Here is a 222,748-nt window from a genome sequence, read left to right as displayed (position 1 = left end):
GGCACCAACGGCCTCGACGTGCACGTGATCAACGAGACGGATGGCGGACGCGAACTGACCGTCGAACTCACCTGCCTGCGCGACGGCCGCCAGCCCGTCGTCACCGGGCGGCGCGCCCTGACGCTTGCGGCCCGCGGTGCCGCCACCTTCGCCGCCACCGATCTCTTCGGCGCCTTCTTCGACACGACCTATGCCTTCCGCTTCGGCCCGCCCGCCCACGACGTGACCATCGTGACCTTGCGGGAAGGTGACAGTCCGGCGATCGTCGCTGAAGCCTTCCATTTCCCGCAAGGCCGTGCGCGCGCCCTTCATCCGGCAACGGCGACCGTCGCGCTGGAAGAGGCGGAGGGCGGCTGGCAGCTGCGGGTCGGGGCGGACCGGCTGCTGCAGTCGGCCCACATCGATTGCCCGGGCTTCCTGCCCTCGGACAACTGGTTCCATCTTTCCCCCGGCGGGGAGCGCGTCATCCGGCTGGTGCGGACGGGCGCCGTGGAACGCCCCGGCGGAGAACTGTCCGCGCTGAACCTGCCTGCTGCGGTTTCCTTCTGAGCCGGGAAGCATTCCTGGCGCTTCGCCCCGTCCGCCTAGCTGGCCGCTCAGTCGGCGGCGAGCGCCGCCTCGACGATTCGCCTTTGCACGAGAGCCTTGGCTGAGGGTGGCGACATGTTGTGGTCGGCATCCGGGACGATCTCGACCGTGACATTCGCAAATGCCGTCATGCCGGACCCATCGGCCCCGAAATAGGCGTGGTAGCGCTCCAGCCCCACGTCGGTGCCGCTGTAGATCAGCCGCACCGGTGTGCGCCGTTCCGCAAGCGCGCGGAAGGCGGAAAGCACGGCATGCCGCAGCCGGCCGTACTTCGACAGGCGCCCCAGCAGGCCCGGTGCCATCAAGGCGGCCCTACGGCCGAGCTGCTTGCCGATGTTGACCGCCGCACGCCCGAGATTGATCTGGCCGGAAGCCAGCCGACGCAACGTGTCCAGACTTAACGCCCGCTTGCGATAGTCGCCGAGCGAGCGTGGATTGTACCGCAGTGCCTCATCGACGCCTTCATCCCGGTCCCAGACGAAGGTGAAGGGGTTGATGGCGACGACACCGCTGCAGCGTGGCTCGTCGATGGCGCTCTGGAAGGCGAGGTAGGCACCGCTGCATCGCCCGGCAAGGACAGCCGGTGAAAGCTGCCGCTCGGCCATCAGGTCGAAGGCGGAGCGCACGTCGTCCCTCTGCCCTTCGGAAAAGAGGACCTGTCCCGCCGCGCCGTCCACCGGCGGGCTGTCGCCGACATTGGCGGCGTCGAACCGGAGGGACGCAATGCCCTGCAGCGCAAGGCACCGTGCCGTATCGACGGTCGAGCGCGCCCATCCGGCGTGCCGGTCGTAGGCGGTGCCGAGCAGGATGACGGATGCGCCGCGCCGCGCGCCGGCCGGCATGCAGACGACGCCGGACAGCCGGCTGTTCGGCCCGAACCGCAGCGGCTCCTCGAAAAAGTCGTCACCCTTCAGAACTGCCGGGAACGGCGACGACTGCGGCCCGCTCGCAGGTCCGGCCGCGGCCGCCAGCGCTCCGACCCATTCGGTGACCCGGCTTGCGACTGCCTCGGGCTGGGTCGCGATGGTGGGGTTGGAGACGAGTTCGTCGTAGCCGAGATAGGGTTGACGGCTGATGATGGCTCCCAGCTCTTCCAGCCGCGCGGCGAGGGCTGCCTCGTTGTCCCGGGCAGGCCTGTGGACCATCAGGATCGACCCGGCCGGAGCGGCATCCGTGGCCTGCAGATTGATCTTGCGCACAGCGGCTGCCACGTCCTCCGGCATGACGAGGCCTGCTATCGACGTCTTCCCGGTGAGACGCTGTTCCTCGGCAAGCCCGAGGCCGTCGTCCACCATCTTCGACCAGGCGGAAAGTTCGCGCAGATAGGAGCGCCCGCTGACCACCGGTGCCATCAGCACCATTCCCTCGACCGCCCCGAGCTGCCGCCCAAAAAGGATCGAAAACGTCGCTCCCAGCCCGTGACCCACCAGGATCAGCCGTGTCGTGCCGGAAAGGCGGCGCAGTTCGGTCGCTGCGGCCTCGGTCGCTTTTTCCCATACCGGAAGGCCGCCGGAAAATTCCATATGGTCGAGCGAGTCGCCCGTGCCGGGATAATCGAAGCGCAGGCTCGCAACCCCGAGGCCCGCGAACCGTTCGGCCAGGTCCCGCCAGAGCTTGCGCGTGCACATCTCCTCGAAGCCCCATGGGCTGAGGAAGAGCACGGCGCAGTCGGACGGCGTCGTGCCCGTCATCGACGGCGTGAAGAGGCCCACGGTCCTCTCAATGCAAACGGGCAGCGCCGCCGATCCCGGCGTCCAGGGGGCGCCTCTGCCGGCGGCGGCGTCAACCGGAAGATCGTTTGTCCGTAGCATGGTCGTCACTCCGCAGGCACCCGGGCATCGGCCGCGGAAAAGGGCGCAATCAGCGACAGGGCACGCTGTAGCGTCGGGCCATAGCGACGGGGAAGGCGGGAAAGCAGCGCATCGATGGTCCGTGCATCGACCTCCGGCACCGCCTGGGTCAGGCGCAGGCAGAGGGCGTAGGTCAGCGCCCCGGCGAGGATCGCCGCTGCAAGCCCGGCGACGCCCGGCATCGTGCCTGCGATTGCGAATGCTGCGAGCCCGCAGGCTGCGGCCGAACCGGCGACCTTGGCAACCGTGATTGCGAGCGACGCCGTCATGTCGACACCGCGCATGCTGGCGAGAAGGATGCAGCCGATCGTCAGAAAGACGCAGCCGCGCACGATCGCAGCACCCGGTCCGCCGAAGAAGGGAACGGCCGCGAGGCATCCGGCGACCATCAGCACGGCGCCGATCCCGGTCGTCAGGAGCCGGATGCCGACGCGGTCCATCGAGTAGAGATACTGCGTGGTCAGTTGCATGAAGACGAAGGCCGGCGAGCCGACCGCGAGGATCGCCACGATCACGCCGCTGGGCGCGAAGCTCTCGCCGTAGATCGCAACGACGAGCGGCTGGGAAATGGCGGCCAGGCCGAAACAGAGCGGGAAGGTGATATAGGCGAAGCTGCGCATGACGGCGGCGAACAGGCCCGGCGGGAGCATGCCCTCGGCGCTCTCCCGATGCTCGACGTAGAACGGCATCAGGCTGCCGGTCAGTTGCACGGGAAGCTGCAGCGCCAGATTGGCAAGCGACAGCGCGACGGCATAGAAGCCCACTTCCTCGATGCTTCGAAACTGCTGCAGGAAGAACAGCTCCGCCCGGTTCAGGAAGACGGCGCTCAGCACGAACTCGATAAACAGCACCGCCGACGATGTCGCGAGCGTCCTGGCGCTGTAGCCGCCGTTGCTGCGCGGCGTGACGAGGATGCCGAACGCAAAGGCGAACGGGGCCAGCTGTCCGGCAATGTAGCCGACAAGCGCGCCTTCCACGCCGAACCCGATCGCTCCGCCAATGACGAGCGCCAGTTGCAGCAGGGAAGAGATCACCGTGATGCGGAAGAACGCGCCCAGTCGCTGTTCGCCCACCAGGTAGTTCTTCGACAGAGCGCCGATCGACTGGACGCACAGGAGCAGCCCGGTCAGGACGACGATGCCCTGGGGCGTGCCGATCACCCCTTCGTGCTCCGCCTCCCAGGAGGCCGAGCCGTAGAGGATGACGAGAAGAACGGTCGAGACGAGCACCGGGAGCGCCAGGTAGGCGGCAAAGCCGCGCCGCTCGCGCACGCCGAGCCCCCGCGCCCTCAACTGGGGAAGGCAGCGCATCAGGATGACGCCGGTGCCGAGTTCGGCCACCAGGGCGCCGGTCGCAGCCACCCAGAGCGCAAAGGCTATGGTCCCGTTCGCTTCGGGGCCGAGCAGGCGGGCAATCGCGATGGAAGAGACGAATCCGGTCACGAGCAGCAGCATCCCCGCTGCCGCGTTCATGATCGAATTCGACATGATGCTGCTCTTCATCGTCCCATCCGCTGGCCGGCGGCCGTGATCCGTCACAGCCGCAACGAACAGTCACGACCCCAGGGTGCAGACCCTAGCTTTCAACTCTTAAGATATCCTGCCGGAACCCGGCCTCAGGCCGTCCCGGCCGCCTGTCGCCAGCCGTCCCAGCGGCCGATCAGGATCTGCTGCGATCGTCGCGCCATCGCCGGACGACCGGTCAGGGCGTAAACGCTCATTCCCGCGAGCGGCCGCAGGAGGCGCGGCAGGAAGCCGGAGAGGCCGAAGCCGTGCTTGCGCATCACATAGCCGAGGCCGGCGCTGTAGCAGCGGATCTTTGCGATGTTCGCCGGAACGGTCTGGTCGGTCATGTCCTCGGGATGGTGCCCCGCGAGCATCGGATCGTATCGGCCCGCCAGGCCGCGCTCCAGGAGCGTCAGCACGAAGTCCTGCACCTCGTAGGCGCCCCATGGCGTACCCGAGCCCGGCCCGATTCTCTCGTCGAATCCACCGGCGGCCGTGAAGTCGCCCTTTCGCACCGTCAGCATCCATTCGATCAGCGTCGTCCAGACGTTGTCGCGCCGGATCCGCACCGGTCGGGTCTCGAACGTGCCCATGATCGTCTGTCCCGCCGCATTGGTGGCGCGGCCGCAATGGAAATCGGCGGGCGCGGTCTCCATGACGCGCCGGTAGCGCTCCAGCAGGTTTTCCGGATACCAGCAGTCGTCGTCCGGAAACATCAGCCATTCGCCGCGCGCCATGGAGGCGCCGAGGTTGCGGGCACGGCAGACGCCCTTCTTCGGCGTCCTGACGTGGACGATCTCGAGGCTCTGGGCATGCTGCGCGATCGGGCCCAGGACGCGGTCGTCGCCGTTCTGGTCGACGATGATGACCTCGAAGTCCGAAACCGTCTGTGCTGCGAGCGAGCACAGCAGCCGCGCCAGTTCGTCCGAGCGGCCGAGCGTGGCGACCACAAGCGAGAGGCGGAATGATCGTTCGTTTGGCGACATGACAATCCTGGGGGTGAACCGGCCCCAACAGGCGGCGGATACGGCCGCGACATTGTCCCGATGAGGCGTTAAGGCCCGGTGAACGCAAGCGGCGCATTTTCAAGAATGGGTTGCGGGCGACGGTGCGGGCCTTGCCTTGGCGCCCGCTTCGGCATAGCTCTCTGGCGAAAGATCCGGATACCGATGCCTCACAAGGTCACCCTTTTCAGTCTGAAGCTGCACGATTTTCGCAACTATGCGTCGATCGCGCTCGGGCTCGATGATCGCCATGTCGTGCTGACCGGTGCGAACGGTGCCGGCAAGACGAACCTGATGGAAGCGGTCTCCTTCCTGACCCCCGGCCGCGGCCTCAGGCGCGCCGCCTATGCCGACGTCGCGCGCGAAGGCGCGCCAGGAGGCTTCAGCGTCTTCGCCGCGATCGACGGCATGCAGGGCGAGGTCGAGGTCGGCACGGGCACCGAGGCGGGCGAGGAGGGCCAGTCACGCCGCCTCAGGCTGAACGGAACCGCAGCCCGGTCGGTCGACGAGCTTCTGGACCATCTGCGCGTCGTCTGGCTAACGCCGTCGATGGACGGGCTTTTCAGCGGGGCATCCTCGGACCGTCGCCGCTTCCTCGATCGCCTCGTCCTTTCGCTCGACCCCGAACACGGTCGCCGCGCTGCAGACTTCGAAAAAGCCATGCGCGGCCGCAACCGGCTGCTTTCGGAGCCGCGACCCGATGCGCGCTGGCTGGATGGGCTCGAGCTCCAGATGGCCGAGCTCGGCGTCGCCATGGCGCTGGCGCGGCGCGAGCTCGTGGGCCTTCTCGCCGACCTCGTCGAGGCGTCGCGCGACGAGGGGCCATTCCCCACCTCGGCGATGGCGCTCACCGGATTTCTCGACGACGCACTTGATCGACCCGCCTATGAGATCGAGGAGATCTACGCAGCCACCCTGCGCGACGGCCGTTTTCGCGACGCGGCCGCCGGCCGAACGCTGGATGGCCCCCATCGCGTCGATCTCATGATCCGGCACCGCGAGAAGGACATCGACGCGGCGCGCTGCTCGACCGGTGAGCAGAAAGCGCTGCTGGTCGGTATCGTCCTCGCTCATGCGGGGCTTGTCGCGGGCATGACGGGCCACGCGCCCATCCTGCTGTTGGACGAGATTTCCGCCCACCTCGATGAGGGCCGCAGGGCGGCGCTGTTCGATCGCGTCGATGCGCTCGGCGGCCAGGCCTTCATGACCGGCACCGATCGTGCCATGTTCGAAGCCCTCGGCGATCGCGCCCGCTTCCTGACAGTGGAAAACGGCACTATCGCAGGATAGGCAACTGGCGGAGATCGCGCGTGACGACCGAAGAACCCCTGGGACCCGATGAGATCGAGCGCTACCGGCGCCACATCGTGCTGGCCGAGATCGGCGGCGCGGGTCAGCAGAAGCTGAAGAACGCCGCCGCGCTGGTGATTGGCGCCGGTGGTCTCGGCGCGCCGGTCCTGCAATATCTCGCCGCCGCCGGCGTCGGGCATATCGGCATCGTCGACGATGACACCGTGTCGCTGTCGAACCTGCAGCGTCAGGTAATCCACGGGACCGACGACATTGGCCGCAGCAAGATCGGGAGCGCGGCTTCCGCGATCGCCGCAATCAATCCGCATGTCCGCGTGACGGGCTTCGACACGCGCTTCACCCTCGAAGCGGCCCCGGGCCTGCTGGCAGGCTTCGATCTCCTGATCGACGGCTCCGACAATTTCGAGACCCGCTATGCCGCAGCCGACGCGGCGGAAGCCGCACGCCTGCCGCTCGTGACCGGAGCGGTCGGCCGCTTCGACGGGTCGCTGACGGTGCTGAAGCCGTGGGAAACCGATGCGGAGGGGCGGCAGAACCCCGGCTATCGCGATCTCTTCCCGGCGGCGCCTCCCCCGGGCGTCGTCCCCTCCTGCGCCGAGGCCGGCATCGTAGGCGCCCTGACCGGCGTCGTCGGCACGCTGATGGCGATGGAGGCGATCAAGCTCGTCACCGGCGCCGGCGAACCGCTGGTCGGCCGGCTCATGCTCTATGACGGCCTGGCGGCGCGCTTCGAGGTGATGCGTTATCGGCGCCGAAACCGGTAGGCTTCAGTTCCGACCCGGCAGGACCCGGTCGGGCGGGCGGTGGCCGTCGAAGAAGGTACGGATGTTGATGACGACCTTCTCGCCCATGTCGATCCGTCCCTCCAGGGTTGCAGAGCCCATGTGCGGCAGCAGCACCACCTTGCCCTCGGTCGCAAGCTTGACGAGCTTCGGGTTGACCGCCGGCTCGTGCTCGAACACGTCGAGCCCCGCGCCTGCGATCTTGCCTTCGCGCAGGGACTTGATCAGCGCCGCCTCGTCGATGATGCCGCCGCGCGCGGTGTTGACGATGTAGCTGGAGGGCTGCATCAGCGCCAGCCGCCGGGCAGAGAGCAGATGGTAGGTCGCAGGCGTCGAGGGGCAGTTGACCGAGACGATGTCGACACGCGCCAGCATCTGGTCGAGGCTGTCCCAGTAGGTCGCCTCCAGCGCTTCTTCGGTTGCCAGGCTGACGCGGTGGCGGTTGTGGTAGTGGATGGAGAGCCCGAAGGCCTTGGCGCGGCGGGCCACTGCGGTGCCGATCCGGCCCATGCCGACGATGCCGAGCCGCTTGCCCCAGATCCGGTGGCCGAGCATCCATGTGGGCGACCAGCCCGCCCACTCGCCCTTGCGGTCGGTCAGGAGATGGGCACCCTCGGCAAGCCGGCGCGGTACCGCCAGAATCAGCGCCATCGTCATGTCGGCCGTGTCTTCGGTCAAGACGTTCGGGGTGTTGGTGACGGTGATGCCGCGGCGGGCCGCGGCGTCGACGTCGATATGGTCGACACCGTTCGAAAAGCTGGCGATGAGCTTCAACTGCGGCCCGGCCTGCTCGATCAGTGCCGCGTCGATCCGGTCGGTCACGGTCGGCACCAGAACGTCATGCGTCTTGACCGCGGCGACGAGTTCCGGCTGCGTACGCGGGGTGTCCTCGATATTGAGTTCCGCGTCGAACAGTTCGCGCATGCGCGTTTCCACCACGTCCGGCAGGCGGCGTGTCAGATAGACCTTCGGTTTTTTCTTGTTCGTCATGGTCCGATCGGCGTCCTGTTGACGGGTCCTTAACCAAGATAGGCAAGACTTGCTTCATCAAGGGCATTTTCTACCAGACCCCGTCGCGAAGACAATCCGCTCTGAAAGCCGGACTTGCGAATTGCCAGGTTCGGCCGGGTCCGGTTGCCGGATGCCCGCATGTTTTTGAGTGGATCACGTCATGCATCGCTTACCCATCCGCGTTTGCACCATTGCACTTGCCGCCCTGACCGTGCTGGCCGCCCATGGCGTTCCCGCTGCCTTCGCCCAGGTCTCGAAGGGTCCGAGCGGTCTTCCCCTGCCGCGCTTCGTCAGCCTGAAGGCCAGGAGCGTCAATCTGCGTGTCGGCCCGAGTGTCGACTACGCGGTCGCCTGGCGCTACCTGAAATCCGGCGTGCCGGTCGAGATCATCCAGGAATACGACAACTGGCGGCGCGTCCGCGATGCCGACGGCACCGAAGGCTGGGTCAACCAGGCGCTTCTTTCCGGCGAGCGCACGGCGGTGACGGCGCCCTGGATGCGCGGCAAGGGCGCAGACATCTACGTCAACTTGCGCCGCGACCCGCAGTCCTCCAGCACGATCGTCGCCAAGCTCGAACCCGGCGTCGTCATCAAGGTCGGGGAATGCAACGGGGACTGGTGCCGCGCCGAAGTGGAAGGCACCGAGGGCTGGTTGGCCCAGGCCGAGATCTGGGGCGCCTATCCCGGGGAGGCTTTCAAGTAGGCGAAAGGCTCAGGCGAGCCCTGCCTCCACCGCCGCCTCGGCAAGCGAGGACATCGGGCGCGGCCCGATCTGCTCGATGACGATCCCTGCCGCGAGGCTGCCGAGCTTGCCGCAATCTTCCAGCGAGCGTCCCTGCGTGTAGCCATGGAGGAAGCCCGCCGCATAGAGGTCGCCGGCGCCGGTCGTGTCCACCACCCGCTCGATATGCGAGGCATGGACCTGGGTCCGCTCGCCCCCCTTCAGGATCACCGAGCCTTCCTCGCTCATGGTGACGACGGCGAGGCGGCAATCCCTGGCGATCATCTGAAGCGCCTGCTCGAAGTCTTCGGTCTCGTAGAGCGCCAGCGCCTCTGCCCTGTTGGCAAAGACGATGTCGACGGTGCCAGAGCGCATCAGCTCGAGGAACTCGTCACGGTATCTATGGACGCAGAAGCTGTCCGACAGCGTCATCGAAACCTCGCGGCCGTTCGCATGGGCGATGCGTGCGCAGGCGCGGATGGCCTCCTTCGCGCGCGGCGGATCCCAGAGATAGCCTTCGAAATAGGTGACCTTGGCAGCCGCCACCACGGCCTCCTCGACGTCTTCCGGGCCGAGTTCGACACAGGCGCCGAGATAGGTGTTCATCGACCGCTCGCCGTCGTCGGTGACGAAGATCATCGAGCGTGCGGTCGGCGGAAAGCCGTCGAGCGGCCTGGTCGCGAAATGAACGCCCTGGGCGTGAATGTCGTGGGTGAAGATCTCTCCCAGCTGGTCCCTGGCGACCTTGCCGAAATAGGCCGCGCGCCCGCCGAAGCTGGCGATCCCGGCGGCCGTGTTGCCGGCGCTCCCGCCGGAAGCCTCGACTGCCGGACCCATCCGCGAATAGAGCAGCTCCGCGCGCTCGGCATCGATGAGGTTCATCGCGCCCTTGATGATGGAATTGTCGGTGAGGAAGCGTTCTTCGCAGCGGGCGATGATGTCGACGATCGCGTTGCCGACCGTCAGCACGTCGAATTGGGTCATTCGGTGTAGGATCCGTCTTGTTGGGGTAAGAGCCGGTTACGGGTCATAGCCGATTTTCGACGGATTGTAAGGGGTGCCGCCCGATCGGGCCGGAGCGGGCGGCGCAAATCTCGTCAGTCCTTGGCGCGCTCGACGTAGGAGCCGTCTTCCGTGGCGATGACGACGCGGGTGCCGGCCTGGATGTGCGGCGGCACGAGCGTGCGCACGCCGTTGGAAAGCATGGCGGGCTTGTAGGAAGAGGAGGCCGTCTGGCCCTTCACGACCGGCTCGGTCTCGGTGATTTCGAGGACCACGTTGCGCGGCAGGTCGAGCGCGATCGCCACACCCTCGTGCGTCGACAGGATGACGGCCATGCCCTCCTGCAGATAAGCCTTGGCGTCGCCGACGTCGTCGGCCGACATGGTCAGCTGGTCGTAGCTTTCCGGGTTCATGAAGTGGAAGCCTTCGCCGTCTTCGTAGAGGAAGGTGTGCCCACGGTCTTCCACATGGGCGCGCTCGACCTGCTCGGTCGTGCGGTAGCGTTCCGAAACCTTCACGCCATCGGAGATACGGCGCATGTCGACCTGCGTGACCGGCGTGCCCTTGCCCGGATGGAAGTTCTGCGCCGTCAGAACCACGTAGAGTTTTCCGTCGACGTCGAGCACGTTGCCCTTGCGAACGGAAGAAGCGATGATCTTTGCCATAAGTCTTCCTTGTATCTGGAGCGGCCGCGTCGTACAGGACGCAGCAAGCGCCATCCCCGGGCCGCCGGAAAGCGGGATCGGGCCGCAACTACCTTAAATTCCGGCAAAAGGCCAGCGCGTCCGCCGGAATCTGATAGAAACTTGCCATGACCGCGAGCACGCCCGCACCGTCCCCATGGTGGACGCCAGACGTCCATGCCGACCGCCGCCCGTTCCTGATTGCGCGCAACCGCATCCAGGCCGCTCTGAGGGGTTATTTCGCAGAGCGCGATTTTGTCGAGGTCGACACTGCGACGTTGCAGGTCTCGCCCGGCAACGAGGCGCACCTGCATGCTTTCCGCACCGAGGCGATCGGGCATTCGGGAACAGCGACACCGCTCTACCTGCACACCTCGCCCGAGTTTGCCTGCAAGAAGCTGCTCGCCGCCGGCGAGGAAAGAATCGCCTGCTTCGCCCATGTCTATCGCAATCGCGAGCGAGGCCCCCTGCACCATCCCGAGTTCACCATGCTCGAATGGTACCGGGCGGCGGAAGGTTATGAGGAACTGATGCGCGATTGCGCCGCCATCCTGGCGCTCGCCACGCGAACGGCCGGGACGCAGCGTCTTTCCTGGCGCGGCCGCGACTGCGATCCCTTTGCCGAGCCCGAGCAGCTGACCGTCGCGGCCGCCTTCGAGCGCCATGCCGGCCTCGACCTGATGGCGACCATCGGCAGCGATGGCGCGACCGACCGCGAGGCCCTGGCGACGGCGGTGGGCCAAGCCGGCATGCGTGTGGCAGCCGACGATACCTGGGCCGACCTGTTCAGCCGCGTGCTGGTGGAGCGCGTGGAGCCCAATCTCGGGTTCGGCAGGGCGACGGTGCTTTGCGAATATCCCGTCTCCGAGGCGGCGCTGGCGCGCCCCGCGCCGCATGATCCCCGCGTGGCCGAACGTTTCGAGCTCTATGCCTGCGGCGTCGAGCTCGCCAATGCCTTCGGCGAGCTCACGGACGCGGCCGAGCAGCGCCGCCGGTTCGGACTGGAGATGGCTGAAAAGCAGCGGGTCTACGGCGAGACCTATCCGCTCGACGAGGATTTCCTCGCAGCGCTCAGCATCATGCCCGAAGCGAGCGGCATCGCGCTCGGCTTCGATCGCCTGGTGATGCTGGCGACGGGTGCCGCGCGCATCGACCAGGTCATCTGGGCACCGGTCGCGGAGACCGCGCCATGAGCATGCCGAGGACACTGCGTTCGGTGCCGGACCTCGTGGAGGCCGGGCTCCTGCCGCCCGAGGCCGTGCGCTCGGACATTGCCCGGGTCGGCGAGCGCTATGCGGTTGCGCTGACGCCGGCGGTCGCGGCGATGATCGACCGCGAAGATCCGCGCGATCCGATCGCGCTGCAGTTCGTCCCCGATGCAGCGGAACTCCTCGTTCGCGCCGAGGAGCGGATCGATCCGATTGGCGACCTCGCCCACAGCCCCGTGGAGGGCATCGTTCATCGCTACCCCGATCGGGTGCTGCTCAAGGCGGTGCATGTCTGCCCGGTCTATTGCCGCTTCTGTTTCCGCCGCGAGATGGTCGGGCCGTCCGGGCTGGGGACGCTCACCCCCGAACAGCTCGATGCGGCCATCGCCTATATCGCCGCGCGGCCGGACATCTGGGAGGTGATCCTCACCGGCGGCGATCCGTTGGTCCTGTCCGCCCGCCGCCTGCGCGACATCATGGAGCGGCTGGCGGCCATCGGCCACGTCAAGGTCGTCCGCTTCCACACCCGCGTCCCCGTGGTCGAGCCCGACCACATCGATTCCGAACTCGTCGGTGCCCTGAAGGCGTCGGGCAAGACGACCTATGTCGCGCTGCACGCCAACCATCCGCGCGAGCTGACGCCGCAGGCGCGCGCGGCCTGCGCACGGTTGGTCGATGCCGGGATCGCGATGATCAGCCAGACGGTGCTCCTGAAGGGCGTCAACGATGACGCCGATGTGCTGGCCGCGTTGATGCGTGCCTTCGTCGAGAACCGTATCCGGCCCTACTATCTGCACCATCCGGATCTTGCGCCCGGCACCAGCCATTTCCGCCTCGGCCTCGCCGAGGGAAAGGCGCTGGTGGCGCAGTTGCGCGGCCGCATTTCCGGTCTCTGCCAGCCGACCTATATCCTCGACATACCGGGAGGCCACGGAAAGGTCTCCGTGCTTTCGGACGCCGTCCGCGAGAGCGACGACGGTTGCTTCCGCATCCGCGATTTCCGCGGCGGCGAGCATCTCTATCCGTCTGGCTCCGACGCGCCGGCGACGGGCTCGCCCTGACATCAAGGAACCCCGAAGGCCGATCCGGCCCCGGGGGCCGGTCCCGCCGAAGATGGTTCTCACCGCCGGTGGGCGCAGGCGATCAGAATTCTTCCCAGTCCCCGTCCTTGGCTTCCGCCTGCCTTGCGCCGAGCGCTCCCGCCAGCTTCTGGTTCAGCAGATGTGCCGGCGAGGCGACGGCCCGCGATGCCTTGCTCGCAGCCTTCACGTTCCACTGACCGGGCGATTTGCGCGGCGGCTGGGAGAGTATGTCCGCTGCGGGCGCGCGCGGCTTGCTGGCCGAGGCGTTTGCGGCCTCGGTTCCCGGCACCACATGCAACTGCGACCCGCGTGCCGCCTGACTGAGCGACGTTCCGACGTTGAAGCGGCCGATCAGCGCGTTGAGCGCCTGCACGTCGCTTGCCAGTCCATGGCTTGCCGCCGTCGTCTCCTCGACCATGGCGGCGTTCTGCTGCGTGCCCTGGTCCATGTTTCCGACGGCCGTATTGATTTCCGAAAGGCCGAGCGCCTGTTCGCGGGCCGCCTGGACGATCGCCTGGACATGTCCGTTGATTTCCTCGACCTCCACGACGATCGTCTCCAGCGCCTTGCCCGTGTCGCCGACGAGCGCCACGCCGTTCTGAACCTGTTTGCTGGAGGTGGTGATCAGCGCCTTGATCTCGTGCGCGGCCTTGGCCGAGCGCTGCGCCAGTTCGCGCACTTCCTGCGCCACCACGGCGAAACCCTTGCCCGCGTCGCCCGCGCGCGCAGCCTCGACGCCGGCATTCAAGGCCAGAAGGTTGGTCTGGAAGGCGATTTCGTCGATGACGCCGATGATGTTGCCGATCTCCCTGGAGGACTGTTCGATCTGCTGCATGGCGGAAATGGCGCGGCGCACCACCGCGCCCGATTTTTCCGCGCCGGCCCGGGTGCGCCCGACGAGTTCGCCGGCCTCCTCGGCGCGGCGGGTGGAATCGCGCACGGTCGTCGTGATCTGGTCCAGCGCTGCAGCCGTTTCCTCCACGGAGGCTGCCTGCTGTTCGGTACGGCGGGCAAGCGCGTCGGCGGCGCCGCGGATCTCGCGCGCACCCGAATCGATTGCCCGTGCATTGTCGCCGACCTCGCAGAGCGCTTCCTGCAGGCGCGACACCGACGTATTGAAATCCTGCCGCAGCCGGTCGAGCTCGCCGTCGAACGGCGTGTCGATGGCGCAGGTCATGTCGCCCTCGGCAAGCCGGCCGAGCGCTTCGCCGAGCGATACGACCGCGGCCTCCACCTTGCCGGTCTCGCGGTTGCGCTCCGCGTCGCGGGCCACGCGTTCGGCATCGGTGCTCGCGCGGTCGGAAGCGGCCTGGCGCTCCAGGCGCAGACGCTCGCCGGCATTGTCGCGGAAGATGGCGACGGCTGCAGCCATCTCGCCGATCTCGTCGCGGCGCTCCGCGTGCGGGATCTCCTGGTGGATGTCTCCATCGGCCACCTTCTTCATGGCAGCGGCGATGCCGTCCAGGGGGCGCACGACGCGCCGGTGGACGATGAAGATCGCCGCGATGGCGAGGCCGACCGACAGCACGAGCGAGGCGATCGTCAGCTGATAGGCGGAATCCTGCTCGGCCTGCGCGGCGTCGATGGCCTGCGTCGTCAGCGACTGGTTGGTGGCGACGAGGCTCTTCAGGCCGGCATCGATCGTGTCGGCCTGCTGCTTCATCGGACCGTGGAAGATCTCCAGCGCCGGCCCCTTGGCGGCAATGGCGGAAAACTGCTTCAGCTTCTCCGATTCGGCCAGATAGGCCGACAGGCTGTCCTTGATGCCGGCGACAGTGCCCGCCGCAGCCGGATCGCCCGACACGGCGTTCGCATAGGCGTCGATCCGCTGGTTCAGCACCGCGGCATCGTCGGCGATCCTCTTTTCGATCGCCGTCAGTTCGTCCGGGTCCATCGAGAGGAGGTGTTCGGAAAAGGTGCCGTTCAGGACGGAGAAGTCGTTGCTGATCTGCAGGATCTCGCTCATCTGGGGCATGCGCTCCTGCCCGATACGCTCGAACTGGCCGGTGATCGTCGACAGCGACCTGAAGGCGACCGCACCCTGTAGCCCGCCGAGCAGCACCATCAGGACGAAGAGGGCGGGAAGGAGCCTGCTGATCTTGATGCTGCGCATTGTTTAAACACCTGAACTGGATTTCGACCGCGACTGACGTTGGGTGAACTCTAGTTCCGGCCGTTTAACGCAGGCTTAAATTGCGCCGTCAAAAGCCACGGCTTGCGGGCCGGTTTTCCACACCCTACATCGAGCGCAACGAAAGGGAGTATCGGCATGGTCCTCGACGCGGCGCGCCTGGCGCTCGGCAATCTGTTTGCGCCGGAAACACGGCGCGTGTTCTGGAAAGTGCTGGGCCTGACGATCCTGGTCCTGATTGTGCTCTGGTTCGCGTTACGCGAGAGTTTCATCGCCTTTGCCTGGCCATGGGTCTCCGGCTACATGCCCGGGCTCCCCGATTGGACGGGCTGGCTCACCGTGATCTTCGGCATCATGGCGAGCATCGGTCTTGCGCTGTCGCTGGCGCTGCTTCTGGCGCCGGTCACGGCGGTCATCGCCGGCTTCTTCCTGGACGACGTGGCCGAGGTCGTCGAGGCGCGCGATTATCCGGGCGATCCGCCGGGCAGGGCGCTGCCGCTGTGGCCGGCGATTGCGGGCTCGCTCAAGTTCCTCGGCGTCGTGCTGCTCGGCAACCTCATCGCCCTTTTTCTGCTGTTCATTCCCGGCGTCAACCTGATCGCCTTCTTCCTGGTCAACGGCTACCTGCTCGGCCGCGAGTTCTTCGAGTTCGCCGCCATGCGCTTCCGGTCGCCGGAGGAGGCGCGGCTGTTCCGTGCCAAGCACGCCTCCACCGTCTTCCTGGCCGGTCTCCTCGTCGCCGCGTTCCTCGCCGTGCCGGTCGTCAACCTCCTGACGCCGCTTTTCGCGGCGGGCATGATGGTCCACCTGCACAAGCTGCTGTCCCGCGCCGACCCCGGCTTTCGCGGCTGACGCTCAGGACGGCAGCGCGGAGGCGTCGTATTGCGCGGCGAATTCGGCGCTCGGCGGGATCGGCTTGATGACGTCGATCAGCACGCCGTTGGGATCGGCGGTGATGAAGTGCCGCTGGCCGAAATCCTCGTCGCACAGGGCCTTGAGGATCGGCAGGCCCGCCGCGCGACAGGCCGCGTGCACCGCATCGGGATCCTCGACCTCGAAGTTCAGGAGCAGGCCCGACACCTTGCCGCGACCGGCCTCCGGTATCGTCTCATGCTGCCCGTCGAGGATGGCCAGCGTCACATGCTCGTCCTCTGCCGACTGCAGGTGGATGTACCAGTCGCTGGTGAAGAGCGGCTGGAAGCGGAAATGTTCGCAATAGAAGGCGGCGGTGCCTGCGACGTCGTCGGTCATGATGACCGGATAGTAGCTCGTGCATTTCATGGCTTTTCTTCCTTTCGACGATAACATACAATCTGCATGTTTCTATGTATCATACGTACAGAATGTATGTAAAGAGGACGAAATGGCCCGCAGCAACAAGGACCGAACGGAGGCCACGCGCACGGCACTTCTCGACGCAGCGCGAGCGCTCTTCGTCGACAGGGGCTACGCCGACACGGCCACCCCCGATATCGTCTCTGCCGCCGGCGTCACGCGCGGCGCGCTCTATCACCATTTCGAGGACAAGAAGGCGCTGTTCCTCGCCGTTGTCGAACGGGAGGCGAGGACCGTGGCAGCGGAGATCGAGGCGCGGGCCGCCCCGGAGACGGCCGCCCGCAAGGCGCTGGTCGTCGGGGCGAGAGGTTATTTCGACGCGATGTCGCAAAAGGGCAGGACGCGGCTGCTGCTTCTCGATGCGCCCGCCGTCCTCGGTTCCGAAAGAGCGGCAGCCCTCGATCGCAACAACGCCGAAGCGTCGCTGCGCGCAGGCCTGTCGAACCTGCTTCCGGCTACGGACGAGGCGGGCCGGTTGCTGGACCAGGTGACGGCGCTGTTGTCTTCGGCCTTCGACCGGGCGGCGATCGAGATCGCCGAAGGTGGCGACCGCGCCGCCTACGAGGCAGCCATCGTCCGCCTGATCGACGGTCTCTGCCCGCGGTAGAGGATCTCTACTGCGCGGCGGCGATTGTCTGCGGCGGCAGTTCCACCAGCGGTGCGGGGATGTCGCAGGTCTTCTCGGGCGACCTGCAGATGTCGGCGATCACGCAGCGCTCGCATTCCGGCTTGCGTGCCTTGCAGACGTAGCGCCCGTGCAGGATCAGCCAGTGATGGGCGTGGTAGAGATAGTCGTCCGGCACGATCCGCATCAGTTGCGCCTCGACCTCGTCCGGGGTTTTCCCCGGCGCCAGACAGATCCGGTTGGCGATGCGGAAAATGTGGGTGTCGACCGCCATCGTCGCCTGGCCGAATGCCATCGACAGCACCACGTTCGCAGTCTTGCGGCCGACGCCCGGAAGCGTCACCAGTTCCTCGCGGGTGCGCGGCACCTCGCCGCCGAACTCGTCGACGAGTTTCCGGCTCAACGCGATGACGTTCTTCGCCTTGTTGCGGAAGAGCCCGATCGTCTTGATGTAGTCGCGAACCCTGTCCTCGCCGAGCGCCAGCATTTTCTCCGGCGTATCGGCGATCGCAAACAGCGCGCGGGTCGCCTTGTTCACCCCGGCATCGGTCGCCTGCGCCGAGAGCGCGACGGCAACGACGAGGGTGAAGGGATTGACGTGCTCGAGCTCGCCTTTCGGCTCCGGCCGCTGGATGGAGAAGCGGCGGAAGATCTCGCGGATCTCGTCCGGCGAATAGGCGCATTTCGGCCTGGCGCTGCGGCGTCCCGGCGCCGGGACGGCACCGGTCTTCGATTTGGGTTTCGCGTTTTTCATCCTGCCTCTATAGTCATCGGCCATGAGCGATGGCAACGACGATATCAGCGCGAACGAACGGCCTGTGTTCCTCGCCGAACTCAGGCCGCACCGCTCGCTCGGCCACAAGGGTCACTTCGTCTTCTTCCTCATCACGGGCGCGCTGACCTTCGCCCATATGGCTGTCTTCCTCCTCTCCGGCGCCTGGCCGGTGATGATGTTCTTCGGCGCCGACTTCCTGATCCTGTTCGGCGCCTTCTGGTTCAACAACCGCGCGGCCCGCGCATCCGAACTGATCGCCCTGTCGCGCACCAATATCGCGATCCGCAAGCGCGACCCTGCCGGGCGCGAGACTGCGCATGACTTCAACCCCTTCTGGGCGCGCTTCAACGTCGCGCGCAAGGAGGAGATCGGCATCACCGGCATGTCGGTGAGCGGGCAGGGACGGTGGACCGACGTCGGCGGATTCCTGCACCTCGACGACCGCGAGCGTTTCGCATCCGCCTTTTCCGGCGCGCTCGCGCGCGTCAAGCGCGGTCACTGATCGCGGTCACTGATTGCTGCCGCAAGTTTCGGGTGGCGACCTGTAGCAAGGCATGGTTTCCTGAAGGTCAGGAGAAAGAACATGAACATCACCGCCACGCTGAATGCCGACATCACCCCTGCGGGTTCGGACTACGAGACGGTCCGCCGCGTCATCGAGATGATCACCGAGGACTATCGCGACCAGCCCTCGCTGGACGACCTGGCCGCCCGCCTGAGGCAGCCGCCGACGCAGTTGCAGAAGACCTTCACCCGATGGGCCGGCCTCTCGCCGAAGGCGTTTTTGCAGGCGATCACGCTGGATCACGCCAAGCGGCTGTTGCGCCACGAGGACATGCCGCTGCTCGAGACCAGCTTCGAGATCGGCCTGTCCGGTCCCGGCCGGCTGCACGATCTCTTCGTCACTCACGAAGCGATGTCGCCCGGCGAATGGAAGGCGCGCGGCGCCGGCCTGACGATCCGCTACGGCTTCCACGTCTCGCCGTTCGGCCAGGCGCTGGTGATGGCCACGGATCGCGGCCTTGCCGGCCTTGCCTTCGCCGACGACGGCGACGAGCAGGCTTGCCTCGACGACATGACCTGCCGCTGGCCCAACGCCACCTATGTCCGCGACGACGAGGCGACCGCGCCCTATGCCGCGCGCATATTCGATCCCGAGCGCTGGCATCCGGAGGAACCGCTGCGTATCGTCCTGATCGGCTCGGATTTCCAGATACGCGTCTGGGAGGCGCTGCTGCGCATACCGCTCGGCCAGGCCGTCACCTACTCCGATATCGCCGGCCAGCTCGGCCAGCCGACCGCCTCGCGCGCCGTCGGCGCTGCCGTCGGCCGCAACCCCATATCCTTCGTCGTCCCCTGCCATCGCGCGCTCGGCAAGAGCGGCGCGCTTACCGGCTACCACTGGGGCCTCACCCGCAAGCGGGCAATGCTCGGCTGGGAAGCCGGCAAGGCGTAAAAAAAGGGCCGCGAATGCGGCCCTTTGCATGAAGGTCAATATCCGTCGCATCAATGCGCGCCGGACATGTCCCCCAGCACTTCCTTCGAGGCGACGGTCGAATCCGCGTTCAGCCTGTAGACCATGGGAACACCGGTCGCGAGGTTCAGGTTCAACACCTGCTCCTTCGTCAGCCGGTCCAGAACCATGACGAGCGCGCGCAGCGAGTTGCCGTGCGCGGCCACCAGCACCGTCTCGCCCGCGAGCACGCGCGGCAGGATATCGGTCAGGTAATAGGGCCAGACGCGGGCGCCGGTGTCGCGCAGGCTTTCGCCGCCCGGCGGCGGCACGTCGTAGGAGCGGCGCCAGATGTGCACCTGTTCCTCACCCCACTTGGCTCGCGCGTCGTCCTTGTTGAGGCCGGAGAGGTCGCCATAGTCGCGTTCGTTCAGCGCCTGGTCGCGGATCGTCTCAAGGTCGGGCTGGCCGACATTGTCCAGCACGATCTGGCAGGTCTTCTGCGCCCGCGACAGGTCGGAGGTAAAGGCGATGTCGAACTTGATGCCGGTGTCGGCCAGCGCCTTGCCGCCGGCATTGGCTTCCTCGACGCCGAGCGGCGTCAGGTCCGGGTCCTTCCAGCCGGTGAACAGGTTCTTCAGGTTCCATTCGCTCTGGCCGTGGCGAACAAGGACAAGGGTTCCGCTCATGTGGTCTTCGCTCCTCGCATTGAGATGGGGTGGTCAGTTCAGCCCGAGCACGTCGAGCATGGTGTAGAGGCCGGGCTTCTTGTCACGCGCCCAGAGTGCTGCCTTGACCGCGCCGCGCGCGAAGATCGCGCGGTCGCCGGCACTGTGCGACAAGGTCACCAGTTCGCCTTCGCCGGCCAGCACTACCGAATGCTCGCCGACGACCGATCCGCCGCGCAGCGCGGCAAAGCCGATCGTGCCTGCCACGCGCGCACCGGTATGGCCGTCGCGCACCCGCACGGAATTGTCTGCAAGCGCAATGCCGCGCCCGCGCGCTGCTGCCTCGCCGAGCAGGAGTGCGGTGCCGGACGGCGCATCCACCTTGTGGCGATGATGCATCTCGAGGATCTCGATGTCCCAGTCGGAGGCGTCGAGCGCGCGTGCCGCCTGCTCGGCCACGACGGCGAGCAGGTTGACGCCGAGGCTCATGTTGCCCGACTTGACGATCCGGGCGTGGCGGGCAGCGGCCGCGATCTTCGCATCGTCGTCCGCCGAGCAGCCCGTCGTGCCGATCACATGGACGATGCGCGCCTGGGCCGCGAGGCCGGCAAACTCGACCGATGCTGTGGGAGCCGTAAAGTCCAGCACCCCTTCCGCCTCCACGAAAGCTTCGAGCGGCTGGTCCGTCACCTTGACGCCGATCGGTCCGAGCCCCGCAAGTTCGCCCGCGTCCTTGCCCACGAAGGGGGAACCGGGGCGTTCGATCGCGGCAAACAGCCGTGCGCCGTCGATGGCATGGATCGTCCGGATCAGCGTCTGGCCCATCCGGCCGCCGGCGCCCACCACGACCAGCTTCATGTCGCCTGCCGTCATTCTCCTGTTTCCTTCCCCGCTTCCTGCGGATCTCCGCCGGGTGCCTGCAGATTGTGCAGCCGAGCGTAAAGACCGTCGATGCGCCCGGCAAGGACATCGTGCGTGCCTTCCTCGGCGACGGCGCCGCTCTGCATCACGATGATCTTGTCGGCGTTCACGACCGTGGAGAGCCTGTGGGCGATCACCACGACCGTCCGCCCGCTCATCGCATGCTCCAGCGCCTTCTGCACGGCCTGTTCGGATTCGGTGTCCAGCGCGGACGTCGCCTCGTCGAGCAGAAGGATCGGCGCATTGCGCACCAGCGCGCGCGCGATCGACAGCCGCTGGCGCTGGCCGCCCGAAAGCGTGATGCCATTCTCACCGACCGGCGTGTCGTAGCCCTGCGGCTGATCGAGAATGAATTCGTGCGCATAGGCGAGCAGGGCGGCCTCCTCCACTTCGGCATCGGTCGCCTCGGGCCGGCCGTAGCGGATGTTGTCGCGGATCGTGCCTTCGAAGAGATAGGGCTGCTGCGAGACATAGGCGAGGTTGTTGCGCAGCGACTGCTTGGTCACATGCGCGATGTCCTGGCCGTCGATCAAAATCTCGCCGTCCTCCGGATCGTAGAAGCGCGGGATCAGGCTGATCACCGTCGACTTGCCGGCGCCCGACGGCCCGACGAGCGCCGTCGTCCTGCCGCCCTCGGCAACGAAGCTGACGCCGTTGAGGATGCTCTTGCCGCTGCCGTAGGCGAAGGAGACGTTGCGGAACTCGATCTCTGCCTTCTCGATCCTGATAGGCTTCGCGTCGGCGCGGTCGCGCTGGTGCGGTTCGATGTCGAGGATCTCGTAGATCATCCGCGCATTGACGGCGGCCCGCTCCATCGACACCTGCAGCCGCGCAAGCCGCCGTGCCGGGTCGTAGGCCATCAGGAGTGCGGCGATGAAGGCGAAGAATGCGCCCGGCAGCACCCCGCCATAGATCGCCTGGTAGGCCGAATAGCCGAGCACGCTGGCGATCGCCACCCCGGCAAAGGTCTCCGTCATCGGCGCGGTCCGCTCCGAAAGCCGGGCGATGCGGTTGGAGCGCTTCTCCGCCTGGTCGATGATCGTCTCGACCTTGGCGCGAAGCTGCTCCTCCATCGTGAACGCCTTGACGATGCTGATGCCCTGGATCGTCTCCTGGATGGCGCCGAGCACATGGCTGTTGATCAGCACCGATTCGCGTGTCGCCGACTTCAGCCGCTTGGAGACGTAGCGCAGTCCGAGCAGCAGCGGCGGGGCCACGAGGAAGACGATCGCCGTCAGCAGCGCGTCCTTGGAGATCATCACGCCGATCAGCGCGATCAGCGTCAGGAAATCGCGCGCGATCGACGTCACCGTCAGGTTGAGGACGTCGCGGATGCCGTTGATGTTCTGGTTGATCTGCGCCGCCAGCCGCGCCGACCGGGCCTCGCTGAAGAAGCCGACGCTCAGGCTCATCAGGTGAGAATAGAGCCGGCGCTGGTAGTTTGCGACGATGTTGTTGCCGATCTTGGACAGCGTCACCGCCTGGCCGTAGGTCGCAAATCCGCGCAGGATGAAGGCCAGCAGGATCGCCCCGCAGATCCAGGCGACGAGATCCGCGCGACGGTTGGCAAAGGCCTCGTTGACGACCGCCTCCATGATCCAGGCGGTAAACGCCGTGGAACCGGCGACGATGACGAGGCAGAAGATCGCAAAGACATAGCCGCGAATGTGATCGCGCCCGTTCTCCGAAACGACGCGCTTCAGAACGCCCGTGATCGTTTCGGCACTGACGTGACGATCGCTACGGTGCTTTTCGCTCAATAACTCATCTTTCCTGCAGCGGCGACCGGCGCCTTTGGCATCTGCGGCGCCTGTTGCGGCGCTCTATAGTGCCTTGCGCCGCGTTTGGCGAGTCTGGCGTTGATGAGGCCGCGGACCTACTTCCGCCAGCGGCGTCCTTCGCTGGCCACGCCGAAGCGGTCGGGCATGCGGGCAAAGGCGGCAAGGCCCGCGAGTGCGGCCATCGGATGCGTGACCACGAACGTGGGAATTTCGCGCAGCATTTCCCCGTGCGGGGCCTTGTCCTCGAACCCGGCGCGGAATTCTGGGCCGCGCAGCGCCGGAAGGATCTTCTGCGAGATGCCGCCGGAGAGATAGACGCCGCCCTTGGCCATGAAGATCATGGCGATGTCACCGGCGACCCGCCCGAGATAGGTCGAAAACAGCGACACCGTCTCGATGGCGTCCGGGTCGGATTTCGAAAGGGCCGCACCGGTCACCGCAGCTGGCGCGTCCAGCGTGGCTTCGCGGCGCTCAGTGGCGCAGATGGCGTGGTAGATGTTCATGATGCCCCGCCCGCACAGCACCTGCTCTGCGGACATGCGCCCCTCGATCGGCTCGAGGAACGGCCAGATCTGGTAGTCGCGCTCGCTGCGCGGTCCGATGTCGATATGGCCGCCTTCGCCCGGAACGGGGATCCAGGCGTGCATCGCATGCACGAGCCCGGCCACGCCCAGGCCGGTGCCGGGACCGAGCACGGCGCGGGACGCCGCGAAATTCTCCTCGCCGCCGCCGATCTTCTCGCGATCGCCGTCGGAGAGCGCGGCGATCGCCAGCGCCTGAGCCTCGAAGTCGTTGACGAGCAATACGTCTTCCAGCCCGAGATTGGCGATCATGTCGCGCGGGCGCACGACCCAGTCGCAGTTCGTCAGCGGCACCTCGTCGCCCTGGATCGGGCCGGCGAGCGCCAGGATCGCCGAACGCGGCTGGACCGAGCTCTTGTCGAGGATCGAGCGCTGCAGCGCGTCGTCGATGGTCTTGAACTGCGCCGTCTGGATGATCGGGAATTCCTTCGGCGGGGCAAAGGCGTCGAGCAGCAGCGCGAAGCGGGCATTGGTGCCGCCAATGTCACCGATCAGGATGGGAAAGGGCAGGGCGATCTCGCCGTCGTTCGACTTTGCCATGATGTCTCGTTTTCCTCCCGGTCTTCGCGCCGCGATGAGTAACTTATCCGAAGGCTTTTGCCACCGTTGTCAGCCGCCCGCAACCAGCAGCTCGGCGGTCGCGAGATTGAGCGCCATCGGGATGTCGTAGACGATCGCAAGCCGCATCAGCGCCTTGACGTCGACGTCGTGCGGCATCGCCGTCAGCGGATCGACGAAGAAGATCAGCATGTCGACCTCGCCGGTGGCGATCAGCGCGCCGATCTGCTGGTCCCCGCCGAGCGGGCCGCTCTTCAGGGGCGTCACGTCCAGTTCCGGGCAGGCGGCCTGCACCCGGCCGCCGGTGGTGCCGGTGGCGAAGATCCGGCAGGCCATCAAGGCCGCCTCGTTCCGCCTGGCGAACTCCGCCATCTCATCCTTCTTCTCGTCGTGGGCGATGAGCGCGATGGTCTTCGGAAGCGGCATGGACGCGGTCCCTCAAGCGGCAGGTCGTCGGATTTTAAATCGATTAGACGCTCTGTATAGCAGGGCGCCGCGCATGAAAAGCCGCATTCGACGGGCAAGGCTACGTCACTGCAGCGAGGGCCGCGGCAAGGGGACGGGGATGATGCCCGCAGGTTCCGCGCCGCCATCGGCCGCGATCACTGCGGCGATCCCGTCTTCGGCCGCAGGCTGCGCTGCAAATGCCATCGCTGCGCCGCCGCCATAGGTGACCTCCTGCTCGGAGGCCGGCGCCGGCCCTGCCAGAACCGCCGCGCAGGATTTCGGCAGATCGGAGAGCTTGACGTAGCGCGGCTTCACCGGCTTCTGGTCCTTCTTCGGCTTCGGTTTCGCCCAGGGCTCCTTGGTGAACCACCAGGCGAGCGATTTGTCGCAGCCGTCGCCGGCCGGCACGGCAGCCTGGCCTTTGCAGTTGGCAGAGCCCGGCGGGCATTTGATGCGGATGTGGAAGTGTTCGTCATGACCGTAGATCGGGCGGACCTTGCCGAGCAGCGAGCGGTCGCCCTGCCACGTTTCGCAAAGCTTCTTCTTGATCGCCGGATTGACGAAGACACGTTCGACCTGCGGATAGCTGGCAGCCTTCATGACGAGCCGCGCATGCGTGGAAGTCCAGCGTCGCGAATCGACCGTCAGGAATTTGCTCTTGTCGAGCATGGAGGTGAAGGGGAGTTGCTCCCGCTCCTGGGCGCTCAGTCGCCGGTCCGGCATCGGCGTGAACCAGATGTCGGCGTCTAGCCCCATCTGATGCGATGCGTGGCCCGAAAGCATTGGCCCGCCGCGCGGCTGCGAAATGTCGCCGAGCAGCAGGCCCGGCCAGTCGAGCTTGCGCGCATCCTGCGAGAACTGCTCCAGAAGGGCGATCATGGCCGGATGGCCCCAGCGCCGATTGCGCGAGAGCCGCATCGCCTGCCAGGCCGGGCCGTCCGTCGGGATTGCCACGGCCCCTGCGATGCATCCCTTGGCATAGGAACCGTAGGCCTGCGTCTGCATCGCCGCCGGCAGCGCCCTTGCCCCGAACAGTTCCTTGGCCGGCCGCTCCTCGGCATGCAGCGGGGCCGCGACGGCGGCGAGAAGCGCGGCTGTGGCGCCGAGACGGGAAAGGAGCGTCATGAGCTTGAAAGACATTGTGCCGTCCGGAATCGATCTGTGTTTTCGTTCTGTGCGAATAGCACGACGCGCTTTCGCGGAAATGGATTTCTGAGTCGCGAGGGGGCCGCAAAAAATCGCCGCTTTCATGGCGGCTTGTGTCCTTTGCCCGGAATTTGTCTAATCTTTCCGGCAGACGACAGGAACGATCAATGACTAGGGGCTTGGCATGAGATTACGCAGATCCGGAAAATTCGTTGGGCTCATCCTTGCCGCGGCGGCCGTGACATCACTTTTCGCCCCCGCAAGCGCGGAAGAGACCACCCCCGAATGGCGGATCGGCATTTCCACCGTCGGTGATCTCAAGTACCAGCCCGGCTTTGCGCATTTCGACTACGTCAACCCGAAGGCGCCGAAGGGCGGGACGCTTCGGCTGTCCAACGCCGGCACGTTCGACACCTTCAATCCAGTGCTCGCCAAGGGCGAGGCGGCGGTCGGCGTCGGCTTGGTGTTCGACACGCTGATGAAGTCCTCGGAGGACGAGGTCACCACCTCCTACGGTCTGCTCGCGGAAGGCGTTTCCTATCCCGATGACATCTCGTCTGCGACCTTTCGCCTTCGCCCCGAGGCGAAGTGGGAGGACGGTCAGCCGGTGACGCCGGAAGACGTGATCTTCTCCTTCGAGAAAGTGATCGAGCACAATCCGCTCTATACGAACTACTATCAACATGTTGTCTCGGTGGAGAAGACCGGCGAGCGCGACGTCACCTTCCATTTCGACGAGAAGAACAACCGCGAACTGCCGCAGATTCTCGGCCAGTTTTCGATCGTGCCGAAGCACTGGTGGGAAGGAAAGGATGCCCAAGGCAAGCAGCGCGACATTTCCCGCACGACACTGGAGCCGGTCATGGGCTCGGGGCCGTACCGGATCGCCTCGTTCTCGCCGGGCGCCTCCATCCGCTACGAGTTGCGTGACGACTATTGGGGCAAGGACCTCAACGTCAATGTCGGCCAGAACAATTTCGGCCGCATCGAGTATTCCTTCTATGGCGACCGCAACGTCGAGTTCGAGGCGTTCCGTGCCGGCAATGTCGACTACTGGTTCGAGAACCAGGCGAGTCGCTGGGCGACGGGCTATGACTTCCCCGCCGTCAAGGATGGCCGCATCAAGCGCGAGGAAGTCCCCAACCGCCGCCGCGCGAGCGGGGTGATGCAGGCTATGGTGCCGAACATGCGCAAGGAGATGTTCAAGGACGAGCGCGTGCGCGAGGCGTTGGGCTATGCCTTCGACTTCGAGGAACTGAACAAGACCATCTTCTTTGGGCAGTACCAGCGGGTCAACAGCTACTTCTTCGGCACCGAGTTGGCCTCTTCCGGCCTGCCCGAGGGCAAGGAACTGGAGATCCTGAACGAGGTGAAGGACCAGGTGCCGCCGAGCGTCTTCACCGAGCCCTTCGAGAACCCGGTCGGCGGCGATCCGGGCAAGCAGCGCGAGAACCTGCGCAAGGCGGTCGCGCTCCTGAAGGATGCCGGCTACGTGCTGAAGGGCAACCGAATGGTGCGGGCTGATACCGGCGAGCCCCTCTCCTTCGAGATCCTGCTGTCCAGTCCCATGCTGGAACGCGTCGCCCTACCCTACGCCAACAATCTCAAGCGCATCGGCATCGATGCGCGGCTGCGCACCGTCGATCCGTCGCAATACACCAATCGCACCCGCGATTTCGACTACGACATGACATGGAACGTCTGGGGGCAGTCCCTGCATCCGGGCAATGAGCAGGGCGACTACTGGGGCTCGTCCTCGGTGTCGCGCGTGGGGTCGCAGAACTATGCCGGGATCGCCGACCCAGCCGTCGATGCGCTGATCAATCGGATCATCTTCGCCAAGGACCGTGAGGAACTCGTTGCCGCGACCCGAGCAATGGACCGTGTGCTTCTCCACCATCACTATGTCGTGCCGATGTACTACCGCATGTCGGATCCGATCGCTTATTGGAACCGAATCACGCCTCCGGTAGAATTGCCCACCTATGGCCTCGGCTTCCCCGACGCCTGGTGGTCGACCGAGGTCAAGCAGGACTGAGCGCTTGCATTGGGGCGCCCCGGCGCCCCAAATGACGCAAACACGAATCACCGCTGACAGCGGGGCGAGAATCGGGGATTGGGCGGTTTTGACAGCTGACAGGGCGATAGGGCGCGGCATGGCATCCGCAGGCGAGCGGGGGCGGGGCTGATGGGTGCCTATATCCTCCGGCGCCTGCTGCTGATGATCCCGACGATCGTTGGCATCATGGCGATCTCCTTCATCGTCGTCCAGTTCGCCCCCGGCGGGCCGGTCGAGCAGGTGATTTCCGACCTGACCAGCCAGGGCGGCGGCGACCGGCTTTCCGGCGGCGGCGGCGACATGCTGCAGGATTTCTCCCAGGACGCTTCCGGCTATCGCGGCGCGCGCGGCCTCGATCCCGAGTTCATCGCCAAGCTCGAACAGCAGTTCGGCTTCGACAAGCCGCCGCTCGAGCGCTTCCTGTCGATGATGGGCAACTATATCCGCTTCGATTTCGGCGAGAGCTTCTTCCGCAATACCTCGGTGATCGACCTCATCCTCGAAAAGATGCCGGTTTCGATATCGCTAGGCGTGTGGATCCTGGTCCTCTCCTATGCGATCTCGATCCCGCTCGGCATCAAGAAGGCGGTCTCCGACGGTTCGCCCTTCGACATGTGGACCTCCGCCATCATCGTCGTCGGCTATGCCGTGCCGAGCTTCCTCTTCGGCATCCTTCTGATCGTCGTCTTCGCCGGCGGCTCGTTCTTCGACTGGTTCCCGCTGCGCGGCATCGTCTCGGACGACTTCTGGCAGCTTCCCTGGTGGCAGAAGCCGCTCGACTATCTCTGGCACATGACGCTGCCGCTGATCACGCTGCTGCTGTCGGCCTTCGCCACGACGACGCTGCTGACGAAGAACTCCTTCATCGACGAGATCAAGAAGCAGTATGTGGTCACCGCCCGCGCCAAGGGCCTCTCGGAGCGACAGGTGCTTTACGGCCATGTGTTCCGCAATGCCATGCTGATCATCATCGCGGGCTTTCCCGGCGCCTTCATCTCGGCCTTCTTCACCGGCTCGCTCTTGATCGAGTACATCTTCTCGCTCGATGGCCTGGGCAGGCTCGGCTACGACGCCGTCGTCCGCCGCGATTATCCGATCGTCTTTGCCACCCTCTACATCTTCTCGCTGATGGGGCTGTTCGTCAGCCTCATCTCGGACCTGCTCTACACTTGGGTCGATCCGCGCATCGACTTCGAGCGGAGGGACGTCTGATGGCCGCCGTTCCCGATGCCCGCGCCACACCCGCCGAACCACCGCGCCGCGGCCTCCTGTCGCCGACCAACCGGCGCCGCTGGGAGAATTTCAGGGCCAACCGCCGCGGCTATTGGTCGCTCTGGCTCTTCCTCCTTTTGTTCGGCATCAGCCTCTGCGCCGAATTCGTCGCCAACGATCGCCCCGTGATCGCCTCCTACAAGGGCGAGATCCTGTTTCCGGTGCTCGTGAATTATCCGGAGGAGAAATTCGGCGGCTTCCTTGCCGAGACCGACTACAAGTCCGATTTCATCCGCGACGAGATCCAGGCCAACGGCTGGATGATCTGGCCGCCGATCCGCTACTCCTATCGCACCGTCAACTCGAACATCCCCCATTCCGCACCGACGAAGCCGTTCTGGCTGATGAGCCAGGAGGAACGCTGCTCCGGCTATCCGCTGGGAGCCGAGGATCCCGGCTGCATCCTCGGCAACATGAACTGGCTCGGCACCGACGACCAGGCGCGCGACGTGCTAGCCCGCGGCATCTACGGCTTCCGCATCTCGGTGCTGTTCGGCCTGGCGCTCACCATCGCCTCCGCCATCGTCGGCGTCTCGGCCGGCGCCGTGCAGGGCTATTTCGGCGGCTGGACCGATCTCCTGATGCAGCGGTTCATCGAGATCTGGTCGTCGATGCCGGTGCTCTACATCCTGTTGATCATCTCCGCGATCCTGCCGCCCGGCTTCTGGATCCTGCTGTCGATCATGCTCCTGTTTTCCTGGGTCGGCTTCGTCGGCGTTGTGCGCGCCGAGTTCCTGCGGGCGCGCAATTTCGAATACGTGAATGCCGCGCGCGCGCTCGGCGTCGGCAACGGCACGATCATGGTGCGTCACCTGCTGCCCAACGCCATGGTGGCGACGCTGACCTTCCTGCCCTTCATCCTGTCGGGCTCGATCACGACGCTGACCTCGCTCGATTTCCTCGGCTTCGGCATGCCGCCCGGCTCGCCGTCGCTGGGTGAACTGATCGCCCAGGGCAAGCAGAACCTGCAGGCCCCGTGGCTCGGGATCACCGCCTTCGCCATCATGTCGCTGATGCTGTCCCTGCTGATTTTCGTCGGCGAGGCCACCCGCGACGCCTTTGACCCGAGGAAGACCTTCCGGTGAGCGCTGCCATGACAAACCAGACGGCCAACGACCGGAAAGCCGATCCGATCCTCAAGGTGGAGGATCTGTCGGTCGCCTTCCACCAGGGCGGTAAGACGTCCGTTGCCGTCGACCACGTGTCCTTCGAGATCGGCCGCGGCGAGGTGGTGGCGCTTGTGGGCGAATCCGGGTCCGGCAAGTCGGTGACGGCGAACTCCGTGCTCAGGCTCCTGCCCTATCCGGCCGCAAGCCACCCCTCCGGCTCGGTGCACTTCAAGGGGCGCGACCTGATGAAGGCCTCGGAACCGGAACTGCGCCAGGTTCGCGGCAACGACATCACCATGATCTTCCAGGAGCCGATGACTTCGCTCAATCCGCTCCATTCGATCGAGCGCCAGATCGGCGAAATCCTCGAGCTGCATCAGAACATCAAGGGCCCGGCCGCGCGGACACGCACGCTGGAACTCTTGAACCAGGTCGGGATCCGCGAGCCGGAAAAGCGGCTGGCCGCCTATCCGCACGAACTGTCCGGCGGCCAGCGCCAGCGCGTGATGATCGCGATGGCGCTGGCGAACCGGCCCGAGCTTCTGATTGCCGACGAGCCGACGACGGCGCTCGACGTCACCGTCCAGGCGCAGATCCTCGAGCTTCTGAAGACGCTGAAGGACGAGCACGGCATGTCAATGCTCTTCATCACCCACGACCTCGGCATCGTGCGCAAGTTCGCCGACAGGGTCTGCGTGATGACGAAGGGCAAGATCGTCGAAAGCGGCCCGGTGGAGGCGATTTTCACCGATCCGCAGCACGAGTATACCCGCCACCTGCTCGCCTCCGAGCCACGCGGCCGGCCCTTGCCGGCAGACGACACCCGGCCGGTGATCATGGAGGCGGATGACGTCAGGGTCTGGTTCCCGATCAAGGCCGGCTTCATGCGTAAGGTCGTCGACCACGTGAAGGCCGTCGACGGCATCGACCTCAAGCTCCGTGCCGGCCAGACGCTGGGCGTCGTCGGCGAATCCGGCTCGGGCAAGACGACGCTCGGTCTTGCCTTGACACGTCTGATCGGCTCGAAAGGCAGGATCGCCTTCGTCGGCAAGGACATCGCCGATTACTCCTTCCAGGAGATGCGGCCACTCAGGAACCGCATGCAGATCGTGTTCCAGGATCCCTACGGCTCGCTGTCGCCGCGCATGTCGGTGGCCGACATCGTCGGCGAAGGCCTCGCGGTCCACGAACCGACGCTCTCGGCCGACGAGCGCGACCGCCGCGTCGCCGCCGCGCTGGAAGAAACCGGCCTCGACGCGACCACCCGCTGGCGCTACCCGCACGAATTCTCCGGCGGCCAGCGCCAGCGCATCGCCATCGCCCGCGCCATGGTCTTGAAGCCCGAGTTCGTCATGCTGGACGAGCCGACCTCGGCGCTCGACATGAGCGTGCAGGCCCAGGTGGTCGATCTCCTGCGCGACCTGCAGGCCAAGCATAACCTCGCCTATCTCTTCATCAGCCACGACCTGAAGGTTGTACGCGCGCTCGCAAACGAGATCATCGTCATGCGCGCCGGCAAGGTCGTGGAGAAGGGACCGGCGGAGCGCATCATCGAAGCGCCGGAAATGCCTTACACGAAGGCGCTGATGGCTGCCGCCTTCGATCTGGCGGCGGTGAAATCCGACGTCATCCGCCAATAGCAGGTAGCGCAACGTGCAAAAGAACAGCCCCGTCATCCTCGACCTGAAATTCGACCGCGCGCAGATCGCGACCGCCCTCAAGGGCGCCTTCGCGGGCAGGGAGGTGATCGACCTGGCGCTTCCCGCCAATCGCAGTCGCGATCTCTCCGGCGCCGGCTATGCCGTGGTGTGGCGTCCCTCGGCCGATCTCTTCGCGCGTGCGTCGAACCTGGAGGTGGTCTTTTCCGGCGGCGCCGGCGTCGATCACGTCATGACCTTGCCCGCCCTACCGGACGTCCCGGTGGTCCGTTTCGTCGATCCGACGCTGACGAACCGGATGAGCGAGTGGGTCGTGATGCAGTGCCTCCTGCATCTGCGCCAGTTCAAGGCCTACGAGGCGCAGAACCGCAAGCGCCTGTGGCACGAACTGGCCCAGCCCGAGGCGGCTGAGGTGACCGTCGGCATCATGGGGACGGGCGTGCTGGGCCAGGACGCGGCCCGGAAGCTGAAGGTCATGGGCTTCGACGTCATCGGCTGGTCGCGGCGCAAGAAGCAGATCGAGGGCGTCGAGACCTTCGATGCGGCGGGGCTGGATGCCTTTCTGGCGCGGACGGACATTCTCGTCGGCCTGCTGCCACTGACGCCTGACACCACCGGCATATTCAATGCCTCGCTGTTCAAGAAGCTCCGCCGCAAGGGCGCCCTCGGCGGCCCCGTCTTCGTCAATGCCGGCCGTGGCGGCAGCCAGGTCGAGGCAGACGTCCTGGCAGCCCTCGATGGCGGCATTCTTGCCGGCGCCTCGCTCGACGTGTTCGAGACGGAGCCGCTGCCGCTTCAAAGCCCGCTCTGGACCCACGAGAAGGTCTTCGTCACGCCACATGCGGCAGCCGCGTCCGACGTCGGCGCGCTGTTTTCCCATGTCGAGCGCCAGATGGACCGCATCGAGAACGGCGAGCCGCTGGAGCATGTGGTCGATCGCGCCGCCGGCTACTGATCGCCGCCCCGGCCATGTCGACCGCTCGATAGATGTAAATGGGCCGCTCAGGGCCTGCGGTAGCAGGTCGGCTGCTGGTAGAGCCAGCCGATCCGTTCGATGGCGGCAGCGAGCCCTTCGCGGGCTACGTTCATCGTGTTGCCGTTGGCATGCACGATCGTTTCTTCGTCTTCCATGATCGCCACGTGCCCCTTCCAGAACACGAGGTCGCCGTGCCGCAGGTCGCCGCGGTCGATCGGAATGCCGAGCCCGGATGCCTGCATGTCGGTGTCCCGCGGAACACGGCGTCCCGTCATCATCATCGCAAGCTGGACCAGCCCCGAGCAGTCGATGCCGAAGCCGCTCCGTCCGCCCCACAGGTAGGGCGTCTCCAGCAGGCGGACGGCAGTCGAGACGTAGTCGTCGCCGATTGCCCGTTCTGCCGGAGCGCAATGGGCGGCGACGACGAATTGCCCGCCGTCGAGCTTTAGGTAGCGCGTGCCGCGGGTCTCGGTCTCGCCGACGACGTTTAGCCGGCTACCGAGCGAGAGCGCAAAGACGGCCGGCGTCTTCAGGTCGGCCCCGCTATAGGCAAAGGTCCGCGGGACCGCGACGACGTGAGTTGCGTCGGTGCCGGCCTCGCGGAGGGCATTGTCCGGCAGATATCCGACATAGCCGTCGAAGTCCGCCTTGACCCAGGCCCAGCCATCCGCCCTGTCGAGCACCCGCAGGCTCTCGCCATAGAGGAGTTCGGTATCGATGCCGGCGCCGGCGTCCGGCCGGGGCCGGAGCGCTGTAACGGGAGCGGAAACGGTCGCCGGCGTGCCGGCCGTGTAGCGCGGAGCCTCGAGGCGGCCGCGCAGCGCCTCTTCGGCGAGGTCGGGTCGATAGGCGTTCAGGCGGCGATCGGGCAGGGCGTTCATTGGGGGTCTCACTAGGTAAGGGTCCGCCCGCGACCGATGATCAGGTCTCCGAGCCGTTCCAGATAGAGGGCGCCGTCGATGGTGCGCTTGATGATGACGTTGCGCCGGTCGCGTTCGTCGCGTTCACGGGTCACAAGTCCGAGCGCACCCATGGTGTCGAGCGCCCGGGTGATGACGGGCTTCGTCACGTCCAGCTTGGCGGCGAGGCCACGGACTGTGTGCGGCGGTGGCACGAGGTAGATCTCGAGAAGGATCGCCAGTTGCCGCAGGCTGAGATCACGCCCGTCGAGCTTGACCTGCTGCATCGATACGGAATGCCACAGGCCGAGCGCCTGCGAGGCCGAAAGTTCCAGGGGCAAGACAGTCTCCGGTCCGATATGCGCACCGTCGTTACGGTACCGTATCATTCCCGTCATGGGAATAGCCCTGATCTTGCGCCTCGCGCAATTCTCTCCTGGCCGCGCTGCTATGCCGCCAGCGACTTCAGGTGATGATAAAGCGCCCGGATCGCCTGGGCCTCGCCGCCGATCGGCGAATGCGGCCGCTCGGTGGGAGCCCAGCCATAGATATCGAAATGGGCCCAGCTCTTGGTCCGCGTCACGAAGCGCTTGAGGAACAGTGCTGCGGTGATCGCGCCGGCCATGCCGCCTGCGGGCGCATTCGTGATGTCGGCGATCCGGGCCGCGATGTCCTTGTCGTAGCCCATGTAGAGCGGCATCCGCCAGAGCGGGTCGTCGACAGAGAGGCTGGCATCGCCGAGCTCGCTTGCGAGATCGTCGTCGTCGGTGAAGAACGGCGGCAGGTCAGGCCCGAGCGCCACGCGCGCCGCACCCGTCAGCGTCGCCATGTCGATCAGCAGTTCCGGCTCCTCCTCGTCTGCCAGCGCCAGCGCATCGGCCAGGATCAGCCGGCCTTCGGCGTCTGTGTTGTCGATCTGTACGGTCAGCCCCTTGCGGCTGCGATAGATGTCGCCCGGCCGGAAGGCGTTGGCGGAGATCGAGTTCTCGACCACCGGCACGAGCACGCGCAGGTCGATCTTCAGCTTGGCATCCATGATCATCAGCGCCAGGCCCATGACGTTCGCCGCGCCGCCCATATCCTTCTTCATCAAGAGCATGGAGGAGGCGGGCTTGATGTCGAGGCCGCCGGTGTCGAAGCAGACGCCCTTGCCGACCAGCGTCACCTTGCGATGGCCCTTCTTGCCCCAGCGCAATTCGAGCAGGCGCGGGGCCTCGGCTGATGCGCGGCCGACGGTGTGGATCAAGGGGAAGTTCTCCTTCAGCAGGTCGTCGCCCCGGATCGCCGTGAACTTCGCCTTGTAGTGTTCGGCGAGCGCGCGGAAGACGTCTTCGAGCGCGTCCGGCCCCATGTCGTTCGTCGGCGTGTTGATGAGGTCGCGCGCGAGGAAGACGCCGGCCAGCTGGCGCTCGATGTCCGTCGCATCCGCATCCGTTGGGATCATCAGCGTCGGCACCTCCTTCGCCGCCTGGCGATAGCGCTCGAACCGATAGCTGCCGAGGCCGTAGCCGAGGGAAAGCCGGTTGGCGGTCAAGGGCGCGGTCTCGATATGCCAGTCGCCGGCCGGCAGCGTCCGCGCCAGCTTGCCCGACAGGAACGGTGCATCCGAAGGCGTCTTGCCGAGGCCGAACAAGGCCCCGCCCAGGTGGCCGTCATCCGTGGGCACGAGAAGCAGCGAGCCCGCTTCGGCCTTGAAGCCCGCCTTGCGCGCCCAGTCCAGCGCCACGGGTTCGATCGTTCCGGTCTCGATATGCGCCGGGGTGATGGCGAAGATCGGAAGCGTCTTGCCGCCGCGGCTGTTGAAGGGGGACGGGCGATCGATGAACTGGTAGGGAGCCATTGGCAGAGCCTTTGCGGTACGGTCCGGGAATCGGCGAATTAACACTCTGTTAGGGTTAACAGAATATTGCTGGAGTGAGGGTTGCGGCGTGATTCCTTACGATTTGGCCGCAAGTGACGTTCTGGGGAACATACATGCTTGGCTCCGCGCATGCACAACCGTTTGGCCGAAAACGCGCTCTTCTGACCGCGACCGCATTGCTGGCGGCGACCCTTGCCGGCTGCAGCACCGGACCCAGCAGGGAAACGACCGGCTCCATCCCCCGGAGCTCCAAGCCGGTGACGGAGATGAACGCCGGCGAGTTGAGCAGGGCCGCCGAGAGTGTCGGCAAGGCCTATGAAAAGAACCCCAAGGACCGCCAGGCCGGCCTCAACTACGCGAACCTCCTGCGCATGAGCGGGCGCAACGACCAGGCGCTCGCCGTCATGCAGCAGGTGGCGATCTTCCACCCGACCGATCGCGAGGTCCTGGCAGCCTACGGAAAGTCGCAGGCCGCCGCCGGCCAGCTCGAGCAGGCACTCGGCACCATCCAGCGCGCGCAGACCCCCGACCGGCCCGACTGGCGGCTGCGGTCGGCCGAAGGCGCGATCCTGGACCAGCTCGGCCGCGCTCCCGAAGCGCGCAACCGCTATCGCGAGGCGCTCGACCTGAAGCCGAACGAGCCGTCGGTCCTGTCCAATCTCGGCATGTCCTATCTCCTGGTCCGCGACCTGAAGACCGCGGAAACCTACCTGCGCTCGGCGGCACAGCAACCGGGTGCCGATTCCAGCGTCCGGCAGAACCTGGCGCTGGCGATCGGCCTGCAGGGCCGCTTCGACGAGGCGCAGCAGATCGCGATGCAGGAACTCAGTGCCGAACAGGCCCAGGCGAATGTCGCCTATCTTCGCGGCATGCTTTCCCAGCAGAACGCCTGGAAGCAGCTCTCCAACGAAGAAGACAAGAACACCAACTGATCGCCGCAGTCCGGAGGTCGGGCCTCGCCCGGGCGCCGGGCTTTGCCGTCGCAGGACGGCGCCTCGCTCACGGTCGTGACCGCTCCTTGCGAAGAATGATCGATCAGAACGTGTCTGCGACCTGGATGCCCGCGGGGCCGAGGATGACGGCGATGAGCACCGGCAGGAAGAATACGATCATCGGCACCGTGAGCTTCGGCGGCAGTGCTGCGGCCTTCTTCTCCGCCTCGTTCATGCGCTGGTCGCGGCTTTCCTGCGCCAGCACGCGCAGGGCCTGCGCGAGCGGCGTGCCGTAGCGCTCGGCCTGGATCAGCGCCTGCATCACCGCCTTGACGATGTCGAGGCCCGTGCGGGTGCCGAGGTTTTCGTAGGCGACGCGCCGGTCCTGCAGGAACGAAAGTTCCGCCGTCGTCAGCACCAGTTCCTCGGCAAGTTCGGGCGAGGCCACGGCGATCTCGTCCGCGACGCGGCGTAGTGCCACCTCCATCGACACGCCCGATTCCACGCAGATCAGGAGCAGGTCGAGTGCGTCCGGCCAGGCGCGCTTGATCGAAAGCTGCCGCTTGGAGACACGGTTGGAGATGAAGATGTTCGGGGCATAGAAGCCGAGATAGGCGGCGCCGATCGCAGCCAGGATCCGGATGGCAAGCGGCTTGTCGCCCAGGTGCCCGAGATAGAAGATGTAGAAGGCGCCGACCGCGAAGAAGACGAAGGGCAGCACGAACCGGGCGAAGAGGAAGATGTTGAGGGCGTTCTGCGAACGGTAGCCCGCCTGGCGCAGCCTGTTGATCGTGCCGCTGTCGACCAGCGCCTCCCTCAGGTTCAGCCGTTCGACCACTTGGCGGACGGAGCTGTTCTGTTGGGAGCGCAGCGAGCCGCGCCCCTGCGGCCCCTCGGCGTTCAGCCGGGCCCGTTCGCGCGCGCGGATCTGGTCGCGCTCGAGCGCCACCGACTTCATGCGCTTGTCGAGGTCGCCGCGTTCGAAATAGGGCGCCGCCAGCGTGTAGAACGTCGCCAGCACTGCGATGACCACGAACACCGGCAGAAGGATGTCGGGATTGGTGAGGGTCGAAGCCAGTTCCTTCATCGCGCCAAGTCCTTCCTCAGATGTCGAAGTTGATCATCTTGCGCATCATCAGGATGCCGATCGTCATCCAGACGGCGGAAGCGCCGAGGATGAGATGGCCGCGCGGATCGATGAAGATGACCTTGATGTAGTCGGGTGTCGTCAGGTAGACGAGCAGCATCACGATCAGCGGCAGGGCGCCGATGATGACCGCGGATGCCTTGGCTTCCATCGACAGCGCGTCGACCTTCGCCCGCATCTTGCGGCGCTCGCGCAGCACGCGCGAGAGGTTGCCGAGCGCTTCGGACAGGTTGCCGCCGGCCTGGCTCTGGATGGCGATCACGATCGAGAAGAAGTTCACCTCCTGCAGGGGAATGTAGGTGAACATGCGCGCGCAGGCATCCGGAACGCTGAGCCCCATCTGCTGGGATTCGACGACGCGGCGAAACTCCGACCGAACCGGTTCCTGGCCCTCGGCTGCGATCAGCCGCAGCGCGTCCGTCAGCGGCAGGCCGGACTTGATCGAGCGCACCATCACGTCGAGCGAGTTCGGAAATTCTTCCAGAAACTTGTTCATGCGCCGTTTGACCATGAAGTTCAGCACCCAGCGGGGCACGCCTATGCCGGCGATGAACAGAAGGCCGCCGGCAACGACCGCCGGTGCACCGAAGACAAAGGCGGCCGCTGCCATGAACAGGCCGAACCCGATGCCGATCAGCGTGAACTGCGTCGGGCTCAGCGTCAGGCCGGCCTGGGAAAGCTTCGACTTCAGGGTCGGTGCGGCCCGCTTGCTGCGCTCCTGCTGCTTCTTTTCGAGGTCCTTCAGCGAATCCTGGACCGACTTGCGCCGTTTCGACATCTCCTGCATGCGCTCGCGCGCCGCCTTGACCTTGTTCTGGTCGGTCTCGGCGGACTTCACACGGTTGACGCGGCTCTCGGCCTTTTTCTCGGTCTCGATGCGGGAGAACAGCAGGCCGTAGCCGAGCGCGCCGACGGCCACGGCCGCAAGCGCGACGATCGCGACGATGGTGAGATCAAGTCCGAACATCGGTCCCCCGCGGCTAGGCCACTTTTTCCATCATGTCGAGCGTCGAGGCGAGGCGTCGCTCCTCGTTGAAGTAGCGGGCCCGGTCCCAGAAGTGAGGCTTGCCGATGCCGGTGCCGACATGGCGACCGATGATGCGGCCGTTGGCGTCCTCGCCGTCCATCTCGAAGCGCATCAGGTCCTGGGTGACGATGACGTCGCCTTCCATGCCGACCACCTCGGTGACGTGGGTGATGCGGCGCGAGCCATCGCGCAGCCGCGAGGCCTGCACGATCACGTCGACCGAGCCGGCAATGATCTCGCGCACCGTCTTGGCCGGCAGCGTGTAGCCGCCCATGGCGATCATCGATTCCATGCGGCTCAGGCATTCGCGCGGCGAGTTGGCGTGGATCGTGCCCATCGATCCGTCGTGGCCGGTGTTCATCGCCTGCAGCAGGTCGAAGACCTCCGGTCCGCGCACTTCGCCGACGATGATCCGCTCTGGGCGCATGCGCAGGCAGTTCTTGATGAGGTCGCGCATGGTGATCTCGCCCTCGCCCTCGATGTTCGGCGGGCGGGTCTCGAGGCGCACCACATGCGGTTGCTGCAGCTGGAGTTCGGCCGAGTCCTCGCAGGTGATCACGCGCTCGTCGGTATCGATATAGCGCGTCATGCAGTTCAGGAGCGTCGTCTTGCCCGAGCCGGTACCGCCGGAGATGACGATGTTGCAGCGCACGCGCCCGATGATCTGCAGGAGCGTCGAACCCTCCGGCGTGATCGAGCCGAACTTCACGAGCTGGTCGAGCGTCAGCTTGTCCTTCTTGAACTTGCGGATGGTGAGCGCAGTTCCGTCGATCGCGAGCGGCGGCGCGATGACGTTGACGCGCGAGCCGTCGGGAAGGCGCGCGTCGCAGATGGGGCTCGATTCGTCGACGCGGCGGCCGACCTGGCTGACGATACGTTGGCAGATCGACAGAAGCTGCCCGTTGTCGCGGAAGCGGATCTCCGATTCCTGCACCTTGCCGGCCACTTCGATGTAGGTCCGGCCGGCGCCGTTCACCATGATGTCGGCGATGTCGTCGCGCGCCAGCAGCGGCTCCAGCGGGCCGTAGCCGAGCACGTCGTTGCAGATGTCGTCGAGCAGTTCCTCCTGCTCGGAGATCGACATCGCGAAATTCTTGATGGTGATGATGTCGTTGACGATGTCGCGGATTTCCTCGCGCGCGCTCTCCGTATCGAGCTTTGCGAGCTGCGACAGATCGATCGTGTCGATCAGCGCCGAGAACACCTGCGACTTGGTGTCGTAGTAGTCCTCCGTGCGCGGCATCTTCTTGCGCGCGATCGGCGAGGGCTGGTGGGTAGGAGGCGCGACCGCAACGGCCGTCTCCCGCACCGGTTCGGCCATGGCGGGCGCGGCCGCGCGCTCGACGGGAGCCGCCTGCGGCGGGTGGCCGGCGGGGCCGCCACTCTTTCCAAAGCCTTCGTTTCCGCGTCTACCGAACATGCCGTTTCATCCAGTCCTGTGCCGGCCCTTGCCGGGCGTCATTTGCGGCCGAGCATTCCCAGCATCTTGCCGAGTCCGCCCTTCTTGGGTTTCTTCATCGTGGCGCGCCCGGTGACCACGTGCGCGATCTGGGAGAACGTCTCCGCAGCCGGCGATTTCCTGTCCATCTCGGCGATCATCCGCCCGCTGTTGGCAGCCGCGCCGAACAGCTGGGCATCGAACGGAATGATCGCGATCGGCTGCGTCTCCAGCGGATCGCAGAAGTCGTTCGGGGCGATCTCCGGCCGCTTGGGCATGCCGACCTGGTTGAGGATCAGGTGCGGCGTGCGGTCGTTCGGCCTGAGCTTCTTCAGCGCGTCGAAGATGTTCTTGGCGTTGCGCAGGTTTGCAAGATCCGGAACCGCGGTGACGACAACCTCGTCGACCTCGGCGAGCAGGTTTCGAGTCCATTCCGACCAGGCGTGCGGAACGTCGAGCACGTTCACCGGCGCGCTTCGCTGCAGGACCTCCACCATCGGCTGGAACGAGCCGCGTTCCAGGTCGTAGGCGCGGTCGAGCGTGGACGGCGCGGCCAGCAGCGACAGGTGGTCGGAGCATTTCGCGAGCAGGCGGTCGAGGAAGACCTCGTCCAGCCGTTCGGGCGTGTAGACCGCTTCGGCCATGCCCTGGGCGGGGTCCTGGTCGAAGTTGATGTTGGCGGTGCCGAAGGGCAGGTCGAGGTCGGCCAGCACCACTTCCGTCGAAAACAGGTTGGAGATATCCCAGGCGCAGTTATGGGCGATGGTGGACGAGCCCACCCCGCCCTTGGCACCGACGAAGGCGATGGTGCGTCCCAGCGGTTCGGCCTCGGGATCGACGAAGATCGCCGAGACCGCGTTCAGCACCTCCCCCATGGCCACCGGCGCGACCAGATACTCGGAAATCCCGTTGCGGATCAGGTCGCGATAGAGCGAGATGTCGTTGTGATGGCCGACGAGGACGACCTTGGTACTCGGGTCGCAGACCTCGGCGAGAGGGGCGAGCTCCTGCAGGATCGCAGAAGGTTCGGTCGAGCTTTCGAGGATGATCAGGTTCGGCGTCGGCGCCGTGGTGAACATGTTCACCGCCGTCTGGATGTTGCCGCTGTTGATGCGCAGGCTGACCTTCGACATGCGGCGGTCGTTCGCGCATCGCTCCATCGTCTGCAGCATGCCGTCGCTTTCGCAGAAGGCGTGGATGGAGATGCGCGGAAGCGGGCGCACATGGTCGAGCTCGCCGGTGGCCGTACCTTCGTCGAGGGTGGCGTCGGAGGGTTGTCTCGCCTCAATACCGTACTGGATGCTCGTCATCGTTGATGCCCCGTTACTGTCTGGTCGGCCGTGCGCCGCTCCGTCAGTCGTCCGTTCCGTTTTCGCGATAGTCCTGGATTGCCGTCGCGCGGCGCTCGGCGTCGATCGGCGTCATGCCGCGCGGCCCGACCAGATCCATCGGATTGGCGATCTGCGCCGCCAGGTTGGCCTGCGTGGAGCAGCCGAAATTGTAGTACTGCTTGTTTTCCATCGTGTTCAGCGTCAGGTCTTCCGGCCACTGGCCGCAGGTGTTGGTCTTCGCCGTGGTCGCGATGAAGGCGAGCCTGATCGGGGCGGCGTCGCCCTGGCCGGCCGCGCCGTAGGCGGTCTCGATGATGAGCTTGTTCGGCACGCCCTCGCTCACCAGCGTCGTGCGGACCTGCTTGCGCAGTGCTGCGGCCGCGCCGGCATTGGCCGAGCCTTGCGGCAGCATGATCTGCACCGTGCCCTTGGACTTCGATTCGTAGTCCTGCGCGAAGCCGCGGATGTTGTCGCGCATCGCAAGGGTGAGCGAACGATCGCCCGAGGCGACGGGAACGTCCAGCGTATGCTCGGCCTCCGTCAGCACGATCGGATGCCGCGTGCGATAGTCGTCCGGGACCGACGATGTCGTCACCGCATCCTTCGAGGCGCAGCCGGCGAGCACTGCTGCGGCGAGGACGAACGTCAGCGGAAGAAGGCGATGGGAGACCATCGGGGCAAGCCTTTCGGAGGGGGGCTGGAAGCGTGTGCGTGCGGTCATGTCCGTTCCCCGATCACTTGTAGATGAAGCCGACGGCGCCGTTGTAGGTCCCGGCGGGCACGCCGGCCTCCTTGCGGCCGTAGATCTGGTTGACCCGGCCGAGGAAGAAGCTTGCCGCATCGTTCGTCGGGTTGAAGTTGTCGTCCGGCCGGTTCAGCGCGCTGCGGGCCACCGGGCGAACCAGGTAGGGCGTTGCGATGATGACCATTTCCGTCTCGTTGCGCAGGAAGTCCTTGGAGCGGAACAGCGTGCCGAGCACGGGGATCTTCGACAGTCCCGGAAAACCGGTCATGGCCTGGCGGATCTCTTCCTTGACGAGGCCGGCGATCACGATCGAGCCGCCGGAAGGCAGTTCCACGCTCGTCGATGCCTCGCGCCGCCGGATCGACATCGCGGTGACGGCGGGAATGTTGACGTTGCTGCCGGTATTGACGGCGCCTTCGAACGTCGGCTCGGACACCTCGGTTTCGACGCGCAGGCTGATGCGGCCGGCGGACAGCACCACGGGCTTGAAGTTCAGCCGGATCCCGTATTCGACCTCTTCGTTCGTGCGCGAGATCTTGCCGTCTTCGTCGACTTCCTGCTCCACGGGGCGCCAGAATTCGCCGCCGACATAGAAGCTGGCGTTTTCGCCGGAGATGGCCGTCAGGCTCGGCTCGGCGAGCGTCCGCATCACGCCGGCCTGTTCCATGGCGTTGACGTAGGCTGCGATATTGGTGCCGCCGACGGTGCCGGACAGGGCGGCATTGGCCGTCCAGTCGAGGGCGCCGCCGAGGTTGGAGGGGTTGCGGAAGGCGATGCCGCCGTCGCTTCCACTTACAGAACCGTTGAAGCCCAGCTGCTTCAGCACCTGGCGACTGACTTCGGCGACGGTGATCTTCAGTGTCACCTGGTCCTCGCCGTCGATCTTCAGCATGTTGACGACCTGCGAACGCTGGCGTTCTTCCCCGAAGATCGCGGCGTCGCCGTTGTTGCCCTGCGCCGTCACGGTGCGGGTGGTCGCCTCACCGCCGGTCAGGAAGATGTCGGCGAGACGGGCGGCCTGCAGCGCGTCCTGCGGCGTGCGCACGGTGCCGGTCAGCACGATGTTGTCGGAGATGATCTCCACCGAGATGGCGGAATCGGGGATGAACCGGCGAAGGTGATCCTCCAGCCCGGCGATGTCGCGTTCGACGGCGAGGTCGAGGCTGACGATCTCCTCGCCGTTCGGTCCGAAGATGAAGACGTTGGTCTGGCCGATTTCCTTGCCGAAGATGTAGATGCGCCGCGAGGTGCGGGTGACCGCATCCGCCTTCATCGGGTCTGCGACCAGGATGTCGTGCGCGTCGGTCGGCAGGTCGACGACGATCGCCTTGTTGAGACCGAGCTTCAGCGCCTTGCGCGCGCCCGGGCCTGTCTGGGTGATCCGGACGAGGCCGGTGGACGCGGCCTGCGCCATGTCGATCGCGGTGCCGCCGTTCACCAACGCGGCCGGCATGCCCGAGAAGGCAAGGCAGAAGGTCATCCCGCCGGCGACCGAAGCCCGAAATTTCTTTCCGATTCCTCGCACTGTGCGCTCCTGCTTCACTTGTTGACCGCGGGCGTGCCCGCCCGGACGATCTCGCCGGACTTGATGACCTGGATGATGGGCGAGCCTTCGCCTCCGCTGAGCAGGTAGTCGGCAGCCCGGGTGTCTTCTTCCTGTGCGTCGGCGACGCTGCGCAAGGCCAGCTGCAGCCGTTCGGCCATCTGCTGCGCAACCGTCATCACCTTGGACTGATCGGGCGTGAGCTCGAGCGTCGCCGTCGTTCCGACGACTGTCTTCTTGCCGTCTTCGCTTTCCTGGATCTGCTGGTCGATCGCCAGCACCCGCACGTTGCTGAGGATGGTCTCGGTGATCTTGGTGTCGTCGTCGCCCTCGCGCACCATGATCACGTCGACGCGATCGTTCGGCAGGATGAAGCCGCCTGCGCCGGTCGCAACGGAGATCTCCGTCGAGACAGCGCGCTTTCCGGCCGGCAGCAGCGACGACATGATCTTGCTGTTGGAATCGGCGATCTTCTCCTGGCGGATCGGCTCGCCGTTGAAGATCGGCATGCGCACGACCGCGCCGGCAAGCTTCTCCAGCGCGTCCGGGCGATTCTGTTCGGTGATGAAGCCTTCGACGACGTTGTTCTCCGGCCAGGCGCTCCAGCCGATCGCCTCACCGCTGAGGCGCGCGCCGATCGGAAGGCTCTGCGTCGCCACGAGCACGTTGATGGTCGGCTCCCGTTCGACGACGGGCTCACTTGCGACCGAGATCTTGTTGCCGCGGGCGAGTTGCAGGGCGAGATAGCCTGCAACGCCCGCCGACAGGACGGCGACTGCCAGAATGATGATTCGCGCCGGTTTCATGGTTGGCCCCTGGACGTGCGAGATTGCATCGTCACATTGCGCACCAATTGGTATAATTATGGTTAATGACTTGCTTATGAGCTTGGTTAACAGGCGCTTAAATGGCGGTGACTGTTGAGAGATGCCGTTCTGCTAATGCAATCGAAAGGCGAAGTACGGATTTTCTGTGGCAGCAGCAGCCGTGCATCCCGGACGGGCATGCGTCCTGCACTGACAGCGATCTTGGGGCGTGGCCAGTGCCTCCTAGTGGAGGCGGGCGAGGGCCGCCTTCATCAGCGGCGAGGCAGGGTAGGTGACGAAGGCGGCAATGCCGATCGCGATCCCGTAGGGCACCTTCTTGGCGGTCAGCAGGTGGTTCGGGACCGGCAGGCCGGTCGCCAGGATCGCCGGGGCGCGGGCGCGCATGAAGAGCAGCGCGAGCGTCAGGATCCCGCCGAAGATGGAAACCTGCATGAGGAAGGAAACGAGGGAGGGAGTCATGCCGAACCAGACGGCGCTCGCTGTCAGGAGCTTGGCGTCGCCCCCGCCCATGACGTTGAAGGCGAACAGCCCGAAGCAGACGCCGAAGACGGCGAGGCCGGCGAGAAGATGAAAGCCGATCTGGACCAGACCCAGCCCGGCGAGCGGCGCCACGACGATGAAAGTGGCCAGAAGGATCGCCGAGACGCGATTCGGGATGGTCATCGTGAAGAAATCGGAGAAGGCCGCAATCGCAAGGCAAAGCGGAAAGACGACAAAGATTGCTGCTTCCGTCATGGGGTTCTCCGGTGAAGCCAGGTGCGGCCGCTTGCGAGTGTGAAGCAGGTTTATGAACGGTCTCTAAACTAGAATGGCCGCCTTCCCGCGTAGGAAGACGGCCATTGCTGAGCCACGGGCCTCCGTGGACCTAGATCACGGCGTGCCGGCGGCTTCCGTGTTTGCGTCGTCCACTCGACCGGCGATGGTGTCAAAGGTCGTCGCCAGGTTGTCGCCGAGCGTGGTTGCAGCGGTGATGATGGCGACGGAGATGAGGGCGGCGATCAGGCCGTATTCGATGGCGGTCGCGCCGGATTCGTCTTTCAGGAAGCGAGCGAAGATCTTGGTCATGGGGTTTCTCCTATCCACGATTGTTGGTTCAGCACGTCCGACAACTGTTTTCCGTTGTTCGGATGACTGCAACCTACACGCGCCGCATTTCCGCCTGCTTAAGGAAGGCGGTTACCTTTCCGTTAACGCGGGCTGCCCGGTATTGTGGTAAACGAATGGGCAACGGCAGATTGTCGGATCGGGGTATGCGCGCGAATGCTGGAGAACGGTCGAATCCACGCGCATAGGCGTGCCCGGACCGGCGCAACCCGGATGTGTCGGCTCCGGCTATTCCTGGCGGCGTTCAGGAAAAGCTGCGCAACTTAAGGGTTCATTCACCATTCACGGCCATTCTGGGCCAATGCCGCAGCTTCAGGATATCGCCAGATGAGAACCGTCGGGACGTTCGCCACCTCCAAGGCCATGCGACTGGCCGTCGGACTTCTGCTTGCGCAGTTCTGCGTGGCGGTAGCCGACGCCCGCGCGGAAGACGGCGAAATGATGCGCGTCTACATGGATCACGCGCGCGTGCTGAAGCTCGACCGTCCCGTCAGCAAGGTCATCGTCGGCAATGCGGAAGTGGCCGACGCCACCGTTGCCGATGCCACGACGATCGTGCTCACCGGCCGGAACTTCGGCACCACCAATCTCGTCCTCTTGGACGCCGACGGCAACGCCATCGTCGACGAGCGCATCCTCGTCTCCATCGACGAGGGCAATACGGTCCGCGTATTCCGCCAGACCGAACGCTCGGTCCTCTCCTGCACGCCGATCTGCGAGCAGCACGCCAAGCGCGCCACCGGCACGGCCCCCTGACGCCTGGCCCCTGACGCCTGCCGCGTCCGAAATCGGGAAGCCGGTCGAATGCCAGCCTTCCCGCAAACGGAAAATAAACGGTCGATCGCATAATCTCGCGACTATGCGCCGTCGAACGGTCGATGCAGGACCGTCCGGACCGACGCTGGGGGAATGTTCCCTGCGCCCCGGAGGGCCGGGGTGAGGGCGGAAGGCGAATCGGATCCATGATGGGAACGAACAGGCGACATGGCGAGCCGACCGGCCGGTTGAGACGCTTCTTTGCGGCTCGCGAAGGCGCCTCCGCCCTGGAGTTCGCCATGCTCGCGCCCGTGTTCTTCGGCATCGTGTTTGCGATCATCGAGACCTTCGTCGCCTATGCCGCGGAGCAGGTTCTGCTCAACGCCAACGATTCGATGGCGCGCATGGTCCGCATGGGCGAGATCACCTTCGACATGGGCCGCCCGACGGACGTGGACGAAATAGAGTTTCGCGCCCTCTTCTGCGCGGAGTTGGTCGCCCTGCTGAGTTGCTCCGACGAGGATTCCGAGGTGGCTCCGCGTCTCTACATCGACGTGCGCCAACTGGCGAATTTCGGAGAAACCGCCGATGTCCTGGCATGCCCGGACGATGACAACTTCACGCCCGGCGGCAAGCAGACGACCAACATCGTGCGGTCCTGCTACCGTTGGCCGATCATCGTCGACTACCTGCGGCTGGTTTCGATGCTGCATGGTTCGTCGAGCAACACCATAGACGGGCAGAACCTGGTCGCCACGGCCGTTTTCCGCAACGAGGATTATCCATGAGGGCGCAGGATGCAGGACGCGTCGTCAGGGCCCTGGCCCCCTTTGTGCCGGCACCGCTGCGCCGGCTGGCGCGCGGGCGCGAGGGCGCCGGAGCGGTGGAGTTCGCAATTCTCGTGCCGTTGCTGCTGGTCGGATATATCGGCGCCTACGAACTTTCGGTGGCCATGTCGGTCTACAACAAGGTCGGCCGCACCGCTTCGACGATCTCCGACCTGCTGACGCAGAACATTTCCGTTGGAACCACCGAATTCGAAGATGCCCGGTTGGCTGCCAACACTATTCTTGCACCTTACCAGACCAGCGCCGAGCACCTCGGCTACGAGATCATCGGCATTCAGATCGACGATGCCAGCAATGCCACGGTCGCCTGGTCCCGCGATGAGAACGGCAACAAGGTGACCGACAAGCCAAAGGGAACACCGGTGGCACTGGCGGACGACATGAAGAAGACGAAGAGCTTCATCGTCATGACCACGGTGACGATGAAATACAAGATCGAGCTCGTCGAAAGGCTCCTGCCGTTGCGTGGATCTTCAAGGACAGAAATCCTGGATCCCACGCTCAGACGCACCAGCTACAGCCGCCTTCGCAAGGGTAGCGAGCTTTCCTGCAGCGCCTGCACCTGATGCTTGCATTTAGCGTCACCCCCGCCGTCCAGCCGGCGCCAGCCGGCGATTTTTCTTGAGCCTTCCTCCTTTTCCATGTCATTCCGGCAACGGGAGGATCGCTGTCGGCTTCGGATGACGCCTGAAGCCCGAAGGCCGCATGACGATTGCCTCCCGTTCGGCAGGCCCGCGCCAGGTGCACGGGATCGACAGGTGGTGCATGGCAAGAGCGTTTCTCTTCGTACTTGATTCCTTCGGCATCGGCGGCGGCCCGGATGCGGCAGACTTCGGCGACGACGGGGCCGATACGCTCGGCCACATCGCCGAATTCTGCGCCGCCGGCGCGGGCGATCGCCCGGGCCTGAGGCAGGGCCCGCTGAAGCTTCCCAACATGTCCGCCCTCGGGCTCCTGCACGCAGCCCGTGCCGCGACCGGTCGCTTTCCCGACGGCATGGACATCCCGCCCCGGGTCTTCGGCCAGCATGGTGCTGCAAGCGAGGTCTCCCGCGGCAAGGACACGCCGTCGGGCCACTGGGAGATCGCCGGTACGCCGGTGATGTTCGACTGGGGCTATTTTTCGGCCGACGGCGACGCCTTCCCGCCCGACCTGGTCGCCGCCATCTGCGAGGCCGGAGAGATTCCGGGCATCCTCGGCAACTGTCACGCCTCGGGGACCGACATCATCGCGAAATGCGGCGAAGAGCACATCCGCACCGGCAAGCCGATCTGCTACACCTCGTCCGATTCGGTCTTCCAGGTCGCCGCGCACGAGACGCATTTCGGCCTCGACCGCCTCCTGGCGTTCTGCCAGGCGGTCCGGGCCATTCTCGACGAGCGGCCGGGCGGCAAGATCGGCCGCGTGATCGCGCGGCCCTTCGTCGGCGAGACGCCCGCCGGTTTCGAGCGTACCGGCAATCGGCGCGACTATTCCGTTCTGCCACCCGAGCCCACCTTGCTGGACCGGCTCACCGAAGCCGGGCGCACCGTTCATGCCGTGGGAAAGATCGGCGACATCTTCGCCCACCAGGGGATCGGCCGGCTGACGAAGGCGAACGGCAACATGGCGCTGTTCGACGCGACCCTGCAGGCGATGGACGAGGCAAAGGACGGCGACCTGGTGTTCACCAACTTCGTCGATTTCGACATGCTCTACGGCCATCGGCGCGATGTGGCCGGCTATGCCGCAGCGCTCGAGGCCTTCGACCGGCGGCTGCCGGAGGTGGACCGCAAGCTGCATGCGGGCGACCTCGTCCTCCTGACGGCCGACCACGGCTGCGACCCGACCTGGCGCGGCACCGACCACACGCGCGAACGCGTGCCGATCATGACCTTCGGACCCGGCATCCGCTCCCGGCTGCTGGATACCCGCACGACCTTTGCCGATATCGGCGAGACCATCGCGAAACATCTCGGCATTCCTCCCGGCCCGCACGGGAGAAGCTTCCTGTGACGCGGCATCTGAAGAAGGCCGAGCTCCACTGCCATCTCGAGGGCGCGGTGCCACCGGCGCTGGCGCTGTCGCAGGCGATAAAGTACCGCGTCGAGACCGATGCCTTCCTGCGCGACGGTGCCTATGTCTGGCGGGACTTCACGACCTTCCTTGCCGCCTACGACGCCGTCGCAGGCCTCTTCCGTACCGAAAGCGACTATGCGCTCCTGACCGAGACCTATCTCGACGGGCTTGCGACCTCGGGTGCCGTCTACAGCGAGATCTTCGTCTCGCCCGACCACGCCGAGACCGTCGGCCTCGGCGCCGACGCCTATGTCGCCGGCATAAGCCGCGGCATCGAGGCGGCGCGGGCAAGGACGGGCATCGAATGTCGGGTGGTCGTCGTCGGCCTGCGCCACCGTGGACCGGAGCGGGTCGAATGGGCGGCCCGTTATGCCGCGGAATGCGGCAACCCGCTGGTAACCGGCTTCAACATGGCGGGCGAGGAGCGCCTGGGCGCCGTTTCCGACTTTGTCCGCGCCTTCGATATGGCCCGGGACGCGGGACTGGGGATCACGGTGCATGCCGGCGAGCTCTGCGGGGCGGCGAGCGTGCGCGATGCGCTCGACCTCATCCGCCCGGCCCGCATCGGCCACGGCGTGCGGGCCATCGAGGACCCCGCTTTGGTCGAGCGGCTGGCAGACGAGGGCGTCGTGCTGGAAGTCTGCCCGGGATCGAACGTGGCGCTCGGGGTGTTTGCGGACTTTGCCGCCCATCCGCTCCGCCGACTTCACGCGGCCGGCGTGAAGGTCACGCTCAACTCCGACGACCCGCCCTTCTTCCACACCTCCCTGCAACGAGAATACGATGTCGCCTGCGAGGCGATGGGATTTACGGACGAGGAATTGAACGGGATGACGAAGACGGCGATCGGGGCCGCCTTTGTCGACGAAGAGACCCGGCGCCGGCTCCTGTCGCGGCTTTGACCGTCGCTGCGGCTTGTCGATCGCCCGGCAACCGGGGATGAACGGCCGGCGCCCGATCCAGTCCCTTGCGGGACGAGGCGCGAATGTGGAAGAAGAGAAGATCAACGAAATCGAGGGAAGGTTTGGCCATGGACGGCGTCACAGTCATCGATCACCCGCTCGTGCAGCACAAGCTGACCATCATGCGCAAGAAGGACACCTCGACGGGCAGCTTCCGGCGGCTCCTGCGCGAAATCTCGACATTGCTCTGCTACGAGGTCACGCGCGACCTGGAACTGACGACCGAGCGGATCGAAACGCCGCTCCAGGTCATCGACGCACCGGTCCTCGAAGGCAAGAAGCTCGTCTTCGCCTCGATCCTGCGCGCCGGAAACGGCCTTCTCGAAGGCATGCTGGAACTGGTCCCGTCCGCCCGCGTCTCGCATATCGGCGTCTACCGCGACCATGAGACGCTGGAAGCCGTCGAATATTTCTTCAAGGCGCCCGATCTCCTGAACGAACGGCTCGTCATCGTCGTCGACCCGATGCTCGCCACGGGCAATTCGGCGATCGCGGCGATCGAGAAGCTGAAGGAGCGCGGCGCCACCAACATCCGCTTCCTCTGCCTGCTGGCGGCCCCCGAGGGCATCCGCAATTTCCGCTCCGCCCATCCCGACGTCAGGGTCTATACGGCTTCGATCGACAGCCACCTGAACGACAAGGGATACATCATGCCCGGCCTCGGCGATGCCGGCGACCGCATGTACGGAACGAAGTAGGGCGCGATCCCCTGTGTTAACCCGGCATTAGCCACCGCACGCTTTCGCTGCGGCAAATCCGGCAACCCGGCGCCATCTTTCCGGTCCGTCAACGTTGGCATGATCCACTGCCGCGCACGTCCACGTTGCCGCGCCATCGGGACGGTGCGCAAGGTTGGGGATGAGCCCGCTGGAGATGCCCATGTTCGCCCGCAGTCTGTTCGTCGTTGCTGCCATCGCCGTCGCGGCCGTCTACGTGCCCGGCATGGCGAGCAGCTATCTCGCGGCCGGCCGCACCGAGGGCAAGGCGAACGATGCAAAAACAGCGACCGTCGAGCCGGTCTCGACCGCCCGTTACACCGGCAACCGTGGCGTCACGCTGGAAGCCGATGCCGCCGGCCATTTCTCCGGCCTGTTCACCATCAACGGCCGCAAGCAGAAGGGCATGATCGATACCGGCGCCAGCATGGTGGCGATCAATGTCTCGATGGCGGAACGGCTGGGGATAGCGCGCAAGGAACTCGAGTTCCGCTATGCCGTCAACACCGCCAACGGCCAGGCACGCGCCGCCTATGTCCGCCTCGACAGCGTTGCGATCGGCACGATCAGCGTCCCGGACGTCGGCGCCATGGTGCTGGAGGACAAGGCGCTTTCCGGTATGTTGGTCGGCATGACCTTCCTCAAGGGGCTCTCGTCCTATCAGGTCGACGGCGAGCGGATGCGCCTCATTCGCTGATCCGGCCGACAATCGGGTAGTCCGGCAGCGGGGCGGTGTCCCCGATCGTGTAGAGCGCGCGCAGCCGCGCGACACCGGCAATCGCCTCGTCCAGGGTCTGCGCGTGGACACGTCCGATCTCGTCGCCCACCTCGATGCGCGTGCCGAGCGGTCTCAGCCGGTCGAAGCCGACGCGATGGTCGATCGCCTGGTCGGGCCTCGTCCGCCCGCCGCCCATTTCGATGACGGCCGTTCCCAGCCCGCGCGTATCGCAGCCGGCGAGGTATCCCGCGACCTCCGAAGTCGCCGGCAGGATGATCGGCGCTTTCGATAGGATCCCGGCCGGATTGTCGAGCAGGTCGCCGGGGCCGCCGAGCGACCGCACCATCCTTGAGAACGCTTCGGCGGCGCGTCCGTCCGACAGCGCCTTGTGCGCTCGCTCGTGGGCGGCCGCCGTATCCGCCTCGATACCCCCGCTGACCAGCATTTCCGCAGCCAGCGACAGCACGATGCGCTCGAGCCGGGTTCCCGCCTTCTCTCCGCTGAGAAAAGCGATGCAGTTCTCGATCTCGACGACGTTTCCGACTGCGTCCGCCAGCGGCTGGTTCATGTCGGTGATGAGCGCGCTCGCCCGCAGCCCGGCGCCGTTCGCGACCTCCACCAGCGCCCTTGCCAGCCGCTCGGCATCCGGCCGGCTCGTCATGAAGGCGCCGTTGCCGAGCTTCACGTCGAGCACGAGCGAATGCAGCCCTGCGGCCAGCTTCTTCGACAGGATGGAGGCGGTGATCAGCGGAACGGAATCGACCGTGGCGGTCACGTCGCGGACGGCGTAGAGCCGCCGGTCTGCGGGCGCCAGGTCGGCCGTCTGGCCGATGATCGCACAACCCGCTTCCTTCACCGTCTTGCGAAACAGCGCCGGCGGCGGCGTGATCGTGTAGCCGGGGATCGACTCCAGCTTGTCGAGCGTGCCGCCCGTGTGCCCGAGGCCGCGGCCGGAGATCATGGGCACGGCCAGCCCGCATGCGGCCGCGATCGGCGCCAGCATCAGCGAGACGTTGTCGCCGACCCCCCCGGTCGAATGCTTGTCCGCCACCGGCCGGTCGAGGTCGCGCCAGTCGAGCACCTCCCCGGAATCGCGCATCGCTTCGGTCAGCGCCACGGTCTCGCGCGCGTCCATGCCGCGAAACCAGACGGCCATGGCAAAGGCAGCGACCTGGCCTTCGCTGGCCCGTCCGTCCGTCAGCGCGGCGATGAACGCGCCGATCTCCTCTGCCGTCAGGGCCTCGCCGTCGCGCTTGCGGCGTATGGTCTCCTGCGGGAGCATCGTCAGTAGGCTGCGCTCGGGCTGCCGGATTCGCGGCCCTCAAGAACGGCGATGATGTCGCCGAGGAGGCCGGAGGCGCCGAAGCGGAAGGTGGAGGGGATCGCCCAGTCGGGCCCATGGATCGTCGCGGCGAGGTTGAGGTAGAGGCTAGCGTCGGCGACGGTGCGCACGCCCCCGGCCGCCTTGAAGCCGACATTGCGGCCGCTCTCGCGGATGGCGTTGAGCATGATGTCGGCAGCCTCCAAGGTCGCGTTCACGGCCACCTTGCCGGTCGAGGTCTTGATGAAGTCCGCCCCGGACGAGATCGCCAGGTGCGATGCGTTACGGATCAGGTCGCGGTCCTTCAGTTCGCCGGTCTCGAGGATCGTCTTCAGCACGACAGGCGGCTTGCAGACCGCCCGCACCGCGCCGATCATCGCCCGCACGGCAGCCTCGTCCCCGGCGACCAGCGCCTTGTAGGGAATGACGAGGTCGATCTCGTCGGCGCCGTCGGCGATTGCCTGTTCGGTCTCCGCGACGACCGTGTCCACCGGCAGGTCACCCGAGGGGAAGTTGACCACGGTGGCAATGCGGATCCGGCTGTCCGGTCCGAGCAGGGCGCGGGCCTGCGAAACGAAGCGCGGCCAGATGCAGATCGCGGCCGTCGGGCCGAACGCCGTGTTCGCCTGCCGGCAGAGCGTCTCGATCGCGGCCGGGTCGCAATTGTCGGAGAGGTCCGTCAGGTCGAGCAGCGACAGCGCCTTGGCGGCGACGAGGCGGGGCGTGGTTTCATTCATCGGAAGTCTCTCCGGCCGCGATCATCTCGGCAAGGACGGCAGCGAGCCGCGCACCGCCGACCGGGGCCATGTCCTTGGTTTCATGGTGGCTGAGTTCGGCTCCGGTCATGCCGGCGCCAAAGTTGGTGATGACGGACGCAGCAGCCACCTTCAGCCCGAGGAAGCGCGCGATCAGCACCTCCGGGACGGTCGACATGCCGACGGCATCGGCGCCGAGAACCCGCGCCATGCGGATTTCCGCAGGCGTCTCGAAGCTCGGGCCGGAGAACCACATGTAGACGCCCTGGTGCAGCGGCGTGCCGGTCTTGCGCGCGGCCGCCTCCATCTGCGCGGCAAGCCCCTCGTCATAGGCGTTGGTCATGCCGACGAAACGGTCATCGCTTTCGATGCCGATCAGCGGATTGGCGCCGGAGAAGTTGATGTGGTCGGAAATGCGCATCACCGAGCCTGGCGGCATATCCTCGCGCAGCGAGCCCGCGGAATTGGTCAGGATCAGCGAAGTGACGCCGAGGCCCTTCAGGACCTCGATCGGCCCGCGCATCGCATCGGCGTCGCCCTTCTCGTAGTAGTGCGCCCGGCCCGACAGCATGATCACCGGAACGCCCCTCACGAGCCCGATGACCATCTCGCCGGCATGCCCGGAGACGGAGCTGGAAGGAAAGCTCGGGAGCTCCGAATAGGGGATGCGCACGCCGCCCTCGACGGTGTCGACGAGCGATCCCAGCCCGGAGCCGAGGATGATGCCGTAGCGCGGCACCAGCCCGCCGAGATGGGGAAAGAGATGGTCGACCGCGTCCTTCATCCGATCACCTCCGTTGCGAAGCTGTGCGGCAGGAGCTCGTCCATCGTCATCGTCTTCTTCACGCCCGTTTCGTCGCAAAGGTAGATGCGTGTCGAGGCGGAGGCGAACTCGGCGATCTTCTGCCGGCAGCCGCCGCAGGGCGGGCAGAGCGGCAGCTTCTCGGCGATCACGGCTATTTCGACGATCTTCTTCGCGCCGGCCATGATCATCGCGCTGATCGCCGTCGGCTCCGCGCACCAGCCTTGCGGAAACGAGATGTTCTCGATGTTGGCCCCGGCATAGACCTTGCCGTCCTCGGCGCGGATCGCCGCTCCCACCGGAAACTTCGAGTAGGGCGCATGCGCGAACGCCATGGCGTCGCGCGCCGCTTCGAACAGGTCTTGGGACATTCTCACCGCTCCTTCACATACGGGACGCCGCCGGCCCTCGGCGGAATGGCCTTGCCGATGAAGCCTGCCAGCAGGACGACGGTGAGGATATAGGGCAGGGCCTGCATCAATTGTACCGGCACCTTGCCGATCAGGGGCAGGGGCGTGCTCTGGTAGCGGATCGCGAACGCGTCGAGGAAGCCGAACAGGAGGCAGGCGAACATCACGGGGACGGGCCGCCACTTGGCGAAGATCAGGGCGGCGAGCGCGATGTAGCCCTTGCCCGCCGTCATCCCTTTGGTCCAGCCGGCATTGGCCGCCAGCGACAGGTAGGCGCCGGCAATGCCGCACAGGATGCCGCAGCAGATCACCCCGCGGTAGCGCATCCAGATCACCGAAATGCCGGCCGTATCGACCGCGCCCGGGTTTTCGCCGACCGCCCGCAGCCGCAGGCCGAACCGCGTGCGATAGAGGATCCACCAGCTGGCCGGCACCATCAGGAAAGCGAGATAGGTCAGAGCCTGGTGGCCGGAGATCAGGTCGGCGTAGATCGGTCCGAGCAGCGGAACACCGCGCAGGGCCTCGGTGAAGGGAAGCTCGATCGCCTGGAAGCGGGCGCCTTCGGCGAGCGCCGGCGTGCGGCCGCCCTGGTGGAACCAGGCCTCTCCGAGAATGACCGTGGAGCCGGCGACGATGAAGTTGATGGCGACGCCCGAGACGATCTGGTTGCCGCGCTGGGTGATCGAGGCATAGCCGTGCACCAGCGACAGAAGGACGGAGACGACGATGGCGGCGAGCAGCCCGGCCATCGCCGATTGCGCGACGAAGGCGACGCAGCCGGCGGCAAAGGCGCCCCCCAGCATCTTGCCTTCCAGGCCGATGTCGAACACGCCGGCGCGCTCGGTGAAGAGGCCGGCAAGTGCGGCTAGGATCAAGGGCGTCGAAAGCCGGACGGTCGACTGCGCGAGCTCGAGGAAGAGCTGAAGGAAATCCATGGACTCAGGCTCCCTTGACGGCCGCGTCCGTGCGTCCGCGCCCGGAGAAGGCTAGGACGGCGCGGGTGATGGCGGGGCGGAACATGTGCTCCAGCGCGCCGGCGAAGAGGATCACGAGACCCTGGATGATGACGATCATGTCGCGCGAGATCGACGGCATCTCGAAGGCGATCTCGGCGCCGCCCTGGTAGAGCACGCCGAACAGGATCGCCGCCGGAATGATCCCGGCCGGATGCGAACGTCCCATCAGCGCCACGGCGATGCCGACGAAACCGGCGCCCTGCACGAAGTCGAGCTGCATGCGGTAGGTCTCGCCCATGATCGGGTTCAGCGCCATCATGCCGGCGAGCGCGCCGGAGATCATCATGGTGATGACGATGATACGGGCCTCCTTGATGCCGGCGTAGCGGGCAGCCTGCGGGCTATGGCCCATGGTGCGCATCTCGTAGCCGAGCTTCGTGCGCCAGATCAGCACCCAGACGCCGAAGGCGGCTGCGAGCGCCAGCAGGAAGGTGACGTTGAAGGGAGAGGTGCCGACGCTGAGCCCGAACATCGCCATCAGCCAGTCGAGCTTCGGCAGCTGCCCGCCGGCGTCGAAAGTGCGCGTCTCCAGCGACATGGAGCCGAGCGGCTTCATCACCCGGTTGAGCATGTAGTTCATCAGGCTCGCGGCGATGAAGTTGAACATGATCGTAGTGATGACGATATGGCTGCCGCGCTTGGCCTGCAGCCAGCCGGGCAGGAACGCCCAGGCGGCGCCGAAGAGCGCTGCCCCGAGGATCGCGATCGGAAACACGACATACCAGGGCATCAGGCGGTCGAGCCAGAGGCAGGCAAGCGCCACGCCGATGCCGGCGACATAGGCCTGCCCCTCGCCGCCGATGTTGAACAGCCCGGCATGGAAGGCGACGGCGACCGCGAGCCCGGTGAAGATGAAGGTGGTGGCGTAGTAGAGCGTGAAGCCGATGTACTCGCCGCGCCCGAAGGCGCCGTTGATCATGTGGTAGGCCGCCTCCAGCGGGCTCTCGCCGACGAGCAGCACGACGAGGCCGGCGACCGCAAAGGCGACGAGGAGATTGACGAGCGGGATGAGGCCATACTCGACCCAGCCCGGCAGCTTCGCATAGGGGGTGCTCATTGCGCGGCCTCCTTCGGGCCTTCGACGCCGGCCATCAGCAGGCCGAGCTCGCCTTCGGAGGCATCGGGCGCGCGTTCGCCGACGACGCGGCCGGCAAACATCACGAGGATCCGGTCGGACAGCGCCCGGATCTCGTCGAGCTCGACCGAGACGAGCAGCACCGCCTTGCCCTGGTCGCGCATCTCGATGATGCGCTTGTGGATGAATTCGATCGCGCCGACGTCGACGCCGCGCGTCGGTTGGCCGATGATCAGCACATCCGGCCCGCGCTCCATCTCGCGGGCCAGCACGATCTTCTGCTGGTTGCCGCCGGAGAAATTGGCCGTCTTCAGCCGCGCGTTCGGTGGGCGGATGTCGTATTTCTGGATCTTCTCCTCTGCGTCGGCGCGGATCGCGTCGACGTCGAGGATAAAGCCTTTGCGGTATTTCGGATCGTCGTGATAGCCGAGGATGGCGTTCTCGCTCTCCTCGAATTTCAGCACCAGGCCGACATGGTGGCGGTCTTCCGGCACATGCGCCAGCCCGCGCTGGCGCAACTCGGCCGGATCGGCATGGCCGGTGACGTCGATCGCCCGGCCGTTCAGCTCGACGCGGCCGGAGACGGCGCGACGGATACCGGCGATCGCCTCCAGAAGCTCCGACTGGCCGTTGCCGGCGACGCCCGCGATACCGACGATCTCGCCGGCGCGCAGGTCGAGAGAGACGTCGTCGACCATCGTCACGCCGCGGCCGTCGCGCACGGTCAGGTTCTTCACCGAGAGCTTGACGTCGCCCGGATGTGCCGCGCCCTTCTCCACGCGCAGCAGCACGCGGCGGCCGACCATCAGCTCGGCCAGTTCCTCCACTGACGTCTTGTCCGTCTCGCGCGTCGCCACCATCTCGCCGCGGCGCATGACGGAGACCTCGTCGGTGATCGCCATGATCTCGCGCAGCTTGTGGGTGATCAGGATGACCGTCTTGCCCTGTGCCTTCAGTTGTTCGAGAATCCGGAACAGGTGGTCTGCCTCTGCCGGCGTGAGCACGCCCGTCGGCTCGTCCAGGATCAGGATGTCGGCCTTGCGGTAGAGCGCCTTCAGGATCTCGACGCGCTGCTGCAGCCCGACCGGCAGTTCCTCGATCACCGCGTCGGGATCGACCTCCAGTGCATACTCCTTTTCCAGCCGCTTCAGCTCGGCCCGCGCCTTGGTAATGCCGGCGTTCAGGATCCAGCTGTCCTCGGCGCCCAGCATGACGTTTTCCAGGACCGTGAAGTTCTCCACCAGCATGAAGTGCTGGTGGACCATGCCGATGCCGGCTGCGATCGCCGCGTTCGGATCGCGTATGCTGATGGCGCGTCCGTCGACCAGGATCTCGCCGCGATCGGCCTGGTAGAAGCCGTAGAGGATGGACATCAGCGTCGACTTGCCCGCCCCGTTCTCGCCGATGATGCCGTGAATGGTCCCTTTTCGGACCTTCAGGTTGATGTCCTTGTTGGCATGGACGAGGCCGAAGCTCTTGTCGATGCCTTTCAGTTCGATTGCCAGTTCACCCATGACGATCCGTTGTTCTCGCATGTGGAAGCCGTCCGTCCGTCTGACGCGGACTTGCGGCCCCACCTCCGGCCAGTCTTCTGTTCAGTCTTGTTGCTTCCGTTCCGCTTGTCCAGCATCATTGCGGGCGGCTGCGTCATTCGATAGATCCACCGCAACGAAGCGGAAGGCCGACGAACCATGACCAATCCCGTGAACCCCGCCGACGACCATGCCGGTCGCATTGCCGCCCTGGAGGAGCATCTGGCCCACCAGAACCGCACCATCGAGGAGCTTTCCGACCAGTTGACGCAGCAGTGGAAGGTGGTCGAGCAGATGCGCGCAAAGCTGGACCGGCTGACCGATCGCTTCCTCGCCCTGGAGGAGAGCGCGCTCGAGGCGCCAGCGATCACCCGTCCGCCGCACTACTGATACTCCGGCAGAAACGGAAAGCCCGCCGGCTCGTTGCGAGACCGGCGGGCTTCCTGTGGCAATGACGATCAATACGGGCAGGTTTCGTCCGACATGTAGTCGTGGACGGTGACCGTGCCGGCGATGATGTCGGCCTTGGCCTTGTCGACGGCAGCCTTCATTTCCGGCGTGATCAGCGGTGCGTTGTTGTCGTCCATGGCGACGCCGACACCGTCCTCCTTGAGGCCGAGAACGTTGATGCCGGGGGTGAACTTGTCCTCGTTCGCCGACTTGAAGGCGTCGTAGACGGCGACGTCGACGCGCTTGAGCATCGAGGTCAGGACCTTGCCGGGGTGCAGCATGTTCTGGTTGGAATCGACGCCGATGCCGAGCTTGCCGGCATCGGCCGCCGCCTGCAGGACGCCCACGCCGGTACCGCCGGCTGCGTGATAGACGACGTCCGACCCCTGGTCGAACTGCGACTTGGCGATTTCGCCGCCCTTGACGGGGTCGTTCCAGGCGTCGGGCGTGGTGCCGGTGTAGGCTTCCAGCACGTTCACGTCGGAGCCGGTCGACTTCGCGCCGCCGATATAGCCGCAGGCGAACTTGTGGATCAGCGGGATGTCCATGCCGCCGACAAAGGAGACGGTCTTGGACTTGGACGCCATGGCCGCCAGGATGCCGGCGAGCCAGGAGCCTTCTTCTTCCTTGAAGACGACGGAGCGGACGTTCGGCTTGTCGACCACCATGTCGATGATGGCGAACTTGGTGTCCGGATACTCGGCTGCGACCTTCTCCAGCGTGGCGGCCCAGGAGAAGCCGGCCATCACGATCGGGTTGTTGCCGTCGCCGGCGAAGCGGCGGAGCGCCTGTTCGCGCTGCGCGTCGTTGGCGATCTCGAAGTCGCGATATTCGATGCCGGTCTCGGCCTTGAACTTTTCGGCGCCGTTGAAGGCTGCTTCGTTGAAGGATTTGTCGAACTTGCCGCCGAGGTCGTAGATGATCGCCGGCTTGATGTCGGCCGCAAGCGCGGTTGCCGACATGGCCGCAGTGGCGAGGAAAGTAAGCAAGGTTTTTTTCATCGTGCAGCCCTGTTGCTATTGATTTTTTTGGGTCCTCCCGCACGTCCGTAAATGACGGTCTGCGGAGCGCCAACCCTGTTCCCGAGGATCAGACCGGGCGATCCTTGCACGCCCACCGCAAAATTTCACGACAATTTTTTCAGTTGGTAAAAAAACGCGCGGGCCCGCCAGGGCCCGCTGTTGAAGGTTTCGTTGCAACCGGGAGAGGCGCCGTCAACCGATGGCGCAGGAGACGCCGGTCCCGCGCAGGCCGCAGTAGCCGCCGGGATTCTTTGCCAGATACTGCTGGTGATAGGGCTCGGCGAAATAGAACGCACCGGCCGGGCCGATTTCCGTCGTGATCCTGCTGCCGTGGCCGGCCGCGTCGAGGGCGGCCTGATACTGATCGCGGACCTTCAGGACCGTCTCCAACTGGTCGTCGCCGGTCGTGTAGATCGCCGAACGGTAGGTCGTGCCGATATCGTTGCCCTGGCGCATGCCCTGGGTCGGGTCGTGCTGCTCGAAGAAGACCTTCAGAAGGTCCTCCAGCGACACGACCTTCGGATCGTAGACGACGCGGACCACCTCGGTATGCCCGGTCAATCCCGTCGTCGTCTCCTGGTAGGTGGGGTTCGGCGTGAACCCGCCGGAATACCCGGCCGCCGTCACATACACCCCCGGGATCTGCCAGTAGAGGCGCTCCGCACCCCAGAAGCAGCCGAGCCCGAGCAGGATGCTGCGGGTATTGTCGGGGTAGGGCCCCTTCAGCGGGCGCCCGTTGACGAAATGCGTCTCCGCCGTCGGGATCGCCTCCGCGCGGCCGGGAAGTGCACCGTCTGGCGCCGGCATCGTCGTCTTCTTGTTGAACATGTCGATCAGGAACACGCGAACTACTCCTTTCAAGCCCGGATGGCCGGGCGTCTTTCATGGTTGTTCAGGACACAGTCCTTCAGGCGGTGAAGCGGCCCGCGAACGGCCGGCGCTTGTAGCCGATCATCCAGAGCAGCAGCGCCAGCACCAGCAGCACGATCGCCGCCGGCTGCGACAGCACCCAGAGCGTCGCCGGGTCCCAGAGGACCGGATGCACGCGGTTCATCAGCGTGTCGGCGACGAACGCGATCGATTCGGGACTGACCGCACTCCAGGCAACCGCCAGCGGCGTCAGCACGGGCGTGGACGCCGCCACGGACTGGATCGCATCCAGCGACGCCGCCATCACGGCGAGCGCCAAGGCCACCAGACTGAGCATCCTGAAAACGAAGCGTATCATCGACGGTATCACTCCGGCAGGACCTTTGGCCCACTCCCTTGCTTCCGCCTATAGATAAGTGGCGTCGCCATCCGTTGCAATCGGCCTTGACGCAACGCGATCGAACACCTTCAAAATTCTGTCAGAAAGCGGTTGATCCCGCGGCCATCATCGGTATATACCGCGCCGTCCCGCCAACTGGAAACAGCAAGGCGGCCAGCACCGGATTGACCACCGGTTGCTGCGGATGGACAGGTGGCCGAGTGGTTGAAGGCGCACGCCTGGAAAGTGTGTATACGTGGAAGCGTATCGCGGGTTCGAATCCCGCTCTGTCCGCCATTTTTCATTGATATAATAGTTCTTTTGGTGGTTTCTTGACCGAGCGCCCTAACGATTGCGCTCGCGTGCGCAAGGTGCTGGGTCAAGGCCAGCGCCGGCCGGCTGGCCTGTTGGCTTAAAGGATGAAATCGCCCCTCTCCAGGTCCAGCGGGTCGTCGAGGCGGATCGCGAAGTCTGCCTTGCCGTCGCCGTTGCGGTCGGCAGACACGATGGTATCGCCGGAGCGTTTTTCATAGCGAAGTTCTCCGGCGCGGCCGTGAAAGTCGGCGTCTCCTATGAACCGGAATTTCTGATTGCCGTCGGACGATATGCCATTTGCGTCGATCGACGAGACGTCGATGCGATCGCCTCCGTTGAGGCTGAAGTCGTAGATCGTGTCGCGACCGTTGGGGCCCACGGTCGACTCGGCGACGCTCTTGAAGATGAACCGGTCGGCGCCGCCTCCCCCGTAGAGATCGTCCTGGCCGAGGTCTCCGCGGAGCTTGTCCGCGCCGGCGCCGCCCTTCAGGAGGTCGCCGCCGTTACCGCCTCTCAGTTCGTCGTCTCCGGCGTCTCCATACAGGAAATCGTCCCCGCGGTTGCCTTCCAGCCGGTCCGCGTTTTTCCCACCGCGGAGAGTGTCGGCCCCACTGCCGCCCTCCAGCCGGTCGTCTCCGTTGCCGCCGGAGAGGGTGTCGTTGCCGCTGTCGCCCTTGAGCCTGTCCTCGCCACCCAGGCCGTAGAGCGCGTCGTTTCCGCCGCGCCCTTCAAGGCGGTCATCGGCGTTTGTGCCCCTGAGCGTGTTGCCGGAAGATGTGCCTGTCTTGCGAACCATGTTGCTGCCCTCCCACGAAAAGATGGAGACAGGTAGGGCGGCTTCATCGTCCCTCAATCGATCCTATGGACTACGTGCCTCTCTCCAAGGGCGGCCTTTCAGTCGGCAATCTTCAGCCGATAGTGGCGGCCTTCCCGACGCCGATACGCTTTTGCGGGCGGCGGCGCGAGCGGTCGCGGGTCAGATCGATCTGGCCGACCAGTCGGCGATATCGTCCCGCGCGCCGATCAGGGCGAGGCCATGGGCGATGGACAGCAGTTCGCCGCCGCTCTCGATGCGGCCGCGGTCGAAGCGTTGCTCGAACAGCCGCCGGACCGCGGGGACGAACGACGTCCCGCCGGTGAGGAACACCTTGTCGATATCGCCGGCCGTCATGCTCGTCTTCGCCAGGACGTCGTCCAGCGCGCTTTCGATCTGCTGGAGTTCGGGAGCGATCCAGCTCTCGAAATCGGTCCGCCGGACCACCTGGCGCGCGCCCTCGCCGAGCGGCGGAAAGGAGAATTCCGTTTCCTCGGCCGCCGAAAGCCGCATCTTCGTGGCCGAGACGGCCTGGTAGAGCGGATAGCCTTCATCCATCTCGATGAGGTCGACGAAGGTTTCGAGCTTCTCCGGTTCCAGGCTGGCCTGGACCAGTTTCTTCAGTTCCGCGAAATCGCGCAGCGTCTTGAAGATGGAAAGCTGGTTCCAGCGCCCGAAGTTCGCATAGTAGCTCGAGGGCACCTCGAGCACCTTGTCGAAGCTCCTGAACATCGAGCCCTTGCCGATGATCGGGGAGACGATGTTGTCGATGATGCGGAAATCGAAATTGTCGCCGGCCACGCCGACGCCGGAATGGCCGAGCGGCGTCGCGGTCATCCGCCCGGCGTGGCTCTCGAAGCGGATCAGCGAATAGTCCGTCGTGCCTCCGCCGAAATCGGCGACGAGCACGGTGGCGTCGCGCTCGAGGTTGCGCGCGAAATAGAACGCGGCGGCGACCGGCTCATAGACATGGTAGATCTCGGGGAAGCCGAAGCGGCCGAGGGCCGCGTTGTAGCGCTCCGTCGCCAGCCGCTCGTCCGGATTGCTGCCGGCGAATCGCACCGGGCGGCCGACGACGACCCGTCCCGCACGACCGTCCAGCGCGTCGCCGGCATAGTCCCGCAGGCGGGAGAGGAAGGCGTGCATGATGTCTTCGAAGGCGAAGCGCTTGGAGAAAATCAGTGTGCCCTGGAATAGCGGCGAGGCGGCGAACGTCTTGATCGACTGGAGAAACCGGCATTCGCCCGGATTGTCGATGAATTGCGCGATGGCGGCGGGCCCGGCCTCGCAGGCGAGTTCCCGCATGCCGCTCTTCATGAAGGAGAGCGCGGTCCTGAGCGTATCCGTCTCGCCCGCCGGCGTGTGCATGAGGACGGACTGCGTCGATGTTCCGGTGGCGGTCGCAAGAACGGAATTGGTGGTGCCGAAGTCGAGGCCGTAGGCGGTCGTCATGACGGGTCCGATGTGAGGGGAAGGCGGAAGGGAGCGCCTCCTCCCACGTCCGCCGGGCAAAAGCAAGGCCAGCGGTCCGGCGGTTCGCCGCGCGGGCCGACATTGCTACCCTTCCGGCGCGTAGTACGCCTCGAACGTCTCCCAGCTCGTGTCCATCGCATAGGCCGACGACAGATGCGGAATGCCCACATGGCCGAAGTAGAACGACAACTGCCGTTCTGCCTCGCTTTCACGGCGTCCGGCGACGCGGAGGCTGTAGAGCGCCGACGCCAATCCGGTCCGGTCGGATCCGGCCTGGCAATGGATGAGGATCGGCTTCTCCGCTGCCGCCATGATGGCAACGAGTTCATCCGCCCGGCTCGTCGAAAGCTCCTTCGATGCCGACATGCGATAGTCGATGTGATGAACGCCGAGCGCGCGGGCGGTCTGAAGCTCGGCCTCGTACCAGGGCGCGCGGGCATTCTCGCCGCGAAGATTGATGATGGTCCGGATGCCGTGGTCTCTCACATAGGACTCGAGCTGTGCCGGGTTTGGCTGGGCCGAGCGGTAGAGCTCGCCCTCGATGACCGTATGGAAATTGCCGGTGACCTGCAGATTTGCCGCATAGCCGCCAAGGACAGCCCCGGCAAGCAGGCAAAGCGTGGCAAATGCCGTCAGGGGTTTACGCGCAGGAAGAAGACGCATGTTCGCACTCACACCGTGGAGGACCACCCGCTGAATGCAGTCTTTGCCTGACAACCACCTGAAGGGGTGGTGCCAAATCGATGCCGATGATGATTGGAGCCGGTTGGGAAGCACCCGCCTGCGTACACCTTGTCGCCGTGCTTGGGTCGCCATTGGGGAGGCTTCACGCCTCCTTGAACGCGCCGGCCCTCTTCAGGTAGCTGATGACGGCGGTGGCGACGCCGATCACGAGCATCACCAGGGCCAGCAGGACAAGGTAACTGGCGCTTTGATCTGCAACGTCGGAAAATGCAATGCGATAGATTTCCGTTGCAATGACGGCGAAGGCGGCAGCCGCGATCGTCGAATAGTCCTTCGCAAGGACACGAAGAAAGCTGAACCGCATACCTTGCGTGGAGGCGGCAAGATTCGACCACCGCATCGACCAGCGGGGCACGTCCGCCCGGTAGCGATCATAAGCGTCGCCGAACTTCTCCCACAAAAAATCCTCCTCCGCGCGAACGATGCAATGGTAGATGAATAAAAACAGGCAGGTGCCGATCAGTACCACGGCCGGATCTCCGTGAAACAGGAACAGGCCGAAGTAGAGCAGCATGTTGCCGACATAAAGCGGATTGCGGCAGACGCCGAACATGCCCTCGGTGACCAGGTGCTTGGCATAGACCCGCTTGTTCTTTCCGCCGCGCTGGATGTAGGCATAACCGATCACGAGCGCCCTCAGGCCAAGGCCGCAGAAGACGAACAGCAGGGCCACCGCTTCCCGCAGCCGCTCGATCGCGTCTCCATCCGCCGTTGGAATCGTCGGCGCCCTCGTCAGGAAAAGCGCGACGATCACCAGGGGAAAGGCCAGGTTGCGGAACCGGAAGAAGAAGTTGCCGATAGTGACGGTGACGGGTTCCATCGCCCTGTCCTCACTTGACCGCGACAAGGGCGCAGAAGTTGTACCACCGGAAGAACACCTCGACGCTGCTGAACCCCACCTCCTTCAGAAGCTGCGTGTTCTCCTCCAGGCGATACGGAATCAGGACGTTCTCCAGCGCCTCCCTCTTCTTGGCGATCTCGATCTCGGAATATCCGTTTCTGCGCTTGAAATCGTAGTAGTGCTGGATGAAAAGCCGGTTGAACGCGGTTTCCTCGCTCGTCACCTTTTCTATCAGCAAGAGGCATCCCTGATCGTTCAGGCCGCGGTGGACCGTGCTCAGCACGCGCTCGCGGTGGAGCGGCCGGACGAACTGGAGCGTCAGCAGCATCGTGACGACGCTGGCATTGTCGATGACGAACCCCTGGTGGATATCGGCCACCCTCAGATCGATCGGCCGCCGCGTTCCCGCAGCCTCGATCTTCTGGGCCGCTTTCTGAAGCATGTCCGGCGCATTGTCGATGCCGACGAATGCGACGCCCTCCTCGATCTCCCGATCGAGGCTCAGCAGCGTCGTGGCTGTCGAGCAGCCGATGTCGTAGAGATTGGTCCCGCTGCGAGCGAAATCCCTGGCCAGTTCGCAGGCCATCCGCTGCATTTCGTCATAGTGGGGAACGGACCTGCTCACCATGTCGTCGAACACGTCGGCAACGCCGGAGTCGAATGCAAAATCGCCGATTGGCTCTTCCTGGCGGGCAAAAAGCTCGTCGCGCTGATTTGTATGAAGCGTCAGCCGCCACTTGTTCTCGCTCATGTCGCGTCTCCATGCGCTGCTCACACGGCGACACGTACGACACCCAAAGCTGACAGAGACCTGAAGGCTTCGCTATCCAGGGGCAGTCTGCACGGCGGAATGACCCGGAGCGATCCTGCTTTAGCTGCCGGTCGGCCTCACGGGCACCACGATTCGCGCTGCCCCGTCCACGGGCGCGCCAGCCCTCGCGCCACCATCGCATCGCCGATCGACTTGCCGTGGCGAACGACGACCCGCAGCTTGCGGCCATACTGGTCCTCGTCGATCGGCTTCCAGGTCGCAAGCTCGAAATCGCCGGCGTTGAGCAGGATCCGCAGCGCCTCCTTCGCGTCCCCGCCGAGGTTGCGTTCGTGGTCGCATTTCGCCTCCTTGGTCGCCGGCACGTAGATGTCCGCCAGGCGGACTTTGGCGCCGCGGTAGATGAAGTTGGCGCCGTCGACGACGCAGTTGTCCTGCTTGATGCCGCAATAGAAGAAGGCCGCCTCGTCGCCGGCTGCGGGTATCGCCCCTGGTGCCGTCCCAGGTACCGCCCCGGGGATCGCCTCGGGCGGCCGCGGGCCCGGGGTCGGCGCTTCAGCCACGGCTGGAGGGGGACGCCGCTCGGCGGATGCCTCGGTGCGCTTCGGCACGTTCCGCGGCGGTTCGGCCAGCTTCGGGCGGGAGGGGGCGGGCTGTGCGGTAGAGCGGATCGTATTGCCGGGTCGCAACCAGGCCGTCAGGTCGTCGAGGTTCTCGCGCGCGACGATGGCGCCGACGATGGTGATGGCCAGGAGATACCAAGGCCACATGCGGCCGCGTGCGGTGGTCGGCCGTCGGGCAGTCGAACGGCGCTTGCGCTGTTTCTTCGGTGGCATGGCGTGTCCGGAATCGATCGTGAGCAGGTAGCCGTTGGTACCCTCGCTTGGATCCCGATGTCAAAGGATTGGCTGCCCCGGCGGGCGCGGAGCAGGCGATGACGCACCGCGCGCATAACAGGCGTATACTTTTCGTTACTTCCCCCGATAACGGTTTTTTGTTCATCTGGCGTTCAGAAAAGACCGACGCGGCCATCCGCCATGGTGTAGCCTCATCCCGTGAAAGGAAGGCCGATATGCTTCGCACTACCCTGTCCGTGACGGTATTCGTCACGTTTGTCGCCGTCATGTTCGGACTGGCGCTCGTTCCAGACATGGTCGATCACTATTCGCAGTTGAACGAAGCTGAGCAGGTGGCTGTCGTCGAATAGCCTGCGGGAGAGGTTGCGCCGAACGACGAACTGCAGTGCTGCGCCGGGTCGAAGAGCTATAGAACTCGATAATTCGAGCTAGAGTGTATTATTCTACTTGGAACAAACGCTGATTGCATTTAAGTTTCTATGTGTGGCGCCGGCGCCACCCCAGAAAATGCCCCAACCTGTACCTCCCGGCGCCCGCACAGCGCCGGGCTTTCCTGTTGGGGCGTGCCGCTCTTGTTGTGATCTGGTCGCTCCGGCGCCTTTTTTCAGCCGCTTGAAGAGCGTGACCGGTGCCGTCGAGGCTCGCAGAATGGCATGGCGGCCTTTGCTCCAACTCCGAGCCGTCCGGGTGATGCCGTACAGAATCGGCGGGCTGTGATTCATCCGAAGCGCGCGTCGGAACCGCAATGCCGCTTCGGTCGTTCTGTCCGTGTCGCGGGCATAGGCCTGTGGTGACTCGTTCCCATCGGCCGCCCGGCAGCAGTCAGCCCTGCTTGCCCCCGCCGGAAACAGCTGAACTTCCTCGAGAGGAGAAAAAACATGGCAGAATTCGACGCCCAGACGCAGCTTGCAAACCTCCGCGATGAAATCGACAAATTGCGCAAGGAGGTGGCGACCCAATCCTCGCAGGCGATCGGTGAGGTCCGCGATCGCGCCGGCAAGGCGGGACGATCCGTGCGCGCGGCCGCCAAGCAGGGCGCGGGCTATGTCCGTTCGGAAGGAGCCGCAGTGGCCGACGCCGCGCGCGAGCATCCGGCCGCAGTCTCGACGCTGGTTCTGGCCGCCGGACTGGCCGGTGTCGTCCTCGGCTACCTGCTCGGCAGCGTCGAAGACCGGACGCCGCGCAGCCGCTATTGGCGATAGGACGCAGAAGAAAGCGCCGCCCCGACCGGGGCGGCGCTCGATTCGCAGGAACACGTATTCTTTTTCGCCTGCACGGCGGCGCTGTTTCAGCGTCGCCGGAGCCCGAGCAGGTAGCCCACCAGCGCAGCGCCGAACAGCGCACCGAGCGGGTTGGCGGCAACGGCGACACGCACGTCCTCCCGCACCGAGTTCACGCGCGAGACCGCATACTGCCCGCTGCTTTCGGCGATGACGCCAAGGCTCTCGCGAAGCCGGGCGACTTCTTCCTTCAGTACAGCCACTTGCTCGGTGATCGCGGCCTTTGCTGCCTCGGCGTCTGCCGCATCGGCGGACAGGGTTTGCCTTGCATCCTCGATTGCCTTGCCTGTCTTCGTGTCACCGGCGACGACGCCGAGGGATGCGCGCCGGGGCGGCTGCTTTTCATCTACCATGAGAATTCTCCTGATCCGGGGGTTTACAGGCAAGAAACTGGCAAGGGCGGTCTCGGGTTCCACCAGACCGGATTTCGATCCGCAATGCCAGTTTATCATCGAAGAGAGACACGCGTTAACCATTTGCTAACCAAAGGCGATGATGCTGAGGCTATCGGTGCCGAGCCGGAGCATGTCACACGGTTGTAACCGTCGATGGCTAGAAAACGTTCAAAGGCACCCGCCGCAAGGCGGAAACAGATTTGTCCGACGACGCTGACCACGGATGTACTGGCAGCCGGCGGATATCTTCCCGGAGTTCTCCGGGAATGAGGAAGCGGGGTCACGGCCCCGCTTTTTTCACTTTGGCGAGGTTTGCGGTGGACCGGGTCGGCGGGTTCCGCTAGGCATCGGAAGCGACGGCGGCTTCCGCTGGTCCTTCGTCTCTCCTGACACCTCTCCTCCCTCACCTTGCTGCCATGGCCGAAATCGCACTGAATGTAGTTCCCCTCTTCGCCCTTATCCTGCTCGGATGGCTTCTCGTCCGCACGGGCTACCTGCAATCCTCGATAGGCGATGCGTTGGGCGAATTCGTTTTCCGCGTCGCCGTGCCGGTGCTTCTGTTTCGCACGATTGCCGAGGCGACATTCACGGATGAGGCACCTTGGCGTATCTGGGTCGCTTACTTCGCCGGCGTCGCCGTAACATGGACGATCGCGCATTTGACCGCCACCCTGGTCTTCCGCCGTGACCGTCGCGTCGGTGTACTGGCAGGCGTCTCGTCCGCCTTCGCCAATACGGTCTTCATCGGCCTTCCCCTGGTCGCCAATATCATCGGCAAGGACGGTCTGGTCGCGATCTCCGTACTGCTTTCGGTTCATCTGCCGGTGATGATGGTCGCCGGGACGTTGATGATGGAACTCGCCGAGCGTCGCGAAGGCATACGCCCGCCGCAAAGCGTGATTGCCGTGTTGTTCGGGCTGTGCAAGAGCCTGGCCCGTAACCCCCTGGTGATCGGGCTCGTCTGCGGCGCACTCTTTCACCTGGGCGGTGTCCCGCTTCAGGGATCGGGGAAGGTCATCGTCGACCAGATCGCCCTGATCGCCTCGCCGGCAGCGTTGATATCGGTCGGCATGGCGCTGGTGAAATACGGGATTCGCGGCAATGTCGCGCCCGCAATGACGATGTCGCTGTTCAAGTTGTTTCTGTTGCCGGCCAGTGTCTATGTGGCCTGCCGGCTGGTCGGCCTGGCCCCGGACTGGACCGCCGCCATGGTGCTCACCGCCGCCGTGCCGACGGGCGTCAATGCGTGGCTTCTGGCCAACCACTTCAACGTCGGCCACGGCCTGGCGTCCTCGACCATAACCCTGACGACGATGGCGGGAGCCTTGAGCGTTTCGTTCTGGACGTGGCTTCTGGTCTTCTAATCGCTTCTGCTGATCGGCAGGAGCAGGATGGCGTCACAAGCCGGGTCGGTTGGCGGCGATCGCCAGGCGAGAACGCCTCCTTCTGGCACGGATGCGCACCCGTCAAAAGAAAACCCGGCCAATGGCCGGGTTCGAATTCGCAACGATGACGTAGGTGTTTACTGGGCGGCCGGCGCGGCTTCGGGCGCGGCGGGAGCAGTACCCTCGGGAGCAGCCGGCGGGGTTGCCTCTGCACCTTCGGCGGATGGCGAAGGCAGCGGTGCCGGGTTGTCGGAGAGCGTGCGCAGGTAGGCGATCAGGTTGGCGCGCTCGTCGTCCTTCTTCAGGCCCGCAAAGCCCATGGCCGTCCCGGCGACGTATTTCTTCGGCGCCAGCAGGAAATGGTTGAGGTGCTCGAAGTCCCAGGTCTTGCCGCCTTCGGCAAAGGTCTTCATGCCGGCCGAATAGCTGAAGCCCTCGTGTCCCGCGACCGGGCGGTTGACGATGTCCCAGAGATCGGGGCCGACCTTGTTCGGTCCGCCCTTCTCTCCGCTATGACAGGCCTGACACTTCTTGAAGACGGCTTCGCCGGCGCCGGCGTCTGCCGAGGCGAGCAGCGTGGCGATGGGGGTGACTGCCGCTTCTCCGCTGCCGGCCGCTTCTCCGCCTTCTGCAGCGGCCTCGGCGGCGACGATGGCAAATCCCTCCTTCTCGGGGGCCTCCGAATGGAATATGCCTTCCGATGCAATCGATACCGACATCAACACGAAGACGGTGCCGAGCAGGGCTCCCACACCCATGTTCACATAAGGATTCATCCACTACTCCCCAGGGACACGGCAGCACTGCCGCCAGTCTTGAAATCGCGCGGAACCTATGTCTTTTGCTGCTTCGTTGCAACAGTGATTGTGCAGCCGGAGTTGGGACCTTTTGACACTCTTTCCGCTACCTTGAAGGGCAAAGCATGAATTCCCCGAAGTTTGAAGAGACGCTCGTGCTCATCCCCGCGCGCATGGCGTCCACCCGCCTGCCCGGTAAGCCCCTGGCCGACATCGGGGGCGCGCCGATGATCGTGCAGGTCGCCCGGCGGGCGGCCGAATCGGGCGCTGGTCGCGTCGTGGTCGCCGTCGATCACCAGGACACCTTCGATGCGGTCGCGGCCGCCGGCTTCGAGGTTGTCATGACCAAGGTGGAGCACCAGTCCGGCTCCGACCGGATCCATGAAGCGCTGCTGAAATGCGATCCCGATCGCAAGGCGCAGGTCATCATCAACGTCCAGGGTGACCTGCCGACGATCGATCCGGCCACCATCCTCGCCGCGCTGAACCCGCTTGCCGATCCCGCAACGGATATCGCCACGCTCACGACCGAGATCACCGATCCGGAGGAGAAGGCCAACCCGAACGTGGTGAAGGTCGTGGGCTCGCCGATCGGGCCGGGCCGCCTGCGCGCCCTCTATTTCACCCGCGCGACGGCGCCTTACGGCAACGGCCCGCTCTACCATCACATCGGCCTCTATGCCTACCGCCGCAAGGCGCTCGAAACCTTCGTCTCGTTGCCGCCGTCGACGCTGGAAGTGCGTGAATCGCTGGAGCAACTGCGTGCGCTCGAGGCGGGGCTGCGCATCGATGCCGAGATCGTTGACACCGTTCCCCTCGGTGTCGATACTCCCGCCGATCTCGAAAAGGCCCGCCGGCTGCTTTCCGCCGCGCCCCGCTGATGGACCGCCTCATGATACAGAAGAACAACAGGATTGCCTTCCAGGGCGAGTTCGGCGCGAACTCCGACATGGCCTGCCGGGACATGTTCCCGCAGATGGAGCCGCTGCCGTGCCAGACCTTCGAGGAAGCCTTCCTCGCGGTCGAAAATGGCGAGGCGGATCTTGCGATGATCCCGATCGAGAACACGCTTGCCGGGCGGGTCGCCGACATCCATCACCTGCTGCCGGAATCGCGGCTTCACATCGTCGGCGAATATTTCATGCCGATCCGCTTCCAGCTGATGGTCCTGCCCGGCGTCGCCAAGGACGAGATCCGCACCGTCCACAGCCATATCCACGCGCTCGGGCAGTGCCGGCGGATCGTCCGGATGAATGGCTGGAAGCCGGTGATCGCCGGCGACACCGCCGGTGCCGCCAAGCTCGTCGCCGAGACCGGCGACCGCAGCATGGCGGCCCTTGCCCCGCGTCTGGCGGCCGATCTCTACGGGCTCGAGATCATCGCCGAGAACGTCGAGGATTCCGAAAGCAACGTCACGCGCTTTGTCATCCTCGCCCGAGAGGAGGACGTCCCGGCCCGCAAGACGCCGGACGATGTTATCGTCACCACCTTCGTCTTCAACGTGCGCAACATTCCGGCCGCGCTCTACAAGGGGCTCGGCGGCTTTGCGACCAACGGCATCAACATGACGAAGCTGGAGAGCTACCAGATCGGCGGCAAGTTCTTCGCCACCCAGTTCTACGCCGACATCGAGGGTCATCCCGACGATGCCAATGTGCGCCGCGCGCTCGAGGAACTCCGGTTCTTCTCCGAGAAGGTCCGCGTTCTCGGTTCCTACCGGGCGCATCCGATGCGGCTGAACATGTAGGACACTGAATGGCAGCGGCTGGCCGTCGATCAGGCGGGCCAGTCGAGCCAGTCGCGCATCAGGCGGTGGGCGATCGCGCCCTTCGGCGGCGAGGTCGTGGTGCCGGTGACCGGATCGGTGGACGCCGTCCGCGCCAGCATGTCGAGCGTCTCCGCCCGCGTGAACCAGCGGCAGTCCTCCAGTTCCTGCTCGTCGCGATGGATGTCGAGCGACTTCGCCTCCGCATAGCAGCCGATCATCAGCGAGTGCGGCATGGGCCAGGGCTGGGAGGCGTGGTAGCGCACGCGCCCGAGCCGGATGCCCGACTCTTCCAGCGTCTCGCGGCGGACCGCGTGCTCGATCGTCTCGCCGGGTTCGACGAAGCCGGCGAGGCAGGAATACATGCCCGGCGGAAAATGCGGCGAGCGGCCGAGCAGGCAGCGATCCCGCTCCAGGTCGATCGCCAGCATGATGACGACCGGATCGGTGCGCGGAAACGTCTGGTGGCCGCAGGCCGTGCACACCCGGCGGTAGCCGCCGATCTCCATCCGGTTCGCCGCGCCGCACTTGCCGCAGAAGCGGTTGTTGCCGTTCCAGGTCAGGAGCGCGGAAGCCTGCGCGAACTGCCCGAGCAGGTCGTCGTCCAGCATCTGCTGGCGGTAGAGCGTGCGTCCGTCGGAGGCTCTCAGCGGCTCGTGCAGCGTGTCGGGATCGGCGCGGACCGGAACCGCCACCCGCGGCTCGCCGTTCTTCAGGTAGCCGAGCAGGATGGTGTCCTCGACGATCGGATCGAGCCCCGCGAGTTCGTAAGGCGCAAACAACGGATCGATGATCTTCTCGTCATGCTTGACGACGAGCTTGCCGCCGGCAAAGGCGAAGGCGTGGACGCCTTCGGCCTCGAAGGCGCGTTCCACGCAGTCCTCGCCGCGATACTCCGAGCGCCGGTCCAGGCTGTTCTCGGCAAAGGCGACCATGGTGCTGGGTTCGGCATGCGGCAGGTGCAGGTCGAAGATCGATGACGTCATGAGTTGAGATGTTCCAGCAGTTTGGCCGTGAAGGCGTTCTTGTCGGTGTTGTCCCAGGCCTCGGCCATGCCGAAACCCCAGACAGGCCCCGGCCAGTTGGGGTCGCCCTCGCTGCGGGCGATCACATGGACGTGCAGCTGCCGCACGATATTGCCGAGCGCGCCGACATTGATCTTGGTGGCGCCGGTGGCGCGCTTCAGGGCGTCCGCCACCAGGTTGATCTCGAAGGTCAGCATCGTCTGGTCGAGGGGGGTGAGGTCGAACATCTCGAACACGTCTGTGCGCTGCGGCACGAGCACGAGCCACGGCCAGCGCGCATCCCGCATCAGCCGCAATTCGCAAAGTCCGATCCGCGTCAGGAGCTCGCTGTCTCGAGCCAGCCGCGCGTCAGCCTCGAATGGGGTCAAGTCCATCGCTCCCATGTTGCTCCTCACCCCCTGAGTCATGCCACGGCTTGTTGCCGGCACCAACAGTTTTTTGGCATGCCGGCTTGCATTCTGATCCATTATTGCCGATATGGAGGCCGGGAGGTTGGTGGTGGACGAGCCACTCGCCAACCGGGTCAGGTCCGGAAGGAAGCAGCCCCAACGAGCCCGGCACGGGTCATCGTGCCAGCCTCCCACCCAACGTCCTGTCGGGACGCGATTTTCAGGCGATACGGCAGGGGCGCACAGCAGGGCGATGAGCGAAGACACTGCACTTCCGTCAGTTGAAAAGCCCGCCGCATACCGGGTTCTGGCGCGCAAGTATCGCCCCAAGGATTTCACGGACCTCATGGTCGGCCAGGAGCCGATGGTCCGCACCCTCACCAACGCCTTCGAGACCGGCCGCATCGCCCAGGCCTACATGCTCACCGGCGTTCGCGGGGTCGGCAAGACGACGACCGCCCGCATTCTCGCTCGTGCCCTCAACTACAAGACGCCCAAGATCGACCGCCCGACCATCGACCTGCAGGTCCCCGGCGAGCATTGCCAGGCGATCATGGAAGGCCGCCATGTCGACGTCATCGAGATGGACGCCGCCTCCCACACCGGCATCGACGACATCCGCGAGATCATCGAACAGGTGCGCTATCGCCCGGTCTCGGCACGCTACAAGGTCTATATCATCGACGAAGTGCACATGCTCTCCACGCAGGCCTTCAACGGCCTGCTGAAGACGCTCGAGGAGCCGCCCGAGCATGTGAAGTTCATCTTCGCCACCACCGAGATCCGCAAGGTGCCGATCACGGTGCTCTCGCGCTGTCAGCGTTTCGACCTGCGCCGCATCGCCGCGACAGATCTCGTCGGACTGTTCACCACCATCCTGGAAAAGGAAGGCGTGCGGGCGGAGCCGGACGCGCTCGCCATGATCGCGCGCGCGGCCGAGGGCTCGGCCCGCGACGGGCTGTCGCTGCTTGACCAGGCGATCGCCCATGGCGGCGGCGTGGTCGAGGCGTCCGCCGTCCGCTCCATGTTGGGCCTTGCCGATCGCGCCCGCATCGTCGATCTGTTCGGCCACATCGTCCGCGGCGACGTGGCCGCGGCGCTGGCCGAGTTCGCTGCACAGTACGAGGCCGGCGCCAGTCCGGCGGTCGTCCTGACCGATCTTGCCGATTTCACCCATCTCGTCACGCGCATGAAATATGTGCCCGATGCGGCAGGCGACCAGTCGCTGAGCGAGGTCGAGCGGGTGCGCGGTGCCGAGCTGGCGCAGAGCGTCGCAGTCAGCGCGCTGTCGCGCATCTGGCAGATGCTGCTGAAGGGCATTCCCGAGACCGAGGCCTCCAGCCGTCCGGCGGGAGCGGCCGAGATGGTGCTGATCCGCCTCGCCCACGCCGCCCATCTTCCATCGCCGGAAGATGCCGCGCGGCGGCTGGCGGAACTGGCCGGCAGCGGTGGCAACGGGGGAGGGGGCAACGGCCAGCGCGCGCCGTCCGCCTCCGGCCATTCCGGTGCGCCGCAGGCGACGATTGCCGTGTCCGCAGTCGCCCGCAGCCCCGACCAGCCGGCCATGCGCACCGGCGGCGGCGCCACGATGCTGCGCCCGGTTCCGGCTGCCGACGAGCAGGAGCAGGCGTCCGCGCAGGCTGCCCCCCAGGTGGAGCCGGTCGAGGCCGTGCCGCAGCCGAAGGTTCCGGTCCGCTCGCTGGAAGACATCTCCGATCTCTGCACGAAGAACCGCGATATCCGCCTGCGCGCATTGCTGCGCAATTTCGTCCGCCCGGGCCGGTTCGAGCCCGGCCGCGCCGAGATCGGCCTTGCCGACGATGCGCCGAAATCGCTGGTGGGCGACCTGCAGCGCCGCCTGGAGGAATGGACGGGCATCCGCTGGATCCTCATCGTCGCACGCGAGGCGACAGGGCCGACGCTTGCCGAGGCCGAGGCCATGGCGCAGGAAGCGCGCGTCGCCGATGCCAGGCAGGACCCTGACGTCGCTGCCATCCTGCAGCGTTTTCCGGGCGCGAAGATCACCGACGTGCGCATCAAGGCGCCGGAGGTCGAGAGCGAGACTGTCGAGGTGGCTGCCGCCGCCGAATCCGCCGAGGGCGACATCCTGCCCGGCGACGACATCGAATTCTGAAAGCCTAACGAGAACGACGGAAGGAGCGGCCGATGCGCGACATCATGGGCATGATGGGCAAGGTCAAGGAAATGCAGGCCAAGATGGAGCAGCTGCAGGAGGAGATCGCGGCCCTCACCGTGGACGGCACCTCCGGCGCCGGGCTGGTTACGGTCACGCTCGACGGCAAGGGCGGCATGCGCGGCCTGAAGGTCGATCCCTCGCTCTTCAAGGAAGACGACGTGGAGATCCTCGAGGATCTCATCGTCGCCGCCCACAAGGACGCCAAGGACAAGGCCGAGGCGCTGGCCGCCGAAAAGACCAAAGCGCTGACCGCCGGCCTGCCGATCCCCCCGGGCTTCAAGCTGCCGTTTTGACCCCTTCTTCGTGGGTCAGGAGTCCGCCAGCCTCGGTCAGCTTTGCGGCGGAGTGGCCGCCGGCTCGACGGGCGGCGCAGCGGCGCTGGTTTCCATGCTGGCGGTGATGCGCAGGTTGGCCTTCTGCGTGGTGGCGCTCGCCTCCGCCTCCTTGGGGATCTTTGCGCCGATCGCCGCGGCCTTCTCCGCGAATGCCTTCAACCTGTCGCGCGTCACCATCGGCCGGTCGACGAAGGCCGTGGGCTGATATGAGGTCAGGATGGTCGCGTAATCCATGACATCCGCGTCCAGGTCGTTGAGTTCCGGCCCTGGCCCGGCCTTGTAGCGCTCATGAAGCTTCTTCAGCGACTGCGCCAGTGTCGGCAGCGCCGTGGCGGCACGTCGCCAGCGATGCTCGTTGAAGTCGAAGTTCTGTCTGATCGCATCACCCGCATCCTTGCCGAGGCGGGTCAGGGTGCCGATGATCTCGTCGTCCATGTCGAGGTTCAGGCCGCCCTCCTTCTTGTCGTCGAGCCTGATTTCCACGATGCGCTCGCTGTAGCCGTGCAACTGGCTCTGCAGCGTGTCCTGCCAGTTGCGCGCCGTGGACAGGATCGCGGAGACGAAGTCGAAGAGCCCGCCGACCGGCAGGATAGGTGTCCGGTCGATATCGTCGGCCCCGGTCTCCTTCGTGTTCGGCATGTAGACCCGGCCGTCGTGTCGCTTGGAGTCGTAGCTCGCCAGCGAGATGCCGAACGTCGGGCGACCCGGCAGAAGGCTGTCGAAAAGGTGGATCGGAAAGTTGCTGGTGATCCCGCCATCCGAAAACAGGCAACGGACCGGCGCCAGCTGCAATTTCTCACCGCTCGACAGCAGCGACCGATCGTACCGGTAAAGCGGCACGGCGCGAATGAGGCCGGGGAAGCTGAGGCTCATCCGGGCGATCATGGCCACCGGAAGCGCCTTCTTGTTCGGAAGCCGGTAGAAGTCGCGCGCGCCGCCATAGGCGACGACAGGAAGTTCGCTGCCGACCCGCAGCAGATAATCCATGATCCACTTCGGAAACAGCAGTTCGAATTCCGACTTCCGGAAACAGAACACGTCGGAGCCGAAGGGCAGCTCGTAGGGGCGGCGTGAGGAGAGGTCGGTGGTGACGCTCACCACCTGGATACCTTCCTCGTCCAGATCGCCGATCGTCAGCGGATCGTTCGCCGTGGTTCGTCCGGCGACGGCCTGGATTTCGTCGGCGATCCAGTCCGTGAAGCCGGGCTTCAGGTTTCCCGGTTGGGTAAGACCGCTGCATAGGCCGAAATCATGTTGCGGAAGCGTGATGGCCACGGCCTTGTATAGCGAATAGCCAACCATGATGGCGGCGCCGGTCAGCGCCAGCAGAAGTCCCAGTAGCAATCCCGCGATGCTCTCGGTCGCGATCGAGACCGCCATCACCAGCAGCCCCAGGACGGCGCCCTTCAGCGTCTCCTGCCGGAAACCCCAGAAGGTATGGCGCAGCACCGCCAAGGCCTTGCTGCCCCGTGTGCGGACGGCGGCCATGCCGATGTCGAACAGTGGCCTGGTCTCCGGCGTCGGCTGGAAGAAAGTCGGAAGGTTTCCCGCAAGCACGGACGGCATGGCGGCGATCCGGTCGAAGCCTGCGCCCTGCTTCGCCGGTTCGTCTATGTTCTTCCTGCGCCTGTATTCCGCCGCCGCGGCCATGACGGCGCCAATCGCGCCTGCGGACGTGCCGCCTATGCAGACGAAGCGGTACTCGCGGGCAAGTTCGCAGATGGCCTGCGGGAAGACGACGCCCGAAGTGATGCCGCCCTTCATGATCAGGTCGCATTTCTTCGGCGGATTGGCAAAGGGGTGTACTGCGCTGCTGTCGACCATGCGGCTTCTCCTGATCGGGGCTGCTGGCTACCATCGATTGCGCGCGCCCATGATACACCTTGGCGTCCGCTAGTCCATCAGCATGCTGGAATATGCCGTCCTTGCCTTCCCGGGTGCCTGCATCGCTACGCCGATGCAAACGGCGGCTATTTTCATCGGGCGTACATGCCTTCCCGGTTTCCGTTCGCGGCGGATATGGGGTAGAAACCGGCCATGGCAAAACGAGTCACCGGCCCCGAAATCGAAAAACTCATCCAGCTTTTGGCAAAGGTGCCGGGGCTCGGGCCCCGTTCGGCCCGCCGCGCCGCGCTTCATCTCGTCAAGAAGAAGGATCAGTTGCTCGGGCCGCTGGCGGACGCGATGGGCGAGGCGCATCGCAAGGTGCGTATCTGCTCCTGTTGCGGCAATGTCGATACCATCGATCCCTGCACGGTCTGCATCGACGAGCGCCGCGACCGGTCGGTGATCATCGTTGTCGAGGACGTCTCCGACCTCTGGGCGCTCGAGCGCGCGGGCGCCATGAACGCCGCCTATCACGTGCTCGGCGGGACGCTCTCTCCGCTCGATGGTGTCGGCCCGGAGGACCTCAATATCCGTGGCCTGATCAACCGCGTCACCGGAGGCGGCGTGCGCGAGTTGATCATCGCCGTCAACGCCACCGTCGAGGGCCAGACCACGGCCCACTACATCACCGACCAGCTCCAGGGGCTGGACGTCAGGATCACCCGCCTCGCCCACGGCGTGCCCGTCGGCGGTGAGCTCGATTATCTCGACGAGGGCACCCTGACCGCGGCGCTGCGTGCCCGCACGACGATTTGAGGAAGAAAAATGCGGCATGATACCCCCCTCGATCACTTCGTGACATCTTCCTCTCAGAGGGGGAGATCAGATGGTGTGCCGGGCGCCCGCTTTCTGCCGATCTCTTCCCTGGAGGGGGAGATGCCTGGCAAGGCAGAGGGAGGTATGCTTCGCCGGTCCGCCATCGCCACAGTCCTCCTGCTCATCGCCCTTCTCCCTCTCCCCGCCGCCGCCCAGAGCAAGCCGGATGTCGAACGCCAGTTCCAGGCGTGGCTGCAGAACGACCTCTGGCCGGAGGCCTCGAAATCGGGCGTGTCGCAGAAGGCCTTCGATGCCGCCTTCGACGGCATCCGCCTGAACTGGGACCTTCCGGATCTGGTGCCGCCCGGCTCGACGCCGAAGAAGGAGCAGAAGCAGAGCCAGGCGGAGTTTTCGTCGCCGGGGGCCTATTTCTCCGAAAAGCGGCTGCAGGGCCTCGCTGCCTCCGGGCGCACGCTCGCCAAGTCCCATGCCGGCACGCTGCGCAAGGTCGAGCAGGCCTATGGCGTTCCCGGCGAGGTCATCCTCGCCATCTGGGGCCGTGAATCCGGCTACGGCCGCGCCGACATCCCCCATCCCGCGATCGAAGTGCTGGCGACCAAGGCCTTCATGTCCACCCGCAAGGACATGTTCCGGCGCGAGCTCGTCGCCGCCCTGCACATCGTCGATGGCGGAGACCGCACGCCCGCGCAGCTCAAGGGATCCTGGGCCGGTGCCATGGGCCAGCCGCAGTTCATGCCGACGAGCTACCTGAAATATGCCGTCGATTTCGACGGCGACGGCGTCCGCGACATCTGGGATTCGGTGCCCGACAGCCTGGCCTCCATCGCCAACTACCTGCGCAAGAAGGGCTGGGAAGCCGGCCGGGGCTGGGGCTACGAAGTGCGCATTCCGGATGGCGTTTCCTGCGCGCAGGAGGGGCCGGATCTGGCAAGGCCGATCGGCAAATGGTCGTCCAGGGGTATCGAGCGCGTCTCCGGCAAGGCGTTTCCGAAGGCGGAGGCCGGCGCCTCGGGCATGATGCTGGTGCCGGCAGGCACGCACGGCCCGGAATTCATCGTCACGCCCAACTTCTATGTGATCAAGGAATACAACAACTCCGACCTCTACGCGCTCTTCATCGGCAACCTCGCCGATCGCATCGCCTACGGCAGCGGCGCGTTTTCCGGCAAGTGGGGCGATGTCGGCAAGATGCTACGCTCCGATGTCCTCGCCATGCAGAAGGCGCTCGTCGCCAAGGGCTACGACGTCGGCAAGGTCGACGGCCTGCCGGGCTACAAGACCCGCCGGTCGCTGGGCGACTGGCAGGAAAAGTCCGGCCTGAAGCCGACCTGCTACCCGGATGCGTCGCTGAAGGCGAAGCTGCGCTGAGGCAGGCTCCGGGTGGCAGGCAATTCCGTGCGAGCCCCGTGGCGTCCGCCAAGATGACGGCGTTCAGCCGCCTGATTTAGCGGTCGGTACGCCGCGGACCCCGCATCTCAGTGGTGCATGTCCATCTGCTTGTAGCGCTCGTATTCGGTCGGCAGGATCGTCTGGCGCTCGATCATCCGGTGGACCCGCGGCGCCTCGATCCCGCGGTGCAGCGCGCGCAGCAGGTCGCCGTTCTCGGCATCCGCCTGGGTCCGTCGCTGGTTGTGACGGACGTATTCGATCCAGGTCGGCACGTGGTAGGTCTCGGTCCAGATCGTCGGGTTCTCCAGGTCGCGCATCAGCGTCCACTGGCCTGCCCCGTCGCGGATGCGGATGCGCCGGCGTTCCGTCATCGCCGTCAGGAAGGTCGATATGTCTTCCTCGGCGATCTCGTAGTCGATCAGGATGACGATCGGTCCGCTGCGCGGCTTGAGGTCGAGCGGCAGGAGCGGTTCGCTGAAGCGGTTGAGGGGATCGAGGTTCAGCGATTCGAACTGCGGCAGCCCGTAGCGCAGGCCGAGTGCGCCGCCGGCGAGCATCGCCGCGGCAGCCCACAGCAGCGCATTGACGGCGCCCTGCATGTCCGCCACGGTGCCCCAGAGCCAGCTGCCGCCGGCGATGCCGCCGAAGGTCGTGGTCTGGTAGAGCGACAGCGCCCGCGCCACGACCCAGCGCGGCGTCGAAAGCTGCACCGTCGTGTTGAACAACGACAGCGCCAGCACCCAGCAGGCGCCCGCCAGAAACAAGGCGGGGCCGGTGATCGCGGCATGGCCGCTGACGGCGGTGATGACCGCGCTCGCGGCAAAGCCGGCGAAGGCGAAGCGCACGATCGTCTCGCTGGAAAACCGCTCACGCGCCCACGCGCTCCCCAGTGCCCCGCCGATCGCGCCGACCCCGAAACAGCCGAGCAGGACGCCGTAGGTCAGCGGCCCGCCGGCGACCAGGTCGCGCGCCACCAGCGGCAGCAGCGCGAGGATGGCGCTGGACGAAAGCCCGAAGGCGAAGCCGCGCAGCATCACCTTGCCGATGTTGGGCGACATCGACACGTAGCGCAAACCGGCCGAGATGGCCCGCCCGAAGCTCTCCCGCGGCAGCGGATTCGCCGGCACGACCGGCTTCCAGCGCAGCAGCGCGAAGATCAGCGCGAAGTAGCTGCAGGCATTGGCGGCGAAGGCCGCTGCCGCGCCCGCCGCCGCCACGATCGCGCCACCGACCGCAGGGCCGACGCTGCGGGTGAGGTTGAAGCCCATCGAGTTCAGCGCGACGGCCGCCGGCAGGTCTTCGCGTGGAACCATGTCGCCGACCGAGGCCTGCCAGGCCGGGTTGTTCAACGCCGTGCCGCAGCCGATGAGAAACGTGAAGGACAGGAGCAGCCAGGGCGTGATCAGCCCGTACCAGGCGCAGAGCGTCAGCGTGACGGAGACGACCAGCATGAAACACTGGGCGGAAAGCATGATGCGGCGACGGTCGAAACTGTCGGCCAGCGCGCCTGAAGCGAGCGAGAACAGCATGATCGGCAGCGAGGTCGAGGCCTGGACCAGCGCAACCATGTTGGCCGAGCTCGAGATCGAGGCCATCATCCAGGCCGCCCCGACGGACTGGACCAGGGCGCCGAAGTTGGAGACGAGGCTCGCCCCCCAGATGAGCCGGAAGGTGTCGTGCCTGAAGGGCGCAAGCGGGGATTTGCGATCGGGCACTGTTCAGTCTCGCGTTCTTGTTATCGTTCGCGAGACAAGATAGCGAGGTGAGGGCAGGCGGCAAGGAAAACCCGAAAGCCCGGTCCAATTTTTCCGCCCCCCGGGGGCCGCCGGCCCACTGCCGACCCACTGCCGGCCCTGGCGATCTTGCAAAGACCGGCGAAGGCGTATATATCAGCGTCAAATTCTTGATCGGTTTGATGAAGAGTGGGCCCGCACCGGACCCGCTCTTTTTTATTGGCCCGGTCGGGCGCATGATGAACGATGCTCTGGAGACCGGCCGTTCCCGGCAACGGTTTTTCGGGCCTTTGCGCCGCATGATCCCCTTGTCAGGAGGGCACAGGCGGCGAGGGAAGTGGCGATGACGGAACATGAAAACGAACCGCGGTTGATCGTCGAAACCGGTCTCGACCGGCGCGTGGCCGAGATCATCGAGCCGACGATCGAACAGATCGGCTATCGTCTGGTGCGTGTTCGCCTGTCCGCGCAGAACGGCATGACGCTGCAGATCATGTGCGAGCGCAACGATGGCACGATGACGGTCGAGGACTGCGAAGCCGTCTCCATGGCGATCTCGCCGGTCCTCGACGTTGAGGATCCGGTCGACAAGGCGTATCATCTCGAGGTGTCGTCGCCCGGCATCGATCGGCCGATGGTCCGCAGATCGGACTTTTCCCGCTGGCAGGGGCACCTCGTCAAATGCGAGACGTCGATCCTGATCGACGGCCGCAAGCGCTTCCGCGGCAAGATCGCTTCCGCCGATGCCGATGGCTTCACGGTCGAGCGCGACCAGCCCGCCTACGGCGAGGAGCCGACCGTCGCGATCCCGTTTTCGGCGCTGGCCGAGGCGAAGCTGATCCTGACCGACGACCTGATCCGCGACGCCCTGCGCGCCGACAAGGCGGCAAAGGCGCAGGCGGCGAACCAGAACGACGAGGACGTCGAATAGCATATTGAGTGCGCCGCCTTCCGGGCCGGATGCCCCGGAGGAAGGTGGCGTAGAGGATGGAACCGGAGCGGCAGGCCGCTCCCCATCGCCGGCAAAACCACCGGCGTGACAACGGAGACTTGAGACAATGGCAGTCAGTGCTAACCGGCTCGAACTTCTGCAGATCGCGGATGCCGTGGCCCGCGAAAAGGTCATCGATCGCGAAATCGTTCTGGCCGCGATGGCCGACGCCATCCAGAAGGCGGCGCGCTCGCGCTACGGTTCGGAATCGAACATCCGCGCCGACATTAATTCCAAGACCGGCGAGATCCGCCTCCAGCGCCTGCTGGAAGTCGTCGAGCAAGCCGAGGACTATTCCACCCAGATCCCGCTGGAACTGGCGCGCGATCGCAACCCCGACGCCAAGATCGGCGACTTCATGGCCGATCCGCTGCCGCCGATGGATTTCGGCCGCATCGCCGCCCAGTCGGCCAAGCAGGTGATCGTGCAGAAGGTTCGCGAGGCCGAGCGCGACCGTCAGTTCGACGAATACAAGGACCGCGTCGGCGAGATCGTCAACGGCACCGTCAAGCGCGTGGAGTATGGCAACGTCATCGTCGACCTCGGCCGTGGCGAAGGCATCATCCGCCGCGACGAGATGATCCCGCGCGAGAACATGCGCTACGGCGACCGCGTCCGGTCCTATGTCTACGACGTCCGTCGCGAACAGCGCGGCCCGCAGATCTTCCTGTCGCGCACCCATCCGCAGTTCATGGTCAAGCTCTTCACCATGGAAGTGCCGGAAATCTACGACGGCATCATCCAGATCAAGTCGGTCGCCCGCGACCCGGGTTCGCGCGCCAAGATCGCCGTGATCTCGAATGACAGTTCGATCGATCCGGTCGGCGCCTGCGTCGGTATGCGCGGTTCGCGCGTCCAGGCAGTCGTCGGCGAACTGCAGGGCGAGAAGATCGACATCATTCCGTGGAGCCAGGATCCGGCCTCCTTCATCGTCAACGCGCTGCAGCCGGCCGAAGTCGCCAAGGTCGTTCTCGACGAGGATGCCGAGCGCATCGAAGTCGTCGTTCCCGACGAACAGCTGTCGCTGGCGATCGGCCGCCGCGGCCAGAACGTCCGCCTCGCCTCGCAGCTGACCGGCTGGGATATCGATATCCTCACCGAGCAGGAAGAAAGCGAGCGCCGCCAGAAGGAATTCAACGAGCGCACCAACCTCTTCATGGACTCGCTTGACGTCGACGAGATGGTCGGCCAGGTGCTTGCCTCCGAGGGCTTCGCGGCCATCGAGGAACTGGCCTATGTCGATCTCGACGAGATCGCCTCGATCGACGGTTTCGACGAAGACACGGCAACGGAAATCCAGACCCGCGCCCGCGAGTTCCTCGACCGTCTCGAAGCCGAGATGGATGCCAAGCGCAAGGAACTGGGCGTCGCCGACGAACTGCGCCAGATCGACGGCATGACCTCGCAGATGATGGTCGCCCTCGGCGAGGACGGCATCAAGACGATCGAGGACTTCGCCGGCTGCGCTGCCGACGATCTGGTCGGCTGGTCGGAGCGCAAGGACGGCGAGACCAAGAAGTTCGAGGGCCTGTTCTCGAAGTTGGAAGTTTCCCGCGCGGAGGCCGAGGCCATGATCGTCCAGGCGCGGCTTGCCGCCGGCTGGATCACCGAGGAAGACCTCGCAGTCCAGGACGCCCCGGTGGAAGTGGTGGAAGGCGCGGAGCAGGACGCCTGATCGGCGTCCTCTCCTGAAGATCAGCAGCAGCCGGAGAAACCGTTGCCCGCAAACGTGAAGAAGGACGACGGCGAGAACGGCCGCATGTGCATCGTGACCCGCGCGAGCGGCGATCCTGACATGCTTATCCGTTTCGTCGCCGGTCCGGACGGCAGCATCGTGCCCGACCTGAAGCGTCAGCTTCCGGGCCGTGGATGCTGGGTCAAGGCCGAGCGCGCGCTGGTGGACAAGGCCGTGGCGAAGAAGGCCTTCGCGCGCGCCCTGAAGGCGGATGTAAAGGCCTCTGCGGAACTTGGCGCGGAGGTCGATCGTCTGCTCGTCGTGCAGCTTGCGGGCATGATGAACCTGGCGCGCAAGGCCGGCCAGTTCGTCACCGGCAGCATGAACGTCGACAAGGCGGTACGTGCCGGCGCGGCACTCTTCGTCTTCCACGCGGGTGACGCTGCGGCAGACGGGATACGCAAGATCGATCAGGCGCGCCGGGCCTACATGTTCGCCGCCGACGAGGAAGCCGAGATTCCTTCCATGCGCTTCCTCACCGCGGCGGAAATGGAGGGCCTTTTGGGCCAGAATGCTTTTATCCATGCCGCAGCGCTTGCAGGGCAGGCGGGTGAAGGTGTAGTGAAGCGCGCAATCATGCTCGAAAAGTACCGTGGCGATGGCTCGGTCCGGGCGCAAGGCGACGCTCGCCAGCCAAAGCAATGACGCGGGTGACCGGCCGAAACCGGCATCAAGCGCGTCGAGCGACAAGAATTGAACGACAGGGTCTGCTGATACGCATCCGGCCCTGATCCAACGGAACGGATACGGAATGACCGAAAACAATGACGACAAGACGATCAGCGTAGCGGGCAAGAAGACGCTGACCCTGAAGCCTTCCGGGGTTCAGCAGGGTACAGTGCGTCAGGACATGGGACGTGGCCGCACGAAGGCCGTCGTGGTCGAGACCCGCAAACGCCGTCCGTCGCGTCCCGAGGACGAGCGGCCGCCGGTCCAGCCGGTGACGCCGGCGCCGCGCGTTGCCGAGCAGGCCCCCGTGCGCCAGCAGCCGTCCCCGCCGCCGCGCCAGGAGCCGCAGCGTCCGCGCGTCGGCGTCGTCCTGAACCAGCTTTCGCCGGACGAGATCGAGGCCCGCCGTCGCGCGCTTGCCGATGCGCAGGTTCGCGAGGTCGAGGATGCTCGCCGCCGCGCCGAGGAGGAAGCCCGCCGCAAGGTCGAGGAAGAAGCCCGCCGCAAGGCCGAGGAAGAGGCCCGCGTGCAGCGCGAGGCCGAAGAGGCCGAGCGCCGTGCGGCCGCCATCGCCCGTGGCGAGCCCGAGGTGCCCGAACCGGTGGCAGCGGAAGCGCCCGTGGCGCAGCCTGCAGCCGCAGCAGCGCCTGCTGCCCCTGCCGCACGCACGGCTCCGGCCGCTGCGACCCCGGTTCCGCCCGCAGGTCTTCGCGGCCGCCGGCCCGAGGCAGAGGAAGAAAGTGCTCGTCCGCGCGGCGGACCCTCCGGTCCTGCACGCGGCAAGGTCACGCGCCCCGAACCCGCCAAGGTTCCCGCTCGTCCCAAGGCCGACGACGGTCGTCGCCAGGGCAAGCTGACGCTGACGACGGTATCGACCGACGAGGACGGCACGCAGCGCGGCCGTTCGCTGTCGGCCATGCGCCGCCGTCAGGAAAAGTTCAAGCGTTCCATGATGCAGGAGACCCGCGAGAAGATCTCGCGCGAAGTCGTCCTGCCGGAAACCATCACGATTCAGGAACTGTCGCAGCGCATGTCCGAACGCGCCGTCGACGTCATCAAGTACCTGATGAAGGAAGGCCAGATGATGAAGCCGGGCGATCTGATCGATGCCGACCTGGCCGAGCTCATCGCCGGCGAATTCGGCCACACGGTCAAGCGCGTTTCGGAATCCGACGTCGAGGAAGGCATTTTCAATGTCACCGACGTCGATGCCGAAATGGTGTCGCGTCCGCCGATCGTCACCATCATGGGCCACGTCGACCACGGCAAGACGTCGCTGCTCGACGCCATCCGTCATGCCAACGTGGTCGCCGGCGAAGCCGGTGGCATCACCCAGCATATCGGCGCCTATCAGGTCGAGCAGGACGGCAACAAGATCACCTTCATCGACACCCCCGGCCACGCAGCATTCACCGCAATGCGTGCCCGCGGTGCGCAGGCGACCGACATTGCGATCCTGGTGGTTGCCGCCGACGACAGCGTGATGCCGCAGACGATCGAGTCCATCAACCACGCCAAGGCGGCCGGCGTGCCGATCATCGTGGCGATCAACAAGATCGACAAGCCGTCGGCCGACGTGCAGAGGGTGCGCACGCAGCTTCTGCAGCACGAGGTGTTTGTCGAATCCATGGGCGGTGAAGTCCTCGACGTGGAAGTATCGGCCAAGAACGGCACCAACCTCGACAAGTTGCTCGAGGCGATCCTGCTGCAGGCGGAAATCCTTGATCTCAAGGCCAATTCCAACCGCACGGCCGAAGGTGTCGTCGTCGAAGCCGAACTGGACCGCGGTCGTGGTGCCGTCGCCACCGTGCTCGTCCAGAAGGGTACGCTGACGCCGGGCCAGATCATCGTCGCCGGCGACCAGTGGGGCCGCGTGCGTGCGCTTGTCAACGACAAGGGCGAGCATGTGAAGTCCGCAGGTCCGTCGACGCCGGTCGAGGTTCTCGGCCTTTCCGGAACGCCGGCTGCCGGCGACAGGTTCGCCGTGGTCGAGAACGAAAGCCGCGCCCGCGAGATCTCCGAGTATCGCCAGCGTCTCGCCCGCGAGAAGCAGGTGGCGCGCCAGTCCGGTTCGCGCGGCTCGCTCGAGCAGATGATGACCCAGTTGCAGACCTCCGGCATGAAGGAGTTTCCGCTGGTCATCAAGGGTGACGTGCAGGGCTCGATCGAGGCGATCACCGGTGCGCTCGAAAAGCTCGGCACCGACGAGGTGCGTGCCCGCATCGTCCATTCGGGCGCCGGCGGCATCACCGAGTCCGACATCTCGCTCGCCGAAGCGTCGAACGCGGCCATCATCGGCTTCAACGTCCGCGCCAACGCGCAAGCCCGCAGCCTCTCCGAGCGCGAGGGCATCGAGATCCGCTACTACAACATCATCTACGACCTGGTGGATGACGTGAAGGCGGCCATGTCGGGCCTGCTCTCGCCGGAACGTCGCGAAACCTTCCTCGGCAACGCCGAGATCCTGGAGGTGTTCAACATCACCAAGGTCGGCAAGGTCGCAGGTTGCCGCGTCACCGAAGGCAAGGTCGAGCGTGGAGCGGGCGTCCGCCTCGTGCGCGACAACGTCGTCATCCACGAAGGCAAGCTCAAGACGCTCAAGCGCTTCAAGGACGAGGTCTCCGAAGTCCAGTCCGGCCAGGAGTGCGGCATGGCCTTCGAGAACTACGAAGACATCCGTGCCGGCGACACGATCGAGTGCTTCCGCGTGGAACACGTTACGCGCACGCTGTAACGGCTCGTTCAGGCAGTTGTCATGCGGGCGCCGGATGGTTCCGGCGCTCGCATTTTTTTGAAGGTACCGACAATGACCAGAGCAACCTCCTCGGCCCCCTCGCAGCGCATGCTGCGCGTCGGCGAACAGGTCCGCGCGGCAATCACCCAGGTCCTGCAGCGCGGCGAAATCCGCGATCCGCTGATCGAAAAGACCGTGATCTCGATTTCGGAAGTGCGCATGTCGCCCGACCTGAAGCACGCGACCGCCTTCGTCACGCCGCTCGGCGTGACCGATCACGAGGCCGTCATCGAGGCTTTGAACCGCAATGCGAAATTCATCCGCGGCAAGCTGGGCGGCCAGCTTCGACAGATGAAGTACATGCCCGACGTGCGCTTCCGCGACGATACCAGCTTCGACAATTACAAGAAGATCGACGAGCTCCTGCGCTCGCCCGAGGTCGCGCGCGACCTTGATGACACCGAACAAGAATAACAGAAGAACCGATGTCCAAACCCCGCAAACCCAAGGGCCGCCCGGTATCCGGCTGGCTGATCCTCGACAAGCCGTTCGATTTCGGCTCCACGGAGGCAGTCTCCAAGATCAAGTGGCTGTTCAAGGCCCAGAAGGCCGGACATGCCGGTACGCTCGATCCGCTCGCTTCCGGCATGCTGCCGATTGCGCTGGGCGACGCGACCAAGACCGTGCCCTATGTCATGGACGGGCGAAAGATCTATGAATTCACCATCACCTGGGGCGAGGAACGCTCGACCGACGACCTCGAGGGCGAGGTGACCCGCTCCTCCGACAAGCGCCCGGACGAGGACGAGATCAAGGCGCTGCTGCCCGGCTATACCGGCGTGATCCAGCAGGTGCCGCCGCAGTTCTCCGCCATCAAGATCGATGGCGAGCGCGCCTATGACATCGCCCGCGACGGCGAGACGGTCGAGATCCCCTCGCGCGAGGTGCAGATCCATCGCCTGACCCTTCTCGGCTGCCCGGATGCGAACGCCGCCCGGTTCGAGGTCGAATGCGGCAAGGGCACCTATGTGCGCGCGCTGGCCCGCGATTTCGGCCGCGAGCTCGGCTGCTTCGGCCATATTTCCGAACTGCGCCGCACCTATGTCGCTCCCTTCGACGAGGACACGATGGTGCCCTTGTCCGACCTGACCGCGCTGGAGGAGATCGCCGACGAGGCGGAACGGCTCGCAGCGCTCGATGCCTTCCTGATCGATACCGGCGAAGCGTTGTCCAACCTGCCGCAGATCGTCGTCAGCGACGACCAGGCCCATCGCCTGCGCATGGGCAATCCGATCATCCTGCGCGGTCGCGATGCGCCCGTTTCCGCAGACGAGGCCTATGCTACGGCACGCGGCAAGCTGGTCGCGATCGGAGAGGTCGGCGGCGGCGAATTCCGTCCCAAGCGCGTGTTTGCCGGCTAACGATACCGGCGTCGAAAGCGCCGGACGATGCCGCTATCCACGCCACCGGGTGACCAAATTCGAACGGTACCGAACATTGATTGCTATGGCGGCTTGATTTCGCGCGCGCCCATGCGCTCAATGGGGCGATTGGATTGCCCGCCGGCCATCTGGGCGGGCGGGCGCCGGTTGCTCGACGAGGGGTGACGATCTTGGGCGCGAGGGAAACGATAAAGACGGCTGCGTCCGGCAAGGGCGGATCGGACTGGCGCAACCGCATGCGCCATCGGGTCGTCTTCTACCTGGTCTGGCTGATCCTGCTCGCCATCGTTCCCGCCTTCATTTTCGCCGCCATCGTCCTGAACCGCGCCAACGAGGCGCAGGAGCGCGTGCGCGAATCGCTCCTGCGAACCTCGACCGGCGCGGTCAGCCGGGTGGTGGAGCGCGAAGTCACCGCCATGCTTTCGACGCTCGCCTACTTCTCCTCCTCCGAACAACTGGAGCGCAACAACCTGCGCGGCGTCCAGGAACAGGCGGAGAAAGCACTGGCGGGCAGCAATTCCTATCTGCTGGTCATCGACCGTAATTATCGCCAGCTTCTGAACACCCGCGTGCCGTTCGGAACGCCGCTCGGCGAGACGTCGGATCGGGTGACCGCCGACAAGGCCTTCGCCAGTGGCGAGCCGGCCGTCTCCAACCTGTTCTTCGGGCAGACCGCGAAAAAATGGGTGTTCAACGTCCACATGCCGGTGAAGCTCTCAACCGGCGAACAGGTGCTCCTGACCCTGACCCAGAACGCCGAGAGCTTCACCAGCGTCGTCAACCGGGAGATCCTTTCGCCGGGCTGGAACGCGGCGGTGGTGGACGACGCCGGTGTCGTCATCGTTTCCACCGATGGGGCCGCCGCCACCGGCAGGCCGTTCTTCCTGCCGCTCGTTCCGGCGCTGCGGATCGGGCTCGCCAGCATTCGCCACGACAATACCGACTATCAGATCGTGACCGATTTCTCCGCGATCACCGGATGGCGCATCGTCGCCTGGGCGAAGGCGTCCGATGTGCAGGGGCCGGCCACGGCCTCCTTCGTCTGGCTGGCCGCAGGCGGCGCCGTCTTCGCCGGCCTGGCCGCGGGGGCTGCCATCCTGATCGCCAGGGTGCTCTCGCGCGACGTCAAGCTTCTCGCGCACGATGCGATGCGGCTTGGCAGGGGTGAAACCGTGCCGCCGCGCCGCCATGTCATCTCCGAGATCGACACCGTGTCGAGAGCGCTGTCGGAGGCAGCCGATGCCCGTGCCCGGGCGGAAAACGAGGTCCGCTTCCTGATGCGCGAGGTGGCGCACCGTTCGAAGAACCAGTTGACCGTGATCCAGGCCATGCTGAACCAGTCGGCCGGCACTGCCGAATCCGCCACCGTCTTCGCCGACGCCTTCCGCAAGCGCGTCGCCGGTCTTGCCCGCTCGACCGACCTGATGATCGCCAATGCGGCGCAAGGGGTGGAACTGACGGAACTGGCGGGCAACCAGCTGCAGCCGTTTACGCCCGATGACGCCGATCGCGTGCGTATTGCCGGCCCCTCGATCCGCCTCGACAGCCAGACGGCCCAGACGCTGGGCATGGCGCTGCACGAGCTTGCCACCAACGCCTCGAAATACGGTGCCTTTGCCAATGACCGCGGTACCGTGGATCTTTCCTGGTCGATCGACGCCGACCGGCTGGCGCTTGTCTGGCGCGAGCGCGGCGCGGATATCGAAGATCCTCCCGAGGGCCCGCAGCGCAAGGGCTTCGGCAGCCTCGTGCTGGAGCGCATGCTCGGCATGGCGCTGCAGGCGGAGCTGGAGCGGCTGATGCATGCCGACGGCATCGAATGGCGGGTCTGGATCCCGCTGTCGCAGCTCAGAAACGATCTCGCCCATCAGGACGATCCGGGCGGCGAAGGCTGAGGCAACGCAAGGTGCGAGGGCTGCAGGATGCACAAATTGACAGCCCTTTCCTTTCTCCATTGAATGGTTTATAGGCAGCGCCAGCATGCGGACCCGGTTCCGCCTGCCTTCATGGCCTTCGCTGGACGACATCCCGGCGATTGGCGACCCAAGTCCTCCATTTCAGAAAGGATCATCGATGTCGATCACTGCCGAGCGCAAGACTGCGCTGATCAAGGAATATGCAACCGTTGAAGGCGATACCGGTTCTCCGGAAGTCCAGGTCGCGATCCTCACCGAGCGCATCAACAACCTGACCGGCCATTTCAAGGACCACAAGAAGGACAACCACTCTCGTCGTGGCCTTCTGACGATGGTTTCCAGCCGCCGCTCGCTTCTTGATTATCTCAAGAAGAAGGACGAATCCCGCTACAGCAAGCTGATCGCTGCACTGGGCATCCGCCGCTAAGTTTTTCTGGCGGGCGTTCCTCACGGAGCGCCCGCCAGTCATTTTTGCGCGGGGCTTTTTTCCGCGCGAGACGTCCCGTCCGCGTTCCGCCGTTGGCGACCGGATAGGGACGCGACAATTTCCAGCAGGCCGGATGGGCCGGTTCTGCGGAACAACCGATGGCCTGTCATGGGGCAGGATTGCAGGATGCTTCAGGCGCTCGCCTGTGTCCGGCGTGGCGGGAAGCGCCATGGCCGGGTGGCGTGGCCAGGAAGTCGAAGCCTCCCGTTGTCTTGCCCATGATGCGTCATGAATGCGGATAGAGCCACCTGCGCCGACAAGGCGGCGGTGAGCGTCTCCGCAAACGTTAAGGACAAGACATGTTCGATACCCATACGGTTGAAATCGAATGGGCGGGTCGTCCGCTCAAGCTCGAGACCGGCAAGATCGCTCGCCAGGCTGACGGCGCCGTTCTCGCCACCTACGGCGAGACCGTGGTTCTCGCCACCGTCGTGTCGGCCAAGGCGCCGAAGGCGGGCCAGGACTTCTTCCCGCTCACCGTCAACTACCAGGAAAAGACCTACGCCGCCGGCAAGATCCCGGGCGGCTACTTCAAGCGCGAAGGCCGTCCGTCGGAAAAGGAAACCCTGGTTTCCCGCCTGATCGACCGTCCGATCCGCCCGCTCTTCCCGGAAGGCTACAAGAACGACACCCAGGTCGTCGTCACCGTTGTCCAGCACGACCTTGAGAACGATCCCGACGTCCTGTCGATGGTCGCAGCTTCCGCCGCGCTGACGCTTTCCGGCGTTCCCTTCATGGGCCCGGTCGGCGGCGCACGCGTCGGCTACATCAACGGCGAATACGTTCTGAACCCGCATCTCGACGAGATGGACGAATCGGTTCTCGACCTCGTCGTCGCCGGCACCCAGGACGCCGTCCTGATGGTGGAATCGGAAGCCAAGGAACTGAACGAAGACGTCATGCTCGGCGCCGTCATGTTCGGCCATAAGGGTTTCCAGCCGGTCATCGACGCGATCATCAAGCTCGCCGAAGTGGCTGCCAAGGAACCGCGTGACTTCACCCCGGAAGATCATTCGGAACTCGAAGCCGAAATGCTCGGCCTGGCCGAGACCGAACTGCGCGCTGCCTACAAGATCACCCAGAAGGCTGATCGCTACGCTGCCGTCGACGCCGTCAAGGCCAAGGTCAAGGCGCATTTCTTCCCCGAGGGCGTCGAGCCGAAGTACACCGCCGAAGTCATCGGCGCCGTCTTCAAGCACCTGCAGGCCAAGATCGTCCGCTGGAACATCCTCGACACCAAGAGCCGCATCGACGGCCGCGATCTCGATACGGTTCGCACGATCGTTTCCGAAGTCGGCATCCTGCCGCGCACCCACGGTTCGGCCCTGTTCACCCGCGGTGAAACGCAGGCAATCGTCGTCGCCACGCTTGGCACCGGCGAAGACGAGCAGTACGTCGACAGCCTGACCGGCATGTACAAGGAACGCTTCCTGCTCCATTACAACTTCCCGCCCTACTCGGTCGGTGAAACGGGCCGCATGGGCTCCCCGGGCCGCCGCGAAATCGGCCATGGCAAGCTCGCATGGCGCGCCATCCGTCCGATGCTGCCGACTGCCGACCAGTTCCCCTACACGCTGCGCGTCGTCTCCGAGATCACCGAGTCCAACGGCTCGTCCTCGATGGCAACCGTCTGCGGCACCTCGCTCGCCCTGATGGACGCAGGCGTTCCGCTGGCAAAGCCGGTCGCCGGTATCGCCATGGGCCTGATCCTCGAAGGCGACCGTTTCGCCGTTCTCTCCGACATTCTCGGTGACGAGGATCACCTCGGCGACATGGACTTCAAGGTCGCAGGCACAGCCGACGGCATCACCTCGCTGCAGATGGACATCAAGATCGCCGGGATCACCGAAGAGATCATGAAGGTCGCACTCAGCCAGGCACAGGGCGGCCGCAAGCACATCCTCGGCGAAATGGCCAGCGCCATCACCGAAGGCCGTTCGGAACTCGGCGAATTCGCGCCCCGCATCGAAGTGATGAACATCCCGGTCGACAAGATCCGCGAAGTCATCGGCTCGGGCGGCAAGGTCATCCGCGAGATCGTCGAAAAGACCGGCGCCAAGGTCAACATCGAAGACGACGGCACGATCAAGATCGCGTCGTCCTCGGCCAAGGAGATCGAAGCGGCCCGCAAGTGGATCCACTCGATCGTCGCAGAACCGGAAGTCGGCCAGATCTACGAGGGCACGGTCGTCAAGACCGCCGACTTCGGCGCCTTCGTCAACTTCTTCGGCCCGCGTGACGGCCTCGTGCACATCTCGCAGCTCGCTTCCGAGCGGGTCGCCAAGACCTCCGACGTCGTCAAGGAAGGCGACAAGGTCTGGGTCAAGCTGATGGGCTTCGACGAGCGCGGCAAGGTCCGCCTCTCCATGAAGGTCGTCGACCAGGCGACCGGCAAGGAACTGGCCGGCGAGAAGAAGAGCGACGGCGGCGAAGCTGCCGAGTAAGCTCTGACTTACCAATAAACGGGGCGCGGAGCGGTATGTTCCGCGCCCCTTTTCGTATCAGCACACGTTTTCCCATCGACGCGGGACCTGCCGCGCCAGCCCCCAAAGAGATCACCCGATGAGCCGCGACGCGCTTAAGACCCTCTACCATCCCTTCGCCGCCGGTCTGGTGGATCTTCCGGGCGAGGGGCAGCGCTTCCTCTTCCTGGGGGCCGAGGCGGGGCAGCGCCTGCCCGAGGGTTTTGCCGCCGGGATCGATGCCGTGCAGCCGCTCCGTCCGCTCTACCGGGCACTCGAGGCCGCGCGCGCAAGCGTGACGCCGACGATCGAGGGCGCGGGTTATGACGGCGCGCTGGTGCTCTGCGGCAAGCACAAGGGCGAAAACGAGAACCGCATCGCCGAGGCGCTGCAGCGCGTGCGTGCGGGCGGGCCAATCGTGATTGCCGGCGGCAAGGGGGACGGCATCCAGTCGCTGCGCAAGCGCATCGACCGCTTCGGCTTCGGCGGCGACCACGCGCCGAAATACCATGGCGTCGCCTTCTGGTTCGCGCGTCCGGCGGATGTCGACGAGCCGGTCAAGGCGCTGTCCTCGCAAGCCGTTCGCGTCGCGGGCCGCTTCACGGCCGCCCCCGGCATGTTCTCGCACGATCGCATCGACGAGGGCTCGGAACTGCTCGCAACCCGCATCCCGGAGGATTTCCGCGGCCACGCCGCCGATTTCGGCGCCGGATGGGGCTATCTCGCCGTGCTCCTTGCCGAGCGTGCGCCCGGCCTGAAGGGTGTCGACCTGTTCGAGGCCGACTACAACGCGCTCGAGGCGGCAAAGGAGAACATGGCCGAGAACTGCCCGGATGTGCCAGCCCGCTTCTACTGGCAGGACCTGACCGCCGAGCCGCCGCGCGACCACTACGACCTGATCGTCATGAACCCGCCGTTCCACGAAGGCCACGCGGCCGACCACGGGCTGGGTGCCGGCATGATCCGCATGGCGGCGAAGTCGCTCAAGGTAGGCGGCCGCCTCCTGCTCGTCGCCAATCGCGGCCTGCCCTACGAGCCGGTGCTCAAGGAAGCCTTCAAGGAGAGCGGCGAAGTCTGCCGCAATGCGCGTTTCAAGGTCCTGTGGGGCCGGCGCTAAGCCTTCACCCCGGTGGCTGGCCCGATCCGCGGCGGCAAGGTTCATCGGCAGGCGATCACCTCGATGTCATGGACCTGGACCCTGTGCATCCTTTTCATGACGCGCGCGACGTGATTGCCTTGCCGGCAGCGATTCGGCATTCCGCCGGACGGGCGAGACCCACGGGGCATCATTGAGCTATTACGCATCGAAGTTCTTCTGGCTGGCGGCGCAGCCGCTCTCCCTGGCCTTCTTCGCCATCGTTATCGCTTTCCTGCTCGGCTGGCTCGGGCGCAGGCGCCTGCAGGCGGCCTTCATGCTGCTCTCTGCCGCCATCCTCTTCGTCACGCTCTATACCAGCGCCGGCACGGTCATGCTGCAGGCGTTGGAAGGCAGGTTCGCCCGCTCCGTGCTGCCCGTCGCCGGGCCGCAATGCATCATCGTGCTGGGCGGCAGCTTCGAGGCCGAGGTGATCGCCGCCCGCGGCGGCGTCGAGATGAACCAGGCCGGCGATCGCTTCGTCGAAACACTGCGCCTGCTGCAGGCCTATCCCGAAGCCCGGGTGCTGGTTTCCGGCGGTGACGGTTCCTTCAGCGGCCGCTATGCCGGCGACGCCACGGTGTCGGCGGCCTTCTTCGCCGCCTACGGCATATCGCCGACCCGGCTGATCCAGGAGGAGACCTCGCGCACCACCTTCGAAAACGTCGAAAACACCAAGGACCTGCTCGTGCACGACGGGCTCGACAATTGCCTGCTCGTGACCTCCGCCTTCCACATGCCGCGCGCCATGGGACTGTTTCGCAAGGCAGGCCTGGCGGTCGTCCCCTGGCCGACCGATTACCGCACGAGCGGCGTGGCGTCGCTGGAGTTTGACTTCACCCAACCGTCGTCGAATGCGCAGTTGACCACCACTGCCATCCGCGAATGGATCGGACTCGCGGCCTACTATCTGGCAGGCCGTACGGAGACGATCCTGCCGGAGTGAGCCGGCCTCACCTCTTGGAGATGGTGTCGAAGCGCAGGCCCCGGACCCGAGTGGTGATGGTGCAGTATTCGCCGTCGTCGCGGTTACAGGAAACGGCATTCGCCTTCATTTCGAAGACGAGGTTGCCGTAGCGCTTCTTCAACTCGTAGCCGTAGAGATCGGCGCTGCCGATCAGCACGAAACCGCCCTCGGCGATGCCGACGTAGAAATTGTGCGGGCAGCCGACCTCGCCGCAGAGCTTGCCGTCGTCCCCGTCGCAATTGACGGCGCCCAGGTTGGTGATGACGTCGTCGAGCCCGTCATTGTTGAAGTCGATAACGCGGGCGAAGTCGCTGCCATAGGTCGCCGCCTTGCATTGCCCGGCCACCGCCGCCTTCTCGTGGGCGACAGCGTCGTCGAGAATCGGCGCAGCATGGGCGGCCGCGGGGAAAAGCAACGCGACGGCCAACAGGAGATTGCGAAGCGCCGGACGGGAAAACATCATGCAGGGCCTTTCCTTGATATCCGGATCGGTCAAGATAGCGCGAGGCGTCGACCTGGCGCCCCGGGCAATACAGGCTGCATCTTTGCCCGACCAAGCTGTCGCGAGGCTTGGCTGCGGACCGTGAAGGGAGGGATGCGTGACGATCCTGGAGTTGCTCGACTATGCGGGCGTTGCGGTCTTCGCCGCGACCGGGGCGCTGGCGGCCTCTCGCAAGCAGCTCGACATCATCGGCTTTCTCTTCCTGGCGGCCGTGACCGGTGTCGGCGGCGGCACCTTCCGTGATCTCGTGCTCGGCGCTGCGCCGGTGTTCTGGGTAACGAACCCGACCTATCTGCTGGTCTGCGTCGGCGTCGGGCTTCTGTTCTATTTCACCGCGCATCTGTTCGAATCGCGTTATCGCATGCTGTTGTGGCTCGATGCGATCGGTCTTTCGGCCTACAGTGTCATGGGGGCGGCGAAGGGGCTTGCGGCTACCGGTTCGCCGACGGTGGCGATCACCACCGGCGTCATGACGGCCAGCGTCGGCGGCATCCTCCGTGACCTGCTCGCCGGCGAGCCCTCCGTGCTGCTGCGCCCGGAGATCTATGTGACGGCAGCGCTCGGGGGCGCCGCGGCCTTCACGGCGCTGACATTCGCAGGAGTGCCTCTCTCGGTGGCTTCAGTGATCGGCGCGCTAGTGGCCTTCGGCGTGCGCGGCGGCGCCCTGCGCTTCGCCTGGCGCATCCCGGTCTACAGGCATCAACCCGGACGTCATCCAGACGATGTCATGTAGGACGGTTCACGTTACGGGAATGTCGGCCGGCTGGGCTGGACGCCGTCAGCGGTTCTTCTTGGCCCGCAGGCGGATGATGACGTCGACATGGGCGATCTCCATGCCTTCCGGCGGCTCCGGCAGATTGCCGATCTCGATGCTGCTGACCGGAATGTCCAGCACCTCGTTGTCGCCCTCGACGAAGAAATGGTGATGGTCGGAGATGTTGGTATCGAAATAGGTGCGCGAGCCCTCGACGGCAAGGACGCGGACGAGCCCGGCTTCCGTGAACTGATGGAGGGTGTTGTAGACCGTCGCCAGCGAAACCGGCACGCCGGCATCGACAGCTTCCTCGTGCAGTTCTTCCACCGTCAGGTGCCGGTCGCCCTTCGCAAAGAGGAGGTCGGCCAGCGCGATGCGCTGACGCGTGGGCCGAAGGCCACAGTCCCGCAACCGGGTCTCTATGCTCAATTCTTTGACATGCACCATGGGTGACGAATCCGTTCGCCTGATCTTGCAGAACAATCTTGACGTTTCGATATAACTTTTGCGGCGAGCGGATTCAATAGTTTTGCGAGGAGCGACAATGTTGCAGGATGCGGAAAACCAATGCTTTGGCCGCCACCCGGCACTTTGGACTAGCTGTCCGGCCGGTCATCATGTATGCGGAACGCAAAATCCACTCCGGCATTCCCCTTGTGGGGAGGCCGGGCACAGCCGGCGCGGCGAGTGGCCAATGCTTCATTTTGGCCTCATCCTGCACTAAAGCTAGAACAAAGAACCAAGGACCGGGAAGAAACAGCCCATGACGACCAGGCAATCGAGCTTCACCTACGAAGAGATCCTCACCTGTGCACACGGCGAACTGTTTGGCCCCGGGAACGCGCAGCTTCCGCTGCCGCCGATGCTCATGGTTCACCGCATCACCGAGATCTCGGAAACGGGCGGAGCGTTCGACAAGGGCTTCATTCGTGCAGAATACGATGTGAAGCCCGACGATTGGTATTTTCCCTGCCATTTCGAGGGTAACCCCATCATGCCGGGCTGCCTCGGGCTGGACGGCATGTGGCAGTTGACGGGATTCTTCCTCGGGTGGCTTGGTGAAGAGGGGCGCGGCATGGCGCTCTCCACCGGAGAGGTGAAGTTCAAGGGCATGGTCCGCCCGCACACCAAGCTTCTGCAGTACGGGATAGATTTCAAGCGCGTCATGCGCGGCAGGCTCGTGCTCGGTACGGCCGATGGCTGGCTCAAGGCCGATGGCGAGACTATTTACCAGGCAACCGACCTGCGCGTCGGCCTGTCGAAGGAAAAGGCCGCCTGACGCCGCAAGGGCGTCAGTTGGGCTAAAGGATCACAGAGGTTTAAGCAGATGAGACGGGTAGTTGTCACAGGTCTTGGTATCGTTTCTTCCATCGGCAACAATGCGGACGAGGTGACGTCGTCGCTGCGCGACGCCCGGTCCGGCATCAGCTTCTCCAAGGATTTTGCCGAGCACGGCTTCAAGTGCCAGGTGTGGGGCGCGCCGAACATCGACACGACCGATCTGGTGGATCGCCGCGCCATGCGCTTCCTGTCGCAGGGCGGCGCCTGGAACCACGTCGCCATGAAGCAGGCGATCGCCGATTCCGGGCTCGAGGAAAAGGACTATGGCGCCAACGAGCGCGTCGGCATCATCATGGGCTCGGGCGGCCCGTCCACGCGCACCATCGTCGAGGCGTCCGACATCACGCTGAAGAACGGTAGCCCCAAGCGCATCGGCCCGTTCGCCGTGCCGAAGGCGATGTCGTCCACCGCTTCGGCGACGCTCGCCACCTGGTTCAAGATCCATGGCGTCAACTATTCGATCTCGTCGGCCTGCTCGACCTCGGCCCATTGCATCGGCAATGCTGCCGAGATGATCCAGTGGGGCAAGCAGGACGTGATGTTCGCCGGCGGCCACGAGGACCTCGACTGGTCGATGTCTAACCTCTTCGACGCCATGGGCGCCATGTCCTCGAAGTTCAACGACACGCCCGACACCGCCTCGCGCGCCTATGACATCAACCGCGACGGCTTCGTCATCGCCGGCGGCGCCGGCGTGCTGGTGCTGGAAGAGCTCGAACACGCCAAGGCACGCGGCGCCAAGATCTATGCCGAGATCGTCGGCTACGGCGCCACTTCGGACGGCTACGACATGGTCGCCCCTTCCGGCGAGGGTGCCGTGCGCTGCATGCGCCAGGCGCTTGCCACCGTGAAGGGCGACATCGACTACATCAACACCCACGGCACCTCGACGCCGGTCGGCGACAGCAAGGAGATCGGCGCGATCCGCGAAGTCTTCGGCGACAGGATCCCGCACATCCAGTCGACCAAGTCGCTGACGGGCCATTCGCTGGGGGCTGCCGGCGTGCAGGAATCGATCTACAGCCTGCTGATGATGCAGGCGGGCTTCATCGGCGAGAGCGCGCATATCCAGGAACTCGATCCGGAATTCGAAGGCATGCCGATCGTGCGCAAGCGGATCGACGATGCCAAGATCGACATTGCGCTTTCCAACTCTTTCGGCTTCGGCGGGACGAACGCGACGCTCGTCTTCCAGCGCCACAACGGATAACGGACCAATGACGGGGATCATGAAGGGAAAACGCGGCCTGATCATGGGGGTCGCGAACAATCATTCCATCGCCTGGGGCATTGCGAAGGCGCTGGCGGGGCAGGGTGCCGAACTCTGCTTCACCTATCAGGGCGAGGCGCTGGGCAAGCGCGTCAAGCCGCTCGCGGCCGAGCTCGGTTCGGAATTCCTGCTCCATTGCGACGTCGAGGACGTCGCCTCGGTCGACACGGTCGTCGCCGATATCAAGGAGCGCTGGGGCAAGCTCGACTTCATCGTCCATGCCATCGGCTTTTCCGACAAGAACGAGTTGAAGGGCCTCTACGCCGATACCTCGCGGGACAATTTCACCCGCACCATGGTTATTTCCTGTTTCTCCTTCACCGAGATCGCAAGGCGCGCCGCCGACCTGATGAGCGAGGGCGGCACGATGCTGACGCTGACCTATGGCGGCTCGGTCCGGGTGATGCCGAACTACAACGTCATGGGTGTCGCCAAGGCGGCGCTGGAGGCTTCGGTCCGGTATCTTGCTGCCGACTACGGCCCGCGCGGCATCCGCGTCAATGCGATTTCGGCCGGCCCGATCCGCACGCTGGCCGGCGCAGGGATCGCCGATGCCCGCGCCATGCTGTCCTGGCAGCAGAAGAACTCGCCGCTGCGCCGCACCGTCACCATCGACGACGTCGGCAATTCGGCCATGTACCTGCTGTCGGATCTGTCGAGCGGCGTCACCGGCGAAATCCACTACGTCGATTCCGGCTACAACATCACCTCGATGCCGACGCTTGAAACGCTCTCCCGCGCCGACAGCGAGTAGCCGTCAGCGCAGCAGAAGCACGACGACCAGCACGAGCATCGCCAGCACGATGCCGAGCAGGATCCGGCGCACGCGCGGGTGCATGTCGACGGCGACGGTCGGATCGATCTTGCGCCGGATGAAGGCAATCGGTGTCTCGGAGGGCGGGGTATGCCCCTCGCTCTCCTTCACGTCCTTGGCGATGACTTCCGCCACATCTTCTGTGATGGGCGGCCTGAAAGGTCCGAAAACCATCGCACGCTCTCCTCGTTGGGATGCGGCGGATGGTGGACCCGAACCTTTTCGTTTGCAATCGCAAATGCAACCGTGGGACAGCGTGACGCGCCGCTGCAAGCCGGCCCCGCAAGTCCGTGCCGTTCAGCCCGTCTTCCCCACAGATCAGGCCGCTGCGGCGCCTGCGCCGACCCGCTTGTAGAACAGCGTCGTGCTGCAGAAGCTGCCGTCGGGATAAAGGGCGTAGTCGGGGATGACGCCGACCCATTGCCAGCCGAGCTTGCGGTAGACGGTCTCCGCCGGGCTGCCGGTGGCCGTGTCGAGCACCAGCACCGTCTTGCCGCCCGCCGCTGCCGCACCTTCCGCCGCTTCCATCAACCGCCGGGCCAGGCCGCGACCGCGCTCGCTTTCCTTCACCAGCAGCTTCTTGATGTCGGCGCGGTGGCCCTGGTTCGGCATCTGCCGCATGCCGACCTGCACGGTGCCGGCGATGCGTCCGTTCCGTTCGGCGCAGAAAAGCAGCGTCGAACCGTCCGCTACCGCCGCGATCACGCCCTGCCAGAAGGCAAGCGCGTCGTCGCGGCCATAGGGCGCCATGAACCCCACGGAGGCGCCGCCCATCACGCAGTCCACGAGCACGTCGGCAAGTTCGTCGATCCGTGCCGCCGCCTCGTCGCGCCCCAGAATCCTGATCTCGTCCATGGTTCCCTCTTCAGTTGCGGCCACGGTCAAGCACGACGGCATAGTGCGCCGGCGCCTGGCCCGGATTGTGGAAAACGTGGCCTTCGGTGATGCTCATGTAGAGGCAGTCGCCCGGCTCCAGTCGATGGGTGATGCCGGCGATCGTCATCTCGAGCGCTCCGGAAAACAGCCAGACGTGCTGGGTCATGCCCTCTTTCGCGGTCTCGGGCGGGTAGGCGATGCGGGCGCCGGGCGGAAAGGCCACGTCGATCACCTCGACGCGCGACGGCGTTGCCGGCGGAGAAACGGCCCGGCGCTCGTATCCGGTTTCCGGATCGCGCCAGACCGGCTGGTCGGCGCGGCGAGACAGCGGGCTGGCCTCTTCGCCTTCGGGGGCAAAGAAGACCGAGAGCGTGACGTCCAGGGCCGCGCAGAGCCGCGACAGCAACTGCGCCGTCGGGCTCGCCTCGCCGCGCTCGATGCGCGAGATCATCGCGCGGCTGACACCGGAACGGCCCGCCAGTTCGTCGAGGGTCAGTTCGCGTCGGTTGCGGAGCGCCCGCAGGCGCCCGGCGATCGCCGCATCGATATGTGTCTCATCGTGTTCCATTATGGTAGATCTATATATCCACTATAATGGAGTCAAGCCAGGACAAAATGAGCCCGATGACTTCAGCCTTGAACCTGGGCGATCCAGTCGTTCAGGCTGTAATAGTTCGTTACCCGGCTAATCTTATCACCCTTAAGAGCGAAGAAAGCACCTGCCGGCAACGTGTAGGTTTGGCCCTTTGCTTCCGGCAGGCCCTCGTCGGTGGCGAGGTACTCGCCGTTGACGACGAATTCCGCCGCCCCCCGGCTGCCGTCCTCACTCGCCATGATGACGATCTCCGTCAGCGTTTCCTTGTAGCTGCGGTTCATGTGCTCCATGAACCTCGCGAAAGCCGCCTTGCCGGTCTGCCGTTCGCCCTGGTTGATGTCATGGGCGACGTTTTCGTCCAGTAGCGCCAGGAAGGCGTCCATGTCCTGGCGGTTGAAGGCGTCGTAGTAGGCGCGGATGATCTCGGCGGCTTTCATGGATGTCTCCCTGGATGAAGCATGCTTGCTGAATGGAACTCTGCCGGTATAACCAAGCCATCGCCACCTGCAAATGCCATGGCTCCGGATGATGCTGCAATGACCCTCGAGATCAGATCGTTTTCTGGCGCAGATGCCGCTCCCTACGTCGACGACCTCGCCCGACTGAGGATCACGGTCTTTCGGGATTTCCCCTACCTCTATGACGGCGATCCCGCCTATGAACGAAGATACCTGGCCACCTATGCGCGGTCCGAAGGCTCTGTCTTTGTCCTGGCTCTGGACGGCGGCCGCGTCGTCGGGGCGGCGACCGGCATGCCGATGGCGGCCGAGACGGACGAGGTCAAGGCGCCCTTCCTCGCCGCCGGCCGCGATCCGGGCGACTACTTCTATTTCGGCGAAAGCGTGCTGCTCCCCGCCTATCGCGGCCGCGGCATCGGCGTGAAGTTCTTCGAGGGGCGCGAGGCTCAGGCCCGCAGGCTCGGGCTGGCGTTCTGCACCTTCTGCGCCGTGGAGCGGCCCGCCGATCATCCGCGCCGCCCGGCCGGCTACGCCCCGCTCGACCGCTTCTGGGGAAACCGCGGCTACCGCCATCATCCCGAACTGCGCACCACCTTCACCTGGCGCGATCTCGACGAGACGGAGGAAAGCGAAAAGCCGCTGTCCTTCTGGATCCGCGACCTTCGCACCACTGGTTGATGCCGGTCCTTTGCCGACAAAGCGCAACGGCCTGAAAATAGGGGGAACGGCCGGTTAATTACCGCTTTGCGGTCGCAAGGCGCACTGCTATATGGCGCCCATGAGCACCAATTCGTCGACACCCCTTGACCATATCCGCAACTTCTCGATCGTGGCCCATATCGACCACGGAAAGTCGACGCTGGCCGACCGGCTGATCCAGTCGACGGGCGGCCTTGCGGACCGCGAGATGTCCGAGCAGGTGCTCGACAACATGGAGATCGAGCGCGAGCGCGGCATCACCATCAAGGCCCAGACCGTGCGCCTGCACTACAAGGCCAACAATGGCGAGACCTATGTGCTCAACCTGATCGACACGCCCGGCCACGTCGACTTCGCCTACGAGGTCTCGCGCTCGCTGTCGGCCTGCGAGGGCTCGCTGCTGGTCGTCGATGCGTCGCAGGGTGTGGAAGCCCAGACGCTCGCCAACGTCTACCAGGCGATCGACAACAACCACGAGATCGTCACGGTCCTCAACAAGATCGACCTGCCGGCCGCAGAACCCGACCGCATCAGGGACCAGATCGAGGAAGTGATCGGCATCGACGCCTCCGAGGCCGTGCTGATCTCGGCCAAGACCGGCCTCGGTATTCCCGACGTGCTCGAGGCGATCGTCCACAAGCTGCCTGCTCCGAAGAGCGAGGGCGGCGAAAAGGCGCCGCTGAAGGCGCTGCTGGTCGACAGCTGGTACGATACCTATCTCGGCGTCATGGTGCTGGTGCGCGTCATCGAAGGTCGCCTTTCCAAGGGCCAGACGGTCCGCATGATGGGCACGGATGCGAAATACACCGTCGAGCGCGTCGGCGTGCTGACGCCGAAGATGGTGGCCATGGACTCACTCGGCCCAGGCGAGATCGGCTTCATCACCGCCTCCATCAAGGAAGTGGCCGATACCCGCGTCGGCGATACCATCACCGAGGACAAGCGCCCGACGGCAAAGGCCCTGCCGGGCTTCAAGCCCGCCCAGCCGGTCGTCTTCTGCGGCCTCTTCCCGGTCGATGCCGCCGATTTCGAGGACCTGCGCTCGGCGATGGGCAAGCTCCGCCTCAACGACGCATCCTTCTCCTTCGAAATGGAAAGCTCGGCAGCACTCGGCTTCGGCTTCCGCTGCGGCTTCCTTGGCTTGCTACACCTGGAAATCATCCAGGAGCGGCTGGAGCGCGAATTCGACCTCGACCTGATCGCGACGGCCCCTTCGGTCGTCTACAAGCTGTTCATGACCGACGGCTCGGAGCGCGAGTTGCACAATCCGGCCGATATGCCGGACGTGGTCAAGATCGCCGAGATCCACGAGCCGTGGATCCGCGCGACCATCCTGACGCCTGACGACTATCTCGGCGGCATCCTCAAGCTCTGCCAGGATCGTCGCGGCATCCAGATCGAGCTGACCTATGTCGGCACCCGCGCCATGCTCACCTACGACCTGCCGCTCAACGAAGTCGTCTTCGACTTCTACGACCGGCTGAAGTCCATCTCCAAGGGCTACGCCTCCTTCGACTATCAGATCACCGACCATCAGGAAGGCAATCTGGTGAAGATGTCGATCCTGGTGAACGGCGAGCCGGTCGATGCGCTGTCGATGATGGTGCACCGCATGGCCGCCGAAAAGCGCGGCCGCGACATGTGCGAGAAGCTGAAGGAACTGATCCCCAAGCACATGTTCAAGATCCCGATCCAGGCCGCCATCGGCGGCAACGTGATCGCCCGCGAAACGATCTCCGCACTCCGCAAGGACGTGACCGCCAAGTGCTACGGCGGCGATGCCACCCGCAAGCGCAAGCTGCTTGAAAAACAGAAGGCCGGCAAGAAGCGCATGCGCCAGTTCGGCAAGGTCGAGATCCCGCAGGAAGCGTTTATCGCGGCTCTGAAGATGGGGGATGAGTGAGCGAGGGAATCCCCCGTAATGCCCGCTCCTGCTTTGAGGGAGCACGCGTGAACTTATGCTGTCAGGGCGAGCATTTGTGACTTTAATCTTCTTCTAAAATGGCTTTCTGTGCCTCTAGTAGGCGGATTAGTTTGCCTATTTCTTTTGGCCCCATATCGCCCCGCGCTAAAATTCGCACATTGGTCTCCTGACTAAGGCTGTTACGCATCCATTCAGTCTCGCCCTTGGCGGGAGACGCGACCTGATCTTCCTGCAGCAATGGAAACGTTGGAAATTTGACGTCGGTCGATGCCGGCGTCTCGACGATCACTTCATTCATTGGAATACCTGTTTGGCTTCCCTCTACAGCCACCCACTTGCAGTCTTCTGACACCAAGCGGACACGTAGCGGTTTTGGCAACTGAAGCACGCCTTGGGATTCCCACTGAATGAGATCACCGACTTTCGCTCCGCCAAACATAATGCTGCCCTCCACGAGAGGCGTTCGATCTGGCACGAAAGATTCTCGGCTATCATCGACCGAAGGGCCACCACTTTCGAATGCTTCTTCCTGCTCAAGAAACCGTTGCGTATCCATATAGGCCGAAACCACTGGACCAATTGCCCTATCGAGAAAGTTCTCGCGGGACAGCCAGGATTTAAGTGCTCCCTCCGACGGCGGGCCATCATGAAAACGATCGCGGATTTCGGCAAATACTGTGGGAGTGTAGGCCGCTTCCAGGAGCGCCTGTTTCCTTGCGGTCTCACTAACTGGGTGAATAATATCTACCGCAAGCTGAGTGACACGTGTTTGCCCCTTTCCAGCCTTCTCAAGCAAACCATAGTGGGCAAGGGAAGCAAGCGCTTTATCAGACGCGCCGCTCTGACCGCTGTAGCCGATGTGTTTAGCGGCAACGTCACGATCAATGACATTTCGCCGGTCTGCCGCGTGAATGCTTCGAGCCTGACCAATCGCCTTGGGAAGGCTCGTGTTGGGGTATCCAGGACTGTGAACTCGCGACATATCCGATCTCCATTTATGAAATGCAGTACCATAAGCATTCGAATTAAGCAATTAAGCAATGGCCATAACCTAGGCGCGCATACAAATTAGCAATCATATTGCGCAGCGCGAGGCAATGGTGCATATTGAGTCGCGCAGGTAGCTGCAATGCAACGTGTAGTGGCGCGTCGATTGGAAGTCGGAGAAGGACAATATGAGAAGAGTCGTAGCCAACCGCACCATCGAACACCGTCGCGGTTGGCGGTAACAAAAAGGGCCACAAAACAGGAAGGCTGGTACCCGACCTGCATTGTGACCCATGGTGTCAGCGGACAAGCCCTGATCCGTTGGACGGAATAACTGGGAATGCCGATCTCTGATGAGGTTGACCCCTTCAGAATCGCATTTCCCGGTCTCCGTTTCAAGAGGGCTTAGCTTGAAGTCAGGAGGTCATCATGACCAATGACAACATACCGAGCTATACGCTCACCTTCGAAGACGCCGTCCAGATTTGGCTTCGCTATTGGGCCGGCGAATTTCAGAACCGGATTGCGGCAAGCCTCGATGTCAATCCGGGCCGCGTGAACGAAGTTCTCAAGGAACGGAAGTTCATCGGCAGCCGCGAAGCAGCGCTTAAAGAGCGTGCGGCCTGAGGATGGATCAATGATGAAATTTCATCCTCCGAAGCCGCCTAAACCTGTCGACCGTCTTCAGAATATGAAGACCCTTCGCCCTCTGGGTAAAACCAAGTGGGTCAAGGCTCACTGGCGCTATGATTATGAGCGGCGCCAATGGGAATGGGTGCTTGGCCATTGGGCCAAATAACTCGTGAAACGGGGATGCGCAGCGCCTGTCGTTGCGCAACCCGCTTCAGCATGAGCCTCACTCCGCCCCCTCCCTCATCTCCTTGTGCCGTGCCTCGAACTCCTGGCGCAGCGCCCGGCGCCCTTCGGCGGCCTTTGCCCGGCGCTGTTTAGCCTCGGTGTCCAGCGCAAGCGAGGGCACCGCCGTCGGCTTGCCACTGGCATCCACCGCCACCATGGTGAAATAGCAGGAATTGGTGTGACGGCGCTCGCCGGTGCGGATGTTTTCCGCCTCGACCCGGATGCCGATCTCCATCGAGGTGCGGCCGGCATGGTTCACCGAGGCGCGGAAGGTGACGAGTTCGCCGACATGGATCGGCTGGCGGAACACGACCTGGTCCACCGAAAGCGTCACCGCATATTGCTGGGAAAAGCGCGAGGCGCAGGAATAGGCCACGCGGTCGAGCAGGTTCAGCAGCGCGCCGCCGTGCACCTTGCCGGAAAAATTCGCCATGTCCGGCGTCATCAGCACCACCATTTCGAGCTGGCTGGGGTCATGGGCGCGATCCATGGGTGGTCCTTTCGAAGAGCGGTCGGTCGGGAAGAGCCCATAAGCCTACCGGCTGCGGCCCGCAAGGAAAAGAACCCGCGCGGCGACGCTGCCGGTCATGACGGCTTGCCGGTCCCAGTTGCCTGCACCAGCCCGGCGCGATACGGTCCGCCGGCGCGGCGCCCGGCCGCGCATGCCCTTTCGTCCCCTTTCTGCGAAGCCATCTCCCATGACCCAGATCGATCCCGCCGCCCTTCAAGCCACCGTCCAGGCGCTGCCCGACCGCTATCCCGGGCCCGGCGGTGTCGTCGGCGTCGTTTGCGACGGCGAGGTCATCGTTCGCCATGCCTGGGGCTATGCCGATCTCGACCGGCGCCAGCAGATGACGGCGGAGACCCTTTTGCCGATCTGCTCGATCAGCAAGCAGTTCACCTGCGCCGCCCTGCTCGACCTCGTGGGCGATCCGGCGAAGCTCGACGGCGCCCTTGCCCGCCACCTGCCAAACATCGAGGGGCGACGGCCGACGGTGGCGGAGCTTTGCGCCAACCAGTCGGGCTTGCGTGACTACTGGGCGCTGACGGTGTTGCACGGCGCGCTCGCCGACGGCGTCTTCGCCCGCGACGATGCGGCCAGGCTGTTTTCGCGCATGTGCCGCACGCATTTCGAGCCCGGCAGCCGCTATTCCTATTCCAATGGCAATTTCCGGATCCTCGGCGACCTCGTCGAGGAGGCGGCCGGCCGGCCGCTGGCGGAGGTCTATCGCGAGCGCCTGTTTACCCCGGCCGGCATGGAGACGGCGATCCTCGCCGCCGATACGGCAGAGCCGCTGAACGGCGTGGTCGGCTATGAGGGCAATGCGAACCTCGGTTATTTCCCCGCCGTCAATCGCGTCTTCTGGTCCGGTGATGCCGGCATCGCCGCCTCGCTGGACGACATGCTGGCCTGGGAGACCTTCATCGATCGCAGCCGCGACGACCCGGACGGTCTCTACAACCGCATTTCCGCGCCGCAGCCGTTTTCCGACGGCAGGGCGTCCCGCTACGGCTTCGGCCTCGCCCGCGAGACGGTCGACGGTGTCGCGCTGATCGGCCATGGCGGCGCGCTGCGCGGCTTCCGCGCCAGGCGGCTGCATGCCGCGGCCGAGCGCCTCTCCGTCGTGGTCATGTTCAACCACGAGGCCGATGCCCACGCCGCGGCGAACGCCGTGCTGCGCGCCGTCCTCGGCCGCCCGCAGACACCGGTCGAGAAGACGAGGCCGTCGCCGGAATGGGCAGGCAGCTATCTGGAGCCGTCGACCGGCCTGCTGCTGCGCATCTCCACCGTGCATGACGGGCTGAGGGCGCGCTTTGCGACCTCGGCCGAAACCCTTTCGCTCGGTGCGGATGGCATCGCCCGTTCGTCGACGATGACGCTGGCGCGCGACGGCGATGCGGTGCGCATGGAGCGTCCCGGCGAGAACCTCGCAACGGTTGCCACCCGCATCCGGCCGGGCCTGCGCGACGACATCGCCGGCCGCTACGTTTCGGCGGAACTGGACGCCTCCTTCGAGATCGTCTCCGCCGGCGGCGCCTGGTTCGGCGCCTTCGAGGGCTTTCTCGGTAGGGGCGCGATGCATCCGGTCCACCCGGTCGGCGAGGACGTCTGGCGGCTCTCCTGCCGCCGCTCCATGGATGCGCCCGCCCCCGGCGACTGGACCCTGACCGTCCGCCGAAACGACAGCGGAGAGGTGGCGGGGCTCACGCTCGGCTGCTGGCTCGCCCGCGGGGTCGCGTATTCGAAAGCCGGCTAAGGAACGGCGCACACGGGCGGCTGCGTCAGATGTTTCGCCGCCGACCTTCCAAAAGGTCCAACACGGAATTGGCCGCCTCGATCACGTTGGTGCCCGGACCAAACACCGCAGCCACGCCGTGATCCTGCAGGAACTGGTAGTCCTGCCGCGGGATGACGCCGCCGCAGACGACGATCACCTCGCCGCCGCCCCTCTTCTTCAGGTCGTCGATGAGCTGCGGCAGCAGCGTCTTGTGGCCGGCGGCAAGCGAGGACACGCCGATCACGTTGACCGCCTCCGAAAGCGCCATCGCCGCAGCTTCCTCCGGCGTCTGGAACAGCGGCCCGGCCAGCACGTCGAAGCCGATGTCGCCGAACGCCGACGCGATCACCTTGGCGCCCCGGTCGTGCCCGTCCTGACCGAGCTTGGCGACCATGATCTTCGGCGGGTGGCCGAGCCTTTCGGCAATGCCGGACATGCGCGTCCGCAGCACCGTCAGCTCCGGCTCGCCGCGATAGGCCTCGCCGTAGACGTCCTTGATGACCTCGGGCGTGGCTTCGTGATCGCCGAAGGCCCGGCGCATCGCATCCGAGATCTCGCCCACCGTGGCCCGCTCGCGTGCGGCTTCGACTGCTGCCGCCAGCAGGTTTCCCTGGCCGGTCCGTGCGACCGCGGCCAGCGCCTCGAGTGCTGCGCGAACCCGCTCGCCGTCGCGCCGCCGCCTCGTCTCCTCGATCCGCCGGATCTGGGCTGTCCGCACGGCGCTGTTGTCGATCTGCAGGATGTCGATCGGATCTTCGTTTTCCAGCCGGTACCGGTTGACGCCGACGATCACCTCTTCGCCCTTGTCGACCGCCGCCTGCCGCCGCGCCGCCGCTTCCTCGATCATCCGTTTCGGCAGACCGTCGGTAACCGCCTTCGTCATGCCGCCGAGCGCCTCGACCTCCTCGATCAGCGCCCAGGCCTTCTCGGCCAGCTCGTTCGTCAGGCTCTCCACGTAGTAGGAGCCCGCCAGCGGATCGACTACCTTCGTCACGCCCGTCTCGTGCTGCAGGATCAGTTGGGTGTTGCGGGCGATGCGGGCGGAAAATTCCGTCGGCAGCGCGATCGCCTCGTCGAAGGAATTGGTGTGCAGCGACTGGGTGCCGCCGAGTGCAGCCGACATCGCCTCGAAGGCGGTGCGGACGATGTTGTTGTAGGGGTCCTGCTCCTGCAGCGACACGCCGGAGGTCTGGCAGTGCGTGCGCAGCATCAGCGAGGACGTCTTTTTCGGCTCGAACTCCTCCATGATGCGGGTCCACAACAGCCTTGCCGCCCGCAGCTTCGCCGCCTCCATGAAGAAGTTCATGCCGATGGCAAAGAAGAAGGAGAGGCGGCCGGCGAAATCATCGACGTTCAGCCCCTTGGCGAGTGCTGCCCGCACATATTCGCGCCCGTCGGCCAGCGTGAAGGCCAGTTCCTGCACGAGCGTCGCGCCGGCCTCCTGCATGTGGTAGCCGGAGATGGAGATGGAGTTGAACTTCGGCATCTCCTTCGCCGTGTAGGCGATGATGTCGGCGACGATACGCATCGAGGGTTCGGGCGGATAGATGTAGGTGTTGCGGACCATGAACTCCTTCAGGATATCGTTCTGGATGGTCCCGGAAAGGGCTGCGCGCGGGACGCCCTGTTCCTCGCCGGCGACGATGAAGCTCGCGAGAATCGGGATCACCGCGCCGTTCATCGTCATCGACACCGACATCTCGTCCAGCGGGATGCCGTCGAACAGGATCTTCATGTCCTCGACCGAATCGATCGCCACACCCGCCTTGCCGACGTCGCCCTCGACGCGCGGATGGTCGCTGTCGTAGCCGCGATGGGTGGCAAGGTCGAAGGCGACGGAAAGGCCCTTCTGCCCAGCGGCGAGGTTCTTCCGGTAGAAAGCGTTGGATTCCTCCGCCGTCGAGAACCCGGCATATTGCCGGATCGTCCACGGCCGGCCGGCATACATGGTCGCGCGCGGCCCGCGCACGAAAGGCGCAAGGCCGGGAAGCGAGCCGAGATGGCCGATTCCATCGAGGTCCGCGGCCGTATAGAGCGGCTTGACGGTGATGCCTTCCGGCGTCTGCCAGGTGATCGTCTCGGGGGAGGCTTTCAGTTCGCGCTCGGCGAGGGCCTCCCAGTGTTCATGGCCGCGCGTGTCGCCCTTCCCGTTGCCTGGGTCTTGAGCCTTCGAGCTTTCGTCTGACACGGACTTCTCCTCCTGAATACGCGATCGCGTTCACGCGCGCCCGAAAGCGCCGTGGTGATCAATATGGACTGCGGACGGGGCGCTGAAAGCTGCCTCGTATATTGGTATAAAAGTGACACCTCTCAGCGCCCCGTTCGGCGGTTTATATCCGCGGCCTCGGCTTCGTCCGTGATCGGCGGGGTTTGTGGGAACAGTGGCGTGCCCCTCGATCGAGGGTGTCATGCACGCTCTCAGGCTTACGATGCCCGGGCCATGACTGCCTTTAGGCCTCGTCTTCCACCTGCGCCGTGCGTCCGGGTTTAAAGCCCCTCGAACGCGCACGGTGCGGCCCCGCATCCTGTGCGCCGAACCGGTGCCGGCCGCGTCCGAAGATCGCGACAGGCGGTTGCGGTGCACCCTCCGGGATGGAAAGCAGGATGTCAGTCCGACAAACATCCCGCTCCCTCCCCCAGTCGGAGTGAAACCATCCTCCGCGGACCCGAGCATGGGGGCTTTGCGTCCTATCCCCGATGCGCGCGCCGGCTCCGCCTCGCCGGCACGCCTGCCGGTGTATCCGCGACGGAACGGCATCAGTATAGGCCCGGGTCGGGGATACGGGGACGAACAGGAGCGAAAATTTTTTGCTGCGTTTGATTCGGATGCTACCTGGTAGTATCTTTCGCTGACACAGGAGACACCCCATGTCCGTGAAAGCTTCCGTATCGATTTCCGACCAGCAGGACGCCTTTGCGCGGAAACTCGTCGAGGACGGGCGCTATGCGAGCCTGAGTGCCGTCGTCCAGCGCGGCATCGAACTGCTGCGGGAGGAGACCGAATTGAAGGATGCGGAGCGGGCGGCGCTGAGACAGCTTGTCGAAGACCGCATGAAGGGTGAATTTCTGACGATGGAGGAGAGTGATCGCCAGATTGCGGCGATGATCGAGGCCAACAGAAAAGCCTATGGCCTATAAGGTCATCCGCTCCAAAGACAATGACCGGGATCTGAACTTGATCTTCAGGCATTTGGTCGATTCGCATGTTGCGCTCGGAGCGACGTTGTCCGATGCCTTTCAGACGGCAATTCGCCGCGTGGACGCCCTCAAGAAAGACGTTAGGGCTCTGGCGCTCGCACCGCACCAGGGAAGCCTTCATCCGGACATCAGGCCCGGCTTGCGTCACGTCACGAAGAACCGTGCGATCATCTATTTTCATGTCGACGACACTGCCGAAATCATCCGCGTTATCGCTGTCTTCTTCGGTGGTCAGGATCACCAGCGTCATATGCTGAAGCGTCTCTTGCAACCGGAAGATTGACAGCCTGCGACGACGCATCGTCCCCTCACTCGAACTCCATGATGATCTCGTCCACCGCCAAGCTGGCGCCGACCGAAACCGGCACGCGCTTGACCACGGACTTCTTCTCCGCGCGCAGGATGTTTTCCATCTTCATCGCTTCGATCGTCGCCAGCGCCTGGCCGGCTTCCACCGTGTCGCCCTCGGCAACGGCGATCGCCGTGATCAGCCCCGGCATCGGGCAGAGCAGCATCCGCGACGTATCCGGCGGGAGCTTCACCGGCATCAGCCTTGCGAGTTCCGCCACCCGCGGTTCGCGCACCCGGGCGATCACGTCCACGCCGCCCCAGCGCAGCCGCAGCGCATAGCCGATCTTGTTGACCTTCACGCCCATCGGCGCCTCGTCGACGAAGAAGGTCGCATGGGTCTGGCCCGGCAGCCAGTCGCTGCGGATCGCCACCGTCGCGCCGTCGTCGAAGGTGATGCGCGAGGCGTCGCCTTCCTGTGCAAGCGTGACAGCGACAGGCTCGCTGCCGAGCGCCACCACCCAGTCCGCACCGACCCGGCGGCGATGGTTGCCGATCGTGCCGGAGATCTTCGTCGCTCGCCGCTGCAGCCGGTCGTTGACGAGGGCCGCGACGGCGGCAAGCTTGCGGCGCGATGCGGCGTCGGGGGCGACACCGTGGAAGCCGTCCGGAAATTCCTCGGCGATGAAGGCCGTGGTCAGCCGCCCTTCGCGAAAACGGTCATTACGCATCACCGCCGACAGGAAGGGCAGGTTGTGGCCGATGCCCTCCACCTCGAAATCGTCCAGCGCCCGGGCCATCGTCTCGACCGCGGCCGTCCGGTCCGGTCCCCAGCTGCAGAGCTTGGCCACCATCGGATCGTAGTACATCGAGATCTCGCCGCCCTCGGTGACGCCGGTATCGTTGCGCACGACGGTGCCGTCGGCGTGCCGCCCCTCCGCCGGCGGGCGGTAGCGCGTCAGTCGACCGATGGAGGGCAGGAAGTTGCGGTAGGGATCCTCGGCATAGAGCCGGCTTTCGATCGCCCAGCCGTCCAGCTTCACGTCGTCCTGCCTGAAGGACAGTGTCTCGCCGGACGCCACGTTGATCATCTGCTCGACCAGGTCGATGCCGGTGACGAGCTCGGTGACCGGGTGCTCCACCTGCAGCCGCGTGTTCATTTCGAGGAAGTAGAAGTTCCGGTCGCCGTCGACGATGAACTCGACCGTGCCCGCCGAGTGGTAGCCGACGGCCTTCGCAAGCGCCACCGCCTGCTCGCCCATGGCCCGGCGCGTCGTCTCGTCGAGGAACGGCGAGGGCGCTTCCTCGATCACCTTCTGGTTCCGCCGCTGGATCGAGCATTCGCGCTCGCCGAGATAGAGCGTGTTGCCGTGCCGGTCGCCCAGAACCTGGATCTCGATATGGCGCGGCTGGGTGACGAACTTCTCGATGAAGATGCGGTCGTCGCCGAACGAGTTCTTCGCCTCGTTCTTGGACGACTGGAAGCCCTCGCGCGCCTCCTGGTCGTTCCAGGCAATCCGCATGCCCTTGCCGCCGCCGCCGGCGGATGCCTTGATCATCACCGGGTAGCCGATCGAGGAAGCGATCGTCACCGCCTCGTCGGCGTCCTCGATCAGGCCCATATGGCCGGGCACGGTGGAGACACCCGCTTCGGCGGCGAGCTTCTTCGACGTGATCTTGTCCCCCATCGCCTGGATCGCGCCGACCGGTGGGCCGATGAAGGTCACGCCCTCCTTCTCCAGCGCCTGCGCGAAGGCTGCGTTCTCCGAAAGAAAGCCGTAGCCGGGATGCACCGCATCCGCGCCCGTCTGCCGGATCGCTTCGAGGATATTGTCGATGACGATGTAGGACTGGTTCGACGGCGCCGGCCCGATATGCACCGCCTCGTCGGCCATCTGCACATGCAGCGCATCGCGATCGGCATCCGAAAAGACGGCGACGGTCGCAATACCCATCTTGCGCGCCGTCTTGATGACCCGGCAGGCGATCTCGCCACGGTTGGCAATGAGGATTTTCGTGATCGCCAAGGCTAGATCTCCATCACGTCTTCAAACGATTCCGGGAAGGAGGCGCGGGCCACCTTCTCGTCGATCACGAGCAAGGCCTCGTAGGAGGTCGGGTCGAAATCCGGGTCTGCCGCCACCACCTCGCGTCCGAAGAGCAGGTTCAGCCGCGCCGCATCGAGATTGCCGCGCTCGAACGGTTCCGATCCGAAGTGGTGCCAGAGCGCATGCAGGAAGGCTGCATCGATCGTGTGCTCGGCCGTTCCCGGCCGGGCGCGACGGGGCAGCGCCTTGAGCGGTGTCACGCCTTTGGGATTGGCGCGGCGGATGGTGAACTGGACACCCGTACCCGGCATGCCGGACGGGAAACCACGATGCTTCGTCATGTCGGGAAGCTTGCTCATCGATTCTGATCTTCCCTCACAACGGTATCGTATCGTGCTTGCGCCACCGCGTATCCACCTGCTTGTTCCGCAGGCTCGCAAACGCCCGCGCGATCCGCTTGCGCGAGGAATGCGGCATGATCACCTCGTCGATGAAGCCGCGCTCGGCGGCGACGAAGGGGTTGGCGAAGCGCTCCTCGTATTCCTGCGTGCGCGCCGCGATCTTTTCCGGATCGCCGAGCTCCGAGCGGTAGAGGATCTCGGTAGCACCCTTGGCGCCCATCACGGCGATCTCGGCGGTCGGCCAGGCGTAGTTGATGTCCGCGCCGATATGCTTCGACGCCATCACGTCATAGGCGCCGCCATAGGCCTTCCGCGTGATCAGCGTCACCATCGGCACGGTCGCCTGGGAATAGGCGAACAGGAGCTTGGCGCCGTGCTTGATGACGCCGCCATATTCCTGGGCCACGCCCGGCAGGAAGCCGGGCACATCCACCAGCGTCAAAAGCGGAATGTTGAAGGCGTCGCAGAAGCGGACGAACTTCGCCGCCTTGCGCGATGAGTCGATGTCGAGGCACCCGGCCAGTACCATCGGCTGGTTGGCGACGACGCCGACCGTCTGGCCCTCCAGCCGGATGAAGCCGGTGATGATGTTCCTGGCGAAATTCTCCTGCAGCTCGAAGAAATCGCCCTCGTCGGCAACGGCGAGGATCAGCTCCTTCATGTCGTAGGGCTTGCTGGATGTGTCCGGGATCAGCGTGTCGAGCCGCGCCTCCAGCCGCGCCGGATCGTCGTGGAACGGGCGGACGGGCGGCTTCTCGCGGTTGTTCAGCGGCAGGAAGTCGAACAGGAGCCGCACGTTCTCCAGCGTCTCGATGTCGTTCTCGTAGGCGCCGTCGGCGACCGAGGATTTTCTCGTATGCGTGCCCGCGCCACCGAGCTCCTCGGCCGTGACGATCTCGTTCGTCACTGTCTTCACCACGTCCGGGCCGGTGACGAACATGTAGGAGGAATCCCGCACCATGAAGATGAAGTCGGTCATGGCCGGCGAATAGACCGCGCCGCCGGCGCAGGGGCCCATGATGACGGAGATCTGCGGGATCACGCCGGAGGCCTCGGCGTTGCGGCGGAACACCTCGGCGTAGCCCGCAAGCGAGGCGACACCCTCCTGGATCCGCGCCCCGCCCGAATCGTTCAGCCCGATCACCGGCGCGCCGTTGCGCACCGCCATGTCCATGATCTTGCAGATCTTCTGCGCATGTGTCTCCGACAGCGAGCCGCCGAGCACGGTGAAATCCTGGGAGAAGACGTAGACCTGCCTGCCGTTGATCGTGCCCCAGCCGGTCACCACGCCGTCGCCGGCGATCTTCTGCCCCGCCATGCCGAAATCCACCGCGCGGTGGGTCACGTACATGTCGTATTCCTCGAACGAGCCGGCATCGAGCAACACCTCCAGGCGCTCGCGCGCCGTCAGCTTGCCCTTGCCGTGCTGGGCGTCGATCCGCCGCTCGCCACCGCCGAGATAGGCCTCATCGCGCCGGGCCTGCAACTGCTCGAGTATCGGGCGCATCGTCACTCCCTCTGCAACTGTGTGAGCGCGCATTATGCCGATATTGTCCGCTTGAAAACAGTTGAACAGGCGCAAATGTGGCAATATAAAAAAGCAAAATTGAAAATGCGAATTTGCAAACACGGTGAAGCATGGCGATCGGCAAACTCTTCATCGGCCGCAAGGTCCGCGATCTCAGGCTGGCGAGCGGCACGACGCAGAGCCAGTTCGCCGAGCGAATCGGCATTTCCACCAGCTACCTGAACCAGATCGAGAACAACCAGCGCCCCGTCTCCGCCGCGGTCCTCCTGGCGCTCGCCGACAAGTTCCGCCTCGACATCGCGGAGCTCTCCGTGGGCGAGAACGACCGGTTGCTGTCGGCGCTGTCCGAGGCGCTGACGGACCCGCTGTTCGAGACCTATACGCCGAGCCTGCAGGAGCTGAAGCTCGTCACCCAGAATGCGCCGGGGCTGGCGCACGCGCTGATCGCCTGCCACCAGGCCTATCGCCGCAGCAGTGAGCGGCTGGCAAGCCTCGACGCCACGCTCGGCCGCGCCGGCGGCCCGGCAGAGACGACGCCTTACGAGGAAGTGCGCGATTTCTTCCATTTCGTCGACAACTACATCCACGAACTCGACCTTGTGGCCGAGCGGCTGGCGGGCGATCTCGGCATCGGCCGCGGCGACAATCATGCGGCGCTGGCGGAGCATCTGGACAAGGCCTTCGGCGTCCGGCTCGCGCGCGGCGTGGCCGGAGACGATGCGATCCGCCGCTACGATCCGCAGGCGCGCGTGCTGACGATCAATCCCTATGCCGCAGCCCCGACCCGCGACTTCCAGCTGGCGTTGCAGATCGCGCAATTGCAGGCGCCCCGCGAGATCGATACCGTGGTGCAGGGCGCCGGGTTTCGCTCGGAGGAAGCGATGGAAATCTGTCGCATGGGTCTGGAGAACTATGTCGCCGGCGCGCTGCTCCTGCCCTATGGCGCCTTTCTCCAGGCGGCACAGGAACTGCGCCACGACCTGGAATTGCTGGCCGCCCGCTTCGGCGCCTCGATCGAGCAGGTCTGCCATCGTCTCAGCACGCTGCAACGGCCGGGGCTCAAGGGCGTGCCGATCTTCTTTGCCCGCATCGACCGCGCCGGCAACATCACCAAGCGCCACAGCGCGGCGAAATTCCAGTTCGCCCGCTTCGGGGCCGCCTGTCCGCTCTGGAACGCCCACGAGGCGTTCGAGCGCCCCGGCCGCATCCTGCGCCAGCTCGCCGAAACGCCCGACGGCGTGCGCTACCTCTGTCTGGCCACCCACGCCTCGAAGGGGAGCGGCGGCTTCCGTGCCGCGCGCCCGGAATATGCGCTGGCGCTCGGCTGCGAGATCTCCTACGCCCGCGCCTTCGTCTATGCCGACGATCTCGACCTGGAAAATGCCGGCGCCTTCGCCCCGATCGGTATCTCCTGCCGCATCTGCGAGCGCGCCAACTGCGCCAGCCGCGCCGTCCCGCCCTTCAAGCGCCGCCTGCACGTCGATCATCACGTGCGCCGGATCGTGCCCTACGAGCTGGAGAGCTGAGGCTTTTGCGAAAATAGCGACTGACAGAACGCCGGAAACGAAAAAACCCCGGAAAACCGGGGTTTTTCAATCCGATATGCGACGTCCGGAAACGTCTTCGGAGAAGGAATGGTGCCCAGAAGAGGACTCGAACCTCCACACCCTTTCGAGTACCAGCACCTGAAGCTGGCGCGTCTACCAATTCCGCCATCTGGGCGACGGACGCGGATGTACGGGGCGATGCCGTTGGTGTCAACTGGGTTTTTGAAGTTTTTGCAACGGCATGTGCTTTTGCAGCATTTCTCCCCTGTCTATGCCCCGCGCGGCCTACGCGTTGCGCCGTGAGGCCCAGGTGCGGATGAGCCCGAGCCCCTGTGCAAGAAGCGCGTTGGCGGCGGTCTCGTCGGCGGCCTCGACATAGCAGCGCATTTCCGGCGCGTTGCCGGAGGGGCGGAAGTGGATGATGCTTGCGTCCTCCAGCGCCACCCTGAGCCCGTCGATGTCGCTGCTCGAAGCCGGCGTGCCGATCGGCGCAAGGAACGCAGCCAGCGCCTGTGGTCCCGAGCGCAATTCCGCCATCAGCGCAGCACTCGTCTCGAGCGGGAAATTTTCCAGCCGGTCGGCGGCGGCGGCCGGAAGATTGAAGCTTTCGGCAACCGCGGACAGAGGCTGCCCGCGCTCGACGGCGAGCGAGAGCACGGCAAGTGCCGGCAGGAAGCTGTCACGGGTCGGAAGGGCTGTGAGTGTCGCGCCGTTAGCGGAGCAGGTCGTTCCGGTCAGCGTGCCGCCGTTCGCTTCGAAGCCGACGACGGCCTTCGCGCCGCCGGTCACGGCTTCGTCCATGGCCGCGATCACGAAGGGCGAGCCGACGCGGGTGCGCAGGACTTTGAAGGCGCCCGCCACCTCGATCCCGGAATTGGAGGTCACCGGCGTTGCCACAACATCCGCGTTCAGGAAGTTGGCGGTGATCAGGCCGAGCAGGTCGCCGCGCAGCGGCGTGCCGGTCTCGTCGGTGACGAGCGGCCGGTCGCCGTCGCCATCGGCCGAAACGATCGCGTCGAGGCCGTGTTCGGCTGCCCAGCGCTGCAGAATCTCGACGGTCTCCGCCGGGACGGCCTCGGTATCGACCGGGATGAAGGTCTGCGAGCGACCGAGCGGCACGCAGTCGGCACCGAAAGCGGCGAGCACGGTGAGGAACAGGTCGCGCGCGACCGTGCTGTGCTGATAGACGCCGATCCGCTTGCCCTTCAGTGCGTCCGGCGCAAGAAGTCCCTCATAGCGCGCCAGGAACAGTGCCTCCGCCTCTGCAGAAGCATCGGCTGAGGAGACAGGCGTGGCATCGATCTGTTCACCCGCCGCCGAGAGCGCATCTGCGATGCGGGTGATCGCTGCCTCGTCCGCCTTGCCGATCTCTCCGTCGGGCCGGTAGAACTTGATGCCGTTGCGATCGGCGGGGATATGCGACCCGGTCACCATCAGGCTGGCGACGCCACGCTTCATGCCGAGAAGCGCCAGCGCAGGCGTGGGGATCGTGCCGCAATCGATGGGCGTGAGCCCGGCACGCTCGATGGCGCCGGCGGCGATGGCGGCGATGGCCGGGCTCGACGGGCGGAAATCGCGGGCGATCAGCAGGCTGTCGCCCTTGGTCGCAAGGCCGGAGCCGATGAGGTGACGCGCGAATGCGGTTGCGTAGAGTGCAGCCGGCGGGCCTTCCAGGTCGATCGATAGGCCGCGCAGCCCGCTGGTGCCGAATTTCAGACTCATCTCATGCTCCAAATTATAGTATGCTGGCGCTCGCCCATGTCTCGCTCATGTCATGCCCGATTTTTGCCGGCTTGTCCCGCCTGACCTCTCCGGCACGCGATCGCCCGACCGGACGACAGGACAAGGAGCCCAGCGGAAGCCAAATTCCGTAAACGTACACTCCAAAAACGCACAGGGGATCGAAATGTTCAGCTTGCGTAACCTCCTACTGACCGTCGCGGCCGGCCTCGCCGTTTCGCCCGGCTTGACGTCTGCTGCCGTCGCCGGTCCGACGGTGATCCCGGACCGTGGCTTCGCCGAAAGCAACGGCCCTAAGGGCGATATCGTCCCGGTTGCCTTCGTGTGCAACGGCTACAGTTGCTGGAACACCGGGCCACTCTACAATCCCTTGAACAGGCCGTACTACCGCGCCTATTCGTGGCCGATCTATCGTCCCTACCGCCCCTATATGCCACCCCGGCCCAGCTACCAGCCCTACTCCCGCAGCGTGACCATCTATCGCCCCTATGACGGTCCGTATTATGCCCCGGCCGTTCGCAGCGGCTACGGTAGCCATATCGGCTGGTGCACGAACCGCTATCGCACCTATAATCCGGCGACGGACCGGTATCATGCCGGTAGCGGCGTCTATCGCGTCTGCGTTTCGCCGTATCGCTGAGCGATCTGCGCGCCGGCTCCGGCGGCGTTGCCGGGGTCGGATGCGTCAGGGCCTGTCGACGTGGCCGAGATCGCGCTCGGGCTCGACAATGTCGCGCACCCGCTGCTTCAGCTCCTTCGGCCCCGGAAAGCCGCCGTCGCGCTTGCGCTCCCAGATGAGCTCGCCATCCACGCGGATCTCGAAGTTGCCCCCCGTGCCGGGGATGAGCGCGACCTCGCCGAGCGTGTCGCCGAAGGTCTGCAGAAGTTCCTGCGCCATCCAGCCCGAGCGCAGGAGCCAGTTGCACTGGGTGCAGTAGAGTATGGTGATCCGGGGCTTCTGGCTCATGCCTGCCTTTTCCTTCCTGCCGATGCGAACTGCGGGCCGACGATTGGCTTACACGTGGGCGACGCTCGCCAGTTCACGGAAATGTCAATCGAGTTTATCAGCTTTTGCGTCGGGCCCGCTTGCGCAGGTCAAGATGACCGAGACATGGATGCAGTGCAACATCCTTGGAGCTGACCGCATGACCGACACCACCACTCATCGCCCCGGCCTCATCCTGCCGTTCCTGCGGCCGCTGTACGCCACGCTGAACGAAAGCGCGGAAACCTTGCTGCGCGTCGTCGCGGGCGGGCTTCTCGTCACCCACGGCTACGGCAAGATCATGAACCCCTTCGGTGCGGTCGGAATGGTCGAGGGGCTGGGCTTCTACCCCGGCGTCTTCTGGTCGCCGCTGCTGGCTGCGACGGAATTCTTCGGCGGTATCCTGGTTGCGATCGGTCTCTTCACGCGGCCTGCCGCGCTGGCCTCGGCGATCGTTTTGGCGGTGACGATCTACTTCCACGGTATCGTGAAGATGGAAGGCCTCGGCGGTGCCGAGAAGTCCATCCTGTGGACGGCCATCATGCTCTATTTTGCGGTTCGCGGCTCCAACAGCCAGTCCGTGGACGCCCGCATCGGCCGTCAGTTCTGACGCAGGCGGGCGTCGGGCAGCATGCGCCCAACGACCGAGAGCAGGACGCCGTCGCCATACGGCTTCGCGATCACGGGCACATCGTCAAATGCCGTGACGCCGTGCCGGTTGAGTTCGGATACCGAGGTGAATGCGAAGGGTATGCCGAGCGTCTGCAGTCGCGAGGCCACGGCAAGCGCGGGCGTGGCCTCGATCGGCAGATCGAGCAGGCAAAAGTCGAATGCAGGCAGATCGGTTGTCGCCCAGCGCTCCAGCTCGTCCGGGCGGATGATGGTTACGCGGCACTCCAGAGCTTCGCCGATCAGGTATTGTGCGTCGACGGCGATCAGGAATTCCTGTTCGACGATCGCGATGTGCGGATGGGCCTTGCTCATTCAGTGGCGCTTTCAAAGGCATGCAGGGTGGGAACAGGGCTGCGCAGGAGATCGCTGAAATGCTGTTCCGAAGCGCAAGTCTTCATCTGCCCCGGCAAACCCGTCATTTAAAAAAGACATAGCCAGCCCGCTTTCCGGAACCGCTGCATCGTTCACGCGTTGATCGCTCGAGGGGTCGGCAGCAAAGAGGGCGCGGGATGGTTCAGGTGACAGTGTCGCGGCGGGAGACCGCAAGGCTACACCGATGACGGGATCGAAGGCGGGCCCCGCGTCGGGCAAGCGGCACACGCCTTGTGACAAATGTCCGCTTCGCGGCATGAAGGCCTTCCGCGATTTCTCCGCCCGAGAGCTGGAATTTGTCTCGCAGTTCAAGGTCGGAGAGCTTTCCGTCGAGCGGGGCGCGACCGTTCTGGTGGAGGGCACGCACAGCCCGCATATCTACACGGTTCTGTCCGGCCTCGGCTTTCGCTACAAGCTCCTTTCCGACGGCCGCCGGCAGATCATGAACTATGCGTTTCCGGGCGATCTCGTCGGGCTTCAGGGCGTCCTCATGGGTGAGCTGGACCATTCGGTGGAGGCATTGACGCCGATCACTCTCTGCGTCTTCGAGCGCTCGAAGCTCGATCGCTTGTTTACGCGCCATGCCTCGCTGGCCTACGACCTTACCTGGATCGCGGCGCATGAAGAGCGCGTCCTCGACGAGCACCTGCTCAGCATCGGCCGCCGTTCGGCGGTCGAGCGCACGGCCTATCTTCTCTCCTACATTCACCAGCGTGCGCGCGCCGTTGGCCTCGTCAACGCCGGGCGCAAGGCGATCCCGCTCACCCAGCAGCATCTGGCCGACACGCTGGGCCTGTCGCTGGTTCACACCAACAAGACCATCCGAAAACTTGCGGACCGCAATCTCGTTCGCTGGCAGGACGGCGGCTATGAGGTTCTGGAGGCCGACGGGCTCTTGAAGGTGTCAGGCTGGGAGGGGCTGAAAGAGGCCGGGCGTCCCTTTGTGTAAGATCCGCGCGCGCTCGCGTTGAAGCCGGCGGTCAGGCCACGTCCCAGTGCAGGGCGAACATCGGGTCGAACACTGTGACCGGACCTGCCCCGGTCTCGATCTTCGCCGGAAAGCGCACCGGTTCCTCGCGGCGCACCAGCGTGATCGTCTCCTCGTTGACGGGAAGCCCGTACCAGGCCGGACCGTTCAGCGAGGCGAAGGCCTCGAGCCTGTCCAGCGCATTCTCGTCTTCGAAGACGTGGGCGAGGCAGCTCATGGTGTTGATCGAGGTGTAGACCCCGGCGCAGCCGCAGGCGCATTCCTTCAAGGGGTCCACATGTGGGGCGGAATCTGTGCCGAGGAAGAAGCGGCGATCGCCGGAAACGGCGGCGGCGCGGAGCGCCAGCCGGTGGTGCTCGCGCTTGGCGACCGGCAGGCAGTAGTAGTGCGGGCGGATGCCGCCGACCAGGATGGCGTTGCGGTTGATGATCAGGTGATGGGTGGTGATCGAACCGGCGAGGTTGGCCTTCGATGCCTTGATGTAGTCGATCCCGTCCTTGGTCGTGACGTGCTCCATCGTCACCTTCAGTTCCGGCAGGCGCTCGCGTAGCGGGTCGAGCACCGTCTCGATGAAGACGGCCTCGCGATCAAAGATGTCGACCTCGGGGGTCGTCACCTCGCCATGGACGCAGAGCGGTAGGCCGATCTTTGCCATGCGCTCCAGCACCGGCATCGCCTTTTCGAGGTCGCGCACGCCGCCGTGCGAGTTGGTGGTCGCGCCGGCGGGGTAAAGCTTCACCGCGGTGATGAGGCCGCTTGCCTTGCCGGCCTCGACATCGTCGGGGCTCGTCTGTTCGGTCAGGTACAGCGTCATCAGCGGCTGGAAGCGGTCGCTGGCGGGCAGCGCCGCCATGATCCGTTCGCGATAGGCATTCGCATCCGCGGTCGTCACCACCGGCGGCACGAGGTTGGGCATGATGATGGCGCGTGCGAAGTGCCGGCTCGTATCACCGATCACGCCCTGAAGCATCGCGCCGTCGCGCAGGTGCAGATGCCAGTCGTCGGGACGGCGAAGGGTGATCGTTTGCATGCGCTGGAGCTCCGCGGATCAGGGGAAATCTGTGTCGCGGGAATTATACCCTTGCGCCGTTCGTGGCAAACGCTTTGCGCCTGCGTCAGGCCGGCGGCCCGAACTGGTTCGTTCCCGGCGTGCCTTCGCTGGCGTACCAGTAGACCAGCACGATCCAGCCGATCACGGGGATCAGGCCGATCAGTAGCCACCAGCCGGAACGGTCGGTGTCGTGCAGCCGCCGCACGGCGACGGCGATTCCCGGAATCAGCACCGCGAGCCCATAAACGACGCTGAGAACTTCGTAGCCGAAAAGCGCTTGGTCGATCGTCCCGGTGATTAGCGACGCGATGGCGTTGAAGAGCACGAACCACCAGAACTCGGACCGACGGGCGCGCCCGGTGAAGACGGCGTATTTGGAGAAGACGGTCGATACGGCTTGCGTGAAATTCATGCGCTTCCCCTGTCAAACCCTCAAGGCGCAGCGAGCCTGCGCCGATTCGGCCGGGAATGCAACGAGGGCTGGCATGTGTCAGGCGATTGCAAGCGTGATGTCGGCGGGGCGCCGGTTCTCCAGGATCAGCCGTCCGTTCGGCAGGTCGTTCTCGTAGACCTTGGCATGGGCGGCCTCCTCGCTCAGCCGATAGCCGCGCCAGCGCTCCCAGAGCCGTTCCTCCAAAACCTCTATCGGCGGCGCCAGCATGATCGAATAGTCGAACATGCCCTCCAGTTCCGCCCACTTGCCCTGGCTGAACAGCAGGTAGTTGCCCTCGACGATGATGAAGCGGTGTTCCGGCGAGACCACCCGCGCCGAGGCGATCGCGATTTCCCGCGACCGGTCAAACACCGGCACCAGCACCTCCTGGTCGGCGGGGCGGACGGCGCGGACGATATCGATGAAACCGCGCACGTCGAAGGTCTCGGGGATGCCCTTGCGGGCCAAGAGCCCCCGTTCGATCAGGATGGCGTTGTCCATGTGGAAGCCGTCCATGGGCAGCACTTCCGCGCTCTCGCCCCGCGCCCTGAGCGCGGCTGCGAGATTGTCGGCCATGGTCGACTTGCCGGCGCCCGGCGGGCCGGCGATGGCAACCAGGAAGCGCTTTGTTTCGCCCGCCCGGCGGACGATCCCGCCCGCGATTTCCGAAATCGTCTCGCTCATGCCGCCAGCGCTTCCCGCGGCGGTTCCTTGGCGCCGGTCATGAAGGCGACGGCGTCGGACATGGTGTGTTCCTTCGGATTGATCACGCACAGGCGGCGTCCGAGGCGGTGGACGTGGATGCGGTCCGACACCTCGAAGACGTGCGGCATGTTGTGCGAGATCAGCACGATCGGCAAGCCGCGCGAGCGCACGTCGAGGATCAGTTCCAGCACCTTGCGGCTTTCCTTGACCCCGAGGGCCGCGGTCGGCTCGTCGAGGATGATCACCTTGGAACCGAAGGCAGCTGCCCGCGCCACCGCCACGCCCTGGCGCTGGCCGCCGGAGAGGGTTTCGACGGCCTGGTTGATGTTCTGGATGGTCATCAGGCCGAGTTCGGAAAGCTTGTTGCGCGCGAACTTCTCCATCGCCGAGCGGTCGAGCTTGCGGAACACGCTGCCGAGCACGCCGGGTTTGCGGATCTCGCGGCCGAGGAACATGTTGTCGGCGATCGACAGCGCCGGCGACAGCGCCAGGTTCTGGTAGACCGTCTCGATGCCGGCACGGCGGGCCTCGATCGGCGAGCGGAAATTCACTGTTTCGCCCTCGAGGCGGATCTCGCCCTCGTCCGGGGCGACGGCGCCGGAGATCGCCTTGATCAGCGTCGATTTGCCCGCGCCGTTGTCGCCGATCACGGCGAGGATCTCGCCGGGGTAGAGGTCGAAGTCGGCATTGTCGAGCGCCGTCACGCGGCCGTAGCGCTTGACGAGGCCGCGGGCGGTAAGAATGGGTTCGCTTGCCATCAGCCTGCTACCTTTCTGATCCACTGGTCGACGGCCACGGCCGTGATGATGAGGACGCCGGTGAGGAAGACCTTCCATTGCGGGTCGGCGCCGAGCATGTTCAGCCCCATCGATACGACGCCGACGATCATGGCGCCGATCAGCGTGCCGAGGATCGAGCCGCGACCGCCGAACAGCGAGATCCCGCCGATCACCGCCGCGGTGATGGCCTGCAGGTTATAGTCGGTGACGGCGGCGGACGGCGAGATCGAGCCGTTGCGGCCGATCGAGACCCAGGCGGCGAGCGAGGCGATCAGGCCGGCCAGCGTATAGGCGCCGAGCAGCACGCGGTCGACCCGGATGCCGGACAGCTTGGCCGCTTCCGGATCGTCGCCGACGGCATAGAGATGCCGGCCCCAGGCCGTATGGTTCAGCGCGTACAACAGCCCGAGTACGAGCAGCACCATCATGACGACACCGAGCGTGAACACCGCCGAGCCGACCTTGAAGCTGATGCCGAACACGTGCAGCATCGACGTCACCGCGGTCACGTCCGCCTCGCGGATCGTCGCATTCGCCGAAAAGATGAAGTTCGTCGACATGATCACGTACCATGTCCCGAGCGTGACGATGAAGGGCGGCAGCTTGAGGCGCGATACGAGGAAGCCGTTGATGAAGCCGCAGGCGCCGCCGACGCCGAAACCGGCGAGGATCGCGATCGGGGCGGGCAGGCCGTAGGTAACGGCGAAGTTGCCCATGATCACCGCCGAGAACACCATGATGACGCCGATCGAAAGGTCGATGCCGGCGGTCAGGATGACGAGCGTCTGCGCAGCACCGAGAATGCCGACGATGGCGATCTGCTGCAGGATCAGCGTCAGCGTGTAGGACGAGAAGAAGCGGCTGCCGATGGCAAGCCCGAAGATGACAATGGCGGCGATCAGCACGATGAAGGGGATGGCTGCCGGCGTCGAGTGCAGGAAGTGCTGGATCTTCTGCACGGCCGTCTTGTCGTGGGTATCGAACGACGCGACCTGCGTCGAGCTCTGGGCCAGGACCTTCTCGAATTCCTGCGCCGATTGTGCGGCTGTGGGCTCGCCCATGGACATTCCTCCCGAAAACCCCCGCTCCCGAGGGGTCGTGATCTGTTCCGCGCGCGTCGCCCTAAGCCTGGCGAAGCCCGGTGCTGGAGGGAAAGCTGCGCGGTTTTCGCGGTCTTGTCAAAGACGCGCTCAAGTTGGCGGGAAGGGCGGCCTGGCCGCCCTTCGCCTGATCTTGAAAGCGAGAGCCGTTCAGCCCCAGCACTTGTCCGTGCCGACCTTGGTGTCGATCGATTCGACGCCTGCGGCCGGCTTGTCGGTGACGAGCGCCACGCCGGTGTCGAAGAAGTCCTTGCCTTCCGTCGGCTTCGGCTTCTCGCCGGTGTCGGCGAATTTCTTGATCGCCTCGACGCCGAGTGCCGCCATCATCAGCGGATATTGCTGCGAGGTCGCGCCGATCACGCCTTCGGCGACCGACTTCACGCCGGGGCAACCGCCATCGACCGAGACGATCAGCACGTCGCTCTCCTTGCCCACGGCCTTGAGCGCCTGGTAGGCGCCGACGGCGGCCGGCTCGTTGATGGTGTGGATGACGTTGATGTCCGGGTCCTTCTGCAGGAGGTTCTCCATGGCGGTGCGGCCGCCTTCCTCGTTGCCGTTGGTCACGTCGTGGCCGACGATGCGCGGGTCGTCCTCGTCGCCGATCTTGTTCGGATCCTTCGGGTCGATGCCGAAGCCGATCATGAAGCCCTGGTCGCGCAGCACGTCGACCGTCGGCTGCGACGGGGTGAGGTCGAGGAAGCCGACCTTGGCGTCCTTTGCCTTGTCGCCCATGGTCGCGGCCGCCCACTGGCCGATCAGCTTGCCGGCGAGCAGGTTGTCGGTGGCAAACGTCGCGTCGGCGGCCGTGGCGGGGTCGAGCGGCGTGTCGAGCGCGATGACGAGCACGCCGGCAGCCTGGGCCTTCTTGACCTGGTCGACGATCGCCTTGGTGTCGGAGGCGGCGATCAGGATGCCTTTCGCGCCGTCGGCGATGCAGGATTCGACCGCAGCCACCTGGCTGTCATGGTCGCCGTCGATCTTGCCGGCATAGGCCTTCAGCGTCACGCCCAGTTCCTGGGCCTTGGCGGTGGCGCCTTCCTTCATCTTGACGAAGAAGGGGTTGGTGTCGGTCTTGGTGATCAGGCAGGCGGTGACATCTGCCGCCGCGGCCGGCGTGGAAAAGGCGACGCCAAGCGCAAGTGCGCCGAGAGCGGCGCTCACAATCGTGGTCTTCATGTAATCCTCCCAAGGACAAAACGGGATGGCGCGACGCCATCCGGATGCCGATCCGTGCCGCTCCTCTGCGGCCGTCGATCACGCTTCCATCGTCAGGGAACCATTGATGAAAGGATCTGTCAATAAATAAATCCAATTGAATTATTAATTCGATGTGGCATGCTGCGGCAAACCAGGGCGTAGGCCGAAGCGACCAGAACGACCCCCTTTTGCGGCGGCTGGAACGATGCGGCGGACAACTGAAGAAGCCCGGTTCGGGAGGAAATGGCATGCCTGAGGAAAGCGTGCCGGCAGCATCGCCGGCGACGATCCTCGATCCGTCCGGAGGGTCGAACCAGGTGCGCGTGCGGGCCTATAACGAGCGGCTCGTCATGTCGCTGGTCCGCCGCCACGGCGAGCTTTCGAAGGCCGAGATCGCCCGGCGCAGCGGCCTTTCCGCCCAGACCGTCACCGTCATCATGCGCGCGCTGGAGGCCGACGGGCTGCTGATCCGCGGCGAGCCCACCCGCGGCAGGGTCGGCCAGCCCTCCACGCCGATGCGGCTCAATCCCGATGCGGTCTATTCCTTCGGGGTCAAGATCGGCCGCCGCAGCGCCGAGCTCGCGGTCATGGATTTCGTCGGCAGGGTGCGGCTGCAGGTCCGCCGCATCTACGCCTATCCCATGCCGGACGAAGTGCTCGCCTTCATCACGGACGGCATCGCCGAGCTCGAGGCAAGACTGGAGCCGGAGCAGCGTGCCCGCATCGCCGGCATCGGCATCGCCGCGCCGTTCGAACTGTGGAACTGGGCCGCGGAGGTCGGTGCGCCGCAGAGGGACATGGATGCCTGGCGCGGCATCGACCTGCAGCGGGAGGTCGCTGCACGGGCGTCCCATCCGGTCTTCCTGCAGAACGACGCGACCAGCGCCTGCGCCGCCGAACTCGTGTTCGGCCTCGGCCAGCGCTATCCGGATTTCATCTATTTCTTCATCGGCTCCTTCATCGGCGGCGGTGTCGTGCTCAACGCGGCGCTGTTTTCCGGCCGCACCGGCACGGCGGGGGCGATCGGACCGCTTCCGGTCCAGGGCCGCGACGGCAGGACCGTACCGCTCCTGAAGATCGCCTCCGTCTTCGTCCTCGAGAACCAGTTGCGCGCCAGTGGCATCGATCCGAAGCCGCTCTGGTATTCGCCGGACGACTGGATCGACTTCGGTGCTCCGCTCGAGACCTGGATCCAGGACACCGCCGCGGCCCTGGCTCAGGCGGTCATCGCGGCCGCCGCGGTGATCGATTTCTCCGCCGCCGTCGTCGATGGCGGCTTCCCCGACTGGGTGCGCGAGCGCATCGTCACGGCGACCCGCGCAGCACTCGGCCAGCACGACCTGCAGGGCGTGATCATGCCCGAGATCCTGGAAGGGGAGGCGGGGAGCCAGGCGCGCACCATCGGCGCCGCCAGCCTGCCGCTCTTCGCCCGCTACCTGCTCGACCAGAACGTCCTGTTCAAGGCCCCCGCCTGAAGGCGGCGCCATAGCCGCCGCCCTTTCTCCGGGCGAAGGGGATCAGTTCACGCTGACCGGCCTGGAGCGCATGCGCGACACGGTTTCCCGTTCGGCCCGCTTGCAGCGCATCGGCGGCAGCCCGCGGTCCATCAGGGCCATGTCCTCCAGCACCATGTCGCCCATCTTCCTGAAGGCGCTGTCGAGGGCGCCGGCCCGGTGTGCCGAGCGGATGAAGCCCTTCAGGCGGCGGACCGGGTGCTCCGCAGCGAGCGGCTCGTCGGGAAAGACGTCGCTTGCCGCCACGATATGGCCGCGCTCGACCGCCGCCATCAGGGCGTCGAAATCGACGACATCGGCGCGGCTGAGCAGGATGAAGGCTGCCCCCTTGCGCATCCGCCCGAAGGCTTCGCTGCCGAGGAACCCCCTGTTCTCGCTGGTGACGGCGGCAACCACGAAGACGAAGTCGCTTTCGCCGAGCATGGTATCGAGCGAGGAGGGCTCGACGCCGGCCTCTTTCAGCATCGACGGTGGCAGCCAGGGATCGAAGACGCGGACGCGGGCGCGAAAGCCCGACAGCACCCGGGCGAGCGCCTTGCCGAGGTCGCCGAAACCGACGATGCCGACATCCGACCCGGACAGCAGCCGGGCCTCCGCATTGCCGTCGCCGCCCCAGCGCTCGCGCCCCTCGCGAAAATCGATGTCGGCATCGACGATGCCGCGCGCGAGGTTGAGCGCCATGGCGAGCCCGAGCTCGGCCACCGGCTCGGCGAAGACCTGTCCGGTGGTCACCACGTGGATGCCGCGGGCAAACAGGATGTCGTAGGGCATGTTGTTGATCAGGTTGCTCTCGACGTTGAGGATGCAGCGCAGGTTCGCCATCCGGTCCAGCGTCTCGGCGGTCAGCGGCGGCTGGCCGATGATGTAGCGCGCTTGCGAGAGAACGTCATCGCCGAGCCCGGCGATGTCTTCGGGATCCGCCTCGACGATGCGGTAGGTCTCCTTCAGTCGCTTCAGTGCCTCCGGCGTGAAGATCAGCTCGAGCGTGCGCGGCTCGGGCGCGCTGATGGCAACTGGCCTCGTGTCGGTCATGGTATCCTCCCGTCTGCCGGTTCCCGCACGACGGGCCGGTCTCGGCGATTGATACCATGAATTCGTAGCCTTACCAGCCGAGGCCGCGCAGGTCGCGCTCGCGCGACAGCGGCGGCCGCTCGCTGGAATAGGTCCTGCCGTTCTGCGTGCAGGTATAGCCCGGGCGGCTGGCCTCGCCGAAGCGCCGCGACCTGTTGTTGGCCGTATCGAAGGTCTGCGTGCACACCACCTCGTCGGCAGCCTCGGCTTCCTTTTGCGTCGTCACGCCGGGCAGGTCGGTGAACGGATAGGCCCGGTCGCTGAAGACGCCCGCCTGCTGGGCAGTGGCCAGCGATGGCTGCATCGTCAGGAGCAGCGCCAGAATCAGGCCTACAGCGCTGGATGTCCGCTGGGTTTTCATGTCATTCCGTTCGATTGAGCCGCACTAAACGCCAATCCGCAGTACCCCGTCGCGCAAACATGCGGTATAGCGCGTTCACGTTCGATGCACATTCATGTGGGGTGCCCTATGGCCAATGCAATACGATATCACGAGGGCGACATTTCAGCCGCGGATGCCGCGCGCTACAACGGCGCAATCGCAATCGACACCGAGACGCTGGGGCTTATTCCGCGCCGCGACCGCCTGTGCGTCGTCCAGCTCTCGCCGGGTGACGGCACGGCCGATGTCATCAAGATCGCCGCCGGGCAGACGCGTGCGCCCAATCTTGTGGCCATGCTGAGCGATCCCTCCCGCCAGAAGATCTTCCATTACGGCCGGTTCGACATCGCCGTCCTGTTCCACACCTTCGGCGTCACCTGCACTCCCGTCTTCTGCACCAAGATCGCCTCGCGGCTGACGCGGACCTACACCGACCGCCACGGCCTGAAGGACAATCTGAAGGAACTCCTGGAAGTCGACATCTCCAAGCAGCAGCAGTCGTCCGACTGGGCGGCCGAGACGCTCTCTCCGGCGCAGCTCGAATATGCGGCGTCCGACGTGCTGCACCTGCATGGGCTGCGCGACAAGCTGATGGCGCGTCTCGTCCGCGACGGCCGTCTGCCGCATGCCGAGGCCTGCTTCGCCTTCCTGCCGACCCGCGCCAAGCTCGACCTGCTCGGCTGGGAGGAGACGGACATCTTCGCCCACAGCTGATCGGCGGCCTCGCCCCGAGAAGCAACAGGCGCATGGTTACCTCTGCTTAACCCGGCCTCTCTATCCTCGGCTGCAATTTCGATCGATCTTGCAGCCAGGACAGCGTCATGCTCCCGCCCCTCCAGCAGTCGACAGGCCAGTTCGCGACGACCCAGCTTCGCTCGATGCTCGACGACATCGAGACGCGCCGCCAGGAAGCCGATGACAAGGCGAAAGGCCGCGAACGGGAGGACAAGGTCGTCGGGGCCACCCAGGATCCGTCGACGGTGGCTGCGAACGAGAAGATCAACGCCTATTTCTTCGGCGCCCTGAAGCTCGATCCCGATCCGTTTGCCACCCTTGTCGCCCGTTTCTCCGATGCGCTCGGCCTCTCCCAGCGCACCGACGAATCGAGCCGCGACTTTGCCCGCAGGCTGAGCGACGCCGTGACCATGCTCGACTTCGCCAAGGTCGATTCGCTCGGCAAGCCGGTGAAGATCACCCTCGAATCCCTCGACGTCACCGCGAACGACGTCATCGCCGTCCTGCAAAACGGTGCGAACGGGTCGACCGACCCAAAGGCGGCACTTGCCGCCCGCGTCGCCGAAGGCGCAGGGCTGACGGGCGAGGAGGAGGATTTCGAGGCACGGCTGTCCGCGGCGCTGACGGAGACGCGCTCGGCCTTGCCAAAGAGCGTCTCGGCTCTGGAGGAGGCCACCGGCCTTGCCGAGCTTGGCCTGAGCGCACAAGACATGATCGCCGCGATCGCCAACCCCTGGAGCGACACCGGGCTGAAGGTGAAGAACGCGCTTGCCGAAAAGGCCGAGGGCGAGCGGACGATGACGCGCGAGATACGCAAGGTCATCCAGCGGCTCGAGGACGTTGCCGATCCGAAGACCATCGAAGAGCTCCAGCAGGACCGGACGAAGTCCGAGCCGGGCCGGATCGAGGATGAGGAAACGAGGGCGGAGCGCGAGCAGAAGATCCAGGCCCTGAAGGCCTCGGAGAAGCTCGAGGACGTGCAGGACCTGCAGGACGCCGTGAAGGAGCATCTCGACGAGACAGATGAGGCGGTTCCGGGCGAGCAGGCGACGACCGCTGCCGATGGCAGCCTCAAGCTGATCCAGATTCTCGCCGCCGTACCGGCGACAAGCGACGAGGCGGCGGACGAGTTGTCGGGCGACGAGAAGGCCGGCATTGAACCGGACGCAGCCGGCCAGACAGCCGAGGCCCTGTCCGAAGCGGGCGGTGAATTGGCGGCGGGCCAGTTGGAAAACATCGATCGCCAGGAGCGCATCGGCGCGCTCGACCCCATTCTCGTCCTTCCCGTCGACGAGATCGGAATCTACGAACTGCTACGGCGCGAGGCTGCCTGACCGGCGTTGCCGGCGTCAGGCTTCAGGCTTTCGCACGATCCCGACCCGCGCCAGAACCTCCTTGGGTATGTCATAGCGGCGAATGATGTCGCGCTGGTCGCGCAGGCCGCAGATCTCGCGCTGGATGAAGAAAGCCCAGACCGCATCGGCGGCCGCATCCAGCAGGGCCTGGCGCCGGTCCTCGCCGCACCCCGCGGCCGTCTTCGCCCGAAGCTGCTGCAGCGCCTTCTCCACCTTCAGCCCGTGGCGGCCGAGCGCATCGGCGCGTTCCGAAAGCAGCTCGTATTCGAGCACGTTGAAACCGGTGGCGTGCTGCCGGTCGAAGAACAGGGGCGGACGTACGGACATGATCCATCAACCTTTCGATCGTGGGGTACCGCGATCATCGGCGATTGTCCGGCTGCCGGCAAGTCCTTGCAGTGCAGCACCGCTAACGGATCGTTAACCATATCCTGTCATTTCTTGTTCATTGATGCGTAACTCGACGCGAGTGCATGGCATTCTGGCCGTCAGCGAAGACCGGACCTCGATCCGGCAAACGTATCGGCCCCGCGGGCCAGGACCCGAGGCTAAGCCTCCCGCCACGCGGAATGCCAGTAGCCAGTCAATCTCTTTGGCGCGCATGATGCCTCGCCAGCCTGAAAATGGATCGTTGGAGAGCCGCATCGTGCCTGCCGGACGGCAGCACTGCGAAGATGCCTCATGGAGATGGTGATGCTGCCGCGCATTGCGACGCCTGTCACAGTCCCGATCCCTTCGCCGCCGGACTCGGCAACCGAGGCCGCGCCTGCCGCCGCCCGGCAGCAACTGTCTCCCGAAGCGCTGGTCAACCTGCGCGCCGCGGTCCTCCTGCGGCTACTGGAAGCGATGATGCGCCAGATCGAGCAGGGCGGTGACAAGGGCAACGCGGCGCGCCAACTGCTCGAGATCCTTCTGGAGGCGATGAAGGCGCTTCCACCCCGGGAGGGGGGCGACGGCGATGCGACCCGGCGCCTGGCGCTTCTCATCGCGCGGCTTCCCGCCGAGATGCGCCCCGCGGCCGAGCGCCTGCTGGCGACCGTGCTCGCCACGGCGCCGACCCGGATCCTGATGGAGATCATCCGCAATCCCGCCGGGCCGGATGCCCAGCGCCTGGCACAGGCGCTGCTTGCTGCCGTTAACGAGCCGGGAGGAAAACCTGCCGGACCGGCGGCGTCGCAGCCCCGGTTCATTCCCGGCGAAGCGCAGCTTGCCGCGGCCGCGGCAAATGACCGCCAGCGACAGCGGGACACGAGCGGCGACAGCCGCTCGCTACAAGCAGCGCTGCGCCGGCTTTTCGAGGGCGGCGCGGAGCCGCTTTCCGATCGCCCGGCCCGCATCGGACAGCGATCTGCTTTCGCCCCCGCATTACCGCAGCAGCAACAACAGGTGGCCGCAGCGTCGGCCGGAAAGAGCGTAGAGGCCGGCACCGGGTCCTCCGGCCAGCCGCAGCAGCGCATGCCCGAGGCGCCCCTTGTGGGGCGTACCCCGGCGACGCCAGCGAACACCGAGGCAAGCCGCTTGGCTGCGGATACACAAGAGCCTGCCGCCGGCCCGGACACCCTGAACCGGGGACGGTCGCCGATCGCAGACAGGGGCACGGCGGCCCCCGAGGCTGGTCGCGCTTCGGCAATTTCGACAGCCGTGCCGACAATTGCGGCCGGCCGCGAACCCGAGGGCGTGTTGCGCATGATTGCCGGTATCGTCGCCGATCTGACCGCCGACGAGGCGCTGGTCCTGCGCCTGCTGCTGCAGGCGCCCTTGCCAGAACTGCCGGAGTTGCCGGAACGCATCGCGCTGGCGCCGTCCATGCCGGATGTGGCCGAGGGCAGCGAAGATTCGGCCGGCCGGCTGCGCGCCGCCAACGCCATGCCTGAACGGAGCACTCTCGCCGCTGGCGGAGAAGCGCCAGGACCAGCGACGACCGAGGCTGCGAATGCGGCCCGGCCTGCCGTCGCCCAGCCCCAGGGTGTTGCCGAGGATAAAACGCAGGCCGGACGGCCGGCGGCTGCCGCCGAGGATGCCGATGCGCCCGTTCGCCCGCCCGCAATGCCCCTGCCGCCCCCGTTGCCCGAGCGGGCCGCGTTGCCGCCGTTCCGCGACGGTCTCGCCGTCCCCTTCGTGCCCTACCTGCCTGCGCAGGACGACCTGGAAACGCAGGAGCCACGCCGCCGCGAACCGCCCGAGGACGAGGAGGAGACGACGGACACGGCCGGAGAGAACGGGGCGGGCGGAGAGCAGGCCGAAGACGATGCAGAGGGGGAGGCCGAGGGGTACCCGTCGGAAGACGACACGCCTGACATGGCAAAGCGCCGGCGCAAGATCGAAGATCTCGTTGCCCCGCCCGATCCCGGCTTCGCCTTCTACCAGAAGCTCGGCGAATACTGGACCTGACCGACCGTGCGGATGGCCGCGCCGCCTTTGCGAAAGCCTGCATGAAAAAAGCCCGCGGGGATCGCTCCCCGCGGGCTTCACTGTCTTGCGTCCCAGAGAACGATTACTCGTTGTTCTGCCGGTTCTTCAGGGCTGCGCCCAGGATGTCGCCGAGCGAAGCGCCCGAGTCGGACGAACCGAACTGTGCGACGGCTTCCTTCTCTTCGGCAATTTCCAGAGCCTTGATCGACAGCTGGATCTTGCGGTCCTTCTTGGAGAAGTTCAGCACGCGGGCATCGACGACCTGGCCGACCGAGAAGCGCTCGGGGCGCTGCTCGTCGCGGTCGCGCGACAGGTCGGCGCGGCGGATGAACGAAGAGATGTCCTCGTGGTTGACGAGCTTCACTTCGAGGCCGCCATCGTTGATCGCGGTGACTTCGCACGAAACGACTGCATTCTTGCGCAGGTCGCCGGAAGCGGCAGCTTCGCCGACCGCGTCACGGCCGAGCTGCTTGATGCCGAGCGAGATGCGCTCCTTGTCGACGTCCACATCGAGAACGACAGCCTTGACGACGTCGCCCTTGTTGAATTCCTCGATGACCTGCTCGCCCGGACGGTTCCAGTCGAGGTCGGAGAGGTGGACCATGCCGTCGACGTCGCCGTCGAGGCCGATGAACAGGCCGAACTCGGTCTTGTTCTTGACTTCGCCTTCGACTTCGGTGCCAGCCGGATGGCTGTGCGCGAATGCTTCCCACGGATTTTCAAGCGTCTGCTTGAGGCCGAGCGAGATGCGACGCTTGGTCGGGTCGACTTCGAGAACGACAACGTCGACTTCCTGGCTCGTGGACAGGATCTTGCCGGGGTGTACGTTCTTCTTGGTCCAGGACATTTCGGAGATGTGGATCAGGCCTTCGATGCCCGGCTCCAGCTCGACGAACGCACCGTAGTCGGTGATGTTCGTAACCGTACCGGAGATCTTCTTGCCGGTCGGGTACTTCGTGCCGATGCCATCCCACGGATCGCTCTCGAGCTGCTTCATGCCGAGCGAGATACGGTGGGTTTCCTGGTTGATGCGGATGATCTGAACCTTGACCTGCTGGCCGATGGACAGGATCTCCGACGGATGGTTGACGCGGCGCCAGGCCATGTCGGTGACGTGCAGCAGGCCGTCAATGCCGCCGAGGTCGACGAACGCACCGTAATCGGTGATGTTCTTGACGACGCCGTCGACAACCTGGCCTTCTTCGAGGTTCTGGACGATTTCAGAACGCTGCTCGGCGCGGCTTTCTTCGAGGACCGTACGGCGCGAAACGACGATGTTGCCGCGGCGCTTGTCCATCTTGAGGATTTCGAAGGGCTGCGGGTTGTGCATGAGCGGCGTGACGTCGCGGATCGGACGGATGTCGACCTGCGAACGCGGCAGGAAGGCGACGGCGCCGTCGAGATCGACGGTGAAGCCACCCTTGACCTGGTTGAAGATGACGCCTTCGACGCGCTCGCCGGCTTCGAACTTGACTTCGAGCTTGGCCCAGCTCTCTTCGCGGCGAGCCTTTTCGCGCGAAAGAACGGCTTCGCCGAGAGCGTTTTCGATGCGCTCGACATAGACTTCGACTTCGTCGCCGACCTTCAGCGTGCCGTCCTTGGACTTGGCGCCGAATTCCTTGAGGGCGATGCGCCCTTCGACCTTGAGACCGACGTCGACGATCGCGACGTCCTTCTCGATGGCCGTGATCAGGCCCTTGGTGACATAGCCTTCGGCCAGGTCGTGGGTGGCGAAGGATTCCTGCAGCAGGGCTGCGAAATCGTCGCGCGTGGGATTGGCTGTGGACATGGAAACTCCTGGTGTGCCGACAAAGGCACGGGCGCCGGGGGTTAGCGTTGACAATGAGCGATGCACATCCGCTTCCTGTATCGGAAGCAAAACCGGCGCGGGGACGGCTGTCGCTCTAGTGCGTAAGGGCGGCGTCGATGATGGATTTTGCCGCCGAAAACGCCGCCTCTATACTCATTTCAGAGGTATCTAGCAAGTGCGCGTTTTCCGCGGGCCTCAAGGGGCTGTCGGCGCGGCCCATGTCGCGCGCGTCGCGGCGGCGTACATCTTCGAAGACCGCGTCATAGTCGGCAGTCCCCCCATGGGCGATGATCTCGTCGTAGCGCCGGCGCGCGCGCACATCCGCCGACGCCGTCACGTAGAGCTTTACGGTGGCATCCGGGCAGACGACCGTGCCGATGTCGCGGCCGTCGAGGACCGTTCCCGGCTCGCGCGCGGCGAATTCCCGCTGTGCCTCGACCAGCGCGCGGCGAACGCCCGGCATGACGGCGATCTTCGAGGCGGCCTCGCCGATCCCGTGCGCCGACAGAACCGTGCGATCGAGGCCGGTAAGGTCCAGGTTCCGCGCGACATCGGCGGCGACTGCCTCGTCGTCAAGCGGCAGGCCGCGATCCAAAAGCGCCTTGGCCGTTGCGCGGTAGGTCAGGCCGGTGTCGAGATGATGGTACCCGTACGCCTCGGCAATCTGGCGCGACAACGTGCCCTTGCCGGCAGCCGCTGGACCGTCGATGGCAATCGTCGTCATTTCGCATCCTTGCGTCACATCCGCGTCACGGAGCGTGTTAGCGGAAAATGGTGTGTGATGCCAAGGGGCGGCCGGTCTTTGATTGCCGTAAATGTCCTTAACTTTCCGTGAGGCAGATTCGGCGCCGCGCCAAAGCTCGCACTCCCGGAGCGGTGTCCAGAGACCCTCTTGAGCGGGCCTGGCGTTCACGCGTTTAGTCGTTTCCGCCTTCGATCGTCGCTCCCAGCCCCGCCATCAGTCCCATGAACTCGGGGAAGCTGGTCGCGATCATCGTCGCGTCGTCCACCGTCACCGGATGCTCGGAGACGAGGCCCATGACGAGGAAGCTCATGGCGATGCGGTGGTCGAGATGGGTGGCCACACCGGCGCCCGAGGCGTTGCCGAGCCCCTTGCCGTCCGGGCGACCGCGCACGACGAGCGATGCCTCGCCCTCGTCGCAGTCGACGCCGTTCAGCTTCAGCCCGTCGGCGACGGCCGAAAGCCGGTCACTCTCCTTCACCCGCAACTCTTCCAGCCCGTTCATGACGGTCGTGCCCTCGGCAAAGGAAGCAGCGACCGCGAGGACCGGATATTCGTCGATCATCGACGGCGCGCGCTCTTCCGGCACGGTGACGCCCTTCAGTTCCGAATGGCGCACGCGCAGGTCGGCCACGTCCTCGCCACCGGCAAGCCGCGCGTTCAACACCTCGATGTTGGCGCCCATTTCCTGCAGCGTCAGGATCAGGCCCGTCCGCGTCGGGTTCATCAGCACGTTGAGGATGGTGACGTCGGAGCCCGGCACCAGCAGCGCTGCGACCAGCGGGAAGGCAGTGGAGGAGGGGTCGCCCGGAACGTCGATCACCTGGCCGGTGAGCTTGCCCTGTCCTTCGAGCCGGATCGTGCGCACGCCGTCGGCATCCGTTTCGACCGTGAGGTTCGCCCCGAATCCCTGCAGCATCTTTTCGGTATGGTCGCGCGTCATGATCGGCTCGATCACGGTGGTGATGCCCGGCGTGTTCAGCCCGGCGAGCAGCACGGCCGACTTGACCTGGGCGGACGCCATCGGCACGCGGTAGGTGATCGGCGTGGGCGTCGTCGGCCCGCGCAGCGTCACTGGCAGGCGGTCGCCATCGGCGGCCGTCACCTGAACGCCCATTTCGCGCAGCGGATTGAGCACGCGGCCCATCGGCCGCTTGGTCAGTGAGGCATCGCCAACGAAGGTGCTGTCAAAATCGTAGACGCCGACGAGGCCCATCGTCAGCCGGCAGCCGGTGCCGGCATTGCCGAAGTCGAGCGCGGCCTGCGGCGCCAGCAGCGCGCCGTTGCCGACCCCGTCGATGATCCAGGTGTCGCCCTCCTTGCGGATCTTCGCGCCCATGGCCTGCATGGCCTTGCCGGTGTTGATCACGTCCTCGCCTTCCAAAAGCCCGGTGATCCGCGTCTGCCCGCTTGCAAGCCCGCCGAACATGAAGGAGCGGTGGGAGATCGATTTGTCGCCGGGGATGCGGACGGTGCCGGACAGGGCTTGCGACTTGCGTGCGGTTGCGGGCTTTGCCTGGGCGCCATGCGACATCGAGCGGATTCCTTCATAAGAGCGTGCATAGAGAGCGGGCTGGCGGCCGGACGCCGGCCAGTCCGCAAACGCTTGCGTTCTGGGCGCCGTCCCTTCGCCGGAAGTTCTGCGGCGTGCTATCACAAAGCGTGTCGAGCGTCATCCACCCGCCGGCGAAAAACCCCCAGCCCGGCGCTGCGGCCGCAACGGACGCAAAACGCGGCAAAGTTAGGCTTTGACAGCGACGGGCAAGATGATTAAGGGGACCGGCTAATTCTTATTCCCGACCATCCGCCGGTTATCCGGCTTCGCCGGAAATATTCGGCCATTCAAGAGGCTTTGACTGTGGCAAAACCGGAACTTGGAACCAAGCGCATTGACCCGGAGACGGGCCGTAAGTTCTACGATCTGAACCGCGACCCGATCGTATCGCCCTATACGGGCAAGTCCTATCCGCTCTCCTTCTTCGAGGAAACCTCGGCTGCGGCCGTCATGGAGAAGGACGAGGAAGAAGAGGTCAACGAGGTCGATACCGAGAGCACGGAAGTCGAGCTGGTTTCGCTGGAGGATGCCGACGAAGAAGCATCGGGCGGCGACGACCTGCCGGATCTGGGCGACGACGAAGTCGAGATCGGCGATGACGACGACGATACCTTCCTCGAGCAGGACGAGGACGACGACAACGACGACATGACCGGCATCATCGGCGTCACCGGCGACGACGAGGAAGTCTAAATCGATGATTTTCCGGCCGAATTCAAAAAGTTCGGCCGGAACGGATTTTTCGGCTTGCCATCTCCCGAAACCGGAAGTATGAAGCCGCACCTGCCGGGGAAACCCCGGTTCGGTATCCCGGAACCGGCTACGCCGGACCCTTGATGGGGCTATAGCTCAGCTGGGAGAGCGCTTGCATGGCATGCAAGAGGTCAGCGGTTCGATCCCGCTTAGCTCCACCAAATCTCCCATAATGATCAGGTAAGCCCAAGGTACAAGCACGCCGCTCTCCTCAGTCGAGACGCACGTCTCTGCCCGCCCAGGCGCCGCCGGACCTCACGGTCCGGAGACGCTTTCTGTGCCTGGAACTCATGCGTTCGGGAGCGGGCGCCGCTGCGAGAAGTAGGACGAGCCGAACTTCTTCTCGGGATCGGCCGGATCGTATATGGCAAACAGCCTGCGGCCCTTCGAACCGGCGAAGGGTTCCTTGACGATCTGGCTATAGTTCGGCTTGCGGCCGAACCAAGTGGTCAGCTTCTCGAGATCGACCGGGTCGTGGATGTGGCCGTTCGTCTTTCCGGCAGGCCATTTGTACGGCACCGATACGACCACGAGCTTGCCGAGTTCGAGCAGGCGCTGTGCGAATGGCCCGGCCTCGGGCACATGCTCCATGACCTGCATGCAGGTGCAGATATCGAACTTTTCGGGAAACGCGAGCTTGTGAATGTCGCCCTTGATGCCGTCGACGGTGGCGGACCGGTAAGGCGTGCGAATGTCGACCGATACCCGCTTTGCGATCCAGTCGAACCATTCGAGATAGGGGGCGTTTCCCGACCCGATATCGATCATACTGCCGGCGTCCTTACCCACGCAGCGAATGATCATCCTGAAATACTGGTAGTACAACAGATCGCTGCGCCCCGCCCAGTATCTGCCGTCCGCATAGCTCATTCCATGTCTCCCCGTGTCCCCTGGCTGAGGACTTTTTCTAACGTGGCGTCCGCTTCAAGCCGGAGCGGGACGCACGACGATTTCCGCTGGATGGCGAAGGCCGTGTCATACGGCCTACAAATTCGACGGGCCGCAGCAGGCGGCCGTCAATTTCCAGTCTGGACCCCAGCGCCGGCAGTGCGTCCGCCTCGGTTGGAGGTTTCCACCGCGTTCAACCGCTCGAGGAAGCCCTTCTGGTCGCAGTGCCGCAGCACGAATTCGCGTCCCTTCTGGGCCTGGGCCCGGTAGGCGGCCTCATCGTTCCAGAAGCGCTGGACGGTCTCTCTAACCTGGTCGGGTTCGCAATACACGGCCGCGTCTCCGAAGGTCTCACGGAACTGCGGCGGCAGGATTGTTACTTTTCCGACAGCCATTCCCTCCATCGGCGCGCGCCCGAATTCCTCGATGTAGAGCTCGTGCGGAAAATGGATGAAGAAGTCGAGGCTCTCCAGGAAGGCGTTCACGGGGATCGCATCGAAGTGCATGACTTCCCAGTTCTGCGGCGAAAAGCCAAGCATGCTCCTTGCATGCTTCGCCCCGCCCTGAAATTTCAGGTCGGCATCCATGTCGACGCAGTAAGCGGCTTTCAGCGCTTCGAGCGTGCTGGGCCATTTCGTATAGGCGTCCCTGCCGTGCCGACCGAGGACCGGGCGACGATCGCCGCCGCCGCGCCACACGATCGGTGCGGCGCACCAAGTATCGGTGTCGACCATTGGGTGCCACGGTTCGCCATAGGGCTCCGGGTAGCTTGGATCTTCCTGCATCAGCCGTTTCACCCAGTGGGATATCGGTATCCAGGTGCCGGATGTTCCGAACAGCTCGACCAGGTGCTGCCGGATGACTTCCGGTTCATACTGGCGATCCGAGCCGTCGACCAGCCGCGTGGCGAACTGGTTGATCAGGACGATCACGTTGTCGGCCTCGATCTTCGGGAAGCGGTCGGGGATGTTCTGCAGGACCGCAGGATAGCCGATCAGCATGTTGGTCGTTCTGACCTCGTCCCCGGGCGTCAGGATCGAGATGCCATATTTCAGGCAGGCGTCGTAGAATGCGGGATTGAGCGGAGACTCGACATTGAGTTCATACTTGCGCCAGTGAACCGCGGCGATCTTCAGCCCGGCCCGGGCGGCGGCCGCAATATAGTTCATCGTCGAGACGAAAGCGCCGCCCTTCAGCACGAAGTCGCAGATCACGACGAGATCGAACGTCCGGTCGCCGTCCACAGCGCGGCGATTACCGAGCGGGACTGGGTAGCGCCCGTTGGTGCGGGGAAGGTGCGGATCGCCGCCCTGCTGCAAGGTCAGGTGCCAGTTCCGGTAGGAGTCCCGATACTGGCCGCGAACGCCGTAAAAGAGCGAGCGCATATGGGTCGCCTTGGAACGGGTCAGGGAATCCTCGCGGGCCAGCGAAAGCGACAGGATGTTGTTGTGCTTCACCTTGCAGATCGACTCTTCGCCATAGACGGACAGAATGCGCGACCTGAACTCGGCGTCGCCGGTGACCTTCACCTCGTCCCAGCCGCGAAGGCGGTCGAAGACGTCGCGCCGCACCAGAAGCGACGAAAAGTTCATGTCCAGCAGGCTCTTCTTCGGAATCCAGGAGCCGACCACGCCGAGATCGTCGTCCACGCGCAGCCAATGCGACAGGACGGCAACGCATTGCGGATTTGCTGCCAGTTCGTTGACCTGGCGCTCGATCTTCTCCGGATGCGACCAGTCGTCGCTGTCGCACACCGTGATGAAGTCACCGGTCGCAACCTCCACGCCGTCATTTCGTGCCGGATAGGCGCCACCGTTGACGGTGCGCCGCACGAGGCGGACGCGCGGATCGGCTGCAGCAAAGTTCTCCACCAGCGCGCAGGTGCCGTCGGTGCTGCAGTCATCGACCACGATGATCTCGATGTTCCGCCACGTTTGCGCCACGAGGCTTTCCAACGCCATCGTCAGCGTCTTTTCCGCATTGAAGGCAGGCACGATGATGGAAACCTTCGACCTCTGGGCAGCCCTGCTTTCAGGCGCATGGGAGACGAGGTTCCAGATGCTGAGCGGCTTGGAGGGATCGGCCGGTTTGAGGGGGGACATGCCGGATGGCGCCATGGCGAGGTTCAGCCCATCCAGATAGATGCGGTCGCTGTCCAGGACCGAGCGGCCGTCCAGAAGCGCCCTGCGGCGCGCTATGTCGGCCCGTATCACGGAATAGTCGATGAACTCGTTGACCTTGGACTGGATCTGCCCCAGCACGGTTTCGGCCTCGACCACGCGGCCGGCCTGCGCCAGGCACATCAACTGGCAGAGGCACTTCTCGCGAATGTTGTCGCGATGCAGCTTGGTGCTGCGTTCCATCAGGTCCGCCGCCTGGCCAAAATCCCCGTCGACGAAACTCCAGCGCGCCAGCGCATGCGCGGCGGCCGACCGGTCCTTGGATCTGAGTCTGCTGTCCTCCAGGCATTGCACGAGTTCGGCATGGGCATATTTCGCATAGCCGCCCCACATCTTGGCTTCTAAATCGCCGATATCCCGGTGGAACTCGGCGGCCCGCTTGGATCCGTTACCGCCCGCCTTGAAGTCGGCATAGGTGCGCCGCAGGGTGAGCGGCAGCTTGAGCATCGCGGGCAGGGAGCGGGCGGCGACGATATCGGCTCCGATGCGATAGGCGAGTTGCCGCTGGATCTGCCTGATGGCGTCGTTGGAGCGCCTCTTCGCGCGCTCCGCCTGGTCGGCGCGCTCCAGAAGCAACCCGTTGTCCTTCTTCAGCGTTTCGATCTGCTGTTCCAGGCTCTCCGCCGGACCGGTCTGCACCTTTGCGTCATCCGGTGTTGCAGGATGCGACGCATGGCTGCCTGGATCCTGCTGCCTTCTGGTCAGGTCAATCGTGTATTCCCTGTAGGCGCGACGCAGCGAGATGGGCAGGCCGACCAGTCGGGAGATCGAGCGCGTCGCCGCGATAATTTCGGTCCCGAGCCGATAGGCGAGTTGTTCTCGCTGGCGGTCGATGGCAGCTGCCGCATTGCGCATGGCACGTTCGGAGGCATCCACACGCTGGCGAAGAGATGCGTTCAGTTCCAGCAGCGATCGCACCTGTTCTTCCAGTGCATGGATATCGGTGACAATCTTCTCGATCGGCAGGACTCCTTCCGGAGCGTCAAGCATGCGGTTGTCGTATTGTGTCTGCTGCTTGCCTGTCATGCATGCCTCTTGTGTTTGGCGAAGACTCACTGCAACAATCGGGACGGCATGATCGCCCGATAGTTGTGGTGCCTCGCCGGAATAGCGCCACATGCATAGTGGAGGCCCTGACCTAAGTCAAAATCGACGGGGCCGCCGGGAGCCATTTTTTAACGAATTTCGGCGATTGATTCGGCCTTGAAGACGAGCCGTGCAGCACAGAGATCCGGTCGTCAGATGCTGCGTGCGTTCGTGCATGTCTCACTCGGAGGGGCAAGCGGCAAAAATATGGCGATCCTTCGCGATCGCGTGCCGAACCTTTCTGCTTCAAACAACTGTGTGGGTCGCACGGGCACCAGGCGCGATGATTGAAAGCGTCCACGCCTTAGCGAACTTTCGTGTTCGGAAATGATGTCATCGTTGCGTTTCGGGAACCGGCGACCCCTGCAAGCCCCGCATGAAGTTCCTCGTGGTAGTCTCTGCTCGCGGCGTCGGCGGTGGACGCCCACTGCTATCCCTCCGTGATGCACTTAAGCATCGTTGGGTAGCTGGCACTAGCCGGCATCACTTAGGTATGACTGCCCACTACAGGATATACATGTTTGATCGAGACTGCTTTATACACGGTATCGAGCATCGTTTCACCAAGCTCAGCCGCCCTGGGGCCAATGGACAGGCCCGGGGCTCAAGAGGGACTGTTTTCGCCACTTCCCACCATGTCCCTCCCCCGAATTCCTTCGAGCAACACCAGTCAATCATAGTTTCGCCAAGGTTTCACTTGCAGAATAAGCGAAATAGCCAAATATTTAGATGGGTTAGTTCAATCGTCTTATGCGGGAATGGTCATATGATGCGTGTTCGCAATGCTGCGCGACCGCAGATCAGCGCAAAAATATATCACTGGCGTGAGTTCGGCGGAAACGGAGGCAAGCAGCAATCCGGCTCATTCCGAGCACGCGTGGATGCGCTTCTCTATCGCCGGAACGCTGCTTCGCTGCCGGTGTGGCCCGCCTCCTGCCTATTCGAACTGAGCGGCACTATCGGCGGCGCTTCGATCGGAACTCCGATGTCCGCCAACGGCCGATCGACCAAGCTTGCGTGCGACTTGACAGACGGACAACAGATTTTTATTGAACCACCATCAGCGCAAACAACACTGGCATGGCAACCTTCGGAGAAGGCAGCGTTGGAATCAGCGAAACCTTCTCGGTCTTCTCTCAAATCGGCATCTGGCATGCATTCGATTGCCTTCGACCGAAACGGTCAAGCCACAATTCAAAGAAGCATCACACTTGGCTGACACCGTCGAACAGTTCATCAGGGACATTGAGCCCTTCTTCTATCGTCGCAACGTCACGTATGTCGATGTCGGTGCCTTCGATGGCGCTGTATCTACGAAATTTCTCACGTCTAGCCTCTCCATTGGCGAGGCGCACCTGATCGAACCCAATCCGCAGAGCTTTGAGCGATTGAAGCAGACCATGCAGGAAATGTCCGGCATCGGGTCGCTCAACCTCTACAACACGGCGATTGGCGAGAGACAAACGACTACTACGATGAAGATGACGCGCGTCATCGGCACCTCCGATAGTCCTGGCCCCGAAGCGAAGAGCGACAACACATTCGAGGTCGAATGCCTTACGCTTGACGAGATTTCCGACCGTTTCGTCAATGGAGAAATATCGATCCTGAAGGTTGATGTAGAGGGACTTGAGAGGAATGCCCTCGCAGGAGCGCGCGCATTGCTTGCCGAGGGACGGGTCGACGTTCTCTATATCGAGGCAGGCGCCGATCCGCAGGGAACCCAGCGATGCTTCTATCGTGACATCAACGACATCATGTTGGGGCACGATTACCGCATTTTCCGCATCTATGAGCAAACCCACGACTGGATAGAAGATTCACCACTTCTGCGGCGGATGAGCATTGCCTACCTCAGTCCCCGCTTCGCTGAAATTCATCCATACCGGCTAACGCGTGAGCTTTTCGAGGCGCAGAGGGCATTGGAGGGTGCGCGTTCGGATCTCGCTGCCGAATCGAAGCGGGCGACTCAGTTGGAGAGCTGGAACAAAAAGCTGAAGAAGCAGTTCGAACAAGGTGTCGCCGCGTCGAAGCAGAAGGCGGCCGTTTTGCACGAGCAGGTCAAGAGCCAAAGGGCCGCACTTTCTGCCGAGGCCAAGCGGACGGCGCAACTGGAAAGCGGGAACATAAAGCTGAATAGGCTGCTCGCCCGTGCAGAAACGTTATGGAAAAGCAAGGCTTCCACGCTGCAAGTCAAGCTTGCCTATGGCAAAGACACTATAGAGGGCCTCAAGAAACAAGCTGACGAAGACAGGCAAGCTATCGAAGCTCTCGCGGAGACGGCAAGAAAAACCAAAGTGCGGGCCAGGAATGAGGTAGCACGACTTCAAGAGAGTCTGGCGCGCAAGGAAGACCGCATAACTGAGCTGAATAAACAACTGGAACGCAAATCCGCGGAAGTTCAGTCGCTGAAGGCGAAGATCGACTCGATTTACACCAGCGTGTCATGGCGACTCGCCGCACCGGTGCGCGTTATCTCAGGTGGGCTACGACGGCTGCGTCCGAAAGGTCCGAAAAAGTCCAAGGCTATTGCCGCGAAATCGGTAGGGACAGAGCCGAAATCGAAGAAGTCTGTACCAGCCGTGGTCGGGGAAGCCGCGTCGACCGTGGCTGAGGCGCCCTTTTTGAATACTCCAAAGAAGGAGAAATCAACTGCGGCCAAGCAGAAGAAGCCGGTCTCCACTGGCAAGAAAGGCTCTCGGTCGAGCCATGCAAGGCAACTCGACGATAGACTGTGGGGTGGCTTTTCCCGTTACGCTCTCGCCGATCTCGAGGCCGTGAAGCGATCGTCATCCACAAACACTGCCGAAATTGCCGACGCGGCAAAGGCGTTGGCATGCTGGTATACGGCGGAGAACGATTTCCCGCGTGGACGCGAGAATGCTGCGCTCGCCCGCTCGATCCTGAACGACAAAGCAAGAAAAGAGCATGTTCTGGTAGAGGCCCATTGTCTGGTGCGCATGGGCGACGGTGCGAGTGCCCGCCAGTTGCTTGCGCCATTGCTGGAGACCTATCCCGACGATCCGAATGTGCTATTTGCAATGGCCAGCACCTATATCGGCTCCGACGAGAGCAGCGATGCCGACGACACGCGTCTTTCCTGGATCAACCGTGTCTACAAGCAGGCCAACCTGCTTCCGCTGGCCAAGGCGGATGCTGGTGGTGCGCTGACAATTGCCAACCTGACCACACCGGAGCCGGAGACGGTGGATCATGATGCCAAGGTCAGCATAATCGTGCCTGCCTTCAACGCAGCTGCGTCGCTGACCTTCACACTCGACAGTATCCGCCGACAGAGCTGGCGGAATATCGAGGTGTTGGTGGTGGATGATTGTAGTACCGACGAAACGCTTTCGGTCGCAGAAGCCTACGCCGAAGTCGATCCACGCTTTCGAGTCGCTCGGCTGGACAAGAACCAGGGTTCCTACGTCGCCCGCAACAAGGCGCTGGAGCTTGCAGTGGGAGACTTTGTCACCGTCCATGATACGGGGGATTGGTCGCACCCACAGAAGATCGAGATTCAGGCCCGTCATCTCCTCGACAATGAGCGTGTCATTGCTAACCACACCAAATGGGCACGCGCTTTCGACAATCTATTCTTCGGTGGAAAATTCAGACGCAAGGACAAGATTCTCGACTGGAATCCGTCTTCCGTCTTTTTCCGTCGCGAACTGCTGGAGAAGGTCTCCGGCTGGGACGGTACGCGCATTTCGGCTGACGCCGAATTCGTCCGTCGCATCCAGTTGTCCTCGCCGGGGCACAGTATCGTTTCGGCCTTCGACGCAGCACCATTGGCCTTGGGGCTCGACACGCCATCTTCCCTCACCAAGGCAAGCGCGACACACGGGCGCACGATCTATCACGGATTGCGCCGGGAATACCGGGAAGCAAGTGACCATTGGCATGCGCAGGCCAGCCCCGACGCGCTCGGGCTCGATACGAAAGCGCGGACCAGGCCCTTTCCTGCACCGGGCGCCATCCTGCCTGACCGTGACATTCCCATCGAATGCGACGTGGTCCTCATCGATGATTTCAATCGGAGCGACGAGGTCAGGGAGCGTGCGCGGGACCATGTCAGCCGCGCCGAAGCTGCCGGTCGCTCGATGGCCCTCTTTCACTGGAAACAGTATGAAGCGGACCCGACGAAGCCACTTGCGGCGCAGATCCGCCAGTTGGCGTTCGACGGAAGGGTGCGGATCATTGCGCCGGGCGAAGAAGTTCGCACCAGGCTTTTGGTCGTCGGCTCACCGTCCGTCACCCGTCATATGATTGATCTGACGCCACGGATCGAGTTCAAGGAACTTCTCGTGCTCGCCGACGACAAGGAAGACATCGATACGCAGGCCGACGAGAATCGGAGGGAAGCGTTCGGGGCCGTAGGCCGCAGGATTGCGGCGTCAGAGATCGACTACGGTATGCCCGACGAAGTACCTCTGCCGCAGGCTTCATCTGAATCCGATACCGATTCTTCCGAGAGAGTAGAGTAGAAATGGCCGAGGACAAGGTTTGGGTTATGATCCCTGCGCGCGGTGGCTCGCGCGGAGTACCACGCAAGAATGTGCGCCTGCTCGCAGGGATTCCGCTGATAGCCCACACGATCCGCATCGCGTTGAAGCGGATTGCTGCCGATCGTATTGTCGTCATCACCGACGATGATGAAATCGAGACCGTCTCGCGAGCGGAGGGAGTGCATGTCGTACGCGAGCCCCAGACAACCGGGTTGGCGACGCTAGATCAGGTGGCGCTCAAGGTGGCTGGCGAACTAGCGGGACAGGGCGCTGAATCAGCCGACATCTTTCTGACCCTGCAGCCGACCTGTCCCTTTATGCGCGCAGAGCGACTCGATGAAGCTGTCGCCGCCTTTGGCGACGGCGCGGCGAGCGTTATCACCGTGGTGGACGATCGTCATCTCGGCTGGAAGCTGGACGACGATGGCCGGCCCGAGCCTGATTATCAGGAACGGGTCAACCGCCAGAAGCTGCCGCCCCAGTTTCGCGAAAGCGGCGCGATCATCGGCTGCCGTATCCGCGACCTTAAGGCGAGAGGAACGCGGATCATACAGCCGATCAGCCTAATCCCAGTCGGCAAGGAAGAGTCGCTCGACATAGACGATTTCACTGATTGGGCCGTTGCGGAGCATCTGGCGTCGCGCCGCCGTATCGTCATCCGTGCCGATGCGAGCAAAACGCTGGGCATGGGTCATGTTTATCGGGCGCTCGCCATGGCTCAGGAACTGGCGCGGCACAAGGTTGTCCTGGCGACGGATTCCAACCAGCCGCTCGGCGCTTCGCTCCTCAGTCAATACCCGTTCGAGCTTGTCGAAGTAGACGGCAACGCGGGCTTCCTTTCACTGGTGGAGCGCCTGCGTCCAGACCTGACCATTCTCGATCAACTCGATACAGCAAGCGACTATGTTCACGCTCTGCGGCAGTGGGGGGGCAAGATCGTCACCTTCGAGGATCAGGGCCCCGGCGCGCTTGAGACTGACCTGCTGGTTTCCGACCTATATCAGAATCTGAATGTACCCGACGAACGGCAGCTTACCGGCATATACAATGCGATCCTGGCGCCGAATTTCGAAACTGCACTCCAGCCAATGCCGTTCCGCCCGGAGGTCGGCCACATTCTGGTCGTCTTCGGCGGGACCGATCCGGCGCATCTGACTGAGCGCGCGCTTGACGCCTTGGCTCGCGTACGGTTCTCCGGCTCCGTCGACGTCGTCGTCGGGCCTGGCGTGAAACGAGATATCAACCTTGATGACTACGGTCTGCAAGGCACGCAGCACTCGAATGTGAGATATATGCCGGCGCTGATGAAAAAGGCTGACCTTGCCATCTCCAGCGGTGGGCGAACGATCACCGAACTCGTCAGCCTTGGGGTACCGGTTCTGTGCCTGTGCCAGAATGAGAAGGAACTGACCCACACACACGCTTCGGCGCGCTATGGCGTCGTTAATCTGGGGCTGGGAGAACTTGTCGGGATCGACACGCTGGCGGCGCACATCGGTCGCCTCGGCCATTCTAGTGACTTGCGCAAGGTGCTGCATACGCGGGCATTGCACGAAACCGCAGGTCGTTCAAACGCCGCCGTCATACGCCGCATCATGCAGCGTATCGGATGGGATGATTGAGCTGCATTGTTTCAGACCGGAGAAAATACCCAGCAATAATATGAGCTTGGCAGGCCTGGGAATGGGTGCATCATATCCACGAGCCGTAGACCATTTGCCTCAAATATGCGCTCATAGTTCCTCGGAAAATGTCTATCCGAATCGATAGGGTGCTCAAATTCGACTGTAATCAATCGCGATTTGACGCGCCCAGCTATCTTGGGGAAAACCCATTCGCTTTCTCTCGGCAAGTGGACCATCGTCGCCATCGTGAAGATGACATCGAATGTAGGCAATGTGTCGACGACTTCCTCGATGGGCGCGACCTGAATGTTTACCGCCGCGTAAAGATCCGGCAATTGCGCCTGCATTTCGTCGATGGCATTCTGGCTGATTTCCACCGCCGAGAGGTTGCTATACCCAGCTTCAAATAGATACTTCAGATTTCTCCCGGCATTGCAGCCAATTTCAAGAATTGCGGAGTCGCGGAAAGCGTGTCGCCGCATTAGGTTGACGAGCGCTTCGCTGCGCTGCACAAGCTGCGGCTTGTTCGCCGTATCGATGTACTCGGAAGGCCAGTTATTGCTCTCGGGCGGCTTGCGCCAATAGGCGTGAGCCTTATCGAGTGTGAGGTGCGTTTTTGACTGGCTTCCCATAGAGCATAAATCCGTCACATTGCAGCCTTCGAAAAGGAACTGTAAAATTCGTATTGTTATAAGATCAATGAAATCCGTATTTTGATGCAGTCGATTGCCCGCCGGAATGGACGAACGCCCTCATGTGATACTCGGGCGCGAATTGTACCATCCGTTCATCGGGATCGAAAGCCTCATACTGGACCTGTCTTGGACCTCGGGAGGCAAGGACGAGTGCCTTCAGCCTACAGCGTTTTCAGGAACCGCTGCATAGTCGGAAACGTGTCGCGCATCGTTCCCACACTACGCTCGATCCCCTCGCCCCGTGTCTTGAAGTGCTCTTCGATTTCGGTTTGGAATGGCTCGATATCGCCCCCACCGACAACGAGATTGCGCGCACCGAGCGCCTTCGCCTGACCAACGCCGCGGCTGTCCTCATTGATGAGAATCGACGAAATTCTGCGTGACAGGCAGAACAGATGGGCATGGACGCGATAGCCAACATGTAAATCCGCTGCGCCGTAAAGGGCTTCAAGCTTCGGCAAGCTACTTGCAAGGCTGCTGATCCTCCATCCACGCAACATCGCGGCGGCAGAGAAGCGTAGGAACTGAGCGGCCTTCTGCCGCCCCTTCTTGTCTGTGGCCGGGATGACACCGTGGTGGAAACTGACGATACGCCGCGCCTTGGGGAAACGCTTCGTCAGCCAGAGGAGAAACTCCCAAGTCCCCGGCTGCATCACCGCTGGCATACTGTAGACGATCGTCTTCGGCTCGCCGTTGAAACGGTAGGGCACGTCGAGATAATTCAAATCATACCATACCGGGCAGCCGGTCATCAGTGCATTGTCGATGCCGTTCTTTTCCAGCACTTCCACCGTCAGCGGATCGCGCGCACTGGACAGTTCGGCCCGGTCATGAATACTCCTGATGAAATCAAGCGCCTGCGGTGTGAACTTGAAGGTCTCAGGCGCCTTGCTGGTAGCCGATTTCCAGCCAAGGCCGAGTGGCACGATGGGTGCGCCCACCCGCTCGCGCTCGATCGGGTAGACCTTGGGGTAGATTTCACGCTGATAGGCAGGCCCACCGCAAAGAATGACGGCACGTGCCTTGTTGAAAAGCTCGTAATGAGCTTCAGTGATTGCACGCCGGTCAACCGTGACGATATCGCTATCCACGAATGTGCGTAGCAGGGCCCGAGCACGATCCCCGATCAGATGGTCTCCGGCGTTCTGGTAAGCGCCGCATATCGTGACGATCATTGAAAGTCCGCCCAGTTGAGAGACTCGCCTTCCGAGACAGTCCGTGCCAGTGTTCGGCCAACAACCTTGTCCCAATGGGCGATTTCGATACCGCGATTGGACCGAAGGGCAATCAGGTCGTCCTCGCCCAGCACCGTTCCCGCGTCGATGCCACGCACCGTGACGATCCGCCGGCGGGCATTGTCGATCGCCGCTTTCTGCCCGGAAAGGTCGAGTTGGCTGTCGCCGTAGAGTTCGCGCAGGCGCGCTAGCCTGTTGACGAAAGCTGCGAGGCCATCGCCATCCATGGCATGATAGTGGTCATTGCCAGTCGCAGTCCTATCATCGGTGAAATGCTTCTCGATGACGACAGACCCGAGCAACGCCGCCACGTCCAACGCCGGCATGGAGCCGTCGACATCGGGCGTGACATGGTCGGAATAGCCGATCGCACACTGCGAGCCGAAGACCCGGGCCAGTTCGACGATCTGCGCGAGTCGTGCCTCGACCGGCGGGGTGGGATAGTTAAGCACGCAATGAAGCAGCGTGACGTTTGCAGCTCCGGCCCTGTGCAGTTCCGCCAGCGCCGTCGCAATTTCGTCCAGGCGCGACGCGCCGACCGACATGACGACCGGCAACCCCTGGCGGCCAATCTTACGCAGGAGCGGAATGTTGGTTAGGTCGGCCGACGCCACCTTCAACAGCGGCGCAATAGGTGCCAGGAGATCGACAGCCGGAAGATCGAAGGGCGTCGAGATGAAGTCGATGCCGCAGGCTGCACAATGGTCCGAAAGCGCGCGATAATCATCGTCGCCGAAATTGTCCCAACGTTGGAACAGAGCGTATTGGCTTGCCGTGGCTTCCTTCGAGCGATCCCAATAGGCAGGGCTGGTGTCACGGGTCGCGAGTAGTTCGGCCTTGTAGGTCTGAAATTTGGCCGCGTGGCCGCCGGCGGCGGCGACAGCCTCGATCATCCGACGTGCCCGTTCGATGCTGCCTTCGTGGTTCACTCCGATTTCCGCAATCAGATACGGGTTCAGATAACCGAATTCCCTGCCATTCAGGAGGAAGGGCTTGCCTGACATCACGTTCACGCTCCAAGTCAAATGTTACAACAGTCGCTTTACGGGTTCCGCATAATAGAATTGCGGGTTGTCGGCAAGCGGCGCCTGATCAAGCTTCTCGACCAATTCGTTCACGTCACGCACAAACAGTACGTCGCCCCTTGCTATCGCCGGGCGCATATACTCGGCGCCGGGAAGGTCCATGACGATCGTGCGTGCGCCAAGTGTCATGCCTTCGAAAAGGGTCGTCGAAAAAGAGCCGATCTGGATCGCCGCTCGAGACAGGAGTGCGAATATGTTTGGCGTCCGGTGCGACAGCTCGAAATTGCCAGGAACCAACTGTCCCTCCAGGGCGGCCTGATAGGGCTCCAGTGCTTCGTTGGGATGAAGACGGAAGATGATGTGGTAATCCGGACGCATTCGGGCTGTCGACAGCGCGATTTCGAAGAGCTTCTGACCAATCACGCCTTGCGAGGTGAATACCGCCAGCTTCGGATCGCGCGGCCCCGCATGGGCCTTGGCAAGATCGCGGACATAGGGCGCGCCGATGGTGCGCCAGCGCGTACGCCCCGACAAGGGCGTTGTCTGCGGCCAGAAATCGCCAAAACCCCAGATCTGGTCAGGCGTATAGGGAACCTTCGGCCTGCCCGGCCAACTGTAGCCCAGATGAAGCGGCGATATGAAGCCGTGCTGTAGTTCGACAATTTTTGCCCCACTGTCCCGGGCGCCCGCCACTACGGCTTGATTGTTCGCTCCATAGGCGTAGGTCATGAAAAGTGTATGGGTGCGGTTCGCAGTAAAGAGGATTTGTGCGCCATGCCGGATGGGGATGAACGAAATTATCGCTTTCTGGCAAGCTAGCGCGATGTTTCCGGGATCGACGCCGAGCTTGTTCAGGAACTCGCCCCTGATATGATGACACAATACCCGGTCATCGATCGGGAACAGGGAATGTTCTGGCCGCCCATAGCGGGAACGGAAGAAATCTTGCACCGCACTGAGATTAAGCGCCGAATCTGTAATCGTACCGTTGAAGGGACGATCCAGCAGCAGGGTTTCCTTGTCCAGTTCAGCCCTCAGCGCTGCACAATAGGGCTCCACCCCGTCCACCTTCCTCGTCGCCATCAGAAGCGCGTAAGTGCGGCGGCGAAAGAGTCGATCCCTCAGACGTGCCAGAGACGAGAGCCTGGGCTTCTCCTCCTGAGATGCAAGCCAGGCATTCAGGGTTTCCCCATCACCATCGGAGCCTACCTCCCGAATCTGCTGCTGCCCGGCAGGATGTGGTGGTGAGAACAGGCCGACAAGCTGAGTGACGCGATAATAGAGGTGCATTCGAACCAGGGGCCAAGGGAATACACCGTTCACCTGCCACGTAAGCAGGGAATACCTGCTTTCGATATCCCAGAAGAATTCGCAGATGCCAGCAACGTCGAGCGCAGGTCCGCTGCCTTCTGGCGCAATTGTAGCGGGGACTTCGTAGCGCCGAACTTCACCCGCTTCGATGCGCCGATCGAGCTCAACCACGCCGATCTCGTTCTGCAAGGATAGTGCGCCGGGAAATGCCAGAAGCCCCGTTTCAAGAGCCTTCACCGCCGCATCGAAATTGCCCTGCTTGCGCTCGGCAATTGACCATTGAATGAACTGGGACACCTTTTGAATCTGGTCAGGAATTGCAGCCATCTTCCGCCATGCGCGGGACGCCCTGTTCCAGTCGGACCGTGCGGTGGCGACAAGCATTGTTTCCTGAAGAAAGCCACCATTCTGGCTGTGCGCCTTGTAGCCGTTCTCGATGACAGCTGCAGCCTCGTCCAGCCGGTTCGCACGCCGAAGAGATCTCAGCAACTTCGTCAACCGTTTGGGGGTTGTCTTCAATTTCTCCGAGGAGAGCAACTCTTGCCAGCAGTCCGCTGCGGCCAACCAGTTTTCGCGCGCCATGAGATTTTCGGCGACCTGCTCCGCAAGTTGCGGGCTCTCCTCATGAAGTGCAAGCCCTCGAGCCACCGCTTCTTCGGCGTCGTCGAGCAGTTTGTTCTTGCGCAGTGTCTTGGCCAGGTGGACGAACTCTGCCGCAGACGCGGGTTGGCCTGCTGCCGACTGCGTGTCGGTCGCGGCGATACTGACTTGAGACATCCACACACCCATCTATCGAGATTGATAAAATATCCTGGTCAAGGAGATCGCGTTCCTGCGTCCATCCTGAAGATGAGTTTATCAATTTGGTGACGCCCGAGAAGGCACTCTCGGCACTTCTGGCAGCACTCGAGCAAGGAAGCAAGAACAAATTCGGCCGCAGATTGCCCTCAAATGTGGCCAGTTGAAGAGCTGATGCATCGACGGTCTCAGAGCCAGCCAACGAGATTGCCCGTGACAGGCGCGCTGCTCCCTTTGGCGGTCGATGGCGGCTGTCGCGTTGCGCATGGCGCTTTCGGAGGCATCCACGCGCTGGCGAAGAGATGCGTTCAGTTCCAGCAGCGATCGCACCTGTTCTTCCAGTGCATGGATATCGGTGGCAGTCTTCTCGATCGGCGGGGCGCCTTCCGGTGCGTCAAGCATGCGGTTGTCGTATTGTGTGTGCTGCTTGCCTGTCATGCATGCCTCTTGTGTTTGGCGAAGACTCATTGCAACAATCGGGGTGGCATGATCGCCCGATAGTTGTGGTGCCTCACAGCTCTGACCCAAGTCAAAATCGACAGGGCTGCCTGGGGCCATTTTTTAACGAATTTCGGAGATTGATTCGGCCTTGATGGAGGCTCGTGCTGCACAGTTGCCGGGTCGCCAGATGCTGGGCTCATTCGTGCATGTGTCGCTCAGAGGGGCAAGCGGCAAAAATATGGCGATCCTTCGCGATTGCGCGCCGGGTTTACCTGCTTCAAACAACTGACGTGTGCTTTTTCTAATCTTCCCCGGTCAGTGTCCCTGAACCGAATTCACAGAAGGTGGTAACGAAATTGGCGACAATATACATCGAGCGCGGCACGTCGGCTGCCAAAATAGAATCCCTTATCAAGGATGCGGCCGCGGGGTCGGTGATCCAGTTCCGGGCGGGGACCTACACCTTCGAGGACAAAGTCCAGATCGCGCGCAGCGACATCACAATTCTTGGTGCCGGTGTCGGCAAGACCAACATCGTCGTCGATGCGAAAGGCACGAAAAACGCCACTGCCTTCGACATACAGGGCGGCAAGGCGATCGAGCTCAAAGCCGAACTGACGACGACAACGGTCAAAGGAAGCACGGTCGAGCTCAAACTGTCGAGCGTGGCGGGCATCTCCAAGGGGGCCATTCTCCAGCTGCAGCAGGAAAACGATCGGAAGTGGCTTGACTCCCAGGGCAATCAACATGTGTCCCTGAGCAAGGATCCGCTGCGCGAAATGCTGGCCGAAGTGGTCGCCGTCGATGCTGCCAAGGGTACGGTGACCCTGGCCAGCAAGACGCCGTACAACTTTGAGAAGGGCAAGACGACCATCAGCGTTGTGAACGTCGTCAAGGACATCGAACTCGGCGGGTTCTCGATCAAGACCAATCTGGGCAAGGCCGACGGGTTAAGTTTCACCAACAAGTATTACGACAAGTACAACAATGCCTCCACGGTCGAGGTCACGAGCGCCACCGACGTCAAGCTGCACAACATCTCGCTGATGGACAACGCCTCGCACGGTTTTTCCTTCAGTGCCGTATACGGCATCACGGGCGACAGGCTCACGACCGCCGGGTCTCACAACAAGGGGGGCGAAGGCAACGGCTATGCGTTCCATCTCAAGCACGCCTTCAACAACACCTTCACCAACCTGACCGACACGGACATGCGCCATTCGGTGCTGTTCGGCTCGTGGAGTGCGGAGCACTACAACAGGATCGGCGTCCTCTACACCAACCGCGACATCAACTTCCACGGCAGCCCGGACGACGGCAATACCGTCTATGTCGAGCAGGCGGTCCTGAGCTTTTCGAGCCAGTATGCCCACGGCGGCGTTTCGCCGGGAAGCCCGAGGGTCCATCCCAATGCGACGATCGAAGCCAACAACGTGAAGTTCAAGTACTTCACGGGGAGTTCGTCCCAGGACAAGATTCGCGGCGCCGATACCGGGAGTGTTCTCATCGGCAATGGCGACATTGACGAGCTGACCGGCGGCAAGGGCAACGATCGCCTCTCCGGCGGCACGGATGACGACATACTCAGGGGCAATGCCGGCGCCGACACCTTCGTCTTCGCCCGTTCGTTCGACAAGGACACGGTGCGGGACTTCGTGAAGTCGGACAAGGACAAGATCGACCTCTCCGGCACCGGCATCACGAACCTGTCCGACCTGGCGCGCCGCCAGGTCGGCTCGGACACGGTGATCGCGCTCGGCGGCGGCGACGAACTCGTGCTGAAGGGCGTGAAGGTCGGCGATCTCGGCGGCAGCCAGTTCACCTTCAGCAAGGCCTTGAGCACCGGTGTCACCATAACTATGCTCGGCGAGGAGCGCGGTGCCACGGGAACGAACAGAAACGACGTGATCAAGGTCGCGCCGGGCTATCTCGGAGACGACAAGCTTCACATCGTCGGCGGCGCGGGGACCGATACGCTGCAGGTGATCAAGGGCAGCGGCATCGATCTGCGGCTGCTGGGACGGCTTGACGGTGTCGAGGTGGTCGACATGACCAAGACACCGTCTTCCGGCACGCTCACCCTGAACAAGAAGGTCGCAACGCAGGGCGACAGCGACTACCTGACCGTCAAGATCGACGGCACGGGTGCCAAGCTGAAGACGACCGACATCACGGACTGGGACCTCGTTCGCATCGTCGGCACGGGAGTGCTCAAGCTCGACAACAGCGGTGCCTATCTGAGTGCCGGCAGCGGTGCGAAACTCAACGTCGCCGGCGGCACGGGTGCCGACCATGTCAAGGGCGGTTCCTCCAAGGACAAGATCCTGGGCGGCAGCGGCAACGACGTCATCCAAGGCGGTGGCGGCAACGACAGGCTCGAGGGAGGCTCGGGCAACGACCGCATCACCGGCGGCAAGGGAGCGGATATCCTGACCGGCAACTCGGGCGCTGATCGTTTCGTCTTCACGTCGGCCAAAGATTCGACCTCGAGCGCGCGTGACACGATCACCGACTTCTGGCGGTCGCATAAGGACAAGATCGACGTTTCCGCGATCGATGCGCGCGCGGACAAGTCGGGCAACCAGAGCTTCAAGTTTATCGGCGACAAGGCCTTCAGCGGGACGGACGGTCAGTTGCGCGCGAAGAAGTCCGGCGACGGCACGATGATTTCCGGCGACATCAACGGGGACAAGAAGGCGGATTTTTCGACCTTCGTGGACCAGGTGGTCACGTTCAAGGACGCGGACTTCATTCTCTAACCGACGGCTTTTCCCGGTTTGGCGAAGGGCGTGCCCACAGGGCGCGCCCTTCGTGTTTTATGCGCACAGAGCAGAACGCACCTTTGCCGGGCATCGACTGGCCGGTCGGAAACCCAGGAGGCAAAATCTCGCGGAACTACACTATGATCGTAAGGGAAAATGGCGCACCCGAAGAGATTCGAACTCCTGACCCCCAGATTCGTAGTCTGGTGCTCTATCCAGCTGAGCTACGGGTGCGTTTTCAGCGGTGGGCGTGTTGCCCGGCTGCGAGCGATCTCCTACTGGGTCCGCCGCGCTAATGCAAGCGCCTTCTGCGAAAAAAATTCAATTCCCCATCGGCCTCGTCACCGGGCGCTTGCGTTGCGGCAGGTGGCGGCCAGCACGTCGCGCAAAGGGGGGCAGCGGTCCTGCGGCAACGACTTGCGCACCATGAAGGCCCGACCTGCGCAGAGCGAACCGAAGGATCGTAAGGCGCTTCAGGATGCCCTGTTGCGGAATGCCGCCAGCGGCACGGGCCGATCCGGCAGTTCAATGCGGAACTGCGTGCCGTCCGTCGCTTTCTCCACCAGCGCGATCGTCCCGCCATGGGCAAGCACGAGCTCGCGGGCGATCGCCAGCCCGAGCCCGGTGCCGCCGGAGCGGGCCGATCCGCGAAACGCCGCAAACAGGTTCTCGCGCGCCTTGGGCGGCATGCCGGGGCCGGTGTCGTCGACGGTGATCGAGACGACGCTGCCCGTGCGGACCGCCGACACCGTCAGGCAGCCATGGCCTCGGCCCGGATGCTGCGTCAGCGCCTCGACGGCATTGCGGCAGAGATTGTGGATCACCCGGAAGAGCTGTTCGCTGTCCGCGTCCACCTCCAGCCCCGCGTCCACCTCCATGACGAAATCGATGGCCGAGACCGGATCGATCGAGAGCATTTCGGAGACATCGGCGACGAGCGGGGCCAGCGGCACGAAGCGGCGGCGCGGTGCCGGCTCCTGCATTCGGCCGTAGGAGAGCACGTCCGTCGTATAGCCCACGGCCCGGTCGATCGTTCTGAGCAGCTTCGGTGCGAAGCGCTTGACGACGGGATCGTCGACGTCGGCGAGCCTGTCCGACATGAGCTGGGCCGACGACAGGATGTTGCGCATGTCGTGGTTGATCTTGGACACCGCCAGGCCGAGGTCGGCAAGGTTCTTCTGTTCCTTCAGCGTTCCCTGCAGCGCCCTTTGCATTTCCGCCAGATGGACGGCTGCGACCGCGAGTTCGTCCTGTCCGCCGGAAGGCTCGAGGATGCGCGTGGGATCGGAAGGGTCGGCCGCGAAGTCACGCATGTTGCCGGTCATGCGCCGGATCGGCCGTACGAGCATCCGGTTGATGGTCAGGAAGATCAGGCCGCCGGTGATCGCCGAAAGCACGGTCGTGAGCAGGAAGACGGTCCACGCATAGGAGAGCATCGCCTTGCGCAGCGCCTTGTCCGTCAGCACCACCTCGATCGTCGTGCCGCTGTCGCCGAGCGGGCCGTAGGCGCGGATGATGCGGTCGCCGCCGAAGAACAGTGTGTCGAGGGCGGCACAGATGGCCGAGACCGGCTCGACCGCCGAGAGGTCGTATTGTGCATCGACCTTGGGCGGGATGTCGGCGACGGCGACCAGGCGGGCGGCGTCGTGGCGGCGCAGCACGATCGCCTTCGTCCCCGTCGCCATCAATGTCTCGTCCTGCAGCGCGCGCGTCAGGTCCTGCTGCGGGAAGCCGTCGGCGACGATCGCCGCCGCGGCCGCAATGTTGAGACGGTCGGAGAGCCAGCGCACCCGCATGTTCGCGATCGACGGGGCGAAGATCAGGACTTCGGCGAGCACGATGAAGGCGACCGTCAAGAGCAGCAGACGCCCGGACAGTCCCTTCAGGGTGCTCGGCATCGGCACGTTGCCCAGCATCGGGGCGGCTTCGGTTTCCTTCATCGCGAACTCCCGGCCGTCTCGCGGGTCATGGCGGCATTTCAGCACAGAATTCTTCAAGTCCTTCGAGTGGCCTCGCCACGTCCAGGTTCACTGGTCGTCGCGTCTGCCGATGGCGGGCCCCTGCCGAAAGGTCGCGCCCGCGCATCGTGTGATCGCAATCATAGCGGATATGGCTTGCCTGTCCAATGGACGAAGGCTCAGGATCTGGTGCCGCCGCATCGCCGGGCAACAAAAAAGGTGGCGGAAAGCGATCCGCCACCTTCAGGCGTCTGTGCCCGATCCTGGCTGGGATCAGAACTCTTCCCAGCCTTCCGGGCTGGCGGCGACGGCTGTGTTGCCGCGGCTGGTAAAGGCGCGGGCCACATTGCCGATGATCCGCCGTGCAGGCGATTCGACCGGGCGATGGGCCGCCTGGGCAGCGGCGACATGGCCCTCGCCGGTGCGGAAACGCGATACCAGGCTCGCCAGGCTGTCGGCTTCGGCCTTCAGCTTGTGGGTCGCGGCAGAGCTCTCCTCCACCATCGCGGCGTTGTGCTGCGTCACCTGGTCCATCTGGTTGACGGCGGTCGAGACTTCCTGCAGGCCGGTGGCCTGCTCGCGGGCTGCGGTCGCGATCGAGTGGATGTGGTCGTTGATCTTCAGCACGCGGTGTTCGATGTCGGCCAGCGACGTGCCGGTGGCCTGGACGTAGCGGACGCCGGTCGCGACTTCCTCGCTCGACTTGTTGATGAGCCCCTTGATGTCCTTGGCAGCACTTGCCGCGCGCTGGGCCAGCTCGCGCACTTCCTGGGCGACGACGGCAAAGCCCTTGCCCGCATCGCCTGCACGCGCTGCCTCGACGCCGGCGTTCAGCGCCAGCAGGTTGGTCTGGAAGGCGATCTCGTCGATCACGTTGATGATCTGCGTGATCTCGTTGGATGCCTGCTCGATGCGGCCCATGGCGTCGACCGCGTTGCGCACGACCTCGCCGGACTGCTTGGCGCTCTGGGTCGCCTCGCCCACCATCACGGTGGCTTCCTGGGCCCGATCGGTCGAGTTCTTGACGGCGGCAGTGATCTCTTCCAGGGCAGCGGACGTCTCTTCGAGCGCTGCGGCCTGCTGTTCGGTGCGCTTGGAGAGGTCGTCGGATGCGGTGCGCAGCTCGCCGGAGTTGGCGTTGATCGAGTCGGTGGAGGCCCTGACCTCGCGCATCGCCTTCTGCAGCGTCGACAGCGTATTGTTGACGTTGGTCTGCAGTTCGGCGAACGCGCCCTGGAAGGAGCCGTTCATCGAGTTGGTGAGGTCGCCGTCTGCCAGCGCTGCGATCACGCGGCGCGTTTCGTTGATGCCGGTGTCGACGCTGCTGACGAGCTCGTTGACGCTGGCCGCGAAGCGGTTGAGGTCGTCGTTGCCGTAGTCCTTATCGATGCGCTGCTTGAAGTCGCCTGCGGCGGCGGCATGCACGACGGTGGCAATCGAGGACTGCAGGTCGGCGCTCTTCTCGCGCAGTACCTGTTCCTGTGCGTTCAGGTCGCGAACCTCGATGGCGTTCTGGCGGAACACGGAGACGGCTGCGGCCATCTCGCCGATCTCGTCCTTGCGGCCGGCATAGGGCACGTCCGTCGAAAGGTCGCCGCCTGCGAGCTGCTTCATCGTCGCAGTGACGTTCTGGATCGGCCGGCTGATCTGGTTTGTCGCCACGTAGAAGGCTGCGCCGCCGCCGGCTGCAAGGCCGATCACGACTGTGGCCAGCACTACCGTCAGCATCATCATCTTGAAATCGGAGATATCCGCCTTGATCGCGTTCAGGTCTTCGCGGTCGGTCTTGATGACGGCGTCGATCTCCTGCTGGAAGGCCTTGCGGTTGGCGCGGTTGCCATCGTTGTTGCCCTGTTCGTTGGCGGCCTGCGGCGAGACCTGGGTGCCCAGGCGGGCCGTCTCCGTGCGGAACATGCGGAACTCGGCCGCGCGGGCGACGACGGCATCGAAGCCGGCGATCTGGTCGGCGGGAACCTTCGGACGCCAGCTGGTCAGGGTCTCGTCGATCCCGTCGAGTTCCTTGCGGATGCCGTCGGCGAATTTCCCGGCCTGCTCGGTCGTGGTCGAGGCGTAGATGCCGCGGGCTTCCATCACCACGGCGGTGACCTGCCGGTTGAGGTGTTCTCCGAGGAAGGCGCGATCGGCGGCGGTCTCGAATTCGCGAAGCTTCTGGTCGTATTGATGGACGACCCCCAGCGCCATCGCGCCGATGAGGATCGACAACATCCCCATCAGGCCGACGATAAGGTAGATCTTTGCACGTATCTTCATGACCGGTCCTCCGTTGCCACTGTCGAACGAATGCAGCGGCAGGCCGCACCGTGTACTCCCTGCGTTTTACTCTTTAAAAGTTAATGAGAATTATAACGAAAGCTAATATTGGGGCGGTGGCGCCGCATTTGCCGCTTGATATTCGTCAAGAAAAACAGCGGCTTCGCCTTACGTTACGTGAGGCAGGCGGTGGCGTCTGCCGCAGAGAAGACAAGAAATGGCCGCGTTGTGTTAATCATTTCGGCCTGGGGTGCGGTTTTTCAGCCCGGAATTGACTTTTCCCGGCCTTTCCCCTTATAAGCCGCGCACGTCCGGGCGGGCTGTCACTTCGGCGACGGCGAATGCGTCCGCAAACGTAACGCTCCTTGCTTAAACGCAAACCCAAGAAGGGCCGCACACCGCGGTGTTACAATAAATGTCGAAGCGTACCTTTCAACCTTCCAAGCTTGTTCGCAAGCGTCGTCACGGCTTCCGTGCCCGTATGGCCACCAAGGGCGGTCGCGCGGTTCTTTCCGCTCGCCGTGCACGCGGTCGCAAGCGTCTTTCGGCCTAAAGGCCGCGCTTGCCCGAAGCGAGAGCCGGGCAATGACCAAAGATGACGAAAAAATGACTGTCGGACGGCTGAAAAGCCGCCCGCAGTTTCTTTATGTGCGGGAGGGAGAAAAGCGCAAAGGGCCGCTGTTTCTCCTGGAGATGCGCGACCGGCAAGAGCCGGACGCTCCCCCGCGCGTCGGTTTCACCGTCACCAAGAAGCACGGCAACGCCGTCGAACGGAACCGGATGCGCCGGCGCCTGAAAGAGGCGGTGCGCCTTTCCGCCGGGTTTGCAATGGCGCCCGGACACGACTATGTCATCGTCGCCAGGCGCGACATTCTCCATGCGGGCTTTGCGGAACTCCAGGACCGCCTTCGCGAGCGCATCAGCAACAGGCAGAAACACAAGAGGCCGGCTCCCTCCGGCCCCGGGAAAGAATGATGGAAAACAACCGCAATTATTTCGTGGCGATTGCGCTGTCGGTGCTGATCCTGATCGCCTGGCAGTTCCTCTACGTCAATCCGAAGATCGAGCACGAACGCTCGGTCGCCGAGATTCAGGCGGAACTGGACAAGGACAATCCGGTGACCCCGCAGGCAACGACCGCGGCATCGACGCCCGCAGCCGGCGCCGTTCCCGGTGCCGCCACGGAAAGCGGACAGGCAGCGCCGGTCCAGAGCGCGCGCATCCAGATCGAGACCGGTTCGCTGCTCGGCTCCATCAACCTCACCGGCGCGCGCTTCGACGACCTGAAGCTGCGCGAGTACCACGAGACGGTCGATCGCTCGAGCCCGATCATCACGCTTCTCAGCCCGGCCGATACCGAGCATGGCTACTTCGCCGAGGTCGCCTATGTCGGCAACGAGACCACCGGCCAGGTTCCCGGCCCGCAGACGGTCTGGACGCAGGAGGGCACCGGCAAACTCACCACCACCACCCCGGTCACCCTGAGCTACACCAACGACAAGGGCATCCGCTTCGTCCGCACGATCTCCGTGGACGAGCACTACATGTTCCAGGTCACCGACCAGATCGAGAACACCACGGGCGCGCCCCTGTCGCTCTCCAGCTATGGCCGCGTCACGCGTTTCACCAAGCCGACGACACCCAGCGTCTACGTCCTGCATGAGGGTTTCATCGGCTATCTCGGTGAACTCGGCCTGCACGAGGTGAAGTATTCCGCCGCCGAGGACGACACCACGATCGCGCCCGGCAGGGCCACCAGCGGCTGGCTCGGCATCACCGACAAGTACTGGGCGACCGCGCTGGTGCCGCCGCAGACCGTTCCCTACGAGACCCGCTTCTCGCACTTCACCGACGGGCGTCCGCGCTTCCAGGCCGACTTCCGCCAGGATGCGATCACGATCGCGCCGGGGCAGAAGGGTGAGGTCAAGAACATGCTGTTCGGCGGCGCCAAGGAAGTGCCGGTCATCGACGGCTACAAGACGTCCCTTTCCATCCCGCGCTTCGACCTGATGATTGACTGGGGCTGGTTCTGGTTCTTCACCAAGCCGATGTTCCAGATGCTGGACTTCTTCTTCCGCTACTTCGGCAATTTCGGCGTGGCCATCCTGATCACCACGATCGTCGTCAAGGGCGTGTTCTTCCCGCTCGCCAGCAAGCAGTACGCCTCCATGGCGAACATGAAGCGGCTTCAGCCGAAGATGGAGGAACTGAAGGCCAAGTTCGGCGACGACAAGATGGGCCTGCAGCAGGCGATGATGGCGCTCTACAAGGAGGAGAAGATTAACCCCTTGGCGGGCTGCTGGCCGATCCTGTTGCAGATCCCGGTCTTCTTCGCGCTCTACAAGGTCATCTACATCACCATCGAGATGCGCCATGCGCCGTTCTTCGGCTGGATCCAGGACCTGTCGGCGCCTGATCCGACCTCGCTGTTCAACCTGTTCGGCCTGCTGCCGTTCGAGGTGCCGCATATGCTTTTGATCGGCGTCTGGCCGCTGATCATGGGCGTCACCATGTTCCTGCAGATGCGCCTGAACCCGACGCCGCCCGATCCTACCCAGGCGATGATCTTCACCTGGATGCCGGTCGTCTTCACCTTCATGCTGGCGAGCTTCCCGGCCGGCCTCGTCATCTATTGGGCCTGGAACAACACGCTTTCGATCATCCAGCAGGCGATCATCATGAAGCGCCACGGCGTCAAGGTGGAGCTGTTCGACAATCTGAAGGGGCTCTTCGGCAAGAAACCGGATCCGGCGAAATAGCCGGTCCCGCCAATACTTCTGGAAGCCCCGGTTCGCCGGGGCTTCTTCGTTTCAGTGTCGGGCCTGTGCCGGTTGCGACGTTCCCGCGTCGTTGCCGCGTGCGCCTCCTGGCCGGCGGCCTGCCAGTATCCGCACGTCCATCCCTGCGAGCACGATCATGTCCACTTCCGAGGTTTCAGCATCCTCCGCCATTGCCGATGCCCGCGGCCAGGGCTATGGCGCGACGCTGGTGCTCGCCGCCGCGATCGTCTGGAGTTTCGGCGGCACGCTCGCGCGGTTCCTCGACATCGACGACGGCTGGACCGTCATCTTCTGGCGATCGCTGTTCGCCGCGCTCTTCCTCCTTCTCTTCATGCTGCTGCGGGACGGTGTGCGCGGCACGAAGGCGCTCTTCTCCGGCATGGGCCTGCCGGGCCTCGCGGTCGGCCTCTGCTTTGCCACGGCATCGACCTCGTTCATCCTGGCGCTGGCCTACACCACGGTGGCGAATGTGGTTCTCATCCAGGCGAGCGTTCCCCTGATCGCCGCCCTCATGTGCCGCGTCCTGTTCGGCGAGCGTATCGCCGCCGCCACCTGGGTCGCGATCGCGGCCGTCATCTTCGGCGTCGGGATCATGGTCTCCGGCTCGATCACCGGCCGCCTCTCGCCGATCGGCGACGCGCTGGCGCTGCTGATCGCGTTTTCCTTCGCCACCGCCACCGTCATCACCCGGCGCTTCTCCCATGTCCGGATGACGCCGGCCGTTTTCACCGGAACGGCGATCGCCGGTGTCGTCGCCGCCTCGCAGGCCGCAGGGTTCGTCGTCTCCGCGTCGGAACTCGGCATCCTCGTCGTCTTCGGCTCCCTCAACTTCGGCCTCGGCCTCGCCTTGTTCGTCACCGGCGCGCGGCTGGTCCCTTCGGCGCTTGCAGCGCTTCTGGGCACGGCCGAGACAGTGCTGGCGCCGCTCTGGGTGGCGCTCTTCCACGGCGAGGTGCCGGGCGGGCGCACCGTGACGGGCGGCGCGATCGTGCTGGCGGCGCTCCTTTGCTACCTCGGCCGCGAGATGTGGCGCCAGCGGCGAGGCGCGCTTGTCGCTTGACATTGCGGGGCAAAACCGTGAAGCCGGGCGAAAAGCTCGGGAAGGCCAGACGATGACAGCGACAAAATCCGGCGATGACAAGCCGCTCTTCGGGCGGCCGTGGATCTTCATCCGCGGCGTTCCGGCGATGAAGTTCCTGCCGCCGGAAGGTCCGCCGGAGGTCGCCTTCGCCGGCCGCTCGAACGTCGGCAAGTCCTCGCTGATCAATGCGCTCGTCGGCCACAAGGGTCTGGCGCGCACGTCCAACACGCCCGGCCGCACCCAGGAACTGAACTATTTCGTGCCCGATGGCTATTCCGGCGCCGAGGGAGACCTGCCGCCGATGGCGCTGGTCGACATGCCCGGCTACGGCTACGCGCAGGCGCCGAAGGAACAGGTCGACGCCTGGACGAGGCTCGTCTTCGACTACCTGCGCGGTCGCTCCACGCTGAAGCGCGTCTACGTGCTGATCGACAGCCGCCACGGTATCAAGAAGAACGACGAGGACGTCTTCGACCTGCTGGACAAGGCCGCCGTCTCCTACCAGATCGTCCTGACCAAGACGGACAAGATCAAGGAGGCGGGGGTGCCGAGGCTCGTCGCCGAGACGGCCGAAAAGGTCCGCAAGCGGCCGGCAGCCTATCCGGAGATACTCTCGACCTCCTCGGAGAAGGGCCGTGGCCTCGATACGCTGCGGGACGCGATCGAGATGACGATCGCCCACTGAGGAAGCAAACTTACGAAACTGTTGATCCGCGTCACTGGCCCGTCACCGAACGTGCCCTATGTCGTAGTGCATCGCGCGTCTTGTGCGGCGCGTGAGGGACGATGTACGACTGGCGTGCGCAAAGGGCCTCCTCGAAAATCGATCGGGGCTCAAAGGGGCTTTGCGGGCGTTCACCGCGATCGGCGTCCGCCGATGCGAATTCAAGAGGGAGATATTGATGTCCGATTTGATCGTAGTGGGATTTGATACGCCGGACGAGGCCGACAAGGTCCTCGTGAAGCTGGCGGGCCTGAAGAAGGAATACCTGATCGACCTCGAGGATGCCGTCGTCGTCGTTCGCGATGAGGCCGGAAAGGTCCATCTGAAGCAGAGCCTCAACCTGACCGCCGTCGGCGCCTCCACGGGCCTGCTATCGGGCGCGCTGTGGGGTGGCCTCGTCGGGCTGCTGTTCCTGAATCCGCTGGCAGGCTTTGCCATCGGCGGCGCCGTCGGCGCCGGTGCCGGCGCGCTGTCCGGATCGTTGAGCGACTACGGCATCGACGACAACTTCATCAAGTCGCTGGGCGAGACAATCCCGAACAACTCGTCCGCCCTGTTCGTGCTCGTGCGCAAGGTACAGCCCGAAAAGGTGCTGGCCGAATTCCAGGGGCTGCGCGGCCGCGTTCTCAAGACATCGCTCTCTCCGGAACAGGAGAAGAGGCTCCAGGAGGCTCTCTCGGGGGTCAGTGGAGCGGCTCCGGCGGCACCCGCCGCCTGACCAGTCAGGTTCGAGGCCGCTGCACCCTGTCGGCGGCCTCTTGCTCTTCCGGCCACTTGCGCAATGCTGCGCCGTTCAGAAGCTTCTCGCCCGGCCGGAGGCGACCACCGGCCCGGTTGCCGAACCGGTCGGTGAGCCGCCCAGCGGTTCGACGCTGACGGCAAGGACGGCGCCGGTGTTCATCATCGGCCGCATCGGCTCGGGAACCATCAGCGTCCCGTCTCCGGATTGCGACAGCACGCCGAGCGAAACGGGCGTCTTGCCATCCTCCACCAGCCACAGTTCGAGCGACTTCCCGCCGTCCTGCTTCGTTGCCGCCGGTGTCATGGTGAGCATGCCCCTGGACGCGTCGTAATGCGCCATGAGGCTGATCGGGCCGTCCGAGCCGGAAAGTTCGGCGATCATTTTTTGCGGCGGCGCCGGCGGCGCGAAGATTTCCGGCCCCAATGCCAGCAATGCCATGGAGAACGCGAGGGCGGCAAACGCCGCCGAACGCCAGAATGCCAGCGACGCCCAGATACCGCCGCGAGCGCCGGACGTGTCCTTGAGGGGCGCATCGAAGAGACGCTGCTCGACCGCCGTGAACACGCGCGGCGGCGGCGACATCGTCTCCAGCTCGTTGTTGATCGCTGACAGGTTCTCTTCCCACCGGTTCACCATGGCGGCGAACGCCCGGTCGCTCTGGAGCCGGACCTCCACCTTGCGGCGGTCCTCGGCCGACAGGACACCGAGAACGTATTCGCCTGCGATCACTTCGTCGCGGCGCGGATCTCTGCTGTTCTGGTCGGGCGATGTCATGATCCCAGGCACTCTCTCAATTTCAGCAGGCTTCGGCGAAGCCAGGTCTTCATCGTATTGAGCGGCACGTCGTAGCGGGTGGCGAGTTCCTCGTAGCTCAGGCCCTCGACATAGGCGAGCCGCACCGCTGCAGCCTTCTCGGCCTCCAGCCGGTCCATGCAGCCATCGATACGTCGGCCTTCCGATGTCAGGATGGACGCCTCCTCCGGGTCGCGCGCCGCGTCGGCGATATCATATGCTTCCTCGATGTCGCTTGCCACTGGTCTTCGCGCGCGGATCAGGTCGATCGCGTGATTGCGCGCGATCGCGGCCAGCCAGGCCGACGGGCTCGTCGCATCCGGCGCAAATCGGTCAGCCTTCTGCCAGATCTTGACGTAGATCTCCTGCAACGCGTCCTCCGCGTCCTCGCGCTTGCCGAGGATGCGCAGGCAGATCGGAAAGAGCTTTGCGCTGGTGGCGTCATAGAGACGTTTGAAGGCCCGGCGATCCTTGAGGCAGATGCGGCCGATCAGGTAGGAAATCTCGTCGTCTTGCACAGGCGGCGGCCTTTCGGGCGGGCAGGGCAGGGGTGCCGGCAAATTCGCCGGGACGATAGCAGGCGATTGCAGGCTTGGGGAGGGACAGTGACCCGCCCGCATCATTCGTCATTCCATCGTCACGCGACATGCGTTAAACAGGCGCCGACAAATTTGCGAGGCCCCCATGTCCCAGCCCGACGGCTCCCAGACCGATAATTCCCTGACCGACAGCGAAATGCAGGCGCGGCTGCTGACGCAGGCGCTGCCCTACATGCAGCGCTACGAGAACAAGACCATCGTCGTGAAGTACGGCGGCCATGCCATGGGCAATGCGGAACTGGGCAGGGCGTTTGCAAGCGACATCGCGCTTCTGAAGCAGTCCGGCGTCAACCCGATCGTCGTCCATGGCGGCGGCCCGCAGATCGGCGCCATGCTCGCCAAGATGGGCATCGAATCGAAGTTCGAAGGGGGCCTGCGCGTCACCGACCAGAAGACGGTCGAGATCGTCGAGATGGTGCTGGCCGGCTCGATCAACAAGGAGATCGTAGCCCTCATCAACCAGACCGGCGAATGGGCGATCGGGCTGTGCGGCAAGGACGGCAACATGGTCTTCGCCGAAAAGGCGAAGAAGACCGTGGTCGACCCGGACAGCAATATCGAGCGTATCCTCGACCTCGGCTTCGTCGGCGAGGTGGTCGAGGTCGACCGCACCCTGATCGATCTTCTGGCGAAGTCCGAGATGATCCCGGTCATCGCTCCGGTGGCGCCCGGCCGCGACGGCCACACCTACAACATCAACGCCGATACCTTCGCCGGCGCCATCGCCGGTGCGCTGAACGCCACCCGCCTGCTGTTCCTCACCGATGTTCCCGGCGTCCTCAACAAGCAGGGCGAACTGATTAAGGAGCTCTCGGTCGCCGAAGCCCGCGCGCTGATCAAGGACGGCACGATCTCCGGCGGCATGATCCCCAAGGTCGAGACCTGCATCGAGGCCATCAAGGCCGGCGTCCAGGGCGTCGTCATCCTCAACGGCAAGACGGCCCATTCGGTCCTGCTCGAGATCTTCACCGAGCGCGGCGCCGGCACGCTGATCGTCCCCTAGAGCACGTCTCCCGAAAGTGGGAACCGGTTTCGGGATAAAGACAAGCGTTAAAAACAAAGGCCTAAAACGCCAAAAGCGAATCCGAAGGATCGCGACGCGCTTTAAAGGCTCTGGCGGGCCCCGCAGCGGCCCGCCCCCTTATGCAGCCTTGCCGCTCCTTACGCCGTGCCGTAGACGGCGGCGGCCTGCTTGCCCAGCCAGTCGATCATGGCAAGATACGGCCTCGGGCCGTAGCTGATCCGCGCGACGCCGAGCCCGGCGAGCGTCTTCGCATCCGGCGCCTCCGGCTTCATCATCACGTTGACGGGGAGCGGCACGGCCTCGCAGATGCGCCCGATCAGGTCCGGATCTGCAAGCCAGGGCACGAAGAAGCCGTCGGCGCCGGCCTCGGCAAAGGCGAGCCCACGCTCGATTGCCGCCTCCACCAGTCCCCCGTGCCGTGCGCCATCCGCCTCCTGCAGGAACAGGTCGGTACGGGCGTTGATGAAGAACGGCATGTCCCGTTTTTCTGCCATCTGCCGGATGGCGCGGATCCGCCGGCCCTGCAGCTCGACCGGATGCAGCCCACTGCCGCCGACGACCTGGTCCTCGAAATTGATGCCGATCGCGCCGGTATCGACGATTCGCGCCACGTTCAGCGCGACGTCGTCGGGGTCGACCGCGTAGGCGCCCTCGAAGTCGATGCTCACGGGCAGTTCGGTGGCAGCGACGATCGAGCGAGCGATCTCCGTCAGGACCGGCAGGGGGACGGCCTCGCCGTCGGGATAGCCGCCTGCTGCCGCGACCGACCAACTGCCGGTGGCGAGCGCCCTGGCGCCGGCGGCAGCGACGGCCTTGGCCGTGCCGGCATCCCAGACGTTGTAGAGAATGACCGGATCGCCCTTGCGATGCAGCGCGAAGAATGCCTCAGCCTTCTGTTTCTGGTTCATCCGTTGTCCTCCCGGCTCACGATTTGTCGCCCCGATTCATAGCCGCCGTCGCACAGGCGATCAATCCGGGCGGCAGCGCGCCTCGCCGCCTACTTCCATATCAGGAGAAACAGGATGCCGGCGACGATCAGCAGGCAGCCGAGCAGCTCCATGCGGTTGATCTTCTCGCGGAAGACGAAGACGGAGGCCGCGAAGGTGAAGAGCAGCTCCATCTGCCCGAGCGCGCGCACATAAGCCACCTGCTGCAGCGCCATCGCGGTGAACCAGCAGGCGGAACCGGTGACGCCGGCAAGGCCCACGAGCGACGAAGATCGCCAGGAGCGGGCGACGCGGCCGATCTCGGAAGGATCCTTGACCATCATCCAGACGAGCATGAAGGCGGTCTGGAACGTGGTCACGCAGGCAAGCGTCACCGCCGCCTGCATGACCGGGTTGGGGCCGTCAAGCGAGAGTGCCGCCGAGCGGTAGGCGACGGCCGATATGCCGAAGATCGCCCCGGACGCGATGCCGATCAGCGCCGTCCTGCCGGTCATGGCAGCAAGCAGGTTGCGCCAGGATAGGGGCATCCGCGCCACCGAGATCATCATCACCCCGAACACGCCGACGATGATCGCCCCGACGGCGCCGGGCGTCAGTCTTTCGCCCAGGAGGATCAGCCCGAAGATCGCCGCCTGCACCGGCTCGGTCTTCGAATAGGCGGTGCCGACGGCGAAATTGCGCAGCGAGAACAGATAGACGAGCAGGATGGTGGCGAAGATCTGCGCTAGCCCGCCGACCACCGACCAGAAGGCGAAGGGCACGTTCAGCGCGGGGAGGGCGTAGCCGGCGAAATGGTGAAGAGCCGCCAGGTAGGCGATCGCCACGGGAAAGCCGTAGCCGAAGCGCACGAAGCTTGCCCCGGTGGTGCCGAGCGACGAGCGCAGGTGTTTCTGCAATGCCGAGCGCAGGTTCTGCAGGAACGCGGCGCAGATGGTGATGACGACCCAGGCTTCCATGGCTGCCGGCTGAGGGCATGTCCCCGAGGGTTAGGAATCAGGACAGGACATGCGTGAAAGGAACGGACGCGATGCGCGAAGCAGGTGCCCCGGCAGGTCAGGCTCTATCACCCCGGCAGGCGGCCGACCATGGCAAAATCCCCTGTTGCCACGCCAGGTCGATTCCTTTTTGCTTCCTGTTGCAGCCGTGTCATAAGGGCGCCCATGACCCAAGCCCAAGCGACGCATCCGCTGCCGAACAAGGCCGATTTCGCCCACGTCACCGACTGGGTGTTCGACCTCGACAACACGCTCTATCCGCACCACGTCGACCTCTTCGCCCAGATCGACGTCAACATGACGGGCTACGTCTCCGCACTCCTCGCCCTGTCGCGTGAAGAGGCCCGCGCCATCCAGAAGCGCTACTACCAGGAGCACGGCACGACGCTGAAGGGGCTGATGATCCACCACGGCATCGACCCGGCCGACTTCCTGGAGAAGGCGCACGCGATCGACTACGGCGTGCTCGCACCCGACCTCGACCTCGGCGAGGCGATCAAGGCGCTGCCGGGGCGCAAGTTCATCTTCACCAACGGAAGCGTCAGGCACGCCGAGATGACGGCGCGGGCGCTGGGCATCCTCGACCATTTCGACGACATCTTCGACATCGTCGCCGCCGAATATGTGCCCAAGCCCGCCGGCAGCACCTATGATAAGTTCATGGCGCTGCACCGGGTCGACACGACCCATGCCGTCATGTTCGAGGACCTGCCCCGCAATCTTCTGGTCCCCAAGGCGCTCGGCATGAAGACCGTACTCCTGATGCCGCGCGACGCGCACCACGAGTTCACCGACGCCTGGGAAAAGCGCACCGACGAGGACGTGCACATCGACTACACCACCTCCGACCTCACCGGCTTCCTCTCCCGCCTGGTCGGCTGAGTTTTTGGCGCGACGGCCAATGTCGGTGCATCCTTTCCGTCATGCCGGACCCGATCCGGCATCCAGCGCGCGCAAGTCCTTGCGCGCAGGAAGTGCATCCTCTCACGCCGCCGACGCGGCGTGGCTGGATCCCGGCTCGGGGGCCGGGATGACGGTGGAGAGCGCGGCGGCGTCAGCGCATCGATAGAGGCCGGTGGTGCATTGCGCACGTCCGACAACGCGCCCGCCGCTACGAAGCCGGTTCGCCAGCCTCGGTGTCCAGCTTCTCGTAGAACTTCTCGATGATCTCCCAGGCTTCCTCGGCGGTATCGACGAAGTTCATCAGTTCGACGTCGCCGGGCGAGATCGTGCCGAATTCGGCGAGCGCCTCCAGGTTGATGATCGCGTTCCAGAATTCCTTGCCGAACAGGATGAGCGGCACCAGCGCCATGCGCCCGGTCTGCATCAGCGTCACCGTCTCGAAAAGCTCGTCGAGCGTGCCGAAGCCGCCCGGAAAAACGGTCACGGCCTTTGCCCGCAGCAGGAAATGCATCTTGCGCACGGCGAAGTAGTGGAAGTTGAAGCTGAGCTCGGGGGTCACGAAGGCATTCGGCGCCTGCTCGTGCGGCAGCACGATGTTGAGCCCGATCGAGGGCGCGCCGACATCCGCTGCACCGCGGTTGCCCGCTTCCATGACGCCGGGACCGCCGCCGGTGACGACCACGAATTCCTTGAACCCCATCTCCGCCGAACGTTCCGAGCACAGTCTGGCGAACTTGCGTGCCTCGTCGTAGTAGACCGAAGCCGCTTCCAGGTTCTTGCGCTGCGTTTCGTTGCGGGCTGCCCATGCCTCCATGCCGGGCGCGGGGATGCGGGCGCCACCGAACATCACGACCGTGGAGTTGATGCCGCGCTCGGACAATATCATCTCGACCTTCAGGAGTTCGAGCTGCAGCCGAACCGGCCGCAGTTCCTCCCGGCAGAGGAACTCGTCGTCGATATAGGCGAGCCGGTAGGCGGACGACGTCGATTGCGGCGTCTGGGGAACGACGGAAGCCCTGTGCTTGTCGAATTCGCTGTCTGCCAGGGGATCCCACACGCCGTCCTTGCGTCGGAGGTTCTTCTTCTTCAGTCGTGCCATTTCGCTCTTCCATCATGCGGTCGGCGCCCGGTTTCGACAGCAGGCGCGGACCCGTTCTTCACTCTCGTACGGGCGATGGCGGGCTGTAGCATCTTAGCCGCACAGTCGCGACATCATCTGCCGGAAAAAGGCTTCAACTTTCCGGGATCATGCTCTAGGACTGCTGCCGACAATTGATGTGCCCCTCCGGCGTCCCGATGGACCAGAATAGTGGTCGAAGTTTAAGGAATTCCGATGAACAACTCCAATCTCGCCGCCCTTGAAGCCACGATCGAACGCGCCTTCGAAGAGCGCGAGCAGGTCAACACCGCGACCCGTGGCGAGGTGCGCGATGCCGTCGAAACCTCGCTGAACCTTCTGGACAGCGGCAAGGCGCGTGTGGCGGAGAAGGGCGCGGACGGCAACTGGACGGTCAACCAGTGGCTCAAGAAGGCGGTGCTCCTGTCCTTCCGCCTGAACCCGATGGAGATCGTGCCCGGCGGTCCGGGCGCGTCTGTGTGGTGGGACAAGGTTCCGTCCAAGTTCGACGGCTGGAGCGTCAACGAGTTCGAGCGTGCGGGCTTCCGCGCCGTGCCGACCTGCGTCGTCCGCCGCTCGGCCTATATCGCCCCGAACGCGATCCTGATGCCCTCCTTCGTCAATCTCGGCGCCTATGTCGGCGAGGGCACGATGGTCGATACCTGGGCCACGGTCGGCTCCTGCGCCCAGATCGGCAAGCATGTGCATCTCTCCGGCGGCGTCGGCATCGGCGGCGTGCTGGAGCCGATGCAGGCCGGCCCGACCATCATCGAGGACAACTGCTTCATCGGGGCCCGCTCTGAGGTCGTGGAAGGCTGCATCGTCCGCGAGGGCTCGGTGCTCGGCATGGGCGTCTTCATCGGCAAGTCGACGAAGATCGTCGACCGCGCCACCGGCGAGATCACCTATGGCGAAGTGCCGCCCTATTCGGTCGTCGTCGCCGGATCGCTGCCCTCCGACAAGACAATGCCCAACGGCCAGCCGGCGCCGAGCCTCTACTGCGCCGTCATCGTCAAGCGTGTCGACGAGCAGACCCGCTCGAAGACCGGCATCAACGAACTGCTTCGGGACTGACGCATGAATGACGCGGACCGGCCGCCAAGCCTCAGCTGGTTTTTCTTCGGCTGGTCCGGCCGCGTCTCCCGCATGCCTTTTGCGCTCGGCTGGGGCTTCTGGCTCATGCTGGTCTCGGCCTTCCTGACCCAACTGGTCATGACGCCGCACGAAGAGCCGATGTTTGCCGTCTGGACCATGCTGTTTCTGGCCGTCGGCGTCGTCTCTTCCATCTCCACGGTCATGCTCAGCGTCAAGCGGCTGCACGACATGGCGCTGCCTTCGCCGCTGGTGCTGTGCCTGTTCGTGCCGGCCGTCTCGCTGTTCGCGCTGGTCGCCTTTCTCGTCTGGCCCGGCACGCCAGGCGCCAACGCCCATGGCGCGGTCACCAACCGGCCGAGAGAGTAATACCAACCTGCACTGATATTGACCGATTGCGCCGGAGCGGTTTTGGCCTGCGGCCAGGAGAGAACCGCAGTCGGACCTGTCGGTCCGGCGAGGATTTTCGACGCCGTCGACCGATGCCAAGGCATCGCTCTGCGGTATACTCCTCGCCGGATGACCGCAGGCGGTCCCACGCAATCGGTCAATATCAGTGCAGGTTGGTATAAGCGGCGCAAGACCGATGGGTGATGACAGCGCTGGTCCGATAAGCTAGATCGGGAGGCGAGTCCGGAGGCGCATTTCGCGCGGCCAACCCGCCGGCAGGCAGTCCAGATCATGACCACGATGAATCCCGTCGAAAATCTCGCCACCCTCATTCGCTGCCCGTCCGTGACGCCTGCCGAAGGCGGCGCGCTGGCGGCGCTCGAAGCCATGCTCGTCCCGCTCGGGTTTGCCGTGCAGCGGGTGGTGATGTCCGCGCCGGGTACGCCGGACATCGAGAACCTCTATGCCCGCATCGGCACCGAGGGGCCGCACCTGATGTTCGCCGGTCATACCGACGTCGTCCCCGTCGGCGATGCCGCCGCCTGGACGCACGATCCCTTCGCAGCCGAGATCGCAGATGGGCAGATGTATGGCCGCGGCGCCGTCGACATGAAAGGCGGCATCGCCTGCTTCGTCGCCGCCGTGGCGCGCCACATTGAAAAGCATGGCCCGCCCAAGGGCTCCGTCTCCTTCCTCATCACCGGCGACGAGGAGGGCCCGGCGGTCAACGGCACGATCAAGCTGCTCGAATGGGCCGCCGCCCGCGGCGAACGCTGGGATGCCTGCCTCGTCGGGGAACCGACCAATCCCGACGCGCTCGGCGACATGATCAAGATCGGCCGGCGCGGCTCGGTATCGGGAGCCCTCACCGTCTTCGGCGTCCAGGGCCATGCCGCCTATCCGCACCTTGCCGACAATCCCGTTCGCGCCGTCATCGCGCTCGCCGACGCGCTGATGGATCCGCCCTTCGATGCCGGCACCGACGATTTTCAGCCCTCCAATCTGGAGGTGACCACGATCGACGTCGGCAATCCGGCCGTCAACGTGGTTCCCGCCAAGGCACAGGCGAGCTTCAACATCCGTTTCAACGACAGCTGGACGGCGGACACGGTCAAGGCCGAGATCGTCCGCCGTCTCGATGGCGCCGCCGCCGACCAGCGCCTCAGGCCCGGCCGGGCGCCGATCCGCTACGAGCTCCGCTGGGCCGAGCGTCCGAGCCATGTCTTCCTCACCCGTGACGACCGCCTGATCGCCTCGCTGTCTTCGGCGATCGAGGCTTCGATCGGCCGGGTGCCGAAGCTGTCGACCACCGGCGGCACGTCGGATGCGCGTTTCATCAAGGATTACTGCCCCGTCGTCGAATTCGGCCTCGTCGGCCAGACCATGCACATGGTCGACGAGCGTGTCGCCGTCGCCGACCTGGAAACGCTGACGCTCATCTACGAGACCTTCCTCGCGCGCTGGTTTGCCAATGCCGGCATTTGACGAGGTCCTCTACTACCTGACCGGCATCTGGCATCTCGTCCGGAAGCAGCAGGACGGGTTCGGCTGGCTCGACCTTAGCTGGCGTGGCCTCGTGCGCTCTTTCTGGGCCTTCGTCTGGAGCCTGCCGGCGCTGGCGGTCATCTGGGCATCGTGGCGGATCTATTTTCTCGGCCGCATGCCGGAGGGAACGGGCGCGGGCGTCGATTTCGTCTTCAAGATGTTCGTCATCGACGCCATCGGCTGGATGCTGCCGCTGGCGCTCGTGGCTGTGCTGGCCCGTCCTCTCGGCTATGCACAGCACGTGGCGACGATGATCATCGCCAGCAACTGGATCGGCGTCCCCTTCGCCTACGCCACCGCGATCCCCTTTGCGATTTCGCTGGTGGTGCCCGCCTTCTCCGCCTTCTCGGGCCTGCTGCTCTACGCGGTCTTCGGCGCCAGCATCGCCTTGCAGTATAGGCTCCTGTGGATGTGCGTCGGCAAGCAGTCGCTGCTGGCGGCCACGCTGACGGCTCTCTTCGTGCTGCCGCCGCTGCTCGCCGGGCAGGGCCTGCAGGTGCTGTTCGGTACTCTTCCGGTCTGAGATCTGGGGTATCCGAAGGTCAGTAATCGACCTGCATGAAGTAGAGCCCTTCCGGCGGCGCCACCGGACCGCAGGCCTTGCGGTCGCGCGCCTCCAGCGCCGTCCGCACGTCGTCCACGCCCCATTTTCCCTCGCCCGCGAGCTTCAGCGTTCCCGCGAAGGAGCGGATCTGGTTGTGCAGGAAGCTCTGCGCCGTGGCGCGGATCTCGATCAGTTCGCCCGTCCGCGTCACGTCCAGCCGGTCGATCGTGCGCACCGGACTGTTGGCCTGGCAATGGGCCGAGCGGAAGGTGGTGAAGTCGTGCTTGCCGACCAGCACTTGGGCCGCTGCATGCATGGCCTCGTGATCCAGCGGCTTGGCCACGAACCAGGCCCGCTTTGCCTCCAGCGCCAGCGGCGCCCGGCGCGAGATGATGCGGTAGAGATAGTGGCGGCGCACGGCCGAGAACCGGGCATCGAAGCCGTCGTCCACCTGCGTCGCCTCCAGGATCACCACGCGCTCGCCGGCTTGCGCGAGGTGTGCGTTCAAGGCGTTTCGCAACGTATGCTCCTGCCATTCCCGCAAAAGATCGGCGTGGGCCACCTGGCCCATGGCATGGACGCCGGAATCGGTCCGTCCGGCGCCGCGGATCGACACCGTCTCCCCGGTCAGGGACAGGATCGCCTTTTCGACGGCGCCCTGCGCGGAAGGCCCGTTCTCCTGTCGCTGCCAGCCGACATAGGGCGTGCCGTCATATTCGATGACGAGGCGATAGCGCGGCATCAGGCGATCACCGTGCCGGCGGCAACGGGCGTGCCGCGCAGGAAGTCGGAAACGTCCATCGGCTTGCCGCCGGCCTTCTGCAGCCGCGTCAGCGATACCGAACCACGTCCGCAGGCAATAGTCAGTCCTTCGCCGCCAAGCACCGTTCCCGGAGCGCCTGAAGCATCGGCAAGCCTCGATCCGAGCACCTTGATGCGTTCCGGCTTGCCTGCGACGGGCAACTCGAACCAGGCGCCGGGGAAGGGCGCGAGCGCGCGGATATGGTTGTGCACGTCTGACGCCGGCCGGCTGAAATCGACGCGCGTCTCGCCCTTGTCGATCTTGGCCGCGTAGACGACGCCGTCCTCTTCCTGCGGGGTCAGCGGCAGCTTGCCGGCCTCAAGGCGCTCCATCGCTTCCGCCATCAGCGTCCCGCCCGCCTGCATCAGCGCGTCGTGCAACTCACCGCCGGTCATGTCCTGCCCGATCGCCACCCGCTGCGTCAGCGCCACCGGGCCGGTGTCCAGCCCCTTGTCCATCTTCATCACCATCATGCCGGTTTCGCTGTCGCCGGCCATGATCGCGCGCTGGATCGGCGCCGCACCCCTCCAGCGCGGCAGGAGCGAGGCGTGGCCGTTGTAGCAGCCGAGCCGGGTGCCGGTCAGGATCGCCTCGGGCAGAAGCAGCCCGTAGGCCACGACGACGGCGACGTCGGCCTCGTGCGCGAGGAAGGCCGTGCGATCCTCCTCGGCTTTGAAGTTCAGCGGCGTGAAGACGGGGATGCCGAGGCTCTCGGCCACCTGGTGCACCGGCGATTTCTGCAGCTCCAGCCCACGCCGCCCGCCCGGCCGCGGCGGCTGCGAATAGGCGGCGACGATGGTATGTCCGGCCTGCGAGAGCGCGTTCAGCGTCGGAACGGAGAATTCCGGCGTACCCATGAAGATGATGCGAAGCGCCATGCGCGAGACTCCCGTCCAGCGCATGGCCCCGGGGTCGGGCCGGTCCCCGGACGGGCGCATGCGCGGATTCAACTGTTAGCTTGCCCCTTCAAACGGGTTTACGAGCTTCAGATCAAGCCCCTCGAAGTCTTTTACGTTTCGCGTGGCCAGCGCTGCGCCATGATGGATGCAGATCGCGGCGATCATGGCGTCGGAAATTGCAATCGGTCGTCCGGTAGCTTCCCGCATGGCCCTCAGCCGTCCCGTCAGCATCGCCGCATCCAGCCGCAGTTCCAGAACCCTGTCGCGAAAAAGGTCGAGCATATCGGCCAATGAGCGCGCGTATCTGTCCGAGCCGGTCCGACGCAGGAACCGCTCGGCGCCGAAGGAGAGTTCCATCACGACGATGTCGCACAGGAAGAGCTCCGTCTCCGCTGTCCGCTGCATCCAGAGTGCGAGGTTGGGATCGGGACGCGCCTTGACGACTTCTGAAATCACGTTGGTGTCGAGAACGATCATTCCGGACTCTCGACCGGGCGTCCGAGGTCCTTCTTACGGTCGGATTCGATCTCGTCCAGGATCTTGCTGAAGTCGTCGTCCGGACCGGTCCACAATGTGATCTGGCGAAGCGCCTCCCAGGCCGACTTTGCTTTCGGCTGTATGTCCTTCCCCTCCCGCTGGAGGCCTTGGTACAACAATTCCTTCGCCTTGTCAGACAGGCTCATGCCCGCACGTTCGGCGGCAAGGGAAAGATCGTGCTTCATCCCATCGGAAATGTTCCGCACAAGCAGGTCGCCCATCGCTATGCCTCCACTATGATATCGATGATATCATAGTGCGATTGCCGCGATTTTTCAACGTCCCGCCGTTCAGATCGCCTTGGCGCCCCGGGTCTTGGCGGCTTTGGTGAACTTGCGGATGACCATGTCGCGCTTCAGCTTGGAGATGTGGTCGATGAAGAGCACGCCGTCGAGGTGGTCGATCTCATGCTGGAGGCAGGTGGCGAGCAGTCCGTCGGCGTCGATCGTCTGCTCCTTGCCCTCACGGTCGAGGAAGCGCACGGAGATTGTGGCCGGGCGCTCCACCTCGGCATAGTAGTCGGGGATCGAAAGGCAGCCTTCCTCGTATACGGACCGGGCGTCGGAGGACGCGACGATCTCGGGATTGATGAAGACCAGCGGGGTTTTCTCGTCGCCGTCCTTGGAGACGTCCAGCACCAGCATCCGCCGCGGCACGCCGATCTGGATCGCCGCCAGCCCGATGCCGGGCGCGTCGTACATCGTATCCAGCATGTCCTCGGCCAGCCGGCGCGTCTCGTCGTTGATGGCTTCCAGCGGCGCGGAGATCTCGCGCAGGATGGGATCGGGGAGAATAATCAGCGGTTTGATCGTCATGTGCCTCAATTAGCCGTTTGTCGGGCGCCTTTCAATTGTCTTGCGTTGCGTTGGGCAGGCGGTTTCGCGGAAGCCGGTTTGTTCACGTTATGATCTGGCGTCCCCGGCAAATGCTGCTATGTTTGCCGCATGAATGCGGAACCATCGCTCCAAAACGCACTGATTCGGCTGGCGGATGCGCTCGTGCGCGAGCCGTCGCTGCAGCTTGCATGCATCGTCGCAGCCCTCGTCATCCTCAGCTGGACGGTCGTCTCGCACCGTGCTGCCAATCGCCAGCGCGAAGCGGCCGTTGTCGCGGAAATGCGGCTTGGCGAGCTTTTGCGGGCGCAAAACGAGATGCAGGGCCGCGTCGCCGCCATGGCCGAGGTCTTCGGCGCGCGACAGGCGGAGACGAACCAGGGGATCAACCAGCGCCTCGACGGGCTGACCCAGCGCCTCGGCCAGTCGATCAGCGAGCAGACGCGCACGACCCACGAGAACCTGCGCCGCCTGCAGGAGCGGCTTGCGGTGATCGATACGGCCCAGGCCAACATCCAGTCGCTGGCCAAGGACGTCGTCGGCCTGCAGGCGATCCTCGCCAACAAGCAGACGCGCGGGGCCTTCGGCCAGGCGCGGATGGAGACGATCGTCGCCGACGGGCTGCCGATCGGCGCCTACGAGTTCCAGGCGCAGCTGGCAAACGGGGTGCGCCCCGACTGCGTGATCCGCATGCCGAACGGGCAGCCGCCGCTGGTGATCGACGCGAAGTTTCCGCTGGAGGCCTGGAACGCCATGGGCGGCGCCGGCACGCCGGAGGCCTCGAAGGCTGCCTCCCAGCAGTTCCGCCGGGACATGGAGGTGCACATCCGCGATATCTCCGAAAAATACCTGCAGCCCGGCGAGACGCAGGACACGGCCTTCCTCTTCGTTCCGTCCGAATCGATCTTCGCCTCGATCCATGAGAGCTTCGAGGGGATCGTCCAGCGCGCCCATCGCGCCCGCATCGTCATCGTCTCTCCCTCGCTGCTTCTCCTGTCGATCCAGGTTCTGCAGGCGCTCCTGAAGGACCAGCGCATGCGCGAGCAGGCGCATGTCATCCAGGGCGAGGTCTTGCGGCTGATGGAGGATCTCGGCCGCCTCGACGATCGCGTCCGCAAGCTGCACGGCCATTTCACCTCGGCGCAGAAGGATGTCGACCAGATCCTGACGTCGACGGAAAAGCTTGCCCGCCGCGGCGCGCGCATCGGCGAGATGGAGTTCGAGGTGCTCACCTCCCAGGGCGCAACAGCGCCATCGCCGCCTGCGACCGAACGTGCGGTCGAAAGCCGCACCGGCCAATTGAAGCTGAGAGTTGTTGACGAGGACTGACGGCCTCGGGCAGTGTCGGTTCCAGCAATACCGGAGGACAGCTGGCCCATGATTACCGTCTTCGGATCCATCAACATGGATCTCATCGCCACGACCGCACGCCTGCCGAGGCCCGGCGAGACCGTGGCCGGGCACAGCTTCACGACCGCAGCCGGCGGCAAGGGGGCCAACCAGGCGCTCGCGGCCAGGCGCGCCGGCGCGACGGTGCGCATGGCGGGCGCGGTCGGCGGCGACAGCTTCGCCGCGGAATCGCTTGTCCTTTTGACCCAGGCGGCAGTGAACCTCGATTTCGTCAAGGTCGCCGACGAGCCGACGGGCACGGCGCATATCATCGTTGCCGACGACGACGGCGAGAACGTCATCGTCGTGGTCCCCGGCGCCAATGGCGACGTGACCGCGGCCGATGCCAAGGCGGCGGTGTCGCAGATGTCCGCCGGCGACGTCCTCATGCTGCAGATGGAAATTCCGCCGGAAGCGGTGGAGGCGGCGCTGGATTCGGCCAGGGCGCGACGCGTAACCTCGGTGATCAACCTCGCACCCTTCACCGCCCATGGCACGAGCCTCGGCGCCAAGGCCGATATCGTCGTGACCAACGAGAGCGAGTTCGAGCTTTTCGCCGGAAAGTCCGGCTTCTCCGACGCCCAGCGCGAGGCGGAGATGCGCGTCATCCACGAGCGGACAGGCCAGACGATCATCGTCACACTCGGCGCAGACGGCGTCATTGCCATGCGCAAGGGCAGCATCTTCCGCGCGCCGGGCCTGAAGATCGAGCCGATCGACACCGTCGGCGCCGGCGACAGTTTCAGTGGTTATCTCGCCGCCTCGCTCGATGCCGGCCTACCCTTTGCCGACTGCCTGCGCCGCGCGGCCGTTGCCGGCTCGCTGGCCTGCACCAAGCGCGGCGCCCAGCCCGCGATCCCGTATGCCGCCGAGGTTGATGCCCGCCTCGGCGGAAACTAGGTCACCATCCTAGGCGCCCGGCGCGCCGGGCGAGGAAGGAGCCGCGATATCGGGTGGCTCCGTCCTAGCCGACCCGCCTCAGACCCGCTCCAGCGCGATCGCAATTCCCTGGCCGACGCCGATGCACATGGTGGCAAGCGCGAGCCGGCGGCCTGTCAAGTTGATCTCCAGCGCGGCCGTGCCGGCGAGCCGAGCGCCCGACATGCCGAGCGGATGGCCGAGGGCGATCGCCCCGCCATTGCGGTTCACGCGGGCGTCGTCGTCGGCGATCCCCAGCTGGCGCAGCGTCGCCAGCCCCTGGCTGGCAAAGGCCTCGTTGAGTTCGATCACGTCGAACCGGTCCTGCGTCAGGCCGAGGCGGGCCATGAGCTTCTGCGAGGCCGGCACCGGGCCGATGCCCATGATGCGCGGCGGCACGCCGGCGCTTGCGCCCCCGAGGATGCGGGCGATCGGCGTCAGCCCGTGCCTGCGGGCGGCCACCTCCGACGCGATCACCAGCGCCGCGGCCCCGTCGTTGACGCCGGACGCGTTGCCGGCCGTGACCGTGCCGCCCTCCGCCCTGAAGGGCGTGCCGAGCCTGGCGAGTGCCTCCATCGTCGTGGCGCGCGGATGCTCGTCCCGTTCGACCGCGATCGGCTCGCCCCTGCGCTGGAGGATCGTCACCGGCGTGATCTCCCGCGCCAGCCGTCCGTTCCCCTGGGCCCCGGCCGCCTTCGCCTGGCTTCGATAGGCGAAGGCATCCTGGTCCTGCCGGCTGATCTTGAAGTCCGAGGCAACGTTCTCGCCGGTCTCGGGCATGGAATCGACGCCATATTGCTTCTTCATCAGCGGATTGACGAAGCGCCAGCCGATTGTCGTGTCATGAATCTCGGCATTGCGGGAAAAGGCCGTCTCCGCCTTGGGCATAACGAACGGCGCCCGGCTCATGCTCTCGACGCCGCCGGCGATCAACAACTCCGCCTCGCCGGCCTTGATGGCGCGGGCAGCAGTGATGACCGCATCCATGCCCGAGCCGCAGAGCCGGTTGATCGTGGTGCCGGGCACGCCGACGGGAAGGCCGGAAAGCAGCGACGACATGCGCGCGACGTTGCGGTTGTCCTCACCCGCCTGGTTGGCGCAGCCGAAGATGACGTCATCGACGGTGTCCCAGTCGACCGATCCGTTGCGCGCCATCAGCGCCTTGAGCGGGATCGCGCCGAGATCGTCGGCGCGGACCGATGAAAGGGCGCCGCCGAAGCGGCCGATGGGCGTGCGGATGTAGTCGCAGATAAAGGCCTCGGCCATGTCTTGTCTCCTCAAAGCTCAGGCACGACGAGATCGGCCACGACACCGTCGACGTGAAGCGTTGCACCGGTCATGGCCTGCAGTTCCGCCAGGGACATGCCCGGCAGCTTTTCGCGCAGCACGAACCGGCCGTCCTTGATGTCGATGACGGCATGGCTCGTATAGACGCGGGTGATGCAGCCGACGCCGGTCAGCGGGAAGGTGCACTTCTCCACCAGCTTCGGGGCGCCGTCCTTGGTCACGTGCTCGGTGATGACGAAGACCTGCCTGGCGCCATGGACCAGGTCCATCGCCCCGCCGACGGCCGGAACGCCCTTGCTGCCCACCCGCCAGTTGGCGAGGTCGCCGTTCTGGGCGACCTGGTAGGCGCCGAGGATGGCGACGTCGAGATGCCCGCCGCGCACCATCGCGAAGCTGTCGGCGTGGTGGAAGAAGGCGGCCCCCGGCTTCAGTGTCACAGCCTTCTTGCCGGCGTTGATCAGGTCCCAGTCCTCCTCGCTCTTCGGCGGTGCCTCGCCGAAGTCGAGGATCCCGTTCTCGGTGTGGAAGATCGCCTGCCGTCCCGACGGCTGGTAGCGCGCCACCATTTCCGGGAATCCGATGCCGAGGTTCACATAGGCGCCGTCCTCGATGTCCTGCGCCGCGCGCCAGGCGATCTGGGCGTTGGAAAGCTTGATGTCTTCACGCGTGTCGACGGTCATGCGTAGGCCACTCCTGCCCGGATGAGCTCTTCTTCCTGCTGCGGATCGGCGACCTCGACGACACGGTCGACGAAGATGCCGGGGGTGACGACGTGCTCGGGATCGATGCCGCCGAGGGGGACGATGCGGGAGACCTGCGCGATCGTCCTTGCCGCCGCCATGCACATCAGCGGATTGAAGTTGCGGGCGGCCTTGTTGTAGGTGAGGTTGCCGTGCACGTCCCCGACATGGGCTTTGACGATGGCGAAATCGGCCTTCAGCCAGCGCTCCTGCACGTATTTGCGGCCGTCGAACTCCGCGATCGGCTTTCCTTCCGCCAGATCCGTGCCGAAGCTCGTCGGCGTGTAGAAGGCCGGGATGCCGGCCCCGCCGGCACGGATGCGCTCGGCCAGCGTGCCCTGCGGAACCAGCTCCAGCTCGATTTCGCCGTCGAGGTACCTGTCCGTAAAGGCGCGCGGATCGGACGAGCGCGGGAAGGAGCAGATCATCTTCCGCACCATGCCGGCGTCGATCATCGCGGCGATGCCGATGCGGCCGTTGCCGGCATTGTTGTTGATCACCGTGAGATCCTTCGGACCTTTGTCGATCAGCGCATGGATGAGATCGATCGGCGCACCGGAGCCGCCGAAGCCGCCGATCATCACCGTCGCACCGTCGCCGATCCCGGCCACGGCTTCCACCAGGTTTCCGATCGTCTTGTCCATCTGGTTCTCCCGCCTGTTGCGCCGTCCGGAGCTGCCTTGGCGCCTCCCGTGTCCCCAGAAATAGAACCGGGCAAGAAAACCGGCAATCATTTTGTGCGATATTTGACTTTTGTTCAAATACCGCACAAAATGAAGCGACGGACAAAAGAGGACACGATGCGGGAAACGGACTTTGTCGGCGGCTTCGCCAAGGGATTGAAGGTGATAGAAGCGTTCGGCGAGGCGCAGCCGCGCCTGACGATATCGGAGGTCGCCCGGGCGACCGGACTGGACCGGGCGACCGCGCGCCGATGCCTCCTTACCCTTTCCGAACTCGGCTACGCGCACTTCGACGGCAAGTTCTTCGAGTTGACGCCGCGCATCCTCAGGCTCGGCCATGCCTATCTGTCGGCCACCCCCCTGCCGCGGCTGGTCCAGCCCCATCTCGATCGGCTCTCGGAGGCGGTGGGGCAGAGCGCGTCGGCCTCGGTCCTCGACGGCACCGACATCGTCTATGTCGCCCGGGCGGCGCAGAAGCGGGTCATGTCGATCAGCCTCGTGCCCGGCTCTCGTCTTCCGGCCTACTGCGCCTCGATGGGGCGCGTGCTGCTGGCGAGCCTGCCCGAGGCGGAGGCGCGTGCCCGGATCATGGCCACCGACCGCAAGGCGAACACCGAGCACACCAGGACCGATCCCGACGAACTGATGGCGGAGCTGGTACGCGTTCGGTCGCAGGGCTTTGCCGTCATCGACCAGGAGCTCGAAATCGGCCTCCGCTCCATCGCGGTGCCGCTGGAAGACGCCCGTGGCCGCGTGGTGGCGGCCCTCAATGTCGGCGCGCCGGCGGCGGCCGTCCCAGTCGAGGAAATGACGTCCCGCTTCCTGCCTGCCATGCGTGAGGTCCAGGCCGCGCTCCGCTCGCTGCTGCAGTAGGCCGCGTTCTTGACAGTCGTCAAATGTCCGTGCTTGCTGCATTGCGGCAAGGAGAGAGACGATGGGCGACGGAAACGAGGCTCCGGAAAGCAAGCTGACGCGGACCAAGCGCAACTGGGCCGAGCAGGGCAAGTTCCTCACCGGCCGCATCGCGCGGCCGCAGTCCGACCGCCTCCCGCCGGGCCAGCATCTGGTCAAGAACTGGCCGGTGCTCGATCTCGGCCAGCAGCCGGTGATCCGGCCGGAGAGCTGGCGGCTCGATATTGTCGGCGAAGCGGAGAACCCGGTCTCGCTCGACTGGCGCGCCTTCCACGCGCTGCCGCAGTCCGACAGACTTTCCGACATCCATTGCGTGACCACCTGGTCACGCTACGACAACCGCTGGCAGGGTGTGGCCACTCGCGACCTGCTTGATCTGGTCATGCCGAAGCCGTCCGCCACCCATGTGATGCTGTCGAGCTACGACGGCTACACCACGAACCTGCCGCTCGCCGATTTCGCCGTCGAGGACGCGTTGCTCGCCACCCACTGGGAGGGCGAGCCGCTGACGGCCGAGCACGGCGGCCCCGTTCGCGTCGTCGTGCCGCATCTCTATTTCTGGAAGAGCGCCAAGTGGGTGAACCGCATCGAGTTCCTCACCGCCGATCGCGCCGGTTTCTGGGAGCGCAACGGCTACCACATGCGCGGTGATCCCTGGGTCGAGGAACGCTACTCGGGCGACTGACCGCCGGCCTGCGCTGCCCGCGTCCGGCGAGTTGGTTCCTTCCGTCCCACCGCTAGAGCCGCCTCGCGGATCGTCTGCATCAGGATCGACTGCGGCAGCGAGGGCACGGCATCGGTACGCATCGTCAGCCCCACCGGCCCCTTCGTCTCGCTGGTATCGACGGCGAGCGCGGCCAGTTGTCCGGTCTCGATGTCGTTCGCCACCACGCCGGCGGAGATGATCCAGACCGCATCGCTCGACCGCACGAAGGCGCGCCCGAACGCGTCCGAGACGGTCTCGATCTGGTTTGGCAGTTCTGCGACGCCGTTTGCGATCAGGAGCCGATCGACGAAGGGACGGATGACGGAACCCTGCGTCGGCATCAGGACGGGAAAGCCGGCGAGACCGGTGAAGACGGATTGGCTGGGGGCCGACAGCGGATGGCCGGTGCGGACGCAGAAGACGACCTGCTCCGAATAGAGATGCTCGAAGGAAAACCCCGTCATCCGCTCGGGCGCCGCCAGCCGCCCGACCACCAGGTCGAGGTCGCCGACGCGCAACTGCTCGAGAAGAACAGCGTTCTCGCCGGTGACGATCTTGATGCGCACGCCTGTCTCCTCTGCCAGAAACAGGCCGATCGCGCGGGGCATGATCCGGCTGGAAACGGTCGGCAGCGCGCCGATGCGGATCGGTGGCGCGTCGCCGTGGAGCGCCTGCGACACCGAATCGAAGCCCTGGCGGAGTGCCGTCAGCGCCGCGCCGGCGTGGCGGAGGAAAACTTCGCCGTAGCGGGTGATCCTGATACCGCGGCCGTCGCGCTCGAACACGGCCACGCCCAGAACCTGCTCCAGTTCACGGATTGTCTTGGTCACGGCGGGCTGGCTGACATGGAGCACGCCTGCGGCCTTCATCACGCTCTTCTGGCGGGCCACCTCGACAAAGGTCTGGAGATGGCGGAACTTGATGCGACTGTCGATCATGGCGCGCCTCGATCATGAATAACCATATGGTTATCAGGTTGCCATGAAATATCATTTTACCTAACCATATCAAGAGACCATTCTGCGACGTCGGGAGGAGACAGCCTTGCAGTTCGCGCGCGTCAACGACATCACGCTCCATCACCAGGTCATCGGCGGCCCGGAAGGCCGGCCGGTGCTCGTCTTCGCCAATTCGCTCGGAACGGACTACCGCATCTGGCGCGACGTCATCGTCCGCCTTGCCGGCGACTTTCCGATGATCCTCTACGACAAGCGCGGCCACGGCCTCTCCGATGTCGGCCAGGCGCCTTATTCGATCGACGACCATGTCAGCGATCTCGCGGGCCTGCTCGAAGTCTATGCGGTCAAGCAGGCCGTCATCGTCGGCCTTTCCGTTGGCGGCCTGATCGCGCAAGGCCTCTATGCGGCCCGGCCGGATCTGGTGAGGGCGCTCGCCCTGTGCGACACCGCCCACAAGATCGGAACCGCCGAGATGTGGGACGCGCGCATCGCCGCCGTCGAGCGCGACGGCATCGAGAGCATCGCCGACAACGTGATGGAGCGCTGGTTCACGCCGGCGTTCCGCCGCCCGGAAAACACCGCCTATCACGGCTACTGGAACATGCTGGTCCGCCAGCCGGCGGTCGGCTATGCCGCGACCTGTGCCGCGATCCGCGATGCCGATTTCACCGCCGCGGCGACCCGCATCGCCGTGCCCACGCTCCTGGTCGTCGGCGACCAGGACGGCTCGACGCCGCCCGACGTCGTGCTTGCGACCGCGAAGCTCATTCCCGGCGCGCGCTACGAGGTCATTCCCGGCGCGGGGCACATTCCCTGCGTCGAGCAGCCCGAGGCGCTGGCGGCGATCCTTCGCGCCTTCATCGAATCGCTCGTGAACGGAGAATAACGGCATGGCAGACGCGCAGGTCGGCTCGGACCGCTATCGCCAGGGCATGGTCACCCGACGCAAGGTGCTGGGCGAGGCTCACGTCGACCGCGCGCAGGCTGCGGCCACCGCCTTCGACCAGCCGTTCCAGGAACTGATCACGGAGGCGGCCTGGGGAGCCGTGTGGTCGCGTCCGGCCTGGACGCTGCGCGAGCGCTCGATGGTGACGATCGCGCTTCTGGCGGCGCTGGGACAGGACGACGAAGTGGCCATGCATGTGCGGGCGACCGCCAATACCGGCGCGACACGCGAGGATGTCTGCGAGGCGCTGCTGCATGTGGCGATCTATGCAGGCGTGCCTGCCGCCAACCATGCGATCAAGATCGCCAAGCGGGTCTTTCAGGAAATGGACGCCGGGAGCGCGGCCGAAGGCCAGACCGGGAGGTAAGCGATGACCGACATTCCGAACCGCAAACCCGAGACGGGCGCCTTCTTTCCGCGCGACCGCAGCCGGCATCCGCCGGCGTTGACGCCGGGATACAAGACCTCCGTGTTGCGCGCGCCGCAGAAGGCGCTGCTGTCGCTCGACGGAACCCTTTCGGAAATCACCGGCCCGGTCTTCGGCCATTCCCTGCTCGGCGAGTTCGACAACGATCTGATCCACAATTTTGCAAAGCCTGGCGACAGCGCCATCGGCGAGCGCATCATCGTCCACGGCCGCGTCCTCGACGAGCGGGGGCGGCCGGTGCCGGGCGCGCTGCTCGAGTTCTGGCAGGCCAATGCCGGCGGACGCTATCGCCACAAGAAGGAAAGCTATCTGGCGCCGCTCGATCCCAATTTTGGCGGTTGCGGTCGCACGATCACCGATGACGACGGCGCCTATGCCTTCCGCACGATCAAGCCAGGCCCCTATCCCTGGCCGAACGGCGTCAACGACTGGCGCCCCGCCCACATCCACTTCTCCGTGTTCGGCCACGGCTTTGCCCAGCGGCTGATCACGCAGATGTATTTCGAGGGGGATCCGATGATCTGGAAATGTCCGATCGTGATGACCATCCCCGATCGTGCCGCGATCGAGCAACTGATCGCACCGCTCGACTGGAACAACACGATCCCGATGGATGCGCGCGCTTACAAATTCGACATCGTGTTGCGCGGCCGCCGCTCCACGCTGTTCGAGAACCGGCTGGAGGGCAACTGAGATGACGCAGCCGCTGGATTATCTCAAGGAAACGCCCTCGCAGACCGCAGGTCCCTACGTCCATATCGGCCTGACCCCGAACGGCTGCGGCATCGAGGGGGTCTATGCAGGCGATCTCGGCGCGGCGATGGTCAACGACCGGACGCTCGGCCAACGCATCACCATCACCGGCCGCGTGCTGGACGGGACGGGAACGCCGCTGAAGGACGCGCTCGTCGAGATCTGGCAGGCCGATGCGGAAGGCCTCTACAACAGCCCGTCCGAATTGCGCGGCACCGCCGATCCGAACTTCACCGGCTGGGGCCGCAGTGCCTGCGACGGCACCACCGGCGAGTTCCGCTTCGAGACGGTCAAGCCCGGGCGCGTCCCCTTCAAGGACGGCCGGAAGATGGCGCCGCATGTCAGTCTCTGGATCGTCGCCCGCGGCATCAATCTCGGCCTCAACACGCGCATGTATTTCGGCGACGAGCAGGCGGCCAATGCCGAGGATCCGGTGTTGATGCGCATCGAGCATCGCGTGCGCTTCCCGACCCTGATCGCGGCCGTGGACGGTTCCGCCTGTCGCTTCGACATCCACCTTCAGGGCGAGAAGGAAACGGTGTTCTTCGACATCTAGCGTGCGGATCCGGGGGCGGCGGGATCCGATGCGATGCGATTGGCCTTGATCGACCGCCGGGTTGCGCCATCTTTACCGCTAGCATCCTCGGTCGTGGGGACGCGCGCATGCCGGCGGCTGAAACGACTTTGCCAGGATGGTAGCGATGACCGTATCTCCGTTCGACCACCCCTATCTGTCCGGCCTCCTGGGCGACGAGGAAATGGCGGAGCTCTTCTCCGCGGCCGCGGAGCTCGAGGCGATGCTCGCCTTCGAGGTGGCGCTGGCGCGCGCCGAGGCCGCGGAAGGCGTCATTCCGCTGTCGGCAGCCGAGGCGATCGCCGAGGCGGCCCACCAGTTTTCGCCGGACGTCGCGGTCCTGCGTCAGGCCACCGCCCGCGACGGCGTCGTGGTGCCGGAATTCGTTCGCCAGTTGCGCCAGGTCGTGGGCGGCGAGGCGGCGGCCCATGTCCATTTCGGCGCCACCAGCCAGGATGTGATCGACAGCGCCCTGATGCTGCGCCTGACCCGCGTCGCCGTCATCCTCAGCCATCGCCTCGGTGCCATCGTCGATGAATTGAACGAGCTCGACGCCCGCCACGGCGGCAGGGTGCTGATGGGACGCACCCGCATGCAGGCGGCGATCGAGATCAGCGTGGCCGATCGCATCGCAGCCTGGAAACAGCCGCTCGAGCGCCATATCGAGGAACTCGGCCTTGCGATCGAGCAGCGGTTTCCGGTCCAGTTCGGCGGTGCCGCCGGCACGCTCGACAGGTTCGACGACCGCGGGCCGGCGCTCCGCACGCTCCTGGCCGATGCGCTCGGCCTTGCCGACGTTGCGCAATGGCATAGCCAGCGCGACCGGATCGCTACGTTTGGGAGTCTTCTGTCCCTGATCACCGGCAGCCTCGGCAAGCTCGGGCAGGACATTGCGCTCATGGCCCAGGACGGCAGTGAGATCGTCCTTTCCGGCGGCGGCGCCTCATCGGCCATGGCACACAAGCACAACCCAGTTTCGGCCGAGGCGCTCGTGACGCTCGCCCGCTTCAACGCCACGGCCCTTGCCGGCCTGCACCAGTCGCTGGTGCATGAACAGGAGCGCTCCGGAAGCGCGTGGACGCTGGAATGGATGCTGCTGCCGCAGATGGCCGTTGCCGCCGGCAGTGCCACGCGGCTCGCAGGCGCCGTCGTGCGGTCGATCGAAGACATAGGCAGCGTTCGCTAGCCCGTCTCGTCTTGCATCGGAAATGCCCGGCGCATCGCCCGTTAGAGGTAGGCTGCCTTCATCGACAGCACCGGCCGGCATCCGTATATTAGGCCTCCCTTATCGTTGGAGGATGGCCGATGGCAACCTATACGGTGTATTTTCCCGGCAGCAAGTATCCCCAGAGCTACAGCCCCGCGATCGCGGGCTTCGACTACAATCCGATGTTCGGCGACCTCGTCGATTTTTCGGAAGCCTCGGTCATAAGCCGCTCGTCCACCGTCTACAGCCTCCAGTTGGACAACGGCCTGAAGCTTCGCCTCGTCGGCTCCGGCTTCGCCTTCGACAAGGACGGCGCGGCGACGGCCGGGACGGTCAGCCGGCTGGAACTGCTGCAATCCGATGGCGTGACCCCTGTCGCCAAGCTCACCGGCCTGAAGCTTTCGCTCGAGGCCCTGGAGAACGCGGCCGACATCTTCGACCCCTGGAACCTGCAGGCCTGGATCCTGAACCGCAACGACACGCTCGACGGATCGTCCGGCAACGACGATCTGGAGGGCTTCGGCGGCAACGACACGATCAACGCCAAGGGCGGCGACGACTTCGTCATCGGCGGCGAGGGCAAGGACAGCTACGATGGCGGCAAGGGCTGGGACAATCTCAGTTTTCAGGATGCCCGCCACAACCCGGACGCCCTTGGCGGCGTCCTCCTCGACGCGGCCGCCGGCACGGTGAGGGATCCCTACGGCAACACGGAGGCGTTCCAGAATTTCGAGACCTTTCGCGGCACCCAGTTCAGGGACATCCTGAAAGGGTCGGCAAGGGACGAGGACTTTCAGGGGGTGGGCGGCCGCGACGCGATCGATGGCCGCGGCGGCTTCGACACGGTCAGCTATCACCGTGACCAGGGCAACGGCGGCAGTGCCAGGGGGGTCACCGTCGACCTCAAGGCCGGCACCGCCATCGACGGGTTCGGCAAGACGGATACGCTGAAAAGCATCGAGGGGGTGCGCGGGACGATCTTTGCCGACAAGCTGACCGGCAGCGCAGGCGACAACTGGCTGCGCGGCGACAGCGGCAACGACACGATCGCGGGTGGTCTCGGCAACGACCAGCTTCGTGGTGATGCAGGCCGGGACTCTTTCGTCTTCAATACCAGGCTCAGCGCCAAGGACAACATCGACGAGATCGAGGATTTCAACGTCGTCGCGGATACGATCAAGCTGGAGAACGCAATCTTCACCAAGCTGACCGGCATCGGCGCGCTCTCGGCGTCCCAGTTCGTGGCCAACGACAGCGGCACCGCCAAGGACAAGGCCGATCGCATCATCTACGAGAAGGACACAGGCAATCTCTACTACGACTGCAACGGCAGCGCCGCCGGCGAGCGCAAGCTCTTCGCGATCGTCGCCGACGAGTTGAAGATCACCGCCGACGACTTCTTCATCATCTGACGAAGCCGCTCGCTGGACCCTGCCCGGATGCCCGCGGCCGCTCGCGCCGGCCGCCTGTCGAAGGCGGCGGCTTCACGCCGCGAAAGCGGTCTCGTAGACGTCCGGCTTGAAGCCGGCCAGCAGCGTTCCGTCGATGTCGAGGATCGGCCGCTTGATCATCGAGGGCTGGGCGAGCATGAGGGCTATGGCCTTCTCCGCATCGAGGCCGGTCTTGTCGGCCTCGGGCAGGGCACGGAACGTGGTACCCGCGCGGTTCAGCACCGTCTCCCAGCCGAGCGCACCGATCCAGCGCCCGAGCGATCCCGCGTCGATGCCTTCGGCCTTGTAGTCGTGGAAGCGGTAGGAAATGCCGCGGCTGTCCAGCCAGGTCCGGGCCTTCTTCATCGTGTCGCAGTTCTTGATGCCGTAGATCGTCACAGCCATGAAGATCGTCCTTTCGATTGCATGTTGCGGCCGCGAGCCGAACTTCCGGTCAGAGGCTCAGGAACTTCTCGACCACGGCGTCGACCTCCGCCGTCTTCAACCCGGCGATGTTGATTCGGGCCGAGCCGGGCATGTAGATGCCGTGGTCGTGGCGAAGCCGCAGCACGTCGGCCTCCTCGAGCGGCAGCAGCGAGAACATGCCTTCCTGCTCCGCCATCGCCGTCAACACCTGCCAGCGACGCGACAGGCCGGCTGCCAGCTTGACGCGGATCGAGGCGACCCGGCGGCGCATTGTCTCCAGTTCGGCCATCCAGTCCGCCTTCAACGCCTCGTCGCCGAGGATCTCGCTGACGATCGCCGCACCGTGGTCCGGCGGCATCGAGTAGTTGGCGCGGGCGATGCTCACGAAATTGGTGCGAACGGATTGCGCCGCATCCTTCGAGGACGCCACCGCATAGACCGCGCCCGTGCGTTCTCGGTAGAGCCCGAAGTTCTTGGAGCAGGAAACGGCCACGAGCGCTTCCGGCACGGCAGCGAGCACCTTGCGCAATCCCGCCGAATCCGCGTCCAGCCCCTTGCCGAACCCCTGGTAGGCGCTGTCGATCAGCGGGATCAGGCCACGCTCGGCAATCAAGGCCGAGAGCGCCGTCCACTGCTCCGACGAAAGCACGCCGCCACTCGGATTGTGGCAGCTCGCATGAAGCAGGACCGCGTCGCCTGCGTTTGCACCCTTGAGTGCCTCCGCCATCTGATCGAACAGGATCGCCTGCGACGGCACGTCGAAGTAGGGGTGCGTTGCGATGGCAAGCCCGGCCGCCTTGAAGATGGCAGGGTGGTTCGGCCAGGTCGGAACGCCGAGCCAGATCCGCTTGACGCCCATGCGGGCCAGAAGGTCGGCGGCGAGCCTGACCGCGCCGGAACCGCCCGGCGTCTGGACGCCGGCGGTCGGGCGCTCCCGTCCTGCTGCCCCGGCGGTCAGTTCCCACAGGCGCTCGACGAAGACGGGGTCGCCCTCGGGGCCGACATAGGACTTGGTCGCCTGGTTCTCCACGAGCCGCCGCTCCGCTGCCTTCACGGCCCGGAAGATCGGCGTCGCGCCCTGTTCGTCGCGATAGACGCCGACGCCGAGGTCGACCTTGCCGGCCCGCGCGTCCGCACGATAGAGGCCGATCAGGGCGAGCAGGGGATCGTCGGGCTGGTGGATGAGCTTGTCGAACATGGCGGACCTCCTCCTGGATCGATGCAGCGGTCGGTGTAGGCGAAAACGCGAGCGATTTCGAGCCCGAACTTCGACGCGGTTATTGTGGGCGGCATGGGAGATTTTCGGGAACCAACCTTTCCGTGAAACGGTTGCAGCAGACCGGCGTGTCGCCTATCTTCGGCGCGCACAGTCGTGCGAGGGAAGGGCCTTTGAGAAAACTGAACGAGAAGGTGGGTGCTGCCGCCCTGTCTGCAATCCGCAATCGGCGCGGGCACAGGCCGTTCTCTGCCAACCGCGACGGCGGCGACACCGTCATCGCCTCCTACAATGTCCACAAGTGCGTCGGCGTCGATCGCAAGTTCGATCCGGAGCGCGTGGCGGAGGTCATCTCCGAGATCGATGCCGATGTGATCGCGATCCAGGAGGCAGACAAGCGCTTCGGCGACCGGTCGGGCCTGCTCGACCTCGTCATGCTCGAGCGCGATTGCGGTCTCGTGCCGGTGCCGATCGCCACGCTGTCCTCGGGCAGCCACGGCTGGCACGGTAACATGCTGATGATCCGCAAGGGCACCGTGCAGACCGTGCGCCAGCTGAAGCTGCCGGGCGTCGAGCCGCGTGGCGCGCTCGTGGTCAATTTCGAGTTTCCCGCCGGCATGCTGCGCGTCGTCGCGGCTCATTTCGGTCTTCTCAAGCGATCGCGGGAACTGCAGGCCAAGGCGGTGCTGGCCTCCGTGGCGCAGGAGGAGGAGATGCCGACGGTGCTGATCGGCGACCTCAACGAATGGCGGGTCGGCCGCAAGTCCTCGCTCTCGCCGCTCTCGCCTGTGTTCGATCCGGTTGCCGGCGCCGTGCCGAGCTTTCCCTCCCGCTTCCCCGTGCTGGCGCTCGACCGGGTTCTCGGCCATCCCCACGATCTCGTGGCCGCGGTGGAGGTGCATGACAGCCCGCTCGCCCGCATTGCTTCCGACCACCTGCCGATCAAGGCGCATATCGACCTGCAGGCGATCTGGGAGCGCTCCTATCGCAGCTATGATCCGGCAAAGAGCAAGGTGGTTTCGTCCTAGGCTGGTGAGACACCTCCGGTTGCCGGGCTTCTAGAGATAGGGCGACCAGAGCCAGGTGATCCGCTCGACCAGCCTGCGCGAGAACGGACGGGCGCGCAGTGCCTGCAATTCCACGGGCTCTGCCGTTTTCAGCACGCGGCCGATCTTCTCCTCGATCTGCGCGGCGAAGAACGTGTCGAACACCTCGATGTCGATCTCGAAGTTCAGCCGCAGCGACCGCGGATCGAGGTTCGAGGAGCCGATATAGGACCAGACGCCGTCGACGACCGTGAGCTTGGAGTGGTTGAACGTTCCGCTCGCCCGCCAGATCCTGCAGCCCGCCTTCAGCAACTGGTCGAACTGCGCGGTCATGGCAAGATCGACGAGCTTGAGGTTGTTGGTGCCCGGCACGACGATGTCGATGTGCACACCCCGCCGTGCCGCGGTCGCGAGCGCGCTGATCAGGTCCCGCTCGGGCAGAAAATAGGGCGACATGATGCGGATGTGGTTCTTGGCAATCGAGATCGCCCCCATCAGCATGCGCTGGTTGGCCTCCAGGTTCCTGTCCGGCCCGGAGGCGACCGCGCGCGCCAGAAGCGACATGTTCGGCGCAGCCACCGGCACCTCCAGATGCCAGGCCTCTCCGTCGAGAGCGCCGCCGCCCGAGAATTGCCAGTCCTCGTAGGCTATGTGAAAGAGGTCGCCGACGACCGGTCCCGTCACGCGGAAGTGCGTGTCTCTGGCGACATTTTCGCCGCAACATTCGGTTGTGAAGGCGGCGCGGATGTTCAGCCCGCCGATAAAGCCGGTGCCGCCGTCGACCACCAGGAGTTTCCGGTGCGTGCGCAGATTGGCGTAGGGCAGCCGCAGGCCCATGACGATGTTGCCGTTGAAGACACGCGCAGAAACGCCCCCCTGGCGCAGCGTCTGCATGATGCTGGGCGTCGAATAGCGCGCCCCGACCGCATCGACCAGCACATGGACCTCGACGCCGCGCGCAACCGCCGCCGAAAGCGCCTCCGCAAAGCGCAGCCCCATGGCGTCGCGATCGAAGATGTAGGTCTCGAGCAGGATGCTGCGCCTGGCGCCATGGATCGCCTCCAGCATGGCGGCATAGGCGGCATCGCCGGTCTCCAGCATCCTTATCGTGTTGCCGGAGGTCATCGAGAACCGGGAGACATTGTCGCCCAGGTGCTTCATCGCCGAAAGCGCACCGCCATAGCGGCTATGCACGGCCTCGTCGGACACGTCGTGGCGCTCGGGATGGTGCCGCCCCTTCCTGGTGATGGCGCCGGCGCGCTGCAGCGTCAGCGTCTTGCGGCGGATGCGGTTGATGCCGACGACATAGTAGAGCACCGCCCCGATGACCGGCGAAAGCAGGATGACGCCGACCCAGCCGATCGCCGCCCGCACCTCGTCCTTGGTCATTGCGGCATGGATGGCAGCCGGCGTGCCGAGCACGACCGAAAGCACGATAAGAACATGTGGCCAATAGGCGGAGAAGGTCTGCAGCATGCCGCTTTCGTCGAGCACCCCTTGATCGTTGAACGGGACTTCCATTCACCTTAGCGCATATCCCGCAAAACGAGTATGGGCTTTCGGAACGGATTGCACGCAGATTCAAGGCTTTACTTCGCCTGGCGGGGAATACCGGCTGCCTGCCGGATTTGTTCAATCCTCGAGCGTGCCGGGCGCGCGGTCGATGCGGATCCGATCCTTGCAGACGATCTTCATCAGGTCGTCGCCGCGGCGGACGAACCGGTCCGAGGTGCGGGTGGCGACCAGCCCGGTTCGCTCGGCGCGCATCTCGTAGATGCCGTCGGCAAACCCCGGGCGGGTGATGATGGTCGCCAGCAGTTCGCCGGCTTCCACGATGTCGCCGATATCCTTGTGAAACAGCACCGTCCCCGGCTCCAGTGCCCGCACCATGTCGATGTTGTCGAGCGGAACCGCCGGCCCCGTGAACGCCAGCTCCGTGAATGCCGGTACCGGCGCCTCGGCACTGCGAACGACGCCGCGGGCGACCAGGAATCGGAACAGACCGTCCGCATCCGCCTTCGCGGTGTCCGGGTAGACGTCGCGCCGCCCGCGCAGCTCGACGGTGACGGCAAGCCTGCCCGGCACCTTGGCGCATTGGCTGTCGTCCTGGCGCTTGAAGGCATGGCCGACCGCCTCCTCGAACGCCGTGCTCTCGCCGTCCGAGAGGAAGACCGCCTGCATCGACAGGGCGGCCGCGAGATCGGCAGCCTCCGGCCAGAACGCCTCGTCGATATAGGCATACTGAACGGATTCGTCGTCGCAATGCAGGTCCAGCACCAGCTCGGCGCCGAGCGCCATGTGCAGCAGTGTCCGCTTCAGTCGCTTTACGGCCGTTTCCCGGTCGAGATCCGCCAGCAGATCGCCGCGCTCGGCGAGCGTGACCAGCGGAAAATCACGGTTGAAATTGGTGCGGTAGGCGAGATCGAACCGGCCCTGCATCTCGCCGAAATGGGCCTGCGCGGCGCCGATCGGGTTCGCCTGCGGAACGATCGTCACATCGCCGGCGAGCGCGCCCTCGGCTTCTGCCTTCCGCAGCCTGTCGCAGAGGAAATGCAGCACCGCCGTGCCCGGCAACTCGTTCGCATGCAGCGCCGCCTGCATATAGACCTTGGGTGCTGAGTCCGTGTCGCCGCGAAAGCGCAGCACGGGCAGTCGCCATTCGATGCCGGGCGTATCCCCGGCAATGGTGATCTCCGAATGCTCCATGTCGTGTCCTCGCCATTCTCCACTGACCGCGGTTTATGCGGATTGCGCGCGATCGGTGCAACCCCGCAATTGGGTCAGGGTCGGCAGAAAACGGGTTGAAATTCGCCCCGGGAAACACGATTTTGGACTGACCGGAAAGGCGAAGGGGAGGCTGCGCCATGGCGGATTCGTCCAGCTACCTGATCTTCGAGACCGCGGGCGGCCCCTGCGGGATCGCCTGGAACGCTGCGGGCGTGACGCGGTTCCAGCTTCCGGGCGAGGATGCCGAGACCACCCGCCGCCTGCTGTTGCGGCGCGCACCCGGTGCTGCGCCAGGCGAGCCGCCGCAATTTGTGGCCGCAGCCGTGGAGGCCGTGCAGCGCTATTTTGCCGGCGAGCCGGCGGACTTCTCCGCAGTACCACTCGATCTTTCCGGACAGGACGATTTCTTCAGGGCGGTCTACGCCGCCGCGCGCAAGGTTCCATGGGGCCGGACCACCACTTATGGCGCGCTCGCCCGCGAACTCGGCGCAGGGCCCGAGGCGGCGCGCGACGTCGGCCAGGCCATGGCGAAGAACCCGGTCGCCCTGATCATTCCGTGTCACCGCGTGCTGGCCGCCGGCGGCAAGGTCGGCGGCTTTTCAGCTCCCGGCGGCGCGACGTCCAAGGTGCGGATGCTGGCCCTGGAAGGCATCTCCTTCGCCCCGCCGGCGCCCGCCCAGCAGTCCTTCGGGTTCTGACGACGCAAAGCCGCCGCAGGTGAAGAATGCCATCCTCGCCGCGCTCCCTTTTGGGCTTACCTGTAGAAGGGGGATGACGAGGCTCGTCATCCCCGATCAGATCAGCCTGCGCTGCTCGGCACCGGCGTGTTGAGCAACTGCTGCTCCCACAGGTAGGCTATACCGCTGCCGGCCAGATGCTCCTTGAGGAGTTCCACGAGTGCGGGAACGGTCTTGGTTCGCGTGTAGTCTCGTTGCCATTCGGCGACAAGTGCAAACCACGTCATCATATTGCAGCCCGCCGCGATCATGCGCTGGATGGCCACCTCATGGGCTTCGACCGACACGCCGCCACAGGCGTCCGTGATGACCGTCACGTCCCAACCTTCGCCGGCCGCCTGAATTGCCGGCATCGCGACGCAGATCTCCGTAAAAAGGCCTGCGATGATGAGTTGCTTGCGCCCCGTAGCCTTGACGGCATCGACAACCTTCTGGTCTTCCCAGGTGTTGATGTACGTCCGGTCGATCACTTCCTGGCCCGGAAAGACATCGGTGATCTGCGGGAAGATGAGGCCGCCCCGGTCGGCGATCACGCTGGTCAGGATGGTCGGCACGCCGAAGGCCTTGGCCGCCTTTGCCAGGCCCGCTGAATTGTTCACCACCATATGCGGGTCATGGCTGTTCAGGTTGGTGAGCTGGTAGGGCTGGTGGTCGATCAGAACGAGTACCGAGTCTTCCGGACGAAGAAGCGAAGCAAGGCCATTACGAAAAGTCATCATTAAATCCTTATGCTGTCGTTTTGAGTAGATTGGTTTGCGGGGAGACATGCGCCGATTGCGACGCTGCCGGGGCAGACATTGTCATTCCCGTTTAAGATGCGGTACCGGTCTTAAGTGCTACGCTGTGTCGCGAAACGGGGAACGCTGATTTGGACATCGAAGAGCTGCAGACATTCGTGGAGGTTGCCGATGCCGGGGGCGTTTCGCCCGCTGCGCGCCGGCTCGGCGTCTCCAAGTCAATCGTCAGCCGGCGGCTCTCCCGGCTCGAAGCGGAACTTGGCGTCCAGCTTCTTGCACGAACCACCCGCGGCGCTGCTCTGACGGAAGCGGGGGTCATGTTCCGAGACTACGCGGCCAGAGCCTGCGCCGAGATCGATGTGGCCCGGGAAACGATCCTGCCCGCCGGTGAGCTTCGCGGTCGCTTGCGCGTAGCCGTGCCGCTTTCCTTCGGGCTGACCCACTTTGCTCCCATGCTCGCGGAAATGGCGCGACGCCACCCGCAGCTCCACATCCACGCCGACTACAGTGATCGCTTCGTCGATCTCATCACGGAGGGTTTTGATTGTGCGATCCGGATCGGCCATCTTCCGGATTCAAACCTGATCGCAAGACGCGTCGGACCGATCTATGGGAGGCTCGTCGCGAGCCCGCACTATATTGAAGCGCACGGTTCCCCTGAGACGCCTGACGAGCTAGCGGCTCATCAGGCCCTCATGCAGGGAACGGAATCCTGGCAACTGACCGATGGCGACAAGATCATCACGGTTCACCCGCGGGGGCGCTTCAAGGCCGACAATGGCACAGCTCTCGTCGCCGCCGCGGTAGCAGGCCTCGGCATCGCCTATCTTCCCGATTGGCTCACCCGTGAACATCGGGCCTCCGGCGCGCTTGTTCCGGTCATGACACGCCATCCGCCGCCTTCGGCAGGCGTACATGTCATCCGCCCGCCAGGTCAGCATCCTGTCCGGAAGGTACGGCTTCTCACCGAATTGCTGATCGAGTTTTGCGAACCCGCTCCTGACCTTGCAGGTGGCGCTCGCTGAAGCACGAACGGCGCTGGGCTGGGCTCATCACGCGAGGCAGCAGTCTGACATGCCCGCAGATCGTTGCATTCTTGGCGGCTACGTCAGAGCCGCCAATCGCCGCCGGCTGCCGTCAACTTGAAGGTCGCCGCCCAGGCGCCGGCGTGTTCCCGGAGGCATCCCTCGTCGATAGGAGCCTTAATCGCCGAATGGCCCTTTGCGACAGCGTCGCGGGACGATCAGCCGTCCCGTTCCGCCCGTTGCACCCAAAGCAAGAACCTTCACGCCGTGACGGCCTGCTGGGCCGCCGCGAAGACGTCGCGTGCGCGCGTCGTCCCCGCGACGTGCTCCGTGCCCTGGACGCCGAGATCCATCCAGCCCGCGTTGACGCTGTCGAACATCGCCTCGGCTGCTCCGGTCTGGCCCTTGGGGATGCCGAACTGCTCGAACGCCGCCGCCCACCCGGCCCGCGGGACGGCGAAAGCCTTGATATCGCGCTGCATGACTTCACCTAACTGAGCCGCGACCTCATCCGCGCTGACCATCGAGCCGAGCTCGACAACGCGATGCTCCGACCACGCCGGCCCGGTCAGCAGCGTCGCCACTTCGGCGCCGATGTCATCGGTCGCGACCATGGTCGATTTGCGGTTGGTCGGGTTGTAATAGACGGGGAGCGTACCGCCTTGGGCGACATGCAGGCCGTAGAGGAAATTCTCGAAGAATCCACCTGCGCGCACAAATGCGATTGGCGATATCAGGTCGCGAAATCCTTGCTCCAGAAGCGACAGGGCCGTGATCATCCCCAGTCCACTGGTCCGGTTCGCACCCATCGACGATAGCGCGACCACCCGCGGCGGCGCGGCTTTGGTCAGCGCCTCGACATAGTTCGCGATCACGCCCTTGGCTTCCGCGAAGTCCGGTGAGGGTGCCCATACGGTCGGCAACATGACAAACGCGCCTTCGACGTCTTCGAGTGCACGCGTGATGGCTGCCGAGTCATTCCAATCGCCGTCCACCAGTTCCACGCCCTGGTTCGCCCAATTAGCCGCCTTCTCGCGATTGCGGACGAGCGCGCGCACTTTCTTGCCGTGCGCCAGTAGATGTTTTGCCGCCGCGCCGCCCACTTTTCCTGTGATTCCCGTTACTAAAAACATGTGTTTTCTCCTGATCTTGAGGGACAGAGCACTGCCCTGTTGGTTCAACGGATGAGCGGCAGAATGGCCCGGATACGGGGATCGCGCGCGTAGAGGCCGCCCCATGTCATCGTGCCCAGAAGAAGGGAAATGATTTCCGGCGCCGACCCCAACTCACCAATGCGGACATGGGCGCAGATGGCACCTCCCAAAAAGCCCGTCACCAGGATCGCGCCGAGGACGGCCGTGGCCGGGATGGCGTAAAGGATGGCGCAGGCGAGTATGATCGGACCCACGACACGGGTCATGTCCATCGCGAACCCCGTTTCCTGCAACATGCTTGCGATCTGTGCCGGTGCGAAAAGCTGAATGGCGCCGTCTGCCACCAGAGCGATAACGACAGACGCGCTCATTATCCGGCCGGCCCACAGGGCGCGATGCAAGGTCTTAGTTTCAGGCGCCTGATGCAGGTTCATAGTTTCGGACACTTGTCGTTCTCCGATTGGGGATCCCATATTCGGAGCTTACTGTGCCTCCTAGACATGATAAATGCTGATAAAATGAACTCACTGTTCTCTCGGGCGTGAACAATACCAAGGCATGAAAATGCAGAATCTCGAACCCATCCTCATTTTCATAACGGTAGCGGAAATGGGGAGCTTCACCCGCGCAGCCGATAGCCTGGGCATCCAGAAAGGAAGGGCCTCAACGGCAGTCCGGAAGCTGGAGGAAGTTGTCGGTGTCAGGCTTTTGCACCGGACGACGCGTAGCGTGCAGTTGACAGAAGACGGACGGGTATTTCATGCACGTGCCCGCGATCTGCTCGCGGACGTTGACGATCTCCACTCGATGTTCGCAGGCGATCGCGTGGCACTTCGCGGGCGTCTACGCGTCGATCTTCCGACCGAGGTGGCACGGACAACGATCGTGCCGGCATTACCGGATTTCATGGCGACTCATCCAGAGTTGGAGCTGGAGGTGTCGAGCACGGATCGGCAAGTCGATCTGGTTCAAGAGGGGTTCGACTGTGTATTGCGACTTGGACCCATTGGGGACGAGACGCTGATTGCCCACCCATTGGGCCTGTTGCGCATGGCCAACGCTGCCAGTCCCGCCTATCTTGCGCGCTATGGCGTCCCTCGATCGCTGGGAGATCTCCAGCGTCAGGAACACCGGACAATTCACTTTGGGACGACGATGGGCGCAAGACCCTATGGATGGGAATATCCGGACGGCGACAGCTACGCGACACTTCAGTTGCCAGGTGCGCTGCACGTCAACAGCGCACAAACCTACGAAGCCGCTGCCCTCGCCGGTCTTGGCCTGATTCAGGCCCCACTTATTGGGATTGGCCGATACTTGGAGAGTGGAACGCTGGTGGAAATTCTACCCGACTTTCGTCGCCGGTCGCTTGCCGTGTCCCTCGTCGTAGCGCATCGGCGCAACCTGTCGCGCCGAGTCCGCGCATTCATGAAATGGATCGAAGATGTGCTGACGCCGTATCTGGAATAGCGAAACGAACGTCTTCCTCCGCCGTGCCCTTCCAAAAGAACGCGGTATACGAAAACTATCGACTACGATTGCTGCGACAACATCGCATAATACGCTTTGCTATCCTGCCCTACTCCGCAGTATCCCCCGTCACTCCCACTCGATCGTGCCCGGCGGCTTGCTCGTCACATCGTAGACGACGCGGTTGATGCCGCGGACTTCGTTGATGATGCGGGTGGCGGTGCGGCCGAGGAAGGTCATGTCGTACGGATAGAAATCCGCCGTCATGCCGTCGACGGAGGTGACCGCGCGCAGCGCGCAGACGAAGTCGTAGGTGCGGTAGTCGCCCATGACGCCGACCGTCTGGACCGGGAGCAGCACCGCAAAGGCCTGCCAGATCGTGTCGTAGAGACCTGCCTTGCGGATCTCATCGAGATAGATCGCATCCGCCTTGCGCAGGATGTCGAGCTTTTCGCGGGTGACGACGCCGGGGCAGCGGATGGCGAGGCCCGGACCGGGGAAGGGGTGGCGGCCGATGAAGCTTTCCGGCAGGCCGAGTTCGCGGCCGAGCGCGCGCACCTCGTCCTTGAACAGCTCGCGCAGCGGCTCGACGAGCTTCATGTTCATCCGCTCCGGCAGGCCACCCACATTGTGGTGGCTCTTGATCGTCACGGACGGGCCGCCGGAGAAGGAGACGCTTTCGATGACGTCCGGATAGAGCGTACCCTGCGCGAGGAACTTCGGCGCACCCTTGCCATCGGCGGCAATCTTGGCTGCTTCCGCCTCGAACACCTCGATGAACAGGCGGCCGATCGTCTTGCGCTTCACTTCCGGATCGCTGACGCCGGCAAGCTCGGTCAGAAACAGGTCGGAGGCGTCCACGTGCACGAGCGGGATGTTGTAGGCGTCGCGGAACATGCCGACGACCTGCTCGCTTTCGCCCATGCGCATCAGGCCGTGGTCGACGTAGATGCAGGTCAGTTGGTCGCCGATCGCCTCATGGATCAGCACGGCTGCGACGGAGCTGTCGACGCCGCCGGACAGGCCGCAGATCACGCGCTCGCTGCCCACCTGTTCCTTGATCTTGCGGATCATCTCGGCGCGGTAGGCGGCCATGGTCCAATCGGACTTGAGCCCGACGATCTTGTGCACGAAATTGGAGAGCAGCTTGGCGCCGTCCGGCGTGTGCATCACTTCCGGATGGAACATCGTCGTGTAGTAGCGGCGACCTTCATGCACGGCGATCGCACAGGGCGCGTTCTCGGAGGTGGCGACGACCTCGAAGCCTTCGGGAAGCTGCGTGACGCGGTCGCCGTGGCTCATCCAGACGGGGTAGCGTTCGCCGACGGCCCAGAAACCGTCGAACAGCGGGCTCGCCTTCCTGATCTCAACGTCGGCGCGGCCGAACTCGGCCGCATGGCCGCCCTCGACGACGCCGCCGAGCTGCGTTGCCAGCGTCTGCTGGCCATAGCAGATGCCGAGGATCGGCACGCCGGCATCGAACACCGCCTGCGGGGCGCGGGGGCTGCCTTCGGCCGTGACCGAGGCCGGTCCGCCGGAGAAGATCACGCCCTTCGGCTGCATCTTGTCAAAGGCCGCGGCCGCGTTCTGGAAGGGATGGATTTCGCAATAGACGCCGGATTCGCGGATGCGCCGCGCGATCAGCTGGGTCACCTGGCTGCCGAAATCGATGATGAGAATGCTGTCGGGATGAGCTGTCTGGGTCATGGCGAGCCTTTAAAGAAATTTGCCGCAGGGCGCAACGGGGTCAGGCGGCAAAATCCAGGCGGCCCGCCCGGCCCTCAGAGAGCGAGCGTGCCGTCGGCCACGGCCTGTTCCAGCCGCGCCACCGTATCGGCCAGCTTCCGGTCGATGACATGCAGATACTCCGTCCAGTCGGAGACATGCGTCAGTTCCGCCTTGCCGTCGGAAATGCCGCGCAGGCCGACCAGTGGAACACCGAAGGCCTGGCAGGCGCGCAGGATGGCGAAGGTCTCCATCTCAACCATGTCGGCGTCGATGCCGTCATAGGCAGTGCCCGAGACGATGTTCGCCCCGGTCGAAAGACGGGCCGTCGCGATCCCCGGCACCTTGAGCGTCATCGGCACCACGACGGGCAGGTCGAGGAAGGGTGTCGCGCCCTTTACAAAGCCCAATGGCGAGGCGTCCATGTCGCGGTAGGAAACCGAAGACGCCTGGTAGACGCCCGTCTGCTCCAGGCGCGCCGATCCGGCCGAGCCGAGCGAGACGACGAGGTCCGGCAGGCTGCCGCGGGCCGCGAGGTGGGCCAGCGCCCGCGTCACCTGTACGGCCGCCTCGACCGGGCCGACGCCCGTCATCAACGGCGAGATCCGGGCGCGCAGGTGCTCGCCATATTCAGCGTCCACCGCCATCACATAGAGCAGGCGCTTGCCGCCCACCGACTTGAGAGCATAGGGCAGCGGTTCGGGACTCATCCGGCGACGTCCTCGCGGCCGCGCATCACCATCATCGTCCCCGTCATCGAGGCGATCAGCTTTGCCGGGCCGTCGCCGACCGAATAGGCACGGCCGTCGGCGACGATGATGTTGGAGCCCGGCTTCGTCACCTCGCCGCGAAAGAGAAACCATTCGCCGCGGCCGGGCGACATCAGGTTGACCTTGAATTCGATCGTCAGCAGCGAGGCAGCCGGGTCGATGATCGTGTAGGCGGCATAGGTGCAGGCCGTGTCGAGTGCTGCCGAGATGACGCCCGCATGCAGGAAGCCGTGTTGCTGCGTCAGCTTCTCGTCGAAGGGCAGCTCGATCTCCACCGTGCCATGCTCGGTTCGCGTCAGCTGGGCGCCGATCAGCCGCATGGCCGCCTGCCGCTGGAAACTGGAGGTGATGCGTTCGCGGAAATCCGCAGGCGGAAGGTCGGTCATGTCTCTCGTTCGGCTCGCATGGTGCGTTGCGACAGGGCTGAAACCCTCGCATGCGCGTCGTCATGCTGCAAGGCATCAATTGAGCCGGACGATTGTCGACTCAGGCCCGCCGCCCAGCCGGGCGAGCATTGCAGGAGCAGGACGCTGCACTACATAATTTCCATGGATGCTGGGATCGAGATCAGAAAGGGCCGGACAGCCGATGTCTTCGCCATCGGCCGGGTGCTCGTCGAAACCTGGAGGGCCACCTTCCGGGGTCTTCTCGATGACGGTTTCCTCGACCGCATGTCGCCGGCCGAGCAGGCGCTCCGCCACATGGAGCGGCGCAATTCCCTGGGCGTCGGCCATTTCGTCGCGATCGACCGCCACACTGGCGAACTCGTCGGCTTCGCCAATTTCGGGCCCGCGCGCTACGCGACGCCGACGCCGGTGGGCGAGATCTATGCGCTCTACGTCCTTCCCGCCTACCAGGGTCTCGGCATCGGCGAGGCGCTGGTGCGTGCGGTCGCCCGCTGGATGGTCGAGGGCGGGACGGTGACGCTGCTGGCCTGGGTGCTGTCCACCAACCCCAACCGCGCCTTCTACGAGCGCCTTGGCGCCGCACCCGTCGAAACCGGCATCGTCGGCATCGGCGGGCATCGCTATGAGCAGGTGGCCTATGCCTGGCGCGACCTCCACCTGCTGATCGCCCGCGACGCGGGCGCGGTGTAGCCCTCAGAGCCTTCCGAGGCGGATGATGTGCTGGTCCCAGGCGATATCGGCAGCGCTGCCATCGAACCGCCCGTCAAAGGAGGAGACGGCGAAACCGTGCGGCGAAGGCGCGATCCCCGCCGCGTCGCCCACGCGCCGCTCGTCGATCACCCGGCCGGTCGCGGCATCGACCGTGACCGCATAGCCGCCCTTGGGGGAGGTCAGCCCGACGAGTCCCTGGGCGCGATTGACGGCGATGGCGCCGACATAGTTGGCAAGCCCCACCGTCGTCTCCTCCGGCAAATCCAGGAAGCGGATGTCCTCGCCTTTGGCGAAGTGGCCGGCGAGCGGCGGCAGGTCGTTGCGCGGTCCCTCGTACTGGCAGGCGAACCATACCCGGCCCCTGGCGTCGATGTCGACGTGGCGGGTGGAGAGCTGCCGCAGCGAAGGCGGCAGCGCATGCCGTTCGATCAGCGCGCCGGTGGCCGCCTCGACGAGCGCCAGCGACGGTTCCATGCGGTCGAGGTTCAGCTTGGTGCGGCCGAAATCCGGATGCGTCTCGATGCCGCCATTGGCGATGATCAGCATGCGTCCGTCGTCGGAGACGGTCATGTCGTGCGTGCCGATCCCGTAGGTGTCGAACTCGCCGATGCGGCTGTAGCCGTCCGTCGCGTCATAGAGGCCGATGACGCCGCGGTTGGCCTCGAAGTCGTTCTCGCTGGCATAGAGCAGCCGGCCGTCCGGCGAGAAGCTGCCGTGGCCGAAGAAGTGCCGGTCCTCGCCCGCGTGGATGACGAAGGGTTCGTGGCTGCGCTGTGTGTCGAAGATCAGCGCAAAGGTGCCGGGTCTGCGCGCGAAGGCGACGGCGCGCCCGCTTGCGGCGCTGTAGGCCATGCCGTGGCTCCTGGCCGGCAGGGCCACCCTCTCGATGATCGTCCCGTCCTCGGCAACGGTGGCGACCCCGAAGCCGCCGTCGCGCACCATGAAGCCGGAGGCGAAGACGGCATCCGTCCGCTCCAGCGCATGCAGGGAGGCGGGCGCCAACGTCGACGCCCAAGCGACACCCGCCATCTTCATGAAACTGCGGCGGTCGAGAAGAGGTGTCTTCATCGCCGGGCCCTTTTCGCGATCCCGTTCATGGGGCCGCTCAGTCGCCGTCGGCAAACGAGAAACCGGCGCCAAGCCCGATGGCCCCGCCATACTGATCGCTGAACCGCAGCACGAGGTCGCGCGCGTTGACGATGAGAAAGTCCATCTTGTGCCGCTCGGACGGCTCGCTCACGGCCTTCTCGATGTCCGGATCGATCTTCGCTACCACGCGCGTCAGCGAGGCGATGACGAATTCGGCCGAACCGGCGATCGAGGCCTCCGCCGGGTCCAGCAGTTCCTCCATCCCCGACTTGGAAAACAGTGTCCGCAGCCCCTCGAGATTGCCCTTGATCGCGTTCCAGGTGTTGCCGGAACGCCAGTAGATCGCCGATCGCGGCCGGGCAGGGCCGTCCTCGCCCTTGTAGAACGCCTCGATCCGCTGGTCGCGCACCGCCTCGGCGCCGTGGACGAGAATACCGAGCAGGGCCGTGATCGCCTCCTTCCCGTCGCGGAAGGCGGGGTTGTCGGGGCCTGGGTGCTTCCAGTCCCGCTGCACGCCGTCTGGCCTTTCCCAGTCGGCGCTGAGCGATGCCGCGGTCGCGGCGATGTTTTTGGCCACCGCCGCGCCGTAGCGGCAGCGGAAACTGTCCTTCGCGCCGTCCATCGTCGCGGCGCCCGTCCCGTAGAGCACGTATTCGAGCGCGCCCAGCCCCTGCACGGCGACGCTCTTGCCCGGAAGCGTGGCGGCATCGGTGTCCTTCTCGTCCATCCTGACCAGCAGCGCCTGCACCTGCTTCAGTCCGGTGCTCTTGCGGTCGGGATAGAACAGGATGCGCTCGAAGCGGTTCTCCTGCAGCACCGGACCATCGCGCACGATCTCGATGAAGGACCATTTGGCCACCGTGTCGTCGAAGGCGGCGCGGGCGGCCGCCCGGGTGTCGGGGGAGGGGGCTGCGCAATAGGCCGACACGGCGTCTGCAAGCCGCGTCGCTGAAGTGTGCATGTTGCGGTAACCCGGCCGGATCACCTCGTCGACCGCGCGCGCCATGACCGCCGAGATCGCCTCCTCAGTGAGGACGACGGGCGGCAGCGGATTGGAATCCTGCGCCGACCCCGGAAGCGGGCAGGCGGTGAGCGCGGGAAGGAGCGCGAGGCCGAGAAGGGCGAGGCGAAGTCTGGAACGCAGCAGAAAAGGCATCATAGGGACTCCAGGAAAGTCAGAAGCGCGTTTCGGTCGGCGGCTTCCAGATCGGCAAAGCGGTCGCGGGCAGTCTGCGCCTCGCCGCCGTGCCAGAGGATGGCTTCGGTCAGGTTGCGCGCGCGCCCGTCATGCAGGAAGAAAGTGTGGCCGCTGACGGTCTGCGTCAGCCCGATACCCCAGAGCGGCGGCGTGCGCCATTCCCGCCCGTCGGCGAGCCCCACCTGCTGCCCGTCCGCCAGTCCCTCGCCCATGTCGTGCAGCAGGAAATCGGAATAGGGCCAGATGAGCTGGAAGGATTGCGCCTTGTCGCGGGCATCGCGGCGGGTGACGAACTTCGGCGTGTGGCAGGCGGTGCAGCCGGTCTCGTATAACAGCTTCTTGCCGGCAAGCGTCTCCTTGAAGCTCGCCTTGCGCCGGGCCGGGACGGCGAGGTTCTCGGCGTAGAAGGTGACTAGGTCGAGCACCGGATCGGGCGCCTCGGTATCGCCAAGGCGCTTCTGCACCCCGTCCGGCAAGTCGAGGCAGGCCTTCTGCGCCGCCGTGCAGTCGCCGTGGGTGGCCGGGGCGAGCGGATTGGAAATGCCGATGTCGTTGGCAAAGGCCTCGGCCGTCTGCCGGCGCACGGTAGCGTTCTGCGCCTTCCAGCCGAAGCGGCCGAGCGCCAGCCGACCCGTCTCGGGATCGCGCACCAGTGCTGCCTTGCCGCTGATGCCGTCGCTGTCTGCATCGTCCGGATCGGCGAGCGCCAGGATGTCGGCCTCGTGGATCGCCTCGACCAGTCCGAGCCCGATCATCGGCGGCGTCATCCGCGGCGAGATCGTCGTGCTCGCATCCATCGTACCGTAGGCAAGCGCACCGACGCTGTAGCGTGGTCGGCGCAGGAAGACCGTCTCGCCACCATTCAACTGCACGGGCTCTTCCGACCAGTCGACCTGCATCCGGCCCTCGGCGGCAAGGCCGGGGACGGCGAAGTCCTGCAACTGGCCGCCATAGACGGGATCGGGGAAGTTCGGCACCGCCAGCGCGTCGAGCCTTTCCTGCTCCGCCGCGTTTGCGGGCGGGCGGGCGAGGCGTAGGAAGGTGGTGCTGGTGTCGTCGCCGGCCTGCGGCGGATGCCCGCGCCCGTCCTTCAGGTGGCAGTTCTGGCAGGCGCGTGAATTGAACAGCGGCCCCAGCCCGTCGGAAGCCTGCGTGGAGGAGGGGGAGGAGACCCATACCTTGCGAAACAGCGCATTGCCGAGCTTGAAGCCCTCTTCCTGCTGGAAGGTCAGGTTCTCGGAGAAATGCGAGAAGCTGTCGGCATTGACGGCGGCCGTCGAGGTCGCCGCCCCGCCGGACATCGCCTCGTATTGTTCCGCCTTGGAGAAATCCGTGGTGGGCCGGGTGACCGTTTCCACCCGCGCCTTGTCCTTGTCGGAAAGATCGGTGCGGCCTTCGTCGCCCGGCAAGGGTTCGCTTCCGGCGGCAGCGGCGACAAGCAACAGCAGCGCGCCCCCGAGAGCGGGCAGCAGGCTTGTGGAAAGCGCTCTCTTCATGTCGGGACCGGGCCGCGTTCCAAGGAGCGCGGCCCGCCTTTGCATTCTTACTGGAAGACCGCGTTAGGATTATCCAGGCTGTCGGAACCTTCAAGCTCGATCTTGCCGAGTTCCAGCGCCGAGATCACGCGCTCGAAGGATTTGGTCTGCGCGACCAGCCCGTCCACCGCCGCCTGCACAACTGCATTGCCCTCGGCATTGCCTTCGCCGATCATCTGGTCGTAGGCCTCGACCGTCTCGCCGCGCGTCACCATGGCCTGCATCGCGGCGATCGTCGTGTCGAGCTTGCCCTTCACCTCGGTGTCTAGCGCCGCATCCTTGGCGGCGACCAGTTCCGAAAGCGACGGTCCGGTCAGCTTCGTGCCGTCGGGGCGGATATATTCGCCGGTGTAGGCGCTCTGGATGCCCAGGGCGTCGTAATAGTGTGAATTGTAGGTGTTGTCGGAGAAGCAGTCGTGCTCCTCTTCCGGATCGTGCAGCAGCAGGCCGAGCTTCATGCGCTCGCCGGCGAGCTCACCGTAGGAGAGGGAGCCCATGCCGGTCAGGATCGCCGAGATGCCGGCCTTCGGGTCGGCGCTGACGGTCTTGGCGGCACCGCCCTCGGGCGCCCACTCGGCGACCATCTCTTCCAGGTCGGTGACGAGCAGGTCGGTCGCCGCCTTCAGATAGGCGACGCGGCGGTCGCAGTTGCCGCCCGTGCAATTCTTGGTGTCGAAGTCCGTGGCCGGGCGGTTGCCGGCGCCTTTGCCGGTGCCATTCAGGTCTTGGCCCCACAGCAGGAATTCGATCGCGTGGTAGCCGGTTGCCACGTTCGCCTCGACCCCGCCGGCCTCCTGCAAGGTACCCGCCAGGAATTCCGCAGTGATGCCGGAAGCGTCGACGTCCTTGCCGTCGATCTTGATCGCGGGGTTGGCGATCACGTTGGCGACGAACAGCGAGTTCTCGTCGCTCTCGGTGCCGTAGCTGGCGTCGACATAGTCGATCAGGCCTTCGTCCAGCGGCCAGGCATTGACCTTGCCTTCCCACTCGTCGACGGCAGCGTTGCCGAACCGGTAGACTTCGGTCTGCTGATAGGGTGCGCGGGCCTTGATCCAGGCGGCGCGGGCGGCCTCCAGCGTCTCGTTGGTCGGGCTGGCGATCAGCGCGTCGACGGCGGCGGCGAGCTCCTTGGCGGTCGCAAGCGAGTCGGAATATTTGGCATGGGCGACATCGACATAGTGCTTGACGACGGCAGCCTCGTCGGTGGCGGCGAGTGCCGGCTGGAAGGCGAGCGCGCAAGTCGCGGTCGAGAGCGCCAGCACGGCCGCGCGAAGGAAGGAGGTCTTCATGTTGTCTCCTGGGGTCCCACTAGAGTTCATAACCTTCCCGGCGCCCCTCTCCTCTTGGGCGAATGATTGGCCGGGACGTCGCCCGGAGCCGGGCGATGGAAATATTCAGGCGCGATTCTCTTCGCGCAAAAACAAACTGGTGTCAAAGCGTATAGTTTAGAACAATTCGATACTTGCAACCGCACGGACGGCAGCGCGGGAGGAGGCGCGCCGAACCGCCACCATCCGGCGTGTTACCTGCCTACGCCTTGCGCTCCATGGCGCAGAAGAAGAAGCCGTCCGTTCCCGTCGAGGCCGGCGTCAACGTCACCGTCTTCATGTCAGCCGACCAGGGCTTCGGCTTGTCGGTGCCGAAGAGGTCCTCCCAGGCTTCCGCCGCCGACAGGATCTCGAATTCGGGATTGTCCTCGCAGAAGCTGTAGACCTGGTTCTCGTTTTCCTCCGGCAGCACCGAACAGGTCACGTACAGGAGGTAGCCGCCGGGGCGCACGAAGGTCGCCGCACTCGCCAGCGCCTCCTCCTGCTGCGACAGGCGTTCCTCGAGGTTCCTGTCCGTCAGCCGCCACTTGGTGTCCGGCCGCCGCCGCCAGGTGCCGGTGCCGGTGCAGGGTGCGTCGACCAGCACCCGGTCGAACCGGCCGGCGAAGGGGGAGAGGGAGGAAAGGTCGTCATGGACCTGCACGTTGCGGGTGCCGGCGCGCTTCAGCCGCTCGATGATCGGCGCCAGCCGCTTGCGGTCGGCGTCGTAGGCGTGCACCTGGCCCTTGTTGTTCATGGCCGCCGACATGGCGAGTGTCTTGCCGCCGCCGCCGGCGCAAAAGTCGAGCACCTGCTCGCCTTCCTGTGCGAACACGAGGTCGGCGACGATCTGGGAGCCCTCGTCCTGCACCTCGAACCAGCCTTTCTGGAAGGAGAGTTCGGCGGTGACGTTCGGCAGCCGCGACGGGCCCTCGCCGGCGGGGATGCGGATGCCGTTGCGGGCGATCTTCGCCGGCTCCGCGCCGCTGCGCTCCAGGGCTTTCAGAACCTTCTCCGGCGAGGCCTTCAGCGTGTTGGCGCGCAGGTCCAGCGTCGGCCGTCCCGTCAGCGCCTTGGCCTCAGCCAGCCAGTCGTCGGAAAAATTCTCCTCGAAGGAGGGCTGCACCCATTCGGGAATGTCGCCCTGCACATGCAGCGGCGCATCCTCGAGGCGGCGACCGGCAAGGGCCTTCAGGCGGGTGTCGGAAATATCGGGGGCGAACTTGTCGCCTTCGAACTCGCGCGCCAGGCTCTCCGCCGTCTGGCCCCACTGGCGCAGCATGACGCCGAGCCCGAGCGAGGCGGGGCTGTCGTCGTCCATCAAGAAGGCGTGCGACAGCTTCATCCGCAGTGCGTCGTAGACGATGTTGCCGATCGCTGCCCGGTCGCCGGATCCGGCAAAGCGGTGGGCGAGGCCCCAGTCCTTCAGCGCGTCAGCGACGGGGCGCTTGCGCGTCTCGATGTCAGCCAGAACCTCGATGGCTCCGGAGAGCCGTCCACCCAATCGCATTGCTCAACTCCAGTTTCCGCCGTGGTAGCGGCGATGGTCGTCAAGAGCAAGCCGACGGGTGTCAAATAGGCTGGTGCGGTTTCAGCTGCTGATGATCTGGTAACAGACCTTGGCGTGGCCGGAACTGATCATGCCGATATGCGAGGCGGCCGCCTTGGAGAGATCCAGCACCCGGCCGCGGATGAACGGGCCGCGATCGTTGATGCGAACAACGACGCTCTTGCCGTTGCGGGCATTGGTGACCTTGAGCTTGGTGCCGAAGCGCAGCGTCTTGTGCGCGGCCGTCAGCTTGGCCGGGTTCATGCGCTCGCCGGAGGCGGTTTTCGATGTGAGCGCGTACCACGATGCACCGCCACAGCCGGCAGCTTCGGCGGTGGATGCGAAGGTAACGGGCGCAGCGATGATGAGTGCGGCGAGAGCCGCAGTAGAGGACTTGATAGACATGGTGACCCCTCAGTGCTGATGTCCAGTTTCTTCTGACAGGTCTGTCTATTGGGACGAAAAATGGCGAAAAAGGGCCTTGTCCAGCCATGACTACTTCGTAAGCGCATTAGAAATAGTTTGCATAGAATGCTGTCTATCTTGACGGAATCGCAGGAGCGTCCGGAAAAGGCCTTTAGAATCAGTGCTGAGCTTGAAAGCTTGACACACGTGGAATTTTCGGCTGCGCACCCCCGGAAAAGCTGAAAAAAAGTTGCGCCTAGACCGAAAAGACTACGCCAAAGCCCATTTGTTGCGCGGAGAAAACGCGCGTAAGTTGTGAAAAATTGACGAAACTTTGGCGAGCATGGCCACAGTTGAGTAACCTGTCGTTAACCGGTCGGTCCTGTCAGCCGCGCCAGGCGTCGTCGGCCCACATCTGCGCAAGCGACATGCGGTAGTCGGGGTAGCGAAAGGCAAAGCCGAGCGAGCGGATCCTGGCGTTCGAGACGCGCTTGTTTTCGCCGTAGAAAGAGCGCGCCATGGGAGAGAGTTCGGCCGTCTCGAAGGGGATCTCCGGCGGCATTTCGCGCCCCATCAGCCGGGCAGCTTCGGCAACCACGTCCTGCGGGGGTCCGGGTTCGTGATCGGTGATGTTGAACACCCCGCCATGCCCCCCTTCGGCCAGGAAGAGGGCTGCCGCGCCGATGTCCTCGACGCGGATGCGATTGAACACCTGGTCCTTCTTGACGAGCCGCCGCGCGGTCCCCTCGGCGACGTTGCGTAGCGCATTGCGCCCTGGCCCGTAGATGCCGGCGAGCCGGAGCACGGAAACAGGAATGCCGCTCGTTCCGGAAAAGGAAAGCCACTTGCCCTCGGCCTCCATCCGCTCCACCGAGCGCGCCGAGACCGGATGGATGGGCATACCCTCGTCCACCCAGGCACCCTTGTGGTCGCCATAGACGCCGACGGTCGACAGATAGCCCGTCCATTGCAGATGCGGCATGAGGTCGGCGATCGGGGTCACTCCGTCGCGAAAGAGCGGGTCTCCGCTCTTGCCCGGCGCAATCGACTGCACGAGATGTGTCGCCAGCTGCATCGCGCCCCGCAAAGCGTCGGAGATCGTCTCGCCGTCATAGAGGATCGCCTCGATACCGCGGGCGGCCAGCGCGTCCACCTTCTCCTGCGAGCGCGTGGTGCCGGCGACCGCAAAGCCGGCCTCCCCGAACGCCTCGGCGATCGCGCGGCCGGTAAAGCCGGCCCCCAGAACCAACAGCCGCATCAGGCAACCTCCATCGCAGTATCATATTCCGCCCGCACCTCCGCGTCGGTCTCCCCCGAAGCACCTCGGGCAAACGCCTGGAAATCGCCTTTCGCCATCAGCCTCGACAGCGCCCACACGGCCATGCCGCGCACGGTCGGCGACGGGTCGCCGGCAAGCCGCAGGCAGATCGGCACGAGCGCGGCCTCGCCGCTGTTTCCGGCCGCAATGAGCACGTTGCGCACGAACCGGTCACGTCCGATCCGCTTGACCGGCGAGCCGGAGAAATGCGTGCGGAAGGCCGCGTCGTCGAGTTCGAGCAGGTCTGCGATCCGCGGTTCGCGCAGGTCGTCGCGGGCATGGAACTTCATTTCCGCGGCCGTGGCTGCGAACTTGTTCCAGGGGCAGGCGGCAAGGCAGTCGTCGCAGCCGTAGATGCGGTTGCCGATCAGCGGGCGCAGGGCGGGATCGATCGGTCCCTTGTGCTCGATCGTCAGATAGGAGATGCAGCGCCGCGCATCGATCTGGTAGGGCGCCGGAAAGGCGTCCGTCGGGCAGGCGTCCATGCAGGCCCGGCAGGAGCCGCAATGGTCGCGCTCCGGCGCGTCCGCGCCGAGGTCGGCGGTGGTGAACATGCTGCCGAGGAAGAGCCAGGAGCCGAACTCGCGGCTGACGATGTTGGTATGCTTGCCCTGCCAACCGAGGCCCGCCTGCATCGCAAGCGGCTTCTCCATCACCGGCGCCGTGTCGACGAAGACCTTCACGTCCTCGCCGGCGCGCGCGGCAAAGCGCGTGGCGATCTCCTTGAGCCTGCCCTTGATGACGTCGTGGTAGTCGCGGTTGCGCGCATAGACCGAGATCGCCGCGCGGTCGCGGTTCGAGAGCACCGCGCGCGGATCCTCGTCTGGACCGTAGTTCATGCCGAACAGCACGATCGAGCGGACCTCGCTCCACAGCACGCGCGGATCGCCGCGGCGCGCACGCGTCTCTTCCATCCAGTCCATGGTGCCGTGATAGCCGGCGGCGAGGAACGCCTGCAGCTGCGCCGGCGCCTCGGGGATCGCGTCCGGGCGCGTCACCCGGCAGGCGTCGAACCCCTTGTCCCTCGCCTCCGCCAGCAGGAACGCTTTCAGCTTCTCCCGCTGCCGGTCGCTTCGCTTTTCCGTGTCGGCGGCGACGGACATGGCTTCCGCCTCAGAAATCGAGGTCCGCATAGTGCGAGACCGGGGTGACGCCACGCACGCGCTCCGCCAGCAGCGGCCGGAACGCGGGACGCGACTTGATGCGCTGGTACCAGTCCTTCGCCTGCGGCGCGTCCTGCCAGTTGATCTCGCCGAGATAGTCCAGCACCGAGATGGAGGCCGCAGCCGCGAGGTCCGCATAGCTCAGCCGGTCGCCGGCGAGATAGGTGCGCGAGCCCGCAAGCCAGGAGAGATACTTCATGTGCTGGCGGATGTTGGCGCGCGAATTGCGCAGGATCTTGCTGTCCGGCGGCCCGCCGCCCTGGTCCGGCGTCATCTGCAGCTTGAAGATGCGCTCGCGCACCAGTGGCCGCGTGACGTCCTGCTCCATCTTCTGCAGGAACCACTCGACGAGGCGGCGGATCTCCGCCCGCTGGAACGGGTCCTCGGCCAGAAGCCGCCGGTCGCGCTTCAGGACGCCATGGGTCTCGTCGACATATTCGGAAATGACGCTCGCCCCGCAGAGCGCCCGCATGCTGTCGTCGACATAGACGGGCAGGGTGCCGGCCGGGTTCAGCGCCAGGAAGTCGCGCCGGTTCTCCCAGGGCTGCTCCTCGGCAAGGTCGGTCTGGTAGCCGTACTCGCTCAGGATCAGCCGGACGAAGCGCGAGGCGGAGGACATCGGGTGATGGTAAAGGGTCGACATTGAGGCGCTTTTTTCTTCAAGTGATTGTCGGAGGAAGTGGATCGGCCGCCGGCCGGAACTGCGGATTGCGCTTTTCACGACTCCTGACACAAAGCTATAGGAAGATGGCAAGGCAAAAACAAGCGAATCGGTTCGTGATGTTCCCTCCCAACATCACCTCTTCAAGGATTTTCAATGGCCGACCAGTCGATCGTCAGCGCCCTCGTACTCGGATTGATCGAGGGCTTGACCGAGTTCATACCCGTGTCCTCCACGGCCCATGTCCTGCTCGCCGGACACTTTCTTGGCTTCAAGTCTCCCGGCAACACCTTTGCCGTCCTCATCCAGCTCGGCGCCATCCTGGCCATCCTTGCCGTCTATGCCGGCAAGCTGATCCATATCGCGACGGCGCTGCCGGACAGTGCGAAGGCGCGGCGCTTCGTGCTCTGCGTGCTGCTTGCCTTCCTGCCGGCCGCCGTCATCGGCGTGTTCGCGCATGATTTCATCAAGACCGTGCTGTTCGAGACGCCGCAATTGATCTGCATCGTCCTCATCGTCGGCGGCGTCTTGCTCTATGCGATCGATCGCCTGTCGCTGACGCCGCGCTACACGGACGTGATGGACTATCCGCCGTCGCTGGCCTTCAAGATCGGTCTCTTCCAGTGCCTGGCGATGATCCCGGGAACTTCGCGCTCGGGCGCGACGATCGCAGGCGCCCTGCTGATGGGCACCGACAAGCGTTCGGCGGCCGAGTTTTCGTTCTTCCTCGCCATGCCGACCATGCTCGGCGCCTTCACGCTCGATCTCTACAAGAACCGCGCCGCGCTCAGCCTCGACGACGGCATGATCATCGGCGTCGGTTTCATAGCCGCGTTCTTCTCCGCGCTTCTGGTCGTCCGCTCGCTTCTGGACTTCGTCTCCCGCCGCGGCTTCGCCCCCTTTGCCGCTTGGCGAATCGTCATCGGCGTCGCGGGCCTGATCGGGCTGGCGATCTGGGGATGAGGCGCTTCGTCGCCATGCCGGGGCCGTGGGGCTTCGGGACTATAGACGGGGGCCGGGCGGAAACGTCCGGTCCTTCCGTTTTGGAGGTGTCTCAGCGACCGATCGACGAGGTCGTGCAGGGGTCGACGCCATAGGCCGGCGCGCATCCGTGCTTGCCTGCGGCGACCGTCGACGGGGCCACGAAGGAGCCCGCCAGGATCACCAGAGCCGCGCAGCCGAAGAAGAGTGCAATTGCCTTGCCCATTTCGAAGAGGTCCCTGAGGAGAAGTCTGCGCCGGTCAGCCGTTGCGGCCCTGTCGCGCGAGGCGGTGTGTATGTGCCGCCCTGAAAAACATCAATAACCCGACATGCTGAATCCCGCGTAAATGGCGCGCTGATTTTTTCACTGCGGCACAACTGCAACGCTCCGCATCGTGGGCGTGCGTCAACGCCCGTGGCCGGTCCCAAAGGAGGTGGAGCGACGAATCGAAAGCATGCTGCAGAGGCGGCGTCATCGGGCGGTCCGGCCGCTCGATCGCGTCTTGTCCGGCAACGAGAAACGCCCGGCGCCCAAGCGTCGGGCAGGCGGGAGATGGAGTCTGTCCGCTCAGTCCTTGCCGCGGGTGAACTGGCCCTGCGGCCGGTAGCGCACGAGGTAGGACGGCAGGATCGCTTCGGCGAGCGCAGGCGTAATCCCGAGCGCCTGGATCGTGCGGCCTTCCTTCTTGGCCTCGTCGGAGACGACGTTGTCCGAACGCAGCAGCGTGACCTGGTCCGGCGTCAGCGGCGGATCGACGAAGGGAACGAGCGAGGCGAACGAGCCGATCAGGGAGGCGATGGCGAAGGGCAGGGGCACCAGCGCCCGCTTGCGGTCGATCACGTCCAGCATCAACTCGAGACACTGGCGGAAGGACAGGATTTCCGGCCCACCGAGTTCGTAGGTCGCGCCCTTTTCCGCCCGGCCGTCGACGGCGCGGGCCACGGCTTCCGCCACGTCGGTCACGTAGACCGGCTGGAACTTGGTATGCCCGCCGCCGACCAGCGGCAGTGCCGGGGAAAAGCGCGACATGCTGGCGAACTTGTTGAAGAAGCCGTCCTCCGGCCCGAAGATGATCGAGGGACGCAGGATCACCGCCTCGGGCAGGACCTGGCGGATGCCGGCCTCGCCGCGACCCTTGGAGCGGGCATAGTCGGAGGCCGAATTCACGTCGGCGCCGATCGCCGAAACATGCGTCAGCGAGGCGCCACGGGCGCGTGCCGCCTCTGCGACGGCGCGGGCGCCGAAATCCTGCACCGCGTCGAAGCGATTGCGGCCCTTCTCGAACAGGATGCCGACGCAGTTGACCACGTGGTCTGCATCATGGACTGCGCGGTCGATGCTGTCGCGGTAGCGCAGGTTCGCCTGGACGAAGGAAATCTGGCCCAGACCGCCGATCGGCTGCAGGAAACCCGCCAGGTCCGGCCGCCGCACGGCGACCCGGATGCGGTATCCGCGCTTCGCCAGTGCCCTTACCACATGTCGGCCGACGAAACCCGAGCCACCGAACACGGTGACCTGTGGCGGAAGGTTGGAGAGGGTCATGCGGGATGCTCCTGGAAAAGGCGAGGTGGGTGAGGCCTACATAGCCGAAAGAACCGGGGAGGTGAAGGCTTGTCTGCACGCAACCCGTCGCACCGGTGAGGGTCTCCCGAAGGCCGGTTTCAGGCGCCCTCGACCACGACCATCTCCGCGTCCGCGACCTCCTGCCGGATGGCCGCGGCGATCTGGTATTCCGGCGAATTGTAGCAGTCGATCGCCGCCTGCAGCGACGGGAACTCGATGACGACGTTGCGGGCGCGGACCGTGCCTTCCAGCTTCTGGAACGCACCGCCGCGGGCGAGAAAGACAGCACCGTACTTCTCGAAGGCCGGCTTCGCCGCTGTCACATAATCCTTGTAGCGCTCGGCATCACGAACGTCGACGCGAGCGATCCAGTATCCCTTGGCCATGGTATCCTCCTCCGTTTCGGGTTTAAGCCTTGCGCGCGCCGGCCATCTCGGCAAGGATCGCTTCTGCGGCAGCACGCGGGTCGTCCGCCTTGACGATCGGTCGTGCCACGACGAGATGGCTCGATCCTGCCTTCAGCGCCTCCGCCGGCGTCATCACCCGCTTCTGGTCGCC

Annotated in this window: 217 protein-coding genes, 4 tRNA genes and 1 other RNA gene (2 of these 222 only partly in view); 98 read left to right on the top strand and 124 right to left on the bottom strand. The window is 64.8% G+C overall.

Translation table 11 applies throughout. The annotated features are described in order from the left end of the window. Window positions 1-549, top strand: partial view of a glycoside hydrolase family 2 protein gene (locus GGQ64_RS08690; RefSeq protein WP_183802185.1) — the final stretch only. The gene continues 1,917 nt to the left of window position 1, outside the view; 549 of the gene's 2,466 nt are visible here — the last part of the coding sequence; its start codon lies off the left edge, out of view; its stop codon occupies window positions 547-549. A gap of 47 nt (window positions 550-596) precedes the next feature. Here GGQ64_RS08690 and GGQ64_RS08685 read toward each other — a convergent pair whose 3' ends face one another. The 3 genes from GGQ64_RS08685 to GGQ64_RS08675 all read right to left on the bottom strand — a co-directional run bounded on the left by GGQ64_RS08685 (window position 597) and on the right by GGQ64_RS08675 (window position 4,929). Then, complete coding sequence (locus tag GGQ64_RS08685; RefSeq protein WP_183802183.1) at window positions 597-2,300, bottom strand: serine aminopeptidase domain-containing protein; 1,704 nt, start codon at window positions 2,298-2,300, stop codon at window positions 597-599. Window positions 2,301-2,404: 104 nt separating this feature from the next. Further along, complete coding sequence (locus GGQ64_RS08680) at window positions 2,405-3,940, bottom strand: lipopolysaccharide biosynthesis protein (RefSeq protein WP_183802180.1); 1,536 nt, start codon at window positions 3,938-3,940, stop codon at window positions 2,405-2,407. Between the two features lie 113 nt (window positions 3,941-4,053). Further along, window positions 4,054-4,929: a glycosyltransferase family 2 protein gene (locus GGQ64_RS08675; protein WP_183802177.1), complete on the bottom strand. Its 876-nt coding sequence runs from the start codon at window positions 4,927-4,929 to the stop codon at window positions 4,054-4,056. A gap of 183 nt (window positions 4,930-5,112) precedes the next feature. Here GGQ64_RS08675 and recF point away from each other — a divergent pair, with 183 nt between their 5' ends. Both recF and moeB read left to right on the top strand, forming a co-directional pair. Continuing rightward, window positions 5,113-6,237 carry a DNA replication/repair protein RecF gene (recF, locus tag GGQ64_RS08670; RefSeq protein WP_183802174.1) on the top strand — a complete coding sequence of 375 codons (1,125 nt, stop codon included), beginning with the start codon at window positions 5,113-5,115 and terminating at the stop codon, window positions 6,235-6,237. A 20-nt stretch (window positions 6,238-6,257) separates the two neighbouring features. Further along, window positions 6,258-7,022, top strand: a complete 765-nt coding sequence (moeB, locus tag GGQ64_RS08665; protein WP_343059443.1) for a molybdopterin-synthase adenylyltransferase MoeB — start codon at window positions 6,258-6,260, stop codon at window positions 7,020-7,022. 3 nt (window positions 7,023-7,025) lie between these two features. Here the strand turns inward: moeB and GGQ64_RS08660 are convergent, their stop codons facing one another. Beyond that, window positions 7,026-8,030, bottom strand: coding sequence for a 2-hydroxyacid dehydrogenase (locus tag GGQ64_RS08660; RefSeq protein WP_183802170.1), 1,005 nt, complete (start codon window positions 8,028-8,030; stop codon window positions 7,026-7,028). 181 nt (window positions 8,031-8,211) lie between these two features. Here GGQ64_RS08660 and GGQ64_RS08655 point away from each other — a divergent pair, with 181 nt between their 5' ends. Then, on the top strand, window positions 8,212-8,754 hold the full coding sequence (locus GGQ64_RS08655; protein WP_183802167.1) for an SH3 domain-containing protein: 543 nt from the start codon (window positions 8,212-8,214) through the stop codon (window positions 8,752-8,754). Between the two features lie 9 nt (window positions 8,755-8,763). Here GGQ64_RS08655 and GGQ64_RS08650 read toward each other — a convergent pair whose 3' ends face one another. Together GGQ64_RS08650 and efp are read right to left on the bottom strand one after the other, a co-directional pair. After that, window positions 8,764-9,756, bottom strand: a complete 993-nt coding sequence (locus GGQ64_RS08650) for an adenosine kinase (RefSeq protein WP_183802164.1) — start codon at window positions 9,754-9,756, stop codon at window positions 8,764-8,766. 113 nt (window positions 9,757-9,869) lie between these two features. After that, entirely contained in the window at window positions 9,870-10,439 is a 570-nt protein-coding gene (gene efp / locus GGQ64_RS08645; protein ID WP_183802161.1) for an elongation factor P, read from the bottom strand. Window positions 10,440-10,585: 146 nt separating this feature from the next. Between efp and epmA the strand changes: the two genes are divergently transcribed. Then, on the top strand, window positions 10,586-11,650 hold the full coding sequence (gene epmA, locus GGQ64_RS08640) for an EF-P lysine aminoacylase EpmA (RefSeq protein ID WP_183802158.1): 1,065 nt from the start codon (window positions 10,586-10,588) through the stop codon (window positions 11,648-11,650). Beyond that, the gene (locus tag GGQ64_RS08635) at window positions 11,647-12,726 is read left to right on the top strand and encodes a lysine-2,3-aminomutase-like protein (protein WP_183802155.1); all 1,080 of its coding nucleotides are present in this window, start codon (window positions 11,647-11,649) and stop codon (window positions 12,724-12,726) included. Before epmA ends, GGQ64_RS08635 begins: the two co-directional genes overlap by 4 nt. Before the next feature lie 82 nt (window positions 12,727-12,808). Here GGQ64_RS08635 and GGQ64_RS08630 read toward each other — a convergent pair whose 3' ends face one another. After that, window positions 12,809-14,860, bottom strand: coding sequence for a methyl-accepting chemotaxis protein (locus GGQ64_RS08630; RefSeq protein ID WP_183802152.1), 2,052 nt, complete (start codon window positions 14,858-14,860; stop codon window positions 12,809-12,811). A 156-nt stretch (window positions 14,861-15,016) separates the two neighbouring features. Between GGQ64_RS08630 and GGQ64_RS08625 the strand changes: the two genes are divergently transcribed. Next, a complete protein-coding gene (locus GGQ64_RS08625; RefSeq protein WP_183802149.1) occupies window positions 15,017-15,730 on the top strand; it encodes a sulfate transporter family protein in 714 nt (237 codons plus the stop codon). A 3-nt stretch (window positions 15,731-15,733) separates the two neighbouring features. Here GGQ64_RS08625 and GGQ64_RS08620 read toward each other — a convergent pair whose 3' ends face one another. Next, window positions 15,734-16,159 (bottom strand): VOC family protein, encoded by a 426-nt coding sequence (locus tag GGQ64_RS08620; RefSeq protein WP_183802146.1) that lies wholly within the window; start codon window positions 16,157-16,159, stop codon window positions 15,734-15,736. Window positions 16,160-16,241: 82 nt separating this feature from the next. Here GGQ64_RS08620 and GGQ64_RS08615 point away from each other — a divergent pair, with 82 nt between their 5' ends. Further along, window positions 16,242-16,820 (top strand): TetR family transcriptional regulator, encoded by a 579-nt coding sequence (locus tag GGQ64_RS08615; protein ID WP_183802143.1) that lies wholly within the window; start codon window positions 16,242-16,244, stop codon window positions 16,818-16,820. 7 nt (window positions 16,821-16,827) lie between these two features. On the opposite strand, the gene nth is transcribed toward GGQ64_RS08615, so the two are convergent. Next, window positions 16,828-17,592, bottom strand: coding sequence for an endonuclease III (gene nth, locus GGQ64_RS08610; protein ID WP_183802140.1), 765 nt, complete (start codon window positions 17,590-17,592; stop codon window positions 16,828-16,830). Window positions 17,593-17,614: 22 nt separating this feature from the next. On the opposite strand from nth, the gene GGQ64_RS08605 reads away from it, so the two are divergent. Continuing rightward, entirely contained in the window at window positions 17,615-18,115 is a 501-nt protein-coding gene (locus tag GGQ64_RS08605; protein WP_183802137.1) for a DUF2244 domain-containing protein, read from the top strand. A gap of 81 nt (window positions 18,116-18,196) precedes the next feature. Further along, on the top strand, window positions 18,197-19,069 hold the full coding sequence (locus GGQ64_RS08600) for a methylated-DNA--[protein]-cysteine S-methyltransferase (protein ID WP_183802134.1): 873 nt from the start codon (window positions 18,197-18,199) through the stop codon (window positions 19,067-19,069). A gap of 50 nt (window positions 19,070-19,119) precedes the next feature. Here the strand turns inward: GGQ64_RS08600 and GGQ64_RS08595 are convergent, their stop codons facing one another. The 6 genes from GGQ64_RS08595 to mepA all read right to left on the bottom strand — a co-directional run bounded on the left by GGQ64_RS08595 (window position 19,120) and on the right by mepA (window position 25,162). Beyond that, the gene (locus GGQ64_RS08595; protein WP_183802131.1) at window positions 19,120-19,755 is read right to left on the bottom strand and encodes a 2,3-bisphosphoglycerate-dependent phosphoglycerate mutase; all 636 of its coding nucleotides are present in this window, start codon (window positions 19,753-19,755) and stop codon (window positions 19,120-19,122) included. 33 nt (window positions 19,756-19,788) lie between these two features. Further along, window positions 19,789-20,607, bottom strand: coding sequence for a 4-hydroxy-tetrahydrodipicolinate reductase (gene dapB / locus GGQ64_RS08590; RefSeq protein WP_183802129.1), 819 nt, complete (start codon window positions 20,605-20,607; stop codon window positions 19,789-19,791). Beyond that, window positions 20,604-22,415, bottom strand: a complete 1,812-nt coding sequence (locus tag GGQ64_RS08585) for an ABC transporter ATP-binding protein (protein WP_183802126.1) — start codon at window positions 22,413-22,415, stop codon at window positions 20,604-20,606. The genes dapB and GGQ64_RS08585 overlap by 4 nt, the downstream gene beginning before the upstream one ends. A gap of 116 nt (window positions 22,416-22,531) precedes the next feature. Continuing rightward, on the bottom strand, window positions 22,532-23,557 hold the full coding sequence (locus GGQ64_RS08580; RefSeq protein ID WP_183802123.1) for a glucokinase: 1,026 nt from the start codon (window positions 23,555-23,557) through the stop codon (window positions 22,532-22,534). Between the two features lie 69 nt (window positions 23,558-23,626). Next, window positions 23,627-24,001, bottom strand: a complete 375-nt coding sequence (locus tag GGQ64_RS08575; protein ID WP_183802120.1) for a methylglyoxal synthase — start codon at window positions 23,999-24,001, stop codon at window positions 23,627-23,629. A gap of 105 nt (window positions 24,002-24,106) precedes the next feature. Beyond that, window positions 24,107-25,162 carry a penicillin-insensitive murein endopeptidase gene (gene mepA, locus GGQ64_RS08570; RefSeq protein ID WP_183802117.1) on the bottom strand — a complete coding sequence of 352 codons (1,056 nt, stop codon included), beginning with the start codon at window positions 25,160-25,162 and terminating at the stop codon, window positions 24,107-24,109. Window positions 25,163-25,352: 190 nt separating this feature from the next. On the opposite strand from mepA, the gene GGQ64_RS08565 reads away from it, so the two are divergent. The 5 genes from GGQ64_RS08565 to GGQ64_RS08545 all read left to right on the top strand — a co-directional run bounded on the left by GGQ64_RS08565 (window position 25,353) and on the right by GGQ64_RS08545 (window position 32,221). After that, window positions 25,353-27,206 carry an extracellular solute-binding protein gene (locus GGQ64_RS08565; protein WP_183802114.1) on the top strand — a complete coding sequence of 618 codons (1,854 nt, stop codon included), beginning with the start codon at window positions 25,353-25,355 and terminating at the stop codon, window positions 27,204-27,206. A 150-nt stretch (window positions 27,207-27,356) separates the two neighbouring features. Further along, window positions 27,357-28,439: a microcin C ABC transporter permease YejB gene (locus tag GGQ64_RS08560; protein ID WP_183802111.1), complete on the top strand. Its 1,083-nt coding sequence runs from the start codon at window positions 27,357-27,359 to the stop codon at window positions 28,437-28,439. Further along, window positions 28,439-29,584 carry an ABC transporter permease gene (locus tag GGQ64_RS08555; RefSeq protein ID WP_183802108.1) on the top strand — a complete coding sequence of 382 codons (1,146 nt, stop codon included), beginning with the start codon at window positions 28,439-28,441 and terminating at the stop codon, window positions 29,582-29,584. Before GGQ64_RS08560 ends, GGQ64_RS08555 begins: the two co-directional genes overlap by 1 nt. Before the next feature lie 8 nt (window positions 29,585-29,592). Then, on the top strand, window positions 29,593-31,248 hold the full coding sequence (locus GGQ64_RS08550) for an ABC transporter ATP-binding protein (protein WP_183802105.1): 1,656 nt from the start codon (window positions 29,593-29,595) through the stop codon (window positions 31,246-31,248). 13 nt (window positions 31,249-31,261) lie between these two features. Next, window positions 31,262-32,221: an NAD(P)-dependent oxidoreductase gene (locus GGQ64_RS08545; protein WP_183802102.1), complete on the top strand. Its 960-nt coding sequence runs from the start codon at window positions 31,262-31,264 to the stop codon at window positions 32,219-32,221. A 47-nt stretch (window positions 32,222-32,268) separates the two neighbouring features. Here the strand turns inward: GGQ64_RS08545 and GGQ64_RS08540 are convergent, their stop codons facing one another. The 3 genes from GGQ64_RS08540 to GGQ64_RS08530 all read right to left on the bottom strand — a co-directional run bounded on the left by GGQ64_RS08540 (window position 32,269) and on the right by GGQ64_RS08530 (window position 34,981). Beyond that, the gene (locus GGQ64_RS08540) at window positions 32,269-33,123 is read right to left on the bottom strand and encodes a C40 family peptidase (RefSeq protein WP_183802100.1); all 855 of its coding nucleotides are present in this window, start codon (window positions 33,121-33,123) and stop codon (window positions 32,269-32,271) included. Window positions 33,124-33,134: 11 nt separating this feature from the next. Next, complete coding sequence (locus GGQ64_RS08535) at window positions 33,135-33,482, bottom strand: MarR family transcriptional regulator (RefSeq protein ID WP_183802097.1); 348 nt, start codon at window positions 33,480-33,482, stop codon at window positions 33,135-33,137. Window positions 33,483-33,589: 107 nt separating this feature from the next. Continuing rightward, complete coding sequence (locus GGQ64_RS08530) at window positions 33,590-34,981, bottom strand: leucyl aminopeptidase family protein (RefSeq protein ID WP_183802094.1); 1,392 nt, start codon at window positions 34,979-34,981, stop codon at window positions 33,590-33,592. A gap of 134 nt (window positions 34,982-35,115) precedes the next feature. On the opposite strand from GGQ64_RS08530, the gene GGQ64_RS08525 reads away from it, so the two are divergent. Further along, complete coding sequence (locus GGQ64_RS08525; RefSeq protein WP_183802091.1) at window positions 35,116-35,934, top strand: tetratricopeptide repeat protein; 819 nt, start codon at window positions 35,116-35,118, stop codon at window positions 35,932-35,934. Between the two features lie 103 nt (window positions 35,935-36,037). Here the strand turns inward: GGQ64_RS08525 and GGQ64_RS08520 are convergent, their stop codons facing one another. From GGQ64_RS08520 to GGQ64_RS08480, 9 genes are all read right to left on the bottom strand, one after another. Beyond that, window positions 36,038-37,021, bottom strand: coding sequence for a type II secretion system F family protein (locus GGQ64_RS08520; protein ID WP_183802088.1), 984 nt, complete (start codon window positions 37,019-37,021; stop codon window positions 36,038-36,040). A 16-nt stretch (window positions 37,022-37,037) separates the two neighbouring features. Further along, complete coding sequence (locus GGQ64_RS08515; RefSeq protein ID WP_183802085.1) at window positions 37,038-38,048, bottom strand: type II secretion system F family protein; 1,011 nt, start codon at window positions 38,046-38,048, stop codon at window positions 37,038-37,040. A 13-nt stretch (window positions 38,049-38,061) separates the two neighbouring features. Then, the gene (locus GGQ64_RS08510) at window positions 38,062-39,528 is read right to left on the bottom strand and encodes a TadA family conjugal transfer-associated ATPase (RefSeq protein ID WP_183802081.1); all 1,467 of its coding nucleotides are present in this window, start codon (window positions 39,526-39,528) and stop codon (window positions 38,062-38,064) included. 38 nt (window positions 39,529-39,566) lie between these two features. After that, entirely contained in the window at window positions 39,567-40,856 is a 1,290-nt protein-coding gene (locus GGQ64_RS08505) for a CpaE/TadZ family protein (protein ID WP_183802078.1), read from the bottom strand. A 43-nt stretch (window positions 40,857-40,899) separates the two neighbouring features. Continuing rightward, window positions 40,900-41,598, bottom strand: coding sequence for a CpaD family pilus assembly protein (locus GGQ64_RS08500; RefSeq protein ID WP_183802075.1), 699 nt, complete (start codon window positions 41,596-41,598; stop codon window positions 40,900-40,902). 13 nt (window positions 41,599-41,611) lie between these two features. Next, window positions 41,612-43,147, bottom strand: coding sequence for a pilus assembly protein N-terminal domain-containing protein (locus GGQ64_RS08495; protein ID WP_183802071.1), 1,536 nt, complete (start codon window positions 43,145-43,147; stop codon window positions 41,612-41,614). A 14-nt stretch (window positions 43,148-43,161) separates the two neighbouring features. After that, window positions 43,162-43,971: a Flp pilus assembly protein CpaB gene (gene cpaB / locus GGQ64_RS08490; protein ID WP_183802068.1), complete on the bottom strand. Its 810-nt coding sequence runs from the start codon at window positions 43,969-43,971 to the stop codon at window positions 43,162-43,164. A 243-nt stretch (window positions 43,972-44,214) separates the two neighbouring features. After that, a complete protein-coding gene (locus GGQ64_RS08485) occupies window positions 44,215-44,727 on the bottom strand; it encodes an A24 family peptidase (RefSeq protein WP_183802065.1) in 513 nt (170 codons plus the stop codon). Window positions 44,728-44,862: 135 nt separating this feature from the next. Then, on the bottom strand, window positions 44,863-45,057 hold the full coding sequence (locus GGQ64_RS08480) for a Flp family type IVb pilin (RefSeq protein WP_183802061.1): 195 nt from the start codon (window positions 45,055-45,057) through the stop codon (window positions 44,863-44,865). Between the two features lie 402 nt (window positions 45,058-45,459). Here GGQ64_RS08480 and GGQ64_RS08475 point away from each other — a divergent pair, with 402 nt between their 5' ends. The 7 genes from GGQ64_RS08475 to GGQ64_RS08445 all read left to right on the top strand — a co-directional run bounded on the left by GGQ64_RS08475 (window position 45,460) and on the right by GGQ64_RS08445 (window position 51,133). Further along, on the top strand, window positions 45,460-45,852 hold the full coding sequence (locus GGQ64_RS08475; protein WP_183802619.1) for a pilus assembly protein N-terminal domain-containing protein: 393 nt from the start codon (window positions 45,460-45,462) through the stop codon (window positions 45,850-45,852). Window positions 45,853-46,058: 206 nt separating this feature from the next. Further along, window positions 46,059-46,640: a TadE/TadG family type IV pilus assembly protein gene (locus GGQ64_RS08470; RefSeq protein ID WP_210300191.1), complete on the top strand. Its 582-nt coding sequence runs from the start codon at window positions 46,059-46,061 to the stop codon at window positions 46,638-46,640. Next, entirely contained in the window at window positions 46,637-47,266 is a 630-nt protein-coding gene (locus GGQ64_RS08465; RefSeq protein WP_183802055.1) for a TadE/TadG family type IV pilus assembly protein, read from the top strand. Before GGQ64_RS08470 ends, GGQ64_RS08465 begins: the two co-directional genes overlap by 4 nt. 199 nt (window positions 47,267-47,465) lie before the next feature. Further along, on the top strand, window positions 47,466-48,695 hold the full coding sequence (locus GGQ64_RS08460) for a phosphopentomutase (protein ID WP_183802616.1): 1,230 nt from the start codon (window positions 47,466-47,468) through the stop codon (window positions 48,693-48,695). Further along, the gene (locus GGQ64_RS08455; RefSeq protein ID WP_183802052.1) at window positions 48,692-49,660 is read left to right on the top strand and encodes an adenosine deaminase; all 969 of its coding nucleotides are present in this window, start codon (window positions 48,692-48,694) and stop codon (window positions 49,658-49,660) included. Before GGQ64_RS08460 ends, GGQ64_RS08455 begins: the two co-directional genes overlap by 4 nt. A 128-nt stretch (window positions 49,661-49,788) precedes the next feature. Further along, window positions 49,789-50,418 carry a uracil phosphoribosyltransferase gene (upp, locus tag GGQ64_RS08450; protein ID WP_112594501.1) on the top strand — a complete coding sequence of 210 codons (630 nt, stop codon included), beginning with the start codon at window positions 49,789-49,791 and terminating at the stop codon, window positions 50,416-50,418. A gap of 181 nt (window positions 50,419-50,599) precedes the next feature. After that, a complete protein-coding gene (locus GGQ64_RS08445; protein ID WP_183802050.1) occupies window positions 50,600-51,133 on the top strand; it encodes a TIGR02281 family clan AA aspartic protease in 534 nt (177 codons plus the stop codon). Here the strand turns inward: GGQ64_RS08445 and deoA are convergent. From deoA to GGQ64_RS08410, 7 genes are read right to left on the bottom strand one after another with little or no spacing between them, the layout of a single operon-like run. After that, window positions 51,123-52,442, bottom strand: a complete 1,320-nt coding sequence (gene deoA, locus GGQ64_RS08440) for a thymidine phosphorylase (protein ID WP_183802613.1) — start codon at window positions 52,440-52,442, stop codon at window positions 51,123-51,125. The genes GGQ64_RS08445 and deoA overlap by 11 nt on opposite strands. Further along, window positions 52,439-53,212, bottom strand: a complete 774-nt coding sequence (deoC, locus tag GGQ64_RS08435) for a deoxyribose-phosphate aldolase (RefSeq protein ID WP_183802047.1) — start codon at window positions 53,210-53,212, stop codon at window positions 52,439-52,441. The genes deoA and deoC overlap by 4 nt, the downstream gene beginning before the upstream one ends. Next, window positions 53,205-54,014 carry a purine-nucleoside phosphorylase gene (locus GGQ64_RS08430; protein WP_183802044.1) on the bottom strand — a complete coding sequence of 270 codons (810 nt, stop codon included), beginning with the start codon at window positions 54,012-54,014 and terminating at the stop codon, window positions 53,205-53,207. The genes deoC and GGQ64_RS08430 overlap by 8 nt, the downstream gene beginning before the upstream one ends. Further along, window positions 54,011-54,403, bottom strand: coding sequence for a cytidine deaminase (locus GGQ64_RS08425; protein WP_183802041.1), 393 nt, complete (start codon window positions 54,401-54,403; stop codon window positions 54,011-54,013). Before GGQ64_RS08425 ends, GGQ64_RS08430 begins: the two co-directional genes overlap by 4 nt. A 2-nt stretch (window positions 54,404-54,405) precedes the next feature. Beyond that, window positions 54,406-55,377 (bottom strand): ABC transporter permease, encoded by a 972-nt coding sequence (locus GGQ64_RS08420; protein WP_183802038.1) that lies wholly within the window; start codon window positions 55,375-55,377, stop codon window positions 54,406-54,408. Window positions 55,378-55,381: 4 nt separating this feature from the next. After that, window positions 55,382-56,515 (bottom strand): ABC transporter permease, encoded by a 1,134-nt coding sequence (locus GGQ64_RS08415; RefSeq protein ID WP_183802034.1) that lies wholly within the window; start codon window positions 56,513-56,515, stop codon window positions 55,382-55,384. After that, complete coding sequence (locus GGQ64_RS08410) at window positions 56,512-58,047, bottom strand: ABC transporter ATP-binding protein (RefSeq protein ID WP_183802611.1); 1,536 nt, start codon at window positions 58,045-58,047, stop codon at window positions 56,512-56,514. Before GGQ64_RS08410 ends, GGQ64_RS08415 begins: the two co-directional genes overlap by 4 nt. A gap of 177 nt (window positions 58,048-58,224) precedes the next feature. Between GGQ64_RS08410 and GGQ64_RS08405 the strand changes: the two genes are divergently transcribed. Continuing rightward, the gene (locus tag GGQ64_RS08405; RefSeq protein WP_183802031.1) at window positions 58,225-58,455 is read left to right on the top strand and encodes a SlyX family protein; all 231 of its coding nucleotides are present in this window, start codon (window positions 58,225-58,227) and stop codon (window positions 58,453-58,455) included. Window positions 58,456-58,523: 68 nt separating this feature from the next. Here the strand turns inward: GGQ64_RS08405 and GGQ64_RS08400 are convergent, their stop codons facing one another. The 3 genes from GGQ64_RS08400 to GGQ64_RS08390 form a co-directional block, all read right to left on the bottom strand. Beyond that, window positions 58,524-59,516, bottom strand: a complete 993-nt coding sequence (locus GGQ64_RS08400) for a BMP family lipoprotein (protein ID WP_183802028.1) — start codon at window positions 59,514-59,516, stop codon at window positions 58,524-58,526. A 213-nt stretch (window positions 59,517-59,729) separates the two neighbouring features. Continuing rightward, a complete protein-coding gene (gene msrA / locus GGQ64_RS08395) occupies window positions 59,730-60,380 on the bottom strand; it encodes a peptide-methionine (S)-S-oxide reductase MsrA (protein WP_183802025.1) in 651 nt (216 codons plus the stop codon). A 64-nt stretch (window positions 60,381-60,444) separates the two neighbouring features. Beyond that, complete coding sequence (locus GGQ64_RS08390; protein WP_183802608.1) at window positions 60,445-60,762, bottom strand: hypothetical protein; 318 nt, start codon at window positions 60,760-60,762, stop codon at window positions 60,445-60,447. 231 nt (window positions 60,763-60,993) lie between these two features. On the opposite strand from GGQ64_RS08390, the gene GGQ64_RS08385 reads away from it, so the two are divergent. Then, window positions 60,994-61,083, top strand: a tRNA-Ser gene (locus tag GGQ64_RS08385). Between the two features lie 115 nt (window positions 61,084-61,198). Here GGQ64_RS08385 and GGQ64_RS08380 read toward each other — a convergent pair. From GGQ64_RS08380 to GGQ64_RS08355, 6 genes are all read right to left on the bottom strand, one after another. Continuing rightward, the gene (locus tag GGQ64_RS08380; RefSeq protein WP_183802023.1) at window positions 61,199-61,897 is read right to left on the bottom strand and encodes a calcium-binding protein; all 699 of its coding nucleotides are present in this window, start codon (window positions 61,895-61,897) and stop codon (window positions 61,199-61,201) included. A gap of 180 nt (window positions 61,898-62,077) precedes the next feature. Beyond that, complete coding sequence (locus tag GGQ64_RS08375; protein WP_183802020.1) at window positions 62,078-63,367, bottom strand: Hsp70 family protein; 1,290 nt, start codon at window positions 63,365-63,367, stop codon at window positions 62,078-62,080. A gap of 105 nt (window positions 63,368-63,472) precedes the next feature. Further along, window positions 63,473-64,051, bottom strand: a complete 579-nt coding sequence (locus GGQ64_RS08370) for a dual specificity protein phosphatase family protein (RefSeq protein ID WP_183802017.1) — start codon at window positions 64,049-64,051, stop codon at window positions 63,473-63,475. 163 nt (window positions 64,052-64,214) lie between these two features. Beyond that, window positions 64,215-64,952, bottom strand: a complete 738-nt coding sequence (locus GGQ64_RS08365) for a methyltransferase family protein (protein WP_183802014.1) — start codon at window positions 64,950-64,952, stop codon at window positions 64,215-64,217. Window positions 64,953-64,962: 10 nt separating this feature from the next. Further along, window positions 64,963-65,724 (bottom strand): carboxy-S-adenosyl-L-methionine synthase CmoA, encoded by a 762-nt coding sequence (gene cmoA, locus GGQ64_RS08360; protein ID WP_183802011.1) that lies wholly within the window; start codon window positions 65,722-65,724, stop codon window positions 64,963-64,965. Window positions 65,725-65,861: 137 nt separating this feature from the next. Then, window positions 65,862-66,578, bottom strand: a complete 717-nt coding sequence (locus tag GGQ64_RS08355) for a thermonuclease family protein (RefSeq protein ID WP_183802008.1) — start codon at window positions 66,576-66,578, stop codon at window positions 65,862-65,864. 236 nt (window positions 66,579-66,814) lie between these two features. On the opposite strand from GGQ64_RS08355, the gene GGQ64_RS28065 reads away from it, so the two are divergent. Next, window positions 66,815-66,949, top strand: a complete 135-nt coding sequence (locus GGQ64_RS28065; protein ID WP_281380510.1) for a hypothetical protein — start codon at window positions 66,815-66,817, stop codon at window positions 66,947-66,949. A gap of 528 nt (window positions 66,950-67,477) precedes the next feature. Beyond that, a complete protein-coding gene (locus GGQ64_RS08350) occupies window positions 67,478-67,801 on the top strand; it encodes a hypothetical protein (RefSeq protein WP_183802005.1) in 324 nt (107 codons plus the stop codon). Between the two features lie 86 nt (window positions 67,802-67,887). On the opposite strand, the gene GGQ64_RS08345 is transcribed toward GGQ64_RS08350, so the two are convergent. Then, on the bottom strand, window positions 67,888-68,232 hold the full coding sequence (locus GGQ64_RS08345; protein WP_183802002.1) for a hypothetical protein: 345 nt from the start codon (window positions 68,230-68,232) through the stop codon (window positions 67,888-67,890). Window positions 68,233-68,690: 458 nt separating this feature from the next. Here GGQ64_RS08345 and GGQ64_RS08340 point away from each other — a divergent pair, with 458 nt between their 5' ends. After that, window positions 68,691-69,638: an AEC family transporter gene (locus GGQ64_RS08340; RefSeq protein ID WP_183801999.1), complete on the top strand. Its 948-nt coding sequence runs from the start codon at window positions 68,691-68,693 to the stop codon at window positions 69,636-69,638. A gap of 158 nt (window positions 69,639-69,796) precedes the next feature. Here the strand turns inward: GGQ64_RS08340 and GGQ64_RS08335 are convergent, their stop codons facing one another. Then, window positions 69,797-70,435, bottom strand: a complete 639-nt coding sequence (locus GGQ64_RS08335; protein ID WP_183801996.1) for a c-type cytochrome — start codon at window positions 70,433-70,435, stop codon at window positions 69,797-69,799. A gap of 146 nt (window positions 70,436-70,581) precedes the next feature. Between GGQ64_RS08335 and GGQ64_RS08330 the strand changes: the two genes are divergently transcribed. Both GGQ64_RS08330 and GGQ64_RS08325 read left to right on the top strand, forming a co-directional pair. Next, entirely contained in the window at window positions 70,582-71,337 is a 756-nt protein-coding gene (locus tag GGQ64_RS08330; RefSeq protein ID WP_183801993.1) for a 3-deoxy-manno-octulosonate cytidylyltransferase, read from the top strand. Between the two features lie 11 nt (window positions 71,338-71,348). Next, a complete protein-coding gene (locus GGQ64_RS08325) occupies window positions 71,349-72,203 on the top strand; it encodes a prephenate dehydratase (protein ID WP_183801990.1) in 855 nt (284 codons plus the stop codon). Between the two features lie 29 nt (window positions 72,204-72,232). Here the strand turns inward: GGQ64_RS08325 and nudC are convergent, their stop codons facing one another. Both nudC and GGQ64_RS08315 read right to left on the bottom strand, forming a co-directional pair. Next, window positions 72,233-73,207 (bottom strand): NAD(+) diphosphatase, encoded by a 975-nt coding sequence (nudC, locus tag GGQ64_RS08320; RefSeq protein ID WP_183801987.1) that lies wholly within the window; start codon window positions 73,205-73,207, stop codon window positions 72,233-72,235. Next, a complete protein-coding gene (locus GGQ64_RS08315; protein WP_246422496.1) occupies window positions 73,204-73,620 on the bottom strand; it encodes an HIT domain-containing protein in 417 nt (138 codons plus the stop codon). Before GGQ64_RS08315 ends, nudC begins: the two co-directional genes overlap by 4 nt. 113 nt (window positions 73,621-73,733) lie before the next feature. On the opposite strand from GGQ64_RS08315, the gene ffs reads away from it, so the two are divergent. The 3 genes from ffs to GGQ64_RS08300 all read left to right on the top strand — a co-directional run bounded on the left by ffs (window position 73,734) and on the right by GGQ64_RS08300 (window position 76,125). After that, an RNA gene (ffs, locus tag GGQ64_RS08310) (signal recognition particle sRNA small type) lies at window positions 73,734-73,830 on the top strand. 58 nt (window positions 73,831-73,888) lie between these two features. Continuing rightward, complete coding sequence (locus GGQ64_RS08305) at window positions 73,889-75,769, top strand: DNA polymerase III subunit gamma/tau (protein ID WP_183801981.1); 1,881 nt, start codon at window positions 73,889-73,891, stop codon at window positions 75,767-75,769. Between the two features lie 32 nt (window positions 75,770-75,801). Continuing rightward, a complete protein-coding gene (locus GGQ64_RS08300) occupies window positions 75,802-76,125 on the top strand; it encodes a YbaB/EbfC family nucleoid-associated protein (RefSeq protein WP_183801978.1) in 324 nt (107 codons plus the stop codon). A 36-nt stretch (window positions 76,126-76,161) separates the two neighbouring features. Here the strand turns inward: GGQ64_RS08300 and GGQ64_RS08295 are convergent, their stop codons facing one another. After that, window positions 76,162-77,991, bottom strand: coding sequence for a patatin-like phospholipase domain-containing protein (locus GGQ64_RS08295; protein WP_183801974.1), 1,830 nt, complete (start codon window positions 77,989-77,991; stop codon window positions 76,162-76,164). A gap of 213 nt (window positions 77,992-78,204) precedes the next feature. Here GGQ64_RS08295 and recR point away from each other — a divergent pair, with 213 nt between their 5' ends. Both recR and GGQ64_RS08285 read left to right on the top strand, forming a co-directional pair. Beyond that, window positions 78,205-78,810: a recombination mediator RecR gene (recR, locus tag GGQ64_RS08290; RefSeq protein WP_183801971.1), complete on the top strand. Its 606-nt coding sequence runs from the start codon at window positions 78,205-78,207 to the stop codon at window positions 78,808-78,810. A gap of 144 nt (window positions 78,811-78,954) precedes the next feature. Next, window positions 78,955-80,199, top strand: coding sequence for a lytic murein transglycosylase (locus GGQ64_RS08285; RefSeq protein ID WP_183802605.1), 1,245 nt, complete (start codon window positions 78,955-78,957; stop codon window positions 80,197-80,199). 107 nt (window positions 80,200-80,306) lie between these two features. Here the strand turns inward: GGQ64_RS08285 and GGQ64_RS08280 are convergent, their stop codons facing one another. After that, the gene (locus GGQ64_RS08280; RefSeq protein ID WP_183801968.1) at window positions 80,307-81,935 is read right to left on the bottom strand and encodes an MFS transporter; all 1,629 of its coding nucleotides are present in this window, start codon (window positions 81,933-81,935) and stop codon (window positions 80,307-80,309) included. 361 nt (window positions 81,936-82,296) lie between these two features. Between GGQ64_RS08280 and rimP the strand changes: the two genes are divergently transcribed. From rimP to GGQ64_RS08225, 11 genes are all read left to right on the top strand, one after another. Further along, on the top strand, window positions 82,297-82,884 hold the full coding sequence (rimP, locus tag GGQ64_RS08275; protein WP_183801965.1) for a ribosome maturation factor RimP: 588 nt from the start codon (window positions 82,297-82,299) through the stop codon (window positions 82,882-82,884). Window positions 82,885-83,011: 127 nt separating this feature from the next. Further along, window positions 83,012-84,619 carry a transcription termination factor NusA gene (nusA, locus tag GGQ64_RS08270; protein WP_183801962.1) on the top strand — a complete coding sequence of 536 codons (1,608 nt, stop codon included), beginning with the start codon at window positions 83,012-83,014 and terminating at the stop codon, window positions 84,617-84,619. A 42-nt stretch (window positions 84,620-84,661) separates the two neighbouring features. After that, window positions 84,662-85,324, top strand: coding sequence for an RNA-binding protein (locus GGQ64_RS08265; protein ID WP_281380509.1), 663 nt, complete (start codon window positions 84,662-84,664; stop codon window positions 85,322-85,324). A 106-nt stretch (window positions 85,325-85,430) separates the two neighbouring features. Further along, complete coding sequence (infB, locus tag GGQ64_RS08260) at window positions 85,431-88,082, top strand: translation initiation factor IF-2 (RefSeq protein WP_183801959.1); 2,652 nt, start codon at window positions 85,431-85,433, stop codon at window positions 88,080-88,082. Window positions 88,083-88,154: 72 nt separating this feature from the next. Continuing rightward, entirely contained in the window at window positions 88,155-88,556 is a 402-nt protein-coding gene (gene rbfA, locus GGQ64_RS08255; RefSeq protein ID WP_183801957.1) for a 30S ribosome-binding factor RbfA, read from the top strand. Window positions 88,557-88,567: 11 nt separating this feature from the next. Beyond that, complete coding sequence (gene truB / locus GGQ64_RS08250) at window positions 88,568-89,503, top strand: tRNA pseudouridine(55) synthase TruB (protein WP_183801954.1); 936 nt, start codon at window positions 88,568-88,570, stop codon at window positions 89,501-89,503. A gap of 191 nt (window positions 89,504-89,694) precedes the next feature. After that, window positions 89,695-91,419 (top strand): sensor histidine kinase, encoded by a 1,725-nt coding sequence (locus tag GGQ64_RS08245; protein WP_246422494.1) that lies wholly within the window; start codon window positions 89,695-89,697, stop codon window positions 91,417-91,419. A gap of 178 nt (window positions 91,420-91,597) precedes the next feature. Then, window positions 91,598-91,867, top strand: a complete 270-nt coding sequence (gene rpsO, locus GGQ64_RS08240; protein ID WP_183801951.1) for a 30S ribosomal protein S15 — start codon at window positions 91,598-91,600, stop codon at window positions 91,865-91,867. 359 nt (window positions 91,868-92,226) lie between these two features. Then, window positions 92,227-94,371 carry a polyribonucleotide nucleotidyltransferase gene (gene pnp, locus GGQ64_RS08235; RefSeq protein WP_183801948.1) on the top strand — a complete coding sequence of 715 codons (2,145 nt, stop codon included), beginning with the start codon at window positions 92,227-92,229 and terminating at the stop codon, window positions 94,369-94,371. Between the two features lie 118 nt (window positions 94,372-94,489). Continuing rightward, window positions 94,490-95,506: a class I SAM-dependent methyltransferase gene (locus tag GGQ64_RS08230; protein WP_183801945.1), complete on the top strand. Its 1,017-nt coding sequence runs from the start codon at window positions 94,490-94,492 to the stop codon at window positions 95,504-95,506. A gap of 172 nt (window positions 95,507-95,678) precedes the next feature. Further along, window positions 95,679-96,470 (top strand): YdcF family protein, encoded by a 792-nt coding sequence (locus GGQ64_RS08225; RefSeq protein WP_183801941.1) that lies wholly within the window; start codon window positions 95,679-95,681, stop codon window positions 96,468-96,470. Window positions 96,471-96,477: 7 nt separating this feature from the next. Here the strand turns inward: GGQ64_RS08225 and GGQ64_RS08220 are convergent, their stop codons facing one another. Beyond that, complete coding sequence (locus GGQ64_RS08220; RefSeq protein WP_183801938.1) at window positions 96,478-96,954, bottom strand: hypothetical protein; 477 nt, start codon at window positions 96,952-96,954, stop codon at window positions 96,478-96,480. Between the two features lie 136 nt (window positions 96,955-97,090). On the opposite strand from GGQ64_RS08220, the gene GGQ64_RS08215 reads away from it, so the two are divergent. Then, window positions 97,091-97,726: a TRIC cation channel family protein gene (locus tag GGQ64_RS08215; RefSeq protein WP_183801935.1), complete on the top strand. Its 636-nt coding sequence runs from the start codon at window positions 97,091-97,093 to the stop codon at window positions 97,724-97,726. Window positions 97,727-97,771: 45 nt separating this feature from the next. Here the strand turns inward: GGQ64_RS08215 and irrA are convergent, their stop codons facing one another. Beyond that, window positions 97,772-98,194: an iron response transcriptional regulator IrrA gene (gene irrA / locus GGQ64_RS08210; protein ID WP_183801932.1), complete on the bottom strand. Its 423-nt coding sequence runs from the start codon at window positions 98,192-98,194 to the stop codon at window positions 97,772-97,774. Between the two features lie 316 nt (window positions 98,195-98,510). Between irrA and fabA the strand changes: the two genes are divergently transcribed. Genes fabA through fabI form a run of 3 tightly spaced genes read left to right on the top strand, consistent with a single transcriptional unit; the run spans window position 98,511 to window position 101,112 of the window. Then, on the top strand, window positions 98,511-99,026 hold the full coding sequence (gene fabA / locus GGQ64_RS08205) for a 3-hydroxyacyl-[acyl-carrier-protein] dehydratase FabA (protein WP_183801929.1): 516 nt from the start codon (window positions 98,511-98,513) through the stop codon (window positions 99,024-99,026). A 48-nt stretch (window positions 99,027-99,074) separates the two neighbouring features. Next, complete coding sequence (gene fabB / locus GGQ64_RS08200; RefSeq protein ID WP_183801926.1) at window positions 99,075-100,298, top strand: beta-ketoacyl-ACP synthase I; 1,224 nt, start codon at window positions 99,075-99,077, stop codon at window positions 100,296-100,298. 7 nt (window positions 100,299-100,305) lie between these two features. Continuing rightward, the gene (fabI, locus tag GGQ64_RS08195) at window positions 100,306-101,112 is read left to right on the top strand and encodes an enoyl-ACP reductase FabI (RefSeq protein ID WP_183801923.1); all 807 of its coding nucleotides are present in this window, start codon (window positions 100,306-100,308) and stop codon (window positions 101,110-101,112) included. A gap of 3 nt (window positions 101,113-101,115) precedes the next feature. On the opposite strand, the gene GGQ64_RS08190 is transcribed toward fabI, so the two are convergent. From GGQ64_RS08190 to GGQ64_RS08175, 4 genes are all read right to left on the bottom strand, one after another. Continuing rightward, the gene (locus GGQ64_RS08190; protein ID WP_183801920.1) at window positions 101,116-101,346 is read right to left on the bottom strand and encodes a hypothetical protein; all 231 of its coding nucleotides are present in this window, start codon (window positions 101,344-101,346) and stop codon (window positions 101,116-101,118) included. 144 nt (window positions 101,347-101,490) lie between these two features. Next, a complete protein-coding gene (locus GGQ64_RS08185; RefSeq protein ID WP_183801917.1) occupies window positions 101,491-102,027 on the bottom strand; it encodes a GNAT family N-acetyltransferase in 537 nt (178 codons plus the stop codon). Window positions 102,028-102,037: 10 nt separating this feature from the next. Beyond that, window positions 102,038-102,616 (bottom strand): helix-turn-helix domain-containing protein, encoded by a 579-nt coding sequence (locus GGQ64_RS08180; protein ID WP_183801915.1) that lies wholly within the window; start codon window positions 102,614-102,616, stop codon window positions 102,038-102,040. A gap of 62 nt (window positions 102,617-102,678) precedes the next feature. Continuing rightward, the gene (locus GGQ64_RS08175; RefSeq protein WP_183801912.1) at window positions 102,679-103,080 is read right to left on the bottom strand and encodes a ketosteroid isomerase-related protein; all 402 of its coding nucleotides are present in this window, start codon (window positions 103,078-103,080) and stop codon (window positions 102,679-102,681) included. A gap of 99 nt (window positions 103,081-103,179) precedes the next feature. Between GGQ64_RS08175 and GGQ64_RS08170 the strand changes: the two genes are divergently transcribed. Continuing rightward, on the top strand, window positions 103,180-103,779 hold the full coding sequence (locus tag GGQ64_RS08170) for a GNAT family N-acetyltransferase (RefSeq protein ID WP_183801909.1): 600 nt from the start codon (window positions 103,180-103,182) through the stop codon (window positions 103,777-103,779). A 91-nt stretch (window positions 103,780-103,870) separates the two neighbouring features. Next, on the top strand, window positions 103,871-105,703 hold the full coding sequence (gene lepA / locus GGQ64_RS08165; RefSeq protein WP_183801906.1) for a translation elongation factor 4: 1,833 nt from the start codon (window positions 103,871-103,873) through the stop codon (window positions 105,701-105,703). A gap of 82 nt (window positions 105,704-105,785) precedes the next feature. On the opposite strand, the gene GGQ64_RS08160 is transcribed toward lepA, so the two are convergent. Continuing rightward, window positions 105,786-106,706 (bottom strand): hypothetical protein, encoded by a 921-nt coding sequence (locus GGQ64_RS08160; protein WP_183801903.1) that lies wholly within the window; start codon window positions 106,704-106,706, stop codon window positions 105,786-105,788. A gap of 434 nt (window positions 106,707-107,140) precedes the next feature. On the opposite strand from GGQ64_RS08160, the gene GGQ64_RS08155 reads away from it, so the two are divergent. Continuing rightward, the gene (locus GGQ64_RS08155; protein ID WP_183801900.1) at window positions 107,141-107,338 is read left to right on the top strand and encodes a hypothetical protein; all 198 of its coding nucleotides are present in this window, start codon (window positions 107,141-107,143) and stop codon (window positions 107,336-107,338) included. Between the two features lie 229 nt (window positions 107,339-107,567). Here GGQ64_RS08155 and GGQ64_RS08150 read toward each other — a convergent pair whose 3' ends face one another. Next, a complete protein-coding gene (locus GGQ64_RS08150) occupies window positions 107,568-108,059 on the bottom strand; it encodes an acyl-CoA thioesterase (RefSeq protein WP_183801897.1) in 492 nt (163 codons plus the stop codon). 208 nt (window positions 108,060-108,267) lie between these two features. Here GGQ64_RS08150 and GGQ64_RS08145 point away from each other — a divergent pair, with 208 nt between their 5' ends. Next, a complete protein-coding gene (locus GGQ64_RS08145) occupies window positions 108,268-109,827 on the top strand; it encodes a D-aminopeptidase (RefSeq protein ID WP_183801894.1) in 1,560 nt (519 codons plus the stop codon). Window positions 109,828-109,852: 25 nt separating this feature from the next. Here GGQ64_RS08145 and scpA read toward each other — a convergent pair whose 3' ends face one another. Then, window positions 109,853-112,036, bottom strand: coding sequence for a methylmalonyl-CoA mutase (gene scpA, locus GGQ64_RS08140; protein WP_183801891.1), 2,184 nt, complete (start codon window positions 112,034-112,036; stop codon window positions 109,853-109,855). Window positions 112,037-112,716: 680 nt separating this feature from the next. Here scpA and GGQ64_RS08135 point away from each other — a divergent pair. After that, on the top strand, window positions 112,717-112,986 hold the full coding sequence (locus GGQ64_RS08135) for a ribbon-helix-helix domain-containing protein (protein WP_183801887.1): 270 nt from the start codon (window positions 112,717-112,719) through the stop codon (window positions 112,984-112,986). After that, the gene (locus GGQ64_RS08130) at window positions 112,976-113,329 is read left to right on the top strand and encodes a type II toxin-antitoxin system RelE/ParE family toxin (RefSeq protein WP_183801884.1); all 354 of its coding nucleotides are present in this window, start codon (window positions 112,976-112,978) and stop codon (window positions 113,327-113,329) included. The genes GGQ64_RS08135 and GGQ64_RS08130 overlap by 11 nt, the downstream gene beginning before the upstream one ends. Window positions 113,330-113,354: 25 nt before the next feature. On the opposite strand, the gene GGQ64_RS08125 is transcribed toward GGQ64_RS08130, so the two are convergent. From GGQ64_RS08125 to GGQ64_RS08115, 3 genes are read right to left on the bottom strand one after another with little or no spacing between them, the layout of a single operon-like run. After that, window positions 113,355-115,361, bottom strand: coding sequence for an acetyl-CoA carboxylase biotin carboxylase subunit (locus tag GGQ64_RS08125; RefSeq protein WP_183801881.1), 2,007 nt, complete (start codon window positions 115,359-115,361; stop codon window positions 113,355-113,357). A 2-nt stretch (window positions 115,362-115,363) separates the two neighbouring features. Next, entirely contained in the window at window positions 115,364-115,741 is a 378-nt protein-coding gene (locus tag GGQ64_RS08120) for a hypothetical protein (RefSeq protein WP_183801878.1), read from the bottom strand. Between the two features lie 16 nt (window positions 115,742-115,757). Beyond that, on the bottom strand, window positions 115,758-117,290 hold the full coding sequence (locus GGQ64_RS08115) for an acyl-CoA carboxylase subunit beta (RefSeq protein WP_183801875.1): 1,533 nt from the start codon (window positions 117,288-117,290) through the stop codon (window positions 115,758-115,760). Window positions 117,291-117,421: 131 nt separating this feature from the next. Here GGQ64_RS08115 and GGQ64_RS08110 point away from each other — a divergent pair, with 131 nt between their 5' ends. After that, the gene (locus tag GGQ64_RS08110) at window positions 117,422-118,837 is read left to right on the top strand and encodes a helix-turn-helix domain-containing protein (RefSeq protein ID WP_183801872.1); all 1,416 of its coding nucleotides are present in this window, start codon (window positions 117,422-117,424) and stop codon (window positions 118,835-118,837) included. Window positions 118,838-118,946: 109 nt separating this feature from the next. Here the strand turns inward: GGQ64_RS08110 and GGQ64_RS08105 are convergent. Together GGQ64_RS08105 and GGQ64_RS08100 are read right to left on the bottom strand one after the other, a co-directional pair. Further along, a tRNA-Leu gene (locus GGQ64_RS08105) sits at window positions 118,947-119,033 on the bottom strand. A gap of 110 nt (window positions 119,034-119,143) precedes the next feature. Then, window positions 119,144-120,580 (bottom strand): phosphomannomutase, encoded by a 1,437-nt coding sequence (locus tag GGQ64_RS08100; RefSeq protein WP_183801869.1) that lies wholly within the window; start codon window positions 120,578-120,580, stop codon window positions 119,144-119,146. A gap of 184 nt (window positions 120,581-120,764) precedes the next feature. Here GGQ64_RS08100 and GGQ64_RS08095 point away from each other — a divergent pair, with 184 nt between their 5' ends. Continuing rightward, a complete protein-coding gene (locus tag GGQ64_RS08095; protein WP_183801866.1) occupies window positions 120,765-121,238 on the top strand; it encodes a BA14K family protein in 474 nt (157 codons plus the stop codon). A 45-nt stretch (window positions 121,239-121,283) separates the two neighbouring features. On the opposite strand, the gene GGQ64_RS08090 is transcribed toward GGQ64_RS08095, so the two are convergent. After that, window positions 121,284-121,565, bottom strand: coding sequence for an Rdx family protein (locus GGQ64_RS08090; RefSeq protein WP_183801863.1), 282 nt, complete (start codon window positions 121,563-121,565; stop codon window positions 121,284-121,286). 178 nt (window positions 121,566-121,743) lie between these two features. Here GGQ64_RS08090 and GGQ64_RS08085 point away from each other — a divergent pair, with 178 nt between their 5' ends. Continuing rightward, window positions 121,744-122,193 carry a DoxX family protein gene (locus tag GGQ64_RS08085; RefSeq protein WP_183801859.1) on the top strand — a complete coding sequence of 150 codons (450 nt, stop codon included), beginning with the start codon at window positions 121,744-121,746 and terminating at the stop codon, window positions 122,191-122,193. Here GGQ64_RS08085 and GGQ64_RS08080 read toward each other — a convergent pair. Next, window positions 122,184-122,567 carry a response regulator gene (locus tag GGQ64_RS08080; protein WP_183801856.1) on the bottom strand — a complete coding sequence of 128 codons (384 nt, stop codon included), beginning with the start codon at window positions 122,565-122,567 and terminating at the stop codon, window positions 122,184-122,186. The two genes, GGQ64_RS08085 and GGQ64_RS08080, sit on opposite strands and share 10 nt — an antisense overlap. Window positions 122,568-122,811: 244 nt before the next feature. Here GGQ64_RS08080 and GGQ64_RS08075 point away from each other — a divergent pair, with 244 nt between their 5' ends. After that, a complete protein-coding gene (locus tag GGQ64_RS08075) occupies window positions 122,812-123,576 on the top strand; it encodes a Crp/Fnr family transcriptional regulator (protein ID WP_183801853.1) in 765 nt (254 codons plus the stop codon). A 31-nt stretch (window positions 123,577-123,607) separates the two neighbouring features. On the opposite strand, the gene pyrC is transcribed toward GGQ64_RS08075, so the two are convergent. The 6 genes from pyrC to GGQ64_RS08045 all read right to left on the bottom strand — a co-directional run bounded on the left by pyrC (window position 123,608) and on the right by GGQ64_RS08045 (window position 128,859). Continuing rightward, a complete protein-coding gene (pyrC, locus tag GGQ64_RS08070; RefSeq protein ID WP_183801850.1) occupies window positions 123,608-124,645 on the bottom strand; it encodes a dihydroorotase in 1,038 nt (345 codons plus the stop codon). Window positions 124,646-124,730: 85 nt separating this feature from the next. After that, window positions 124,731-125,078 (bottom strand): DUF805 domain-containing protein, encoded by a 348-nt coding sequence (locus GGQ64_RS08065; RefSeq protein WP_183801847.1) that lies wholly within the window; start codon window positions 125,076-125,078, stop codon window positions 124,731-124,733. Window positions 125,079-125,156: 78 nt separating this feature from the next. Continuing rightward, window positions 125,157-125,783, bottom strand: coding sequence for a nucleoside triphosphate hydrolase (locus GGQ64_RS08060; protein ID WP_183801844.1), 627 nt, complete (start codon window positions 125,781-125,783; stop codon window positions 125,157-125,159). Then, entirely contained in the window at window positions 125,780-126,562 is a 783-nt protein-coding gene (locus GGQ64_RS08055; RefSeq protein ID WP_183801841.1) for an ATP-binding cassette domain-containing protein, read from the bottom strand. Before GGQ64_RS08055 ends, GGQ64_RS08060 begins: the two co-directional genes overlap by 4 nt. Further along, entirely contained in the window at window positions 126,562-127,644 is a 1,083-nt protein-coding gene (locus tag GGQ64_RS08050; RefSeq protein WP_183801838.1) for an ABC transporter permease, read from the bottom strand. Before GGQ64_RS08050 ends, GGQ64_RS08055 begins: the two co-directional genes overlap by 1 nt. Window positions 127,645-127,833: 189 nt before the next feature. Then, window positions 127,834-128,859 (bottom strand): sugar ABC transporter substrate-binding protein, encoded by a 1,026-nt coding sequence (locus GGQ64_RS08045; protein ID WP_183801835.1) that lies wholly within the window; start codon window positions 128,857-128,859, stop codon window positions 127,834-127,836. Window positions 128,860-129,128: 269 nt separating this feature from the next. On the opposite strand from GGQ64_RS08045, the gene GGQ64_RS08040 reads away from it, so the two are divergent. Next, complete coding sequence (locus GGQ64_RS08040) at window positions 129,129-130,355, top strand: ROK family transcriptional regulator (RefSeq protein WP_183801832.1); 1,227 nt, start codon at window positions 129,129-129,131, stop codon at window positions 130,353-130,355. A 42-nt stretch (window positions 130,356-130,397) separates the two neighbouring features. Here the strand turns inward: GGQ64_RS08040 and GGQ64_RS08035 are convergent, their stop codons facing one another. Beyond that, the gene (locus GGQ64_RS08035) at window positions 130,398-131,426 is read right to left on the bottom strand and encodes a hydroxyacid dehydrogenase (protein WP_183801829.1); all 1,029 of its coding nucleotides are present in this window, start codon (window positions 131,424-131,426) and stop codon (window positions 130,398-130,400) included. 70 nt (window positions 131,427-131,496) lie between these two features. After that, a complete protein-coding gene (locus GGQ64_RS08030) occupies window positions 131,497-131,826 on the bottom strand; it encodes a hypothetical protein (protein ID WP_183801826.1) in 330 nt (109 codons plus the stop codon). 108 nt (window positions 131,827-131,934) lie between these two features. Here GGQ64_RS08030 and GGQ64_RS08025 point away from each other — a divergent pair, with 108 nt between their 5' ends. Beyond that, complete coding sequence (locus GGQ64_RS08025) at window positions 131,935-132,561, top strand: ribonuclease D (protein ID WP_183801823.1); 627 nt, start codon at window positions 131,935-131,937, stop codon at window positions 132,559-132,561. 107 nt (window positions 132,562-132,668) lie between these two features. After that, the gene (locus tag GGQ64_RS08020; RefSeq protein WP_183801820.1) at window positions 132,669-133,916 is read left to right on the top strand and encodes a hypothetical protein; all 1,248 of its coding nucleotides are present in this window, start codon (window positions 132,669-132,671) and stop codon (window positions 133,914-133,916) included. Between the two features lie 15 nt (window positions 133,917-133,931). Here GGQ64_RS08020 and GGQ64_RS08015 read toward each other — a convergent pair whose 3' ends face one another. Continuing rightward, window positions 133,932-134,264 (bottom strand): DUF6665 family protein, encoded by a 333-nt coding sequence (locus tag GGQ64_RS08015; protein WP_183801817.1) that lies wholly within the window; start codon window positions 134,262-134,264, stop codon window positions 133,932-133,934. A 354-nt stretch (window positions 134,265-134,618) separates the two neighbouring features. Between GGQ64_RS08015 and GGQ64_RS08010 the strand changes: the two genes are divergently transcribed. Further along, the gene (locus GGQ64_RS08010; RefSeq protein WP_183801814.1) at window positions 134,619-136,328 is read left to right on the top strand and encodes a hypothetical protein; all 1,710 of its coding nucleotides are present in this window, start codon (window positions 134,619-134,621) and stop codon (window positions 136,326-136,328) included. A 103-nt stretch (window positions 136,329-136,431) separates the two neighbouring features. On the opposite strand, the gene rpsA is transcribed toward GGQ64_RS08010, so the two are convergent. The 3 genes from rpsA to aroA form a co-directional block, all read right to left on the bottom strand. Beyond that, the gene (gene rpsA / locus GGQ64_RS08005; RefSeq protein ID WP_183801811.1) at window positions 136,432-138,138 is read right to left on the bottom strand and encodes a 30S ribosomal protein S1; all 1,707 of its coding nucleotides are present in this window, start codon (window positions 138,136-138,138) and stop codon (window positions 136,432-136,434) included. 115 nt (window positions 138,139-138,253) lie between these two features. After that, on the bottom strand, window positions 138,254-138,883 hold the full coding sequence (gene cmk, locus GGQ64_RS08000) for a (d)CMP kinase (protein WP_183801808.1): 630 nt from the start codon (window positions 138,881-138,883) through the stop codon (window positions 138,254-138,256). Window positions 138,884-139,076: 193 nt separating this feature from the next. Further along, on the bottom strand, window positions 139,077-140,435 hold the full coding sequence (gene aroA / locus GGQ64_RS07995; RefSeq protein WP_183801805.1) for a 3-phosphoshikimate 1-carboxyvinyltransferase: 1,359 nt from the start codon (window positions 140,433-140,435) through the stop codon (window positions 139,077-139,079). A 324-nt stretch (window positions 140,436-140,759) separates the two neighbouring features. Between aroA and GGQ64_RS07990 the strand changes: the two genes are divergently transcribed. Beyond that, window positions 140,760-141,149 (top strand): TIGR02300 family protein, encoded by a 390-nt coding sequence (locus tag GGQ64_RS07990; protein ID WP_183801802.1) that lies wholly within the window; start codon window positions 140,760-140,762, stop codon window positions 141,147-141,149. 145 nt (window positions 141,150-141,294) lie between these two features. After that, window positions 141,295-141,370, top strand: a tRNA-Ala gene (locus tag GGQ64_RS07985). Between the two features lie 127 nt (window positions 141,371-141,497). Here the strand turns inward: GGQ64_RS07985 and GGQ64_RS07980 are convergent. Beyond that, window positions 141,498-142,079: a class I SAM-dependent methyltransferase gene (locus GGQ64_RS07980; protein ID WP_183801798.1), complete on the bottom strand. Its 582-nt coding sequence runs from the start codon at window positions 142,077-142,079 to the stop codon at window positions 141,498-141,500. A 146-nt stretch (window positions 142,080-142,225) separates the two neighbouring features. Then, window positions 142,226-145,303, bottom strand: coding sequence for a glycosyltransferase (locus GGQ64_RS07975; protein WP_183801795.1), 3,078 nt, complete (start codon window positions 145,301-145,303; stop codon window positions 142,226-142,228). Between the two features lie 826 nt (window positions 145,304-146,129). Here GGQ64_RS07975 and GGQ64_RS07970 point away from each other — a divergent pair. Genes GGQ64_RS07970 through GGQ64_RS07960 form a run of 3 tightly spaced genes read left to right on the top strand, consistent with a single transcriptional unit; the run spans window position 146,130 to window position 151,493 of the window. Next, window positions 146,130-146,582: a hypothetical protein gene (locus GGQ64_RS07970; RefSeq protein ID WP_183801792.1), complete on the top strand. Its 453-nt coding sequence runs from the start codon at window positions 146,130-146,132 to the stop codon at window positions 146,580-146,582. Beyond that, entirely contained in the window at window positions 146,575-149,850 is a 3,276-nt protein-coding gene (locus GGQ64_RS07965; protein ID WP_183801789.1) for an FkbM family methyltransferase, read from the top strand. The genes GGQ64_RS07970 and GGQ64_RS07965 overlap by 8 nt, the downstream gene beginning before the upstream one ends. Before the next feature lie 2 nt (window positions 149,851-149,852). Continuing rightward, window positions 149,853-151,493, top strand: coding sequence for a cytidylyltransferase domain-containing protein (locus GGQ64_RS07960; protein ID WP_183801786.1), 1,641 nt, complete (start codon window positions 149,853-149,855; stop codon window positions 151,491-151,493). A gap of 11 nt (window positions 151,494-151,504) precedes the next feature. Here GGQ64_RS07960 and GGQ64_RS07955 read toward each other — a convergent pair whose 3' ends face one another. The 5 genes from GGQ64_RS07955 to GGQ64_RS07935 all read right to left on the bottom strand — a co-directional run bounded on the left by GGQ64_RS07955 (window position 151,505) and on the right by GGQ64_RS07935 (window position 156,998). Further along, entirely contained in the window at window positions 151,505-152,128 is a 624-nt protein-coding gene (locus GGQ64_RS07955; protein WP_183801782.1) for a class I SAM-dependent methyltransferase, read from the bottom strand. Between the two features lie 224 nt (window positions 152,129-152,352). Next, the gene (locus GGQ64_RS07950; protein WP_183801779.1) at window positions 152,353-153,366 is read right to left on the bottom strand and encodes a polysaccharide pyruvyl transferase family protein; all 1,014 of its coding nucleotides are present in this window, start codon (window positions 153,364-153,366) and stop codon (window positions 152,353-152,355) included. Beyond that, window positions 153,363-154,430 (bottom strand): N-acetylneuraminate synthase family protein, encoded by a 1,068-nt coding sequence (locus tag GGQ64_RS07945; RefSeq protein ID WP_210300188.1) that lies wholly within the window; start codon window positions 154,428-154,430, stop codon window positions 153,363-153,365. The genes GGQ64_RS07950 and GGQ64_RS07945 overlap by 4 nt, the downstream gene beginning before the upstream one ends. A 24-nt stretch (window positions 154,431-154,454) precedes the next feature. Next, complete coding sequence (locus tag GGQ64_RS07940) at window positions 154,455-156,539, bottom strand: glycosyltransferase family protein (protein ID WP_183801776.1); 2,085 nt, start codon at window positions 156,537-156,539, stop codon at window positions 154,455-154,457. Between the two features lie 81 nt (window positions 156,540-156,620). Then, a complete protein-coding gene (locus GGQ64_RS07935) occupies window positions 156,621-156,998 on the bottom strand; it encodes a hypothetical protein (protein ID WP_183801773.1) in 378 nt (125 codons plus the stop codon). 359 nt (window positions 156,999-157,357) lie between these two features. On the opposite strand from GGQ64_RS07935, the gene GGQ64_RS07930 reads away from it, so the two are divergent. Further along, entirely contained in the window at window positions 157,358-159,760 is a 2,403-nt protein-coding gene (locus GGQ64_RS07930; RefSeq protein WP_183801770.1) for a calcium-binding protein, read from the top strand. A 160-nt stretch (window positions 159,761-159,920) separates the two neighbouring features. Here the strand turns inward: GGQ64_RS07930 and GGQ64_RS07925 are convergent. From GGQ64_RS07925 to GGQ64_RS07915, 3 genes are all read right to left on the bottom strand, one after another. Then, window positions 159,921-159,997: transfer RNA gene (locus GGQ64_RS07925), tRNA-Arg, on the bottom strand. Between the two features lie 239 nt (window positions 159,998-160,236). Next, on the bottom strand, window positions 160,237-161,703 hold the full coding sequence (locus GGQ64_RS07920; protein ID WP_183801767.1) for a sensor histidine kinase: 1,467 nt from the start codon (window positions 161,701-161,703) through the stop codon (window positions 160,237-160,239). A gap of 291 nt (window positions 161,704-161,994) precedes the next feature. Beyond that, window positions 161,995-163,992, bottom strand: a complete 1,998-nt coding sequence (locus tag GGQ64_RS07915; protein WP_183801764.1) for a methyl-accepting chemotaxis protein — start codon at window positions 163,990-163,992, stop codon at window positions 161,995-161,997. Between the two features lie 415 nt (window positions 163,993-164,407). Here GGQ64_RS07915 and rpmH point away from each other — a divergent pair, with 415 nt between their 5' ends. From rpmH to GGQ64_RS07885, 6 genes are all read left to right on the top strand, one after another. Beyond that, on the top strand, window positions 164,408-164,545 hold the full coding sequence (gene rpmH / locus GGQ64_RS07910; RefSeq protein WP_097140358.1) for a 50S ribosomal protein L34: 138 nt from the start codon (window positions 164,408-164,410) through the stop codon (window positions 164,543-164,545). Window positions 164,546-164,577: 32 nt separating this feature from the next. Next, entirely contained in the window at window positions 164,578-164,967 is a 390-nt protein-coding gene (gene rnpA / locus GGQ64_RS07905; RefSeq protein WP_183801761.1) for a ribonuclease P protein component, read from the top strand. Continuing rightward, window positions 164,967-166,751 (top strand): membrane protein insertase YidC, encoded by a 1,785-nt coding sequence (gene yidC, locus GGQ64_RS07900; protein WP_183801758.1) that lies wholly within the window; start codon window positions 164,967-164,969, stop codon window positions 166,749-166,751. Before rnpA ends, yidC begins: the two co-directional genes overlap by 1 nt. Window positions 166,752-166,908: 157 nt before the next feature. Further along, window positions 166,909-167,832, top strand: coding sequence for a DMT family transporter (locus GGQ64_RS07895; RefSeq protein WP_183801755.1), 924 nt, complete (start codon window positions 166,909-166,911; stop codon window positions 167,830-167,832). A 52-nt stretch (window positions 167,833-167,884) separates the two neighbouring features. After that, the gene (gene yihA, locus GGQ64_RS07890) at window positions 167,885-168,538 is read left to right on the top strand and encodes a ribosome biogenesis GTP-binding protein YihA/YsxC (protein WP_183801753.1); all 654 of its coding nucleotides are present in this window, start codon (window positions 167,885-167,887) and stop codon (window positions 168,536-168,538) included. A 217-nt stretch (window positions 168,539-168,755) separates the two neighbouring features. Continuing rightward, a complete protein-coding gene (locus tag GGQ64_RS07885; RefSeq protein ID WP_183801750.1) occupies window positions 168,756-169,295 on the top strand; it encodes a DUF1269 domain-containing protein in 540 nt (179 codons plus the stop codon). Window positions 169,296-169,370: 75 nt separating this feature from the next. Here GGQ64_RS07885 and GGQ64_RS07880 read toward each other — a convergent pair whose 3' ends face one another. After that, window positions 169,371-170,093 carry an anti-sigma factor gene (locus GGQ64_RS07880; protein ID WP_183801746.1) on the bottom strand — a complete coding sequence of 241 codons (723 nt, stop codon included), beginning with the start codon at window positions 170,091-170,093 and terminating at the stop codon, window positions 169,371-169,373. Next, complete coding sequence (locus GGQ64_RS07875; RefSeq protein WP_183801743.1) at window positions 170,090-170,629, bottom strand: sigma-70 family RNA polymerase sigma factor; 540 nt, start codon at window positions 170,627-170,629, stop codon at window positions 170,090-170,092. Before GGQ64_RS07875 ends, GGQ64_RS07880 begins: the two co-directional genes overlap by 4 nt. 166 nt (window positions 170,630-170,795) lie before the next feature. Here GGQ64_RS07875 and argB point away from each other — a divergent pair, with 166 nt between their 5' ends. Next, the gene (argB, locus tag GGQ64_RS07870; protein WP_183801740.1) at window positions 170,796-171,713 is read left to right on the top strand and encodes an acetylglutamate kinase; all 918 of its coding nucleotides are present in this window, start codon (window positions 170,796-170,798) and stop codon (window positions 171,711-171,713) included. Window positions 171,714-171,871: 158 nt separating this feature from the next. On the opposite strand, the gene GGQ64_RS07865 is transcribed toward argB, so the two are convergent. Both GGQ64_RS07865 and GGQ64_RS07860 read right to left on the bottom strand, forming a co-directional pair. Then, window positions 171,872-172,642 (bottom strand): isocitrate lyase/PEP mutase family protein, encoded by a 771-nt coding sequence (locus GGQ64_RS07865; RefSeq protein WP_183801737.1) that lies wholly within the window; start codon window positions 172,640-172,642, stop codon window positions 171,872-171,874. 89 nt (window positions 172,643-172,731) lie between these two features. Then, entirely contained in the window at window positions 172,732-173,637 is a 906-nt protein-coding gene (locus tag GGQ64_RS07860; protein ID WP_183801734.1) for a DMT family transporter, read from the bottom strand. 204 nt (window positions 173,638-173,841) lie between these two features. Here GGQ64_RS07860 and GGQ64_RS07855 point away from each other — a divergent pair, with 204 nt between their 5' ends. Then, window positions 173,842-174,558 (top strand): pyrimidine 5'-nucleotidase, encoded by a 717-nt coding sequence (locus GGQ64_RS07855; RefSeq protein ID WP_183801731.1) that lies wholly within the window; start codon window positions 173,842-173,844, stop codon window positions 174,556-174,558. Between the two features lie 229 nt (window positions 174,559-174,787). Here GGQ64_RS07855 and GGQ64_RS07850 read toward each other — a convergent pair whose 3' ends face one another. After that, entirely contained in the window at window positions 174,788-175,678 is an 891-nt protein-coding gene (locus tag GGQ64_RS07850) for an LOG family protein (protein WP_183801728.1), read from the bottom strand. A gap of 234 nt (window positions 175,679-175,912) precedes the next feature. On the opposite strand from GGQ64_RS07850, the gene dapD reads away from it, so the two are divergent. The 4 genes from dapD to GGQ64_RS07830 all read left to right on the top strand — a co-directional run bounded on the left by dapD (window position 175,913) and on the right by GGQ64_RS07830 (window position 179,246). Beyond that, the gene (gene dapD / locus GGQ64_RS07845) at window positions 175,913-176,770 is read left to right on the top strand and encodes a 2,3,4,5-tetrahydropyridine-2,6-dicarboxylate N-succinyltransferase (protein WP_183801725.1); all 858 of its coding nucleotides are present in this window, start codon (window positions 175,913-175,915) and stop codon (window positions 176,768-176,770) included. 3 nt (window positions 176,771-176,773) lie between these two features. Next, the gene (locus tag GGQ64_RS07840) at window positions 176,774-177,157 is read left to right on the top strand and encodes a DUF805 domain-containing protein (RefSeq protein WP_183801722.1); all 384 of its coding nucleotides are present in this window, start codon (window positions 176,774-176,776) and stop codon (window positions 177,155-177,157) included. Window positions 177,158-177,469: 312 nt separating this feature from the next. Beyond that, window positions 177,470-178,663 carry a succinyl-diaminopimelate desuccinylase gene (dapE, locus tag GGQ64_RS07835; RefSeq protein ID WP_183801719.1) on the top strand — a complete coding sequence of 398 codons (1,194 nt, stop codon included), beginning with the start codon at window positions 177,470-177,472 and terminating at the stop codon, window positions 178,661-178,663. Then, window positions 178,650-179,246, top strand: a complete 597-nt coding sequence (locus GGQ64_RS07830) for a hypothetical protein (RefSeq protein WP_183801715.1) — start codon at window positions 178,650-178,652, stop codon at window positions 179,244-179,246. The genes dapE and GGQ64_RS07830 overlap by 14 nt, the downstream gene beginning before the upstream one ends. A gap of 19 nt (window positions 179,247-179,265) precedes the next feature. Here the strand turns inward: GGQ64_RS07830 and truA are convergent, their stop codons facing one another. The 5 genes from truA to def all read right to left on the bottom strand — a co-directional run bounded on the left by truA (window position 179,266) and on the right by def (window position 182,320). Beyond that, window positions 179,266-180,009: a tRNA pseudouridine(38-40) synthase TruA gene (truA, locus tag GGQ64_RS07825; RefSeq protein WP_183801712.1), complete on the bottom strand. Its 744-nt coding sequence runs from the start codon at window positions 180,007-180,009 to the stop codon at window positions 179,266-179,268. Then, window positions 180,009-180,947 carry a methionyl-tRNA formyltransferase gene (gene fmt / locus GGQ64_RS07820; protein ID WP_183801709.1) on the bottom strand — a complete coding sequence of 313 codons (939 nt, stop codon included), beginning with the start codon at window positions 180,945-180,947 and terminating at the stop codon, window positions 180,009-180,011. Before fmt ends, truA begins: the two co-directional genes overlap by 1 nt. Before the next feature lie 75 nt (window positions 180,948-181,022). After that, window positions 181,023-181,445: a type II toxin-antitoxin system VapC family toxin gene (locus GGQ64_RS07815; RefSeq protein ID WP_183801706.1), complete on the bottom strand. Its 423-nt coding sequence runs from the start codon at window positions 181,443-181,445 to the stop codon at window positions 181,023-181,025. Beyond that, a complete protein-coding gene (locus GGQ64_RS07810; RefSeq protein WP_183801702.1) occupies window positions 181,442-181,726 on the bottom strand; it encodes a plasmid stabilization protein in 285 nt (94 codons plus the stop codon). The genes GGQ64_RS07815 and GGQ64_RS07810 overlap by 4 nt, the downstream gene beginning before the upstream one ends. A gap of 69 nt (window positions 181,727-181,795) precedes the next feature. Further along, window positions 181,796-182,320 carry a peptide deformylase gene (gene def / locus GGQ64_RS07805; RefSeq protein WP_183801699.1) on the bottom strand — a complete coding sequence of 175 codons (525 nt, stop codon included), beginning with the start codon at window positions 182,318-182,320 and terminating at the stop codon, window positions 181,796-181,798. Window positions 182,321-182,449: 129 nt separating this feature from the next. Here def and GGQ64_RS07800 point away from each other — a divergent pair, with 129 nt between their 5' ends. Both GGQ64_RS07800 and GGQ64_RS07795 read left to right on the top strand, forming a co-directional pair. Then, on the top strand, window positions 182,450-183,667 hold the full coding sequence (locus GGQ64_RS07800; RefSeq protein WP_183801696.1) for a DNA recombination protein RmuC: 1,218 nt from the start codon (window positions 182,450-182,452) through the stop codon (window positions 183,665-183,667). 48 nt (window positions 183,668-183,715) lie between these two features. Beyond that, window positions 183,716-184,627 (top strand): ribokinase, encoded by a 912-nt coding sequence (locus GGQ64_RS07795; RefSeq protein ID WP_183801693.1) that lies wholly within the window; start codon window positions 183,716-183,718, stop codon window positions 184,625-184,627. Window positions 184,628-184,705: 78 nt separating this feature from the next. Here the strand turns inward: GGQ64_RS07795 and pcaF are convergent, their stop codons facing one another. Genes pcaF through GGQ64_RS07780 form a run of 3 tightly spaced genes read right to left on the bottom strand, consistent with a single transcriptional unit; the run spans window position 184,706 to window position 187,316 of the window. After that, window positions 184,706-185,911, bottom strand: coding sequence for a 3-oxoadipyl-CoA thiolase (gene pcaF / locus GGQ64_RS07790; RefSeq protein ID WP_183801690.1), 1,206 nt, complete (start codon window positions 185,909-185,911; stop codon window positions 184,706-184,708). An 11-nt stretch (window positions 185,912-185,922) separates the two neighbouring features. Then, window positions 185,923-186,612: a CoA transferase subunit B gene (locus GGQ64_RS07785; RefSeq protein ID WP_183801687.1), complete on the bottom strand. Its 690-nt coding sequence runs from the start codon at window positions 186,610-186,612 to the stop codon at window positions 185,923-185,925. Next, the gene (locus GGQ64_RS07780; protein WP_183801684.1) at window positions 186,609-187,316 is read right to left on the bottom strand and encodes a 3-oxoacid CoA-transferase subunit A; all 708 of its coding nucleotides are present in this window, start codon (window positions 187,314-187,316) and stop codon (window positions 186,609-186,611) included. Before GGQ64_RS07780 ends, GGQ64_RS07785 begins: the two co-directional genes overlap by 4 nt. 156 nt (window positions 187,317-187,472) lie before the next feature. On the opposite strand from GGQ64_RS07780, the gene GGQ64_RS07775 reads away from it, so the two are divergent. Continuing rightward, window positions 187,473-188,228 carry an IclR family transcriptional regulator gene (locus GGQ64_RS07775; protein WP_183801681.1) on the top strand — a complete coding sequence of 252 codons (756 nt, stop codon included), beginning with the start codon at window positions 187,473-187,475 and terminating at the stop codon, window positions 188,226-188,228. 61 nt (window positions 188,229-188,289) lie between these two features. Then, window positions 188,290-188,952 carry a sulfite oxidase-like oxidoreductase gene (locus GGQ64_RS07770; RefSeq protein WP_183801678.1) on the top strand — a complete coding sequence of 221 codons (663 nt, stop codon included), beginning with the start codon at window positions 188,290-188,292 and terminating at the stop codon, window positions 188,950-188,952. Here GGQ64_RS07770 and pcaQ read toward each other — a convergent pair. Next, on the bottom strand, window positions 188,937-189,911 hold the full coding sequence (gene pcaQ, locus GGQ64_RS07765; RefSeq protein WP_183801675.1) for a pca operon transcription factor PcaQ: 975 nt from the start codon (window positions 189,909-189,911) through the stop codon (window positions 188,937-188,939). The two genes, GGQ64_RS07770 and pcaQ, sit on opposite strands and share 16 nt — an antisense overlap. Before the next feature lie 106 nt (window positions 189,912-190,017). On the opposite strand from pcaQ, the gene pcaD reads away from it, so the two are divergent. The 6 genes from pcaD (at window position 190,018) to GGQ64_RS07735 (ending at window position 195,251) form a co-directional block, all read left to right on the top strand. Then, window positions 190,018-190,818, top strand: a complete 801-nt coding sequence (gene pcaD / locus GGQ64_RS07760; protein ID WP_183801672.1) for a 3-oxoadipate enol-lactonase — start codon at window positions 190,018-190,020, stop codon at window positions 190,816-190,818. Between the two features lie 4 nt (window positions 190,819-190,822). Beyond that, window positions 190,823-191,245, top strand: a complete 423-nt coding sequence (gene pcaC, locus GGQ64_RS07755; protein WP_183801669.1) for a 4-carboxymuconolactone decarboxylase — start codon at window positions 190,823-190,825, stop codon at window positions 191,243-191,245. Window positions 191,246-191,248: 3 nt separating this feature from the next. Further along, window positions 191,249-191,998, top strand: coding sequence for a protocatechuate 3,4-dioxygenase subunit beta (gene pcaH / locus GGQ64_RS07750; protein ID WP_183801666.1), 750 nt, complete (start codon window positions 191,249-191,251; stop codon window positions 191,996-191,998). Between the two features lies 1 nt (window position 191,999). Beyond that, window positions 192,000-192,614, top strand: coding sequence for a protocatechuate 3,4-dioxygenase subunit alpha (gene pcaG, locus GGQ64_RS07745; RefSeq protein WP_183801663.1), 615 nt, complete (start codon window positions 192,000-192,002; stop codon window positions 192,612-192,614). A 145-nt stretch (window positions 192,615-192,759) separates the two neighbouring features. Next, window positions 192,760-193,818: a 3-carboxy-cis,cis-muconate cycloisomerase gene (locus tag GGQ64_RS07740; RefSeq protein WP_183801660.1), complete on the top strand. Its 1,059-nt coding sequence runs from the start codon at window positions 192,760-192,762 to the stop codon at window positions 193,816-193,818. Window positions 193,819-193,937: 119 nt separating this feature from the next. Continuing rightward, window positions 193,938-195,251: a calcium-binding protein gene (locus GGQ64_RS07735; protein WP_183801657.1), complete on the top strand. Its 1,314-nt coding sequence runs from the start codon at window positions 193,938-193,940 to the stop codon at window positions 195,249-195,251. Window positions 195,252-195,323: 72 nt separating this feature from the next. Here the strand turns inward: GGQ64_RS07735 and GGQ64_RS07730 are convergent, their stop codons facing one another. Beyond that, window positions 195,324-195,674, bottom strand: coding sequence for an ArsC family reductase (locus GGQ64_RS07730; protein ID WP_183801654.1), 351 nt, complete (start codon window positions 195,672-195,674; stop codon window positions 195,324-195,326). Window positions 195,675-195,723: 49 nt separating this feature from the next. After that, window positions 195,724-196,893 (bottom strand): amino acid aminotransferase, encoded by a 1,170-nt coding sequence (locus tag GGQ64_RS07725; RefSeq protein ID WP_183801651.1) that lies wholly within the window; start codon window positions 196,891-196,893, stop codon window positions 195,724-195,726. Window positions 196,894-197,084: 191 nt separating this feature from the next. On the opposite strand from GGQ64_RS07725, the gene GGQ64_RS07720 reads away from it, so the two are divergent. Beyond that, entirely contained in the window at window positions 197,085-197,939 is an 855-nt protein-coding gene (locus GGQ64_RS07720; RefSeq protein ID WP_183801648.1) for an endonuclease/exonuclease/phosphatase family protein, read from the top strand. Window positions 197,940-197,969: 30 nt separating this feature from the next. On the opposite strand, the gene GGQ64_RS07715 is transcribed toward GGQ64_RS07720, so the two are convergent. After that, the gene (locus tag GGQ64_RS07715; RefSeq protein ID WP_183802593.1) at window positions 197,970-199,433 is read right to left on the bottom strand and encodes a phospholipase D-like domain-containing protein; all 1,464 of its coding nucleotides are present in this window, start codon (window positions 199,431-199,433) and stop codon (window positions 197,970-197,972) included. 156 nt (window positions 199,434-199,589) lie between these two features. Next, complete coding sequence (locus GGQ64_RS07710) at window positions 199,590-200,663, bottom strand: M14 family metallopeptidase (protein WP_183801647.1); 1,074 nt, start codon at window positions 200,661-200,663, stop codon at window positions 199,590-199,592. Between the two features lie 158 nt (window positions 200,664-200,821). On the opposite strand from GGQ64_RS07710, the gene GGQ64_RS07705 reads away from it, so the two are divergent. Next, the gene (locus tag GGQ64_RS07705; RefSeq protein ID WP_183801644.1) at window positions 200,822-201,382 is read left to right on the top strand and encodes a methylated-DNA--[protein]-cysteine S-methyltransferase; all 561 of its coding nucleotides are present in this window, start codon (window positions 200,822-200,824) and stop codon (window positions 201,380-201,382) included. A gap of 101 nt (window positions 201,383-201,483) precedes the next feature. Here the strand turns inward: GGQ64_RS07705 and GGQ64_RS07700 are convergent, their stop codons facing one another. Then, window positions 201,484-202,137, bottom strand: coding sequence for a hydrolase (locus GGQ64_RS07700; RefSeq protein WP_183801641.1), 654 nt, complete (start codon window positions 202,135-202,137; stop codon window positions 201,484-201,486). A 152-nt stretch (window positions 202,138-202,289) separates the two neighbouring features. Between GGQ64_RS07700 and GGQ64_RS07695 the strand changes: the two genes are divergently transcribed. Beyond that, on the top strand, window positions 202,290-203,183 hold the full coding sequence (locus GGQ64_RS07695) for a LysR family transcriptional regulator (protein ID WP_183801638.1): 894 nt from the start codon (window positions 202,290-202,292) through the stop codon (window positions 203,181-203,183). 260 nt (window positions 203,184-203,443) lie between these two features. Here the strand turns inward: GGQ64_RS07695 and GGQ64_RS07690 are convergent, their stop codons facing one another. Both GGQ64_RS07690 and GGQ64_RS07685 read right to left on the bottom strand, forming a co-directional pair. Beyond that, entirely contained in the window at window positions 203,444-204,316 is an 873-nt protein-coding gene (locus GGQ64_RS07690) for an NmrA family NAD(P)-binding protein (RefSeq protein WP_183801635.1), read from the bottom strand. A 44-nt stretch (window positions 204,317-204,360) separates the two neighbouring features. Further along, window positions 204,361-204,783, bottom strand: coding sequence for a DoxX family protein (locus GGQ64_RS07685; protein WP_183801632.1), 423 nt, complete (start codon window positions 204,781-204,783; stop codon window positions 204,361-204,363). 118 nt (window positions 204,784-204,901) lie between these two features. Between GGQ64_RS07685 and GGQ64_RS07680 the strand changes: the two genes are divergently transcribed. After that, window positions 204,902-205,807, top strand: a complete 906-nt coding sequence (locus tag GGQ64_RS07680; protein WP_183802590.1) for a LysR family transcriptional regulator — start codon at window positions 204,902-204,904, stop codon at window positions 205,805-205,807. Between the two features lie 129 nt (window positions 205,808-205,936). Here the strand turns inward: GGQ64_RS07680 and guaA are convergent, their stop codons facing one another. From guaA to GGQ64_RS07665, 3 genes are all read right to left on the bottom strand, one after another. Beyond that, the gene (gene guaA / locus GGQ64_RS07675) at window positions 205,937-207,514 is read right to left on the bottom strand and encodes a glutamine-hydrolyzing GMP synthase (protein WP_183801629.1); all 1,578 of its coding nucleotides are present in this window, start codon (window positions 207,512-207,514) and stop codon (window positions 205,937-205,939) included. Window positions 207,515-207,588: 74 nt separating this feature from the next. Further along, window positions 207,589-208,227 (bottom strand): 5'-methylthioadenosine/S-adenosylhomocysteine nucleosidase, encoded by a 639-nt coding sequence (locus GGQ64_RS07670; RefSeq protein WP_183802587.1) that lies wholly within the window; start codon window positions 208,225-208,227, stop codon window positions 207,589-207,591. Window positions 208,228-208,238: 11 nt separating this feature from the next. Continuing rightward, complete coding sequence (locus GGQ64_RS07665) at window positions 208,239-208,688, bottom strand: PaaI family thioesterase (protein WP_183801626.1); 450 nt, start codon at window positions 208,686-208,688, stop codon at window positions 208,239-208,241. 162 nt (window positions 208,689-208,850) lie between these two features. On the opposite strand from GGQ64_RS07665, the gene GGQ64_RS07660 reads away from it, so the two are divergent. Beyond that, window positions 208,851-209,399: a GNAT family N-acetyltransferase gene (locus tag GGQ64_RS07660; RefSeq protein ID WP_183801623.1), complete on the top strand. Its 549-nt coding sequence runs from the start codon at window positions 208,851-208,853 to the stop codon at window positions 209,397-209,399. A gap of 3 nt (window positions 209,400-209,402) precedes the next feature. Here GGQ64_RS07660 and GGQ64_RS07655 read toward each other — a convergent pair whose 3' ends face one another. The 9 genes from GGQ64_RS07655 to GGQ64_RS07615 form a co-directional block, all read right to left on the bottom strand. Next, window positions 209,403-210,488 carry a DUF1513 domain-containing protein gene (locus GGQ64_RS07655; RefSeq protein ID WP_183801620.1) on the bottom strand — a complete coding sequence of 362 codons (1,086 nt, stop codon included), beginning with the start codon at window positions 210,486-210,488 and terminating at the stop codon, window positions 209,403-209,405. A gap of 37 nt (window positions 210,489-210,525) precedes the next feature. Further along, window positions 210,526-211,665 (bottom strand): imelysin family protein, encoded by a 1,140-nt coding sequence (locus GGQ64_RS07650; protein ID WP_343059441.1) that lies wholly within the window; start codon window positions 211,663-211,665, stop codon window positions 210,526-210,528. Next, window positions 211,665-213,203, bottom strand: coding sequence for a di-heme oxidoreductase family protein (locus tag GGQ64_RS07645; RefSeq protein ID WP_183801615.1), 1,539 nt, complete (start codon window positions 213,201-213,203; stop codon window positions 211,665-211,667). The genes GGQ64_RS07650 and GGQ64_RS07645 overlap by 1 nt, the downstream gene beginning before the upstream one ends. A gap of 47 nt (window positions 213,204-213,250) precedes the next feature. Further along, window positions 213,251-214,531: an imelysin family protein gene (locus GGQ64_RS07640; RefSeq protein WP_183801612.1), complete on the bottom strand. Its 1,281-nt coding sequence runs from the start codon at window positions 214,529-214,531 to the stop codon at window positions 213,251-213,253. Window positions 214,532-214,772: 241 nt separating this feature from the next. After that, window positions 214,773-216,059, bottom strand: a complete 1,287-nt coding sequence (locus tag GGQ64_RS07635) for an RsmB/NOP family class I SAM-dependent RNA methyltransferase (RefSeq protein ID WP_183801609.1) — start codon at window positions 216,057-216,059, stop codon at window positions 214,773-214,775. 81 nt (window positions 216,060-216,140) lie between these two features. Then, on the bottom strand, window positions 216,141-216,503 hold the full coding sequence (locus GGQ64_RS07630; protein ID WP_183801606.1) for a septal ring lytic transglycosylase RlpA family protein: 363 nt from the start codon (window positions 216,501-216,503) through the stop codon (window positions 216,141-216,143). Between the two features lie 385 nt (window positions 216,504-216,888). Next, on the bottom strand, window positions 216,889-217,761 hold the full coding sequence (locus GGQ64_RS07625; protein WP_183801603.1) for an SDR family oxidoreductase: 873 nt from the start codon (window positions 217,759-217,761) through the stop codon (window positions 216,889-216,891). Further along, on the bottom strand, window positions 217,761-218,924 hold the full coding sequence (queG, locus tag GGQ64_RS07620; protein ID WP_183801600.1) for a tRNA epoxyqueuosine(34) reductase QueG: 1,164 nt from the start codon (window positions 218,922-218,924) through the stop codon (window positions 217,761-217,763). Before queG ends, GGQ64_RS07625 begins: the two co-directional genes overlap by 1 nt. A 10-nt stretch (window positions 218,925-218,934) precedes the next feature. Next, window positions 218,935-219,627 (bottom strand): glutathione S-transferase family protein, encoded by a 693-nt coding sequence (locus tag GGQ64_RS07615; RefSeq protein ID WP_183801597.1) that lies wholly within the window; start codon window positions 219,625-219,627, stop codon window positions 218,935-218,937. A gap of 174 nt (window positions 219,628-219,801) precedes the next feature. On the opposite strand from GGQ64_RS07615, the gene GGQ64_RS07610 reads away from it, so the two are divergent. Beyond that, window positions 219,802-220,608 carry an undecaprenyl-diphosphate phosphatase gene (locus GGQ64_RS07610; protein ID WP_183801594.1) on the top strand — a complete coding sequence of 269 codons (807 nt, stop codon included), beginning with the start codon at window positions 219,802-219,804 and terminating at the stop codon, window positions 220,606-220,608. A gap of 91 nt (window positions 220,609-220,699) precedes the next feature. Here the strand turns inward: GGQ64_RS07610 and GGQ64_RS07605 are convergent, their stop codons facing one another. The 4 genes from GGQ64_RS07605 to pyrF all read right to left on the bottom strand — a co-directional run. Continuing rightward, window positions 220,700-220,852, bottom strand: coding sequence for a metallophosphoesterase family protein (locus GGQ64_RS07605; protein WP_183801590.1), 153 nt, complete (start codon window positions 220,850-220,852; stop codon window positions 220,700-220,702). A gap of 342 nt (window positions 220,853-221,194) precedes the next feature. Next, a complete protein-coding gene (locus GGQ64_RS07600) occupies window positions 221,195-222,169 on the bottom strand; it encodes a complex I NDUFA9 subunit family protein (RefSeq protein WP_183801587.1) in 975 nt (324 codons plus the stop codon). A 119-nt stretch (window positions 222,170-222,288) separates the two neighbouring features. Beyond that, window positions 222,289-222,576: a DUF1330 domain-containing protein gene (locus GGQ64_RS07595; RefSeq protein WP_183801584.1), complete on the bottom strand. Its 288-nt coding sequence runs from the start codon at window positions 222,574-222,576 to the stop codon at window positions 222,289-222,291. Between the two features lie 22 nt (window positions 222,577-222,598). Continuing rightward, window positions 222,599-222,748 carry the 3' end of an orotidine-5'-phosphate decarboxylase gene (gene pyrF / locus GGQ64_RS07590; protein WP_183801581.1) on the bottom strand. 549 nt of this gene lie beyond the right edge of the window, so only the last 150 of its 699 coding nucleotides appear in the window; its start codon lies beyond the right edge, outside the window; the stop codon is at window positions 222,599-222,601.

Source organism: Mycoplana azooxidifex, assembly GCF_014196765.1.
GTDB classification, from domain to species: domain Bacteria; phylum Pseudomonadota; class Alphaproteobacteria; order Rhizobiales; family Rhizobiaceae; genus Mycoplana; species Mycoplana azooxidifex.
This window is presented reverse-complemented; position numbering and strand designations above follow the sequence as displayed.

Bases quoted from the DNA above. Each gene is read 5' to 3' on its own strand.
- GGQ64_RS08680 (WP_183802180.1), bottom strand. From the start codon at position 3,940: ATGAAGAGCAGCATCATGTCGAATTCGATCATGAACGCGGCAGCGGGG.
- GGQ64_RS08675 (WP_183802177.1), bottom strand. From the start codon at position 4,929: ATGTCGCCAAACGAACGATCATTCCGCCTCTCGCTTGTGGTCGCCACG.
- recF (WP_183802174.1), top strand. From the start codon at position 5,113: ATGCCTCACAAGGTCACCCTTTTCAGTCTGAAGCTGCACGATTTTCGC.
- GGQ64_RS08660 (WP_183802170.1), bottom strand. From the start codon at position 8,030: ATGACGAACAAGAAAAAACCGAAGGTCTATCTGACACGCCGCCTGCCG.
- GGQ64_RS08655 (WP_183802167.1), top strand. From the start codon at position 8,212: ATGCATCGCTTACCCATCCGCGTTTGCACCATTGCACTTGCCGCCCTG.
- GGQ64_RS08650 (WP_183802164.1), bottom strand. From the start codon at position 9,756: ATGACCCAATTCGACGTGCTGACGGTCGGCAACGCGATCGTCGACATC.
- efp (WP_183802161.1), bottom strand. From the start codon at position 10,439: ATGGCAAAGATCATCGCTTCTTCCGTTCGCAAGGGCAACGTGCTCGAC.
- epmA (WP_183802158.1), top strand. From the start codon at position 10,586: ATGACCGCGAGCACGCCCGCACCGTCCCCATGGTGGACGCCAGACGTC.
- GGQ64_RS08635 (WP_183802155.1), top strand. From the start codon at position 11,647: ATGAGCATGCCGAGGACACTGCGTTCGGTGCCGGACCTCGTGGAGGCC.
- GGQ64_RS08630 (WP_183802152.1), bottom strand. From the start codon at position 14,860: ATGCGCAGCATCAAGATCAGCAGGCTCCTTCCCGCCCTCTTCGTCCTG.
- GGQ64_RS08625 (WP_183802149.1), top strand. From the start codon at position 15,017: ATGGTCCTCGACGCGGCGCGCCTGGCGCTCGGCAATCTGTTTGCGCCG.
- GGQ64_RS08620 (WP_183802146.1), bottom strand. From the start codon at position 16,159: ATGAAATGCACGAGCTACTATCCGGTCATCATGACCGACGACGTCGCA.
- GGQ64_RS08615 (WP_183802143.1), top strand. From the start codon at position 16,242: ATGGCCCGCAGCAACAAGGACCGAACGGAGGCCACGCGCACGGCACTT.
- nth (WP_183802140.1), bottom strand. From the start codon at position 17,592: ATGAAAAACGCGAAACCCAAATCGAAGACCGGTGCCGTCCCGGCGCCG.
- GGQ64_RS08605 (WP_183802137.1), top strand. From the start codon at position 17,615: ATGAGCGATGGCAACGACGATATCAGCGCGAACGAACGGCCTGTGTTC.
- GGQ64_RS08600 (WP_183802134.1), top strand. From the start codon at position 18,197: ATGAACATCACCGCCACGCTGAATGCCGACATCACCCCTGCGGGTTCG.
- GGQ64_RS08595 (WP_183802131.1), bottom strand. From the start codon at position 19,755: ATGAGCGGAACCCTTGTCCTTGTTCGCCACGGCCAGAGCGAATGGAAC.
- dapB (WP_183802129.1), bottom strand. From the start codon at position 20,607: ATGACGGCAGGCGACATGAAGCTGGTCGTGGTGGGCGCCGGCGGCCGG.
- GGQ64_RS08580 (WP_183802123.1), bottom strand. From the start codon at position 23,557: ATGGCAAAGTCGAACGACGGCGAGATCGCCCTGCCCTTTCCCATCCTG.
- GGQ64_RS08575 (WP_183802120.1), bottom strand. From the start codon at position 24,001: ATGCCGCTTCCGAAGACCATCGCGCTCATCGCCCACGACGAGAAGAAG.
- mepA (WP_183802117.1), bottom strand. From the start codon at position 25,162: ATGTCTTTCAAGCTCATGACGCTCCTTTCCCGTCTCGGCGCCACAGCC.
- GGQ64_RS08565 (WP_183802114.1), top strand. From the start codon at position 25,353: ATGAGATTACGCAGATCCGGAAAATTCGTTGGGCTCATCCTTGCCGCG.
- GGQ64_RS08560 (WP_183802111.1), top strand. From the start codon at position 27,357: ATGGGTGCCTATATCCTCCGGCGCCTGCTGCTGATGATCCCGACGATC.
- GGQ64_RS08555 (WP_183802108.1), top strand. From the start codon at position 28,439: ATGGCCGCCGTTCCCGATGCCCGCGCCACACCCGCCGAACCACCGCGC.
- GGQ64_RS08550 (WP_183802105.1), top strand. From the start codon at position 29,593: ATGACAAACCAGACGGCCAACGACCGGAAAGCCGATCCGATCCTCAAG.
- GGQ64_RS08540 (WP_183802100.1), bottom strand. From the start codon at position 33,123: ATGAACGCCCTGCCCGATCGCCGCCTGAACGCCTATCGACCCGACCTC.
- GGQ64_RS08530 (WP_183802094.1), bottom strand. From the start codon at position 34,981: ATGGCTCCCTACCAGTTCATCGATCGCCCGTCCCCCTTCAACAGCCGC.
- GGQ64_RS08525 (WP_183802091.1), top strand. From the start codon at position 35,116: ATGCTTGGCTCCGCGCATGCACAACCGTTTGGCCGAAAACGCGCTCTT.
- GGQ64_RS08520 (WP_183802088.1), bottom strand. From the start codon at position 37,021: ATGAAGGAACTGGCTTCGACCCTCACCAATCCCGACATCCTTCTGCCG.
- GGQ64_RS08515 (WP_183802085.1), bottom strand. From the start codon at position 38,048: ATGTTCGGACTTGATCTCACCATCGTCGCGATCGTCGCGCTTGCGGCC.
- GGQ64_RS08510 (WP_183802081.1), bottom strand. From the start codon at position 39,528: ATGTTCGGTAGACGCGGAAACGAAGGCTTTGGAAAGAGTGGCGGCCCC.
- GGQ64_RS08505 (WP_183802078.1), bottom strand. From the start codon at position 40,856: ATGACGAGCATCCAGTACGGTATTGAGGCGAGACAACCCTCCGACGCC.
- GGQ64_RS08500 (WP_183802075.1), bottom strand. From the start codon at position 41,598: ATGACCGCACGCACACGCTTCCAGCCCCCCTCCGAAAGGCTTGCCCCG.
- cpaB (WP_183802068.1), bottom strand. From the start codon at position 43,971: ATGAAACCGGCGCGAATCATCATTCTGGCAGTCGCCGTCCTGTCGGCG.
- GGQ64_RS08485 (WP_183802065.1), bottom strand. From the start codon at position 44,727: ATGACGGAAGCAGCAATCTTTGTCGTCTTTCCGCTTTGCCTTGCGATT.
- GGQ64_RS08480 (WP_183802061.1), bottom strand. From the start codon at position 45,057: ATGACCAAGATCTTCGCTCGCTTCCTGAAAGACGAATCCGGCGCGACC.
- GGQ64_RS08475 (WP_183802619.1), top strand. From the start codon at position 45,460: ATGCGACTGGCCGTCGGACTTCTGCTTGCGCAGTTCTGCGTGGCGGTA.
- GGQ64_RS08470 (WP_210300191.1), top strand. From the start codon at position 46,059: ATGATGGGAACGAACAGGCGACATGGCGAGCCGACCGGCCGGTTGAGA.
- GGQ64_RS08465 (WP_183802055.1), top strand. From the start codon at position 46,637: ATGAGGGCGCAGGATGCAGGACGCGTCGTCAGGGCCCTGGCCCCCTTT.
- GGQ64_RS08460 (WP_183802616.1), top strand. From the start codon at position 47,466: ATGGCAAGAGCGTTTCTCTTCGTACTTGATTCCTTCGGCATCGGCGGC.
- upp (WP_112594501.1), top strand. From the start codon at position 49,789: ATGGACGGCGTCACAGTCATCGATCACCCGCTCGTGCAGCACAAGCTG.
- GGQ64_RS08445 (WP_183802050.1), top strand. From the start codon at position 50,600: ATGTTCGCCCGCAGTCTGTTCGTCGTTGCTGCCATCGCCGTCGCGGCC.
- deoC (WP_183802047.1), bottom strand. From the start codon at position 53,212: ATGAATGAAACCACGCCCCGCCTCGTCGCCGCCAAGGCGCTGTCGCTG.
- GGQ64_RS08430 (WP_183802044.1), bottom strand. From the start codon at position 54,014: ATGAAGGACGCGGTCGACCATCTCTTTCCCCATCTCGGCGGGCTGGTG.
- GGQ64_RS08425 (WP_183802041.1), bottom strand. From the start codon at position 54,403: ATGTCCCAAGACCTGTTCGAAGCGGCGCGCGACGCCATGGCGTTCGCG.
- GGQ64_RS08420 (WP_183802038.1), bottom strand. From the start codon at position 55,377: ATGGATTTCCTTCAGCTCTTCCTCGAGCTCGCGCAGTCGACCGTCCGG.
- GGQ64_RS08415 (WP_183802034.1), bottom strand. From the start codon at position 56,515: ATGAGCACCCCCTATGCGAAGCTGCCGGGCTGGGTCGAGTATGGCCTC.
- GGQ64_RS08410 (WP_183802611.1), bottom strand. From the start codon at position 58,047: ATGGGTGAACTGGCAATCGAACTGAAAGGCATCGACAAGAGCTTCGGC.
- GGQ64_RS08405 (WP_183802031.1), top strand. From the start codon at position 58,225: ATGACCAATCCCGTGAACCCCGCCGACGACCATGCCGGTCGCATTGCC.
- GGQ64_RS08400 (WP_183802028.1), bottom strand. From the start codon at position 59,516: ATGAAAAAAACCTTGCTTACTTTCCTCGCCACTGCGGCCATGTCGGCA.
- GGQ64_RS08380 (WP_183802023.1), bottom strand. From the start codon at position 61,897: ATGGTTCGCAAGACAGGCACATCTTCCGGCAACACGCTCAGGGGCACA.
- GGQ64_RS08375 (WP_183802020.1), bottom strand. From the start codon at position 63,367: ATGACGACCGCCTACGGCCTCGACTTCGGCACCACCAATTCCGTTCTT.
- GGQ64_RS08370 (WP_183802017.1), bottom strand. From the start codon at position 64,051: ATGCGTCTTCTTCCTGCGCGTAAACCCCTGACGGCATTTGCCACGCTT.
- GGQ64_RS08365 (WP_183802014.1), bottom strand. From the start codon at position 64,952: ATGGAACCCGTCACCGTCACTATCGGCAACTTCTTCTTCCGGTTCCGC.
- cmoA (WP_183802011.1), bottom strand. From the start codon at position 65,724: ATGAGCGAGAACAAGTGGCGGCTGACGCTTCATACAAATCAGCGCGAC.
- GGQ64_RS08355 (WP_183802008.1), bottom strand. From the start codon at position 66,578: ATGCCACCGAAGAAACAGCGCAAGCGCCGTTCGACTGCCCGACGGCCG.
- GGQ64_RS28065 (WP_281380510.1), top strand. From the start codon at position 66,815: ATGCTTCGCACTACCCTGTCCGTGACGGTATTCGTCACGTTTGTCGCC.
- GGQ64_RS08350 (WP_183802005.1), top strand. From the start codon at position 67,478: ATGGCAGAATTCGACGCCCAGACGCAGCTTGCAAACCTCCGCGATGAA.
- GGQ64_RS08345 (WP_183802002.1), bottom strand. From the start codon at position 68,232: ATGGTAGATGAAAAGCAGCCGCCCCGGCGCGCATCCCTCGGCGTCGTC.
- GGQ64_RS08340 (WP_183801999.1), top strand. From the start codon at position 68,691: ATGGCCGAAATCGCACTGAATGTAGTTCCCCTCTTCGCCCTTATCCTG.
- GGQ64_RS08335 (WP_183801996.1), bottom strand. From the start codon at position 70,435: ATGAATCCTTATGTGAACATGGGTGTGGGAGCCCTGCTCGGCACCGTC.
- GGQ64_RS08330 (WP_183801993.1), top strand. From the start codon at position 70,582: ATGAATTCCCCGAAGTTTGAAGAGACGCTCGTGCTCATCCCCGCGCGC.
- GGQ64_RS08325 (WP_183801990.1), top strand. From the start codon at position 71,349: ATGATACAGAAGAACAACAGGATTGCCTTCCAGGGCGAGTTCGGCGCG.
- nudC (WP_183801987.1), bottom strand. From the start codon at position 73,207: ATGACGTCATCGATCTTCGACCTGCACCTGCCGCATGCCGAACCCAGC.
- GGQ64_RS08315 (WP_246422496.1), bottom strand. From the start codon at position 73,620: ATGGACTTGACCCCATTCGAGGCTGACGCGCGGCTGGCTCGAGACAGC.
- GGQ64_RS08305 (WP_183801981.1), top strand. From the start codon at position 73,889: ATGAGCGAAGACACTGCACTTCCGTCAGTTGAAAAGCCCGCCGCATAC.
- GGQ64_RS08300 (WP_183801978.1), top strand. From the start codon at position 75,802: ATGCGCGACATCATGGGCATGATGGGCAAGGTCAAGGAAATGCAGGCC.
- GGQ64_RS08295 (WP_183801974.1), bottom strand. From the start codon at position 77,991: ATGGTCGACAGCAGCGCAGTACACCCCTTTGCCAATCCGCCGAAGAAA.
- recR (WP_183801971.1), top strand. From the start codon at position 78,205: ATGGCAAAACGAGTCACCGGCCCCGAAATCGAAAAACTCATCCAGCTT.
- GGQ64_RS08285 (WP_183802605.1), top strand. From the start codon at position 78,955: ATGCTTCGCCGGTCCGCCATCGCCACAGTCCTCCTGCTCATCGCCCTT.
- rimP (WP_183801965.1), top strand. From the start codon at position 82,297: ATGACGGAACATGAAAACGAACCGCGGTTGATCGTCGAAACCGGTCTC.
- nusA (WP_183801962.1), top strand. From the start codon at position 83,012: ATGGCAGTCAGTGCTAACCGGCTCGAACTTCTGCAGATCGCGGATGCC.
- infB (WP_183801959.1), top strand. From the start codon at position 85,431: ATGACCGAAAACAATGACGACAAGACGATCAGCGTAGCGGGCAAGAAG.
- rbfA (WP_183801957.1), top strand. From the start codon at position 88,155: ATGACCAGAGCAACCTCCTCGGCCCCCTCGCAGCGCATGCTGCGCGTC.
- truB (WP_183801954.1), top strand. From the start codon at position 88,568: ATGTCCAAACCCCGCAAACCCAAGGGCCGCCCGGTATCCGGCTGGCTG.
- rpsO (WP_183801951.1), top strand. From the start codon at position 91,598: ATGTCGATCACTGCCGAGCGCAAGACTGCGCTGATCAAGGAATATGCA.
- pnp (WP_183801948.1), top strand. From the start codon at position 92,227: ATGTTCGATACCCATACGGTTGAAATCGAATGGGCGGGTCGTCCGCTC.
- GGQ64_RS08230 (WP_183801945.1), top strand. From the start codon at position 94,490: ATGAGCCGCGACGCGCTTAAGACCCTCTACCATCCCTTCGCCGCCGGT.
- GGQ64_RS08220 (WP_183801938.1), bottom strand. From the start codon at position 96,954: ATGATGTTTTCCCGTCCGGCGCTTCGCAATCTCCTGTTGGCCGTCGCG.
- irrA (WP_183801932.1), bottom strand. From the start codon at position 98,194: ATGGTGCATGTCAAAGAATTGAGCATAGAGACCCGGTTGCGGGACTGT.
- fabA (WP_183801929.1), top strand. From the start codon at position 98,511: ATGACGACCAGGCAATCGAGCTTCACCTACGAAGAGATCCTCACCTGT.
- fabB (WP_183801926.1), top strand. From the start codon at position 99,075: ATGAGACGGGTAGTTGTCACAGGTCTTGGTATCGTTTCTTCCATCGGC.
- fabI (WP_183801923.1), top strand. From the start codon at position 100,306: ATGACGGGGATCATGAAGGGAAAACGCGGCCTGATCATGGGGGTCGCG.
- GGQ64_RS08190 (WP_183801920.1), bottom strand. From the start codon at position 101,346: ATGGTTTTCGGACCTTTCAGGCCGCCCATCACAGAAGATGTGGCGGAA.
- GGQ64_RS08185 (WP_183801917.1), bottom strand. From the start codon at position 102,027: ATGGACGAGATCAGGATTCTGGGGCGCGACGAGGCGGCGGCACGGATC.
- GGQ64_RS08180 (WP_183801915.1), bottom strand. From the start codon at position 102,616: ATGGAACACGATGAGACACATATCGATGCGGCGATCGCCGGGCGCCTG.
- GGQ64_RS08175 (WP_183801912.1), bottom strand. From the start codon at position 103,080: ATGAAAGCCGCCGAGATCATCCGCGCCTACTACGACGCCTTCAACCGC.
- GGQ64_RS08170 (WP_183801909.1), top strand. From the start codon at position 103,180: ATGACCCTCGAGATCAGATCGTTTTCTGGCGCAGATGCCGCTCCCTAC.
- lepA (WP_183801906.1), top strand. From the start codon at position 103,871: ATGGCGCCCATGAGCACCAATTCGTCGACACCCCTTGACCATATCCGC.
- GGQ64_RS08160 (WP_183801903.1), bottom strand. From the start codon at position 106,706: ATGTCGCGAGTTCACAGTCCTGGATACCCCAACACGAGCCTTCCCAAG.
- GGQ64_RS08155 (WP_183801900.1), top strand. From the start codon at position 107,141: ATGACCAATGACAACATACCGAGCTATACGCTCACCTTCGAAGACGCC.
- GGQ64_RS08150 (WP_183801897.1), bottom strand. From the start codon at position 108,059: ATGGATCGCGCCCATGACCCCAGCCAGCTCGAAATGGTGGTGCTGATG.
- GGQ64_RS08145 (WP_183801894.1), top strand. From the start codon at position 108,268: ATGACCCAGATCGATCCCGCCGCCCTTCAAGCCACCGTCCAGGCGCTG.
- GGQ64_RS08135 (WP_183801887.1), top strand. From the start codon at position 112,717: ATGTCCGTGAAAGCTTCCGTATCGATTTCCGACCAGCAGGACGCCTTT.
- GGQ64_RS08130 (WP_183801884.1), top strand. From the start codon at position 112,976: ATGGCCTATAAGGTCATCCGCTCCAAAGACAATGACCGGGATCTGAAC.
- GGQ64_RS08120 (WP_183801878.1), bottom strand. From the start codon at position 115,741: ATGAGCAAGCTTCCCGACATGACGAAGCATCGTGGTTTCCCGTCCGGC.
- GGQ64_RS08115 (WP_183801875.1), bottom strand. From the start codon at position 117,290: ATGCGCCCGATACTCGAGCAGTTGCAGGCCCGGCGCGATGAGGCCTAT.
- GGQ64_RS08110 (WP_183801872.1), top strand. From the start codon at position 117,422: ATGGCGATCGGCAAACTCTTCATCGGCCGCAAGGTCCGCGATCTCAGG.
- GGQ64_RS08100 (WP_183801869.1), bottom strand. From the start codon at position 120,580: ATGAGTCTGAAATTCGGCACCAGCGGGCTGCGCGGCCTATCGATCGAC.
- GGQ64_RS08095 (WP_183801866.1), top strand. From the start codon at position 120,765: ATGTTCAGCTTGCGTAACCTCCTACTGACCGTCGCGGCCGGCCTCGCC.
- GGQ64_RS08090 (WP_183801863.1), bottom strand. From the start codon at position 121,565: ATGAGCCAGAAGCCCCGGATCACCATACTCTACTGCACCCAGTGCAAC.
- GGQ64_RS08085 (WP_183801859.1), top strand. From the start codon at position 121,744: ATGACCGACACCACCACTCATCGCCCCGGCCTCATCCTGCCGTTCCTG.
- GGQ64_RS08080 (WP_183801856.1), bottom strand. From the start codon at position 122,567: ATGAGCAAGGCCCATCCGCACATCGCGATCGTCGAACAGGAATTCCTG.
- GGQ64_RS08075 (WP_183801853.1), top strand. From the start codon at position 122,812: ATGACGGGATCGAAGGCGGGCCCCGCGTCGGGCAAGCGGCACACGCCT.
- pyrC (WP_183801850.1), bottom strand. From the start codon at position 124,645: ATGCAAACGATCACCCTTCGCCGTCCCGACGACTGGCATCTGCACCTG.
- GGQ64_RS08065 (WP_183801847.1), bottom strand. From the start codon at position 125,078: ATGAATTTCACGCAAGCCGTATCGACCGTCTTCTCCAAATACGCCGTC.
- GGQ64_RS08060 (WP_183801844.1), bottom strand. From the start codon at position 125,783: ATGAGCGAGACGATTTCGGAAATCGCGGGCGGGATCGTCCGCCGGGCG.
- GGQ64_RS08055 (WP_183801841.1), bottom strand. From the start codon at position 126,562: ATGGCAAGCGAACCCATTCTTACCGCCCGCGGCCTCGTCAAGCGCTAC.
- GGQ64_RS08050 (WP_183801838.1), bottom strand. From the start codon at position 127,644: ATGGGCGAGCCCACAGCCGCACAATCGGCGCAGGAATTCGAGAAGGTC.
- GGQ64_RS08045 (WP_183801835.1), bottom strand. From the start codon at position 128,859: ATGAAGACCACGATTGTGAGCGCCGCTCTCGGCGCACTTGCGCTTGGC.
- GGQ64_RS08040 (WP_183801832.1), top strand. From the start codon at position 129,129: ATGCCTGAGGAAAGCGTGCCGGCAGCATCGCCGGCGACGATCCTCGAT.
- GGQ64_RS08035 (WP_183801829.1), bottom strand. From the start codon at position 131,426: ATGACCGACACGAGGCCAGTTGCCATCAGCGCGCCCGAGCCGCGCACG.
- GGQ64_RS08030 (WP_183801826.1), bottom strand. From the start codon at position 131,826: ATGAAAACCCAGCGGACATCCAGCGCTGTAGGCCTGATTCTGGCGCTG.
- GGQ64_RS08025 (WP_183801823.1), top strand. From the start codon at position 131,935: ATGGCCAATGCAATACGATATCACGAGGGCGACATTTCAGCCGCGGAT.
- GGQ64_RS08020 (WP_183801820.1), top strand. From the start codon at position 132,669: ATGCTCCCGCCCCTCCAGCAGTCGACAGGCCAGTTCGCGACGACCCAG.
- GGQ64_RS08015 (WP_183801817.1), bottom strand. From the start codon at position 134,264: ATGTCCGTACGTCCGCCCCTGTTCTTCGACCGGCAGCACGCCACCGGT.
- GGQ64_RS08010 (WP_183801814.1), top strand. From the start codon at position 134,619: ATGGAGATGGTGATGCTGCCGCGCATTGCGACGCCTGTCACAGTCCCG.
- rpsA (WP_183801811.1), bottom strand. From the start codon at position 138,138: ATGTCCACAGCCAATCCCACGCGCGACGATTTCGCAGCCCTGCTGCAG.
- cmk (WP_183801808.1), bottom strand. From the start codon at position 138,883: ATGACGACGATTGCCATCGACGGTCCAGCGGCTGCCGGCAAGGGCACG.
- aroA (WP_183801805.1), bottom strand. From the start codon at position 140,435: ATGTCGCATGGCGCCCAGGCAAAGCCCGCAACCGCACGCAAGTCGCAA.
- GGQ64_RS07980 (WP_183801798.1), bottom strand. From the start codon at position 142,079: ATGAGCTATGCGGACGGCAGATACTGGGCGGGGCGCAGCGATCTGTTG.
- GGQ64_RS07975 (WP_183801795.1), bottom strand. From the start codon at position 145,303: ATGACAGGCAAGCAGCAGACACAATACGACAACCGCATGCTTGACGCT.
- GGQ64_RS07970 (WP_183801792.1), top strand. From the start codon at position 146,130: ATGATGCGTGTTCGCAATGCTGCGCGACCGCAGATCAGCGCAAAAATA.
- GGQ64_RS07960 (WP_183801786.1), top strand. From the start codon at position 149,853: ATGGCCGAGGACAAGGTTTGGGTTATGATCCCTGCGCGCGGTGGCTCG.
- GGQ64_RS07955 (WP_183801782.1), bottom strand. From the start codon at position 152,128: ATGGGAAGCCAGTCAAAAACGCACCTCACACTCGATAAGGCTCACGCC.
- GGQ64_RS07950 (WP_183801779.1), bottom strand. From the start codon at position 153,366: ATGATCGTCACGATATGCGGCGCTTACCAGAACGCCGGAGACCATCTG.
- GGQ64_RS07945 (WP_210300188.1), bottom strand. From the start codon at position 154,430: ATGTCAGGCAAGCCCTTCCTCCTGAATGGCAGGGAATTCGGTTATCTG.
- GGQ64_RS07940 (WP_183801776.1), bottom strand. From the start codon at position 156,539: ATGTCTCAAGTCAGTATCGCCGCGACCGACACGCAGTCGGCAGCAGGC.
- GGQ64_RS07935 (WP_183801773.1), bottom strand. From the start codon at position 156,998: ATGACAGGCAAGCAGCACACACAATACGACAACCGCATGCTTGACGCA.
- GGQ64_RS07920 (WP_183801767.1), bottom strand. From the start codon at position 161,703: ATGAAGGAAACCGAAGCCGCCCCGATGCTGGGCAACGTGCCGATGCCG.
- GGQ64_RS07915 (WP_183801764.1), bottom strand. From the start codon at position 163,992: ATGAAGATACGTGCAAAGATCTACCTTATCGTCGGCCTGATGGGGATG.
- rpmH (WP_097140358.1), top strand. From the start codon at position 164,408: ATGTCGAAGCGTACCTTTCAACCTTCCAAGCTTGTTCGCAAGCGTCGT.
- rnpA (WP_183801761.1), top strand. From the start codon at position 164,578: ATGACCAAAGATGACGAAAAAATGACTGTCGGACGGCTGAAAAGCCGC.
- yidC (WP_183801758.1), top strand. From the start codon at position 164,967: ATGGAAAACAACCGCAATTATTTCGTGGCGATTGCGCTGTCGGTGCTG.
- GGQ64_RS07895 (WP_183801755.1), top strand. From the start codon at position 166,909: ATGTCCACTTCCGAGGTTTCAGCATCCTCCGCCATTGCCGATGCCCGC.
- yihA (WP_183801753.1), top strand. From the start codon at position 167,885: ATGACAGCGACAAAATCCGGCGATGACAAGCCGCTCTTCGGGCGGCCG.
- GGQ64_RS07885 (WP_183801750.1), top strand. From the start codon at position 168,756: ATGTCCGATTTGATCGTAGTGGGATTTGATACGCCGGACGAGGCCGAC.
- GGQ64_RS07880 (WP_183801746.1), bottom strand. From the start codon at position 170,093: ATGACATCGCCCGACCAGAACAGCAGAGATCCGCGCCGCGACGAAGTG.
- argB (WP_183801740.1), top strand. From the start codon at position 170,796: ATGTCCCAGCCCGACGGCTCCCAGACCGATAATTCCCTGACCGACAGC.
- GGQ64_RS07865 (WP_183801737.1), bottom strand. From the start codon at position 172,642: ATGAACCAGAAACAGAAGGCTGAGGCATTCTTCGCGCTGCATCGCAAG.
- GGQ64_RS07860 (WP_183801734.1), bottom strand. From the start codon at position 173,637: ATGGAAGCCTGGGTCGTCATCACCATCTGCGCCGCGTTCCTGCAGAAC.
- GGQ64_RS07855 (WP_183801731.1), top strand. From the start codon at position 173,842: ATGACCCAAGCCCAAGCGACGCATCCGCTGCCGAACAAGGCCGATTTC.
- GGQ64_RS07850 (WP_183801728.1), bottom strand. From the start codon at position 175,678: ATGGCACGACTGAAGAAGAAGAACCTCCGACGCAAGGACGGCGTGTGG.
- dapD (WP_183801725.1), top strand. From the start codon at position 175,913: ATGAACAACTCCAATCTCGCCGCCCTTGAAGCCACGATCGAACGCGCC.
- GGQ64_RS07840 (WP_183801722.1), top strand. From the start codon at position 176,774: ATGAATGACGCGGACCGGCCGCCAAGCCTCAGCTGGTTTTTCTTCGGC.
- dapE (WP_183801719.1), top strand. From the start codon at position 177,470: ATGACCACGATGAATCCCGTCGAAAATCTCGCCACCCTCATTCGCTGC.
- GGQ64_RS07830 (WP_183801715.1), top strand. From the start codon at position 178,650: ATGCCGGCATTTGACGAGGTCCTCTACTACCTGACCGGCATCTGGCAT.
- truA (WP_183801712.1), bottom strand. From the start codon at position 180,009: ATGCCGCGCTATCGCCTCGTCATCGAATATGACGGCACGCCCTATGTC.
- fmt (WP_183801709.1), bottom strand. From the start codon at position 180,947: ATGGCGCTTCGCATCATCTTCATGGGTACGCCGGAATTCTCCGTTCCG.
- GGQ64_RS07815 (WP_183801706.1), bottom strand. From the start codon at position 181,445: ATGATCGTTCTCGACACCAACGTGATTTCAGAAGTCGTCAAGGCGCGT.
- GGQ64_RS07810 (WP_183801702.1), bottom strand. From the start codon at position 181,726: ATGGGCGACCTGCTTGTGCGGAACATTTCCGATGGGATGAAGCACGAT.
- def (WP_183801699.1), bottom strand. From the start codon at position 182,320: ATGACGATCAAACCGCTGATTATTCTCCCCGATCCCATCCTGCGCGAG.
- GGQ64_RS07800 (WP_183801696.1), top strand. From the start codon at position 182,450: ATGAATGCGGAACCATCGCTCCAAAACGCACTGATTCGGCTGGCGGAT.
- GGQ64_RS07795 (WP_183801693.1), top strand. From the start codon at position 183,716: ATGATTACCGTCTTCGGATCCATCAACATGGATCTCATCGCCACGACC.
- pcaF (WP_183801690.1), bottom strand. From the start codon at position 185,911: ATGGCCGAGGCCTTTATCTGCGACTACATCCGCACGCCCATCGGCCGC.
- GGQ64_RS07785 (WP_183801687.1), bottom strand. From the start codon at position 186,612: ATGACCGTCGACACGCGTGAAGACATCAAGCTTTCCAACGCCCAGATC.
- GGQ64_RS07780 (WP_183801684.1), bottom strand. From the start codon at position 187,316: ATGGACAAGACGATCGGAAACCTGGTGGAAGCCGTGGCCGGGATCGGC.
- GGQ64_RS07775 (WP_183801681.1), top strand. From the start codon at position 187,473: ATGCGGGAAACGGACTTTGTCGGCGGCTTCGCCAAGGGATTGAAGGTG.
- GGQ64_RS07770 (WP_183801678.1), top strand. From the start codon at position 188,290: ATGGGCGACGGAAACGAGGCTCCGGAAAGCAAGCTGACGCGGACCAAG.
- pcaQ (WP_183801675.1), bottom strand. From the start codon at position 189,911: ATGATCGACAGTCGCATCAAGTTCCGCCATCTCCAGACCTTTGTCGAG.
- pcaC (WP_183801669.1), top strand. From the start codon at position 190,823: ATGGCAGACGCGCAGGTCGGCTCGGACCGCTATCGCCAGGGCATGGTC.
- pcaH (WP_183801666.1), top strand. From the start codon at position 191,249: ATGACCGACATTCCGAACCGCAAACCCGAGACGGGCGCCTTCTTTCCG.
- pcaG (WP_183801663.1), top strand. From the start codon at position 192,000: ATGACGCAGCCGCTGGATTATCTCAAGGAAACGCCCTCGCAGACCGCA.
- GGQ64_RS07740 (WP_183801660.1), top strand. From the start codon at position 192,760: ATGACCGTATCTCCGTTCGACCACCCCTATCTGTCCGGCCTCCTGGGC.
- GGQ64_RS07735 (WP_183801657.1), top strand. From the start codon at position 193,938: ATGGCAACCTATACGGTGTATTTTCCCGGCAGCAAGTATCCCCAGAGC.
- GGQ64_RS07730 (WP_183801654.1), bottom strand. From the start codon at position 195,674: ATGGCTGTGACGATCTACGGCATCAAGAACTGCGACACGATGAAGAAG.
- GGQ64_RS07725 (WP_183801651.1), bottom strand. From the start codon at position 196,893: ATGTTCGACAAGCTCATCCACCAGCCCGACGATCCCCTGCTCGCCCTG.
- GGQ64_RS07715 (WP_183802593.1), bottom strand. From the start codon at position 199,433: ATGCTGCAGACCTTCTCCGCCTATTGGCCACATGTTCTTATCGTGCTT.
- GGQ64_RS07710 (WP_183801647.1), bottom strand. From the start codon at position 200,663: ATGGAGCATTCGGAGATCACCATTGCCGGGGATACGCCCGGCATCGAA.
- GGQ64_RS07705 (WP_183801644.1), top strand. From the start codon at position 200,822: ATGGCGGATTCGTCCAGCTACCTGATCTTCGAGACCGCGGGCGGCCCC.
- GGQ64_RS07700 (WP_183801641.1), bottom strand. From the start codon at position 202,137: ATGACTTTTCGTAATGGCCTTGCTTCGCTTCTTCGTCCGGAAGACTCG.
- GGQ64_RS07690 (WP_183801635.1), bottom strand. From the start codon at position 204,316: ATGTTTTTAGTAACGGGAATCACAGGAAAAGTGGGCGGCGCGGCGGCA.
- GGQ64_RS07680 (WP_183802590.1), top strand. From the start codon at position 204,902: ATGCAGAATCTCGAACCCATCCTCATTTTCATAACGGTAGCGGAAATG.
- guaA (WP_183801629.1), bottom strand. From the start codon at position 207,514: ATGACCCAGACAGCTCATCCCGACAGCATTCTCATCATCGATTTCGGC.
- GGQ64_RS07665 (WP_183801626.1), bottom strand. From the start codon at position 208,688: ATGACCGACCTTCCGCCTGCGGATTTCCGCGAACGCATCACCTCCAGT.
- GGQ64_RS07660 (WP_183801623.1), top strand. From the start codon at position 208,851: ATGGATGCTGGGATCGAGATCAGAAAGGGCCGGACAGCCGATGTCTTC.
- GGQ64_RS07655 (WP_183801620.1), bottom strand. From the start codon at position 210,488: ATGAAGACACCTCTTCTCGACCGCCGCAGTTTCATGAAGATGGCGGGT.
- GGQ64_RS07650 (WP_343059441.1), bottom strand. From the start codon at position 211,665: ATGCCTTTTCTGCTGCGTTCCAGACTTCGCCTCGCCCTTCTCGGCCTC.
- GGQ64_RS07645 (WP_183801615.1), bottom strand. From the start codon at position 213,203: ATGAAGAGAGCGCTTTCCACAAGCCTGCTGCCCGCTCTCGGGGGCGCG.
- GGQ64_RS07640 (WP_183801612.1), bottom strand. From the start codon at position 214,531: ATGAAGACCTCCTTCCTTCGCGCGGCCGTGCTGGCGCTCTCGACCGCG.
- GGQ64_RS07635 (WP_183801609.1), bottom strand. From the start codon at position 216,059: ATGCGATTGGGTGGACGGCTCTCCGGAGCCATCGAGGTTCTGGCTGAC.
- GGQ64_RS07630 (WP_183801606.1), bottom strand. From the start codon at position 216,503: ATGTCTATCAAGTCCTCTACTGCGGCTCTCGCCGCACTCATCATCGCT.
- GGQ64_RS07625 (WP_183801603.1), bottom strand. From the start codon at position 217,761: ATGCGGCTGTTGGTTCTGGGGGCCGGCTTTACCGGCCGCGCGATCGCC.
- queG (WP_183801600.1), bottom strand. From the start codon at position 218,924: ATGTCCGTCGCCGCCGACACGGAAAAGCGAAGCGACCGGCAGCGGGAG.
- GGQ64_RS07615 (WP_183801597.1), bottom strand. From the start codon at position 219,627: ATGTCGACCCTTTACCATCACCCGATGTCCTCCGCCTCGCGCTTCGTC.
- GGQ64_RS07610 (WP_183801594.1), top strand. From the start codon at position 219,802: ATGGCCGACCAGTCGATCGTCAGCGCCCTCGTACTCGGATTGATCGAG.
- GGQ64_RS07605 (WP_183801590.1), bottom strand. From the start codon at position 220,852: ATGGGCAAGGCAATTGCACTCTTCTTCGGCTGCGCGGCTCTGGTGATC.
- GGQ64_RS07600 (WP_183801587.1), bottom strand. From the start codon at position 222,169: ATGACCCTCTCCAACCTTCCGCCACAGGTCACCGTGTTCGGTGGCTCG.
- GGQ64_RS07595 (WP_183801584.1), bottom strand. From the start codon at position 222,576: ATGGCCAAGGGATACTGGATCGCTCGCGTCGACGTTCGTGATGCCGAG.